Origin of the sequence: Azotobacter salinestris (assembly GCF_009363155.1) — a bacterium.
Classification (GTDB): domain Bacteria; phylum Pseudomonadota; class Gammaproteobacteria; order Pseudomonadales; family Pseudomonadaceae; genus Azotobacter; species Azotobacter salinestris.
In genome coordinates, this window is record NZ_CP045302.1 from 3706626 (window position 1) to 3931414 (window position 224789).

Here is a 224789-nt window from a genome sequence, read left to right on the forward strand (position 1 = left end):
TTTCCCAACTTCAAGGCCTGGACATCTGGTCCACCCGGCATGCCCAACCAGGCATTCCGGCGCCGCGCGGTCTTACCGGATCGCGACGGCACCCAGGCGCGCGATGCCGACCAGGCGCGCGGGAAGACGGCGACAGCCTCGCCGGCAACGGACGGAGCGAAAACGGGAGGACAGGCGCTGGCCTGTCCTCCCGTTTTCCTTTGTGCGTCCTTTCGGTCCGCCCACGCCCTATGGCGGATCAGCATGGACCAGCACCTCGGCGCGCGGGAATTCCGCGTGGATCGCCCGCTCCACCGCCTCGGTGCGCTGGTGGGCCTCGGTCAGCGACATTTCGCCGGGCAGCCGCACGTGCAGCTGGACGAACCAGCGGGTGCCGGAGATGCGGGTACGCAGGTCGTGCACGTCGATGACGTCCGGCACCGCGCCGGCCAGTCCGGCGATCCGGTCGCGCACCTTGGGCGACAGTTCGGTGTCCATCAGCACGGTCACCGCTTCATGGCCGATCTGCACGGCGCTCCACAGGATGTAGCCGGCGATGCCGAGGCCGAACAGCGCATCCAGCTCGCCGAGGCCGAAATTGACCAGCAGCAGGGCGAGCAGGATGCTGGCGTTGAGCAGCAGGTCGGAGCGGTAGTGCAGCGAGTCGGCGCGGATCGCCGTGGAGCCGGTCACCCGCACCACGTGGCGCTGGAACAGCAGCAGGGCGGCGGTGGCGGCGAGCGACAGCAGGATCACGACGATCCCCAGGGTCTGCGCGTACAGTGGCTGCGGATGCAGCAGGCGGTCGATGCCCTGCACGCCGACCAGGATGGCGCTGACGCCGATGAATACCGCCTGGCCGAGACCGGCCAGCGCCTCGGCCTTGCCGTGGCCGTAGCGATGGTCGTCGTCCGCCGGGCGCAGCGAGTAGTGCACCGCCAGCAGGTTGATCAGCGAGGCGGCGCCGTCCAGCAGCGAGTCGGTCAGGCCGGCGAGCAGGCTGACCGAGCCGCTCAGCCACCAGGCGATCGCCTTGGCCAGCGCCAGGCCGATGGCCACCGCCAGGGCGGCGGCGCTGGCCAGGCGCATCAGGCGGGCATGTTCCTGCGGGGTCTTCATCGAAAGCGGATCGTCACGGCGAATGAAAAGGCGTCCGGCATGATAGCAGGGCGCTGCGCTGGCGGAGCCGGGACGGCCTCAGGCGGATGGCCGCAGGCCGAGGGCGGCGAGCTGCTCGGGGCTGGCGTCGCGCGGCAGCGCGCGCAATTCGCCGGCCGGCAGGCGGCGGCCGGTTTCCCGCTCGATCAGCGTCCTGAGCCGCGCCGGATCGACGCGCCCGTCGGCGTCGAGGGTGTCGCGCAGGCTTTCCGGGGCCACCGAATAGCGCTCGCCCGGCGGCAGGTAGATGGCGCCGGTGGTGAAGTCGACGGCGAAGGCGATCACCCCGGGAATCACGTAGAAGAGCAGGCCGATGGCGTCCAGACCGACGACCAGGAAGTCGACCTGGCCCTCGATCTGGCCGCGCCGATCCGGGAAGAAGATGCTGCCGCAGGCACTCAGCTGGGTGGTCAGGGCGACGGCCAGCAGGCCGCCCAGAGTGCGGGTTCGGATGTGCATGAAGCTGTCCTGAAGGTGGTCGGGGGCCGAACTATACCAAGGCCCCCGTGACAGGCGTCCACTGGCGGCGCTCGGCCCTATAATCGGCGGCCTGCCGTGGAGTGCCCGATGAACCCGCTACCCATAGACGCCATCCTGCCCGCCCTGCGCGAAGCCCTGTCCCTGTGCCACGAAGCCGTGCTCGAGGCCCCGCCCGGCGCCGGCAAGACCACCCGTGTGCCCTTGGCCCTGCTCGACGAGCCCTGGCTCCAAGGGCAGCGCATCCTGATGCTCGAGCCGCGCCGGCTGGCCGCGCGAGCGGCGGCCGAGCGCCTGGCCGCCGAACTGGGCGAGCAGGTCGGCGAGACGGTCGGCTACCGCATCCGCCTGGACAGCCGGGTCGGCCCGCGCACGCGCATCGAGGTGGTCACCGAGGGCATCCTCACCCGCCGCCTGCAGGACGACCCGGCGCTGGAGGGCGTCGGCCTGGTGATCTTCGACGAGTTCCACGAGCGCAGCCTGGACGCCGACCTGGCCCTGGCGCTGACCCTGAACGGCCGTGCCCTGCTGCGCGACACGCCGCTTCGGGTGCTGCCGATGTCCGCCACCCTGGAGGGCGAACGGCTCGCCGCGCTGCTGGACGGTGCGCCGGTGGTGCGCAGCGAGGGGCGCATGTTTCCGGTGGAGATCCGCTGGGGACGGCCGTACCAGCCCGGCGAGCGCATCGAGCCGCGGGTGCTCGCCACGGTGCTGCAGGCGCTCGACGAGGAGGGCGGCAGCCTGCTGGTGTTCCTCCCCGGCCAGGCGGAGATCCGCCGCCTCCACGAGCAGCTGTCCGAGGCGCTGGCCGGGCGCACCGACATCCTGCTCTGCCCGCTGCACGGCGAGCTGGACCTGGCCGCCCAGCGCGCCGCCATCGAGCCGGCGCCGGCCGGCACGCGCAAGGTCGTGCTGGCCACCAACATCGCCGAGACCAGCCTGACCATCGACGGCGTGCGCGTGGTGGTCGACGCGGGACTGGCGCGGGTGCCGCGCTTCGATCCCGGCAGCGGCATGACCCGCCTGGACACCCAGCGCATCTCGCGCGCCTCGGCGACCCAGCGCGCCGGGCGCGCCGGGCGCCTGGAGCCGGGCGTCTGCTACCGGCTGTGGTCGCAGGCCCAGCACGAGCAGCTGGCCGCCCACGACAGCGCGGAGATCCTGGCGGCCGATCTCGCCGGGCTTGCCCTGCAGCTGGCGCGCTGGGGCGTCACGCCTGCCGAACTCGCCTGGCTCGATGCACCGCCTTTGGCCGCCTACGCCCAGGCCCGCGAGTTGCTGGCGCGGCTCGGCGCGCTCAATCCCAACGGCAGCCTGAGCGCCCATGGCCAGGCCATGGCGATGCTGCCGGCGCACCCGCGCATCGCGCACCTTTTGCTGCGCGGCCAGGCGCTGGGGCTCGGCGCGCTGGCTTGCGACGTCGCCGCGCTGCTCGGCGAGCGCGACATCCTGCGCGGCGCCGGCGCCGACCTGCACAGCCGCCTGGCGCTGCTCGGCGGCGCGGCGCGGGTCGGGCGCGGCGCCCAGCGGGGTGCCGCCCAGGGCGGCGTGCAGCGCGCCCGTCAACTGGCCCGCCAATATCGCGGGCTGTTGCCGAAGGGCGCGCAGGAGGCGGTCGCCGATCCCGAACACCCGCGCTGGCTGGGGGCGCTGCTGGCCTTCGCCTACCCGGACCGCATCGCCTGCCAGCGGCGTCCCGACGGCGGCGAGTACCGCCTGGCCAACGGCCGCGCCGCGCTGTTCGCCGAGCCCGATGCGCTGATGAAGCACGCCTGGCTGGTGGTCGCCGAGCTGGGCAGCCGCCAGGGCCAGCGCGAGGAGCGCATCTACCTGGCCGCCGACCTCGACCCGGCGCTGTTCGAGACAGTGCTCGCCGAGCAGGTGACGGTGCGCGACGAGCTGGACTGGGACGAACGCGAGGGCGTGCTGCGCGCCGAGCGCCAGCGGCGGATCGGCGAGCTGGTGCTGGAGCGCCAGGCACTGCCGGGGCTCGACGAGGCGGCGCGCAGCCGGGCGCTGGTCGGCCTGGTGCGGCGCAAGGGCCTGGAACTGCTGCCCTGGACACCCGAGCTGCGCCAGTGGCAGGCGCGGGTGGTGCTGCTGCGCCGCCTCGATCTGGCGGAAAAGGGCGCGAGCGACTGGCCGGACCTGTCCGACGCGGCCCTGCTGGCGAGCCTTGAGGACTGGCTGGCGCCGTACCTCGGTCAGGTCTCGCGGCTCAGCCATTTCGCCGCCCTGGACTTGCCCGGCATCCTCAAGGGCCTGTTGCCCTGGCCGTTGCCGCAGCGTCTCGACGAGCTGGCGCCGTCCACCGTCGCCGTGCCGTCCGGCTCGCGCATCCGTCTCGACTACGCCGAAGAGCCGCCGGTGCTCGCCGTGCGCCTGCAGGAACTGTTCGGCCTGGCGCAGACGCCGCGCATCGCCGGCGGACGGCTGGCGGTCAAGCTGCACCTGTTGTCGCCGGCGCGCCGGCCGGTGCAGGTCACCCAGGACCTGGCGAGCTTCTGGGCCAACACCTACGCCGAGGTGAAAAAGGATCTCAAGGGCCGCTATCCCAAGCACTACTGGCCGGACGACCCGCTGATCGCCGAACCCACCGCGCGGGCCAGGCCGCGGCAGTAGCCCCGGTCTGCCGCCGGCGTCGAAGACATGCTCAGCGGGCATCGAGCCGCCGCAGCCGCTCGGCGGTGGGGGGATGCGTCGACAGATAGTCCTGCCAGCCTCCGGCGGGGCTTTCGCAGTCGCCGTGGCGGACACAGTCGCGGGAGTTCTCCAGTCGCGACAGCATGACGCCGAGGTGGCTGGTGTCGATGCCGTGGCGGGCGAGCAGCTCGGCGCCGTAGCGGTCGGCCTCGTGCTCGAAGGCGCGCGAATAGCCCAGCTGGGTGAGCAGTACCGGAATCGCCGCCACCGCCGAAGACACCGAGGATACATCGCCGGTCACCGCCATCGCCGCCAGGCCGAGCGCCGAAGCCTGCAGCACCTGGCGCAGGGCATGGCGACGCTCGATATGGCCGATTTCGTGGGCGAGCACCGCCATCAGCTCTTCGTCGCGCTCGGCCAGTCGCACCAGCTGATCGGTGAACACGATGGTGCCGGACGGCAGCGCCAGCGCATTTGCCCCCAGGCTGCGGGCCGCGTCGCGGAACTCGATCTGCAGCGGTTGGGTGGCGGCAGACGCCAGCAGAGCGGCAAAGCGCGCCCGCAGGCGCGCCTGTTCGGCGACGGCCAGGGTGCTCGGCGCGAGCAACCGGCTGTCGAGCAGTTCGAGCGCACCATCGCCGATCTGGCGATTGAGTTCGGGCGGCAGCGAAAACGCCGTGACTTCCGCCAGCATCGGGATGCCGTAGCGCACCGCGCCCCAGACGAAGACCACCGTCACCACCAGACCGAGCAGCACATGGCGCAGGCTGGACTCCAGCCGGTGGAGGAGCCCGTGGCGGGGGCGCAACGGCGCCAGCAACCGGTCGACGCCATCGTTGTCGGCCGTCTCGAAGCTCCCGCCGTCGGGAAAGCGCAGGAAGCGCGGGGTGCTGCCGAGGCGCGAACTGACCGTCAGCTGCGCCAGCGCCAGCGGCCCTGCCAGCACCACGCCGTCGGCGCATACGCTGATGCGTCCGTCGGCCAACGTCAGCCGCGCCGACTGCGGGCGCGAGTTCGCGCCGCTGAACCAGATGCCGATGATCGACGCAGCCATGATCAGATGCCGAAGTCCACGTCGAAGAGATCGCCGACCTCGCCAGCGGTGGCGGAGACGTCCTTCTGCCGCGCCGCCACGAAGCCGTCGAGATCGTCTTCGGCCACCAGCGCGACGTGCTCGGCGGCGTAGCGGGCGTTGCGCACCTTGGCCCATGGGTAGAAGAGGCCCAGGGTGAGCACCATGCCGAGCAGGTTCACCGCCATCAGTCGGGCATAGCTGCCGAGCGCGTAGCGGGCCTCGAAGCCGTTGCCGGCCAACAGGGTGTGACCGTAGCGCAGGTTGGCGAACTTGACGCTGAACCAGGCGAAGGCGGCGAGATAGGCCAGCGCCATCGCCGGCACGCTGAGCGGTGCGAAGAGGGAGCCGAGGAGCATGCCCGCGATGCCGCCGCCGATGAGGATTGCCAGCGCGCCGAGAAACATTCCGTAGAAGACCTTGACCCCGGCGCCGAACTCGAAGCGGCAGGTGCCGTAGCGGCTGTTGCCGATGATGAAGCACTGCTGCCTGTGGAAGGCCATCGGCATCAGCAGGCCGAGCGTCAGCACGCCCAGCAGCGGCCACAGCAGGAAGACCATCGCCGCCTCGCCCACCTTGCCCTCGAAGCCGAAGCGCACGCCCCGCCAGGCGCTGTTGAGGTTACGGAAGCTCAGGCCCTTGACCATGATCCACGGCAGCGCCACGAGAAAGGCCAGCATCAGCCCCAGGCTGAGGAAGGGCGAGACGAGGTCCGCGCCGGAATAGAGCATCAGGCACACGAAGGCGATGATACGGCCCTTGAGAATCTTCAACGGATCGCCGAGATAGTCGAAGCTGCTGCCGTCCAGCACGGTGTTGCCGTAGAAATAGCGCTGGGTGCGTACCTTGGCCCAGGCGGAATACACCCCCAGGGTAACGATGGTGAGCAGCAGGTTGACGATCCAGATGCGGAAGAACTCGAAGCCGTTGCCATGGAACTCGAAGGGCACGGAGCGCGGCTCGGCCTGGCGCGCCGCAGCAGGACGCACCGTGGCGCCGGCTGGCGCCGCCTCGGGACGTGGCCGTGCGGTCACCATGGCTTGGCCGGGGAGGGCGACGCCGTCCGCCGCTGCGGGGGCCGCCGGAACTGCCGCTGCCCCCGGCGCATGGCGTGCGACGGGCGCGGGCCGGACGCTCTTGGCGGAAGCGCCGCTGTCCAGCGGTTCGCGAGCCTGCGGCACCGCCAGCCGCGCCGCCCCAGTGGCTGCAGGCTGCGTCGGAGCGGCCGCGATCGGCGGAACCGGTGTGGGTGCCGACGGCAGCCGCTGCGGCGCGGCCGCTGCCTCCAGCCTGACCTGCGCGCCGATGCTTTCCAGCCTGAGGCGGTAGCGATCCGCCACGTCTCGACTCAGGCCCTTCTTGAGCACCACCCTGGGCTGCGAGAAAAGCAGCTCCAGCTTGTCCGCTCCCAGGCCGAACATCCGACCGAAGCCTTCCTTGACCTGCTCCCGGCTGTATCCATCGAGGATCTCGCCGCGGAATACCACCGCATACCCTGCTTCCGACATCGACGCCTCCCTACGGCCCCGCATTTCTCGATCGATTTCCGCCGGTGTCCCTTGCCTGCCCGCGACCTGACGCGGGTTTCGACCGGCTCTCGCGGGCATGATAGGGGCAGTTGCACTACACCAACTGCCGCGACGCACGGCCGGTGTGACAGCCGTCGCACTCCGGCCCGGGCGATGCCGGCCTTGTGCAAACGCCATGCATCGCCGGCGCAGCACGTGGCGGGCTTTCGGACCAGCACCCGTGCCGAGGTCAGGATGAGCCTCAAGAGGCGCTATCCCCGGCACTACTGGCCGGACGATCCGCTGATCGCCGAACCGACCGCCCGGGCCAGGCCGCGGCGGTAGTCCCCGTCTGCCGAGCTATGCTGGAAGGTCTTGGCGGGAACGCTCTCGCCACTCCAGGGAGACGGCATGCATCGCAAGGTCTTTGCCAGCAGGGTATTCGAGCGTCAGGTGGCGCTGATCAGCGGCGGCTGCTCCGGCGTCGGCCGGGCACTGGCGGTGCGCCTGGCGCAGGCCGGCGCACACCTGGCGCTGCTCGACCTCGACGCATTGGCGCTGGACAGCCTGGTCGAGCATCTGGCCGACCACCACAACACCGAGGCGCTCGGCCTGCCCTGCGACGTGACCGACGCGCAGGCGGTGGAGCGCGCCGTGGCGCTGGTCGGCGAACGCTTCGGCGGCATCGATCTGCTGGCCTGCTGCGCCGCCGCCCGCCAGCGGGGTGCCGTCCTCGACAGCGGGCCGGAGGTGTTCCGGCAGGTCATGGAGGTCAACTTCTTCGGCGCCCTGCATTGTGCCCGGGCGGCGCTGCCCAGCCTGCTCGCGCGGCGCGGGCAGATCGTCGTGGCTGGCGCATTGCAGGCCTTCAGCTCGCCGCAGGTCGGCCACGCTGCCGAGGCCGCCAGCCGGCAGGCCCTGCTCGGGCTGTTCGAAACGCTGCGCCTGGAGGTGGCGCCGGACGGGGTCAACGTGATGCTGGTCTGCCCCGGCCATGCCGGCGATCCGCAGTGCGACGGCCTGCCCGCCGACGAGGCGGCGAACCGGCCGCCCACGGCCCAGGACATCGCCGAGGCGATCTTCCAGGGGGCGCTGCGCCGCCGTCATCTGCTGGTGCTGTCCGGCCGCGACTGGCGCGCCCGGTTGCTGGCGCGGCTTGCGCAATAGCCGCCGCCGGCCTGGTGGGCCGGGCTGGAAGGTGGGGGTGAGGTGGGGGAGGGCTTGTCGGCGGCAGCGGGACAGGATATGAACATGCCCGCCCGGCACGACTCCGATCGCCGAAGCCGGCCTTCGAACTCCGGCACGGGCCGTGGAATAATCGCTTCGTTTCGTCGTCAGCTGTCCTTTTCGTCCGGCGCCGCCTCGCTTGTTGTCCACTTTTCGAGCAACCCTGCAAATTTTGCGGGTAAAATGGCGCCTTTACATATTGGTGGCCTGTCATGACCTTTGCCTCTCTCGGCCTGATCGAGCCTCTTTTGCGGACTTTGCCCGTACTCGGTTACATCCTGCCCACGCCGGTGCAGCGCCAGGCGATTCCCGCGCTGCTCGCCGGTCGCGACCTGCTGGTGGCGGCGCAGACCGGCAGCGGCAAGACTGCCGGCTTCGCCCTGCCGGTGCTGCAGCGGCTGACCCTCGAGGGCCCGCCGGTGGCTGCCAATTCGGTGCGCGCGCTGGTGCTGGTACCGACCCGCGAGCTGGCCGAGCAGGTCCACGGCAGCATCCGCGCCTGCGGCATGGAGCTGCCACTGCGCACCGCCGTGGCCTACGGCGGGGTGAGCATCAACCCGCAGATGATGATGCTGCGTCCGGGCCTCGACGTGCTGGTGGCCACGCCCGGCCGCCTGCTCGACCTGTACCGGCAGAACGCCGTGCGCTTCGACCGGCTGCAGATCCTCGTGCTCGACGAGGCCGACCGCATGCTCGACCTGGGCTTCGCCCGCGAGCTGGACGAGCTGTTCGCCCTGCTGCCCAGGCAGCGCCAGACCCTGCTGTGCTCGGCCACCTTCTCCGAGGAGATCCGCCAGATCGCCACCGGCCTGCTGCGCGATCCGCTGACCATCGAGATCAGCGCGCCCAACTCGGCGGCGCCGAGCGTCGACCAGTGGATGATCCCGGTGGACAAGAAGCTCAAGGTCGAGCTGTTCCTGCACCTGCTGGAGCGCGAGCGCTGGGAGCAGGTGCTGGTCTTCTCGCGCACCCGCAAGGGCGTCGAGCGGCTGGCCGAGGAGCTGCAGCAGCGCGGCTACCGGGCCGGTGCGATCCACGGCGACCTGCCGCAGCCGGCGCGCCTGCGCGCCCTGGAGCAGTTCAAGGCCGGCGAGCTGCAGGTGCTGGTGGCCACCGACGTGGCTTCCCGCGGACTGGACATCCAGGGGCTGCCGCTGGTGGTCAACCTCGATCTGCCGGTTGCCCCCGAATACTACGTGCACCGCATCGGCCGCACCGGCCGCGCCGGCGCCAGCGGCGAGGCGATCTCGCTGGTCTGCGCCGACGAGGTCGAACAGCTGGCCGCCATCGAGGCGCTGATCCGCCAGCTGCTGCCGCGCCGCGAGGAGCCTGACTTCAGCCCCGAGCATCGGGTACCGGAAACCGCCCTGGGCGGGGCGATCCTGAAGAAGCCGAAGAAGCCCAAGCAGAAGCCGATCCCCGGCGCGGCCGGCAACAGCCGCATCCATCTCGGCAACCTGCTCGACGACAAGGCCCGGCCGGCAGTGGAGGCGGTGCGCCAGATGCCCAATCTGAGCGCGCCGCCGGGCAAGAAGAAGTAGCCCTAGAGCCTGTGCGCCGGTGTTCGTGCATGCTGAACGTGGTCTGCGGGTTGACTTGTCGCATCGGGGGCTCGACTTTTGGACTTGCCCTTATCAAACCGGACACCGCAACCCCGTTAAGTTGATGTTGCGGTCATCCGCCTGAATTCCCGAGGCGAGCGCTAGTTCAGGGCGCTGTGCGGATGCTCTTCGTTGTAATGCTGGAAGGCAATCTCTAGGTTGCGCAGTGCCGTCAGGCAGTCCGGTCTGGGCATGTGGGCGATGTAGTCGCGCTTCATCGTTTTCACGAAGCTTTCCGCCATGCCGTTGCTCTGCGGGCTGCAGACCGGCGTGGTCAGCGGCAGCAAGCCAATCTCCCGGGCGAAGGCCCGGGTCTGCTCGGCGGTGTAGGCCGAGCCGTTGTCGCTCAACCATTGGATCGGTGCGGGCGGCAACGTCTGGCCGAAGCGCCTCTCGACGGCCTCGAGCATGACATCGCGAACATCGTCACCGCTGTAGCCGTGGGGGCTGGCCACCCAACTGATGGCTTCCCGGTCGCAGCAATCCAGGGCGAAGGTCACGCGCAGGCGATCGCCATCGTCGCAGCGAAATTCGAAGCCATCCGAGCACCAGCGGGTGTTGCTCGTCTCGACCGCCACGCGACCGTCATGACGGCGCGCGACGCCTGGCTTCTTACAGCGCCGCTCCAGCAGCAACCTGTGGTCACGCATCACCCGGCGGTAGCCGTAACTGGGCAAGTCAGAAACTGTGCCCCTGATCCGTTCTACCAACGCCGCATCGTCGATCGTACGCCGACGTCGAAGCTTCAGTTTTTCAGGTGCCTGCTTGATTCGAGCCGTCAGTTGCGAGCGCGACACACCGAGACTTTCGCTGAGCAGCTTCACTGGTCGTCCCCTCGCTGGGCTCCCCCGGCAATAAGGGTGAGTGCGCAATCCATTTTCGCGAGCGCGCGATCTCCACAGCTTCCCTGAGAGCTTCGGCTTTCATGGTTTTCTTGCCCAGCATCCGCTGCAGCTCGCGGATCTGCTTCATCGCGTCGGCCAGCTCCGAGGCGGGCACCACGGCTTCGCCGACACTGACTGCCGACAGGCTGCCGTCCTGGTAAAGCTTGCGCCAATGGAACAGCTGGTTGGGATTGATGCCGTTATGCCTGGCCACCACCGAGACGCTTTGTCCCGGCTCCAGGCTCTCGCGAACCATGGCGAGCTTCTCCTCGACGCTCCAGCGGCGACGCCGCTCCTGGCCGAGCACTTCGATGTGTCTGTCTTTGCTGGTAGTCATAAACACAACCGTTTGCCTATCCCTTTATGGTGAGGGGGAAACGGTGTCCGGTATTTCAGGGGGGCGTTCAGGTGGAGAGTCGATAAGGAGGTGCTGAAAGGTTCATGAAAGTTATGGCGACTACCATGAAGCTCCTGAGCCTCAACATGCGCCTTGGTTCCTCTTGCGCATACTGAACGTAATGCTACTGGCTCATAAAAATGGATGATTTATTGATATGAAATATATTTTCTATTTTTGCTTGCGTAAGATTTATTAGAAAATCAGTAGGTTGGTGAGCTTATGGCGCAGTGGGGTGGTGCCTTTGGTGGTATTAGGATTTTGCCGCTGCTATAGCGTTTTCTTATGCTTGCAAGCGTGTAGGGTCTAATTCAGATTGAAAAAGGCAGGTTCACCAAAAGACTAGTGCCTGCGCGTTAAAGGGTGCCGCTATCGATTGTTCAACAAGGATGTGAGGGACTGAAATGCAAATTACCGGCATGCTTCATGGGGCAAGATTGCTAGAGCTCGTTGGTTTTCCAGCAGCTGAGGTGTTGGGGCCTGACGCCACCGAGCAAGACATCAAGTCGATGCTGGACCGGCATGGTCAGATATTTATTAAACCTGTGTTTAAAGGTGGTGTTGGTAAAAAAGGAAAGGCAGGCCTTGTTGGGAAAGCCAAAGATCTCAAGAGTGTGTTGCTGGAAAAAGAGCGCCTTTATTTTGCGTGCCATGAGAGTGGGTGTCAGCAAGTAAAGGCCAATGGTGTTACGTTTGAGGCTGGAGTTCCGGCTGAGCATGAGATCTACTTTTCTATAACAGATTCCACCCGATTTCGGGCGCCCGCCATGACGCTGACTCACCTGGGTGGGGTAGATATTGAGGACGTAGATAAAGAGAATGTCGCTGTAATTCCCTTCGATCCGCTTACTGGACTCAAGGCGTTCGTCGTTGCTAATGCACTGACGAGCATTGGTGCACCCAAAGAAGTTATCTCCCCCCTGGTGCAACAGCTCCCGAAACTTTGGGAGCTGTTTCATGGCTTTGGCATGACGACATTGGAGCTGAATCCAATCCGTATGCGGATAGATCGTAACGGACGATTGTCGCCTGTCGCCTGTGATTTTAAATGTAGCTTTGATCGTGATGACCCTCGCTGGATGCGCTTGGGCATACCACCTCAGGTCTTCGCGGCTGATTATTCTGACTTCGAGCAGGAAATCAATTCTCTTCGTACGCACCAAGGGCAGAGTGATGTATATGTAATTAATGCCAATGGAACTGTTCTTGCGCCTACCTTTGGCGGCGGTGCCAATTCGCTGGTTACCGAGATGTTGGGGGACGATGCGATTATTTCCACTGATTTTGGTGGTAATCCGCCATATTCCAAGATGAAGGAAGTGGCCCGCATTTGCTTCAATCACTGGCTGGCACAGGCAAATGTGCTGTTCATTATAGGTGGGAAGTCCAATAATACCGATATCTACGAGACTTTCCGGGCAATGGCTGACGCCTTGCGCGAGTACTTTAGTGAGCATGGGCCTACGCCGCTTTACGTTGTGCTGGGGCGTGGTGGGCCGAATCTGGTCCGAGGTATGGGGGCGTTACGCGATACCTGTGATGCATTGGGGTTGCCTTATCGATTTTTTGGCTTCGACTCGGATATCAGCGAAGTCATTCAGTATGCGAAGAAAGCTGATCTCTGGATGAAGTCGGGTGGACGTGGCCAAGTGGCGCGTCGACTTGGTCTCCCTGCCTGTGAGGTGTGAGGACGATTTCATGAATAATCGTAAAAAACCTTCTGTCGGCAGCTTCAAGTATCACGTCGGTATTTCATCTCTCAGCGAGATCGCCACGCGGGAAGATAGAGTATGTGTGTTGAATATCTTGGGAGGGGAGTCGAGCGTCGTCACACCGATCAGCCATACGTACTCGGGCGGTAACGTCGTATTCGGTACGGCGCCAGGCAAGGCTGGACAGGTATTGTCCACGCCGAGAGGCGACATTCCCGTTTATAACAGTGTCCTCGAGGGCCTGGAAGCGGGCCATCATTTCAATTGTGGGGTAGTTTATCTGCCGCCTTTGGCGGCGCGGGATGGCGTTGCTGAACTGATAAGGGTGAATCCGGATCTCCGCAAGATCTTCATCATCACCGAAAAAATATCAGCACACGACGCCCGTGAAATTCGCGCCATGGGGCAGCAACATGGCGTCGACATCTTTGGCGCAAATTGCTTGGGTGTGGCTGACTCCTGGAGCCAGGTCCGCATCGGGGGGGCATTGGGCGGCGACAATCCGGCTGACGCACTCCGACCTGGCTCCATCGCCATTTTCTCGAACTCCGGAGGATTTTCCACCACCATCACCCAGTATCTACGCATGGCGGGCTGGGGAACCTCCACGGTGATATCCAGTGGCAAGGATGTCTACATCCAGTATGCCGCACCGGAGTTCGCATATGCCTTGGGCAACGACGAGCGCAGTAAAGCTGCCGTCCTGTATTGCGAGCCAGGGGGTTACTACGAGTTTGATGCCGATTTCACCAAGCCGGTGGTGGCCTGCGTGGTGGGCCGGTGGAAAAGCAAGCTGACTCGCGCAGTTGGACATGCTGGGGCTATGGCGGGTGGAAGCGATGATGCGATCGCTAAAGAGCGCTGGTTCATGGAGCGTTTTGGTGTGGACGGTGTGTTCACTCCTGACGATCCACACTTTTCCTCCAAGGGAGCGCTAGTAACCAACATTGCTCATATTCCCGCGGCACTTACGGCAGTAATGAAGGCCAATGGAGTCCGACCAGATTTCGAGCCCGAGGGGAGTCTGGCGCTTAAAGCGTGGTTTGGATCTGATCAGGGTATAAGTCTTCATCCTGAACTCATGGTGCCTGTCGTCGAGGCCGTATCACCCTACAATGAGCAAATAACACAACTTAACAAACAAATCGGTATCGTGTTCCCCCGCCAAACTCTCAAGGACGCGTCAGGCGCATCTCACATGGATCCACTGAGCCAAGTGAGCAGCTTGTACGGCGTTTCTATGCTTCAAGCTGCCCAGCAGCCTTTGGAGAGCAATGTTTGCCTTGCGCTGATACGTGAAAGTGGAGGCGCACGGGAGCAGCAATTGATCAATGCTGCTGTTGCATCTTTTGTAAATCTTTATGGAACTCCGGAATTGGCTGCTGCGCAAGCAAGCCGAGATGCAGGGAATGCCCCTAATGCCGTATTGGCAGCAGCGTTGGGAATTATTGGGCCACGCAGGCAAGAACGTGCCCGATCTGCTGTTTCACTCCTGATTGACTGCCTGGCGGATGCCTGCCTCACTGATCCGTTCGATAGGAATTTCGAGATCCTTGGTATCGACCAGGCTCGCGTTAAGGAACTACTGACAGAGCAGTTGGATCGTCGCGCCGAAGAATTGATGGTCGGGCTTGAAGAGCGCGGAGTGATGCCTGTTGCAATTCAATGGTTGAAAGGTCTAGGGCATCCTTCTTATGACGCAGTGCTGGCAGCGATTACTACCTCATTGGCGTGGGGGGCGTTGATGCGCAAACGCATCTCTAGAATAACGGTCGAAAATCTGCCTTGGTGGATCCAGTTATTTGGGGTACTTATCGGAGCAAGCGCTGACGCGTCACAACATCAGGAGCACGAATTCTGCGGTGTTAGCAACAGATCCTTGCTTAGAGACCGTTCACTTATCGAGATCGCTTACCTGGCGCTTTTGAACCGTGTTCCGAGTCCTGCGGATCTCTTTGCATTTCAGACGCTGACTGGGTTATTGCTTACTAATGGCCCCGGTTCAATTTCTGCGCAGGGTGCAAAAGGTGCAGTGTCGGCTGACGGCCCAGAGATTCCCCAGCGTGTGCAGCTGAACAAGGCACTGATCGGCTTTCTCTCTCATTGCGGCTATACCCATGGAGGTAATGGTTACGAAGGCATCGCCTTCCTGGTCGATCAATTCCGAGAGAGCGGGCTGACCGATCCCGGGGCTAAAGAATCCCAGGTCAATGTGAAGGCACTGGCAGCTCAGGCAGTGAAGCGGTATGCCTCCTATAAAATCAAGTGCAAAAGTGTCGGAATAGAAGTTGCCAGAGTGCCAGGTGTGAATCATCCGGTGTTCAAGGGCAAGCCGGTCAATTACGATCCTCGAGAAGTATTCATGGCGGACCTCTTTGAAAGTCGGGGAGAAATCAATATATTCCACGACTTCTATCGAGAGTTGGTGCAGGCTCTGTACGAGGCCGGGGTAACTCGTGATGTGTACTGTGTGAATGTAGATGCCGTTATCGCTGCTCTTCTGCTGAAAATGGTATGGCAGCCCATGGCGCGTGGCGAAATCAATGAACAAGAGCTTGAGACTGCAGCGTTCACGATTTTCCTTTATCCACGCATGCTCGGCTGCGCTGCGGAAATTGATGACCATATAAATCGAGGGAAAAACATGGATACTAGAACGCCTGCAAGCCGCTGCAGTTTCGTTGTATAGATATTGAAGGGTGGTTGGTAAAATTTTACTCCCTGAGGTGAAAGGGATTTAAAGTATCAAGCTTCAGGTGGCCTTTTCGGTTACGGCCACCTGAAGCTTTATGCTTTAAAGGGGCGAAATCTTACTGATCTTGACGCACCAAAGGTGCCATCCGAGAGCGTGGTGGGCGATTTCTAAGTTGATTGAGGAAGACAGTGACGGAAAAGTATGACGTGTCGTTTGAGCGAGAGTGTCAGACGGTCTCTGCGGTACTCCGAGCATATATTTGAGCAGACCACCGGATGATCCAGTGGTAACGTGTTCATCACCTGCGCAGAGGGTAACTGAGGATTTAGGCCTTCGTATAGAAAAATCCATAATGCGGTCACGATCACTACATTATTAATCCGGCAATCCAATACCCCAAATCATGCCGCATAGGCTATTTTGGGGTGCCTGAAGTACGAGCGAATTCGCTCGGGCTTTGATTGCAGGCGGCGCATGACCGAACGAACACGTCCTTCCAGAGCCTCCCGGCTTCTCGCGCTCGGCCCGCTGCGCACCTGCTGCTTGAGGTCGCCATTGAGGTACTCGTCCGGGTTGAGCTCCGGGGCGTACGCAGGCAGAAAGAACACCTCGATCCGCTCTCGTCGCTCGCCCAGCCAGGCTTTCACTGTCTTGCAGTGATGCACGCGCAGGTTGTCCAGGATCAGGAACACCTTGCGCCCTTGGGTGTCCCGGATCAGCCGCCCCAGGAAGCGGATCAACACAGTCGCCGTCATGGTTTCCCGGTACAGCATGAAGCGCAGCTTGCCCCGGTTGGTCACCGTCGAAATCATGTTCGTGGCAAAGCGGCTTCCACTGACCTCGCGTACCGGCGTTCGCCCTGTCGGGGCGTAGCTGCGCCCCGCGTGGCTATCGCTGCGCAAGCCGGTTTCATCGCCCCAGTGAATCTCGCCGCTCTCGGCCTTGGCACGCTGTTCGATCTTCGGGTACTCGGTCTTCAACCAGCGCTGTATCGCCTCGGGCTGCTGCTGATAGGCGCGCTTCAACGGCCGCTGCGGGGTATAGCCCCAACGCTTGAGGTATTCGCCGACCGTCCGGATCGGCATCTGAAAACCACAGTGCAGGGCGATCAGGGCCTGTACCGCCTCCCGAGTCCAGAGCGCGAAAGCGAGCTTCAGCTGGTCTGGCATGGTATCGAGCAGCAACGTGCGAATCAGCGCCTCCTGCTCCGGGCTGAGGCTGCGGCGCTCTCCTGGCAGTGACCCGCGCTGGCCACCCTCGATGGCAGCCGCCTTGCCCTGGCGCTGCGCCACCTCAACCCAGTGCGCCACGGTGCGCAGATGAACGCCAACGGCTTCGCCGATGGCTCGGTAGGTATACCCCTGCTCGCGCATGCGAAGGGCGATGGCGCGTTTTTCGCGCTGTTCCAGGGGGCTGAGGCTTCGGGCGTCACGGGTCATCGGGAAAATGCTGATTATGCCCTATTTTATTGCCGGATTAATAGCGAGTTTCCAGCCAGCGCAGCAGCCCATGGGCCGCGGCGCGGCCGCTGGCGAAGCAGGCGGTCAGCAGGTAGCCGCCGGTGGGTGCCTCCCAGTCGAGCATCTCGCCGGCGCAGAAGGTGCCCGGCGCCGCGCGCAGCATCAGGTTTTCGTCCAGTACCTCGAAGGGCACGCCGCCGGCGCTGCTGATCGCCTCGTCGAGCGGGCGCGGGCGCACCAGCTCGAGGGGCAGTGCCTTGATCAGCGTGGCCAGCCGTTCCGGCTCGGCGAAGGCCTCGGCTGGCGCCAGCTCGCGCAGCAGGGCGGCCTTGACCCCGTCGAGACCCAGCTGGCCTTGCAGGTGCCTGGCCATGGAGCGCGAGCCGCGCGGCTTGCTCAGGGCGGCGAATACCCTGGCCGGTGCGTGCCGTGGCAGCAGGTCGACGAAGACGGTGGCGCTGCCTGCATGCTCGATCCGCTCGCGGACCGCCGCCGACAGCGCATAGATGAGGCTGCCCTCGACGCCGCTGGCGGTCAGCACGAATTCGCCGTGACGCGCCGGCTGTCCGTCCAGGGCCAGGGCGACGTTCTTCAGCGGCGCGCCGGCGAAGCGTTCGCGCAGGCGTGCACTCCAGCCAGCCACGTCGAAGCCGCAGTTGGACGGGCGCAGCGGCGCGACCGGTACCCCGCGCGCCGCCAGCAGCGGCACCCAGGCGCCGTCCGAGCCGAGCCGCGCCCAGCTGCCGCCGCCCAGGGCGAGCAGGCAGGCCGCGGGGCGGATGCTCTGCTCGCCTGTCGGGGTGGCCAGGCGCAGGGCGCCGCCGGCGTCCCAGCCGAGCCACTGGTGGCGGGTGTGGATGTGCACGCCGGCCTCGCGCAGGCGCCGGAGCCAGGCGCGCAGCAGTGGCGCAGCCTTCATGTCGGCGGGGAACACCCGCCCGGAGCTGCCGACGAAGGTGTCGATGCCCAGATCGTGCACCCACTGGCGCAATGCCTCGGCGTCGAAGTCCTCCAGCAGCCGGCCGACGTTCTCGCGCCGTGCGCCGTAGCGGGACAGGAAAGGCTCGCGCGCCTCCGAGTGGGTGATGTTCATCCCGCCGACCCCGGCGAGCAGGAACTTGCGCCCGACCGAGGGCATGCGTTCGTACAGCTCGACCGTGAGTCCCGCCTGACTCAGCACTTCGGCGGCCATCAGGCCGGCCGGTCCGCCACCGATGATGGCGACCGCAGGAGTGGAAAGAATGTCGGGCATGCTGGCTCCGGGGCAGGGGAGGGGGCGCGCATTCTACTCCGCCGGCGGCGCCGGTTCAGCTGAGGCCCTGCTCCCGCCAGAGGCGCGCCGCGCTGTGGTGGAGAATGCCGTGGCGCCGCGCCAGGGCGGCGCGGTCCCGGTCGTAGCCGCCGCCGATCACGCCGAGCACCGGGATCTCGCGTTCCAGGCAATGGCGCAGCACGGCGCTGTCACGGGCGGCGAGGCCGGCGTCGGTGAGTTGCAGATAGCCCAGGGCGTCGTCCTTGTGCACGTCGACCCCGGCGTCGTAGAGCACCATGTCCGGCTGGTACAGCGGCAGCAGGTAGTTCAGCGCGTCGTCGACCACCTTCAGGTAGTCGGCATCGCCCATGCCGCGCGGCAGGCCGATGTCCCAGTCGCTTTTGGCCTTGCGCGCCGGGAAGTTCTGCTCGCAGTGCAGCGACACGGTGATCGCGTCCGGGGTGTCTTCGAGGATGCGCGCGGTGCCGTCGCCCTGGTGCACATCGCAGTCGAAGATCAGCACGCGGCCGGCCCGTCCGCTCGCCAGCAGGTAGCGGGCGATCACCGCCAAATCGTTGAAAATGCAGAAGCCGGAAGGGTGGTCGTAGTGGGCGTGGTGGGTGCCGCCGGCCAGGTGGCAGGCGAGCCCGTGCTCCAGGGCCAGCTCCGCGGCCAGCAGCGAGCCGCCCACCGCCAGCACGGTGCGCCGGGCCAGCGCCGGGGTCCAGGGCAGGCCCAGGCGGCGCAGTTCCTCGCGGCTCAGCTCGCCGCTGCAGTAGCGCTCGATGTAGGCCGGAGCGTGGGCCAGGGCGAGGATGTCCGCCGGGCAGGGCTCGGGGCGGCGCAGTGCGCCGTCGGTGGTCAGGCCGCTGTCGACCAGGTGATCGTGCAGCAGGCGGAACTTCTCCATGGGAAAGCGGTGGCCATCCGGGAAGGACGGGCTGTACTCGTCGTGGTAGACCAGCGGCAGGGGCATGGCGGGATTCCGTAGCAAGGGGCCGGCCTATGATGGCGAGCCTCCATGACCGGGCTCAAGCGCGCTTGATCCGGATGTCGCTGACGCCGAGTTCTTCGGTGCGGCTTTCCAGGCTGGGCTGGGTGGGCCGCTCCCAGGGCGCGTCCTCGACGATCTCGAGGTCCGGGATGTGCTTGAGCAGGATCTGCAGGCGCGCCTGGTCCAGGGTCGGTTCGCTATAGCCTTCCATGGTCAGGGCGTCGGCCCGGCCGTTGATGCAGTACTGGACGCTGTAGTGCTCGAGTCTGGTCATGGCGTTCTCCCGGCTTGTCGCTGAAACTTTTGACCTGCAGAATCATGGGGGTTTCCCAGATTAGGCCGGCTATGCTTCCTGACAGGAGGTCGGTAAGCGGCCAGTCTTGACCATGAAGCGCTCAGGGCCGATCCTTGCGCGCTTTCTTTCAGTGAACCGGGGGTTTAAATGCAGGGGCAGGCGCAAGTCGTCGACTATTTGAAGGAACTGCTGCGCGGCGAACTGGCTGCGCGCGACCAGTACATGCTGCACTCGCGGATGTACGCCGACTGGGGGCTGAGCAAGCTCCACGAGCGTCTGGACCACGAGATGCACGAAGAGGCCCAGCATGCCGATGCGCTGCTGCAGCGCATCCTGTTCCTGCAGGGCACGCCGGACATGAGCCCCGAACCGATCAATCCGGGGCAGACCGTGCCGGAAATGCTGCGCAACGACCTGGCGCTCGAATACCACGTGCGCGATGCGCTGGCCAAGGGCATCGCGCTCTGCGAGCAGCTCGGCGACTACGTCACCCGCAACATTCTCCAGGCGCAGCTCAACGATACCGAGGAAGACCATGCCTACTGGCTGGAGCAGCAGCTCGGCCTGATCGACCGCATCGGCCTGCAGAACTACCTGCAGTCGCAGATGTGAATGCCGCTCCGGCCGCTGGCCGGAGCTTCCCTTCGCAGGGCCTGTCGTCAGGACAGGCTCTGGCCCTTGCAGCAGCCGCCCGATTCCAGCTCCCTGAGGATCGGGCAGTCCGGGCGCTCGTCGCCCCGGCAGTGCTCCACCAGTTCCTGAAGCGTGTCGCGCAGGCTGGCGAGTTCGTCGATCTTCCGTTCCAGCGTCTCGATGTGCGCACAAGCCAGGGCCTTCACCTCGGCGCTGGTGCGCTGCCGGTTCTCCCAGAGGCCGAGCAGCCGGCCGACCTCGACCAGCGAGAAGCCCAGATCCCGCGAGCGCCTGATGAAGACGAGACGCTGCAGATCGGCCTCGCTGTAGCGGCGATAACCGTTGTCGCCGCGTCCGGCCGGAGCGATCAGGCCGATGGCCTCGTAATGGCGGATCATCTTGGCGGACAGGCCGCTGCGCTTCGCTGCTTGGCCGATGTTCATCGGTACTTTTCCCCTGCTTGCTGCCGGTCCGGCGGCCCTGTCCCCGGCTCCGGGGCTTGACCTTGCCCAGGGGGCAAGCTTGACACTGTGGCCTCCCATTCTCCAGAGGAGCGTCACGATGCAGAAGTTTCAAGTGAAGGGCATGAGCTGCGGCCACTGCGTGCGCGCCGTCACCCAGGCGGTGCAGGCGCTGGACGCCGCGGCCGAGGTGCAGGTGGATCTGCCCTGCGGCGAGGTGAAGGTGGTCAGCCAGTTGCCTGCCGAGCAGGTGATGGCGGCGATCCGCGAGGAGGGCTACGAGGTGGCGCCGGCCTGAGCGGGCGCTCGCCGCGTCCGGGCACGAAGTGCACGCCCGTCAGGCGGACGCGCGCTGCTCGACGATCTGCCAGTCGCGGAGCAGGCCGCTGAACAGCGCGTCGATCATCGCCGGCGCCTCGGTCTGGGCATCGAACAGCTTGGGATCGCGCAAGCGGTCGCTGAGCATGCCGACCAGGGTGGCGTGCAGCAGGCGTGCCGCCAGGCGCGGGCTGATGCCGGGGCGCAGGCGCTCCCGCTCGCGCTCGAACTGCGCCTCGCTGAGGGCGATGAAGTGGTTGATGAACGCGGTATGGCGCTCCTGTGCATCGCTCAATTCGTCGGTGAATTCGCAACGCATCAGCAGGATCGTCAGGATGTTGCGCTCCTGCTCGTTGACGGCCAGGTCGGCCAGGATCTCCACGAGGAGATCGCGCAGGTTCTGCAGGGGGTAGGTCTCCGTCGGGGTGCTCAGCCGCTCGGCGATTTGCTCCGGCCGCGGGCGGATCTGATCGAGTATCTCGTTGAGCAGATGGCTCTTGTTCTGGAAATGCCAGTAGACCGCGCCACGGGTTACGCCGCTGGCACGGGCGACCTGCTCCAGACTGGTATGGGCCACGCCGTTGCGCAGAAACAACTGCTCGGCGGTGGCGAGGATGTTTTCGCGAGTCTTTTCGGCATCAGCCTTGGTTCGGCGCATATCGTGTTCTGAATGGTCGGCGGTGATGAGATCTGGTTATTGGTTTGGCCAGTGGCCCTGCGCATGGTCGAGAGAGTCCGTTCGGGGCTGCGGCCACAGGTTGTCGAGACATTGAGTTTACCTCCGTTTATTTGCCTGGAGCGCCCGTTTACATCCTGTTTACAAGCGCGTCTGTATATAACAGCATCGCCGTCAGCAGCCGGTGGATGCCGCTGCACCGTCCGTCTCCCGTTCTCCTCCAGGCATTCCGTGGCAGCCTTTGCCGCGCAAGGAGTTTGCCCGCTTGACTCTGCCCCTGCTGCTGATGCTCGGTGCCCTCACGGCCTTCGGTCCGCTGGCCATCGATTTCTACCTGCCCAGTTTTCCGGCCCTGGCCGTCGCCTTCGGCACCGACGTGGAGCAGGTGCAGCTGTCCCTGGCGGCCTACTTCATTGGTATGACCATTGGTCAGTTGGCCTATGGTCCGCTGGCCGACCGTCTCGGCCGGCGCCTGCCGCTGCTCTTCGGCGTCGCGCTGTTCAGTCTGGCATCGCTGGCCTGTGCCCTGGCCGGCAGCCTCGAGCAACTGATCGTGGCGCGCTTCGCCCAGGCGCTCGGCGGTTCTGCCGGCATAGTGGTGGCTCGGGCCGTAGTGCGCGATCTGTGCGATCCGCTGACCACGGCGAAGGTGTTCTCCCGCCTGATGCTGGTAATGGGGCTGGCGCCGATCCTCGCTCCCCTGGCCGGCGGCCTGCTGCTGCAGGCCTTCGGCTGGCAGTCGATCTTCCTCTGCCTGACCCTGTTCGGCGCGCTGACCGGCGTGGCGGTAGCCCTGCAGTTGCCGGAAACCCTGGCCGCCGACGCGCCGCGCCCCTCCTTCGCCGAGGGCTTCCGGCACTACTTCAGGCTGCTGCGCGACCGGGAATTCCTGACCTTCAGCCTGGCCGGCGGAGTGGCCATGGCCGGGATGTTCGCCTACATCGCCGGCTCGCCATTCCTCTTCATCGAGCTCTACGGGGTGCCGGAAGAGCACTACGGCTGGCTGTTCGGCAGCAATGCGGCAGGCTTCATCCTGGTCTCCCAGCTCAACGCCCGGGCGCTGCGCTGGCGCGGTCCGGGCTTCTGGCTGCGCCGGATGGTCTGGCTGCATGTCCTGAGTGCGCTGATCCTGCTGCTGGTGGCGCTGGCCCGGCCGGCGACCCTGTGGCCGCTGCTGCCGCCGCTGTTCGTCTGCATCGCCAGCCTCGGGGCGATCATGCCCAATGCCGCGGCCTGTGCCCTGGCGACGCAGGGCAGTCAGGCGGGCAGTGCCTCGGCACTGCTGGGCAGCCTGCAGTTCTGCGTGGCGGCGCTGGCCTCGGCCCTGGTCGGCGCGCTGCACGACGGCAGCGCCCTGCCCATGGCCCAGGTCATCGTCCTGTGCGCGCTGGCCGCGGCGGGACTCGCCTGGTACAGCGGTCAGCTGGATACCCGGCGGAGTTGAGTCTGTCGTTCAGTGCTCGCTCCGCGGCCAGGAGGGCAGTGCCTTCAGGCGGTTCTCCTGGCGGCTGGCGAACCGGCGTGCCTCGCGCTCGTTGCGAAACGACACCGCGAACCTGCCCGGTCGCACTGCCCAGCGCTCCCGGGAACTGGCGATCGGTCGAACGATGATGTGCATGGCCTTCTCCTGTGCTGTCGCCGAGCGGTGGATCGGCACTGGCCGCGATGGCCAAGGCGATCGGCTATCGTTAAGGCTGCGTTAAGCCGGCAGGCGCAGAGTCGTGCCGGTATCCCCCCCACACACGAGGTTGTAACCATGCGCAAAATCGTTCTGCTGAGCCTTGCCCTGGCCAGTCCGCTGGCTTTCGCCGGCCCCCAGTGCACCGAGGCCGACAAGGCCCAGTGGCAGGATCAGGAGAAATTTCAGGAGCAGCTCAAGGCCCAGGGCTACGAGATCAGCAAGTTCAAGGTCACCGACGGCAACTGCTACGAGATCTATGGTCACGACAAGGACAAGCGCAAGGTCGAGATCTACTTCGATCCGGTGAGCGGCAGGGCGGTCAAGGAAGAGATCGAGGACTGAGCCGTGAGCGCCGAAACCCTGCGCCTCTGGGATCCGCTGGTGCGCCTGTTCCACTGGTCGCTGGCCGGCGTGTTCGTCGCCAACTACTTCTTCACCGAAGAGGGCGAGTTCTGGCACGTCTGGCTGGGCTACTACGCGCTGGCCTGGATTCCCGTCCGGGTGCTGTGGGGCTTCGTCGGCTCGCCGGCGGCGCGCTGGGCGGACTTCTGGCCGACCCGAGCGCGCCTGGCCGGGCACCTGCAGGCCTTGAGGAGCGGGCGCCCGTACCACCGGCTCGGCCATGCGCCGCTGGGCGCGCTGGTGATGATCCTGATGATGGCCTGCATCTTCGGCCTCGGCGTGAGCGGCTTCCTGATGCAGGAAGTCGACTACTTCTGGGGCTCGGATGCGGTCGAGGCGGTGCACGAATCGCTGGCCAACGGCCTGCTCGTGCTGGTCTGCCTGCACGTGGCGGCGGCCCTGCTGGAAAGCGTCCGCCTGCACGAGAACCTGCCCCTGTCGATGATCACCGGCCGACGGCGCAAGCTGTAGCGAAGCGTCCCCCGGGGCGGATTGGCGATTTTTTGCTCAGCACGCTGCAGCCCGCGCCGTCCCGGCATCTGGCCCGTCCATCCCGAGTTTATCCACAGCCTTTTCCCCGCCATTTGTTGAGAAACGCAGCTTGCGCGTCGGCAAAGACGCCCGGCGGCCAGTCGCCTGTGGACGGGCGGGAAGGCCAGGTCGTGGCGAGGCGGTTGGACAAAAACTGTACGAGTCGCCTGCAGGCCAGGCCCTGCGCGGCTGCCAGCCAGGTATCCCGATGTTATCCACAGTTGCGCCCACAGTCTTTGTGAGTAAAAGAGCGGTGGCGGCGTCCTCAGTCGTATTCCGCCGGTTCGTGGTCGCCCAGCAGGCGCCGCTGGCGCGCCGTGCAGGCGGCCAGCACTGCCGGGTTGAAGCGCCAGTGCAGATAGGGCGAGAACTTCTGCGCCACCATCCGCCTGCCGTAGTGCACCTGTAGCAGGTAGCGCGTCCGCTCGGCCGTGCGGTTGCGGCTGCCGGCATGCCAGAGCTCGCTGCGAAAGAACAGCACGTCGCCGGCCCGGCACAGCACCGGCTCGGGCACCCGGCCCTGCCACTGGCTTTCGTCCGGGCGGGGCGGGCGGCCGGCGCGGTGGCTGCCGGGAATGACCAGGGTCGGACAGAGGTCCTCGTCGATCTCGTCGAGGTAGAGATGCGCCGTGCAGATCTGCATGGGCAGGTGGAAGGCCGGATCGGCGAGCAGGGCCGGCGGCAGCTCCATGACCAGGTAGTCGAGGTGCAGGTCGGCGCCGATGAAGCCGGGATGGCAGCGCCAGGCGGTCTGGCCGATCAGGTGGCAGTCGGCGCCGAGCGCGGCCTCGGCCAGTTCGATCACCTCCGGCAGGTCGAGGTAGGGCAGCCACAGGGGCGAGCGGTTGAACACACACTTGTAGTGGTCGACCAGCCCGGTGTAGTCCCAGTGCTCGGGCTCCAGGCGGTCGATGGCCGCACGCAGCGTGGCGATCTGCCCGGCATCCAGCACGCCGGGCAGCAGCGCGAAGCCCTCCTCGTGCAGCGCCTGCAGGTGCCGGGCGGTCAGTTCCGGGGAAATGGCGTCGTGGGACATGGCTTTTCCTCCGCGCATTCGCTTCAGTCTAGGGCCGCCGGCGCGGGGCCGGCATCCGCTATGCTGCGGCTCCTGCATCCTGGCCGCCGAGGACCGTCCATGAGCCTGCACTGCGAAGAGGTTCGCCTCAATCTGCCCCATATCGAGCTGGCCGCCCACCTCTACGGGCCGGAGGACGGCCTGCCGGTGCTGGCCCTGCATGGCTGGCTGGACAATGCCATGAGCTTCTCCCGCCTGGCGCCGCACCTGGCGGGACTGCGCATCGTCGCCCTGGACTTCGCCGGCCACGGGCATTCCGCCCACCGACCGGCCGGCCTGGGCTACAGCCACTGGGAGCATGCCTGCGACGTGCTGCAGGTCGCCGAGCAGTTCGGCTGGCAGCGCTTTTCCCTGCTCGGCCACTCCATGGGTGCCATCGTCGCCGTGCTGCTGGCCGGTGCGCTGCCGGAGCGGATCGAGCGGCTGGCGCTGATCGACGGCGGCATGCCGATCACCCGCGAGGCCGCACAGGCTCCGCTGCAGCTCGGCGATGCCCTGCGCGGGCACCTGGCGTTGGCCGGCAAGCGCAAGCCGGTCTACGAGAGCATCGAGCGGGCGGTGCAGGCCCGCCTGCACGGGATGGCCGCGCTGAGCCGCGAGGCTGCCGAGCGGCTCGCCGAGCGTGGCCTGATGCCGGTGCCCGGCGGCTACACCTGGCGCGCCGATAGCCGCCTGCGCCTGCCCCATGCGCTGCGTCTGGACCCGGCCCAGGCCGAGGCGTTCTTCCGCGCCGTGCGCTGTCCGGTGAGTCTGGTGCTGGCCCGCGAGGGGCTGCTGGCCGGCCGGCCAGCACTGGCGGCGCTGCTGAAGCAGCTATCCTTCGAGGTGCACGAGCTGCCCGGCGGGCATCATCTGCATCTGGACGACGAGGCCGGCGCCCAGTCGGTAGCAGACTGTTTCAAAGCCTTGTTCCATATGCCTTGACTTGCCGGGGACAGCTCGGGAGAGTGGCCACAACCCGGAGACGGCATGGCGGCAGCCATGCGCGCCGTTCTGCCATGCCTCCCTCCGTTCCGTTCGAGTCGAGTCTTCAAGGAGCCGGATGCGCTTGACCACCTTCTGCTGCCTGGCCCTGGTCGGCAGCTCCCTGCTAGCTGCCGACCTGCCGGACAGTCACGACCTCGAGGTACTGCCACACTCTGCCAACGCCGAGATCGTCGAGGCTTTCCAGGGCGATGCGGAGCGCCGCTATCCCCTGGGCGGCATCCGGCGAATCAGCGGACGCCTGCGCTACGAGCGCGAAGTCCTGGCCGAGGGCCGGCTGTCGGCGACGACCTACCGGCTGCCGGTCGGGCACCTTGCCGCGGAGGCCTTCGCCCAGGCTCGCGAGTCCCTGCTCGGGCAGGGGGCCGAGCTGCTCTACTGGTGCGACGGGCGCGACTGCGGCTCCAGCAGCCTGTGGGCCAATACGGTATTCGGCAACGCCCGCCTGTACGGCCCGGACGAGCGCCAGGCCTATGCGCTGCTGCGCCTGGCCGCCCCAAACCGGGACAGCCTGCTGGCGCTGTACGCCATCACCCGCGGCAACCGTCGGGACTACCTGCACGTCGAGCGGCTCGATGCCGCCGCCGCGCTCGGCGAGCTGCTGCCGACCCCGGCCACCCTGCTGCGCCAACTGCGCACCGACGGCCAGCTGCTGCTGCCGGCGCTGAGCGGCGAGCCGGACGAGGCCTGGGTCGACGTGCTGGCCCGCAGCCTGATGCTCGACAGCACCCTGCGGGTCGCCCTGGCCGGGACACAGGCGTCCGCCTGGCGCGCCGCGCTGATCGAGCGGGGCGTGCGGGCCGCGCGTCTGGAGCTGGACGAGGCCTCCGTCGACGGGCTGCGCCTGAGTCGCCTGCAGTGAGTCGGGCGGGCAGCTTCCTGGCCGGTGTTCGGTGCCTTTGCTGCCATCTGCCGGCGTCATACTGCCGATACTGTCGGTCCCTGGCGGCCTTTGCGATGGAGTTGTGAGTGCGAATGTCCAGTAACGATCGTCTGCTGGTCCTGCTGCTGCTGCTGGCACTGCTCGGCGCCAGCCTGTGGGTGCTGTTGCCGTTCGCCTCGGCGCTCTTCTGGGCCGCCGTGCTGGCGTTCGCCAGCTGGCCCTTGATGCGCCTGCTGACCGCCCGGCTGAACGGCCGGGCCGCCGTGGCCGCAGGCCTGCTGACTGCCGGCTGGATGATCCTGGTGGCCGTGCCGCTGCTGCTGTTCGGCTTCAACCTGGCCGACTACATCCGCGAGCTCACCGTGCTGATCAACACGTTTCGCCTCGAGGGCTTGCCGCCTCCACCGCAGTGGCTGGTCGATCTGCCGCTGGCCGGCGACGAGCTGGCCGACATGTGGCGTGCCCTCGACCAGCAGCGGATGGCCATGTTCACCACCCTCAAGCCCTACCTGGGGCAGGTCGGCAACTGGCTGCTGGCACGCAGTGCGAGGATCGCCGGCGGCATGCTGGAGCTGGTGCTGAGCCTGGTGCTGGTGTTCTTCTTCTATCGCGACGGGCCGCGCCTCGAGCGCTTCGTGCAGAGCCTGCTGGAGCGGCTGATCGGCGAGCGCGCCGAACATTATCTGGAACTGGTCGCCGCCACCGTGCAGCGGGTGGTCAACGGCGTGATCGGCACCGCCGCGGCCCAGGGCTGCCTGGCGCTGATCGGCCTCTGGATCGCCGGCGTGCCGGGGGCGCTGCTGCTCGGCATTCTCACCTTCGCCCTCAGCCTGATTCCCATGGGCCCGCCGCTGGTCTGGATACCGGCCACCGCCTGGCTGTTCTGGCAGGGCGACTACGGCTACGGGATCTTCCTCGGCATCTGGGGCACCTTCGTGATCAGCGGCGTGGACAACGTGCTCAAGCCCTACCTGATCAGCCGCGGCGGCGACCTGCCGCTGGTGGTGGTGCTGCTCGGCGTGTTCGGCGGGATCTATGCCTTCGGCTTCATGGGCCTGTTCCTCGGCCCGACGCTGCTGGCAGTGGCCTACAGCCTGCTCAGCGACTGGGTGAGCGGACCCAAGCCCGTGAAGGAGCTGCCGGCGAGCCCGGCGCCGCAGCGGGAGGCCAGGGAGGAGCGGACCTCCTAGCGGCCCGTGCCGCAAGGCCTGGCAGGCGCCGGAGGCGGTCGGTGGGCCGGACAGGCCGCTAGTGCTCGCGCTCGTAGGCGTCCAGGCTGTCGCGGGCGATCTCCCGGCCGAGCCGGATCATCTCCGGAGCCCTGTGGAACTCGAAGAAGCGGCAGGCCTGCTTGGGCACGTTGACCAGGATGTCCGGCGGATAGCCGGCGATCTTGTACTGGGTCAGCGCGTTCTGCATGACCTCGAAGCTCTGGTTGACCAGATCGAGCAGCGTCGCCGGGGCGAGGGAGTCGACCACCTTGGAGCCGCTGGCCGACTTCGGCGGGCTTTCCTCTTCCGCGACCGGCTGCTCGCCCGGTTCGTCGCGCAGGATGGGTACCGGCAGCGGCGCGCCGTCTTCCTCGCGCCGACGAAACGGCAGGCGCGAGCCGAGCGAGTCGAGCACGGCGTCGACCCGTCCCTTGAGCGCCATCGGCCGCTCGCTCGCCGGCAGCCGGTACTGCTTGTGGTTGGGGGCGCCGAGGTTGACCGCGACGATCAGGTCGCAGTGGCTGGACACCACCGGGACGATCGGCAGCGGATTGAGCAGACCGCCGTCGACCAGCATGTGCTGGCCCTTGGTCACCGGGGTGAACAGGCTGGGGATCGCCGCCGAGGCACGCATCGCCTGGTGCAGGCAGCCTTCCTGGAACCACACCTCCTGGTGGGTGGTGAGGTCGGTGGCCACCGCGGTGAAGGGGATCGGCAGGTCCTCGATGTTCACCTCGCCGACGATCTCGCGGATGCGCGCGAAGACCTTGTCGCCGCGGATCACCCCCATGCTGAAGGTGACGTCGAGCAGGCGCAGCAGGCCGAGGTAGTCCAGGCTCTCGATCCATTGGCGATACTCGGCCAGCTTGCCGGCGGCGTGGATGCCGCCGATCACCGCGCCCATGGAGCAGCCGGCGATGCAGCCGATCTCGTAGCCGCGGGTTTCCAGTTCCTCGATCACCCCGATGTGGGCATAGCCCCGTGCGCCGCCCGCACCCAGTACCAAAGCCACCCGTTTGCCCATGGAGTCCCCCGTCCCGCTTGTTCTTGAACCATACGCCGGGCGTGGCGCGGCGCCAAGGTGCGCTTTTGGTACAATTCGCCGCCTGTTCAGTTCCCCCCTCCGAGGACGCCCCGTGAGCGAGCCCATTCGTCTGACCCAGTACAGCCATGGCGCCGGCTGTGGCTGCAAGATTGCCCCCAAGGTGCTGGAAGTGATCCTCGCCGGCAGCGGCGCACAGAACCTCGACCCCAGGCTCTGGGTCGGCAACGCCTCGCGCGACGACGCCGCCGTGTACGCCATCGACGACGACCGTGGCGTGGTGTCCACCACCGACTTCTTCATGCCGATCGTCGACGATCCCTTCGACTTCGGCCGCATCGCCGCGACCAACGCGATCAGCGACATCTATGCCATGGGCGGCGATCCGCTGCTGGCCATCGCCATCCTCGGCTGGCCGATCAACACGCTGCCGCCGGAGGTGGCCCGCGAGGTGATCGCCGGCGGCCGCGCGGTCTGCGATGCCGCGGGCATCCCGCTGGCCGGCGGGCACTCCATCGACACCCCGGAGCCGATCTTCGGCCTGGCGGTGACCGGCATGGTGGAAAAGCGCTTCCTCAAGCGCAACGACACCGCCACCGCCGGCTGCCGCCTGTACCTGACCAAGCCGCTGGGCATCGGTATCCTCACCACCGCCGAGAAGAAGAGCAAGCTGCGTGCCCGGGACGTGGGCCTGGCGCGTGACTGGATGTGCACCCTGAACAAGGCCGGCAGCCGCTTCGGCAAGCTGGCGGGGGTCAGGGCGATGACCGACGTCACCGGCTTCGGCCTGCTCGGTCACCTGGTCGAGATGGCCGACGGCAGTGGGTTGTCGGCGCGCATCGACTTTGCCGCGGTGCCGCGCCTCTCCGACCTGGAGTACTACCTGGAGCAGGGCTGCGCCCCCGGCGGCACCCTGCGCAACTTCGACAGCTTCGGCGCGCGCATCGCACCCTTGCCCGAGCTCTGCAAGCTGATCCTCTGCGATCCGCAGACCAGCGGCGGCCTGCTGGTCGCGGTGAGCCCCGAGGGCGAGGCGGAATTCCTCGCCACCGCCGCCGAGTTGGGGCTGACGCTGGAGCCGATCGGCGAACTGGTCGAGCGACAGAGTCTGGCGGTCGAGGTGCTCTTCTGATGCGCACCGATACCGCCGATTACCGTCAGCTGTTCCTCGATGGCGTCCCCATGATGGACACCCGCGCCCCGGTGGAATTCGCCTGCGGCGCCTTTCCCAACGTGCTCAACCTGCCGCTGATGACCGACAGCGAGCGGCAGAAGGTCGGCACCTGCTACAAGCAGCACGGCCAGCAGGCGGCCATCGAGCTCGGCCACCGGCTGGTATCCGGCAAGACCAGGGCCGAGCGCATCCAGGCCTGGGCGGACTTCGCCCGCGCCCATCCCGCAGGTTACCTGTACTGCTTCCGCGGCGGCCTGCGCTCGCAGATCGTCCAGCAGTGGCTCAGGGACGAGGCCGGCATCGATTACCCGCGGGTGATCGGCGGCTACAAGGCGATGCGCAACTTCCTCCTCGACACCACCCGCCAGGCCACCGAGCAGTGCGCGTTCATCCTGGTCGGCGGCCTCACCGGCACCGGCAAGACCGAGGTGATCGCCGCCCTGGGCAACAGCCTGGACCTCGAGGGCCACGCCAATCACCGCGGCTCCAGCTTCGGCAAGCGGGCCACGCCGCAGCCGGCGCAGATCGACTTCGAGAACCGCCTGGCCATCGACATCCTGAGAAAGCGCGCGGCCGGCATCGGTCGCTTCGTGCTGGAGGACGAGAGCCGCCTGGTCGGCAGCTGCTCGCTGCCGCTGGAGCTCCACCAGGGCATGCAGCGCTACCCGCTGGTTTGGCTGGAGGACAGCTTCGAGGGACGCGTCGAGCGCATCCTGCGCGACTACGTGATCGACCTCTGCGCCGAGTTCGTCGCCGTCGAAGGACCGGAAGCCGGTTTCGCCGCCTTCGCCGCACGCCTCACCCAGAGCCTGGCGAACATCGTCAAAAGGCTCGGTGGCGAGCGCTACCAGCGGCTCTCCGCGATCATGGCGGAAGCGCTCGCCGAGCAGCAGGCCGGGCGCGGCGTGGCGCGGCACCGCGACTGGATCGTCGGGCTGCTGCGCGAGTACTACGACCCCATGTACGCCTACCAGCGCGAGAGCAAGGCCGAGCGCATCGTCTTTTCCGGCGACCAGAGGGCCGTGCTGGCCTATCTGCACGAATGTGCGGCCGGGGCCGTCGACGGCTGAGGCCGCTTCAGCCGATGCTGGGACGGCTGGCGGCGAGTTCGGGAGGCGCCTGCAGGGTACTGCGCAGGTAATCCTCGAACTGCCCGACGATCGCCTCCCAGCCCTGGTGGCTGGCGTGCTGACGAGCGTTCAGGCGTACCCGGCGCAGGTTCTCCTCGTCTTCCAGCAGCCAACCGGCCGCCTCGATGAAGCCCTGCTCGTCGCCTGGCTCGGCCAGCGCGCCGTTGTGCCCGTGGCGGATATGCTGGGCGGCTGCCGCCTGGTCGTAGGCGACCACGCCGAGCCCGGAGGCCAGCGCCTCCAGCACCACGTTGCCGAAGGTTTCCGACAGGCTGGGGAAGAGGAACAGGTCGCCCGAGGCATAATGGGTGGCCAGCGCCTCGCCCAGCTGCATGCCGCAGAAATGAGCCTCCGGCCATTGCTGCTGGAGGCTGGCGCGCAGCGGGCCGTCGCCGACCACCACCAGCTTCAGCCGGCGCTGCGGATGGGCCGCCTGCAGGCTGCGGAAGCTGCTGCCGAGTAGGCCGAGATTCTTCTCCGCGGCCAGCCGGCCGACATGCAGCACGACCAGGTCGTCGTCGCCCGCTCCCCAGGTTGCGCGCAGGTTGGCGGAGCGCCGGGCCGGGTGGAACAGCTGGCTGTCGACGCCGCGGGAGAGCAGCTCCAGCCGCTCGAAGCCACGCCGGGTCAGCTCCATGCGCTGGCTGGCGCTGGGCACCAGGGTCAGCCGGGAGTGGTTGTGGAACCAGCGCAGGTAGCGGATCAGCAGGCGGGTCAGCAGGCCGAAGCCGTAATGTCCGCTGTACTGCTGGAAGTTGGTGTGGAAGCCGCTGACCGCCGGAATCCCCAGGCGCCGCGCGCAGCGCAGGGCGGACAGGCCCAGCGGGCCTTCGGTGGCGATGTAGATCACGTCGGGGCGCTTGCGCTTCCAGCGGTGCAGCAGCTTGCCGGTGGCCGACTGGCCCCACTGCAGTCCCGGATAGCCGGGCAATGGCCAGCCGCGGGTCAGCAGCTGCTGCTCGTCGCTGCGCCGGCCCCGGTCGGCGCTCTGTCGGGGGCGTACCACTTCCACGCGATGGCCGCGGGCGCGCAATCCGGCGCACAGCCGGCCGAGGGTATTGGCGACGCCATTGACCTCGGGGGGGAAGGTTTCGCTGATCAGGGCGATATGCAGGATGGTCGTCATGGCGTCAGTCTCGGAGCCTGACATGTCAGACCGATGACGGAGGGTTGACGTTCCGGTGACGGGCGATGTTCTGCCGCACCCGTCCGCTGGCTCGTCTCGCTGCCATGAACGGCTGCCTGGGGTTACACTAGCGGGCTGCCTGCACTCTCGTTCTAGATCCAGCAAAGGGCACTCGCCATCCATGTCGATCTCTTCCTCTCCCGTGCGCTATCTGGCTTCCGCTCGAACCGCCACGCCGGTTCGCCGTCCCGCAAGCCATGGCCCATGCATGAATGTATTCGAAATCATCCGCTGGGCCAGGGATGAAGGCATCAGCCTCAAGGTGGACGGTGACCGCCTGGAGGCCGACAGCATTCCTCCCTCGCGGCTGATGGCCAAGCTGTTGACCCACAAGGCCCTGATCGTCGAGCTCCTGAAGCCGGCCGGAGAATCTCCCCGGCGCAGGGCCTGGATGGTCTCGGTATCCGGTTACCGGTTCTTCCTGATCGGCCCCCGCATGACCCGCACCCAGGCCCTGGCGCTCGCCCGCTGGCGCTGGGCAGAGGCCGAGATCGTCGATTGAGTCCGGAGGCGGCTCGCTCGGTCGGGCCGCCTCCGCCTCGGCCCCGAAGCGCCAGCCGGGTCTGATCCGGCCCGCGCGGCGGGCATCCTGAACATCCGCCGCAAGGCTTGCATCTCCCCTGTGCCGGCCCCGCCGGGCCATCCGCTGCCGTTTCCCGATCCTCCCGCCCGAGCGACTGAACATTTGTCCGCCGCCGGCAGTCGTACCCCGTAACGCACGAACCCCGTATCTCCATGTCCGACCCGTGAGGCTGCCATGAGCGACAGTTCTGCGAACGCGAGCGGCAGCGCCGCCTGCCCGATCACCCTCGAGCTGAATGGCCAGCCCCACCGGCTCGAGGTTCTGCCCTGGACCACCCTGCTCGACCTGCTGCGCGAGCAGCTCGGCCTGACCGGCACCAAGAAGGGCTGCGACCACGGCCAGTGCGGTGCCTGTACCGTATTGCTCGATGGCCGGCGGATCAACGCCTGCCTGACCCTGGCGGTGATGCACGACGGGGCGAAGCTGACCACCATCGAGGGCCTGGCCGAAGGCGACGAACTGCACCCGATGCAGGCGGCGTTCATCCGGCACGACGCCTTCCAGTGCGGTTACTGCACGCCCGGGCAGATCTGCTCGGCCGTGGGACTGCTCGAGGAAGGGCATGCCCGGACCGCCGCCGACATCCGCGAGCAGATGAGCGGCAATCTCTGCCGCTGCGGCGCCTATCCCCACATCCTCGCCGCCATCGAGGAGGTGCTGGCGGATGGGGGAGGGGAGCAGCCATGAACCCTTTCGACTACGCCCGCCCCGGGGATATCGACGAGGCGATCCGCCTGTCCGGCCCGGATAGCCAGTACATCGCCGGCGGTACCAACCTCCTGGACCTGATGAAGGAGAACCTGGTCCGCCCGGCCCGCCTGATCGACATCACCCGGCTGCCGTTGGGCGGCATCGAGGAAACCGCCGAGGGCGGGCTGCGCATCGGCGCCCTGGTGAGCAATGCCGATCTCGCCTGGCACCCCGAAATCCGCCGGCGCTATCCGCTGCTGTCCCAGGCCATCCTCGCCGGCGCCTCGCCGCAGCTGCGCAACATGGCGACCACCGGGGGCAACCTGCTGCAGCGCACCCGCTGCTACTACTTCTACGACCGCGACACGCCCTGCAACAAGCGCGCGCCGGGCAGCGGCTGTCCGGCACGGGACGGGCTCAACCGCATCCATGCCATCCTCGGCGCCAGCGAGGCCTGCGTGGCGGTCCATCCTTCGGACATGTGCGTTGCCCTCGCCGCGCTCGAGGCCGCGGTGCTGGTCAGGGGGCCGCAGGGCGAGCGCCGCATCGCCTTCGAGGATTTCCATCGTCTGCCGGGCGATGAACCGGAGCGCGACAACACCCTGACCGCGGGCGAGCTGATCACCGCCATCGAGCTGCCGCCGCAGGGCTTTGCCGGGCACAGCGCCTATCTCAAGGTCCGCGACCGGGCTTCCTACGCCTTTGCCCTGGTTTCGGTCGCCGCGGCGCTGGAGCTGGACGGCGACAGCGTGCGGGTGGCCCGCCTGGCCCTCGGCGGCGTGGCGCACAAGCCGTGGCGCAAGGCCGCCGCCGAACAGGCGCTGGTCGGCAGGCGTGCCGACGCACAAGCCTTCGGGGCCGCCGCCGAGGAACTGCTGGCGGGTGCACAGGGCCTTGCCCACAACGCCTTCAAGATCGAACTGGCCCGCCGCGCCATCGTCCGGGCCCTGAGCGACGCCGCCCGAGGAGCCGCCCGATGAACACCCTGCCTTCAGCGTCGAACTCGCCGCTCGGCCAGCCGCTCGACCGGGTCGACGGCCCCCTCAAGGTCACCGGCCGAGCCCGCTATGCCGGCGAATTCCAGGAGCCCGGACTGTTGCATGGCAGCGTGGTCACCAGCCGCATCGCCCGCGGACGTATCCTCGCCATCGACAGCCGCGCCGCCGAAGCGGTGCCCGGCGTACGCCTGGTGCTGACCCACGAGAATCGCCCGCCGGTCGCCGGCTACGACGAGGCCTATGAAGACCAGGACTCGGCAGAGGGGCGAGCCTATCGTCCGTTGTTCAACGAGCGCATTCACTGGAGCGGCCAGCCCGTGGCGCTGGTGGTGGCGGACGATCCGGAGCTGGCCCGCTACGCCGGCAGCCTGCTGCAGATCCGTTACGCCGAAGAGGCGCCCGACACCGACCTCATGGACGGCCTGGAGCGCGCCCATGCCGCGCCCGGCGAGCTGCCGAAGCCGCGTGGCGATGTGGAGGAGGCCTTGCGAGGGGCCGTGCTGCGCCTGGATCTCGACTACCTGTCGCCGGTGGAGCACCACAACCCGCTGGAGCCCCATGCCTCCACCGTGCACTACCTGGCGGACGGTCGCCTGGAGATCCACGACAAGACCCAGGGCGTGCAGAACTGCCAGCAGTACGTCGAGAAGGTGTTCGGCCTGGAGGGGCGAGTCCGCGTGCTCTCGCCCTTCGTCGGCGGGGCCTTCGGCTCGGGGCTGCGCCCGCAGTATCAGCTGCCGCTGGCGGTCATGGCCGCGCTCAGGCTCGGGCGCTCGGTACGGGTGGCGCTCACCCGCCAGCAGATGTTCACCTTCGGCTATCGCCCGCGCACCCTGCAGAGGATCTCCCTCGGCGCCGCGGCGGACGGCCAGCTGCAGGCCCTGACGCACCAGGCGATCGGCCAGACCTCCCGCTTCGAGGACTTCACCGAGCACGTCGTCAAGTGGTCGGGGATGCTCTACCAGTGCCCCAATGTCCGCTTCGACTATCGGCTGGTGCCTTTGGACGTATTCACGCCGCTGGACATGCGCGCGCCCGGCGCCGCGCTGGGGCTGTACGCGCTCGAGTGCGCGATCGACGAGCTGGCCTGCGCGGCGGGCATCGACCCGCTGCAGCTGCGCCTGAAGAACTACGCCGAGCGCGACCAGAACGAGGACAAGCCCTTCTCCAGCAAGGCCCTGCGCGAATGCTACGCGCAGGGTGCCGAGCGCTTCGGCTGGTCGCGCCGGCCGCCGCAGCCGCGCAGCCTGCGCGAAGGCGATCGGCTGGTGGGCTGGGGCATGGCCACCGGCATCTGGGAGGCCCTGCAGATGCCCGCCAGCGCCAAGGCCTGCCTGGAGCCGGACGGCCGGCTGGTGGTCGGCAGCGCCACCGCCGACATCGGTACCGGCACCTACACGGTGATGACCCAGATCGCCGCGGCGGCCATGGGCCTGCCGGTGGGCCGGGTGGAGTTCCGCCTGGGCGATTCCCGCCTGTCCAGGGCGCCGCTGGAGGGTGGCTCGGCCACCGTATCCTCGGTGGGCACCGCGGTGCAGCGCGCTTGCGAGGCGCTGCGCCAGAAGCTCTTGGACGTCGCGCAGCAATCGCCGGCATCGCCTTTCAGCGCTGTCGGCCTCGAGGACGTGGAGTTCGTCGACGGGCGGATGCGCCTGAAAGACGCCCCGCACACCAGCGTCGAGCTTGCGCAGATCGTGCAAGTCAGCGGCGCACTGGAGGCGGAGGCGAGCGCCAGGGCGGACGGCAAGCGCAAGGCCTATGCGCTGGCGACCCACGCGGCGGTGTTCGTCGAGGTGAAGGTGGACGAAGCCCTGGGCACCGTGGAGGTCAGCCGGGTGGTCAGCGCCATCGCCGCCGGGCGCATCGTCAACCCGAAGACCGCGACCAGCCAGATCGTCGGCGGGGTGGTCTGGGGCATCGGCATGGCGCTGCACGAGGAAACCCTGATCGACCACCACCTCGGCCGCTACATGAACCACAACCTGGCCGAGTACCACGTGCCGGTGAATGCCGACATCGGCGACATCGAGGTGATCTTCGTCGAGGAGCGGGACGAGATCGTCAACGACCTGGGCTCCAAGGGCGTCGGCGAGATCGGCATCGTCGGTGTCGCGGCCGCGGTGGCCAACGCCATCCACCATGCCACCGGCAAGCGGGTCCGGGAGCTGCCGATCACGCTGGACAGGCTGCTTTAGGGCTCAACAGCCGGCAGCGGCTGCCGGAGTCGAGCGACGAGCGCCTTGCGTCCCGCTTCGGGCGGGGCGCTCGTCACGGCGTCGTGGCGCCTCGTCAAGCGGCCTTGCCGACCACCGGCACGCCGCCTTCGCGCACCCAGAACAGCGTGGCGCCGGCCACCGCGGCGGGCATCACCAGAAGGTTCAGGCCGGGCACCAGCAGCGCGGCATAGGTGATGCCGCCGAAGCTCAGGCTCTGCCAGCGGCGGGCGCGCAGCCAGGCGAGCATCTCTTCCCAGGACAGCCTGTTGTTGTCGGCCGGGTAGTCGATGTACTGCACGGCCATCATCCACACGCCGAACAGCAGCCAGAGCGGCGGGGCGAGCAGGTTGAGCACGGGAATGAAGGACAGGATCAGCAGAAACAGCGCCCGCGGCAGCAGATAGGACAGCTTGCGCCACTCGCGGCTGAAAGTGCGCGGCGCCAGGGCGGCCAGTTCGCGCCAGTGGAAGGGCGGGAAATGGTCATCGCCGCGCACCACCACCTCCACCTTCTCCGCCAGGAAGCCGTTGAAGGGGGCGGCGATGATCGTCGCCAGCAGGGTGAAGGTGAAGAACACCATCAGCACCACCAGAGCGACGAACAGCGGCCACAGCAGGTAGTCGAGGAAGGCCAGCCACTGCGGCAGGCTGGGCATCAGGGCGTCGACCCAGCGTTCGAACTGGCGTACCGCAAGGGTGATCAGTCCGACGAAGAGCAGCAGGTTGACCGTCAGCGGCAGCAGGACGAAAAGGCGCAGGCCGGGGCTGAGAACCAGTTTCAGGCCTTCGCGCAGATAGTGCGGGCCAGACAGGACGGACGGGGGCATGGGGGGCTCCGGAAGCAGATTCGCGCCGACCTTACCGGCTTTGCCGAACCAGGAAAAGCGCTATCCGGACTCTGATAGAACTTGCCTATGAGGCAGATTGATTTTGAAAATTTCCGTGCGCACGTCACGGCAGGTAATGTGCAACCTAACGATTCGAGACTTGCTCGACAAACAGTTGTCGGGGCCCCCGCTCTCCTTGAAGTCTTCCCCTTGGCTGGCGGCCCCCTTTTATTTCTCTGTTCAGGCCTTGCGGCGGGGGCTTTGCAGCGCACACCGCCCGGGCCGTTTTATTCTCCCCCTCCTGCAACGACGGCCATCAGGGCCGCCGGCTGCGGGGAGGGCGGTACCTCGGTCTTTCTTCTCTTCTTCCCGCGCCTTTCCTTTCTTATCGCCTTTTTTCAGGTCTTTATTTCCTATAGTGCATAAGGCGTCTGGTCCGATATCAAGATAGCTTCCTCTTATGAAGGGTATTGGCTTTAAGCATTTCCTCCGCCAAGGGTGGAAGCGCTAAGGTGCCGCCCATCCGATTTGTGATCCAGCCGATGGCCGGGGCCTCGCGCCTTCTGGCCGGCGTGCCGTCGGCTGTCCGCCGTTTACCCAACCCTTGCAAAGGAAGATCCGTGAAAAAGCTACCCCTTGTCGTCGGCGCTTGCGTCGCCGGCTACCTGGCCACCGTCTTCATCGTCGACCGCTTCGACGCCCGCCTCAGCGACCAGCACCTGGTCAGCGCCCGGCTGGACGGCATGGACAAGCTGACGAGCGAGGCTTTCAAGGTGCTGAACGGCAACGGCTGCCAGTACTGCCACACCAGCAGCAGCGAGCTGCCGTTCTATGCCAGCTTGCCGGTTGCCAAGCAGCTGATGGACAAGGACATCGAAATGGCCCAGCGCCAGTTCAACATCGAGTCGCTGCTGGCCAACGTGCAGCAGGGCAAGGCGGTGTCGGAAGTGGACCTGGCCAAGATCGAGTCGGTGATGCAGGACAACGCCATGCCGCCGAACCTCTACCTGAGCATGCACTGGCGTTCCCGGCTGTCCGACGAGGAGAAGGGCGTGTTGCTCGACTGGGTGAAGGCCGAGCGCCTGAAGCAGAGTCCGGCCGGCGTGGTCGCCGACGCCTACAAGTACGACGCGGTGAAGCCGATCACCAGCACCTTCCCGGTGGACCCGGCCAAGGTCGCGCTGGGCGAGAAGCTCTACCACGATACCCGCCTGTCCGCCGACGATACCGTCTCCTGCGCCAGCTGCCATGCCCTGGACAAGGGCGGGGTGGACCGTCTGGACGTATCGGTCGGGGTCGGCGGTGCCAAGGGCCCGATCAACTCGCCGACGGTGTTCAACTCGGTCTTCAACCTGCACCAGTTCTGGGATGGCCGCGCGGCCGACCTGCAGGAGCAGGCCGGTGGCCCGCCGATGAACCCGCTGGAGATGGCCTCGACCTCCTGGCAGCAGATCGTCGGCAAGCTGACGCAGGACGCCGCGCTGAGCGCCGAGTTCGCCGCCCTCTATCCGGCCGGCATCAGCGCGGACAGCATCACCGACGCCATCGCCGAGTTCGAGAAGACCCTGGTCACGCCGAACAGCCGCTTCGACCTGTTCCTCAAGGGCCGGAGCGACGCGCTGAGCAGCGTCGAGAAGGAGGGCTACGAGCTGTTCAAGACTGCCAAGTGCGCGACCTGCCACGTGGGCGAGGCGATGGGTGGCCAGTCCTTCGAGCTGATGGGGGTGAAGAAGGATTACTTTGCCGACCGCGGCAACGTCAGCGAGGTGGACCACGGCCGTTACAACGTGACCAGGGATCCGAAGGACATGTACCGCTTCAAGGTGCCGACCCTGCGCAACGTCGCGCTGACCGCACCCTATTTCCACGACGCCAGCGCCAGAACCCTGGAAGAGGCGGTCGACAAGATGGCCGAGTACCAGGTCGGCGTGAAGCTGTCGGAGGACGAGGTCGGCAAGATCGTCGCCTTCCTCAACACCCTCAACGGCGAATACCAGGGCAAGACCCTGCAGTAACCCGGCGGTTTCCGGGGGCGTTCGCCCCCGGCTCTCATCCGGCCCGGCTCAGCCCCTGCGGCCGAGCGGCTGGCTTTCGAAGCGCACGCCGGCCAGGCCGGTCCGCATGAGCGCGCGGATGTTGCCGTGGTCGCTGCCTTCGGGATCGGCCAGCACGGCGCGGTAGTGCTCGCCGAAGGCCAGCAGGGCCTCCTCGTCGCCGAAGCCCTCCAGCAGCGCCAGGCCCAGGGTCTTGCAGGAGCCTTCGTTCTGGCCCGCGGCGTTCTCCACCGGCCCGTTGGCGAAGGCACTCGGCCGGTAGTCGTAGTGCCCGGCGATGAAGGCCAGGGTGTCGGCGAAGACGTGTTCCCCGCTGCGCAGGCGGGCACGGAAATCGTTCAGGTCGGTCATTTCCTGCTGCTCTTCTCGAAGGCCGCCAACTGCTCGGGGCTGGCCTCTTTCTGGTATTTGCTCTTCCACTCTTCGTACGGCATGCCGTAGATCTCCTCGCGCGCCTGTTCGACGCTGAGTTCGATGGAGAGGTCGTCGGCGGCGGCCTTCAGCCATTTCCACATGCAGTTGCGACAGAAGCCGGCAAGGTTCATCAGGTCGATGTTCTGCACGTCCGGCCGGCTGCGCAGGTGCTGGACCAGGCGGCGGAAGGCGGCGGCTTCGAGTTCGATGCGTTGTTCTTCGGTCATCGTGGTTCCCCGGCTGACGGTCGTCGGTAGAGGTAGAAAGTAGACGGTCGGCGAGACGGCCGCCGAGCGCGATCATACTGGGCACCGGCGGCCCCCACCAGCGCGCCCGGGCGGGCTGCGCTCAGGCTCCGCGATGGGCGGCGAGGGTGATGGAGACCGACTCGGCGAAGCGCAGGGCGTGGGGCTTGTCCACCTCCACCTCGGCGTAGTGCACGCTCGCGTAGCTCATCACCAGGTCGAGGATCTCCTGGGTCAGGCGCTCGAGCAGGGCGAAGCGGTTTTCCTCCACGTGGCGGATGATCGCCTTGGTCAGGGTGCGGTAGTTCAGCGCCTGGTCGATGACGTTGTCGCGCACGGCATCCACGGCGGGGTAGAGCACGGTGAGGTTGATCAGCACGTCCTGCTTGTTGAGGATTTCCTCCTCCTTGATGCCGATGTGGGTGCGCAGACGCAGGTCCTTGACCCGAATCCGCGCCATGCCTGGTTCCAGTCGCGGCATAGCGTATTGCTCCGTCCTGTCGGTTGCGGAAGTGGGGCACTCACTTGAGGTGGCGGCCGCCGTTGACCGTCAGCGTGGTGCCGGTGACATAGGGATTGTCCAACAGATAGCGCAGGCCGAGGTAGACCGCCTCGGCGCCCGGCTCGATGCCGAGGGCGGACTTGGCCAGGGTCCTGGCGCGGTACTCGGCGTCGTCCGCGGGCTTGAAGAGGATCAGTGCCGGGGCGATGCCGTTGACCTTGACGCGCGGCGCCAGGCGCGCGGCGAAGGACAGGGTGAGGTTGTCCAGGCCGGCCTTGCTGGCGCTGTAGGCGATGTGCGCGGCGCTGCCCTTGCGGGTGACGTCGTCGCCGATGTGCACGATGTCCGCCGGGCTCGAGCGCTCCAGCAGCTCGGCGCAGTGCAGGTTGATCAGGTAGGGCGCCAGCATGTGCACGCTGAACAGGCGCTGGAAGGTCTGCGCTTCCTCGCCGGGCGCTTCGTTCAGCCATTCCGAGGCGTTGTGGACGATGGCGCGCAGGCGGTCGGTGCGCGCCTTGAGCTGGCCGATGAAGGCGAGGATGCCGGCCTCGTCGGCGAAGTCCGCGTGCAGGGTCAGCGCGCCGCGCTCGCGCAGCCGTTCGAGGCCCGGACGTTCGCTGCGGAAGGTGGCGATCACCGGCTGGCCCTCGTCGAGCAGGCGCTCGGCGCAGTACAGGCCGATGCGCTGGCTGGCGCCGGTGATCAGGATGGGAGCCAGGGACGCACTCATGGGGGACTCGCGCAGTCGGAGGGAGTGGGTCCAGCGGCGCAGCATCCGGGTACCTGACCAGTTAGGAGGGACGCCGCGCCACCGAACACCTGCTGGGAACTTATAGCAGTGTCCCTCTTTGTACAACCGTACCCAAGCCTCAGACCAGACCAAGGTATGACGGATGCCACTCGGTTCTTGCCAGGAGGAAATCCGTTCGATCGTTAACTTCAGAGTAATGAACGACCGGCCAGCTTGATTGAACGCTCCCCGGCCGCCGCCTACCGTGAGGCCACGACAGCGGAACCCGTGGAGCAAGCATGACAACAACAATTTCCCCCCCGCCGCAGTGGTCGCGTCGGCGCAGCGAGAAGCAGCGCCGGCTCGAGCAGGTGCGCAATCTCGCCGACGGCGTGGTCCTGCCGAGCGACAGGATCGTCGACGCCCTGGAAGCACTGATCGCCCCCGGCGATCGCGTGGTGCTGGAAGGCAACAACCAGAAGCAGGCGGATTTCCTCTCCCGCTCGCTGGCCAGGGCCGATCCCGGCAAGCTGCACGATCTGCACATGATCATGCCCAGCGTCAGCCGCGCCGAGCACCTCGACCTGTTCGAGCGCGGCATCGCCCGCCGGCTGGACTTCTCCTTCGCCGGCCCGCAGAGCCTGCGCATCGGCCAGCTGCTGGAGGACGGCCTGCTCGAGGTCGGCGCCATCCACACCTATATCGAGCTGTACTCGCGCCTGGTGGTGGACCTGATCCCCAATGTCGCGCTGGTCGCCGGCTTCATGGCCGACCGCGAGGGCAACATCTACAGCGGGCCGAGCACCGAGGACACCCCGGCGCTGGTCGAGCCGACCGCCTTCGCCGACGGCATCGTCATCGTCCAGGTCAACGAGATCGTCGAGGATCCGCGCGACCTGCCGCGCGTGGACATCCCGGCCTCCTGGGTCGACTTCGTGGTGGTGGCCGACAAGCCGTTCTACATCGAGCCGCTGTTCACCCGCGACCCGCGCCACATCAAGCCGGTGCACGTCTTGATGGCGATGATGGCGATCCGCGGCATCTACGAGAAGCACAAGGTCCAGTCGCTCAACCACGGCATCGGCTTCAACACCGCGGCCATCGAGCTGATCCTGCCCACCTACGGCGAGCGCCTGGGCCTCAAGGGCAAGATCTGCCGCAACTGGACCCTCAACCCGCACCCGACACTGATCCCGGCCATCGAGACCGGCTGGGTCGAGAGCGTGCACTGCTTCGGCACTGAGCTGGGCATGGAGAACTACGTGGCGGCGCGCCCGGACGTGTTCTTCACCGGCCGCGACGGCTCCTTGCGCTCCAACCGCATGATGTGCCAGCTGGCCGGCCAGTACGCGGTCGACCTGTTCATCGGCGCCACCCTGCAGGTGGACGGCGACGGCCATTCCTCGACCGTCACCCGCGGCCGCCTGGCCGGCTTCGGCGGCGCGCCGAACATGGGCCATGACCCGCGCGGCCGCCGCCATGCCACTCCCGCCTGGCTGGACATGACCACGCCTGAGACCCTGCTCGAGCGCGGCAGGAAGCTGGTGGTGCAGATGGTCGAGACCTACCAGGAGGGCGGCAAACCCACCTTCGTCGAGCAGCTCGACGCGGTGGAGGTGGCGAAGAAGGTCGGCATGCCGCTGGCGCCGGTGATGATCTACGGCGACGACGTCACCCACCTGCTCACCGAGGAGGGCATCGCCTACCTGTATAAGGCGCGCAGCCTGGAGGAGCGTCGGGCGATGATCGCCGCGGTGGCCGGCGTCACCGCCATCGGCCTGCGCCACGATCCGAAGGACACCGAGCGCATGCGCCGCGAAGGGCTGATCGCCCTGCCGGAGGATCTGGGCATCCGCCGCACCGACGCCAGCCGCGAGCTGCTCGCCGCCAAGAGCATCGCCGAGCTGGTCGACTGGTCCGGCGGCCTCTATAACCCGCCCGCCAAGTTCAGGAGCTGGTGATGAGCGCATTCATTGCAGCAAGACTGCGCCCGAGCCTGGCCGAGCGGCTCGCCGACCTCGCCGTGCAGGCGCTGATCGACGAGGCCGACCTGTCGCCCAAGCCGGCGCTGGTCGACCGCCGTGGCAGCGGCGCGCACCGCGACCTCGACCTGAAGCTGATGCACGCCTCGGCGCGCGCGCTGTGGCCGGCCTTCCACGCCATGGCCGAGGCCGGCGACGCCGAACTCGGCCTGCCCCTGCGCGAAACCATCGGCCGGCTCGGCCGCGAGGGCGAGGCGCGGATGCTGGCGGTCACCGGTGGGGTCAACACCCACCGCGGCGCGATTTGGGCACTCGGCCTCTTGGTCACCGCCGCCGCGCTCGAACCGCAGCAAGGATCAGCGGAGCAGGTGAGCCTGCGCGCCGCGCGGCTGGCCTGGCTGGAGGACCGGCAGAGGCCGGCGCAGGCGCCCAGCCACGGCGAGCGCGTGCGCCAGCGCTATGGCGTGCGCGGCGCGCGGGAAGAGGCCCGGTGCGGCTTCCCCGGCGCGCTCCAGCACGGCCTGCCGCAGCTCCGGCGCAGCCGCGCAGCCGGCTTCGACGAGAACCACGCGCAGCTGGATGCGCTGCTGGCGATCATGGCGCAGCTCGAAGATACCTGCGTGCTGCACCGCGCCGGCCTGGAAGGATTGGCCTGCATGCAGCACGGCGCCCGCGCGGTGCTCGATGCCGGTGGCAGCGCCACGCTGGCCGGTCGCCGCTGCCTCAAGGCGCTGGAGCACGACCTGCTGGCCCTCAACGCCTCGCCCGGCGGCGCCGCCGATCTGCTCGCCGCCACCTTATTCCTCGACCGCCTGGAGCCGATGCTCGGGGCGCCGATTGGGAGCCTGTGAATATGGAAACCCTGTCCTTCGAATTTCCCGCCGGCCAGCCGGCCCGTCAGCGGGCCCAGGTGGGCTGCGTCGGCTCCGGCGACCTGGAGGTGCTGCTCGAGCCCGGCCCGGCCGGTCGCCTGAGCATCCAGGTGGTCACCTCGGTGAACGGCAGCGCCGAGCGCTGGCGCCACCTGTTCGAGCGCATGTTCGCCGGTAGCAACCCGCCGGCCCTGAACGTCGATATTCACGATTTCGGCGCCACCCCCGGTGTGGTGCGCCTGCGCCTGGAACAGGCGCTGGAGGAACTGAGCGATGTCTGACCTGAATGCACTGCTGCACAGCCGCAGCTTCGTCGAACTGGGCGCCCGCCAGCGCGCCAGGGCACTCCTGGACCCGGGCAGCCTGCGCGAGCTGCTCGACCCCTTCGCCCGGCTCAAGTCGCCCTGGCTGGAGGGCCAGGGCATCGTCGCCCAGGCCGACGACGGCGTGGTAGTGGCCAAGGGCAGCCTCGGCGGGCGCCCGGCGGTGCTCGCCGCCATCGAGGGCGGCTTCCAGGGCGGCAGCCTCGGCGAGGTGGGCGGCGCGAAGATCGCCGGCGCCCTGGAGCTGGCCGCCGAGGACAACCGCCAGGGCATCCCGACCTGTGCCGTGCTGCTGCTGGAGACCGGCGGCGTGCGCCTGCAGGAGGCCAACCTGGGCCTCGCCGCCATCGCCGAGGTGCAGGCGGCCATCGTCGAGCTGCGCCAGTACCAGCCGGTGATCGGCGTCATCGCCGGCCCGGTGGGCTGCTTCGGCGGCATGTCGATCGCCGCCGCGCTCTGCAGCCACCTGCTGGTCACCCGCGAGGCGCGCCTGGGCCTCAACGGCCCGCAGGTGATCGAGCAGGAGGCCGGCCTCGAGGAGTACGACTCGCGCGACCGTCCGTTCATCTGGAGCCTGACCGGCGGCGAGCAGCGCTTCGCCTGCGGGCTGGTCGACGCCTACGTCGCCGACGACGCGCAGGCCATCCGCGAACGGCTGCTGGGCATTCTCGAACGGCCCGGCGACGCCCTGCCGCGCAGCCGCCAGTATCCGCGCTTCCTCGACCTGCTCGGCCGCTATGACTCCGCGCCGCAAGCCGACGCCGTGCGCGCCCTCTACCAAGGAGACCAGGCATGAGCACCGTCCTCTCGCAACGCGGCCTGAACTGGTTGCGCGCCCTCACCGGCAATGCCGCCGGGCAGCCGGGCTACCCGGCCTCGCTGAAGGTGGTCGATGCTCCGCTGGCCGGCCGCCCGGCCCGTTACCTCGCCGTGGTGCCGGATGCGGACAACCGCTTTCCGCGTGCCCGCAGCGGCGAGGTCGGCCTGCTCGAAGGCTGGAGCCTGGGCCGCGCGCTGGACGAGGTGATCGCCGCCGATCGCGACGCGCCGGTCAAGCGCCCGGTGGTCGCCGTGGTCGACGTGCCCAGCCAGGCCTACGGCCGCCGCGAGGAGGCTCTCGGCATCCATCAGGCGCTGGCCGGCGCGGTGGACGGCTACGCCCGCGCCCGTCTGGCCGGGCATCCGGTGATCGCCCTTTTGGTCGGCAAGGCCATGTCCGGTGCCTTCCTCGCCCACGGCTACCAGGCCAACCGCATCGTCGCCCTGCGCGATCCGGGGGTGATGGTTCACGCCATGGGCAAGGAGTCCGCCGCGCGGGTCACCCTGCGCACGGTCGACGAGCTGGAAGCCTTCGCCGCCAGGGTGCCGCCGATGGCCTACGACCTCGACAGCTACGCCTCCCTCGGCCTGCTCTGGGAAAGCCTGTCGGTGGAGCGCATCGAGCAGCCGGGCGCGGAGGATCTGGCACGCGTACGGGCCTGCCTGGAACAGGCCGAGGCCGACATCCGTGCCACCGGCAGCGATCTGCGCGGCCGCCTCGGCGCGGCCAACCGCGCCGCCTCGCGCCGGGTGCGCGAGCTGCTGCGCGCGCAGTGGTAGGCCGCGGGGTGGCTGCCATGGGCGAAGCGACGATGCATCACGGGGCGGGCGGATTGCCCCGGCCCCACGACCTGCTCTGGGGCGCGGGCGCCGACTGGCTGGAGGCCGGTGCGCCGGACTGGGCCCGCGCGGTGCTCGCCGCCGGCCTGCCGGTGGTGGTGCGCCGCGCACCGGCGCGCGACGGCTGGATCGCCGTGGGTGTGCGCGGGCAGGGGCGCGAGCGGCGTCACGCCACCTGGATGCCGCGGACGGCGGTCCGCCGCTGCGTGCCGCCGGAGCAACTGACCGGCGGCGGGGAACGGGAAGGCCTCTGCGCGCCGCTGCGCGCCCTGGCCCTGCTGCAGCCGCAACTGGATGCGCTGTGCCGCCAGCACGGACTGGCCTGGGGGGTGACCGGCGGCGCCGGTTACCAGCTGGCCACCGGCGTGACGGTGCTGAACGAGGGCAGCGATCTCGACCTGCTGCTGCGCGTGCCCCGGCCGCTGCAGCGCCGGCAGGCGCAGGCCCTCATGGAGCGGCTGGAGCAGCTGCCGTGCCGGGTCGACCTGCAGCTGGAAACCCCGGCCGGCGCCGTCGCCCTGCGCGAGTGGGCGAGCGCCGCGGCGCGGGTGCTGCTCAAGGCCGGCAATGGCGCGCGGCTGGTCGGCGATCCCTGGCGGGAGGTGGCGGCATGAGCAGTCTGTTCGCCTTTCCCGGCCAGGGCGCCCAGCAGCCGGGCATGCTCCACCAGTTGCCGGACGAACCCCTGGTGCGGGCCTGTCTGGAGGAGGCCAGCGACGCGCTGGGCGAGGACGTGCGGGCGCTGGACAGCGCCGAGGCTTTGGCGTCCACCCGCGCCGTGCAGCTCTGCCTGCTGCTCGCCGGGGTCGCCAGCGCCCGGCTGCTGCTGGCGCGCGGCGCGCGACCGGACTACGTCGCCGGGCTGTCGATCGGCGCCTACCCGGCGGCGGTGGTCGGCGGCGCGCTGGAGCTGGCCGATGCGGCGCGTCTGGTGGCCCTGCGCGGCGAGCTGATGGAGCGGGCCTGGCCGGGCGGTTATGGCATGACCGCCATCATGGGCCTCGGCATCGCCGAACTGGAGCCCTTGCTGGCGCGGGTCAACGGCCCGGACAGCCCGGTGTTCCTGGCCAATGTCAACGCCGACAACCAGCTGGTGATCGCCGGCAGCGAGGCGGCCATGGCCGCGGTCGGCGAGCTGGCCCGCGGCATCGGCGCCGGCGCGGCGCGGCGCCTGGCGGTCAGCGTGCCCTCGCACTGCGCGCTGCTGGCCGAGCCGGCGGCGCAACTGGCCGAGGCCTTCGCCGGGGTGACGCTGCGCCGCCCGGCGCTGCGCTACCTGAGCGGCAGCTCGGCGCGTCTGGTGCTGGATCCCGAGGCGCTGCGCGACGACCTGACCTTCAACATGTGCCGCGTGGTCGACTGGCGGGGTACCCTGCGCAATGCCTACGAGCGTGGCGTGCGCCTGCACGTCGAGCTGTCGCCCGGCACGGTGCTCAGCGGCCTGGCGCGGCGGGTGATCCGCCAGGGCGCCGTGGTCGCCTTCCAGGGCGCCCGCCTCGACACGCTGGACGCGCTGCTGCGCGAGGAGGGCTGCCTCGACCGTTGACCGCCACTGCCTGCACGACAAGAACAATATTTTTCCAGACAGGACAATAACAATGATCATCTACGGTGTTGCTTTGCTCTCCATCTGCACCCTGGCCGGCCTGTTCGTCGGCGACCTGCTCGGCGTGCTCCTCGGCGTTCCCTCCAATGTCGGCGGTGTCGGCATCGCCATGATCCTGCTGATCTTCGGCGGCGGCTACCTGAGCAAGCGCGGCCTGCTCGCCGGCAAGACCGAGCAGGGCATCGAGTTCTGGAGCGCCATCTACATCCCCATCGTGGTCGCCATGGCCGCCCAGCAGAACGTGGTCGGCGCGCTGGACAGCGGTCCGGTGGCGATCCTCGCCGGCCTCGCCGCGGTCAGCCTGAGCTTCGCCATGGTGCCGGTGCTGGACAAGCTCGGTCGCCCGGACGCCGCCGCCGAAAAAAAGCCGCATGAGCCGGGCAGTGCCGCCCAGGCCACCGCCAGCGTGCAGAGGTAAGCGCCATGATCATCGAATCCTTGACCAAGGTGCTCAACGGCTACGGCCTGATCAGCGGCTTCGCGGTAATCGGCGCGACCATGTGGCTGTCCTACTGGCTGTCTGCGAAATTCACCCGGGGGCGTCTGCACGGTTCGGCCATCGCCATTCTCCTCGGCCTGGTGCTGTCCTATGTCGGCGGGCTGTACAGCGGCGGCCAGAAGGGCCTGGTGGACATCCCGCTGCTGTCCGGCATCGGCATCCTCGGCGGCGCCATGCTGCGCGACTTCGCGATCATCGCCACCGCCTTCGGCGTCAACCCGGAGGAGCTCAAGCAGGCCGGCGTCAGCGGGGTGATCGCCCTGGTCCTCGGCGTCTTCGTCTCGTTCTTCGCCGGCGCGGCCGTGGCCTTCGCCTTCGGCTATACCGATGCGGTCAGCCTGACCACCATCGGCACCGGCGCGGTGACCTACATCGTCGGCCCGGTGACCGGCGCGGCGCTGGGGGCCAGTTCCGAGGTGATGGCCCTGTCGATCGCCGCCGGCCTGATCAAGGCCATGGTGGTGATGGTGGCCACGCCCTTCGTCGCGCCGCTGATCGGGCTGAACAGCCCGCGCTCGGCGGTGATCTTCGGCGGCCTGATGGGCACCTCCAGCGGCGTGGCGGCCGGCCTGGCGGCCACCGATCCGAAGCTGGTGCCTACGGCTGCCTGACCGCGGCCTTCTACACCGCCCTCGGCTGCCTGCTCGGCCCGTCGCTGCTGTACTTCATGATGCGCGGCCTGTTCGGCTGAGCGCCTGTTCCATCCGTTACCGTCGCAACTTTCGGCCGCCGCGAGGCGGCCATGTTTTTCGCCTCGGGGCCCTCGGCGGACGGCATTTGCCCGGCCACTTCGTAGATTCGATGGCTCCCACCTTCCCGCGTGGGAGTCCCGCGGAGGGGGCTGCGTATCGACGTTGGCGATCCAGCGGGTTTTCGCGGCGAGGGTGCCGCTCCCACAGGTTGGAGGCCGCGTTCAGCCGTCACGCCGCTTGGCATACATCCGGCACTCGGCGAGCAGGGCGAGCAGGTTGGGATCGCGCTCGCGGCTCTTCAAAAACACCACGCCGATCTGCTGCTGCATCCGGTAGCGCGCCTCGAGCGGGATCAGCCGCACGCGGTTCTCGTACACCGCGGCGATGCGCCCCGGCAGCAGGGCGTAGCCGACCCCGGAGCTGACCATGCTGAGCAGGGTGAAGATGTCGTTGACCTGCATCGCCACCTGGGGCGCGAAGCCGGCCTGCCGGAACACGCGCAACGCGTCCTGGTGGGTGGCGAAGCCCTGGGTCAGGGTGATGAAGGTGGCCTCGCGCAGCTCGGCCAGATCAACCTCGGCCTGGTTGGCGAAGGGCGAGTCGACCGGCACGGCGAGGAAGATGTCGTCGCGAAACAGCGGCAGCGACTCGCAGTCCGGATCGTTCACGCTGTCGTTGAGCGAGACCAGGATGGCGTCCAGCTCGAGGTTCTTCAGCCTGTACAGCAGGTCGATGTTGGAGCCGAGGATCAGGTCGATGTTCAGCGTGCTGCGCCGCAGCTTGAGGCCCATGATCAGCTGCGGCACGGTCTTCACCGTCAGCGAGTAGAGCGCGCCGAGCTTGAAGCGCTCGGCGGAGAAGCCGGCCGCCTCGCGGGTCAGGCGCACGGTGTCGAGCATGTCGGCGATCAGCTTCTGCGCGCGGTCCTCCAGCACATGGGCGCTCTCCAGGGGCGTCAGCTTGCGCCCCTCGCGCCTGAACAGCGGGCAGCGCAGGGCGTTCTCCAGCGAGTGCAGGGCGCGGTGCACGCTGACCGTGCTGGTGTCCAGCTCGGCGGCGGCGCGCGACAGGTTGCCGCTGCGCATGAAGGCCAGGAAGATTTCCAGCTTCTTGAAGGTCAGTTCTTCGTCGATCTGCATGGGGCGTTACCGCTGGATGGATGGGCGGCCGCCTCCGGCGGCGGTTTCTCCGATCGTCCGTTCGAGTCTACCGGGCGCTTCGCCCGACGGGCAGCATCCGCCGCGGCAAATCGCCGGTTGCCGGCAATGCGAAACCTGCCGCATTATCCTCACTTTCCGTGAGGCCTCCCGGTCGCCCGAGAGGGTCGTGGTGGCTTCGGCTTTCATCCACCTTCAATCGATCAAGGAGAGGGGTGTGAACGAGATCCAGCGTTTCCTTGCCCATGCCATCCAGCTGGAGAAGGAGTCGTCCCGCCGCTATGCCGAGCTGGCCGAAGCCATGCAGAAACTCGGCAATGCCGAGGTGGCGGAGTTCTTCCAGCAGATGTCCCACTATTCCCGTCTGCACCAGCGCGAGGCCATGGAGCGCGGCGGCTTCCACGACCTGCCGAAGCTGGCGGCCGACGAGTACGACTGGCCCGAGGGCTCCAGCCCGGAGGCCGCCTGGGGCCCGGTAGACCCGGACATCGACGTGCTCGGCGCCATGGCGCTGGCCATGCGCGGCGAGCAGCGCAGCCACGAGTACTACCAGAAGATCGCCGACGAAACCGCCGATCCGGAAGTGAAGGCGATGGCCACGGAGTTCGCCGACGAGGAGGCGGAGCATGTGGTGCAGTTGGATGTCTGGCATGCCAACCTGACCAAGCTGAGCGCCGCCGGCTGACCGCCGGGCCTGAACCCGCCGCTGTTCCCGGAGGCCGGACGAAGCGCAATGCGTCGTCCGGCCTCCGGTTTTCCGGGTGTCCGGAGCTTGTTCACGCTCTTTTTACATCGAGATAATGGCCCGCCGCGAGAGGCTCGTCAGCCGAGCGCGTGACGTTCGGCGCGGACGATTCGGACCCCCGGTCGGGCTCGCACCCCGTTCCACGCCAACCGCGGCGCGTTTCGCCGGTTCATCCAGGAGCGCCAGGGAGTGCCCCGGCAGCCTGGATGAACCGGCGTGCCGTGCAGCCCCCGCTTGACGGCCGCCCCAGGGCAGCCCGGGAGGCAGGGATATTCGCTGCAGGAAGAGGGTGTCGCCCGGCTCTCGCCGCAGAGCCACGAGCCTATCGAACGCAGGTCCGGGATTTCTTCAAGAGGTCGCACGCAGGAAGCCACGGCCGTTATCAATCAGGACGACGACCGGTGTTCGGGACGTGCCCGGGAGCCCGCATGGCTTCCTGGCCCCACAGCTTCTCAAACCTCTATGACGATTCAATGGCTGGCAGATTTCTTGTGAACTTCATGCGTCGCTGCTTGCAGCATCCCCTTTTTTCCCTCATCGCCTTGATCGGGCTGGTGCTGGTCGTTCCTCTGGGCCTGCGCCTTGCCCAGGGGTGGTCCAATCCACTCGGCTATCTCTCGGACCTGGGCATCGCCAGCCTGCTGATCGTGCTCCTGTATCGGCGTCCATGGTGGCTGGCATTGCCGGTGTTGTCGGTGTGGAGCCTGATGATGCTGGCCACGGCCGAACTGGTCAGCGCAGTCGGCAGGCTGCCGAGCGTGGCGGACCTCCACTACCTGCTCGACCCGCAGTTTCTGGAGAACTCCACCGGTGGCGGTTTTGCCCATCCCTGGCTGGCCGCCGCCCTGGCGCTCGGCCTGGCGATCTGGCTGATCGCCCAGGGGGCCGGTCGTTCCAGACCCGCTGCAGGCTTGCCCCGGCATGCCTGGCTGGCGCCGGCGCTGCTCCTGCTGGCCCACGGCGGCGCACAGTACCTGCAGCCCGGCGAGGACGATCAGTGGCGGCTGTTCAACCTGCCGCATCAGCTGCTGGCGGCAGGCATCGGGGCGGGGCAGGCGCGAGCGGAAGAGTGGCTGCAAGGCGACAGCGTCGATCTGCCGCCGCAGATGGCGGGCCTCACCCGGCTCGACCTGAATGGACAAAAACTGCTGCGTGCCCCCGGACGCGCCCGCAATGTACTGCTGGTCGTGCTCGAAGGCATTCCCGGCGCCTATGTGGGGATGAACCGGCACGCCCTGCACAGCCGCTATCGGGAAAACCTGATGCCGAATCTGAGTGCATGGGCCGAGCGTGGCATGAACACGCCCGACTATGTGCTGCACAGCCATCAGACCATTCGCGGCCTGTACGCGATGCTCTGCGGCGATTACGACAAGCTCGACAATGGCACGCCCAAGGGCGTCGAGATGCTGACCCTGACCCGCCGCAACCAGGACTGCCTGCCGGCCCAGCTACGCAAGAACGGGTTCGCCACGCACTACCTGCAGGGCGCGGGCCTCAGGTTCATGGCCAAGGACAGGATCATGCCGCACATCGGCTTCGATGCCACCCGGGGCCGGGAGTGGTTCACCAACCCGTCGCACCTGGATTTCCCGTGGGGCAAGGATGACAAGGCGTTCTTCGAGGGCGCGCTGGACTACATCGGCCAGCTGCGGCAACAGGAGCGGCCCTGGATGCTCACGCTGCTGAGCGTGGGCACCCACCAGCCCTATTCGGCGCCCGAGGAGTACCTGCAGCGCCACGCCACGCCCAAGCAGGCGGCGGTGGCCTACCTGGACGATGCGCTCGGGCAATTCCTGGCCGGCCTGGAGCGTCAGGGCGTGTTGAAGGATACCCTGGTCATCGTCACCTCGGACGAATCCCATGGCATCGACGGCGTGCGCCTGGCCTCGTCGTGGGGCTTCAGCCTGGTGTTGGCGCCGGAGCAGGAGCAGTTGCCCCGGCTGAAGTCCGGGGTCTACGGACATGTCGATCTGAGCGCTTCGCTACTCGACTACTTCGGCTTCCCGATGCCGGCGACCCTGAGCGGTCGTTCGCTGTTCCGCGACTATGCAACGGGGCGGGAGATCATGTCGTTCACCAACGGCAAGCTGCGCTATCACGATGGGCGGGGCACCCTGACCGAGTGCGATTTCCAGCAGCACTGCCGGTATTACGCCAGTGAGGGCTTCATCGCCGGGCAGGCGACCCTGCTGGGCCGATATGGCGGCAAGCGTGCGCGGCAGATCGCCTCGCGCGCCGCCGCGCTGGATCGCACCCTGCTGCGGACACCGCTGAGCCGGCACTACCAGTTCGGCAGCCCGGCCAGGATCCCGCTTCAGGCGCAAGTCAGGGACGACTGGGCGGACAACCTCATCGGCGCCCAGTACCTGGAGATGCCCAAGGGATCGCACACCCGCGTACGCCTGACCGTGCGCTCCGTGGACCCGCAACAGAACGCCTACATTCTGCTCAAGGCCAAGGAGTTCGAGCAGGACGTGCCCCTGGGCCTTCCCACGGAAATGCTGGTCACGCCCGAGCGGCCGCTGGAGATGGATTTCAGCTTCGACAATCCGGAGTCGCGCAAGGCGTTCTCCTTCCATCTGCTCGGCTACGGGCTGGGGGCCATCGAGGTCAGCGACTTCAGTGTGATTACCGAGTTGCCGGGGCAGGCGGAGGCGCTGGACGAAGTCCCGGACGACGGCAATGCCCAATCGAGCTGAGCGAGCGATCCGCAGCGGACCGCCGGACAACCGAGCCGCCCGGTCCGTCGGCTTGTCCCGTGCCGGAGTCGACTGGCATCCGGCCTCCCAGGGCTCCCGCGTGGTAGAGCGCTGGAGCTGCCGGGGCTCGCCGAGCGACACGTAGGTTTGTTGTCGAACAGGTTCACCTTGCCCTTCAGTGGAGCTGTTTGTCGCTTTCCCCGAGCGCGGCCTGGTTTCTGGTTTTCCACAGTGAGAACAGGACGCCGCCGAGCAGCAGGCCGAAGGTCACGCCGAGCGATACCGGGGCCGGGATCTTGCCGATGACGCTGGCCAGGAGGATCTTGCCGCCGATGAACACCAGCACCAGGGCCAGGGCGTATTTCAGGTAGGCGAAGCGGTGGATCAGCGCCGCCAGGGCGAAGTACAGCGCGCGCAGGCCGAGGACGGCGAAGATGTTCGAGGTGTAGACGAGGAAGGGGTCCAGGGTGATGGCGAAGATCGCCGGCACGCTGTCCACCGCGAAGACCACGTCGGCGCACTCGATCAGAATCAGCGCCAGCAAGAGCGGCGTGGCCCAGAGCACGGGCCTGCCGCTGGCGTTGGGCTGGCGGACGATGAAGCGCCCGTCGTGCAGCCGGTCGGTCACCCGCAGGCGGTGGCGCAGGAACTGGACGAACCGGTTGTTTTCCATGTTCTGGTCGTCGTCGACTCGGGAGAACAGCATCCGCAGGCCGGTCAGCAGCAGGAAGACGCCGAACAGGTAGAGAATCCAGTGGAACTCGGCGATCAGCGCGGCGCCCAGACCGATCATCAGCGCACGCAGCACGATCACCCCGAGAATGCCCCAGAACAGCACCTCGTGCTGGTAGCGGCGGGGAATCGCCAGATAGCCGAAGATCATCGCCATGACGAACACGTTGTCCATCGACAGCGATTTTTCGATCAGAAAGCCGGTGTAGTACTCCAGGCTCGCGTCCAGGCCCTTCCAGTGCCAGACCAGCAGGCCGAACAGCAGGCCGGCGCTGATGTAGCCGGCGGACAGCAGCAGGCTTTCCTGCACGCCGATTTCGTGGTGGTCGCGGTGCAGCACGCCGAGGTCGAAGACCAGCAGCGCGATGACGATGCCGATGAACAGCAGCCACAGCCAGGTGGCGGTGCCGAGAAAGGGGATTGTGGCGAACGCCATGAGAGCTTCCATGAGCCCCTCCTTGCCAGTCGAAGTTGTACAGACAGTGACTCCGACATGGCGGCAACGACCGTCAGAGGGGCCCGGCGTCACACCTTCAGGCTAGTCGAGCCGGCCCGGAGCGTTCAAGGGCAACTCCTCTCCTGGCATCCTCCTCGTCCTCTTGCAGAGCCTTTGCTCCCTGCTACTGCCTGGTCATTTCCAGATCCGTTGGTCGAGAGGCGCCCGCTGTCTGGCGGGCGCCCCTTCAGTTGGATGGGAGTCCCCCTTCAGCCAGCCTGTTCGGGCTGCGCGACACCGGTCAGCTCGATGGCCGTAGCCATCGGTGCGGTGAAGAGAAAATCCTCGGCGGAAAGATCGCCATGGTCGCCATCCAGAACGATCTCGAAACGCCGTCCCGCGGCGTCCGTCTCGAAGCTCTTGAGGTAGGTGCGCTCGCCGCTCACCTGCACGGCCAGGGTGCCGTCGCGGCCGTCGCCCAGGCCGGTGAAGCCGAGCGCCGAGAGGTCGATGCGGTCTGTACCGGTCTCGAAGTCGCGGATCCGGTCGGCGAAGCTCTCGCCGGCGGTACGGTAGCTGTCCTCGAGGCTCGCGAAGCGGAACAGATCGGCGCCGCTGCCGCCGATCAGAACATCGCGCCCGGCACCGCTATCGAGCAGATCGTCGCCGGCGCCGCCGTGCAGGTAGTCGTCGCCGTCCGCGCCGCGGAGGATTTCCGGCGCCGCGCTGCCGATCAACTGGTCGTCGGCCGCACTGCCGGCAAGGGCCATGGCGGCGAAGAGCAGATTGCCGCTGTCGAGCCGGCCGGCGAGATCGCCGTCCAGGGCGAGTTCGAAGCGCCGTCCCTCGGCGTCCGCCTCGAAGCTCTTGAGGTAGGTGCGCTCGCCGCCCACCTGCACGGCCAGGGTGCCGTCGCGGCCGTCGCCCAGGCCGGTGAAGCCGAGCGCCGAGAGGTCGATGCGATCCTCGTCGGGGTCGAAGTCGCGGATCCGGTCGGCGAAGCTCTCGCCGGCGGTGCGGTAGCTGTCCTCGCGGCTGGCGATGCGGAATACATCGGCGCCGCTGCCGCCGATCAGCAGGTCGCGTCCGGCGCCGCCATCGAGCAGGTCGTCGCCGCCGGCGCCGTGCAGGCGGTCGTCGCCGCCCGCGCCGCCGAGGATCTCGGCCAGCCGCGTGCCGCTCAGGTGCTCGCCGGCCGCGCTGCCTGCGAGGAGCTGCGGCGCGAAAATCAGTTGGCCGTCGTCGAGCTGGCCGCCGAAGTCGCCGTCCAGGATCACTTCGAAGCGCCTTCCTTCGGCATCCGCCTCGAAGCTCTTGAGGTAGGTGCGCTCGCCGCTCACCTGCACGGCCAGGGTGCCGTCGCGGTCGTCGCCCAGGCCGGTGAAGCCGAGCGTCGAGAGGTCGATGCGATCCTCGTCGGGGGCGAAGTCGTGAACCCGGTCGGCGAAGCCTTCGCTGGCGGTACGGTAGCTGTCCGCGCGATTCGAGAAACGGAACAGGTCGGCGCCGTCGCCGCCGGTCAGGCTGTCGCGCCCGGCGCCACCGTCGAGGATGTCGTCGCCGCCGAGGAAGGCGGCGTTGCCCCCGCCGTTCAGACTGTCATCGCCCCCCTTGCCGAGGAGCAGTTCGTCGATGTCGGCGTGACGGCGGCCGATCAGCTCGTCGTTGCCGTCGCCACCCTCGACGAGAACGGTGCCATCGTCCAGGTCGCCGAAATTCGGGTCACGACTGCCGTCGGCGTTCATGCGGATCACGCCGAAATCCCACTCCCCCGAGGGCTCATCATCTTCCAGGGTGCTCGATTCGGCGGTGAAGTGCCCTTCGGCCAGGAGGATCTTGCCGTCGGACTGGACGGCGAGCCTGGAATAGCGCTCATCGCTGGAGGAGGAGGTGAGAAAGCCGTCGTTACCGAAGCCGGTGTCGAGGCTGCCATCGGCGTTCAGCCGGGTTATGGTGTTCTGGTACTCATAGCTGCCGCCGCCGAATAGCAGGATCTTGCCATCGGGCTGTACCACGGCATCGCTCCTCGCATCGTAGACCCCCGTGGGATCGACGATGGCCCTGCCCTGGTCGCCGAAACCGCTGTCGAGGCTGCCATCGGCATTCAGGCGGATCACGCCGAAGCTGTAGTCGTAGTAGCTGTTGTGGGTAAGGTAGTGCTCGTAGTAGCCAGTGCCCGCGACCAGAATCCTGCCATCGTCTTGCAGGAACAGACCGTAGCTCTTGTCGTCGCTCGCGTGGGTCACGCCAAGATCGACGATCACCTTGCCGAGGTCACCGAACCCGGTGTCGAGGCTGCCGTCGGCATTCAGCCGCGTCACGCCGAAGTCCCAGCCACCGCTGGCGGGGTTGTAGCTGGAGCCTGACACCAGGATCTTGCCGTCGGGCTGCACGACGAGGCTGTCGACCCGGTCCTTGCCGCCGGCGATATCGACGATGACCCTGCTGAGCTCGCCGAAGCCGCTGTCGAGGCTGCCGTCGGCGTTCAGGCGGATCACGCCGAAGTCGTTGTCGCCGGAGCCGGCCAGCAGGATCTTGCCGTCGGGCTGCACGACCACGACACGGGCCCAGCCTCCGCCGTCGAAATCGACGTTGGCCTTGCCGCCCTCGCCGAAGCTGGTGTCGAGGCTGCCGTCGGTATTCAGGCGGCTCACGGCGAAGTCGTGATCGGCGCTGAACCCGGCCACCAGGATACGGCCGTCGGCTTGCAGGGACAGGCTGCTACCCCAGTCGCTGGAGACCTTGCCGAGGGCGCCGAAATCGGTGTCGAGGGTGCCGTCGGCATTCAGCCGGATGACGGTCTCGGAACCGTAGAAGCTGAGGCCCAGCAGCAGGATCTTGCCGTCGGGCTGCACGAGCATGGCTTCGATGCTCCGGTCGTTGTCGTTGGGGCTGTAGGCACTCTTGTTGTCCACGAGCACCTTGCCGGTGGCCGCGCGGGGCGTGGAGGGCGCTACGTTACTGCTCGGTGTCGATGTAGTCATTCAACAATCCCTGTTTCGCTTGTGTGCGCTGCAGGCGCCCCCTGGCGAGATGCCGTGGCGCTGGCCAACTGCGGGCCTGCAGCAGCCTTTCAAGACAGCCGCTTCGCTTGCCGGGTTCCTTCCCGGAACATTTCCTGCGGAGGTTGGGGGGAACCGAACCGGAACCCTGAATGGCCCGCTCTGAAACAGCGAAACTTGGAGTCCATGGCAGGCAAGTCAGGGCTGGAAGCGGTAGCCGACGCCGATCTCGGTGAGGATGTGGCGCGGCTGGGCCGGGACGCGCTCGATCTTCTGCCGCAGGTGGCCGACGTGGACCCGCAGGTACTGGTTGTTCTCCACCGCATGGCTGCCCCAGATCTGCAGCAGCAGCTGGCGGTGGGTGAGGACCCGGCCGGGGTTCGAGGCCAGCAGGATCAGCAGCCGGTACTGGATGTCGGTCAGGTGCAGGGGTTCGCCGGCGCGGCTGACGACGCGGTGCACGCAGTCGATCCGGCAGTCGCCGAAGTCGATGGTCGGTTCCAGCTGGTCGCGCTCCGCGGGGGCGCGCTTGAGCAGCGCGCACACCCGCTCGAGCAGCTCGGCAACGCCGAAGGGCTTGGTCAGGTAGTCGTCGGCGCCTGCCTCCAGGGCGGTGATCTTGCTGATCTCCTGGGTCCGCGCGGAGAGGATCAGGATGGGCACCGAGGACCAGATCCGGTAGTCGCGGATGAAGTTGATGCCGTTGCGGTCGGGCAGGCCCAGGTCGAGGATCAGCAGGTCCGGGCGGCAGGCGCCGGCCTGCACCGCGCCTTCGGCGGCGCTGCCGGCCTCGACCACGGCATAGCCTTCGCCCTCCAGGGTGGCGGCGACCAGTTCGCGGATCTGCCGGTCGTCCTCCACCAGCAGGATGGTCGGGATGTCGCTCATCCGATTTGCGCGAGAAACCCCCGGACTTCTAGTGCGGGGAGGGATAGCGCGGCGCCCGCAGGGCACCCCTGTTCTCGCTGCCTCCTTCTCAGGTGGTCGCTATCTTTATAGTGATTGGTTTATTTTGTGAGTCATGACGAAACGCGCCTACCAATACCGCTTCTACCCGACTCCAGAACAAGCAGAACTGCTTGCCAGGACGTTCGGGTGCGTGCGTTTCGTCTACAACTCGGTGCTGCGCTGGCGTACTGATGCATTCTTCAAGGAGCAGCAGAAGGTCGGCTACACGCAGGCCAGCGCCCGGCTGACGGCAATCAAGAAGCTGCCGGAGCTGGCTTTTCTCAATGAAGTCAGTTCGGTGCCATTGCAGCAATGCCTTCGCCACCAGCAGGCTGCGTTCAAGAACTTTTTCGAGGGCCGGGCGAAGTACCCGGCCTTCAAGAAGAAACGGCACCGGCAGTCCGCCGAGTTCACCAGCTCGGCCTTCCGCTATCGCGACGGCAAGCTGTTCCTGGCCAAGTGCGACGAGCCCTTGGCGATCCGCTGGAGTCGGACACTTCCTGGTGAGCCTTCCACGGTCACGATTTCCCGGGACTCTGCAGGGCGGTACTTTGTGTCCTGCCTGTGCGAGTTCGAGCCTGAAACCCTTCCGGTTGTGCCGAAAAGTCTCGGCATCGACCTGGGTCTGAAAGACCTGTTCGTCACCAGCAAGGGCGAACGATTCGGCAACCCCCGCCACACCGCGAAATACGCCTCCCGTCTGGCCCTGGCCCAACGCCGGCTGAGCAAGAAGCCGCTCGGCTCGAAGAACCGCGCCAAGGCTCGACGGAAAGTAGCCCGTATTCACGCGAAAATTTCCGATTGCCGGACGGACAGCTTGCATAAGCTGTCCCGCAGACTGATTATTAATCAGGCCCTTAAATTCACGCCATGGCATAGCGTGCTGCAGGATGCTGGAAATAGGCCATGACCTTGTCGGGCAAGCTGCCGAGTGTGTTCATGAAAGCCATCGCCTTGTCCAGCAGGCTGGCCTTGTCATGGCTGACCGGGCCGCTGCGCAGCGCCGTCTTGAAATCCCGATTCAGGTACTCGTCGGGATTGGACTCGGGCGCATAGGGTGGTAGGAACACCAGTTCGATCCTGTCCTGCTTGTCACTGAGCCACTCGCTGACCACCTTGGCATGGTGGACGCGCAGGTTATCGACCACCAGGAAGATCTTCTGCGGTGTCCCTTCAACGAGGCGGCTCAGGAAGTCGATGAAACGCAGCGCGTTGATACTGCCTTCGACGATCTGGAAGGCCACCTCGCCACGGGGCGAAATTGCGGAGATCATCGACAGCTTGTGCCAGCGAGTGGGCGTCGCCAGCACTGGCGTCTGGCCCCTGGGGGCGTAGCCGCGTATCCAGTTCGCATCCTCCTTGACTGCGGTTTCGTCCCCCCAGTGAATCACCGCTCCTTCGGCAGCGGCGCGCGCCTTGACCTGGGGGTAGGTCTGCTTCAGCCAGCGCTCGATGTCCTCCGGCCGCTGCTCCTGCGCCCGCTTCACGGGACGCTGAGGCGTAAACCCCCAGCGCTTGAGATACTTGCCGATCAACCGGTCCTGCAGCTCGATCCCGAGGCGTTCCCTGGCCAGCGCCTTGATGCCGGGCGCGTCCACAGGGCAAACGGCAACTGCAGCTGCTGCGGGGGTTGCTCGACGATTTGCTCGCGCAGCCACTGCTCGTCGGCCGGCGTCAGCTTGCGGCAGGCGCCCGCCGGGCGCCCCCGACGCTTTTCCTCCAGGGCTTGCGCGCCCTCGCGGTTGGCACGGGTCAGCCAAGTCTTGATGGTGGTCGGATGCACACCGGTGACCGAGGCCAACTCCTCGACTTTCATGTTGGACTGCTGGCGCAGGCGAATCACTATCTGGCGAAGCAGCTTGCGACTCTCTGCGGTCAGTTTGCGGGCGTCGATCTTTTCCATGCCTGAAGTCTAACTAGACGTCTATTTAAGGGCCACCTTAATAACGAGAACCAAGTGGTCTGCGCCGAAACCCTTGCCGTGAAGAACATGATCCGCAATGCGAAACTGAGCAAAGCCATTGCCGATGCAGGCTGGGGTGAGCTCGTTCGCCAGCTGGAATACAAGGGCGGGTGGGCCGGTCGGCAGATCGTCCAGATCGACCGTTGGTATCCCAGTTCGAAGCGCTGCTCCTGCTGCGGGCATACCCTTGAGCGCCTGCCGCTGGATGTTCGCCGCTGGAGCTGCCCGGAATGCGGAACCGAGCATGACCGCGACGTGAACGCCGCGATCAATATCAAAGCCGCCGGGCTGGCGGTGTTAGCCCTTGGAGAGAACGTAAGCGGCATGGGTCGAGTATCCGTGTCCTGTTCTCGGTGAATTGGGAATCCCCTTCCTTCAGGGAGGGGAGCAGTCAAGTCTCGTTCTCCAGATCGCTCAAGGTGGGCGCGTTGCCCAGTGGCAGGCGCAGGCGGAAGCAGGCGCCGCCGCCCATGCGGTTTTCCGCCAGCACCTGGCCGCCGTGGGCCTCGGCGATGCTGCGGGCGATGGCCAGGCCCAGGCCGACGCCGGGAATGCTGGATTCGCTCTGGCCGCGGCGGAACAGGCCGAACAGCTCCTCGCCGCCGTCCGCCGGCAGCCCGGGGCCCCAGTCGCAGACCATCACGTCCAGCCAGTCGCCGAAGCGGCGCGCCACCAGTTCCACCGGGGTGTCGGCCGGCGAGTACTTGATGGCGTTCTCCAGCAGATTCCACAGGACCCGCTCCACCAGCACCGCGTCGAGGCGCAGCGGGGGCAGGCCGGGCGGGATGTCCAGGGTGATCTCCCGGTCCTTCCACTGGGCGCGGACCTGGCGCAGGGTGGCGCCGATGACCTCGTCGATCGGCTGCCATTCCTGGTTCAGCTCGAGGTTGCCGGAACGCAGGCGGGCCATGTCGAGCAGGTTGGTGACCAGCTGGTTGATCGACAGGGCCTGGTTGCGCAGGGCGGCGAGCATGCTCTTCTGGCGCTCCGCCGAGGCCTTGCCGAGGGCCAGGCTGTCGGCCAGGCCGAGCATCACCGTCAGCGGCGTGCGCAGGTCGTGGGACAGCGCTGAGAGAATGGAGCCGCGCAGGGATTCGGCGGCGCGGCGCAACTCGGTTTCCCGGGCGACGGCGGCGAAGTGGGTGCGCTCCAGGGCCACCGTCAGTACCGACGAGGCGGTCTCCAGCAGCGCGCGCGTGCCACGGTTGCGGGCCTGGGCGGCGGGCAGCTCGCAGACCAGCAGGTGCGGCGGGCCGCTGGCGACCAGCGGGACCAGGGCGAAGGTATGGCGCGGATCGCCGCCCGGGGTCAGCAGGGGCTGGCCGCCGGCGAGAGCCGCCTGCAGCGCGGCCGCGTCGAGCGGGGCCGGCGGCGCGGCGAACCCGCTCTCCGCCAGGATGCGGGTATGGCCGGCCTGCAGCGCGGTGCCGAGAAAGCGGCCGGCGATCTCCTCCACCTCGGCCGGCGTCTGCGCGGCGGTCAGGTGCCGGGCCAGGTCGTACAGGGCGCGGGCCTGGGTTTCCCGGGCCTGCACCTGTTCGGCCTGGGCCTTCAGGGCGGCGGTGAGGTGGCCGACCAGCAGGGCCACTACCAGCATGACCACGGTGGCCAGCAGGTACTGGGCCTCGGTGATCGCAAGGGAGAACAGCGGCGGGACGAAGACGTGGGCGTAGAGCAGGGCGCTCAGCAGCGCCGCGGCGATCGCCGGGAGGCGCCCGTAATGGCTGCCGATGACGACGATGACCAGCACGTAGAGCAGTGCCGTGTTGGAGAGGTCGATGGCTTCCTGCAGCGGCAGCATGAGCAGGGTGAGGCCGACGCTGACCAGCAGGGCGGGCAGAAGTTGTCGGAGAGGCACGGTGGTGGGGCATCGCCCGGGCGGCTGAGGGAGCCTCCATCCTAGCCGGAGCGGCGACGGCGTAACACTGCGGCCCGATGCTGCGCGGCGGCATCGGGCCGCGAGCGGGCCTCAGCCGGCGCGCGTGTAGGCGGCCAGGACGCCGGAGACTTCCCCGAGGATCGCCGGGTCGTCGATGGTGGAGGGCACGACCGGCTCCTCGCCGTTGGCGATCGTGCGCAGCACCGCCCGGAGGATCTTGCCCGAGCGGGTCTTCGGCAGGCGCTTGACCAGCGCGATCCGCTGGAAGCAGGCCAGCGCGCCGATCTGCTCGCGGATCATGGCCGTCAGTTCCCGCTGCAACTGCTGCTCGCCGATCCGAGCGCCGTCCTTGAGGACGATCAGGCCCAGCGGCACCTGCCCCTTGATCGCGTCGGGCACGCCGATCACCGCGCATTCGGCCACCGCCGGATGCCGGGCCACCTGATCCTCCATCTCCCCGGTGGACAGGCGGTGGCCGGCCACGTTGATCACGTCGTCGGTGCGGCCCATGATGTAGACGAAGCCCTCGTCGTCCAGATAGCCGCCGTCGCCGGTGTGGTAGTAGTCGGGGTAGGCGGCCAGGTAGGACTGCAGGTAGCGCTCGTGATCGTTCCACAGGGTCTGGGCGCAGCCGGGAGGCAGGGGCAGCGCGATGACGATCGCGCCCTGCCGGTTCGGCCCGAGCGGCTGGCCCTGCTCGTCCATCACCTGGACCCGGTAGCCGGGCACCGGCCGGTTGCTCGACCCATGCCGCACGTCGTGGCCTTCCAGGCCGGTGCAGGGGGCGGTGACCGGCCAGCCGGTTTCCGTCTGCCACCAGTGGTCGTGCACCGGCTTGCCGGTCAGCGCCTCCAGCCACTGGTGGGTGCTCGAATCGAGCTTCTCGCCGGCTAGGAACAGGTGCCTCAGCGAGCTCAGGTCGTGGCGCCGGCTCAACATGCCCTCGGGGTCCTCCTTGCGTATGGCGCGGATCGCCGTCGGCGCGCAGAACAGGCTGTTGACGCCGTACTCCTCGATCACCCGCCAGTAGGTGCCGGCATCGGGCGTGCGGATCGGCTTGCCCTCGTAGAGGAGGGTGGTGCAGCCGTTCATCAGCGGGCCGTAGACGATCAGCGAGTGGCCGACCACCCAGCCGACGTCGGAGATGCCCCACCAGACGTCGCCGGGCTGCATGTTGTAGATGTGGCGCATGGCGAAGGTCAGGGCGACCGCATTGCCGCCGTTGTCGCGCACGATGCCCTTGGGTTTTCCGGTCGTGCCGGAGGTGTACATGATGTACAGCGGATCGCTGCTGTCCAGGGGCACCGGCTCCACCGGGTCGGCCAGCGGGATGGTGGCGTGCCAGTCCAGGTCGCGCCCGGGGATCAGCGTGACGCGCGCCTGCGGCCGGCGCAGCACCAGCACGTACTCGGGCCGGTGGCTGGCCAGCTCCAGGGCCCTGTCGACCAGCGGCTTGTATTCGATGACCCGGTCGAACTCCAGGCCGCAGGACGCGGTGAGCAGCAGCTTGGGTTGGGCGTCGTCGATGCGCAGCGCCAGCTCGTGGGGGGCGAAGCCGCCGAACACCACCGAATGCACCGCGCCGATCCGCGCGCAGGCGAGCATGGCCATGGCCGCCTGCGGCACCATCGGCATGTAGATGATGACCCGGTCGCCCTTTTCCACGCCCAGCTCGCGCAGCGCGCCGGCCAGGCGGGCCACCTCGTCGCGCAGCTCGCGGTAGCTGTAGCGGGCCTTGCGGCTGGTGACCGGCGAGTCGTAGATCAGCGCCGTCTGCTCGCCGCGGCCCTGCTCGATCTGGTGATCCAGGGCCAGGTAGCAGCTGTTCAGCTGACCGTCGGCGAACCACTGGTGGGTGCCGTCCGCCAGGGGACGGAGCGTTTCCGCCGGGTGGCGGAACCAGTTCACGGCGCGTGCCTGTTCGGCCCAGAAGCCGGCGGGATCGGCGATGGAGCGCTCATGGTAGTGCTGATAGTTCATCGTTTCGGCTCTCTGTTGTTGTTATTGACGAGAACGGCGAATGCAGGGGAACTACGGCCACTGCGGGGAACGGCTCGGCTGACGCCTCATCTTTTTCTCGCGTTGGCGCATCGTCGGTGCGGCCCGGGGCCGGCCGCCCCGGCAGGCGGGAATGGATGGGGGCACCCCGGATCGCCATCCGGGGAGAGTGCTTCGTTCATCGATCCCTCTGCGCGGTTGTTCCTGGGCGAGGTTCGCGTGGAGCAGGACTGCCGAGTGGGCGGCGGCTGGCGTCCCGAGGGCGGGCGGAGCGGACCTGCCTTCTCCATCCGGGGCCATCGCCTCTTCTGTTTGAGCCTAACAGTGCGACCGCTCTTGGCAAGGCAGCCAGGCGCAGAGCCGGTCTGCATTTATGCACAGGTATCGGGCGCACAGGTCCGGGCTGTGCAAAGGTGCGCAGGCATTGCATGATCGGGGTCGTGATCTCTCCCGAGACAAGGACATGGACTGGGACAATCTGCGCTTCTTTCTCGAACTGGCGCGGGCGAAAAAACTGACGGTGGCGGCCCGCCGGCTCGGCGTGGACCACACCACGGTGGCGCGGCGGGTGCAGGCCTTGGAGAAGAGCCTGGGGCAGCCGCTGTTCATCCGCGACGGCTCGGGCTACGGCCCGACGGAGGCGGGGCGCCGCCTGCTGGTCCAGGTGGAGGCCATGGAAAGCGCCTTTCGCGCCATCGAGCAGGAGGATTCGGGCAGCGCCGACACCCTGTCGGGGCTGGTGCGCATCGGCGCGACCGAGGGCTATGGCGTCGAGCTGCTGGCCGGCCAGCTGGCGGCCCTGACCCGGCGCTATCCCCACCTGGGCGTCGACCTGCTGGCGGTGCCGCGCATGGTGCGCCTGTCGCGCCACGAGGCGGACATCGTCATCACCCTGGAGCGCCCCGAGCGCGGTCCCTACATCATCACCCGGCTGACCGACTACGTGCTGCGCCTCTACGCCTCGGCGGACTACCTGGCCGCGCACCCGCCGATCCGCAGCCGCGACGACCTCCGGCAGCACAGCTTCGTCAGCTATATCGAGGACCTGCTCTACAGCAAGGAGCTGCACTACCTGGACGACATCGGCCGGCCCCGGCAGATCGCCCTGCGCAGTACCAGCATCCTCGCCCAGCAGAAGGCCGCCGCCGCCGGCGCCGGCATCGCCATCCTGCCCAGCTTCGCGGCGCGCAGGGATCCGGCGCTGGTCGAGGTGCTCGCCGATCAGGTGGAGTTCACCCGCACCTTCTGGATGCTGATGCCGGTGGAGAGCAAGGATCTGGCGCGAATGCGCGTGACCTGGGATTTTTTGCGCGAGATGGCCCGCCAGCATCAGGACCTGATGATGGGACGCTGAGCGGCAGGCCCGGCGCAGGCCTGCCGTTGCGAGTCGTGGTAGGGGCGAGGACTCACAGCGGGTAGTCGGCCAGCTCGCGGGCGATCAAGAGGCGCTGGATCTCGCTGGTGCCTTCGTAGATCTGGGTGATCCGCGCGTCGCGGTAGTAGCGCTCCACCGGATAGTCCTCCAGGTAGCCGTAGCCGCCGTGGATCTGGATGGCGCTGGAGCAGACCCGCTCGGCCATTTCCGAGGCGTACAGCTTGGCCTGCGAGGCCTCCGACAGGCAGGGCAGGCCGGCGCTCTTCAGGCGTGCAGCGTGCAGGGTCAAGAGGCGCGCGGCATTGAGCTGGGTGTGCATGTCGGCCAGCAGGTTGGCGATGCTCTGGTGCTCGGCGATCGGCTTGCCGAACTGCACGCGCTCGCGGGCATAGGCCAGCGCCGCCTCGAACGCCGCGCGGGCGATGCCGAGCGCCTGGGCGGCGATGCCGATGCGCCCGCCCTCCAGATTCGAGAGGGCGATGGCCAGCCCCTTGCCGCGTTCGCCGAGCAGGTTCTCCCCGGGGATGCTGCACCCGCTCAGGCTCACCGCGCAGGTGTCGGAGGCGCGGATGCCCATCTTGTGCTCACGGCGCTCGACGACGAAGCCTTGGGTGTCGGTGGGCACCAGGAAGGCCGACAGGCCCTTCTTGCCGAGTTCCGGGTCGGTCACCGCGAAGACGATGGCCAGCCGGGCGCGGCTGGCGTTGCTGACGAACTGCTTGGCGCCGTCGAGCACCCAGCGGCCGTCCCTGAGTTCGGCGCGGGTGCGCAGGTTGTGCGCCTCCGAGCCGGCCTGCGGCTCGGTCAGGCAGAAGCAGCCGATGGCGCGGCCGGCGGCCAGCTCGGCCAGCCAGGCGTCCTTCTGGGTCTGGCTGCCGTATTGCAGAAGGGGGCCGCAGCCGACCGAGTTGTGGACGCTCATCAGCGTGCCGAGGGCGCCGTCGCCGGCGGAGATTTCCTCCACCGCCAGGGCGTAGGCGACGTAGTCGACGTAGCTGCCGCCCCATTGCTCCGGCACCACCATGCCGAGCAGGCCCAGTTCGCCCATCTGCGCCACCAGGTCATCGTCGATCCAGCCGGCCTTCTCCCAGTCCCTGGCCCGCGGGGCGACCTCGCGGCGGGCGAAATCGCGGGCCAGGTCGCGGATCATGCGTTGCTCTTCGCTCAGTTCGATATCGTGCATCGCGCTCACCTCTCGCGGTCAGGCCTGGCGGCAGGTCTTGCCGGCGCTCGGCCGGAAGCCGGCAAAGAAAGTCTGGACCCGTTCCGGCGTGACGTCCGCCAGGCCGGGCGGATTCCAGCGCGGCGCCTTGTCCCTGTCGATCAGCAGGGCGCGCACGCCCTCCATGATGTCGCCGCTGGCGAACCACTGGCGGTCCAGGTGCAGCTCCAGGGCGAAGCAGTCGGCGAGGGACAGCGCGCGGCCGCGGCGCAGCAGCTCCAGGGTCAGGCAGACGGCCAGCGGCGAGCGGCTCTCCAGCAGCTCGAGGGTTTGTTCCGCCCAGGCGCGGTACTCCGGGCGCCGCTCCGCCTGCAGCGAGGCGCGGATGGCGGCGATGTCCGGCAGGGCAAAGTGCCGGTCGATGGCCGGCTGCAGGGCGGCGAGTTCCGAGGCCGGCAACTGGTTCGAGGTCAGGGTGGCGAGCAGGGTGCGCAGGGCCTCGGCGGGGTGCACGTTCCAGTGCATCTCGTCCAGGCAGCGATCCAGCTCGGCGAACTGCCCGACGGGCAGGTGGCAGTCGGCCAGGCCGCCGTGCAGGGCGTCGGCGCTGCCGACGTGCACGCCGGTGACGCCCAGGTAGATGCCCAGCGCCCCCGGCATGCGCGACAGGAAATAGCTGGCGCCGACGTCCGGGAAGTAGCCGATGCCGACCTCGGGCATGCCCATCTTCACCCGCTCGCTGACCACCCGCAGCGCGGCGCCCTGGACCAGGCCCATGCCGCCGCCGAGGACGAAGCCGTCGAGCAGCGCCAGCACCGGCTTGGGGTAGGCGTGGATGTACTGGTCGAGGGCGTACTCCTCGACGAAGAAGACCTCGTGCTGGCCGTCGGCCTTACGGTAGCTCTCGTACAGCCAACGGATATCGCCGCCGGCGCAGAAGGCCTTCTCGCCGCTGCCGCGCAGGACCACGGCGAGGATCTGCGGGTCGTCGGCCCAGGTCTGCAACTGCCGGTCCAGGAGGCGGACCATCGGCAGGGTGAGGGCATTCAGGCCGGCCGGGCGGTTGAGGGTGAGGTGGCCGACGCGGTTGCGCACCGCCGCCAGTACGGGGGCTTCGTTCATGCCTGGGCATCCTTGCGGTAGAGATCGATGATGGCGGAGAAGTCCAGGGCGCCGTGGCCCTGGGCGCTGAACGCCTGGTAGAGCTGCTGGGCGAGGGCGCCGAGGAACACCGGCTGGCGCACCTGGCGGGCGGCCTCGCTGGCCAGGCCGAGGTCCTTGAGCATCAGGTCGGTGCCGAAGCCGCCCGTGTAGCCGCGGGCGGCGGGGACGTTGTCCATCACGCCGGGGAAGGGGTTGTAGGTATCCGAGCTCCAGCAGCGGCCGCTGGAGCTGTTGAGGATGCCGGCCAGTACCTTGGGGTCCATGCCCAGCGCGACGCCCAGACTCATGGCCTCGGCGACGCCGATCATGGAGATGCCGAGCAGCAGGTTGTTGGCCACCTTGGCGACCTGGCCGTTGCCGGCGGCGCCGCAGTGGACGATGTTCCGGCCCATGGCGGCGAGGACCGGGCGGCCGCGCTCGAAGTCCTCCGTACTGCCGCCGACCATGAAGGTCAGGGTGCCGGCGGCGGCGCCCGCCGTGCCACCGGACACCGGCGCATCGAGCATCGGGTTGCCATGGGCGCGGGCCGCGGCGGCCACTTCCCGGGCGCTCAGCGGATCGATGGTCGAGCTGTCGATCAGCATCACGCCGGGGCGGACCCGGGCGATCAGGCCGTCTTCGCCGAGGTAGACGCCCTTCACCTGGGCGGAGGCGGGCAGCATGCTGACGATCAGCTCGACGTCCGTGCGCGCCAGCGCGGCGGGGGAGGCGGCGGCCGTGGCGCCGGCCTCCAGCAGACCGGCCACGGCCGCTGCCGACAGGTCGAAGACGTCGAGCCGGTGGCCGGCCTTCAGCAGGTTGCGCGCCATGGGCGCGCCCATGTTGCCGAGGCCGAGAAAGCCGATATGCATGGTGATGTCCTCTTGTTCTTGTTATGGGATGAGCGATCCGCGGCTCAACGATCCTTGAAGTCGGGCTTGCGCTTCTCGACGAAGGCGGCCATGCCTTCCTGGCGGTCCTCGGTGGCGAAGGTGGAGTGGAACAGCCGGCGCTCGAAGCGGATGCCCTCGGCAAGATTGGTCTCGAAGGCGCGGTTGACCGACTCCTTGGCCATCATGGCGATGGGCGCGGACATCTGGGCGATCTTCGTCGCGGCGGCGAGGGCTTCCTCGATCAGCCGGTCGGCCGGCACCAGGCGGCTGACCAGGCTGCAGCGCTCGGCTTCCTGGGCGTCCATCAGGCGCCCGGTGAGGACCATGTCCATGGCCTTGGCCTTGCCGATGAAGCGGGTCAGGCGCTGGGTGCCGCCGGCGCCGGGGATGGTGCCGAGGGTGATTTCCGGCTGGCCGAACCGGGCGGTGTCGGCAGCGATGATGAAGTCGCACATCATCGCCAGCTCGCAGCCGCCACCCAGGGCGTAACCGGCCACCGCGGCGATGCTCGGCTTGCGGAAGCTGGCCAGACGTTCCCAGCTGGCGGTGATGAAGTCGGACTTGTAGACATCCATGTAGCTCCAGTCCTTCATCGCCTTGATGTCGGCGCCGGCGGCGAAGGCCTTCTCGCTGCCGGTGAGGACCACCGCGGCGACGCCGTCGTCGGCCTCCAGCGCATCGAGCAGGGCGCTCAGTTCGGCGGTCAGCGCCGGCGACAGGGCGTTCAGGGCCTGCGGACGGTTGAGGGTGATCAGCGCGACCTTGCCGTGCATGTCCAGCAGCAGGTTCTCGTAGGTCATGGCGAGGCTTCCTTTCCCGTGCGCGGCAGGGCGCGGGCGGCCCTGCCGCGCACGGTTTTACTTGAGGGTGATGGTGGTGTTCACCGCGCTGCCGACTTCGCTCTCGTCGAACCAGCGCGCCGTGACGGTCTTGGTCTGGGTGTAGAACTGCACGATCTGCTTGCCGTAGGGGCCCAGGTCGCCGAGCTTGGAGGCGCGCGAGCCGGTGAAGGAGAAGATCGGCATCGGCACCGGGATCGGCACGTTGATGCCCACCTGGCCGACGTCGATCTCCTCCTGGAAGTGGCGGGCGGCGGCGCCGGAGCGGGTGAACAGGGCCGTGCCGTTGCCGTGCGGGTTGGCGTTGACGATGGCGATGGCCTCGTCCAGGGTCTCGGCCTGCATCACGCAGAGCACCGGGCCGAAGATCTCCTCCCGGTAGAGGGTCATCTGTGCGGTGACGCCGGAGAAAACGGTGGGCCCGACGAAGTTGCCCCGCTCGTAGCCGGCGACGACCGGGTTGCGGCCGTCCAGCTCCAGGCGGGCGCCTTCCTGCACGCCGCGCTCGATCAGGCCGCCGACCCGGTCCAGCGCCGCGCAGGAGATCAGCGGACCGACGTCGGTGCCGGGCTCGCTGCCGGCGCCGACCCTGAGCGTTCCGGCCTTTTCCACCAGCTCCGGCAGCCACTCCCGCGCCTCGCCGACCAGGATCGCCACCGACAGCGCCATGCAGCGCTGGCCGGCCGCGCCGAAGGCGGCGCCGACCAGGTTGGCCAGGGTCTGCTCCTTGTGGGCGTCGGGCAGGACGACGGCGTGGTTCTTCGCGCCCATCATGCACTGCACGCGCTTGCCGGCCTGGCTGGCGCGCCGGTAGACGTGGCTGCCGACGCGGGTCGAGCCGACGAAGGAGAGGGCCTTGATGTCCGGGTGGTCGCAGAGCAGGTCGACCACCTCGGCGCCGCCGTGGACCACGTTGAGCACCCCCGGCGGCACGCCGGCCGCCAGGGCCAGCTCGACCAGGCGCATGGTGACCATCGGATCCTGCTCGGAGGGCTTGAGGACGAAGGTGTTGCCGGTGGCGAGGGCCATCGGGAACATCCACAGCGGGATCATCGCCGGGAAGTTGAAGGGGGTGATGCCGGCGCACACGCCCAAAGGCTGCAGCAGGGTGTAGGTGTCGACGCCGGCGGCGACGTTGTTGGCCAGCTCGCCGAGCTGCAGGTTGCCGATGCCGGCGGCGTGCTCGACCACCTCCAGGCCGCGAAACACGTCGCCCTCGGCGTCGGCCAGGGTCTTGCCCTGCTCGGCGGTGAGGATCGCCGCCAGCTCCTTGAGGTTCTCCCGGATCAGTTGCTGGTACTTGAGGAAGATCCGCGCGCGGGCGGCGATCGGCGTCCTGCGCCAAGTCCTGAAGGCCTCGTGGGCGCTGGCGACCGCCGCGTTCAGCTCCGCCGTGGTGGCGAAGGGGACGCGGGCCAGGACCTGCTGGGTGGCCGGGTTGACCACATCGCGCCATTGGGTGGTCCGGGATTCGACGAACTGGCCGTCGATCAGCAGCTTGATGGTGGGGATGGAGCCGGGCTGGGTCATCGCATGTCTCCGCCTGCTGGGCATTGTTGTTATGGCGCTCGCTGACCGCTGCGAGGGGATACCTGGAGCCTAGCAGTGCGAATTTGCTCGATACAATGGCGATATCTGCAGAGCGACTCTGCAGAAATACACACTCTCGAGGAAGGGCGGCATTTTCGCCAGGAGCCCGATGCGGCCTGCCTTCCAGGCCGACGCCGGGTCTTCCGAGGGTCAGGCCCAGTAGGCCGCGTCGTCGAGGATCTGCTGATCCTGGGCGAAGGCCTTGGGCAGCTCCTCCTTGAGCAGTTCGATCCAGGTGCGGATCTTGGCGTCGAGGAAGCTGCGCGAGGGGTAGAGCGCGTAGATGCTGCGCTGGTGCAGCCGGAACTGCGGCAGCAGGCGCTTCAGGGTGCCCTGGCGCAGGGCCTTGGCGGCGACGAAGCTGGGCAGCAGGCAGACCCCCATGCCGGCCGCCGCGGTCTGGGCCATGGCTTCCGCGACGTTGACCTGGAAGTGGTCGCCGGGGCGCACGGTCAGCTCGGCGTCGCCGTTCTGGAACACCCAGCGGTCGGGAAACAGCGGATCGACCAGGCGCAGGCAGCGGTGCTCGTGCAGGTCCTGGGGGGTCTTCGGGATGCCGTGCCGTTCGAGGTACTGCGGCGCGGCACAGACCACGCTGTGCAAATCGCCCAGGCGCTGGGCGACCTGCTCGGAGTCGGGCAGGTCGCGGGACAGGGTGATGACCACGTCGTGGCCTTCCTCGAGCAGGTCGGGCGTGCGCTGCGACAGGGTCAGCTCCAGGGTGACCTCGGGATAGAGCGCGGTGTAGCGGGCCACCAGCGGCGCGAGCTGCAGGGTGCCGAGGCTGGTGATGGAGTGCACGCGCAGGCGGCCGCGGGGGGTCAGGTGCGCGCCGCTGGCCTCGACGGCGGCATCGTGCACTTCGGCGAGGATGTTCCGGCAGCGCTGCAGGTAGCGCTCGCCGGCCTCGGTCACTGCCAGGCGGCGGGTGGTGCGATGCAGCAGGCGCGCCTGCAGGCTGGCCTCCAGATCCGACACCAGGCGCGACACCTGGGCATTGGAAAGCTGCAGGGAGGCGGCCGCGGCGGTGAAGCTGCCGCTGTCCACCACCCGCACGAAGGCGCGCATCGCTTGCAGGATATCCATGACTGCTACTCCGGGACAGGGAACAGGCCGATTATGCGCAAAGCCGCTCGGCTTGTTGTCTCGGAAATCGGTCGAAACTCGCCTGCGAAGGCGTTTTCCGCTCGTTCAGCGCCCGCTCTTCTCGATCAGGATGCGCTCCTGGCTGCATTCGCCGGGGACGGCGCTGCGCGTCGTCGGCGGCTGCGCGCCGATCAGCCCGGCCAGGGTTCCCTCCTGGAAGTCGACCGGCAACCGTACCTGGATCTCGTGGAGCCGGTTGTTGGTGCACAGGAAGCTGAAGCTGTTGGGTGCGTCCGGATGGGTCCGTCGGAGGATGTCCTGCAGGGTGCGGCGTTCGACGCTCTTGCCGATGTTCTTCCGGATGTACTGGCCGAGTTCCGAATCGTTGACCGTGCGTACCGCGGTCACCGCCTGGCGGAAATAGGCGTCGTCGTCCATGTGGGTCTGGCAAGTGCCATGTTTCTTCCATTCATAGTTGCCGAAGTCGTTCTCGAAATAAAAGTTCGGCATCCAGGGCTTGATATAGGAAAGCGCCTCTTCGCTGAGCTGAATGTCCGCTCTAGAGCAGTTGCCGTAATTCTTGCCGCACTCTTTCTTGTTCGGCCAGAGTCCGTGCAGGGTGAAGTTGGCGATATTCAGTTCGCCACTTTCCAGAGCCCGGCACTCGGGTTTCCGTTTGCTCTTGCTGCTGTCCAGCTTGTGCTCGCAGAAGCCCGGCTGCCAGGTGATGGCCAGCACATAGCTGTCCTGCAGGCCTGGGGTCTGGCAGACGCCGGCGGGCTTCTGCCGGTGTTCGCGGCCGCCCGGCCCGGTCAGCTCCATGTCGCGGACGCTGCCGCAGGTCATGGTTACCCAGCGCAGGGGTTCGGCACTGCCGGGAATCTCGATCCGCAGCCACTGATAGTCCCGTTCGTCGACCTCGCGGATCCGGTATTCGCGGCCGACTTCGATCTTCACGGCGCCGGGGTTGGTCTTCTTGCGGAACGACTGGTAGGCCTCGCAGCCCTGGTCGGCGACGAAGGTGCCGGAGGCGGGCTGGCTGGCCCAGGTGGCGGTGGTCAGGAGGCTGAGCAGCAGGGGCAGGACGGATCTTTTCATGGGGATGGACGTGACGAGGAGAAGGGAGGGTGTGCCTGGGCTGGACCCGACGGGCGGGCTGCCGCTCAGGGTGAAAGTTTTCCATATGTTGCTAATTGTGTAGGAATGTTTCCTTTGAAAAAGCCAATGCTATAGTTGCGCCACTATAACAAGACCGGCTGATGGAAGGGACTTTCTTAATTACCGGTCGTGCCGGAACAGGTATCTTCTCTTGTAGTTTTTCTACGAAAAAGTTGCCAGCCGAAAGTTTCAGACTGTTGCTTCGCAAGAGGCCGCGGTCATGTATTCGGCTGCGCGTCTTTCCGCTCTCGAGAAGGCTTTCGGCGAACTTCAAGCACTTAAAGCCAACACGAAAAAACAACAAGGTCATATATGGAGAAAGTTATTGTTGCGCCCGTTCTGCTCGCGCTGGCCGTCTCCAGCGCCGTCGCCTCCGAAAGCCACGACAAGCCGCACTGGTCCTACGAGGGGCACACCGGCGCCGAGCACTGGGGCAACCTGCACAGCGACTACGCGACCTGCAAGCACGGTCAGGCCCAGTCGCCCATCGATATCCAGCACTCCGACGTCGCCGGGGCCGAGCTGTCGCCGATCGCCTTCGAGTACGCGCCGAGCCCGGCGAAGGTCGCGAACAACGGGCACACCGTGCAGATCGACTTCGACGCTGCCGGGCACATCAAGCTGGGCGAGGAGAGCTTCCGCCTGCACCAGTTCCACTTCCATACCCCCAGCGAGGAGCGGGTGAACGGCGAAACCCATCCGATGGTCGCCCACATGGTGCACCGCAGCGACGCCGGCGAGCTGGCGGTGGTGGCCGTGCTGTTCAGGGAAGGCCGCAGGCACGAGGCGCTCGACAAGGTATTCGCCACCATGCCGGGCGAGGCCCAGGGCAAGGCCGAGCTGGCGGAGCTGTTCCATCCGGCCCATCTGCTGCCGGAGGCGCAGGACTACTACCACTACATCGGCTCGCTGACCACGCCGCCGTGCACCGAGGGCGTGCGCTGGCACGTGCTCAAGCAGCCCATGGAGGTTTCCGCCGAGCAGATCGCCGCGTTCAGGAAGCTCTATCCGATGAATGCCCGTCCGGTGCAGCCGCTCAACGGCCGAGCCGTGCAGGCCCGCCTGTAATCCTTCGTCCGGGGAAGGCCGGGGCAGTCCGCGCCACGACGCTTCCGGCCGCTCCCCGGCCTTGCGGATCGCCTCTCTCGCCCCAGCCTGCCTGGCGGCCGCTTTCGGTGCGCTCGCCGCCTCGCCATTCAGCCACTCAATGCAGCGCCGCCACCACTTCCACCTGACGCAGGCGCTGGCTCAGCTGCAGGCGCTCGGCCGGGTCGTCGCAGAGCAGCAGGGCGCGCTGCAGGTCGAAGCGCTCGCCCTGGGGGCATTCGAGCAGCTTGTAGAGGTCGGCGCGGGCGAGGTGGTCGGCGACGCTGGGCGGGCCGAGCAGCAGGACCCGCTCGGCATCCTTCAGGGCCGCCAGCGGGTCGTCGTTCTGCTGGTGCAGCTGGCGCAGCTGGCGCGACAGGTGCTGCAGCAGGCAGTGCGCGGGGCAGGGCTGCAGGTGGCGGGCTTCGAGCGCCGTCGGCGCGCCGTGCTGGCGCAGTAGCAGCTCGCGGCAGTCGCGGCTGTAGAGGCGGCGGCCGGTGACCGGATCGAGCAGGTAGTCGGCATTATCCATGCGCAGCAGGATCTGTCCGGGGAAGTCCACGCCGTGCAGGGGGATCTCCAGGCGCCGGGCCACTTCCAGGGCGATCAGCGCCAGCGCCTGCGGGAGGCCGCGACGCTGTTGCAGCACCCGGTGCACCAGCGCCGCGGCGGGGCGCAGGGGCAGGTGGTCCTCCTCCTGGAAGCCCAGCTCGTGCAGCTGGCGCAGCAGCGGCTGGCCCAGCTCCGGCACGGGCAGGCCGGGCAGGCCGGCGGCGACCTGCTGCGCCAGGCTGCCGATGTCGCGCAGGGCCAGTTCGGGGCGCAGGGCGGGGTCGTGCTCGGTGGCGATCCACAGGGCGGCCTCGAAGAGGGCCGGCGGATCGCGTTGCAGACAGGCGAAGCAGGCTTGGCGCGAGTTCATGGGCATACTCCTGCACTCTTGTCCTGTTTTTAGCCGCTGCGGAAGGATCCGTCCAGAACGCGCCAGCCCCTGTGGCCCGGGGGCTGCGCCTATACTCAGGGTGAACGTCAGCCAGGGAGTATCGCCATGTTCGCCCTGATGAAGGCCGCCCGGCTCGAGGCATTGCATCTGGCGCGGGATCCCGTCACCGGCCTCGAAGCCATCATCGCCATCCACAACACCCGTCTCGGTCCCGCGCTCGGCGGCTGCCGCTTCCTCGACTACGCCGACACCGAAAGCGCGGTGCGCGACGCCATGCGCCTGGCCCAGGGCATGAGCTACAAGGCCGCGCTGGCCGGGCTGGAGCTCGGCGGCGGCAAGGCGGTGCTGATCCGCCCGCCGCACATCGGCGACCGCTGCGCGCTGTTCCAGGCCTTCGGACGCTTCATCGAAACCCTCAATGGCCGCTACATCACCGCCGTCGACAGCGGCACCTCGAGCGCCGACATGGACTGCATCGCCCGGCAGACCCGGCACGTCACCAGCACCACCGACGAGGGCGATCCCTCGCCGCACACCGCCGCAGGGGTGTTCGCCGGCATCCGCGCCACGGCCAGGGCGCGCCTGGGCTGCGAGGAGCTGGAGGGCCTGCGCATCGCCGTGCAGGGCCTCGGCCATGTCGGCTATGCGCTGAGCGAGCGGCTCGCCGCGGCCGGGGCCGAACTGCTGGTCAGCGACCTCGACCAGAGCCGCGTGCAGCAGGCGGTCGAGCACCTGGGCGCGCGACCGGTGGCCAGCGACGCACTGCTGCGCGAGCCCTGCGACATCCTGGCGCCCTGCGGCCTGGGCGGCATCCTCAGCGGCGAGTCGGTCGGCACGCTGCGCTGCGCCGCGGTGGCCGGCGCGGCCAACAACCAACTGGCCGGCCCGGAGGTCGCCGACCTGCTGCAGAAGCGCGGCATCCTCTACGCGCCGGACTACGTCATCAATGCCGGCGGACTGGTCTATGTGGCGCTGCGCCATCGCGGCGAGAGCGACGAGAGCATCGGTGCGCACCTGGGCGGCATCCGCCAGCGACTGAGCGCCATCTACGCGCGGGCCCAGGCCGAGGGACGCTCGCCGGCGCGCATCGCCGACGAAGAGGCGGAGCGGCTGATCTACGGCTAGAGTTCAGGGGGTGCCGGCGCCGGGGAGCGCCACGCCACCCGCGCCTTCGCGGCTTTCGACATGCATTTCGTGCACTGCCCGCCGTCACGAGCGGCGGGTTCGGACGCGCCCACAAGGCGCTGAGGAGCCCAGAATGTCACCCGATCTTCCCTATACCCGCTACCTGGCGCCGGACGGCCGCCCGGTGACCGAGCTGCCCGGCTGGGCCGACGACTTCAACCTGCTCACCCGGCTCTACCGGCAGATGGTGCTGACCCGTCTGTTCGACCAGAAGGCGGTGGCCCTGCAGCGTACCGGCCGGATCGGCACCTATGCGCCGACCCTCGGCCAGGAGGCCATCGGCGTGGCCATCGGCAGCCTGATGCAGGCCGAGGACGTGCTGGTGCCCTACTACCGCGACACTGCCGTGCAACTGATGCGCGGGGTGCGCATGGAGGAAATCCTCCTCTACTGGGGCGGCGACGAGCGCGGCAGCGACTTCGCCGATCCGCGCGCCGCCCAGGACTTCCCGATCTGCGTGCCGATCGCCACCCAGGCCCTGCATGCCTGCGGCGTGGCCACGGCATTCAAGATCCGCGGCGAGCACCGCGTCGCCGTCACCACCTGCGGCGACGGCGCGACCAGCAAGGGCGACTTCCTCGAGGCGCTGAACGTCGCCGGGGCCTGGCAACTGCCGGTGGTCTTCGTGGTCAACAACAACCAGTGGGCGATCTCGGTGCCGCGGCGCATCCAGTGCGGCGCCCCGACCCTGGCGCAGAAGGCGCTCGGCGCCGGCATCCACGGCGAGCAGGTCGACGGCAACGACATCCTCGCCGTCTGCGACCGCATGCGCCAGGCCCTGGCACGCGCCCGCCACGGCAAGGGCCCGGTGCTGCTGGAGTGCCTGAGCTACCGCCTGGGCGACCACACCACCGCCGACGACGCCACCCGCTACCGCTGCGCCGAGGAGGTCCGCCACGCCTGGGAGGAGGAGCCGGTCAGGCGCCTGCAGGCCTTCCTCGCCGGCCAGGGGGTGTGGGACGAGGGCCGTGAACAGGCGCTGATCGCCGACTGCCAGACTGAAGTGCAGCGCGCCGTGGAGGCCTTCGAGGCGGCCGGCGTGCAGCCGCTGCCCGCGGTGCTCGAGCACGTCTACGCGCGCTGGCCCTCGGCCCTGGCCGAGCAGCGCGAGATGCTCGGGGAACGGTTGGCCCGCCGTCAGGGAGGCGAAGATCATGAGTAACGGCAAATACACCCTGGTGGAGGCGGTCAACCTGGCCCTGCACCGGGCGATGCGCGACGACCACAGCGTGGTGGTGCTCGGCGAGGACGTCGGGGTCAACGGTGGGGTGTTCCGCGCCACCCTTGGGCTGCGCGAGGCCTTCGGCTTCAAGCGGGTGCTGGATACGCCGCTGGCCGAGACCATGCTCGCCGGCCTCGCGGTCGGCATGGCCGCCCAGGGCCTCAGGCCGGTGGTCGAGATCCAGTTCATGGGCTTCATCTACGCCGCCACGGAGCACCTGGTGTCCCACGCCAGCCGCCTGCGCAACCGCACCCGTGGCCGGCTGAGCTGCCCGATGGTGATGCGCACGCCGATGGGCGCCGGCATCCGCGCGCCGGAGCACCACAGCGAGAGCACCGAGGCGCTGTTCGCGCACGTTCCCGGTCTGCGCGTGGTGGTGCCGTCGTCCCCAGCGCGGGCCTACGGCCTGCTGCTGGCGGCCATCGACGATCCCGACCCGGTGGTCTTCCTCGAGCCGACCCGGCTGTACCGGATGAACCCGCAGCCCCTGGTCGACGACGGCCGGCGCCTGCCGCTGGACAGCTGCTTCACCCTGCGCGAGGGCCGCGACCTGACCCTGGTCAGCTGGGGCGCCAGCGTCCACGAAACCCTGCAGGCCGCGGCCGCCCTGGCCGAGCGCGGCGTCGACGCCGAGGTGGTCGACGTCGCCTGCCTCAAGCCGCTGGACCTCGACACCCTGGAGGCCTCGGTGCGCAAGACCGGGCGCTGCGTAATCGTCCACGAGGCGCCGAAGAGCTGCGCGGTTGGCGCGGAGATCGCCGCCAGCCTCTACGAGCGCGTCCTGCTCGACCTGCACGCGCCGATCCAGCGCGTCGCCGCCCCGGATATCCCGCCGCCGCTGTACCGTCTGGAGCAGTTCTACCTGCCGGGCACCGAGGACATCCTCGCCGCCTGCGAGACGGTGCTGGACTACGCCTGAATCGCGCATCTTCGTGCAGGGGCCAGCTTGCTGGCGATGCTCCTGGCGGAGCACTGATCGCCAGCACCCAGGTTCCTGCGGCGATGCGGGGCATGCAGAAGAATGGGAGTGAACGCAATGAAATATTTCAAACTGCCCGACCTCGGCGAAGGCCTGCAGGAAGCCGAGATCGTCGAGTGGCACGTCAAGGCCGGCGATCGCGTGAAGGCCGACCAACTGCTGGTCTCGGTGGAGACCGCCAAGGCCATCGTCGACATCCCGGCGCCCTACGACGGGGTGGTGGCCAAAACCTTCGGCCAGGTGGGCGATCTGTTGCACGTCGGCGAGCCGCTGCTCGGCTACGAAGGGGAGGGCGATGCCGGCACCGTGGTCGGTCGCCTGGAGGGCGGTGCCGAGGGCCAGGCGGACAGCTTCTGCGTCGGCGCCGCGCCCTCGACCCGCGAACACCTGGCGCCGCGGGCGACGCCGGCGGTGCGTCAGCTGGCCCAGAAGCTCGGCGTCGAGCTGGCCGGCCTGACCGGCTCCGGCCCGGACGGGCTGGTCACCCGCGCCGACGTGGAGGCCGCCGCGGAAGGCGCGCGCGAGCGTTTCGGCGGCGAGAAGCTGCGCGGCGTGCGGCGCAGCATGGCGATCAACATGGCCCGCGCGCATGCCGAGGTGGTGCCGGTGACCCTGTTCGCCGACGCCGACCTGCACCGCTGGCCGCAGGCCCGCGACCCGCTGGTGCGTCTGGCCAGGGCGATCGCCGCCGCCTGCGCCGCCGAGCCGCTGCTCAACGCCTGGTTCGACGGCAAGAGCCTGTCGTTGCGCCAGCATGAGCAGCTCGACCTGGGCATCGCCGTGGATACCCCGGACGGCCTGTTCGTGCCGGTGCTGCGCAACGTCGGCGCGCGCAGTGCGGAGGATCTGAAGGAGGGCATGGCGCGGCTGCGTGCCGATGTGCGGGCGCGCTCCATTCCGCCCCAGGAGATGATGGGCGCGACCCTCACCCTGTCCAACTACGGCACCCTGTTCGGTCGCTACGCCAACCCCGTGGTGGTACCGCCACAGGTGGCCATCGTCGGCGCCGGAACCATCCGCGAGGAGCCGGTGGCGGTGGACGGCCAGGTGGCGGTGCATCCGGTGCTGCCGCTGTCCTTGACCTTCGACCACCGCGCGGTCACCGGCGGCGAGGCGGCGCGCTTCCTCAAGGCGCTGGTCGAGGCGCTGGAGCAGCCATGACGCCTTGCAAACACCCGGGGTTTCGCCGGCGGAGCTGCGGCAGTGCAGCGATGAAGGCCAGCCTTGCCTGAGATGGCTGGCTTTCCTTCACGGCACGCGTAGCGATCCGCCAGCAGAGCTGTCGAGTACGCTCAATCGTGCTCCTGCAAGCGAATGCCGCGGGCGTGCAGCAGGGGAGGGACGATCAGGATCAGCAGCGTCAGGGCGAGGAGCGCGGCGGAAATGGGTTGCGTCACGAACACGAGCCAGTCTCCCTGGCTGATGGACAGGGCGTTGCGCAACTGCTTCTCGGCCATGGGGCCCAGCAGCATGCCCACGATCACGGGGGCGATGGGAAAGTCGAGGCGACGCATCACTACCCCGAGCCAGCCGATCGCCAGCATGAGCAGGAGGTCGAAGGAGGACTGGCGCATGCCGTACACGCCGATGGTGGCGAACACGAGAATGCCGGCATTCAGGTAGGGGCGGGGAATCCGCAGGAGCTTGACCCACAGGCCCACCAAAGGAAGATTCAAAACGAGCAGGATCGTGTTGCCGATGTACAGAGAGGCAACCAGAGCCCAGACCAGTTCCCCCGATGTCTGGAAGAGCAGCGGACCCGGCTGCAGGTTGTAGTTCTGGAAGGCGGCCAACAGAATCGCTGCGGTGGCAGAGGTTGGTATGCCCAGGGTCAGCAGCGGTACCAGGGAGCCCGTTGCGCTCGCGTTGTTGGCCGCCTCGGGGCCGGCAACGCCCTCGATGGCCCCCTCGCCTTTGTTGGCCGCGAACTCTTGCGGATGCTTGCTGAGCTTGCGCTCGGCCGAATAGGACAGGAACGTCGGAATTTCAGCGCCACCGGCCGGGATCGATCCGAACGGAAAGCCGATGAGCGTTCCCCGTAGCCAGGCCGGAACCGATCGCTTCCAGTCGGCGCGGGTCATCCATACGGAAGTCAAACGATGTGGACTGCCCGCTTCTTCTCCCTGGTAGAGCAGACCGTACAGGGCTTCGCCGACGGCAAACAACCCGACGGCAACGAGTACGACCTCGATGCCATCGATCAACTCGGGTATCCCCCATGTGTAACGGGCAACGCCCGAGAGGGAATCCAGGCCGATCAGGCCGATGGTCAGTCCAAGGCCCAGTGAGGCGAGGCCGCGCAGCATGGAGGATCCGAGCACCGCGGACACGGTCGTGAAGGCGAGCACCAGAATCGCGAAATATTCCGCGGGGCCGAATTTCAGGGCCAGGTTGGCAATGACAGGCGCAAAAAGGGTCAGCAAGACCGTGGCGATCGTTCCGGCCACGAATGAGCCGATGGCTGCCGTTGCCAGGGCGGGACCTGCCCGTCCGTGGCGTGCCATGGAGTTGCCTTCCAGGGCCGTGACCATGGAGGCCGACTCCCCTGGCGCATTGAGCAGAATGGAGGTTGTGGAGCCTCCGAACTGGGCGCCGTAATAGATGCCGGCGAACATGATCAGGGCGCCGGTGGGATCGACCTTGGCCGTGATCGGCAGCAGCAGGGCAATCGTCAGCGCCGGTCCGATACCCGGCAGGACGCCGATCGCGGTGCCAAGCAGGCAGCCGATAAACCCGCAGATCAGATTGAGCGGGGCAAGTGCAGTGGCGAAGCCTGTGGCCAGGCTCGAGAGGATTTCCGGCATGCTGACCTCCTTGAGCCCGGCTCAAATCCAGGCATTGACGAGAGGCGGAAGGGAAACCCCAAGCCCGATGCTGAAAAGCCAGTAGACCGGTAGTGCCAGGGCGATGCCGATGGCGAAGTCCCGTGCCGGACGGCGACTGCCGAACCCATGTGCCGAGCAGGCGAACAGCAGCGCCGCAGCCAGCACGAACCCGATATGCGTGATGAGCAGGGCACAGATCGCAAGGCCCGCGGTAACCCAGCAGGCTCCCGTCTTGCCGCCGGGCAGGGCCTTGGTAACTCTGCCGCTGTCGTATGCAGGCTCTCGGAAGCCACCGCCGATGGCCTGAAGGCTTATCGACACACCCACGATCCCCAGAAACACTGCCACGGCATAGGGATAGACGTGCGCCCCCAGGACGGTGAACCCCTTCTCCGCAGGAAAGCGGGATGCGCCGATCGCCAATGCCGCACTCATGAGGATGAGACTTGCGCCGACCGCCAGCTGTGCCGGGCATACTTTTCGAGGACGGGTCATATCAGAGCAGACCGACCTTGATCAGCATGTCGCGCAGGCGAGAGTGCTCATCTTCGACGAACTTGGCAAAGTCATCCCCGCTGATGAAGCCGGGTAGCCAGGCATTGGTTTGAAGACTTTCTTTCCACAGGTTTGTGCTGGTGGCGGCCAGAACGGCGTCGGTCACTTCCCGGCGTTGTGCCGGCGTGAGGTCGGCTGCGCCATAGACACCGCGCCAATTGCCGATGGTCATGTCCAGTCCCCGCTCTTTGAGCGTCGGTGCATCGACACCGGCAATGCGGCTGGGCGAGCCGACGGCGAGGACGCGGAACTGACCGGACTCGATGTATTTCGAAAGCTCGGCATAGCCGCCGGTGATCGCCGTGACATGGCCTCCGAGGGCCGCCGCGACGGCTTCGCCCCCTCCGCCGAAGGCGATGTAGTTCACCTTGTCGATCGGGATGTTCAGCTTGCCCGCCAATTCGGCGATTCCGATGTGATCCACCGAACCCTTGGATCCGCCAGCCCATTTGACGTTGGACGGGTTGGCCTCGAGTTCGGCCAGCAGGTCGTCCAGCGTCTTGTAGGGAGAGGCTTTGCGCACGGCGATCACGTTGTATTCGTGGAAAAGCCGTGCGATCGGCGTCACCTTCTCCAGGGTGATCGGTGGCCTGTTCTGGACCACGGCACCGACCATGACCGCGCCGACGATGAGCAGGGCATTCGGGTTGCCCCGGGTGCTGTTGGCGAATTGCGCCAACCCGAGCGTTCCTCCGGCGCCTCCCTTGTTCTCGAAGGTGACCGCCTTTGCCGCCTTGGCCTCGATCAAGGCCTTGCCCAATATGCGGGCGGTCTGGTCATAACCACCGCCGGTTGGACCGGGGACCATGAATTTGACGGTGTCCAGCGCAAGGGCCGATGTGGCGAGCAGAGTGAGGGCTGTGACGATCAACACACCGAATCGACGGAGCGAGACGAACATGGATTGTCTCCAGGCCGCAGTGACTCACTGATGCCAAGTGAATATTTGTCATCCATTCCAGTTGGATCTTGACCAATGACCGGGCGCCATTCTGTTGAAGGTGCGCCCATGGACAAGTGTAGGTCGGCGCCTGGAGGTTTTTGGCCAGCCTCGACTCGGGAAGGCTTGAAGGCGTCGGGCTGCTGCCTTCGCCGACATGACATGTCGAATGGTTCAGCCGGCCACGTATCACCGTTTCTGTTGTGCCGGTGCCGTATGGGCCGTTCGGGACAGGCGGTTCGGACCTGGCTTGTCGCGCCGGGGGAGAGCGGCAAGCGGGGGGCTGGCCTTATTTCCAGCCCGCCAGCTCTCCCTTCACTGCCGCGATGCAGCCCTGCAGGCGCTGCGGGTCGCGCCATTGCTCGGCCTCGATGAGGTGGCGCAGGGCGATGCCCGTGTCGTCGGAAAGCGTCATCAGAATGCTGCCGTCCGGGCCGTTCACGCAGAAATTGACGTTGTATTCCGCCTGGAAAGCCTGGCTGATGGTCTGAAAAGGGCTATCCATGGGCGTACTTCCTGCACGAGTGTCTGATGAACGAATGGACAGGCAGCCGTGGAGCAAGTTCGCGTCAGCCGACCAGATGCGACTATTGTACCGGCCTTTGTCCTTGAGTTGGCTTCGACGATTTGCAAAACATGTGCTAGTGCGTTTCGGCGTCGAGCTGTTGATAATGCCCCTACGGATTCGATGAGATATCTGGTCTGCTTCATGCATGTTCCATGCATCCATTCAAGGTCGCCTGCCGGGCCGTCTCCGACGGGCGCTTACGCGAGGGCTGTAAATTGAAGATCGAAAAAGCTGAAGAGTTGCGGCAGCACATGCATGGGCTGGCCGAGTCGCTGGGCAACCTGCTGGTGGAGGGTTTCCACTACATGGCGCTGTTCGCCATCGGCGGTGTGACGGCCTGGGCCGCGGTGCATGCCTTCTTCGACATGGTGGCGAAGGGGCATATCAGCATCGACGATATCCTCCTGCTGTTCATCTATCTCGAACTCGGCGCCATGGTGGGGATCTACTTCAAGACCAACCACATGCCGATCCGCTTCCTCATCTATGTGGCGATCACCGCGCTGACCCGCCTGATGATCGGCGACATTTCCCACAACCACACACCCACCTGGGGTGTGGTGATCGTGTCCGGGGCGATCCTGCTGCTGGCCCTGTCCAACCTGGTGGTGCGCTACGCCTCCTCGCGCTTCCCGTCCGAGAAGTCGGACAGCCCGTCGTCGATGCGCCGGCGCTTCCTGATGCCCAAGGAAAAGGCCACCGCCACGACCGAGTGAGCGGGGCGCGCCGAGCGGAGCCCATCCCGCCCGGGCGGCGGGGAGCGTGCAGGGATGCACGCCTCAAGGCCTTCCGCCTGCTACTCCAGCGGCGCGAACAGCGCGGCGATATCTTCCTCTTCCATTCTCCAGTCGCCCTGGACGGCGCCTTCCAGCAGGCCATGGGCCAGTTCGGCCTTGGCTTTCTGCAGTTGCTGGATCTTCTCCTCGACGCTGCCGCGGGCGATCAGCCGGTAGACGAACACCGGCTTGTCCTGGCCGATGCGGTAGGCGCGGTCGCTGGCCTGGGCCTCGGCAGCCGGATTCCACCAGGGATCGAAATGGATCACGGTGTCGGCGGCGGTCAGGTTCAGCCCGGCGCCGCCGGCCTTCAGGCTGATCAGGAACACCGGCAGCCGGCCAGCCTGGAATTCCTCCACCGGCGTGCGACGGTCGCGGGTGGCACCGGTCAGTTGGGCATAGGGGATCTTGCGCGCCTTCAGTTCCGCGGCGATCAGCTCGAGCACGCCGGTGAACTGGGAGAACAGCAGCACGCGCCGGCCCTCGGCGAACAGTTCCTCGAGCATCGGCAGCAGCGCGCTCAGCTTGGCGGAGTCGGCGGCCTTGCAGTCGGCCGCCGCCTCGTCGTCGAGCAGGCGCAGGTCGCAGCACACCTGGCGCAGGCGCAGCAGGGCCTCGAGAATCAACAGCTGGCTGCGCGCCAGGCCCTGGCGCTCGATCTCCGCACGGATCTTGCGGTCCATCGCCAGGCGCAGGGCCTCGTAGCGGTCGCGCTGCGCCTCGGTCAGCTCCAGGTACTGGGTGATCTCGCTCTTGGGCGGCAGCTCGGGGGCCACCTGCTCCTTGGTCCGGCGCAGCAGGAAGGGGCGCACCCGGGCCTTGAGGTGGTTCAGGCGGGCGAGGTCGCCGTGCTTCTCGATGGGGACGCGGTAGTCCCGCTTGAAGGCCTGCTGATCGCCCAGCCAGCCGGGCATCAACAGGTGGAACAGCGACCAGAGTTCGCCCAGGTGGTTTTCCATCGGCGTTCCGGTCAGGCACAGGCGATGCCGGGCGTTCAGTTCCCGCGCCGCCTGGGCGGCCTTGCTGCGCGGGTTCTTGATGTTCTGCGCCTCGTCGAGGATCAGCAGGTGGTAGGGCTGGCGGGCCAGGGCCTTGAGATCCCGGGAGAGCAGGGCATAGCTGGTCAGCAGCAGGTCGGCGCTGCCCATCTCCTCGAACAGGGCGCTGCGCCGCGGGCCGTGCAGGGCCAGCACACGCAGGCCGGGGGCGAAGCGCGCGGCCTCGTCCTGCCAGTTGGGGATCAGGCTGGTCGGCATGACGATCAGCGCCGGCGCGCTGAGGCGCCCGGATTCCTTCTCCAGCAGGATGTGCGCCAGGGTCTGCAGGGTCTTGCCCAGGCCCATGTCGTCGGCCAGCACGCCGCCGACCTGCAGCTCGCGGAGCGTCTGCAGCCAGGCCAGGCCCTGCAGTTGGTAGGGGCGCAGCTCGGCCTGCAGGCCGGCGGGGGCGCTGACCGGCTGTTGCGGCAGGTCGCGCAGGCGCCGGGCGAAGGCGCGCAGCGCCTCGCCGCCCTGCCAGTGCAGCGGCAGTTCCGTCTCCAGGGCGGCCAGCCGGGCTGCGTCGGGGCGCGCCAGGCGCAGGCGCTGCGGGGCCTCGTCCGGGCTCTGGAAGAACAGTTCGCCGAGGCTGGCCAAAAGCGGACGGAGGCGGCCGAAGGGCAGGGCGACGCGCTGGCTGGTGCCCGGAGCACGCGATACCGGCATCAGCAGCAGCTCGTCGTCGGCGCGCCGGGCCAGGACCTCCGGGGTCAGCAGCCAGGGGCTGTGGCGGATGGCGTGGAGCAGGATCGGCAGCAGGCTGAGGCGCTGGCCCTGCACCTCGATGCCCATCTCCAGATCGAACCAGTCCTGGTCGGCAGCCGGCTCCAGCTGCAGGTACCAGTCGTCGATGTCCAGCAGGTTGTAGTGGAAGTCCGGGCGCATCTCGATGTGCCAGCCCTGCTCGCGCAGCCGCGGCAGGTCGCAGCGCACCCAGTGCAGCCAGCTGTCGTCGTCGAGCAGTTCGAGCAGCTCGCCGGCCGTCTCCGGCAGGGCCTCGCTCTTGCGCAGGGCGATGTGGAAGCCCTGGGCGGCGAGGGTCTGCCGATGGCGCGCCTCACTCTCGGGATGGCGGCGGATGCGCAGGATTTCCGTGGCGCCGGGCACCAGCAGGTCCTTGGCCGGCTTGCCGAAGGTCAGTTGCTCGCCATAGCGGAAGGTCAGCGCCGCGCGGTGCTGGGTCTGCTCCACCATGCGTCCCTTGCGCGCGTCGTAGTGCATGCGCACATGGCTGCCGAGGGTCAGCTGGGGGACGGGCTCGAGGTCGTCGATCCGCCGCTCGGGCAACGCCGCCCTCGGTCCGGCGGGCGGTGGCGACTGGCGCTGCAGGGTGAGCAGGGCCGCCACCACATGCTTGCAGTTGTATCCCACCGGGCAGCTGCAGCTGCCCTCGATGCGCCAGCTGCCGGCCTGGCGCTGCAGGTGGATGTGCTGGCGGTAGCGGCGGGTCACCGAGCCCCGGCAACTGGCGTCGATTTCGTGCGGGGCGACCTGCAGCAGGGTGCAGCGTCCCTGGGAGGCGTAGTCCTGGCCGCGCTGCAGGGTGCCGGGGTCGAACTGGTCGCGCCAGTCTTCCTGGCGCATCCGGAGGAGATCGGGCTGCATCAGCGACCCTGCCGTGGCGGGCGCTGCAAGGGGTGGGAGAGGCTGTACATGGGCACTGGAAAATGGATGGAAACCGTCGATTCTCTCACAGCGAAGCGCGTTGGGCAGCCTCGACGGCCGGGCGCGGGACGGGAGGGGCCGGCGGCTCAGTCGGCGAAACGGCCGTCCAGGCGTTCGGCGTGGAACTCCAGGGTCTGCGCCCGGTAGCCATGGCGCAGTGCAGGCAGGGGCAGGCAGGCGTGCCAGTCGCTGCCCGGCGGGAGAGGGCTGGAGGTGCTGTAGTGCGGCATGTCGTAGCGGTCCTCGCTCAGGTCGACGCTGTCGCCGGGGGCATGGGCGGCGATCCGCCAGCGCAGCTCCAGCAGCGGCAGGCGGCTGCCGTTGTGCAGGTGCGCCGCCAGCGGGCGGTCGGCGGGGCACTCGCCAGGGGCGTGGCGCAGCGTGAGCTCCAGCTGGGCGAGGTGCTGCGCGGTGCGCCGCTCCTGCCACAGGGTGCCGGCGGCGATCAGCGCCACGCCGAACGCGGCGGCGAGGGAAACCGTCGCGACCTTGTCGGGGTAGCGCAGCAGCAGGGCCAGCCAGACGAGCAGGAGCAGGGCGCCGATCAGCATGGGCACGCGACGCGGAGAAGGGACATGGGCGGCCTCGGAGCAGGGTGCTACAGGCCATTCTAGGGTCTGTTGACGTTTTGGCGTAGGCCGCGACGGCGGCCCGTTTGGCGCAGAATAAGGAACGAGGAGAGAGGTTTGGTCATTCCAAATGAACGACGAGCGATGCCGTGCTGCGCCAAACGGGCCCCGTCCCTTCGGGTGGGGCCGCCGAGGCTGCGCGGCAAATGCCGCCATGCGGCGTTGCGGGTCTTGGCAAGGGAATGACCATTGCCGGCGACCCGCGCCTTGCCGAACGCGGCCCGACCTGGCGGCATTTGGCGCGGCAGCGCGGCTCACGGCAAAACGTCAACAGACCCTGGGGAGAGCCCGCCCGCCTGATCACGGCGGGGGCCGTATCCGCCGGATTGCCCGGCGGAGAAGGAGGACCGGACGCCTGCGAGTCGTCCGGAGGGGCGGGTCAGCCAGCCACGGAGCGGCTCTGGGCGCCCTCGGTGCGGCCGTAGACGTCCTCGAGACGCTCGATGTCGTCCTCGCCCAGGTAGCTGCCGGACTGCACCTCGATGATCTCCAGCGGGATCTTGCCGGGGTTGGTCAGGCGGTGCACGGCGGCGACCGGGATGTAGGTCGACTGGTTCTCGGTGAGCACGAAGGTCTTCTCGTCGCAGGTCACCTGGGCGGTGCCGGACACCACGATCCAGTGTTCGGCACGGTGGTGGTGCTTCTGCAGCGAGAGGCTGGCGCCCGGCTTGACGGTGATGCGCTTGACCTGGTGGCGGTTGCCCATGTCCACCGAGTCGTAGGCGCCCCAGGGGCGGTAGACCAGGCGGTGGTTCTGGCTTTCCGGACGGCCCCGGTCGTCGAGGGTCTTGACCAGCTTCTTGACGTCCTGAACGCGGTCCTTGTGGACCACCATGGTGGCGTCCTTGGTCTCCACCACCACCACGTTGTCCAGGCCGATCACGGTGACCAGCTTGCCGTTGCCGTGCACCAGGCTGTTGTGGGTGTCGTGGAGGATCACGTCGCCCTTGGTGACGTTGCCGTTCTCGTCCTTGTCGTGCACTTCCCAGATCGAGGCCCAGCAACCGACGTCGCTCCAGCCGGCGCACAGCGGCACGGCGCAGGCATGGCGGGTCTTCTCCATCACCGCATAGTCGATGGAGTTGTCCGGGCAGCAGGCGAAGCTGGCCGGATCGATCTTCAGCTCGTCGTTGTGCTGCTCGCTGCGCTCCAGGGTCAGCAGGCAGTTGTCGTAGATGTCCGGGTCGTGCTCCTTCAGCTCCTCGAGGAAGCGGCTGGCGCGGAACAGGAAGACGCCGCTGTTCCAGAAGTAGTTGCCGGATTCGACGAACTCCTTGGCGCGGGCGAGATCCGGCTTCTCGACGAACTGCAGGACGCGATTGGCCCCTTCGGGCAGGGCGCCCTGCACGGCGAGATCGCACTTGATGTAGCCGTAGCCGGTTTCCGGACGGTGAGCCGGGATGCCGAACAGTACCAGTTCACCCATCTCCGCGGCCTGGGCAGCCACCTTGATGGACTGCTGGAAGGCCTGCTGGTCGGCCAGCACGTGGTCGGCCGGGAGGATCAGCAGCAGTTCGTCACGACCTTCGGCGAGCAGCTTCATGGCGGTCAGGGCGATGGCCGGCGCGGTGTTGCGGCCGAAGGGCTCGAGCAGCAGGCCCTGCACGTGCAGGTCGACGGCCTCGAGCTGCTCCTTGACGATGAAGCGGTGCTCCTGGTTGCAGACCACGATCGGCTTCTGCATGCCTTCGAAGTTCAGGCGCTGCAGGGTCTGCTGGAAAAGCGTCCGCTCGCTGGTCAGGGCGAGGAACTGCTTGGGATACTGCTTGCGGGAGAGGGGCCAAAGACGCGAGCCGCTGCCGCCTGACAAGATCACCGGAATCATGGGTTGTTCTCCTTTGGAAATGGGGGTACTGCCGTTATCGCTGGATCCCTGCTTAGGTGTTCCGCACTGGTCTTGCATGGAGTTTGTGACGGACAACTCACTCTTTCACCGGGGGTTTGACCCAGACGGGATTGATCTGGTTCGCAGAGCCCGTCACATACAGACAGACGATTTCTCCCCGGGCCAGACTGACCGGCTTGAGATCGGCGACCTTGCGTTCGCCGTCGAACAACGCCAGGCTGGCTTTCACCGGATTGATCTCGCGGTCGCCCCGCCCCTGGGGCGCCACGCTCTTCACCACTTCCGTCTTGCCGTCGGCCGTCTTCAGGGTCAGCGGCTTGTCGGAGAGGTTCTGTACCCGCAGCATGGCCTTCTGCTTGCTCTTGAAAGCCGGCTCCTCGACCAGCTGCGGGGCTGCGCCGGCTTGCGTCACCAGCGTGTAATAGTGCTCGGCCGACAGGTTCACCGGCAGGCTGTGGGCACCGATGCGGGCGCTGTACTGGCCGGCCGGCAGGTATTCGAAGCCGCTGCTGGCCAGCGGCGAGACATCCTCCAGCGATACGCTGCCGACGCTGGCGCTGGCCTCCTGGTTGCCGGCGTTGTAGAGCCGCACGAAGGCCGAGCCCTTGGGCGCCACGGCCTCGTAGAGCGCGCCATCCCCGCCTTGGGCCTGGGAGCCGGCGAGGCCGAGCAGCAGGCTCAGGCCGAGGGTGAGGTGGTGTTTGCGATGCAGTCGGGTCATTGCATTACTCCTTGGCGAATCGGCGGACGCGCGCTCAGCGGCGCGCGCTCTGCGGGGTAGTGGTATTGCCGGCCAGTTGCTTGTCCTGGCGTCCAGCGGCCTTGAGCTGGGCGATCCAGTCGGCGTCGAACTCGCTCAGGTCGTAGGCCGTCGGCAGGTAGCGTTCGGGGAATTCCCAGATCACCAGGCGCGGCGGTGCGTTCTTGAAGTCGTCGCTCTGCAGGAACTTGAGCATCGGCAGGATCGGCCCGCGGCCGTCCTCGGCGAAGTTCACGAGGTCGCTGCCGAGCGCCTGGCGCAGCGCGCCGGCGAAGTTCCAGCGCTCGTCGGCGCTGTAGCTGGTGCCGACCAGGGCCACCGGTACCTGGTTGTCGGCGAACAGATCGTCCGCGCCGGTAGCCTGCTCCTCCTGCGGCCGGGTGCTATGCCGGACCAGTTGGTCCGGCGGCGGCAGCAATTCCTCGAACAGCGGGTCGAGCGGCAGGAAGTTGGTCAGGTCGCCCTTGTGCGGACCGGCCGGCAGGGTTTCGGTGACGTAGACGCTGCCGCTTTCCGGGAGCAGGCCGCTCGGCTTGATTGCCGTGGCCAGCTGGCCGGCGACCACCTGGGCGCCGTAGGGCGTCCAGTGGGTATCGGTGCGCAGGAACACCTGGGCCTCGGTCTTGGCCTTTTGCAGCGGGCCAAGCAGGTCTGGCGCCTGGATGCCGGCATCGGCCACAGCCTGGCGGAAGTTCTGGTAGAGCTGCTCGTGCAGGGGCGCCGGGCGCTGCTCGCCGAAGTATTCCGGGTACAGGCGCGCCTTGGCCGGCAGGATCGCCATCACCAGTTGCACGTTGTGCCGCGCCAGGGTTTCGCGCACGCCCTGGATCAGCGCCTGGTTGTCCATGATGTTGTTCGCGGCGGCAGCGGTGGGCTTGAACTCCTCGTCGCTGAACAGCCACTGGTTCGCGCCGATCACCACGCCGGGACGGCCTTCGCCGAACAGGCTGAAGTCCAGTGCGGCCCAGAGGTTGGTGCCGATCCGCTTGATCGGGAATTCGGCGTCGTAGTGCTTCTCGAAGTTCAGGGCCAGCTTGCCGTTGAGGATCGGCGTGTTGTCGGCGGCGGAGAAATCCACGGCGCCCTTGACCGACCACAGGCTGAGCGCAACCAGGCCGCCGATGAAGGTGCCGGCATAAAGCAGGTTGGAGGTTCGGTTCATGACGGACTCCTCTTCAAAACTGGAAGTAGAGGAAAGGCGAGAAACTCTGTGCCGAGAGTTTCAGCACCGAGGCGGCGAACAGCAGCAGCAGGGCCACGCGGGTAGCCGCGCTCGCCAGGGCGTCGAGCCCGGATTGCTGATAGACCAGTGCGCCGTCCGCCGAGTAGGCGAGGTTCGCACCGGGCTCCGGCTGGGTCCTGGGCGCGCCGCCGAGCGGCTGGGCGCGGAACTGGCGGATGCCGAAGAAGCCGATCACCAGCCAGGCGAGCAGCAGGGTGGCGATCTGCAGGCTGGTCAGCTGCGCGCTGTTCAGCTCGGACAGGCTCCAGTCGCCGAAGCTGAACATGGCGACGTACATGCGCCAGGCCACGTCGAGGTTCTCGGCGCGGAAGACCACCCAGCCGATCATCACCAGCAGCAGGGTGAAGGCCCAGCGCGACAGGTTGAGGCTCTTCGGCGCGGCGTTGACGCCCATGGCGCGCTCGAGCGCCAGCCAGGTGCCATGCCAGGCGCCCCAGACCATGAAGGTCCAGTTGGCGCCGTGCCAGAAGCCGCCGAGCAGCATGGTCAGCAGCAGGTTGCGGTAGGTATTGAAGGTGCCGTGGCGGTTGCCGCCCAGCGGCACGTAGAGGTAGTCGCGCAGCCAGGTGGACAGACTGATGTGCCAGCGGCGCCAGAACTCGGTGATCGACTGGCTGATGTAGGGCTGGTTGAAGTTCTCCATGAAGCGGAAGCCCATCATCAGGCCGAGGCCGATGGCCATGTCGCTGTAGCCGGAGAAGTCGAAGTACAGCTGGGCGGTATAGGCCAGGGCGCCGAGCCAGGCGTCGCCGGTGCTGGGGTTCGCCAGGGCGAAGCAGTGGTCGACCAGCGGGGCCAGGCTGTCGGCGATGAACACCTTCTTGACGAAACCCTGCATGAAGCGGCTGGCGCCTTCGGAGAACTTCTCCATGCTGTGGGTGCGCTCGATGAACTGGTCGGCCAGGTCCTTGTAGCGCAGCACGGGGCCTGCGATCAGCTGCGGGAACAGGGCGATGAACGCCGCGAAGTTGATCAGGTTCTCCGTCGGTTCGGTATCGGCGCGGTACACATCGATCAGATAGCTGATCGACTGGAAGATGTAGAAGGAGATGCCGATCGGCAGGATCACGTGGGTGATCACGAACGGCTCCATCCCGGCCGCCTCGAGGACGGCATTGATGTTGGCCACGCCGAAGTTGGCGTACTTGAAGTAGCCCAGGGTGGCCAGGTTGCCCACCACGCCCCAGGCCAGCCAGCGCCTGGCTGCCGGGCTACGCACGCCGGCGGCGAAGATGCGCAGGCCGAACACGTAGTTCCAGAGGGTGACCGCCATGAACAGCAGGAGGAAGTCGACCCGCCACCAGGCATAGAAGGTATAGCTGCCGATCAGAATCAGCAGGTTCCGATAGCGCGCCGGGCTCAGGTAATACAGCCCGAGAAACAGCGGCAAGAATAGAAACAAAAAGACGTTGGATGAAAACACCATTACCCGTGTCTCGCTCGTAGCACCAATTGTTCAGGCTCTTCTATGAGCCCGGCCTCTCCCCCGGAAATTCCCGAAGAGGTCCGTTCCCGGCTGCGTCTCTTGCGCATTTCGGGGCATCCCGCCCGGCCCGGAGGGGCGTGGCGGCCGGCGACGGACTGACTGCCGGCTGCAGGGCGACGTCGGGGCCCGCGCTAGTTGCGCTTGCCGACGGTCGATCCGGGCGACTTCTCGGCCGGATCGAAGATCCGGGTCACGTCGCCGCCCAGGCGGAAATTCTTGAACGGTCCCATCTCGGTCTTCCTTTCCCGCAGGGGGGAGGAGCAGGCGTAGAGCGCGCAGTAGGGTTCCAGCCAGGAGAACTTGGCGTCGGTCTCCAGATCCTCCATGTCTTGCTCCTCGTCGCCGGCCCGCTCGGCGAACGGCTCGGGGGCCTCGACGCCGGCCAGCACATTGCTGGCCAGGCGGCCCAGGGCGCCCTCGTTGGCGCCGCGCAGGTCGACGCCGTTGGCCTGGGCGAAGGCGGCGATCATCATCAGGGGCGGCAGGCTGTAGTTGTGGTAGGCGAGGGCACGCTGGCGACGCTTGAGCTCGTTGGGCAGGAAGCCCTCTGGATCAACCTGCCCGGCGGCGATGCGGAACTGTTCGACCGCCCAGTCGAACAACGGGCGGCGATTGGTTGCCACGCCGGCGGCCATGACCGACCAGGCCGCCCAGTAGGAGTGGTTGTTGATCTGCTTGAGCGGCAGGTCGTTCCAGTCCTTGATCACCTGATCGCCCAGCCTGGCGAACCAGGACTCGATGCGCTTCGCCTGTTCCGGATAGGCCGCCAGCGGTTGCGAGCTGGAGAACTTCAGGCGCAGGTAGGCGCCGGCCAGGCTGCCGAGGGCCCATTTGCGCATGGACTTGCCGGTGTGGTTGTACTCGGTGGACAGCAGCGCGTCGTCCTCGGCCCAGGCGTCCAGCCAGGTCAGGGCGCACTCCAGGTCGCCGGCGCGGCCCTTCTCCATGTAGCGCATGACCATCCGGCTGACGCCGCGCTCGATCTCGGTGATCGGTTTGGTCTTGGCACGGAAGGCCTTTTCCGCCGCCTTGTTGAGGGTCGAGCGGGCCGAGTCCGAGCCTTCGTACTTGCTGCGGAAGACCAGCTCGCCGGTGTAGGGCTCGGGCACCACCGGACAGGCCTGGGCCTCGCCCTTGCGGATCTCCACCGCCGCGTAGTAGCCCTTGGGCGGAACCAGGGCGCTGGCGGCGTGAACGGCGCTGCTCAGCAGCAGGCTGCCGAGCAGACAGGGGAGGGCGAGTCTGGTCTTCATGTGGACCTCAATTGCCGCTGCGCGCGGTCAGGTTGGCCGGGGCTCGGTAGTCGTGGCGCTTGCAGAGGCGCACCTCGACCTCGACGGGCTCCGTGAGCCCCTCCGGCGGCTGGATTTCCATGGCGAAGAAGTTGAGTCCGCCCCAGTCGGCCTCGTCGCGCATGTTGAAGGCGAAGCGGCCGTTGGTCTCGGTGGTGACCGGCTTGTCGAACTGGAACTGCTCGCGGCGGCCGGTCATGTACCAGATGGTGCCTTGCAGCTTCTTCACCGACGGGTCGCTGAAGCGGATGTCCAACTGGTGGCGGGAGTTGGTGGCGTCGACCAGCCGCTCGGCGCCGTTGATCAGCACTTCCTTGCCGGCCTCGCCTGGACGCAGGGTGGCCTTGCCGGCGAGCAGGGACTTTTCGCCTTCGCAGGCATTGCCGAGCATGGCCAGCGCCTGGCGGTAGAACTTGTCCTCGGCCAGGTCGTAGAGCGGCGAGAACTCCCAGATGAGGATCTTCGGCGGGTTCTGCTGGAATTCCTCGCTGGCCAGGTATTCGAGCATCGAGCCTGCCAGGCCGCTGCCGGGGAAGGCGACGTTGAGGATTTCGGCGCCGGTGTATTCGGAGAGGAAGCCGGCGAAGTTGTAGTTCGTGCCGCTGTGGCTGGTGCCGACCAGGGTGATCTGCGGCAGGCTGCTGTCGCCGAACAGGTCGTTGCCACCACCTTCGCCCTTGGGTTCGGTGAAGAACTGATCGCTGTGCTCGAAGGCGTAGGTGGTGTTGCACAACTGGCCGGCGACCCGGTGGTGGGTGCCGCGCTTGCCCATGCGGCCCACTTTCTTGGTGACGAACTCCTTCTGCGGGATGTCCGCGAAGCTGGGGATCTTCTTCACGGTTTCGGCGACGATCCGCGCACTGCGTTCGGCGCCGTAGGAGGTCCAGTGGTGGTCGCCGCGGAAATAGAAGGCCGGCTCGACCTTCTCGTCGGTCAGCGGGATCAGGTCGGGCACCCAGTAGCCGAGCTCCTCGAAGCGCTTCAGGGTCGCCCGGAAGTTCCTCACCGCCTTGTCGTAGTCGAAGCGGGCGTAGTCGGCGGGCAACAGTTTATTGCGGTGCACCATGCCGCGGGTCGGCTGGTAGACGATCACCAGCTCGACTCCGCGGCTCTTGAAGGCGTCGCGCAATGCCTTGAGCCGGCTATAGCCCTCGGGGGTGGTGCCGAATTCGGTGCGCAGGTCTTCCCGGGTACGGAACAGCCAATCGCTCTCGTTGCCCTGCACCAGGGTGACGAAGTCCTTCATGTAGCTGCTGGTGTAGGCGTTGGGGTCGGCGGCGGCCGGGCACAGGTTGCAGCAGGACTCGGCCTGGTAGACGGGCAGTCCGGCGGAGGTTTCGGCACGCACGCCGGTAGAGCTCAGGGCAATCGCCGCGGCCAGCGTGGAGAGTCCAATCCATTTGCGGTTGTGGGTCTTCATGGGTGCAATCTCGTCGGTTCTACAGCTCGGCCTGGGTGGGATCGACGACGGGGTCGATCAGCACGGCCTTCTGGCGGCGCACCAGCAGGTCGAGGATTTCTTCCTGCTTGTCCTCGAGGATGCCGGTGAAGGTGAGGCCGGAGCTCTTGGTCGGGGCAAGCATCTCCACGCGGTAGAGCTCGAGGCTCAGCGGCGAGTCCACCGAGATCGGCGCCGAGCCGTTGCCGACCAGCTGGCCGCCGACCACGATCATCGACACCTTGGTGTCGAAGGGGTCGAGCTTGAAGTTCCGGTCGGTATTGCTGAGGTCCTTGATGTGGCCGTAGATGCCGGTCAACTGGTTGGCGACGGCGAGGTTCTCGTAGATCCGAATGTTCATGCTGTTGCGCATGCGGATGCCATGGCGCGCGTTGTTGACGATCCGGTTGCCCCAGATGAGGTTGTTCGAGCTCTCGTAGAGGGTGATGCCGTCGGAGTGGTTCTGGTACACCTCGTTGTAGGCGACCAGGTTGTGCTCGCTGTTACGGTCGAGGACGATCCCCGACAGCTTGTTGTCGTGGGTGCGGTTGTTGATGATCCAGCTGTTGTTGACTTCCCGCGAGACGATGATGCCGTGCTTCTTCTTCGTCCCGTAGACATGGTTCTCGGCGATGATCAGGCGTTCCGAGCGGTCGTGGGGGTCGATGCCGTAGACGATGTTGTCGCGGTAGGTGTTGCCCTTGAGCACCACGTCCTCGGCTTCGTAGCAGTAGAAGCCGTAGTAGATGTCCTCGAACACCGAGTCGATCAGCCAGCCGGTCGGGTGCGGGCGCTTGAGGCGCTTGTGCATTTCCGGCGTGTACTGGGTGATGCTCACGCCGTAGGACTTACTGGTGTTGTAGCCGAGGCTGGCGACGGTGCTGCGCGAGATATAGGTTTCGGTGCCGCCCCAGGACACCAGGAAGGGGCGGAAGACGTCCTCGCCGCGGTAGCCGGATGGAGCGTTGTTCTTCTCGCTCCAGCCGGTCAGCTTGGAGTCGGTGATGAACAGCTTGCCATCGTTGACCAGGAAGGAGCCGCGTTCCTCGGAAAGGCGCAGCTCCTTGACATTCTTGTCGATGTGCAGGGTCGCGCCGCGATCGACGACGATCGGCAGGCGCGCCACGTAGACGCCCGGCGTGGTCTCGGCGAACTGGCTGGCCGGCAGTTGCCTGGCCAGTTGGCTCAGTTCGACGTAGCCGCCTTCGATGAAGATCGCATGGGGCATGCCGCGCTGGCGCGTGACCCACTCGCGCAGGCGCTCGTTGCCTCCGATGAAGTCCTTCAGGGCGACCTGCTGCAGCATGCGCCGCACTACGACGCGTCCGCCGGGCTTGCGCTGGATCTTGGCCTCCACCGCCTCGTGGGTGTAGCCGGAGAGGTCGGGCAGCTTGGGGGCATCCAGATGCAGCGCCTCGATCGAGGCGCTGGTGACGCTGTACTGCTTCGAACTCAGGTTGGGGGGAGCGGACTGCCCCGCCTCCTGCGGCGGGGCGGCCTGGCTCCAGGCGCTGGTGGCCAGCAGCACGCCGAGCAGCAGGGGTTTGAGCTGGGTGGATGCAGGTTTTCGTTGCATGTTCATGTTCGATCCTCTCAGCATGCCGCTAGCCCCTAAAAGCGCCAGATCATGTCGACGAAGACACGATGCATGGTGGTGTCGCCCTTGCTGGCGTAGGCGTTGCTCGGGAAGAACAGGCCGCTGCGCAGGCGAATCAGCGCGGACTGCTCGTCCAGTTCGCTGCCCCAGCCGGCCGGCAACATGCCCTGATTGAAGTAGCGGGTGATCACCAGGTCGACTTCCTGGCCGAGGTCCTTCTCGCCGGCCTTGAGGGCGTCCTTGCCGTCCTTGTCGAACGGGCTGACGCCGTTCTGGCCGAGCTCCTCGTCGTCGTCGACCCGCCAGAAGCGGTGGTAGATCAGGCTGGCTTCGTAGTTCGGGTTGGGCTTCCAGGAGGTGAACAGGGTGCCCACCTGCAGGTTGGTCAGCTCGCCGCGGAAGGCCTCGCCGAAGCGGTGGATGCGCGTCTGCAGGCCGGTGAAGCTGGAGCGGTTGCTGTGCAGGCCGGTCTGCATGAACTGTTCGGACTCGTCGTCGCCGTCGCCGCCGCTGCCGCGGGCATAGGCCGCGCCGACATTCCAGCGGTCGTTGATGTTCCAGCGCAGGCCGAGGTCCATGGCCCAGGCGTCGACGTCGATGTCCTTGTAGTGGTCGGGATTGCCGCCCTCGTCGAAGTGCCTTCTGTCGATCTCGCCGGTCAGCCAGGTGAATTCGCCCCAGTAGTTGATCGGCAGGCTCGAGCGATGGTTGAAGAAGTCGCCGTCCAGGTGCACGCTCAACCAGGTCAGGTCGCCGGTGTAGGACTTGCTCTGCTTGTCCTCGTAGACCTCGCTCTGGCTGTCCGGCAGATCGCCGTCGTCGCTGGTGTGGTGCACCTTGAAGCCGGCCCAGTGCCCCTGCCGCCACTGGTAGTCGAGGCCGCCGAAGTAGTGGGTGCGGTCCTTGTCTTCCGGGCTCAGGTTGTCGAGGTCGGTGCGGTATTCGTCGAAGCGCTCGGCGATGCCGGCCTGGGCGCGCAGCAGACTGGTGTCCATGGTCCAGTTCAGCGACTCGATGTGGATGTCCCACCAAGTGCCTTCGTTGGTCAGGCTGCGTACGCGCTGGCGACCGAGGCGCAGGTGCTCGCCGGGGTAGGCGGTGAGGCCGGCGTAGTCGATCCAGAACTCGCGCAGGGCCAGGTAGCTCTTGTCCGGGTCGCGGCTGCTGTCGCGGCTGAAGCCTGCCGGCGTGCCGTCCTCGTCGTCGAGGTTGGGATCGGTCGGGTCGGTTTCGACGATGTCGGTACCGGCGACCGCCTGGAGCATGACCATCGCGCCCCAGTTGCCGCGCTGGCCATAAACCCAGGGCCTGAGGTCGAGGGCGACACCCTCGGCGTCGCCGCCGTTGCGGGTATCCAGGTCACGGTCGTCCTCGGACTGGGCGGTGATCTTCACCTCCATGCCGAAGTTGCGGTCGGGGCCGACGGGGCCTGCCAGAAGGGGAGAGCAGAGCAGGGTGGCTCCCAGTCCCAATCCGGCGCTTATGGTTTGCTTCCTTCTCATAGTGCTTCCTGTTCGGTTTGCATGGCTTGCAGCTGCGTCGGGGCTTGCCACGCGCCGTAACGGGCCTGCTGTTCGGCATGCAGCAACTGCTCGCCCCGAGCGCGCTCGGCAGGAGTGATCAGGGCCTCGATTTCCTGTAGCAGGGGCTCGGAGTCCGGCCGCCCCTGGAGCACGGCGAGGCGTGCGAAGACATAGGCGTTGGCCAGGTCGATGCGGATGCCGCGGCCCTGGGAGAACAGCTGCGCGAGGGCGTAGTCGGCGCTCGCCTGGCCGCCGCGGGCGGCGGTCAGCAGGCTGTCGACGGCCTTCTGCGGGTAGACCTCGCCGAGGAAGCCGCGGCGGTAGATCTGGCCCAGGTAGTAGTGGGCGCTGTTCTCCGTGGCGCGGGCCTTGATGAAGTGTTCCTCGGCCTTGAAGGGGTCCTGGGGAAGCAGCTTGCCTTCGTAGTAGAGCCGGCCGAGCAGCAGGTCGGCCGCCGGCTGGGCGGCGGCGCGGCCGCGCTCGAGGTAGCCGAGCATCTGGTCGATGTCGCCGCTACCGGGGAAGTCGTAGAGCAGGCGCGCCAGGGCGACCCAGGCGGCCGGGTGGGCTGGGGCGATCTCCTCGAGCATGGTGCGCGCGGTCTTCTCGTCCGACTGGCCGAGCAGCGGGTTGGCGAGCACGCCGGCGACCTCCATCACCAGCTGCGCCGGCAAGGCGCCAGTGCGCTGGGCGGCCATCAGCTGCTGCACCAGCGCCTGCAGGCGGTCGTTCTGGCCGCGCTTGAGGTAGACGGTGGCCAGCTCGATGTAGCAGTCGCTGTGCTCGGCCAGGCGCTGCTGGCAGATCCGCTCGACGTCGTCCAGGTGCTGGTCGTAGGTGCCCTGGGTGCGGTAGAGCACGATCTGCGCGATGTCCGCCTGGGGATGGCCGGCGGCGCGCCACTGGTCGATGCGCTGCTGCAGGCTGACATCCGGGAAGGTCTGCGGATTCTTCAGGTAGAGCATCGCCAGGGGCAGCAGCACGCCTTCTTCCTCGCCGGCGGCAAAGGCGTCGCCGAGCAACTGCGCGGCCTCGCGCTTCTCCTCCTCGCTGCTGGTCGGCTTGTAGGCGAGCAGCTTGCCGAGGCGGGCCTTGGCCCGCGGCGAGGCGTCCAGGGCCATGCGGTAGGTCTGTTCCGCCTTGCGCAGCTGCTCGGGGTCGCCGCTGGCCAGCTGCATGTCGGCCAGGCCGAGCTGGGCGTCGGTGAAGCCCATCTCGGCGAGCTGGCGGAAGTGCCGCTCGGCGGTCTGGGTGTCACCGTGCTGCAGGGCTTCCTTCGCCAGACGCTCGTCGGGCAGGTCGAGATTGGCGCAGGCCGTCAGGCCGGCCAGCGCCGTGAGCAGCAGGGGCTTGGTCAGGTTCACCAGAGGCGTCCTCTCAGAGTCCGGCGGTCACGGCCTTGTCGATCAGCCAGTCGTAGGAGGGGCCACGGTCGATGACCACTTCCACCGGCTGGCCGGACAGGGAACTGTCCAGGGGCTGCTCGGGCTGGATGATCACGCGGATGTCGCCGGACAGGCCCTCGGTCTGCAATGCAGTGCTGATGATCTTGCCGCGGCGCGGCTGGTCCTCGCCGGGCACGCTGAAGCTGACCTGGGTGCCGGGCTTGACCTTGGCGAAGTCGTGGTAGCGGAAGCGGGCCTCGACGGTGGCGGCGGCGTCGCGCGGCAGCAGCTCGAAGATCACCTGGCCCTTGGAGGCGAACTGGCCGTCGGCCACGCGCTGGGCGACCACCTTGCAGTCGCACGGGCTGGTCAGGGTGCCTTTCATCTGCCGGGTGAACAGTTTCTCGACGTTGGTCGGGTTGAGCTGCTCCTCGCTCAGGTGGCCCTTGAGCATCTCCAGCATGGAGGCGGAGAAGGTGGCGATCGGCGCGCCGTTGGCGACCAGGCCGTCCGGGCCGACCAGGCTCTGCACCGTGCCTTCGCGGGGCATGGTCACTTCCATGCCGGGCACGCTGACCATGCCCGATTCGGCGTGGGTGACGAAGTAGAGGTCGTAGAGCTGCTTGAGGATCAGGCCGAAGGCGCCGAGGCCGACGATGAAGATCGCCAGGCTGAAGCTGACCGCGCGCAGGCGTTCGAACATCGTCTGCTGGGCCAGGCCCTTGCCCTTGCGCGCCTTGGTGAAGTTGTCGCGCTGCAGGGTGCAGATCACGTCGCCGACGGTGACCAGCTCGCCGCTCAGGTGCGAGGTGATCAGCTGGCGCAGGGTGGAGATCTCGCGCGCGCCCAGGCCGTGGAACTGGCAGCCGGTGCGGCCGGTTTCCGGGTCGAGGTTGCGCACCTGGAACTCCACGTCCATGGCCAGGCCCAGGCTGTCCAGCTGGAACAGCAGCTTGCCGCGGTGGAAGGCCCCCTGCTGGGTGACCGGCTTGCCGCTGGCGAAGCTGAAGCCGCCGGCGGAGACGTCGATCAGGCGCTGTTCGATGGTTTCCCGATTGGCGCCGAGGAAGCGGATCTTGCCGGGCAGTTTGACCCGCGCATGTTGGCGTTGCGCTTCCGACTCGTGGACCACATTTACATTGAGGGTCGCGGTATTCATGGTTGCATGTCTTCCTTCTCGATCATTCAGTCCCGGTCAGACCGACAGCATCAGCACAGCGATGAAGATGCTGGTCGCTGAAAAGGTCATGGCCTTTGACGACCAGTTGTTGAACCAGCTCTGGAAGCTGGCGAGTTCACGGTTGAGCTTGGTGTCCTGACGCGTCCAGGATTGCTGGTCGAGGCGGAAGAACACATGGATCTTCACCAAGGCGCCGACGATCTGGTTGTAGTAGAGGATCAGCGGATAGGCCGGTCCGATCGGGTGTCCGGAGGCGGACAGCAGCAGGGTCAGGACCAGGCGGGTGGAGCAGACCCACAACAGGTAGGCGATGAAAATGGCGATGCTGTACTTGATGGAGCCGATGATCGCCACGGTCAGGCCGAGCAGGCTGGTCCACATGGACACGCGCTGATCGAACAGCACCACCGAGGTGAACCAGCCCAGGCGCTGCACGCCGAGCTTCAGGGCGCGGGAGTTCTGCCGCAGGTTGTTGCCGTACCAGCGGAACATCAGCTTGCGGCTGGCCTTGACGAAACGCTTCTCCGGCGGGTGCTCGACGGTGTGGATCGAGGCATCGGGCACGTAGAAGGTGTCGTAGCCCAGGCGCATCAGGCTGAACCAGCTGGACTTGTCGTCGCCGGTGAGGAACTTGAAGCGGCCCAGGCGCCAGTGGTCGAGGTTGTCGTTCTCGACGTCGATGATGAATTCGGGGTCGGTGACGACCGCCGCGCGGAACACCGACATCCGCCCGGTGAGGGTCAGCACGCGGTGGGACAGCGCCATCGAGCACATGTTGATGTGGCGCTGGGCGAAGCGCAGCTTGTGCCACTCGCTCATGACGTAGCCGCCCAGCACTTCGCAGAATTCGTTGGTGGTCAGGCCACCCATGTTGGGGAAGATCTTGAAATAGGGGACCGTCTGGCGGACCACGCCCTCGTTGAGCACGGTGTCGCCGTCGATCACCGCGACCACCGCGTTGTCGTCGGGCATGTGCCGGGAGATGGCGCGGAAGCCGTTGGCCAGGCCGTCGCGCTTGCCGGTGCCGGCGATGCGCACGAAGTCCAGCTTGACCCGGTCCGGGGGGGTGAGCTTTTCCCAGAGGCTCTTGATCAGCAGCTCGTCGGACATTTCCACGATCGAGCAGACCACGGTGGTCGGATAGCCGCAATTGATCGCCTCGCGGATCACCGAGCCGTAGACCTTGCCGGTGGTCAGGGCATCGATGCGGAAGCTGGTGACCATCAGGAACACGTGGGAAGGATCGGCGTCCTTGCCCAGCTTCTGTACCTTGCGCCGGTAGTAGGGGTAGACCACGTAGAGGAACAGCATGCCACGCAGGAAGTGAATAACTCCCATGGAATAGCGCCAGATGCCGATCACGCCGATCAGCATGATGAAATGCTTGGATTCCGGGTCGAACACCTGCGGCGGCAAGGCGAGCGCCAGCAGCATCAGGAAACTGAGGAAGAGCAGCCAGCCGGTGGCTTCCCCAAGGGCATGCTTGAACCTGTCCATAATCTTCGTGAATCCGTCGTCTCTGTATTCGCGGGCCGGTCCGGGCGGCGCTGTTGTTGTTCTTGTGCGCACAGCCCTGCCAGGTCCGCCCCGGGTGGGGCGGACACGGTGGCGGATTACCAGCAGATGCCTTCGGCGGCGCCGTTGGTGCGCTCGGGCATGAAGCCGATCAGGTCGATGACCTTCTTGCCGGCCGGTACCTGCTTGGCCAGCTTCTCGAAGCGCGGATCGGCGTTGCCAAGGACGATGACGTCGGATTCCGCGACGACCTTGTCCAGGTCGGACTGCAGCAGGGAGGAGACGTGGGGGATCTGGTTCTTGATGTACTCGCCGTTCGCCCCGTGGTCGCGGGCGTATTCGACGTTGCTGTCGAAGATGCTCAGCTTGAAGCCCTTGCCGATCAGCATTTCGGCCAGCTCGAGCTGCGGGCTCTCGCGCAGGTCGTCGGTACCGGCCTTGAAGCTCAGGCCGAGCAGGGCGATCTTGCGCGAGCCGTGGCTGTCGATCATGTCGTAGGCTTTCTGCACCTGGGCGGCGTTGCTGCGCATCAGCGAGCTGATCAGCGGTGCCTCGACGTCCCACTGGCGGGCGCGGTAGCTGAGGGCGCTCACGTCCTTGGGCAGGCAGGAACCGCCGAAGGCGAAACCGGGTCGCATGTAGTACTGGGACAGGTTGAGCTTGTTGTCCATGCAGACCACTTCCATCACCTCGCGGCCATCGACGCCGGCAGCCTTGGCGATGTTGCCGATCTCGTTGGCGAAGGTGACCTTGGTCGCGTGCCAGACGTTGCAGGTGTACTTGATCATCTCGGCGACGGCGATGTCCTTGCGGACGATCGGTGCGTCGAGTTCGGCGTAGATGGCTGCCAGGGCGTCGCCCGAGGCCTTGTCCAGTTCGCCGATCACGGTCATCGGCGGGAAGTTGTAGTCCTTGACCGCGGTGCTCTCGCGCAGGAACTCGGGGTTGACCGCCACGCCGAAGTCGGTGCCGGCCTTCTTGCCCGAGAACTCCTCGAGGATCGGGATGACCACGTTGTGCACGGTGCCCGGCAGCACGGTGCTGCGTACCACCACGGTGTGGCGTTCGGTCTTGTCGCGCAGGGCGGTGCCGATCTGGCGGCACACTTCCTCGATGTAGTCGAGTTCCAGGTCGCCGTTCAACTTGCTCGGCGTGCCGACGCAGAGCATGGACAGGTCGGTGGCGAGAACCGCTTCGGCCACATTCGTGGTGCCGCGCAGACGGCCGGTCTTCACACCTTCGGCCAGCAGTTCTTCCAGGCCCGGTTCGACAATGGGCGATTTGCCCTTGTTGATCATTTCAATCTTGGCGGCGGAAATATCCACGCCCAGCACTTCGTGCCCGCGCCCCGAAAGGCAACCAGCGCATACTGCGCCTACATAACCCAGTCCAAAAATGCTGATACGCATCGCGTTCACCTCGTCCTTTATTTAATGACGCTTCAGAAAGTCGACGACTAAACTCCTTAGCCGTCAGGTTGCCGGCGGCCTCCAGACAAAGTTGCAGGCCGAATTATAGTCAATAAGTTATCCCGCCAAAAAAGTTGGCGTTAAAAGGCAGGTTTCAAGGGATGCTTTTAACTGCTCAAGCGGTCCACGGAGGTCCATCATGGATTGCCCGCTTTAACTGCAGTAGGCTGCTATCTTTTTGCCATTACAGCATCCAATTCATTACGTTGATTGGTTTTTTGGCTTTATGGTCCTTCCGTGGAGCTCATGATTCTGGAGTCGAATTGTTGCAGGCCTAAGAAATTCTTTCTTCCGGATAGTTCCCTTGCCCTGTACTTCGTTGGCATTTTTTCCGGCAGTTTGCCAGCAGTCTTCCGCTCTTGCTGCATACAGAGTGCTGGCATTTGGATAAGTTCCATGGCCATTGCTTGGCCAGTGTGGAATAAGCGGAATTTTTGGCTTTTGGGAGGGCATTAGATATCACATTAATATCATAAGGCCGGCTTTTGATGAATGGTGGCGGCTTTATAATATCTTATTGATATCATAATGCTGGTGTTTGATGGCCTTTTTGTCGGCTGGGAAAACCTGCCCGAACGACAGCGGTGTGAAAGTGGTTACACGATGATGGCGATTGGCTTACGATGGCTTGGTGCTATCAATGGCGGGGGCGAGGTGGGTGAGACAGTCTGACGCAGGCCGTTCCGCTCCCGGGAAGCCTGCGGCCTGGCCCGACGATAAGGAAATCCTGAAAAAGACTTCCCGATTCTGGTGAAATACACCCGCTCCCTTGTCCGAGTTTCCCGATGAAGCAACTGTCCTTCGCCGATGCCGAGTATGCCGGCAAGCGCAAGCAGACCCGCCGCGAGCGCTTCCTGCTCGAGATGGACCAGGTGGTGCCGTGGCAGGGGCTGATCGCCCTGATCGAGCCCTACTATCCCAAGGGCGAAGGCGGTCGGCCCGCCTACCCGCTGGCAGCCATGCTGCGCGTGCACCTGATGCAGAACTGGTTCGGCTACAGCGATCCGGCGATGGAGGAAGCGCTGTACGAAACCACTCTCCTGCGCCAGTTCGCCGGCCTGAGCCTGGAGCGCATCCCGGACGAAACGACCCTCCTCAACTTCCGTCGCCTGCTGGAGAAGCACGAACTGGCCGGGGGAATACTGGAGGTGATCAACGGCTATCTGGGCGAGCGCGGACTGTCGCTGCGCCAGGGCACCATTGTCGACGCCACCCTGATCCATGCGCCGAGCTCGACGAAGAACAAGGACGGCAAGCGCGACCCGGAAATGCACTCGACGAAGAAGGGCAACCAGTACTACTTCGGCGCAAAAGCTCACATTGGTGCCGACGCTGAGTCGGGTCTGGTGCACAGCGTGGTGGTCACGGCAGCCAACGTGGCAGATGTCACCCAAGTCGACCAACTGCTGCATGGCGAGGAAAACGTAGTGAGTGCCGATGCGGGCTATACCGGCGTAGAGAAGCGCCCCGAGCATGAAGGTCGGCAGGTCATCTGGCAGGTCGCGGCCCGGCGCAGTACCTACAAGAAGCATGGCAAGCGTAGCGCCTTATACAAAGCGATCCGCAAGATCGAGAAGGCCAAGGCCCAGGTACGAGCCAAGGTCGAACATCCGTTCCGCGTGATCAAGCGCCAGTTTGGCTACACCAAGGTGCGCTTCCGGGGATTGGCCAAAAACACGTCACAGTTGGTGACGCTGTTCGCCTTGTCGAATCTGTGGATGGCGCGCCGATATTTACTGGCGAATGCAGGAGAGGTGCGCCTGTAATGCGGGAAACGGTTGCTGCGACGTGCTCGCGGCAGCTAAAAAACGCAGAAACGAGCGGGTGATCTGATCGTTTTTGATCGATTCTCCGCTTTCAAAGTCGGCGGGGGGCTGAAGTCAGCCAGAAATACATGACTACTTCAGACCATCCATAAGGAAAGCACTTCGCAGAACTGTCTCCCGCCAAGTATGCAAGAGTGGAACAAATAAAAAGGCGGCCGCTCGCTTTCGGGCAGACCGCCCCTGGATATTGCAAGTGGCAGCAGAAAAGTTATCTGCTGTGGAACTTTCCAGAACTAGCCCGTGCGGCCGAACAACAAGGAAACCACGAAAAGAATCAGGAAAAGTACGAAGAGTATTTTGGCGATGCCGGTAGCAGTCCCCGCGATGCCACCGAAGCCGAGCAGCCCAGCAATGATGGCGATGACAAGAAATATGATGGACCAAGTCAGCATGTCATGCTCCTTCGCTTACGGGTGTGATGATTACAATCCATAAGACATCCAGAGACTCAAAAGATCCAACGCGGTTGAGGTACCAGCAGAGTGTAATGGCTGTTGCCTTTGGGAACCGTCAGTTGCTGACTGTCGACGGAGCGCAGGGTTTGCAGGGAAAGAGAGGTTTCCCGCGCGGGAGTCGATGCCTCTTTCTCGAAAGAGAGGCTGTTTCCACAATAGATGGCCGCCCCTGCGGTCAGGATCAGCAGAATGCTTGCAGGGAGGCTTTTGCCACGCAGAACAGGATGGATCTTGCCATGTTTCATCTTTGACAATCCTTCGGTTGTTTCATGCGTTGTTGTTGTACCGCCCGGTGCTTTCATTGAAGCAAGCGTCGCGCCAAGGCAGGAAATTCCGATATTGCCAGTCATTTCAATTACATATCCTGGACGAGCACAATCGCTTGTGTTGCAAGGTGCAGGATCTGCGCTGGTCAGGCTATGCAATTTGCACGAAACGGCGAAGGCGTGTCCGGCAGTGGGGGCGCTATCGAGCCGGTCAGCGCGTCTGGTATGAAAAGAGGCTCCAGGTCGACACGAACAGGGCGGCGATCACCGGTCCGATGACGAAGCCGTTGAGGCCGAACAGGGCCAGTCCGCCCAGGGTCGACACCAGCACCAGATAGTCCGGTATGCGGGTGTCCTTGCTCACCAGGATGGGGCGCACGATGTTGTCCACCAGGCCGATGATGAAGACGCCGCAGACGGTGAGCAGCACGCTCTTGAGGATCGCTCCGCTGAGCAGGAAGTAGATGGCCACCGGCCCCCAGATGAGCCCCGTCCCCAGGGCCGGCAGAAACGACAGGAAGCCCATGGCGACACCCCAGAGCAAGGCCCGGGGAATGCCCAGCAGGGCGAATATGACGCCGCCCAGGGCGCCCTGGATGACGGCGACGACGATGCTGCCCTTGATGGTGGCCTGCACCACGCAGGTGAAGCGCTGGAACAGGCGGCTCTTCTTCATCTCGCTGAGGGGAATGGCCTCCCGGATCTGGGCGACCAGCACGGTGCCGTCGCGGAGAAAGAAGAACAGCATATAAAGCATCACAAAGAAGCTGAGAATGAACTGGAAGGTGTTCTGGCCGATGTTGAAGGCCTTGGTGGCCAGGAACTGGCTGCCCTGCATGGCGGCGCTGGCGATCCTGTCGCGCAGTGCGTGCTGGCTGTCCAGGCCGAAGCGGGACATCTGCACCTGCAAGGGTCCGGGCAGGTGGGCCTTGAAGCCCTCGAGCATGCCGGCGAAGTCGATCTGGCCCGCCTCGATCTGGCTGTAGAGGGTGGCGCCTTCCTGGATCAGCAGCATGGAGATGATGGTGATCGGCAGGACGGCGACGATCACGCAGACGAGCAGGGTGAGGGAGGCCGTCAGGTTCGGATAGTCGCCCCCGAAGCGCTGCTGCAGGCGGAGCTGTACGGGGTGGAAGAGGATGGCCAGCACCACCGCCCAGAAGATGGCGCCGTAGAAGGGAATGATGATCCAGGCGAACGCCACGGAGATCAGTACCAGCAGGAACAGGAAGACCCGGTATTCGAAGCGGGGATTGATCATCGGATCTCAAGCCATGGCCGGGCGCGTCGCGTGCTGGGGCGGCTGTCTCGGAGCAGGCTGGTGCGGCGCCGGGCCTGGGTTCTGGCAGCCTGCGCGACTGCGCGGGAGTGCGCTTTCTCGAAACCCTCCCGTGCTGTGGCGAGATTCAGGATAGTTGCCGTCCGGCAGGCCCGCATGGCGGACCCTGCGGCGGCAAGGGCCCGAACGTTCGCGGCAGGGCCGCAGGCGTCGGAAAAGCGGCTGGAAGGACTGTCGGGACTCCGCGAAGCGATGCCGGGATCGGGCGTCTCTGCCTGTTTCCCTTCTGCTGCGCGCTCGCCAGGCTCTGCGGCCTGCTGGCGGGAGCCTTCTGGTCCGTGCTGCCACTTGAAAAGGGGGGAATGCTCCCCCCTTTCTCAAGTCCCTGTCAGGACAGGACGACTGCTAGCTCTTGCGGCCGCCCTGGTCCTGATCTTCCTGGCGGGACTGGCCGGACTGGCCGCGGCCTTCCTGCTTGCTGCCCTGGCTGCCCTGCTGCTGCTCCTCGGCGCGCTTGCCTTCTTCGATCAGCTCGCGGACCCGCTGGCCGCCCTTGTGGCCGAGTTCGGAGTATCCTTCCGGACCGAGCTGCTCCTTGCGGGCCTCGCCGCCTTTCTTGCCGAGTTCCGAATAGCCCTCCGGGCCGAGCTGCTCCTTGCGGGCCTCGCCACCCTTGTGGCCGAGTTCGGAATAGCCTTCCGGGCCGAGCTGCTCCTTGCGGACTTCGCCGCCCTTGTGGCCGAGTTCGGAATAGCCTTCCGGACCAAGTTGCTCCTTGCGGATCTCGCCGCCTTTCTGTCCGGCTTCGCGTACGCTCATGGAGCCCTTTTCTTTGCCTTTGTCGGAACCAGAGCCGCCTTGACGTGAAGTTGCCATGATAATGCTCTCCTGATTGTTTCGGACTTGCATACAGGGCCTGGTTGTCTACCGCTCCCTGTTCAACCGATCCAGCTCCGTTGGCATTGCCGTTCGTGCACTCACCAAGTCGCGGACTATTTCTCGCCTTTGGCTTTTTTTCCTTCCTTGATGAGTTCACGCACGCGCTGCCCGCCTTTATGGCCGAGTTCAGAATAACCTTCCGGGCCGAGTTGCTCCTTGCGCGCCTCGCCGCCCCGGCGGCCGGCTTCGCTTACACTGATCGAACCTTTTTCATTTGCCATGACGTTACCTCTCGGTTCAGTGACTTACTCGGAATTTCCTTCGCTCTTCTATGGCGTCGCGTATCCGCACGCCATCCTTCGGGCCACCCCTATAGCCAAGTTGCTCATAGAACTCTCGCCCATGAGGCATGGAAGACAGATGGCCTCCTTTCCTTCCGGCCCGACCGACGCTCAGGCCGCGTTTGGCTTTATGCATGGCCCACCTCCCGTTCGATGCAGGTCATTCGCAGGTGCAACCATTCTCCGGAGCAGGGAAGGTGCGCTTGTTGAAGCCGGCTGCCTGTGTGTCCGTGTGGAAAACATTCGGCTTGTGTGCATGGCAAGCCTGGCGGCCAGCAAATACTTGCTCGGGAAACAGTTGCTAGTTTCGATGGCAGATGACCGGCAAGGTTTCCATATGCCGACGAATGGAGAGAATAGCCTTTATGTTGCATGGTTATTGTTGATCAGAGGGGCTGGAAGTTATGAGCTTTTATCGATTCGAAAATTATGGAAGTTGCTCTGGCGAAACTTTCGCAGTGTGAATGACAGGCAGCCGGCCGAGCGCCTGAAATAATAAGGGCGTGCGCAGCGGTTAATGTTTCCTGCAGGAAATGTCTTGTTCGAGCGTCCGGAAGTTGTGCCGGTTGCCCGCCGGCCGGCGCCGGGCGTCAGTGATAGCCCTCGCCGTGCCGCACCTTGCCGCGGAACACGTAGTAGCTCCAGGCGGTGTAGCCGAGGACGACGGGGATGATCAGCAGCGCGCCGACCAGGGCGAAGCCCTGGCTCTGCGGCGGCGCGGCGGCATCGTGGATGGTGATCGAGGGCGGGATGATGTTCGGCCACAGGCTGATGATCAGGCCGCTGTAGCCGAGGAAGATCAGCGCCAGGGTGAGCAGGAAGGGCCGCACATGGTCGTTGTTCGCCACCGAGCGCAGCAGCGCCCGCACGCTCAGCAGCACCAGCAGCGGCACCGGCAGGAACCAGATCAGGTTGGGCAGGCTGAACCAGCGCCGGGCGATGGCGTCGTGGGCCAGCGGCGTCCACAGGCTGAGGATGCCGATCACCGCCAGCAGCACCAGGGTCAAGGGCCGGGCCAGGTCGTGCATGCGCCGCTGCAGGGGGCCTTCGGTCTTCATGATCAGCCAGGTGCAGCCGAGCAGGGTGTAGGCGACGACCAGGCCCAGGCCGCAGAACAGTGGGAAGGGCGCCAGCCAGTCGAGCGCACCGCCGGCGAACTGGCCGTCGGCCACCGGGATGCCCTCGATGAAGGTGCCCAGGACCACGCCCTGGAAGAAGGTGGCGGCCAGCGAGCCGCCGATGAACGCCTTGTCCCACAGGTGTCGCTGCGCCTCGCGGGCCTTGAAGCGGAACTCGAAGGCCACGCCGCGGAACACCAGGCCGATCAGCATGAACACCAGCGGCAGGTAGAGCGCCGAGAGGACCACTGCATAGGCCAGCGGGAAGGCCGCGAACAGCCCGGCGCCGCCGAGCACCAGCCAGGTCTCGTTGCCGTCCCAGACCGGCGCCACGGTGTTCATCATCACGTCGCGGTCATGGCTGTCCTTGAAGAACGGGTAGAGCATGCCGATGCCCAGATCGAAGCCGTCCATCACCACATACATCATCACGCCGAAGCTGATGATCACCGCCCAGATCAGTGAAAGATCGATGCCCATGATTAGCTCCTCGTGCTCGGCACGCCTTCGTCCAGACCTTCCTCGGGCGCGGACAGCGGCCGTGCCGGCGTGCGTGGTCGTCCCGCCCCGCCGGGGATGGGCTCGAGGCCCTCGTCGGTCACCGGGCCCTTGTGCACCAGGTGCAGCACATAGACGAAGCCGATGCCGAACACCGCCAGGTAGACCACCACGAACAGCAGCAGGCTGATGCTCATCTCGGCCACGCCGTGCGCCGAGACCGCATCGCGGGTGCGCATCAGCCCGTGGACCACCCAGGGCTGGCGGCCGACCTCGGTGGTGATCCAGCCGGCGAGGATGGCGACGAGCCCGGACGGTCCCATCACGAGCGCCAGGCGCAGGAAGGGCCGTGATTGGTAGAGCGCGCCGCGCCGGCGCAGCCACAGGCTCCACAGGCCGGTGAAGATCATCAGAAAGCCGAGGCCGACCATCAGGCGGAAGGTCCAGAACACGATGGTCGAGTTGGGCCGGTCTTCGGCAGCGAACTCCTTCAGCGCCGGGATCGGCTCGCTCAGGCTGTGGTTGAGGATCAGGCTGCCGAGCACCGGGATTTCCACCTTGAAGCGGGTTTCCTCGCGCGCCATGTCCGGCCAGCCGAACAGGATCAGGGGCGTCGCTTCACCCTCGCGGTTCTCCCAGTGGCCCTCGATCGCGGCGATCTTCGCCGGCTGGTGCTCCAGGGTGTTGAGGCCGTGGAAGTCGCCGATCACCGCCTGCACCGGGGCGACGAGCAGCGCCATCCACATGGCCATGGAGAACATCTTGCGTACCGCCGGGTTGTCGCGTCCGTGCAGCAGATGCCAGGCGGCCGAGGCGCCGACGAAGAAGGCCGTGGCCAGATAGGCGGCGACCACCATATGCAGCAGGCGGTAGGGGAAGGAGGGGTTGAAGATCACCGCCAGCCAGTCCACCGGGATGACCTTGCCGTCGACGATCGCGTGGCCCTGCGGCGTGTGCATCCAGCTGTTGGAGGCGAGGATCCAGAAGGTCGAGATCAGGGTGCCGATCGCCACCATCAGCGTGGAGAAGAAGTGCAGTCCGGGGCCGACCCGGTTCAGGCCGAACAGCATGACGCCGAGAAAGCCCGCCTCAAGGAAGAAGGCGGTGAGCACCTCGTAGGCGAGCAGGGGACCGGTGACGCTGCCGGCGAAGGTGGAGAAGTTGCTCCAGTTGGTGCCGAACTGGTAGGCCATGACGATGCCGGAGACCACCCCCATGCCGAAGTTCACCGCGAAGATCTTCAGCCAGAAATGGTACAGGTCGAGGTAGACCTGCTCCTTGGTCTTCAGCCAGAGGCCTTCGAGCACCGCCAGGTAGCTGGCCAGGCCGATGGTGACTGCCGGAAAGAGAATGTGGAAGGACACGGTGAAGGCGAACTGGATGCGGGCCAGGTCGAGTGCTTCCCATCCGAACATGACGAATCCTCCCGGAGCGGCGGCAAGGGTGTCCATTCTGGTTTGGAGAGACTCTGCGCCGCGACGTTCAATGGTTTTTCCGGTTCCCGGCGAACGGGCAGGGGGATGGCTGCCGTGGGCCGGATCATCCGGACGGGTAGGGGATGATCGAGATCTTGCCGCTCTTCTCGAGAATCGCGTACTTGATCTGTGCCATCCGCTCCAGCCCCTGGGTCTGGCGCGCCGCCAGGAGGATGTCCTCCTCGCGCAGCCGCGCCTCGCTCAGGCGTTTCTGCAGGGGCCGGCCCTCCTCGACGATCAGTGTCGAGGTGCCCTCGATCAGCGCATCGAGCCGGCCGAACCTGAGCTTGAGGAAGGACAGGCCGACGTCGATGACGATCAGGGTGACGATCACCAGGACCGCCTTGGTGATCGAGAAGTCGTCGCCCAAGAGCGCCTGCTGCGTCGCCTCGCCGATGATCAGCAGAAGCAGCAGATCGAAATTGGTGATGTCCGCCAGGGTTCTCCGGCCGGCGACCTTGAACAGGACCAGCAGGGCCACGTAGATCGTGGCGGCGCGCAGAACGGCGTCCATAGCCCCTCCTCACGGATAGATGAACTGCGTGAAGACCACGCGCTCGCCCTCGAACCAGGCCGAGTTGCGCACCAGCCCGAGGCTCTCGGGGCGGATGGTCAGGTAGATGCTCAGACGGCCCTGCTCGTCGGCTTGGCCGACGAGTTCCAGCCCGCCGTCGTGGCTGCGCGCGAACAGCGGTTGCGGCTGCAGGCTCTCGACCGTATGGGCGCGCAGGAACGCCTGGTCGAGGCGCAGGGTGGCCCGTGCCGCGGGGCGGGTCCGGGCCATGAGGACGACCCGGCTGCTGGCGCCGTTGCGCAGGAAGCGCTCGTATTCCACGCTCAGCCGCCGCTCCGGGCTGCTGCTGCTCTGCTGGCTGAGCGGTCCGCCGGAGAACAGGCCGCTCAGGGCCAGGGCGACGAGGACGAGCAGGACGCCGAAGCCGATCCGCTCGAACCGCCACGCCCTGCGCTGGAAGGCGATCTGGTCGGCGATCGGGTAGTTGCGCGGGGCGAAGTCGTCCTGCTGCGCAGCGCCCGGCTGCGGGGGCTGTCCGCGAGCGTCTGGCGAGGCGTCGGTCATGGCGGTGGCCTGTGCGTCTTGCTGCCTAAGGAGTCCGACCGCCATTTTCCGGTTTTGTCTCGCCGGCCATCGCGATATTGGCGAGAGGCCGATCTCGCCCTCTCAGGGCCCTGGCGGAAGCGCCTGGCCGGCGCTGCGCTAGAACTCGAAAAACCGGGCCGAGTCTGCTGAAGGGAGGGGCACGAAGCCGGGGCGGAAATTCTTTCCGTGCAGAGGGCGCGGGAGAAACCGCCTGCCGTCCGGTGCACGGGCCGGCACGCCGCCGCTTCCCCGCGCCTTTGCGCCCCGCTTGCGTTGCATCCCATCCACCTGTTTATCTATCCCAGACGTAAGGTGAACGCTATGGCTGAGAATGAGCAAACCCTGCCGCCGCAACACCAGGACCAGCGCCCCGGCAAGGAAAGCGAGATGCACCCGCGCCCGGAATACAAGGCCGAGGAGTACAAGGCCGCCGGCAAGCTGGAGGGCAAGGTCGCGGTCATCACCGGCGCCGACAGCGGCATCGGCCGCGCCGTGGCGGTGGTCTTCGCCAAGGAAGGGGCCGATGTCGTCGTGCTCTATCTGGATCAGGTCGAAGATGCCGAGGAAACCCGCCGGGAAGTCGAGAAACACGGCCGCCGCTGCCTGACCCTGGCCGGCGACGTGGCCGATGCCGCCTTCTGCCGCCAGGTGGTCGAGGACACCATGCGCCAGTGGGGGCGCCTGGATGTGCTGGTCAACAATGCCGGGGAGCAGCATCCCCAGGAGCGGCTTGAGGACATCAGCGAGGAGCAGTGGGAGAAGACCTTCCGCACCAACATCTTCGGCATGTTCCAGCTGACCAAGGCGGCGCTGCCGTCGATGAAGGAGGGCGGCGCCATCATCAACACCACCTCGGTCACTGCCTACAAGGGCAATCCCAAGCTGATCGACTATTCCTCCACCAAGGGGGCGATCACCGCCTTCACCCGCGCCCTCTCGGCCAACCTGGCGCCGCGCGGCATCCGCGTCAACGCGGTGGCGCCGGGGCCGATCTGGACGCCGCTGATTCCCTCCACCTTCAGCGAGGAGGAGGTGGCGCACTTCGGCGCCTCCACGCCGATGAAGCGGCCCGGGCAACCGGAGGAGGTGGCGCCGGCCTACGTGTATCTCGCTTGCAACGACTCGTCCTACGTGAGCGGGCAGGTGCTGCACGTGAACGGCGGAACGGTGGTCAATGGCTGAGGCGGGGACGAGCCACTGCCGGGCAGTCGCTCGGCAGTGGCTCGCAGGCTGGGGGAAGGTGTCGCGATGGTTGCGCATCGGTATGGCCGATACCCATTCGGTGACAGGCATCGGCCGGGCTGAGGCCGGTGGCTCAGCCCTGTGTCTCTTGCACGTGCCTCAGCGCTTGGCGGCCACGTCGGGGGTCTCGGAACGGCTCAGGAACTGGGTGGTGATTTCCGGCAGGAAGTTCAGCAGCCAGTCGGCCATGGCCTGTTCCTGCATCAGGATTTCCTGGGCGATCCGCTTGGTTTCCGCGTCGCCGGCCATTTCGGCGGTAGCGATGATGATCCGGTAGGAGGCGATCTCCATGTTCTCGAAGACATAGGAGCTCATCGCGCCCTTGATCACCTCATCGCTCATGACCACGCCGCTGAGTCCCTGGCCGAAGGCCACGACCTTGGCCGCCATGTCCTTGAAGGCCGAGGGGCTGCTGCCCAGGCGGTTGATGCAGCTTTCGATCTGGGCCTTCTGCCAGCGGGTTTCCTGCAGGTGCTGGTCGATGCGCACCTTGAGCTGGGGATAGTTCTCGATACGGTCCGAAAGAGACTCCAGCATGTTTTCCGCCTGCTGTTCCATGGCGTGGGCATCGCGAAGCCAGTCAAGCAGGTTTTCGTGAACAGTTGCCATTTGAAAATCTCCTTGCCAAGGGAACGGAATGTTCATTGGGTAGAATCCGCGCGGTCTTTGAAAGTTCATCCCGCCTGACGGGTGGAAGTGAACTTGCGAACGTTCAGCAACTTGGCGCCGCGCCCTCTAGTTGGCAGGGGGCTGGGCGTCTGCCAATTCAGAACTATATCCGGCCGGGCAAGTCGTATTTTTGCCGGAACATGCCGTTCTTTTTCTGGCGACCTCCCATATGGAAAATGTTTCTAAAGAGGTAACGAGCCATGATGAGAATATATAAAGCATTTTTTGCCAGTGTGTTGCTTGCCGTATTCAGCAGCGTATATGCCGCCGATACCATGGATGCCGATGACTTTGTCGATGAAGCCTCGGCAAAGGGAATAGCGGAAATCGAGAGCGGCAAGCTTGCGCTGCAAAAGAGCACTTCCGCCGATATCAAGGCCTTTGCCCAGCAGATGATCGACGAGCATACCGCGGCGAACCGGCAACTGGCGCAGATGGCTCAGACCAAGGACCTGGAACTGGCCGACGAGGCCGAACTGATGAGCAGGGCCAAGAAGTGGATTCTGCAACTGCGTGAAGGTGAATCCTTCGACGAGGCCTATGCCAACAACCAGGTCGTCTCCCACGAGAATACCCTCGAGCTGTACCGCGACGCTGCGCAGCGGCTGGAAGATGCGGAGCTCAAGGCCTACGCCAGCAAGGCCCTGCCGAAACTGGAGCAGCACTGGGAAAAGGCCAAGCAGCTTCAGGCCACCCATCAGAAGCGCGACTGACCGACCGCGCGACCCGCTCTCGCCGGCAGCGGCCCTTCGCCGGTTGCAGCGCGCCGGGTATCCGCCTGCGCGTCCGGCTCCGTGACGGAGCGCTCCGCGGCAAGGGTGCCGTCCGCCCTCGAACGGGCCGGCGCCCTTGCCGGAGGACTGCCAGGCGCCGATGGCCCGTATCGCTGTCTTGCCGTTCGTTCCGCCGTCCGTCGGCCGAGCCGGAGCCCTCCAGCTTGCCAGTAAGGCCCGTGAGCGTGGCCCAACCCCTGCAAAGTCCGCCCCTTGCCGCGCCGTCGGTCGGTCCCCAGGGCACATCCTCGCCCTGGTACAAGCGTCCGGATAGAGGCGGTAACGGGTGTTTTGTTGTCATTTTCCTGACAGATTGCCCCTGCGTCCTTCTGCCTCGGCCCTGGCCCGCACATCCGGCGGAGCCTGCCTGGCAGCCGTTCAGGAGCAACGCTGCCGAGCGTTTGCAACTACGCTGAAGGCCTGACCTTGGCACGATGAAAACACGCGAGGGGGAGAATGAAACCAACGACGGAAGTCACCGGCCGCATTCTCTTGGTGGATGACGAGCCGGCAATATTGCGGGCGTTCCGCTCCTGTCTCGAAGAGCGCGGCTACGGAGTGATGAGTGCCAGCAGTGGGATCCAGGCGGAGGCGTTGCTGCAACGACATGTGTTCGATCTGTGTTTTCTCGATCTGCGCCTGGGCGAGGAGAGGGGCCTGAAGGTGCTGCAGCGCCTGCGCAGCCAGGCGCCCTGGATGCGGGTAGTGATCGTCACTGCCCTGGGTGCCGTGGACACGGCGGTCGAAGCCATAAAGTCCGGCGCCGCGGACTATCTGGTCAAGCCCTGCAGTCCCGACCAGCTATGCCTGGCCGCGGCCAAGCAGCTGGAGATCGGCCAGCTGGCGACGCGTCTGGAGGCGCTGGAAGGCGAGCAGAAGAAGCCCAGCGACGTCTTCGGCTCGGACAATCCGGCGATGATGGCGGTGCTGGAAACCGCCCGACAGGTGGCCGATACCGACGCCAATATCCTCATCCTCGGCGAGTCCGGTACCGGCAAGGGCGAACTGGCGCGCGCCATCCACGGCTGGAGCCGGCGGGCAAAGAAGGCTTTCGTGACCGTCAACTGCCCCTCGCTGTCCGGCGAGTTGATGGAAAGCGAGATGTTCGGCCACATCCGCGGCGCCTTCACCGGGGCTACGGACAGCACCCTGGGGCGGGTCAACCAGGCCGACGGCGGCACCCTGTTTCTCGACGAGATAGGCGATTTTCCCCTGTCCCTGCAGCCCAAACTGCTGCGCTTCATCCAGGACAAGGAGTACGAGCGGATCGGCGATCCGGTGACGCGCCAGGCCGACGTGCGCATCCTCGCCGCCACCAACCTCGACCTGGAGGCCATGGTGCATACCGGGCGCTTTCGCGAGGATCTGCTCTACCGGATCAACGTGATCACCCTGCATCTGCCGCCGCTGCGCGAGCGCCCCGAGGACATCCTCGCCCTGGCAGAGCGCTTCCTGCGCATGTTCGTCAGGAACTACAGCCGCCCGGCGCGCGGCTTCAGCGAGGCGGCGCAGGCGGCCCTCCTGAGCTACCAGTGGCCGGGCAATATCCGCGAGCTGCGCAACGTGGTGGAGCGGGCCAGCATCATCTGCCCGCATGAACTGATCGATGCCAGTCACCTGGGGCTGGGCGAGCAGCCGGGCAGCAGCGTGCCGCGGGTGGGCATGCCATTGAAGCTCGAGGAACTGGAGAAGGCCCACATCGCCGCGGTGCTGGCGAACAGCGAAACCCTCGACCAGGCCGCCCGGACGCTCGGCATCGACGCCTCGACGCTGTACCGCAAGCGCAAGCAGTACGGCTTGTGAAACGGCGGACGCCTCCCGGCCGGGCGGGTCGACAACGCTCGGCATGGGGGGCGGGGCGTTCGCCGACCAGGTTTCGCAGTCCATGACAATCACGAATACGAACAGTCAGAAATTCAAAGGCGAGAGCACCGCCCGCTCCTGAATGGACGCGTTGCTCTCACCGGCGCCGGAGATTAACTGCGTTCTTTGCCGCCCTGTCCGCCGTGACTGCGCTGGCCCCCCTTGCGCCCGGCTTCGGAGGCTTTCTCGCGATCGTTGGCAAAGTTTCCGCCGCTCTTCTGACCACCCTTGCGTCCGGCTTCGGAAGCTTTCTGGCGGTCATTGGCAAAGTTGCCGGGGTTGCTGTTTCGGGTCATGTTTTTTCTCCATAACGGCTGAAAAAAGCAGGTGTTTACCCAGCCTGCATGAATACTGAAACCACCCCGCTGCGAGAGTTCCTCGGTTTTCGGGACGCTATTGCATGGCGGACAAACGGTAGAAATACGGAACTTCCGGCTTCCCGTTCCATTCGAACTTGGCTACTACACTCAGCGTGGATGTGGATATCGAGTGGCACGCTGTTTTCGGCCATGCCGGCAAATGGGCATGGAACAGGGAATCTGAAACGGAAGAACATCGGGAAGCGTCGCCATGCCCTGGCTTCTGGTTGTGCATATCGTCTTCCTGCTGACTTGGTGCGGGGCCTTGCTCTATCTCCCGGCACTGATCGCCAGCAGCAGCGGCGCCAATTTCGAGGTTTCCTCCCGCCAGCACGCTGTCCTGCTGATCCGGCAGCTGTTCAACCTGCTGGCGACCCCGGCGGCGCTCTTCACCATCGCCAGCGGCACCCTACTGTTTCTCGTGCAGGGCACCCTCGGCATCTGGCTGATTCTCAAGCTGACCGCCGTGGTGGTCATGGTGGTCTGCCATGCCTTGTACGGGGCGCTGATCCTGCGCCTGGAGCGCGAGCCGCAGAGCGTGGTGACCTCCCTCTGCGTCGCTCTGGCGGTGACCTCCGCGCTGGCCGTGCTCTGCGTCGTCTGGCTCGTTCTGGCCAAGCCCGTCTGAGGAGGTCTGCAGTGGTGGATTCCGGCCTTTACTCAACCTTCCACATCGACCCCCACCGCATGCTCGTAGACCAGGCGACCGCCCAGCCAGGCGGCCAGCACGATCAGCAGCGCGGTCAGCACGGACAGGTACAGCCCCCAGGGAAAGATGTACTCCGCGGCGAGATAGCGCTGCAGCCAGTTCAGCGAGGCCAGCGAGAGCATCATCACGGCGAGGATGGCGTGGCACCAGCCGGTGATCAGGCGGCGAATCCGGCGCACGGTGAACAGGTCGACGAGCCCTGCGCCGCTGGCGATCCAGCCGCCGAAGGCGCCGACGCCGGACAGCCACAGGCTGGCCCTCGCCCAGAAGGGGTCGCCGCTCAGCAGGTAGCCGAGGTCGCTGGCGACCAGCCCGAACAGGGCGGCGACCGGAAAGTGGATCATCATCGGATGCAGCGGATGACCGCCCAGGGAGGCGCGGCTGCGGATGGTCTGCTCGGGCATCGAAATCTCCTTGGCGAGAGAGGGCGGCAGCGGGCCGTGTACGGGCATCTGACCGCCGCCGGCCCGGCAATGCTCCTGGCCGGCTGCGACGGGCCGCAGTCCACGCTCGCCCCGGACGGGCCGGCGGCGCAGGCGGCGGCCTGGCTGTGGTGGGGCATGTTCGCCTGGTTCGGCCTGGTGCTGCTGCTGGTCGTGACCCTCTGGCTGGTGGCCCTGCGCCGCTCGCCGCGCCAGTACGACCCCGAGCAGGCTCGCCAGGTGGGCCGGCGCTGGATTCTCGCCGGCGGCGTGCTGCTGCCGGGGCTCACGATCCTGATACTGCTGGCCTTCGGCATTCCCCTGGGCCTGCGCATGCTGCCCCTGCCGCTGGGCGGGCCGCCGCCGCTGCGGATCGAGGTGATCGGGCACCAGTGGTGGTGGGAGGTGCGCTATCCCGAGACCGGCGTGATCACCGCCAATCAGCTGATCCTGCCGGTCGGCCAGCCGGTGGACGTGGAAGTCACCAGCGCCGACGTGATCCACGCGTTCTGGGTGCCGCGCCTGGGCGGCAAGCTGGACATGCTGCCGGGGCGTCGCCTGACCGTGCGCCTGCGGGCCGACCGGGAGGGCCCCTACCGCGGGCAATGCGCGGAGTTCTGCGGCTCCCAGCACGCGCACATGGCCCTGGCGGTCGAGGCCCTGGAGATGGCGGATTTCATCGCCTGGCAGGCGGCGCGGCGGGTCGAGCCACCGATACCCCGGGAGCATGCCGCGGCGGTGCGGGCCTTCCGGCCCTATTGCGGCGAATGCCACCGGGTGGCCGGGATCAGCGACGGGCGCCGGGCACCGGATCTCAGCGATGTCGGCGCGCGGCCCAGCCTCGGCGCCGGCACCCTGGCGATGGGAGAGGGCGCCATGCGCCGCTGGCTGGGCGAGCACCAGCAGCTCAAGCCGCACAACGGCATGCCCCGCCACGACCATCTGCCCGAGGCCACCCTCGACGCCATCGCCGCCTGGCTGGAGACCCTGGACCCATGAACGATACCCGCATCCCGAGCGCCGAGCGGCTGCACCAGGAGTTCGAGGTCGTGTGGGGCAATCCCACGGGCTGGCGGGCACTGTCCATCGTCAACCACACCAGCATCGGCCTGCGCTTCATGGTCACGGGGACGGTGTTCTTCCTCATCGGCGGGCTGCTGGCCATGCTGATCCGCGCCCAGCTGGCGCGCCCCGGCCTGCCGCTGATCGACCACCAGACCTACAACCAGCTGTTCACCATGCACGGTTCGGTGATGATGTTTCTCTTCGCCGTGCCGATGGTCGAGGGGCTGGCCGTCTACCTGATCCCCAAGATGATCGGCGCCCGCGACCTGGTCTTTCCGCGCCTCAGCGCCTTCGGCTATTGGTGCTACCTGTTCGGCGGCACCATCCTGGTCTCCAGCCTGGCCCTGGGCCTGGCGCCGGCGAGCGGCTGGTTCATGTACACGCCGCTCAGCAGCGGCGGCCACTCGCCGGGGGTGAACTCGGACTTCTGGCTGATCGGCATCACCTTCGTGGAGATCTCCTCGGTGGCCGGCGGCATCGAGCTGGTGGTGTCGATCCTGCGCAGCCGCGCCCCCGGCATGAGCCTCGACAAGATGCCGCTGTTCGTCTGGTACATCCTGGTGACCGGGCTGATGATCGTCTTCGGCTTCCCGCCGCTGATCCTCGGCAGCATCCTCCTGGAGCTGGAGCGCGCCGCGGGCTTCGCCTTCTTCGACGTCGCCCGCGGCGGCGATCCGCTGCTCTGGCAGCACCTGTTCTGGCTGTTCGGCCACCCCGAGGTCTACATCATCTTCCTGCCGGCGGCCGGCATCGTCAGCACCCTGCTGCCGGTGTTCGCCCGCCGCCCGGCGGTGGGCTACCGCTGGGTGGTGCTGGCGGTGATCGGCACCGGCTTCCTCAGCTTCGGCCTGTGGGTGCACCACATGTTCACCGTGGGCATTCCGCTGCTCGGCCAGGCGTTCTTCTCCGCGGCCAGCATGCTGGTGGCGGTGCCCACCGGCATCCAGGTGTTCGCCTGGCTGGCCACCCTGTGGACCGGCCGGCCGCTGTTCAACGTGCCGATGCTCTGGCTGGTCGGCTTTCTGGTGATCTTCGTCGCCGGCGGTCTGACCGGGGTGATGCTGGCGCTGGTGCCCTTCGACTGGCAGGTGCACGACACCCATTTCGTGGTGGCGCACATGCACTACGTGCTGGTCGGCGGCATGCTCTTCCCGCTGATCGCCGGGCTCTACTACTGGCTGCCGCACTTCTCCGGGCGCCTGCCGTCCGAGCGTCTGGGGCGCTGGGGTTTCTGGCTGACCTTCGTCGGCTTCAACGCGACCTTCCTGGTGATGCACTGGACCGGCCTCCTGGGCATGCCGCGGCGGGTCTACACCTACCAGACGGGCCTCGGCTGGGACCTGCCCAACCTGATTTCCTCGGTGGGCGGCTTCGTGATGGCCATGGGCGTGGCCATGGTGCTGCTGGACATCGGCCTGCATTTCCGCTTCGGCCGCCGCGCCGGCGACAATCCCTGGCAGGCCGATACCCTGGAGTGGGCCACCGCGCTGCCGCCGACCGCCTACAACTTCGCCAGTCTGCCGGCCTGCCCGACACGCCATCCGCTGTGGCTGAACCCGGCCCTCGGCCAGAGCATCGCCGAGGGGCGCCACGGACTGCCCAGCGCCGATCACGGCCGCCGCGAAACCTGGGGCAGCGATCCGCTGACCGGGCAGGTGCGCGAGATCATCCACCTGCCGGGCAACAGCTGGCTGCCCCTGTATGCGGCGCTGGCCCTGACGGCGGTCTGCCTGTCCCTGCTGAGCGGCGCCTATGCCCTGGCCGGCGTGGCGGCGCTGGCGACCCTGGGCATCCTGCTGCGCTGGTCCTGGGTCAACGGCGCGCATCCCCTGGCGGCACCGGACGGGCGCACCCAGCTGGGTGATCCGCCGCTGCATTCGCGCACCTTCGACGGCCCCGGCCTGTGGGGCATGGGCACCACCCTGCTGGCCAACGGCGTGCTGTTCTTCTCGCTGATTTTCGCCTGGTTCTACCTGTGGACCGTGGCGCCGAAGTGGCAGCCGCCGGCGCGCTCGCCGCTGCCCGAATTGCCGCTGCTGCTCGACGGGCTGCTGCTCGGCACTATCGTCCTGGGCTTCCACAGGCTGCTGCGGCGTCTGCGCCGGGGCGAGCTGCACCGGCTGGAGGCGGGCCTCTGGACGCTCGCCGGATTGGGACTGCTGCAGGCGGCATGGCTCGCCTGGATGCTCTTCTCGATGCCGCTGGCGCCCAAGGCCAGCGCCCACGACGCGCTGATCGCCACGACCCTGGGCTACCTGCTGCTGCACTGCGCCCTGGCGCCGCTGTTCACCGCGTTGCAGGCCTGGCGGGTACGCCTGGGGCTGGTCGGCGAGCGGGCGCCCTACGAGCCGGGGGTGGTCCTGCAGTGGTGGGACTACTGCCTGCTGATTTTCTGGGTGAGCTATTTCGCCCTGGCGCTGTTTCCCCGGGGGGTCGGCGCATGAGGCCGGGCCATCCGCTGCAGCTGGCGCTCGGCCTGATCCTCTGGAGCCTGTGGCTGGTCGCCGTATATGCCGGGCTGTCGCTCGGCTGCGTGCTGGCCTGGCCGGATACCGATCTGCAGGCGGGCTCCTGGCTCAACGAGCTGCTCGGCCTCTTCACCCTGTTCACCGCGGCCTGGCTGTTCGGCTGTGCCTGGCGGCTGTGGCGGGCGCCGCCGCCGGTGCTGGCGGCGCGGCGCTTCGTGGTGCAGGTCGGCGTCTGGGGCTACCTCCTGGCCGGCGCCGCCACGCTGTTCGTCGGCCTGCCGATCCTGGCGCTGCCGCCATGCCTCTGATCGGTCTGCTGTTCCTGCTGCTGCCGACCGGGGCACAGGCCCACGGGCTGTTCGACGAGGGCCTCTGCCTGCTGCTGGGCGAGCGGCTGGCGGTGCTGCTCGGCGCCGCTCTGCTGGCCGCCGCCTGGATCGGCTACGCGGGAGGCTGCCGGCGCCGGCCGCCGGCGAGGCGCCAGCGGGCGCTGCTGCACACCGGCTTCCTGCTCGCGGCTCTCGGCCTGTTCGGCCCCCTGGACGAGGCCGCCGAAACCAGCGCCGCCGTGCACATGCTGCAGCACATGCTGCTGATGCTGGCCATCGCCCCGCTGCTTGTGCTGGCCCGGCCGCTGCCGCAATGGCGCAGCCTGTGCGGCCCGCGCCTGGACCCTCTGTGGCACGGCCCGCTGCGCCTGGCCCGCCGGCCGCTGGCCTGCGCGGTGCTGCACGGCGCGCTGATCTGGATCTGGCATGCGCCGGGACCCTACCGGCTGGCGCTGGACAACCTCTGGTGGCATTTCTTCGAGCATGCCTGCTTCCTGTTCAGCGCCTGGCTGTTCTGGTGGTCGGTGCTGCGCGCCGGGCCGCGCAACCAGGGGCGCGCGCTGCTCGCCCTGCTGCTGACCAGCATGCATACCGGCCTGCTCGGCGCCCTGCTGAGCTTCGCCCGGATGCCGCTCTACCGCGAGGCCGGCGAGCTGGGCGATCAGCAACTGGCCGGATTGCTGATGTGGGTGCCGGGCGGCCTGGTCTACCTGGCCGCCGCCCTCTGGTGCGGGCAGCGCTGGTGGCAGCGCCTGCTGCGCCGCAGCGCGCCGGCGGCACGGCCGTGAGGAGGCTCAGTCCTGCGGCCGGTCGCGCAGGAACACCAGCCGCTCGGGCGTGGAGTGGCTGACCGAGAAGCGGTAGCCCCGCTCGTCGAAGTCCTTGAGGCCCTCCGGGTCGCGCAGCCGCTCCCTGATCACGTAGCGGGCCATGCGGCCGCGGGCCTGCTTGGCGTAGAAACTGACGATCTTGTACTGGCCGTTCTTCAGGTCGCGGAATTCGGTGTCGATGATCCGGCCGCGCAGGAGCGGGCGCCTGACCGCCGAGAAGTATTCGTTGGAGGCCAGGTTGAGCAGCAGGTCGTCGCCCTGTTCGTCCAGCGCCTCGTTCAGCCAGAGGCTGATGCGCTCGCCCCAGAAGGCGTAGAGGTCCTTGCCGCGGGCGTTGGCCAGCCTGGTGCCCATCTCCAGGCGGTAGGGCTGCATCAGGTCGAGCGGACGCAGCACGCCGTAGAGGCCGGAGAGGATGCGCAGATGGGTCTGGGCGAAGTCGAAGTCGGCGTCATCGAAGTCCTCGGCATCGAGCCCGGTGTAGACGTCGCCCTTGAAGGCGAGCAGGGCCTGCTTGGCGTTGGCCGGGGTGAAGTCGGGGGTCCATTCGGCGTAGCGCGCGGCATTGAGGCCGGCGAGCTTGTCGGACAGACTCATCAGCTCGGCGATCGCCGGCGGGGTCAGCTCGCGCAGCCGGACCATGAGCTCGGCGGCGTGGTCCAGGTACTGGGGCAGGGTGTGGCGCGCAGTGACCGGCGGACTCTGGTAGTCGAGGGTCTTGGCCGGGGAAATCACCATCAGCATCGTTGCTCTCCTTCGGATCTGCGGCGATTCTAGCGTTTTTGGCTCACGCCCTATGTTTTCCCGGAGTCACCCGATGATCGAATGCAACCACGAACACTGGCAGTCCTCCCACGACTATCGTCCGCTGGAGGCGGGCAGCGAGCGCCAGGCCTGGCTGGTGGTGGCCCTGACCGGGGTCACCATGCTGGTGGAGATCGCCGCCGGCTATGCCTTCAATTCCATGGCGCTGCTGGCCGACGGCTGGCACATGGCTTCGCACATGGTGGCGATCGGCCTGACCGCGGTGGCCTACCTGCTCGCCCGGCGCTACGTGCAGGACCCGCGCTTCGCCTTCGGCACCTGGAAGATCGAGGTGCTGGCCGGCTTCGCCAGCGCGCTGCTGCTGGTGCTGGTGGCGCTGTTGATGCTCGGCGAGTCGCTCTGGCGGCTCTGGGAGCCCCGCGAGATCGCCTTCGACCTGGCGCTGTGGGTGGCGGCGATCGGCCTGGCGGTTAACCTTTTGTCGGCCTGGCTGCTGCGCGACCAGCACGACCACCATCACCACGGGCATGGTCACGGCCATGCCCATGATCACCACGACCACGACCACGACCACGACCACGACCACGACCACGACCACGACCATCACGATCACGGCCATGCCCACGCCCACCGCGACCTCAACCGCCACGCCGCCTACCTGCACGTGCTGACCGATGCGCTCACCTCGGTGGCGGCCATCGTCGCACTGCTCGGCGGCAAGTTCTTCGGCTGGAACTGGCTGGATCCGCTGATGGGCATCGTCGGCGCGCTGGTGATCGGCGTCTGGGCCAGGGGCCTGCTGGTCGAGACCGGCAAGGTGCTGCTCGACCGGGAGATGGACAGCCCGCTGGTCGAGCGGGTACGCGCCACCCTGGAACGCGAGCCGGACACCGAGGTGGCCGACCTGCACCTGTGGCGCGTCGGCCGCGCCCAGTACGCCTGCATCCTCAGCGTGGTGACCCACGGCGACAGCAGCGCGGACCGCTACAAGGCCTGTCTGACGGGCATCTCGGGACTGGTCCACGTGACCGTGGAGGTGAATCGCTGTGGGGTGAGGCAGGCAGGCGGGCGGGAGTGAATCCTTTCACTCTAGCGGTCTTGAGCGGAGCCGCCAAGGTCATTCGGCAGAGGCATAAAAAAAGCCTGGCAGGCGCTGAAAAGTACTTTTTTCTGTCATCCGTTTTGCTGTATCAACGAAGCCAGACCGTCTGACAGACCAAGGAAGATGCCCTGTGCGTCACGAGTGTCGCCGCGGTCTGTCGAATGCGCGCACGTCCGGCGGCTCCGGCCGGCGGCGTGCCCGGACTCTCCCGCCCGGTGCCGGAGAGGATGGCGGTTTCCCGCGGCGGAGCGCTGTATCCGGCATTCCGTCGCCTGCCCCCGGCCAGAAAAAGGTGACCGATTATGGATGAACACGGATGCGCCCATCCCACCCAGGCGACCCTCTACGTCCTCGACACCAACATCCTGATCCACGATCCCAACGCCTTGTTGAACTTCCAGGAGCATCACGTCGGCATCCCGATGACGGTGCTCGAGGAGCTGGACAAGCTGAAGACCGGCAAGCACACCGTGGCTGCCGAGTGCCGCCAGGCGATCCGGCTGATCGATCAGGTGCTCGGCGAGGCGACGCCCGAGGAGGTAGAGCAGGGCGTACCCATCCAGCGCGGCAAGAGCGGTCCCTGCGGCCTGCTGTCGATCCTCATGAGTCGCCGCGCCGAGGCCGATGACCGGCTGCCGGACGACGAAAGCAACGACAACCGCATCATCAATCTGGTGGTGGACCTGAAGAAGCGCCGACCGGGCGTGCCGGTGGTGCTGGTCACCAAGGACATCAACATGCGTCTGAAGGCGCGCGCCTGCGGGGTGGCGGCCGAGGACTACCACACCGACCAGCTGATCGACGACGTCAGCCTGCTGTCGCGCGGCTACCACAACCTGAGCGGCTCCTTCTGGGACCGGGTGAGCAAGGTGGAGACCCGCCAGGACCACGGCCGTGCCTGGCACCGGGTGCAGCTCACCGACAACCTGCCGTCGCTGCACCTCAACGAGTTCATCCTCGACGAGCAGGGTTTCGTCGGCTGGGTCAAGGGCATCAAGGGCGACGAGCTCTTGATCCTCGACCTGCACCAGGAGCCGCTGCTGCACCAGGAGGCCTGGGGGCTGCGGCCGCGCGACATCTACCAGGCCCTGGCGCTGTTCGCCCTGCTCGAGCCGGACATCCACCTGGTCAACCTGACCGGCGCCGCCGGCTCGGGCAAGACCATCCTCGCCCTGGCCGCGGCCATCGAGCAGACCATGGTCAGCAAGCGCTACCGGCGGATCATCGCCACCCGCAGCGTGCAGGGGCTGGACGAGGACATCGGCTTTCTGCCCGGCACCGAGGCGGAGAAGATGGAGCCCTGGCTCGGCGCCATCACCGACAACCTGGAAGCGCTGCACATGGAAGACGAGAACACCCACGGCAGCGTCGACTACATCCTGCAGAAGGTGCCGCTGCAGTTCAAATCGCTGAACTACATCCGCGGGCGCAGCTTCCAGCAGAGCCTGATCCTCATCGACGAGTGCCAGAACCTCACCCCGCACCAGATGAAGACCATCATCACCCGCGCCGGCAGCGGCTCCAAGGTGGTCTGCCTGGGCAACCTGGCGCAGATCGACACCCCCTACCTGTCGGCCACCAGCTCCGGGCTGACCTACCTCACCGAGCGCTTCAAGGACTTCCGCCACGGCGTGCACATCACCCTGCAGGGGGTGCCGCGCTCGGCCCTGGCGGAGTACGCCGAGGCGAACATGTAGCTGCCGCGGCCGCGGGGGCGATGCTTCCCGCGGCCTCCCGGCCAGCCGGCCGGTCTTCGCCTGGGTATACAATTGGCCCCTTTCGCTTCAGGAGGCGCTGCCCATGCTCACCCACCTCGATTCCCAGGGCCATGCCCACATGGTCGACGTCACCGACAAGGCCAACACCGCCCGCGAGGCCGAAGCCGAGGCCTGGGTGCGCATGCTGCCGGAGACCCTGCAACTGATCCAGCAGGGCGGCCATCCCAAGGGCGACGTGTTCGCCGTGGCGCGCATCGCCGGGATCATGGCGGCGAAGAAGACCCACGAACTGATTCCGCTCTGCCATCCGCTGCTGCTGACCGGCATCAAGGTCGAGCTGAGCGCCGAGGGCGAGGACCGCGTGCGCATCACCGCCCGCTGCAAGCTGGCCGGGCAGACCGGCGTGGAGATGGAGGCGCTGACCGCGGCCAGCGTCGCCGCGCTGACCCTCTACGACATGTGCAAGGCGGTGGATCGCGGCATGCTCATCGAGCAGATCCGCCTGCTGGAGAAGCGGGGCGGCAAAAGTGGCCACTACCGGGCCGACGCCTGATTTCGACGGAGAGCGGTATTCCCATGATTCATGTGCACTACTTTGCCCGCTATCGCGAGGCGCTCGGCATCGATGCCGAGCAGCTCGCCTGGGAGGAGGGCTTCGCCCGCCTGGACGACCTGCGCCGCCACCTGCTGGCGCGCGGCGGCGACTGGGCGGTGCTCGGCGAGCGCAACCTGATGTGCGCCCGCAACCAGGAGCTCTGCGGCCTGGACGAGCCCCTGACCGACGGCGACGAGGTCGCCTTCTTCCCCACCGTCACCGGAGGCTGAGATGGGCATTCGGGTACAGGCCGGCGCCTTCGATCCGGGGGCCGAGCTCAACGCACTGCACGCGGCCAACGTCGGCGTCGGTGCGGTGGTCGGCTTCGTCGGCTACGTGCGCGACTTCAACGAGGGCCGCGAGGTCGGCGGGATGTTCCTCGAGCATTATCCGGGGATGACCGAGAAGGCCCTGGGCAAGATCGCCGACGAAGCCGCGCAGCGCTGGCCGCTGCTCCGCCTGGAGATTCTCCATCGGATCGGCCGCCTGGAGCCGGGCGAGCCGATCGTCTTCGTCGGCACCGCCAGCGCCCACCGCCAGGCGGCCTTCGACGCCTGCGCGTTCGTCATGGACTACCTGAAGACCCGCGCGCCGTTTTGGAAGAAGGAGGACACCGGCGAGGGGCCGCGCTGGGTCGAGGGCCGCGACAGCGACCAGGAAGCGGCGCGGCGCTGGTAGGGCGAAGGCAACCCGCCAGACGAGGCAAGGGCCTGCACCGAAATCGGCGGGTTACACCCGCCCTACGGGGTCGCCCAGACTGGTAGGGTGGATGGCCGAAGCCATCCACCACGGTGGACAAGCCTGCGGCGTTGTCCACCCTACGGGTTCGGCCAGGCGTCAGGAGCGGCGCGGCACCGCCTGGAGCAGCTCGGCGGGCGGGATCTCGCAGTCGATCTTGCGGCCGAGCAGCGCCTCGATCGGCGGCAGGGCGAAGGCGTCGTCCTCGCCGGCGAAGCTGATCGAGGTGCCGCTCGAGCCGGCCCGGCCGGTGCGACCGATGCGGTGCACGTAGTCGTCCGGATCTTCCGGCAGGGTGTAGTTGATCACGTGGCTGACAGCCTCGACGTGGATGCCGCGGCCGGCCACGTCGGTGGCCACCAGCACGCGGATCCTGCCCTCGCGAAAGCCCTCGAGGACCTTGATGCGCTTGTGCTGCGGCACGTCGCCGGACATCTGCGCGGCGCTGACGCCGTCCCTGGTCAGGCGCTCCTCGATGCGCCGCACTTCGTCCTTGCGGTTGGCGAACACCATCACCCGCTCCCAGTTGTTGCGGGTCACCAGGTTGTACAAGAGCTTGTACTTGTCGCTGCCGGCCACCGCGTAGACGTGCTGCTCGACGGTGTCGCTGGCGACCTGCTCCGGCTCGATCTCGACGATGGCCGGATCGACCGTCCACTGCTTGGCCAGATTCATCACGTCCTCGGTGAAGGTCGCCGAGAACAGCAGGGTCTGCCGCTCGCCCTTGTACGGGGTCTGGCGGATGATCTGTCGCACCTGCGGGATGAAGCCCATGTCGAGCATGCGGTCGGCCTCGTCCAGCACCATCACCTCGACCATGTCCAGGTGCACCTCGCCGCGCTGGTTGAAGTCCAGCAGGCGGCCGGGGGTGGCCACCAGGATGTCGCAGAACTTCTCCTCCAGCTGCTTGAGCTGCTTGTCGAAGTCCATGCCGCCGACGAAGCTCATCACGTTGAGACCGGTGTAGCGGGTCAGCGCCAGGGCGTCCTTGGCGATCTGCACCACCAGCTCGCGGGTCGGCGCGATGATCAGCGCGCGCGGCTCGCCCATGTAGCGCTCCTTGGGCGGCGGAGTCTGCAGCAGCTGGCTGATGATCGAGACCAGGAAGGCGGCGGTCTTGCCGGTGCCGGTCTGGGCGCGGCCGATGGCGTCCCGGCCCTTGAGGGTGTAGCCGAGCACCTGGGCCTGGATCGGCGTGCAGTAGGGAAAGCCGACGTCGTGGATGGCGTGCATCAGCCGCGGGTCGAGGTCGAAGTCGTGGAAGCGGGTCTTGCCCGGTATGGGTTCGACCACGAAATCCTCCAGGCGCCATTCCGCCGCCGGCTTGCTCGGCGGCGGCTCGCGGCGCGGCCGCTCGGCCCGCGGCTTGCCGGCGCTCTTGCGCTCGCTGGCGGGCTTCTCGGAAAAGGGCTTCTTGCCGGCGGGCCTGGTTTCTGCGCGGGGGGGCTTGGCTTTCTGCCGGGGCGGCTTGGCTGGGGTGGCGGGCGTGGTGGAGCGGGGGGCGGGGGCAGGCGTGTCGACGACGACAGACGGTTGCGCCTGTTCGCCCATGCCTAGAAGTTTCTTGAGTGCCTTGAGCACGGTTATCTCGTCGATGGATGAGGAATGGATTGCCGTCAGTGTAAAGCAAGAGGTCAGTCGGGCGAAGGGTCGGTGGGGCCGAGACGCAGCGGTACGTCGGCTGGAGCCCGCTCGTCGCTCCATTCCTTGTCCGGTCGGCCTGCCGCTGCCAGGGCCTCGGTAGCCGTGGACAAGGACCATGAAGTGAAGCTCCGCCGATGTCGAAACCACAGGCCCGTAGTCCCGGACTCAGTCTTGGCGGACGGGTCATCCGGCGTAGACAGTGGCCAATGACAGGCTCTTGAAAACGACGCCGTGCCATCCGAGGCCGGAATCGCGATTGCCGGAGAAAGGCATCCGTTCGGGCCGCGCTTCCGGTTATGCCGATTCGGCTCTCAGCCGCCCCCTATGCCCTCGATCACCCTGCCGGTTCCGCCGCATTCCGGACAGGGTTTGCCGTCCTGCTGACCGGTGCCCCGGCAGGCCCGGCAAAGATTCTCACCGGTACCGGGCGTGCCCGGCGTGGCCGCATCGCCAGGGTTGAGATGTGTATCGGGAGCATCGGGCGCGGTCATGGCCGTCTCCTTGGTGGCTGCAGGCTGTGCCGGTTTGGACCCGGCACCGGCGTCGTGGTGCCGGGCATTCGTCCGCTGCAGCCGCCCGGGTTTGACCGGCCCGGCCAGTGCTCGTCAGTAAAGTTCGCCTTGCAGAGGCAGGCGCTTCTTCGACTGCTGCGGCACAGGCGGCTCGGGCGGTGCGCCAGCCTGTCGAGCGAGGTACTGGCGCAGGCGCCCGGCGAGCGCTGCCAGCCCGGGGCTGGCGGGGGCGGGAGATGAGCGGCTCAGCGCGCCAGGCGCTCGGCCAGCCAGGCGGCGATGTCGTGGATCTCGTCGGCGATCACCTCGTGTCCCATCGGATACTCCCGCCACTCCACCGGCACGCCGCGGGCAGCCAGCGCATCGTGGGCGGCGCGGCCGAGGGCCGGCGGCACCACCTCGTCGTGGCTGCCGTGCAGGTGCAGCACCGGCAGCCGGGTGCGCTCCACATCGAGCTCGAGCCGGTTGAAGGTCGGCGCATAGGTGGAGAGGGCCAGGACCCCCGCCAGTGGTCCCGGCCAGCGCAGGAAGGCGGTGTGCAGGACCACCGCGCCGCCCTGGGAGAAGCCGGCGAGAACGATCCGCGCCGGGGCGATGCCGGCCTGGCGCTGCGCCTCGATCAGCTCGACGACATGGCGCGCCGATTCCTCCAGCTGCTCCTCGTCGATAGCCCGGGAGCTCGGGCTCATGGCGAGGATGTCGTACCAGCTGGGCATGCTCCAGCCGCCGTTGATGGTCACCGGACGGCTCGGCGCCTGCGGCAGGACGAAGCGCACGCTGTTCAGGCGGCGCTGCAGGAGGCGGGCGACCGGCTCGAAGTCGTGGCGGTCGGCGCCGAGGCCGTGCAGCCAGATGACACAGGCATCGGCGGCGACCGGCGGCTCGAGGATCAGGGGTGGGGTCATGGTGGGCTCCGGGGCTGGGATCTGGCGCAAGGTTACACAAGTTTGCCGCAGGGCCATGCACCTTGCCGCCGGCGATTGGAGATCCGCCGGATAATCGCCTACCCTCGCCCCAGAACCTTCACCGGTCGGTCACCATGATCATCCTCTACCAACTTCCCGCCGCCTTTGGAGTACCCAGTCCCAGCCCCTACTGTCTCAAGCTGGAGACCTTCCTGCGCCTGGCCGGTCTCGCCTACCAGGTGCGCAGCGTCGGCAACCCGCGCCTGGCGCCGAAAGGCAAGCTGCCCTACATCGAACTGGACGGCGAGGCCATCGCCGACTCGGCGATCATCCAGCGGCGCCTCGCCGAGCGCTTTCCGCTGACCCTCGACGCGCACCTGGACACCGTCGGCCGCGCCCGGGCGCTGGCCATCGCGCGGCTGTGCGACGAGCATCTGGCCCTGCTGCTGCTGTATTTCCGCTGGCTCGACGGCGAAGGCTGGCGGCAGATCCGCAGCAGCTTCTTCGGCGGCCTGCCGGCACCGCTGCGCCAAGTGGTGCCGCCCCTGGTGCGGCGGCGGATGCGCCAGTCCTTGTGGGCCCAGGGGCTGGGGCGGCACAGTTCCGACGAGCTGCTGGCCTTCGGTCGCGAGGACCTGCAGGCGCTGACCGACCTGCTCGGCGCGGCGCCGTTCTTCGGCGGCCGGCGGCCCTGCAGCGCCGATGCGGCGGCCTACGGCATTCTCGCCAACCTGCTGCTGTGCCTGCTGGATACGCCGCTGAACCGGCTGGCGCGCGAATTCCCGCCGCTTCTGGCCTACTGCGAGCGATTGCGCGCGAGGGTCTGGACATGACCGCGGAACTGTCCCGGCCCTGGTTCGTCTACCTGGTACGTGCCGCCAACGGTGCGCTCTACTGCGGCATCAGCGACGATCCGCAGCGGCGCTTCGCCATGCATCAGCGTGGCCGCGGTGCGCGCTTCTTCCATACCAGCCCGGCCCGCGAACTGGCCTATATCGAGGCCTGCGCCGACAAGAGCGCTGCCCTGCGTCGCGAGCGGGCGATCAAGCGCCTGGCCAAGTCGGCCAAGGAAGCCCTGGTGGCCGCCGGCACCGGCGACTGCCTGTAGCCCTTCGATTCCCCCTCCGGAGAAAGCCGCGATGCACGAACCCGTCCTGCACCATTACCCGAGTTCGCCGTTTGCCGAGAAGGTGCGCCTGATCCTCGGCTTCAAGCAGCTGTCGTGGCGCTCGGTGATCATTCCACGGGTGATGCCCAAGCCCGATCTGCTGGCCCTGACCGGCGGCTACCGGCGTACCCCGGTGCTGCAGATCGGCGCCGACATCTACTGCGACAGTGCGCTGATCGCCCGCCGTCTGGAGGCGGAAAAGGCTTCTCCGACGCTGTTCCCGGAGGGGCAGGCGTTCAATGTCGCCGGCCTCGCCGCCTGGGCCGACGGAGTCTTCTTTCTGCATGCGGCGACCCTGGCCTTCCAGCCCGAGGCGGTCGCCCAGCGCTTCGCCCAGTCGCCGCCGGGCGCGCTCAAGGCCTTCGTCGAGGACCGGGCGGCCCTGTTCAGCGGCGGCACCTTCGACCGCCTGCCGCTGGAGCAGGCCCGCCAGCAGTGGCCGACCCTGATGGCGCGGCTGGAGCAGCAACTGGCCCATGCCGATGCCGACTACCTGTTCGGCGAACCCTCGCTGGCCGATTTCGCCGTGGCCCACCCGCTCTGGCTGTTGCGCGCCATGCCGCTGACCGCCGCGCTGGTCGATGCCCGGCCGGAAGTGGCCGCCTGGCTCGACCGGGTGCTCGGCTTCGGTCACGGTTCGTACAGCGAGTTGTCCGCCGCGGATGCCATCGAGATCGCCCGCACGGCGACCCCGGTGCCTCTGCCGGGCGAGCCCAGCCTGGAGGGCAACAACTGGCGCATCGGCCAGCAGGTGAGCGTCGCCGCCACCGACTACGGCGTCGACCCGGTGGAGGGCGAGCTGCTGCATGCCGGGCTCGAGGAGCTGATCCTGCGCCGCGAGGACCCGCGGGCCGGGCTGGTGCACGTGCATCTGCCGCGCCTGGGATTTCGCGTCGTCGGCCGCTGAGGCCTCGGGCGCGCTCCAGCTGCTCGATCGTGAACGGCGGCGGGCGTGGGCAGGTGCGGCGTGGGCGCTCCTCGCGGCCTAGCCCTTGTCCTTGCGGCGCTTGAGCTGGTCCGTCAGTTGGCTCGGCAGCTGACGGATGGTCAGGGTGTCGTGCTCCTCGTCGTACTCGACCCGCGAGCCGAGCAGGTGCGCCTCGAAGCTGATCGATAGGCCCTCGGCGCGTCCGGTGAAGCGGCGGAACTGGTTGAGGGTGCGCTTGTCCGGCGGGATTTCCGGCGACAGGCCGTAGTCCTTGTTGCGGATGTGATCGAAGAAGGCCCGCGGATGCTCCTCGTCGATCAGCCCGGACAGCTCCTCAAGGGCGATCGGCGCGCCGAGGCGGGCCTGGGTACTGGCGTAGTCGACCAGCGCATTGGTCTTCTCGCGGGCCTCTTCCTCGGCCAGGTCCTCGCTCTCGACGAAGTCGCTGAAGGCCCTGAGCAGGGTGCGTGTCTCGCCGGGCGCATCGACGCCCTCGCGGCAGCCGATGAAGTCGCGGAAGTAGTCCGAGACTTTCTTGCCGTTCTTGCCCTTGATGAAGGAGATGTACTGCTTCGACTGCTGGTTGTTCTGCCACTCGGAGAGGTTGATGCGCGCCGCCAGGTGCAGTTGGGCGAGGTCCAGGTGTTTGGCCGGCGCCACGTCGAGGCTGTCGGTGACGGTCACCCCCTCGCTGTGATGGAGCAAGGCGATCGCCAGGTACTCGGTCATGCCCTGCTGGTAGTGGGCGAACAGGACGTGGCCGCCGGTGGACAGGTTGGACTCCTCCATCAGCGTCTTCAGGTGCTCCACGGCCTGGCGGCTGAAGGCGGCGAAGTCGCTGCTGCCTTCCAGGTAGGCGCTCAGCCAGCCGCTGAAGGGGTAGGCGCCGGACTCCTCTTGGAACAGCCCCCAGGCCTTGCCCTGCTTGGCGTTGTAGCTGTCGTTGAGGTCGGCGAGCAGGTTCTCCAGGGCCCGCGATTCGGCCAGCGCCGAATCGCGGGCATGCAGCACGGCGGGGCTGCCGTCGGGTTTCTTCTCGATCAGGTGAACGATGCAGTGGCGTATCGGCACGGTGGTCTCGGGTAGTGGAAAAGGGGATGCGGAAGTTTACCCGAGGTGCCCTGAAGAGGCGGGGCGCTGCTCCGGCGAAAGCAGCAGGGAGGTTCGCGGCGGGAAGGGGAAATCGGCCCGCGGCGCGGCGGGCGGATGACAGCTCGCAGCACGGGAGCCCGCATCCTGCGGGCTCTTCGCTATTCGTCTAGCGTTTTCTCTTGCGGTTCGCCTGTGCGGCCCGCTCCAGCCGCTGCAGGTGTTCCCAGGCCTGCTGCTGCGCAGCCAGTTCCTGCCGGGTCCACAGATCGTCCTGCGAACCGTCGAATCGATGTGGCGCCCTCGCTCGCATCCAGCGATTCAGATACAGCCTCCGACCAATCAGGGCGCAGCCCAGTAGCGTAAGGATGATAGTGGTGCTGATCATGAACATTGTGCGCTCTCCGTTGCGGGATGTTCTGTAACTGTAGCAGGCGATCGCCGCAGGCCAGGCGAACGGAGCCGGCCACGGCAGAGTCGGCGTGGCGCCAGTGCGCGGCCCGGGCGGACTCCTTGCCGCCCGGGCCTGCTCCTGCCTGACCTGGCTTGGCCGGGCGGGATCAGACGGATGCGCTGGCGGTGCTCTGGTAGCGCAATCTCTCGACCAGCGCCGGCAATTCGCGCATGTCGTGCAGCAGGTGCTCGACCCCCAGCTCGCGCAGGATCTCGCCCTGCTCGGGCGGAATGTGGCTGGCGCCGAGGAAGCCGATCACCTGCATGCCTGCGGTGAGGGCGGCGGTGGCCCCGGTAGCGCTGTCTTCGACGACCAGACAACGATACGGGTCCACGCCTGCCGTGCGGGCCGCCAACAGGTAGACGTCCGGCGCCGGCTTGGGACGCTTGACCATGTCGGCGCTGAACACGCCCACATCGACCCGCTCGGTCAGCCCGGTGCGCTGCAAGGCGTGTCGTACCGCCTCGTGCTGGCTGTTGGAGGCGACCGCCAGCGGCAGGTCGATCGCGCAGAGCGCTTCGCGCACGTAGGGAATGTTCTGCACCTCGGCGCGGATGATCGCCTCGGCGCGGCGGCGCACATTGGGGTGGAAGTCGGCCGGCAGGTCGAGGCCGAAGTGCGCGGCGACCCGGGCGATGATGTCGCGGCTCTGCAGGCCGAAGGTGCCGGCCAGTTGCACGTCCAGCTCATGCTCCGGCACCAGCGCGGCGAGCGCCTCGCGGACCACGCGGCCGGTGATGATTTCGCTGTCGATCAGCACGCCGTCGCAATCGCAGATCAACAGGTCGATGTAGCTGGTTGGGGTCATATACGCGGGCCTCTTTATTGAGTTTGTTCTGCAGATTCAAAGACGATCCGTGCATATAACCCGGCCCGGGGGGCGGAGCGCAAGGCTGGGAGGACGGCAGGGGGGGTACTATCGCTGCATCCGTGCGGACGTCTTGTCCTCGCGGGCGAGTCCGCGCAGGCGCTCGATCATGTAGCGCACATGCAGGTGCAGGGTGTACAACTCGTGGGAGAAGGACAGCGGTAGCTCGACCCGGCCGAGGGCTTTTTCCATCTCCTGGAGTCGGGCGATTTCCTCCGCCTCGTGGCCGCGGATGCTGCCGTCGTGGATGCGCGCGTCGATCTCGTGCAGATGCCGGTACCAGCGGTAGGTTCGGGCGCGCATGCGCCATTCGTAGAGCGGCGAGACCAGCTTGCCGAGCGGCAGCAGGATGGCGAGGGCGGGGATCAGCAGCACGATGTAGCGGTCGACCAGCGAGGCGATGCGAAACGGCAGAAAGCGCTGCAGGTAGGGCAGGCCGGTGCGGTAGTAGCTGTCGGCTTCCTTGGTCAGGGGAAAGCTGCTCGGCTCGGGGCGCGGGAAACTGTTCGGCGGATCGAGCAGGCTGCCCTGCTGCAGGATCCGCCGCGCGCTTTCCAGCAGCAGCGGCGTCAGCGCCGGATGCAGACTGCGGTTGGCGACCAGGGTGGCCATCGGCGACAGCAGGGTGAGCGGTCGGTCGGGGCTGTTGCTGGCCAGATCGAGCACGCCTTCCGGCAGGGACAGCGCCTTGAGGAAGGGAAAATGCGCCTGGTAGGCCGCGGCGCGGCGCAGATCGGCCAGGCGCAGGGCGGGATCGAGCGCCAGCGCCTGGATCAGGGGATTTCCCGGCGGACCGACGAAGAAGGCCGCGTCCAGGCTGCCATCGCCCAGGGCGGCGCTCGCCTGCCGGCCGCCCAGCGCCAGCCAGCCCGGCTCCCGCGCGATGCCGCTGGCGGCGATGAGGCTGAGGACCACCGCCTGGGTGCCGCTGCCGTCCTGGCCGATGCCGATCCGTTTGCCGCGCAACTCGTTCAGCTCGCGGATGTCGAGGTCGCGGCGCTGGAACAGCCACAGCGGCTCCTGGTAGAGCGCGCCGAGCCCGCGCAGGCGGCGGCGCTCCTCCTCCGTCAGCTGCTGCTCGGTGCCGCTCTGCACCAGGGCGATCTGCACCTTACCGTCCGCGGTGAGCAGGCGCCGGAGGTTGTCCGGCGAGCCGGCCGTGGCGATCAGCTCCAGCTCGATGCCTTCCTCGGCCAGGCGGGCCTTCAGCTGCCGGCCGAAGGCCTGGTAACCGCCGCCCTCGGGGCCGGTGGCCAGGCTCAGGCGGGTCGGCGGGGCCGGATCGAGGGCCAGGACGAAGAGGACGCCGATCAGCAGCAGGACGGGCACCAGCCAGAAGTTGGCCTTGAGGTAGATCTTCAGATCGTGCAGGCGGGTCATGGGTGGCTGCCGTGGCGGCGAGGGCCGCGCTGTCCCTTCCCATCAACATAGCCAAGCTGCCCGGCGGGCGCCGTTCAACGCATCCACGGCGGGCGTGCGGCGAAGGTCTCGATCAGGTAGTCGAGCATCGCCCGGACCTTGGCCGGCGGGCGGCGATCGGGCGGGTAGAGGACATGGATGCCGCCCAGGGGATGGCACGGGTGGTCGAGCTCCAGGGACACCAGCTCGCCGCGTTCCAGGGCATCGGCGACGATGAACAGCGGCTGGTAGATCAGCCCCTGGCCGCCGACCGCCGCGGCCACCAGAGCCTCGCCGTTGTTCGCCGCCAGATCGCCGGAAATCGCCACGCGCACGCCGCCGTCGCGGCCGAAGGCCCATTCCCGGCTGCCGCCCCAGGACGACAGGGTATAGCCCAGGCAGTTGTGCTGGCTCAGCTCGGCGACCCGCCGCGGTACGCCGCGCTGGTCGAGGTAGGCCGGCGCGGCGCAGACCAGCGTCGGGCAGTCGCCGAGGCGGCGCGCCTGCAGCGGGCTGTCGGCGAGCCGGCCGATGCGCACGGCCAGATCCCAGCGCCCTTCGATGAGGTCGACCTGGCTGTCGGTCAGGCCCAGCTCCACTCTTACTGCCGGATGGCGGCGGGTGAAGGCCGGCAGCAGCGGGGCGATGAAGTGGTTGCCGAAGCTCAGCGGCACGTTCATGCGCAGCAGGCCGCTGGCCTCGACCCGTTGCGAGACCAGCGCCGCCTCGGCCTCGTCGAGTTCGCCGAGAAGGCGCTGGCAGGCCTCCAGGTACTGGCTGCCGGCGTCGGTGAGGATCAGGCGCCGCGTGCTGCGCTGGAACAGCCTGAGGCCGAGGCGCCGCTCCAGGGCGTCCACATGCTTGGTCGCCATGGCCGGCGAGATTTCCAGCTGGCGGGCGGCGGCGGACAGGCTGCCGGCGCTGGCGGCGCGGACGAAGACGCGCATGCCGGTGATGCGGTCGAGCATGGTCATTTCCTACTCATGGTGAGAGCTGCTGCTGCGGATTGGCAGATTATCCGTTGGCAGGCGCAGGTCATACTCCTTGCCATCTACCGCCGAGGAGCCTGCCCATGTCCGCCCGCGAAGCCCTTCAGCCGACCCTGTTCGTCCCCCACGGGGCCGGTCCCTGCTTCTTCATGGACTGGAATCCGCCGGATGCCTGGAATGCCATGGCCGCCTTCCTCCGCGGCGTCGCCGGCACGCTGCCACAGCCGCCGCGGGCGATCCTGATGATCTCGGCGCACTGGCTGGAGCCGGCGTTCGCCGTCACCGGCGCCCGCCAGCCGGGGCTGATCTACGACTACTACGGCTTTCCGCTGCACACCTACGAGCTGCGCTATTCCGCGCCCGGTGATCCGGCGCTGGCCGCCCGGGTCGCCGGCCTGCTCGGCGCGGGCGCTCTGCCCTGCGATCAGGATGCGCTGCGCGGCTTCGACCACGGCACGTTCATCCCGCTGAAGCTGATGTTCCCCACCGCCGACATCCCGGTGGTGCAGCTGTCGCTGCGCCGGGACCTCGACCCGCAGGCGCACCTCGACGCCGGCCGCGCGCTGGCGCCGCTGCGCGGGGAGGGCGTGCTGATCGTCGGCAGCGGCATGAGCTTCCACAACATGCGCGGCTACGGCGACCCGCGTTTCGGCCCGCTGTCCGACGAGTTCGACCGCTGGCTGACCGCCACGCTGGAGGCCGAACCCGCAGCGCGTGCGGCGCGTCTGGCGCGCTGGGATGAGGCGCCGGCGGCGCGGTTCTGCCATCCGCTGCGCGCCGAGGAGCACCTGCTGCCGCTCATGGTGGTCGCCGGTGCGGCGGCCGACGGAATTGGCCGGCGGGTGTTCTCCGACCGGGTGCTGGAAACCACCCTGTCCGCCTTCCGTTTCGACTAATCGCACAAACAACAAGGAGATCTGCATGATCATCGACCTGTCCGGCAAGACCGCCCTCGTCACCGGCTCCACCGGCGGCATCGGCCTGGCCATCGCCCGCGGGCTGGCCGAGGCCGGCGCCACCGTCGTCGTCAACGGCCGCGACCAGGCCCGGGTCGACGCGGCCCTGGCGCAGCTGCGCGACACCAAAGGCGGCGCCTCGGCCCGCGGCGTGGCCTGCGACCTGGGCACGGCGGCCGGCTGCCAGGCGCTGATCGCCGCCGAGCCGGAGGCGGACATCCTGGTCAACAACCTCGGTATCTACGGCGCCAGGGAATTCTTCGAGATCGGCGACGAGGAATGGGAGGAGATCTTCCAGGTCAACGTGATGAGCGGTATCCGCCTGTCGCGCCATTACGCCAAGGGCATGCAGGCCCGCGGCTGGGGCCGTATCCAGTTCATCTCCAGCGAGTCGGCGCTGAACATCCCCGGCGAGATGGTCCACTACGGGGTCAGCAAGACGGCGCTGCAGGGCGTCTCTCGCGGGCTGGCCAAGGTGCTGGCCGGCAGCGGGGTGACCGTCAACAGCATCCTGCCGGGGCCGACCCGCACCGAGGGGGTGATCGCCTTCATCGCCGAGCTGGCCCGCCAGGAGGGCGTCACCCCGGAAGAGATGGAGCGGCTGTTCATCCAGCGCCATCGGCCGTCGAGCCTGCTGCGCCGCTTCGCCGAGCCGGCGGAAGTCGCCCACCTCTGCGTCTACGCCGCCTCGTCGCAGGCCAGCGCCACCACCGGGGCGGCGCTGCGGGTGGAAGGCGGGATCGTCGAGAGCATCGCCTGACATTCAGCGCCGGCCGGTGCGTCCGGCCGTCTTCCGAGGAGCCGCATCATGACCGTTTCATCCGCCTGGATCGCCAGCCAAGACCCGCCCCGCCTGATCCGGCGCCTGTGCAAGCACTGGGCGCACAAGTTTCCCGTCAGCCTCGACGAGCGGCGGGGCGAGATCCAGTTGCCCCTGGGGCGCTGCCTGCTGCAGGTGGGCGACGGGCAACTGGAGGTCTGCCTGCAGGCGAGCGATGCCGAGCAGATCCAGCGCTTCCAGCAGGTGGTCGCCGAGCACCTGCAGCGCATGGCCGGCGACGAAACGCTGGACTTCGCCTGGCGCGACGACGAGGCCCGGCAGCACACGGCCGGCTGATAGCGGACAGGCGCATTCGGGCTTGCCAGCCTGGGCGGGGAGGTGCCAAGGTGCCCCGCCTTTTTCCGGACGACGGACCTCCATGCGCCTTCTGCACACCTCCGACTGGCATCTCGGCCAGCATTTCATGGGCAAGACTCGCGAGGCCGAGCATCAGGCCTTCTGCGCCTGGCTCATCGAACAGGTGCGCGAGCACGCGGTCGACGCGCTGATCGTCGCCGGCGACGTGTTCGACAGCGGCGCGCCGCCCAGCTACGCCCGCGAGCAGTACAACCGCTTCATCGTCGCACTGCGCGAGACCGGCGCGCGGCTGGTGGTGCTCGGCGGCAACCACGACTCGGTGGCCATGCTCGGCGAGTCGCGCAGCCTGCTGGCCTGCCTGGACACCTGGGTGATCCCGGGGGTGGCGGCAGATTTGGCGGAGCAACTGCTGGTGCTGCCGCGGCGTGACGGCACGCCGGGAGCGCTGCTCTGCGCCATTCCCTTCATCCGCCCGCGCGATGTGCTGAAAAGCGAGGCCGGGCAGAGCGCCGGCGACAAGCTGCAGGCGCTGCAGGGGGCGATCCACGCCCACTACCGGGCGCTGTTCGCCCTCGCCGAGGCACGCCGTGTGGAGCTGGGCGGCAGGCTGCCGATCGTCGCCACGGGGCACCTGACCACCGTCGGCGCCAGCGCCAGCGAGTCGGTGCGGGAGATCTACGTCGGCAGCCTCGAGGCCTTTCCCAGCGACGCCTTCCCGCCGGCGGCCTACGTCGCCCTCGGCCACATCCACCGCCCGCAGAAGGTCGGCGGACTCGAGCACATCCGCTACAGCGGCTCGCCGATCCCGCTGTCCTTCGACGAGGCACGCCAGCGGAAGGAGGTGCTGCTGGTCGACCTGCACGAGGACGGCCTCGAAGCGGTGACGCCGCTGTCGGTGCCCTGTTTCCAGCCGTTACTGACAGTGCGTGGTTCCCTCGCCGAGCTGGCCGGCGCCATCGCCGAGGCGGCCGGGCAGGGCAGCGCCGAGCGTCCGGTGTGGCTGGAGGTGCAGGTCACCGCCGACGAGCACCTGCCCGATCTGCCGGCGCGCATCGCCGCCCTCTGCGCGGGGCTGCCGGTGGAGGTGCTGCGCATCCGCCGCGAGCGCGGCAGCGCAGCCGCCCGCCTGCAGGGAGAGGCGCAGGAGACCCTCGACGAATTGCGTCCCGAGGAGGTGTTCGAGCAGCGCCTGGCCAGCGAGGCGCTGGACGAGGCGCTGGACGAGGCGCTGGCCGGGCGCCTGCGTGGCCTGTACCGCCAGGTGCTCGACGAGCTGCGGGAGGGCAGGGCATGAAGATCCTCAGCCTGCGCCTGAAGAACCTCAACTCGCTGAAGGGCGAGTGGAAGATCGATTTCCGCGAGGCACCGTTCAAGGGCAACGGCCTGTTCGCCATCACCGGGCCGACCGGCGCCGGCAAGACCACCCTGCTCGATGCCATCTGCCTGGCCCTCTACCACCGTACGCCGCGCATGGACCGCCTGTCCAAGGAGTCCAACGAGCTGATGACCCGGCACACCGCCGAGTGCCTGGCCGAGGTGGAGTTCGAGGTCAAGGGCCGGGGCTATCGGGCCTTCTGGAGCCAGCGCCGCGCCCGCGACCGGGTCGACGGCGCGCTGCAGATGCCGCGGGTCGAGCTGGCCGCGGCGGACGGCAGCATCCTCGCCGACAAGGTCGGCGACAAGCTCGCCCGGATCGAGGCGCTCACCGGCCTCGACTTCGCGCGCTTCACCCGCTCCATGCTGCTCGCCCAGGGCGGTTTCGCCGCCTTCCTCGAGGCCGACGCGAAGAGCCGCGCCGAACTCCTGGAGCAGCTCACCGGCACCGAGATCTATGGGCAGATCTCCCAGCGGGTGTTCGAGCATGCCCGCGAGGCGAAGCAGGACCTTGACCAGCTGCGCGCCAGGGCCGCGGGCGTCGAGCTGCTCGGCGAGGAGGAGCGCGGCGAACTGCAGGCGCAAGCCGTCGCCCTGGCCGAGCAGGAGACGCCGCTGCGGGCCGAGCAGAATCGCCTGCAGGCCCAGTGCCAGTGGCGCGATGCGCTGGACCAGGCCGAGCAGCGCCAGCAGGCCGCGCTGCAGGCCTTGCAGCGGGCCGACCAGGCGCTGGCCGGGGCCGGGCCGCAGCTCGCCCGGCTCGCAGCCGGCGAGCCGGCGGCCCGCCTGCACCCTTGCTACCAGGCTTGGCATCAGGCCGGAGAGCAGCTGGCGCAGACCGGGCTGGCCCTGGCGCAGGCCCGGGACGAGCGGCGCCAGGCCCGCGAGGCGGTCAGCCGGCAGCTGTGGCGGGCCCGCGAGGCGAGCGGGCGGATTGCTGCTGCCACCCGGGCGCGGGACGAGCAGCTGCAGCAGCAACATCGGCACCTGCTGGCGCAACTGGCCGGGCAGGCCCGTCATGGCGAACTGGGCGGGCGGCTCGGCACCTGGCGCACCCAGTTCGAGCAGCGCCGTCAATGGCAGGAGGAAATCGCCGGATTGCACGAGCGGCGGCAGCAGGGCCAGGCCGGACTGGCCGAGCTGGCTGTTCGCCGGCAGGCCACGGGCGAGCGGTTCGAACGGGCGCAGGCCGCGCTGGCCGACGCGCAGGCGGGCGAGAACGCATGCCGGGCCCGGCTGGAGCAACTGCTCGACGGCCAGGAGGAAGGGCAATTGCGCCAGCACTGGCAGGTCCTGCACCGCCAGCACGGCCTGCTCGGCCAGCTGGAGACGATCGGCCGGACGCTCGGCGACCTCGATGCCCGTCTGGGCGCCGATCAGGCCGAGCTGGACGACAAGCGCCGGCAGCACGGCGAGCGCACGGCGCAGCGCGAAGTCCTGCGCGAGCGCTATGCCGAGCTGAAGCAGCAGATCGCCGACAAGCAGCTGCTGCTCGAGCAGGAGCGGCGCATCCGCGAGCTGGAGAGCCATCGCGATCGCCTGCAGCCGGGCGAGGCCTGCCCGCTGTGTGGCTCCCGCGAGCATCCGGCGGTGGCCGCCTATCGGACACTGGATGTTTCCGCCACCGAGCGGGCGCTACAGGAGACGCGCGCCGAGCTGGATGCGGTGCGCGAGCAGGGCGAGCAGGCCAGTGCCGCACTCGCCGCCCTCGAAGCGCAGCTCGGCGAGCTGGAGAAGCGCCTGCAGCAGTGCCGGACCGAGCGCGAACGGCAGGCGCTACGCTGGCAGCAGCTCTGCACCGAGCTGGAATGCTGGCTGGCCGACGCCGCGGCGCTGGCCGCGCGCCAGCGCCTGCACGACGAATGGCTGGCCGCCTGCGAGCGGCGCCTGCAGCAGCTCGACGCAGCGAAGGCCGTGCTGGACAGCGCCCGTCATGAACGCCAGGCGCTGGAGAAGGGCGTGGCCGAGCTGCAGCAGCAGCGCGTGCTCTTGCAGCAGCAACAGCGCGGCGAGGCGGAGCGGCTGCAGGTGCTGGACGAGCAGCTGCAGCAACGCCGTGCGCTGTTGCAGCGCTGCGAGACGCTCCTTGGCGAGGAGCTGGCGACCTTCGGCCATGCGCTGCCGGCGGAAGGCGGCACCTGGCTCGCCGCACGCGAGGCCGAGTGGCAGGCCTGGCAGGCCGATCAGCGGCGTCTGCTGCAGCTCGAGCGCGAGCAGCTGGAGCAGCGTGCCCGGGTCGAGGGCGCGGAGCGGGAGGCCGCCCTCTGGCGGCAGCGCTGGAGCGCGCTGCATGAGGCCGAGGGGCCGGCCCTGGCCGCGGAAGACGACCCGCAGGCCGTGTTGGCGCAGGCGCAGGAGCAGGCGCTCGCTGCCCAGCAGCGGGGCGATGCGCTGGAGGGCCGGCTGTGCTCGCTGGAGGAGCTGCAGGCGCGCCAGCGCGAACGGTTCGAGGCAAGCGCCGGAGAGTGGCGCGCGCAGCTGGCGCAAAGTCCCTTCGCCGACGAGGCGGCGTTCCGGGCCGCGCTGCTCGACGAGGCCGAACGCGCGGCGCTGCAGGACCTGCAGAACCGTCTGGTCCGGGCACAGGGCGACGCCCGGGCGCTGCTCGGTGCGGCCGAGCAGGCGTGCACGCAACTGCTGGCCGCGCCGCAGACCACCTTCGGTCGCGCCGAGCTGGAGGCGCAGCTGGAAACCCTGGGCGAAGCGCTCAAGGCGCTGCACCAGCGCCAGGCGGAAGTGGCCACCCGGCTGCGTGCCGACGACGAGCGCCGGCAGAGCCGGCAGGCGCTGTTCGCCGAGATCGAGCGCTGCCAGGGCGAATACGATCTCTGGCAGCACCTCAACGGGCTGATCGGCTCGGCCGACGGCGCCAGGTACCGCAAGTTCGCCCAGGGCCTGACCCTCGACCACCTGATCTGGCTGGCCAACCGCCAACTGGTGCGTCTGCATGGCCGCTATCGGCTGGCCCGACGGCTCGACGGCGAGCTGGAGCTGGAGGTCGTCGACACCTGGCAGGGCGACGTGGCCCGCGACACCCGCACCCTGTCCGGCGGCGAGAGCTTCCTGGTCAGCCTGGCGCTGGCGCTGGCGCTGTCCGACCTGGTCAGCCACAGGACCAGCATCGACTCGCTGTTCCTCGACGAGGGCTTCGGCACCCTCGACGGGGAAACCCTGGAGGTGGCCCTGGATGCCCTGGACAGCCTCAACGCCAGCGGCAAGACCATCGGCGTGATCAGTCACGTCGAGGCACTCAAGGAGCGCATTCCGATACAGCTCAAGGTGAGCAAGGGCGTGGGGATGGGCTACAGCAGTCTGGAAAGGCGCTTCGCCCTGTCCTGAGTCAGTTTCTGCAGAGTTGGCCTGGAATATGCTTAAGAGCAGCCCGTCCCTGCGAATCGGCGGGACGGGCGGTTCATTGCACCAGCAGCGAGCATTGGTCGCCCTGTAGCGGAACCGTAACCAATCTTCTGTAAATAGCTGCCATCGCAAAGCGGAGCCCTGTGGTATGTCCACCCTGACCGAACTCGTCCAACAGATCGCCCAACTCTACCCCCTCGAGGACAAGCGGGTCGGCAAGCGCTATCGCGTGGTCGACGAGCTGGCGGGCATGACCGAACTGGAGGAGGTCAGCGGCGCACCGCGCTACATCCGTACCGCCGAGCTGAAGGACCGCCGGCTCTGGGCGCATGCCGCCGACAGCTGGCCCGAGCACCGCCGGCGCAGCAACCTGCGCTGATCGCTCCGGCTGCCCGCCGGCGACTTCGCTTCGCAGGCCGGTGAGAGCGGCAAGGGCCCGAAAGGGCATGACTCGGGGCGTAGCCCATCGCCTTGCCAGAGATGTCGCCGATTCTGTTTGTCAGCGAGGGCATCCGGTATCGGCTTGCCAAGCGCTGTCTTCCCTGGCTGCCGGACAGGCTGAGCCCATGAGGCGCATGGCGGGGAAAACGGCGGTAAAAGTTCGCTTGGCATTATTTGTTTTTAGCGGTTCCGAATATATTTGACGGGAAATATCGGGTGCCAATATCTACACTGCATGAAGTGGCTACATAAGACTCTTGCCGAGCCCTTGCATTTTGTTCGAAAGCTTTTCCCGTCTGTTCTGTTGTTGAGCATCACATTCCGTCGACGGGATGCTGCTTGCAGCCAGGCTGCGGTCGATCAATCTTTCTCGAGCGAGCAAGTAGGGGCGGAATTGAATGTGGCGTCGCAAGTGGGGATACAGTAAAGACCAGTAGTCTTTTTTCTGTCAAATTGATCGGCTCCGGCAGAAATGACCGTCGACATGCGCTGTCCTGCCCATGAGCAAAAGTATCCCATGATTATTGTGAATCCCCCGTTCTGACAGGAAGTTTGTTTATAAGGCCGGAGGCTTCGATTCATGCTTGTTATGACGCTGTCCCTGTGGGCTGGCAGCCCGCAGGGGGCTGTCCTATTGGCGGCACTGCTGGTGCGGCGCGCCGGCTGCGGGATTCCGAGCATTCTCAAGGACATATGGTTCTGTATCCACAGACCTGCCTTGCCCGGTTTGAAGCGGGCCTGCCATGCCGCGGTGTTTGCCGGATATGCCATGCAGGCCACAGCCTTGAGGGGGCTTTGATCCGAGTATTTATTTTCCGGGATTCCCGGCTAGAGTTGTCAGGGCTTGGCGCCTGGGTATGCGAAGTCGGGTACGTAAATCAAATACAGGTTGATAAAGTCTGCAATCTTCTCAGCCCATGGAATTGTGTCTTCTAAATTATTGTTTCGAAGCGCGATGAGGCCATTATGGAAAGCTTGCAACAGCATGACTATATTGCTCGGGCGTGGCGCAAACTTCAGCAGCTGGGGCCTGCCCATAGCCTTCACCTGCTGTTGGTGAAAACCATCAATAAACTGGCCCTGTTCAAGATCCTGCGCGGCATCCTGCTGCTCAAGGTCGATCCGGCGTTTCTCGACTACCCGGCCGGCTACACGCCGGGTTTTCTCGACGAGAAGCAGCTGCGCCACTTCGCCCGCGATCCACAGAACGAACTCGACGACGGCTTTCTCGCCGAGACCCTGGCCAAGGGCGATCGCTGCTATGCGATTCTCGATGGCGAGAATCTGGCCGCCTATGGCTGGTACTCGCGCCTGCCGACCCGCATCAACCCGCCGGACATGCTGCTCGATTTCGATCCGGATTATGTCTACATGTACAAGGGACTGACCAACCCCCGCTATCGCGGGCAGCGCTTGCACGCCATCGGCATGAACCGGGCGTTGCAGTGCTACATGGAGGAGGGCGTGAAGGGGATCATTTCCTATGTCGAATCGACCAACGCCGACTCGCTCAAGTCCTGCTTCCGCCTGGGCTACCAGGCATTCGGTTCGATCTACCTGTTGCGCCTGTTCGGCTACAGCCTGCGCCTGTACAGCCCGGCCTGTCGCCGCTACCGGTTCGCCCTGCGCGACGACCCGTCGGCACGAGCCGATGGCATGAGCACCCGCAAGGTGTGAGGACGCCGTCTCCGCCCACCGGGCACCCGCTGTCGGCGGCGCGTACCGGTCGAGCGGGCCTCAAGCCCCGGCCGCTTCCTGGCGCGGAGCTTTCCAGCGTTCTTCCCGCCAGCGGCGCCGGGCATCAAGGTCGAGGAAGGTCCAGGCGACGAAACGGCTCTGCTTCTGCCCCTGGGCCATGGGCACGACGCGCACCTCGCGGGCTCCGGCCTTCTTCAGGGCGACCTGGGCGGCGGGCAGGTTAGCAGCCTTGGAGATCAGGCTGCTGAACCAGCAGACCTGCCCGGCGAACTGCGCACTTTCCGCGATCATCCGTCCGACGAAGGCGGCCTCGCCACCGGGGCAGTAGAGCTCGGCACCCTGGCCGCCGAAGTTCAGCAGCGGCAGCTTGCGTGAGGGATCGAGCTTGCCGAGGTTGCGCCACTTGCGCCGGCTGCCGCGGCTGGCCTCGTCCGGCGAGGCGTGGAAGGGCGGGTTGCAGAGGCTCAGGTCGAAGCGCTCGTCGGCCTGCAGCAGACCCTGGAAGATGTGTTCCGGGTCGGTCTGGCGGCGCAGCCGGATGGCCCCGGCCTGGCCCGGATTGGTGCGGATGATGACCTCGGCCGAGGCCAGCGCGGTCGGGTCGATGTCGGCGCCGAGAAAGCGCCAGCCGTACTCGCGGTGGCCGATCAGGGGATAGATGCAGTTGGCGCCGACGCCGATGTCCAGCACCTGCAGCGAGGCGCCGCGCGGGATGACGCCGTCATTGTCGGCGGCCAGCAGGTCGGCCAGTCCGTGCAGGTAGTCGGCGCGGCCGGGGATCGGCGGGCACAGGTAGCCGGGCGGGATGTCCCAGTGGCGGATGCCGTAGTGCTCGGCGAGCAGGGCGCGGTTGAGGGTCTTCACCGCCTCCGGGTTGGCGAAGTCGATGCTCTTCTTGCCGTAGGGGTTGATGATCACGAAGGCGGCGAGCGCGGGATGGCGGCGGATCAGCGCGGGAAAGTCGTAGCGGCCCTGATGGCGGTTGCGCGGATGCAGTGGGCTCGGGCGTTGCGGTTGCGGCGCGGGGGGAAGGGGCTTGCTCGGCATTGCGGAAGGCTGGCGGTGGGCTGGGCAGCGGATTGTCCCACAAGTCGGAGCGGCATGCCGCCCGGCACCGCTACCGGGTGGGCCAGCGTGCTTCCAGCCACTCCGACAGCTGGTCGGCGGACAGCGGTCGCGACAGCAGGAAGCCCTGGGCCACCTGGTAACCCCGGTTGGTGAGCAGGCGTCGCTGTTCCTCGTTCTCCACCCCTTCGGCGAACACCGCGATTCGCAGGCTGTCGCCGATGCGCATGGCCGCTTCGGTCAGGGCGCGGGTGATCTCGTCGTGTTCCAGGTCGCGGATGAAGCTGCGGTCCAGCTTCAGGGCGCGGATCGGCAGATGGCGCAGGTAGCCGAGGCAGGAGTAGCCGGTGCCGAAGTCGTCGATGGTCAGGCCGATGTCCATGGCCTGCACGGCATGCAGGGTCTTCAGAGTATTGGGGTTGCCGCTGCGCACCACCTCCTGGGTGATCTCCAGGTTCAGGTCGGCCGGCTGCAGGCCGTGGCGCTGCAGGGTCTCGGCGATCTGCCGGGGCAGCTCGATGTTGTGGAAGCTGTTCGGCGACAGGTTCACCGAGACGGCCGCCACCTCGAGTCCGGCGCCGCGCCAGGCGGCGAGCTGCCGGCAGGCCTCCTCCAGGGCCCAGCGGTCGAGCTCGCCGGCCAGCCCGCATTCGGCCGCCAGCGGGATGAAGCGGCTCGGCGGGATGCTGCCGAGCTGCGGATGGGTCCAGCGGGCCAGGGCTTCGACGCCGCACAGGCGGCCGCTCTTGAGGTCGATCTGCGGCTGGTAGTGGAGCTGCAGCTGCTGGTGCTGCAGTGCTTCGCGCAGGGCCGCCTCGAGTATCCGGCGCTCCTGGGCCTGGCGGTTCATCTCCTCGCTGAAGAAGCTGAACTGACCGCGCCCGTTGCTCTTGGCCTGGTACATGGCGAGGTCGGCGTAGTGCAGCAGGGTCTCCATGTCCTCGCCGTTGTCGGGAAACTGGCTGATGCCGATGCTGGCCGAGGGCGTGAGGGTCGCGCCGGCGATCTGGCAGGGTGCCGACAGCTGCTTCTGGATGCGCCGGATGGTTTCGGTCGTCTGCCGGGGATCGCAGTCGGTGAGCACCACGACGAACTCGTCGCCGGCCAGGCGGCCGACGATGTCGGCGGCGCGCAGTTCGCTGCGCAGGCGCTGGGCGACGATGCGCAGCATGGCGTCGCCGGCCGGATGGCCGAGGGTGTCGTTGACCTGCTTGAAGCGGTCCAGGTCGAAGAACAGGACATTCAGGGCCGTACGGTTGCGCCTGGCCCGGGCGATCGCCTGACCGGCCTGGATCAGCAGCAGGCTGCGATTGGGCAGGCCGGTGAGGGTATCGTAGAAGGCCAGCTGGCGAATCCTGTTGTGGCTTTCCTCGCGCTCCAGGATCAGCAGACGGCAGCGCTCCCGTTCGGCCTCGTCGCGCTCGGCCTGGACGCTGACGTCGCTGGCGATCTGCACGATGCGCTTCAGGTTCCTGTCGTCATCGAGAATGGGGACATAGGTCGCCTCCAGCCAGAGACGCCGGCCGTCGGCGCTCGCGTAGGGATAGCGGCCGCTCGCCGAGCGGCCCTGTTCCAGTCCGGCCCAGAGGCCGTCGAAGTTGGGCCGGTTGACCGGGTCGGGGGCGCAGAGCTGCTGGTGCCGGTGCCGACCGATGGACTCCTCGGTGTAGCCGAAGACCTGCCGGTACCTGGCGTTGGCGCGCAGGATGCGACCGTCCGGAGCGAACTCGGCGATGGCCATGGCATGCTCGAGGGCGCCGAGCAGTTCCAACTGCTCGGCGGACGGCTGGGAAGAGGAGGATGACTGCTGCTTCATTCTTGTCTGCAATTCCGGCATCGGTCGACGGGAGTCTTCCCGTCGTGCGGCGCGCGCCTGGAGAGGGCGCGCAGGTACGAACCGGGGGCCTGGCCTGGCAATCCTGCGACTGAAGTGAGTTGGCGCGGCCATCGTGAGGCCGGCGGCGGAAAGATGATGCCATGCCACAGGATACATGCATCACCCTGATTTGTGGCACTTTGACATCATGGCATTGCAGTTTGTCAGGATGTGAAGCATGCACGCTTTTGGGGCCGGTATTGCGCGGGGTGACACAGTCGATGATGCCCGTCCATGGGCAGGGTCGGGAGGCGGGGGGCCGGCATGGCTCCGGCCGGCGCCCCGCCGTGCGCCTCAGGAAAGGGCGTGCAGGACGATATAGGTTGCCGCGCCGGCGGTGTAGCCGAGGAAGGCCAGCAGGGTGATCCGCTTGAGGTACCAGATGAAGCTGATGCGCTCCATGCCCATGGCGGCGACGCCGGCGGCCGAGCCGATGATCAGGCTGCTGCCGCCGGTACCCGCGCAGAAGGCGAGCAGTTCCCAGAAGGTGCCGTCGGTGACGAACTGGGACAGCCAGGTGCCTTCCACGGACGTGACGGCGGCCAGGCTTTCCGGGCTGGCCAGGGGATACATCTTCATGGCTCCGGCCACCAGCGGCACGTTGTCGACCACGGCCGACAGCAGGCCGATGGCGTAGTTGATGGCGTAGATGTTGCCCAGCGACTCGCGCAGGAGGGTCGCCACCTGGGTCAGGTGACCGGCGGTGGCCAGGCTGGAGACGGCCAGCAAAATGCCGAGGAAGAACAGCACGCTGGGGGTGTCGACCTTGCGCAGCACGCCGACCACCGAGAGCGGATGCTTGTCCTCGGCGTTCTTGTGGCGATGGATGATCTCGGTGGCGACCCAGAGTACGCCGAGGCCGAGCAGGATGCCCATGTAGGGCGGCAGGTGGGTGACGGTCTTGAACACCGGCACGAACAGCAGGGCACCGAGGCCGAGGCCCAGCACCAGGTTGCGCTCGAAGGCGGTGGTCGGGTCGCGGCGGCTTTCCGGGGTTTCCAGCGGGCGGGGACGGGGCGCCTCGCCCTTCAGGTTGAAGCTGAGGATCAGCAGCGGCACCAAGAGGCAGATCAGGCTGGGCAGGAAGAGGCTGACGATCACTCCGGAGGCGGTGATCTGGCTGCCGATCCAGAGCATGGTGGTGGTCACGTCGCCGATCGGCGACCAGGCGCCGCCGGCGTTGGCGGCGATCACCACCATGCCGACATACAGGCAGCGCTCGGGACGCCCGCGGACCAGCTTGCGCAGCAGCGAGACCATGACGATGGTGGTCGTCAGGTTGTCCAGCACTGCGGAGAGGAAGAAGGTCAGGAGGCTGACGATCCACAGCAGATGCACGCGCTTGCGGGTCTGGATGCGGTCGGTGATGACCTTGAAGCCCTCGTGGGAGTCGATCAGCTCGACGATGGTCATGGCGCCGAGCAGGAAGAAGAGGATCTCCGAGATCTCGCCGAGATGATGGCGCAGCTCCGCGACCACCGTGCCGGTGGCGTTGGCGCCGTGGCCGTGGGTGGCGCTCTCCATGAGCGGCAGGATGTGCTCAGCGCCCAGTACCAGCACGGTCCAGGTGAGGACCGCGGTGACGATGGCCGAAGCGGCCTTGTCGATCTTCAGGGGATGTTCGAGGGCTATGCCTAGATAGCCTATGATGAATACAACAGCCATGAGGGCGTACATCGGAAGACTCCACAGGTTGAGAAAAACCGTGCGAGCCGCCAGGGGCCGGCTTCCGAAGTCTGCGGGGCTGCTGCGATGGGAAGAAAGACCGGAGGACCGGAGCGGCTGCCTCCGGTGCTTGGCGGGCGGCAGTGTCCTTGCGGGCCACGGGACGTGGCCGCGTTGTCACATTGTGCTTGTTCCGTCTCGACTGGCTTTCCGTGTGCGGTGCTTGCCGGCAATCCGCTGGTGGCGCTTGTGGCACCATTGTTTCACGACATTTCAGGCCGGCGCCAGCGAACGAATGCTTATAAGGCGAAGATGGGCGGGGGAACCGGGGCTGGCCAGCAGCGCCTGCCGCTGGCCAGCCAATCTCAGAGCGCGGCGATGCGCGCGCGCTGCTCGCCCAGCTTGCTCAGGGCCAGTTCGGCCTCGCTCAGCTTGGCGCGTTCCTTGGCGATCACTTCGGCCGGGGCCTTGTCGACGAAGCTGGCGTTGCCCAGCTTGCCGCCGATTCGCTTGACCTCGCCTTCCAGGCGCTGGATTTCCTTGTCCAGACGGGCCAGTTCGGCGTCCTTGTCGATCAGCCCGGCCATCGGCACCAGCACCTGCATCTCGCCGACCAGCGCAGTGGCGGCCAGCGGGGCCTCCTCGCCGGCCTCCAGCACACGGATCGATTCCAGCTTGGCCAGCTTCATCAGCAGCGGCTGGTTCTCGGCCAGGCGGCGGCGGTCGCTGTCCGAGGCGTTGTTCAGCACCACGTCGATGCGCCTGGCCATGGAGATGTTCATCTCGCCGCGGATCTGCCGCACGCCGAGCATCAGCGCCTTGACCCACTCGATGTCGTCCTCGGCGGCTTCGTCGATGCGCGCCTCGTCGGCCACCGGCCAGGGCTGCAGCATCAGCGTCGGACCGGACTTGCCGGCCAGCGGCGCGAGGCGCTGCCAGATTTCCTCGCTGATGAAGGGCATGAAGGGATGCGCCAGGCGCAGCGCGGTCTCCAGCACGCGGACCAGGGTGCGGCGGGTGCCGCGCTGGCGGGAGGCCGGGGCGTGCTCGTCCCAGAGCACCGGCTTGACCAGTTCCAGATACCAGGCGCAGTACTGGTCCCAGACGAACTCGTAGAGCGCCTGGGCGGCGAGGTCGAAGCGGAAGGCGTCGAGCTGGCGGGTCACTTCGAGCTCGGTGCGTTGCAGCTGGGAAACGATCCAGCGGTCCACCGGCGACAGCTCGACGGGCTCGCCGGCGGCGCCGCAGTCCTTGCCCTCGGTGTTCTCGAAGACGAAGTTGGCGGCGTTCCACAGTTTGTTGCAGAAGTTGCGGTAGCCCTCGACCCGGCCCATGTCGAACTTGATGTCGCGACCGGTGGAGGCCAGCGAGCAGAAGGTGAAGCGCAGCGCATCGGTGCCGTAGCTGGCGATGCCTTCGGGGAACTCGGCGCGGGTCTGCTTGGCGATCTTCTCGGCGAGCTTGGGCTGCATCATGCCGCTGGTGCGCTTGGCCACCAGGCTTTCCAGGTCGATGCCGTCGACGATGTCCAGCGGGTCGAGCACGTTGCCCTTGGACTTGGACATCTTGTGGCCCTGGCTGTCGCGCACCAGACCGTGGACGTAGACGGTCTTGAAGGGGATCTGCCCGGTCAGGTGCAGGGACATCATGATCATCCGGGCAACCCAGAAGAAGATGATGTCGAAGCCGGTGACCAGCACGTCGGTGGGGTGGAAGGTCTTGAGGAACTCGGTCTGCGCAGGCCAGCCCAGGGTGGAGAAGGTCCACAGGCCGGAGCTGAACCAGGTGTCCAGCACGTCCTCGTCCTGGCGCAGCGGCTCGTCGTTGCGAATCGCATACTTGCTGCGCACCTCCGCCTCGTCGCGGCCGACGTAGGCGTTGCCGGCCTCGTCGTACCAGGCCGGAATGCGGTGGCCCCACCACAGCTGGCGGCTGATGCACCAGTCCTGGATGTCGCGCATCCAGGAGAAGTACATGTTCTCGTACTGCTTGGGCACGAACTGGATGGAGCCGTCCTCCACGGCGGCGATGGCCTTCTCGGCCAGCGGCTTGGTGGAAACGTACCACTGGTCGGTCAGCCAGGGCTCGATGATGGTGCCGGAGCGGTCGCCGCGCGGTACCTTCAGCGCGTGGTCGTCGATCTTCTCCAGAAGGCCCATGCCGTCGAAGTCGGCGACCACGGCCTTGCGCGCGTCGAAGCGGTCCATGCCTGCATAGCTGTCCGGCAGGGTGGGATCGATGCGCGTGTTCGGCGTGCCGTCGATGTCGAACACCTGGGCCTGGGCCAGGACCGTGGCGTTCTTGTCGAAAATGTTGATCAGCGGCAGGTGGTGGCGCTTGCCGACCTCGTAGTCGTTGAAGTCGTGGGCCGGGGTGATCTTCACGCAGCCGGTGCCGAACTCGCGGTCGACGTACTCGTCGGCGATGATCGGGATCAGGCGGTTGACCAGGGGCAGCAGCACGTGGCGGCCGATCAGGTCCTTGTAGCGCTTGTCCTCCGGATGCACGGCGACGGCGGCATCGCCCAGCATGGTTTCCGGGCGGGTGGTGGCGACCACCAGATAGCCCTTGCCCTCGCTGGTGCGGGCATCGTCGGCCAGCGGGTAGCGCAGGTGCCAGAGGTGACCCTTCTCGTCGTGGTTCTCCACCTCCAGGTCGGAGATCGCGGTGTGCAGCTTGGTGTCCCAGTTGACCAGACGCTTGCCGCGGTAGATCAGGCCGTCATCAAAGAGGCGGACGAAGGCTTCCTTGACCGCTTCGGAAAGGCCCTCGTCCATGGTGAAGCGTTCCCGCGACCAGTCCACCGAGCTGCCCAGGCGGCGGATCTGCCGGGTGATGGTGCCGCCCGACTGCTCTTTCCATTCCCAGACCTTGTCGAGGAACTTCTCGCGGCCGAGGTCGTGGCGGCTGACGCCCTGGGCTGCCAGCTGGCGCTCCACCACCATCTGGGTGGCGATGCCGGCATGGTCGGTGCCCGGCTGCCACAGGGTGTTGCGGCCCTGCATGCGGCGGAAGCGGATCAGCGCGTCCATGATCGCATTGTTGAAGCCGTGGCCCATGTGCAGGCTGCCGGTGACGTTCGGCGGCGGGATCATGATGGTGTAGGGCTCGCCGCTGCCCTGCGGGGCGAAGTAGTTCTTCGCCTCCCATTCGGCGTACCAACGGGATTCAATGGCGTGCGGCTGGTAGGTCTTGTCCATGCGGAGGAAACCCTTGTAAGACGGCTGATCTGGGGAAAACCGGGGAGTATAAAGGCAAACCCGTACCTGTGGGCTGCAATCCCTGCAAGTCTAATGGAGTGCCGTGGCGGCCGGGTGGCGGGCCGCAGGCGAAGGCTCAGGGCTTGCGCCGGGCGAGAAGCTGGTCCAGGCGGGCCTCGAGGCGGCGTTTCAGCTCGGCCTCGATCTGTGGCACGAAGTCGTCGACGACCTCCTGCAGGATCAACTGGGCCTCGGTGCGCAGGCTCTGCTCCAGGTCTGGCGGAAGCGCGGTCGGAGGCGGCCCGGCTTCCTCCTCTGCGACGGGAACGATCTCCGAGAGTAGCGGAATGTCGTCGGCGCCGAGGGTCTCGGTGAGCAGGGGCGGCAGCGCCAGGTCCTCGTCCAGCAGGTCGCGGATCGACTGCAGATCGCTCAGCAGGTGGGTGGTGTCCGGCTTGGGTTTCAGGCTGTCCATGGCACGTCAGAGGCGAGAAAGACGGTGATCCTGCAAAGCATAGCCGCGCTCGCGGTAGAAGCGGTAATTGGCGCGCGTGGCCTGGCGTATGCCCGGTTCGCTCACCACCAGTTCGGCGATCCGCTCGAAGCGTGCGCAGCAGGGCGGCACGCTCAGGGCCAGGTTGATCAGCAGCTCGTGATGGCTGCCGGGATCGTCGCCCAGGCCGAGGGCGATCGGTGCGTCGGCATCCGCCTCGAGCATGCCGTGGGGGAGGAAGGCCTCGGCCTTGAAGCTCCACAGGCGGGCATCCAGCGCCTCGCGCTGGGGCGCGTCCTGGCAGTGCACATAGACGCGATGGCCCAGGCGCCAGGCCTTTTCCGCCAGCTTGCAGGCGAAGTTCAGGCGCGCCGCCGGATCTGCGGAGGGCAGGATATAGAAGTCGACCTGGGGCATGGAGTCCTCGGCTGTGCGGGAGCGGGCCGGCCGCTCCCGCGGTCGCTCACGGGGCGCTGCGGTCCAGCAGGAACTGGGTCAGCAGCGGAACCGGGCGGCCGGTGGCGCCCTTTTCCTTGCCGCCGCTGATCCAGGCGGTGCCGGCGATGTCCAGGTGCGCCCAGTGGTATTTCTTGGCGAAGCGCGAGAGGAAGCAGGCGGCGGTGATGGTGCCGGCCTTGGGGCCGCCGATGTTGGCCATGTCGGCGAACGGGCTGTCGAGCTGCTCCTGGTACTCCTCGAACAGCGGCAGCTGCCAGGCGCGGTCGGCGGCATGTTCGCCGGCCTTGAGGATCTGGCGGATCAGGCCGTCGTGGTTGCCCATCAGGCCCGAGGCCTGGGTGCCCAGGGCGGTGATGCAGGCGCCGGTGAGGGTGGCGACGTCGATCACCGCCTGCGGCTTGAAGCGTTCGGCGTAGGTGAGGGTGTCGCACAGCACCAGGCGGCCTTCGGCGTCGGTGTTGAGAATCTCCACGGTCTGCCCGCTCATGCTGGTGACGATGTCGCCGGGGCGGGTGGCGCCGCCGCTGGGCATGTTCTCGGCACAGGCCAGAAGGCCCACGACGTTGAGCGGCAGTCCCAGCTCGAGCAGGGCGCGGAAGGTGCCGAGCACGCTGGCGGCACCGCACATGTCGTACTTCATCTCGTCCATGCCCGAGCCCGGCTTGAGGCTGATGCCGCCGCTGTCGAAAGTGATGCCCTTGCCGACCAGCACGACCGGCTGCTCGTCCTTCCGGCCGCCCTGGTAGTTGAGCACGATCAGCCGTGGCGGCTGGTCGCTGCCCTGGGCCACGGCGAGGAAGGCGCCCATGCCGAGCTCCTTGAGCTTCTTCTCGTCGAGCACTTCGACCTTCAGGGTGCCGTAGGCCTTGGCCAGCGCCTTGGCTTCATCGGCCAGGGAGGTCGGATGGCAGAGGTTCGGCGGCAGGTTGCCGAGGTCGCGGGTCAGGGCCAGGCCGTTGACGATCGCCTGGGCGTGGCTCGCGGCGCGCTCCATGTCGGCCTGGCTGGCCTTGTCGCAGACCAGGACCAGCTTCTTCAGGGACGGCGCGCTGGCCTTCTCGCTCTTGAAGCGATCGAACACGTAGGTGGCGTCGAGCAGGGTCTCGGCCAGCAGGCGGGCCTTGCCGTAGGTGTCGCGCCCCTTGACGTGGAGTTCGCCCAGGGTCAGGGCGGCGTCGCTGCCGCCGAGGCCCTTCAGCACCCCGTAGGCGGCGGCGACGATCTTGCGGAACTGGCGGTCGCTCAGCTCGCTCTCCTTGCCTGCGCCGACCAGCAGCACGCGTTCGGCCTTGAGGTTCGGCAGTTGGTGCAGCAGCAGGGTCTGTCCGGCCTTGCCGGCGAGGTCGCCGCGCTTGAGGGCGGCCGACAGGGCGCCGTCGGTGGCCTGGTCGATGGCCTTGGCGGTGGCGCCCAGTTTGCGGCCTTCGCCGACGGCAACCACCAGCGTTGCAGTTTTCAGGGTTTGCGGGCTGGCACTTTTGACAACGAGTTGCATGGCGTGATGTCCCCAAGACAAAGGGTCTGGTTTGCAGGATAATGCCGGTCTTTTTTGTGGCGCGTTGCGGGCCGCTGGGAGTGCTGCGTTCGGCCATCGGTGCGGGATCGGGTTGGCATCCTTTCACGTCAGGGACACTGCACAACCTTGCCTGGTCTTGCCCCGTCCGGCCCGCGTGGCCTCTTCGACGGCCCGTGGGGCGGTGGGTCGGCAACGAGACGGCTAGTTTGAGCACAGCCGCCTGAGCCTGACAACCCTGGAGTGTCTGGTTTGATCATCCCTCGCTATCTTTCCCGTGAGCTGCTGATGACGCTGAGCGCGGTCAGTGCCGTGCTGCTGGCGATCATCATGAGTGGCCGCTTCATCAAGTATCTGGCGCAGGCCGCCCAGGGTCTGCTCGACCCGGGCGTGTTGCTGCAGATCATGCTTTACCGGATGCCCAGCTTCCTTGAGCTGATCCTGCCGCTGGGGCTGTTTCTCGGCATCCTGCTGGCCTACGGCCGACTGTATCTCGACAGCGAAATGACCGTGCTGGCGGCGACCGGCATGAGCCCGCAGCGCCTGGTCGCCTATACCCTGGTGCCGGCCATTCCGGTCGCCGCACTGGTTGCCTGGATGAGCCTGGGGCTGGCGCCCCAGGGGATACGCATGGTCGAGCAACTGCTCAACGAGCAGAAGGCTCTGACTGAGTTCGACACCCTGGTACCGGGCCGCTTCCAGACCATGAAGGATGGCTCGCGGGTGACCTATGTCGAGGATCTGACCGACGATCGCACCGAACTCTCCAGCGTGTTCATCAGCGAGAAGCGGATGTCCCGCGACGGCGGGAAGGAGCGCGGCATCGCCGTGCTGGTGGCGGAGGGCGGTCGCCAGGAGGTGCAGGCGGACGGTAGCCGCTATCTGATCCTGCAGAACGGCTATCGCTATGACGGCAATCCTGGCGAGGCCGACTACCGGGTGATCCGCTACGACACCTACGGCGTGTTGCTGGCCAAGCCGGCGGTGAGCAGCGAGATCAACGAGCGCGAGGCGATTCCCACCCGCGAGTTGATCGGCAGCGACCTGCCGCGTCATCAGGCCGAGCTGCAATGGCGCCTTTCCCTGCCCCTGCTGGTGTTCGTGGTCGCCGTGCTGGCCGTGCCGCTGGCCAAGGTCAACCCCCGTCAGGGGCGTTTTCTCAAGCTGCTGCCGGCAATCCTTCTGTACATGGCCTATCTGGCCACGCTGATCGCCGTGCGCGGCGAACTGGACAAGGGCGGGATCCCGATGCTGATAGGTCTCTGGTGGGTCCATGGGCTCTTTCTGCTGATCGGTCTGGGACTGCTGTTCTGGGAGCCCCTGCGCCTGCGGCTGGCGAATCGGCGCGCCGAGCGGAGTCTGAATCATGGGTAAGCTGGACAGATACATCGGCGTCAGCGTGTTTCTCGCCATCCTGGCGGTGCTCGGGGTGATTGTCGGCCTGTCCCTGCTGTTCGCCTTCGTCGACGAACTGGGCGATGTCCGGGGCAATTACGATCTGGTCGCCGCGGCCTGGTACGTCCTGCTGACCGTGCCACAGCGAACCTATGAAATGCTGCCGATGGCGGCGCTGATCGGCTGTCTGATCGGCCTGGGCAGTCTGGCCAGCAGCAGCGAGCTGACGGTCATGCGGGCCGCCGGCGTATCGCTCGGGCGCATCGTCTGGGCAGTGATGAAGCCCATGCTGGTGCTGATGGTGCTCGGCGGACTGCTCGGCGAATACCTGGCGCCCTGGACGGAGAACAAGGCCGAAGCGCACCGCTCCCTGGCTCAGGGCGGCGGCGAGGCGCAGACCTCCAAGCACGGCCTCTGGCACCGCCAGGGCGACGAGTTCGTGCACGTCAACGCGGTGCAGCCGGGAGGCGTGCTGTACGGGGTGACGCGCTACCGCTTCGACGATCAGCGTCATCTGCTGTCTTCCAGCTTTGCCAGGAGGGCGCAGTTCCAGGATGGAAACTGGCAGCTGGAGGATGTGACGACCACTCGTTTCCTCGAGCGCAGCACCGAGATCGTCAAGGCTGCCAGGGAGCACTGGGATATTCTGCTGAGCCCGCAACTGCTGGGGACCGTGGTGATGGATCCGGAGGCCCTGCCGGTAACCGGGCTCTGGCGCTACATCCATTACCTGGGCGAACAGGGGCTGAACAATGCGCGCTACTGGCTGGCCTTCTGGACCAAGGTGCTGCAGCCTTTGGTGACCGCGGCGCTGGTGTTGATGGCGATTTCCTTCATCTTCGGCCCGCTGCGCTCGGTCACCCTCGGTCAGCGCCTCTTCACAGGGGTGCTGGTCGGCTTCGTCTTCCGCATCTTCCAGGATCTGCTCGGCCCCTCGAGCCAGGTGTTCGGCTTCTCGCCTCTGCTGGCGGTGCTTTTGCCGGCCGGGTTCTGTGCCCTGCTGGGAATGTATCTGTTGCGGCGGGCCGGGTAGGGGGATTCTCCCGCCTGCCGTGGTCGGGCGGGCGGGAGAGGGGCTGGCTGTCGCTACTTCTTGTGGATGTTCTTCGGCAGCCGAACCACCTGGCTGTTGGAGTACATGTCCTGCCAGGTACGCCCCTGCTTGTCCCAGAGCATCCAGAGATAGCCCAGACCAAAGCACAGCCAGGAGGCGATGGCGATCAGGAAGCGCAGCAAGGCCTGCCAGAGGTCGATGGCAGTGCCGTCGCTGTTCTGGACGCGCAGGCCCCAGACCTGCATGCCGAGGGTCTGTCCCTTGTGCGTCCAGAACTTCGTGAAAAAGCCGAACAGGCAGAAAAACAGTAAGGAGGAGAGGAGTGGGTCGCCATCCAGTGCGCCGGCGTCGGATAGCTGCCTGAGGCGCTCGCTGCCGATGATGGCCATCTGTATCAGCTTGTAGAGGAAGGTGACGACGATCAGCAGGGCGATGCAGAGCAGGAAGTCATAGAACATCGCTGCCAGGCGACGGGGAAGTCCTGCGGCAGGAAAGTCGCCTTGGGGGATCAGGGCGGGTTTGGGCATGGCGGACTCGCGGTAAGGCAAAGGCCGTTATTCTACGAGATCCCAGGCACAAAAAAGCCCCTGATGTCGCCATCAGGGGCTTTTTGGCAAGCCGGCAATCAGCCCAGGATCTGGACCTTGTCAGCCTGCATGCCTTTCTGGCCTTGCACCGCTTCGAAGGTGACTTTCTGGCCTTCTTTCAGGCTCTTGAAGCCGGTGCCTTCGATTGCGCGGAAGTGAACGAACAGATCCGGACCGCTCTCGGGAGTGATGAAGCCAAAGCCCTTCTCGTCGTTGAACCACTTGACGGTGCCGGTTTGACGATTCGACATGTCTTATTTCCTTGAAACTGGAGTTGATGGCAGTCTCTGTGACAACAGAGAGCTAGAACTGGTTGCAGAGAGTAAGAGAAGTCGAGCGGGATGTAGCGGACCTGTAGGACCTACTGCCACCAAGTCAAGATTCAACAGCGACCCACGCAAACACAGTTTAGATACTGTACGCCAAGTCCGCGGAAAAAGCCAAGCCCCGGAGCGGAAGGTTTTGTGATGGCTGGTTGTGCGAAATCTGCGGTCATTTTCAATAAAAATGATGTATTTTTTGAAAAAATATTCCTTTTTGCAGAGGTGTTCGGTGTGTTTTTCAGCGTGTTTTCCGTACTGGGTGCGGAGTCAGGTCTGACAGGAGCAGGCTGCGTTCTGCTGTCGGTTCGTCGCCGCCGGGCGTCGGCTGGGCCGTCTCGTCCCTCCTCGGTTCATTACAATTTTATTGTAATCAGATTCCAGTACGCAGTGCGCTGCCTGGAGCCGAGATGGCTTAAGGCTTTCACGGCTCTTGACTGAAGTACGCAGATGGCGGTTTTGCTGGTGTCTGCGGGAAGCAAACTCGACTGGTGCGGTCTGTGATGATTTACAAGGCTAGAGGGGGGGCTTTTTATTTGTCCCTGTTTCAAGGAAACATCTTTTAAATAATCTTCGAGTCTATGTATTCACATTAAAATGACTTGATCAAATAAGTAGTGGCTTGACCCTGATGACCCCGAGGGCTTTGCTTGTATTGTTTGTGGGTGAATGCAGGCTTTTCTCGGGAGCTGGATATGGCAGGGCTTCCGGGGAGTGCAAGGATCGGAAAAAGATGGTTGCTGAATTGCGAGGTGTACCCATGCGCTTTTCCTGGGGCCGGCTCCGGCGCCTTGTCCGATCCTTGAATAGGGAGTGACAGATGCTGCCACAGGGACGGAGATCCGCAACCACTTCGCTTTCGCCGGGTATGGTCATAGGTGGCTGGCGATGCGGAAATGCGGAAAGTGGTTCTGGTCCGGTCTCTTGCAGGTCGGGAGGACTGCCAGGCCGGCTTCGTTGACCGGTTCCGCTTTTTATTATGACTGCCTGAGGAGTGATGTCGGGTTTGATACTTGCATCGCATGTTTCTCGAGTTCTTCTCCTGCTGGAGGGGTATTCCATGACAGTCTTTGGCATGAAACCTGTAAAAGTGATTTGCGCAGCGGCGCTGCTTCTGCCGGCTTCCCTATCCATGGCCGAGAATGAGGGACGTCCTTCCGCTGACTCGAAGGAATTGGAAGAGATGGTTATCTATTCCCGGGCACCCGAAGTTCGGGATTACGAGTATGGCATGCGTCTGGATATCGCCGACGTGGTTGCCATGGAATATTTTCCGCCCGAGCCGGATTTTTGCGGGGTCATTCCAGCGCAGATGACCTATGAAGACTCCTCGGGAAACCTCAATACCATCCGCTATCTGTATCCGGAAACTGCAGGGTGCCATGACAATTAGAGCGGACTGAAAAAGTCTCTGCTTGTATCTGGCAAGGCAAGGCGGTTTTGCCGGGGCATATGTCCACGTGCCTTGTAGGAAGGTTCGTCTGAGCGGAGCCTTCCTTCGAGTCTTGCCCGGCTCCGTTGTAACGACCCCCTGCATGGCATGTGGAGGGGTGTCGTGCAAGATGACGTGAGTCGATGGCACTTTGAGCGTGTTGCGCGGTCACAACGGCTAGCACCTGATTTTGCACGAGCTGTTACGCCAGGAAGGGCAGCCGATGACTATCGATCCGATTCTTTCTCTTGTACTCGCATGCTGTGGGTTGTTCGCGGCAGGACTGTGTCTGGGGAGCTGGATGCGTCCCTCGCCGAGGCCGGAGGCCGACCTGGAGGATCCCGTGGACGACGCTGGGTTGTTCTGCGGCTGGGATGGGCTCTCGGTCGGCGAACGAAGGAGGCGGCTGGCGCTGTACCAGCGGCGTGTGCGGGCGCGGATTGCCGAGCAGGAGCGGGCCTGGCTTCAGGCGCGACTGCGAGAGTATGCGAAGGGCTAGGCAGGTGTCGCGGACAACAAAAAACCGGCTCTTGAGCCGGTTTTTCAGTTTTGGAGCTCACTTGGGAACTCGAAGGTATTCATGGTGCCCCGGGAGAGACTCGAACTCTCACTCTGTCGCCAGAAACGGATTTTGAATCCGCCGCGTCTACCGATTCCGCCACCGAGGCACAATGGCGGCGCAGTATAGGGAGGTGGATGCGGCGGGTCAATCGCGCCGCGTGGTCACCCGGGGCGCTTTCCGGTAAGCTTTGCGCCCCGCAAAGCTGGCCTCTCTATCATGCGTGTCGCCGATTTCCATTTCGAGCTTCCCGAGTCCCTGATCGCCCGCCATCCGCTGGCCGAGCGCCGTGCCAGTCGGCTGCTGGTGCTCGATGGTGCGACCGGGGAATTGCAGCATCGGCGCTTTGCCGATCTGCTCGACTATCTCCGGCCTGGCGATCTGATGGTGTTCAACAATACTCGGGTCATTCCCGCGCGCCTGTTCGGGCAGAAGGCTTCCGGCGGCAAGCTGGAAATTCTCGTCGAGCGGGTATTGGACGATGAGCGGGTGCTGGCCCACGTGCGTGCCAGCAAGTCGCCCAGGCCCGGCTCGAAGATCCTCATCGAGGGTGGCGGCGAGGCACAGATGCTTGCCCGCCACGATGCACTGTTCGAGCTGCGTTTCGACCAGAACGTGCTGCCCCTGCTCGAGCGCGTCGGGCACATGCCGCTGCCTCCGTATATAGACCGTCCCGACGAAGCGGCCGACCGCGAGCGCTACCAGACGGTCTATGCCGAGCATGCCGGTGCGGTGGCGGCACCTACTGCCGGGCTGCATTTCGACGAGGCGCTGCTCGCCGCGATCCGCGACAAGGGAGTGGCGACCGCCTTCGTCACCCTGCATGTCGGTGCCGGTACCTTCCAGCCGGTGCGCGTCGAGCGCATCGAGGATCACCGCATGCACCGTGAGTGGCTGGAGGTCGGTCCGGGGGTGGTCGACGCCGTGGCTGCCTGCCGGGCGCGCGGCGGCCGGGTGGTCGCGGTCGGTACCACCAGCGTGCGCTCGCTGGAGAGCGCCGCACGGGACGGCGAGCTCAAGCCGTTCAGCGGCGATACCGATATCTTCATCTACCCCGGGCGGCCCTTCCATGTGGTCGACGCTCTGGTGACCAATTTCCACTTGCCCGAATCCACCCTGCTGATGCTGGTGTCGGCCTTTGCCGGCTATCCCGAGACCATGGCTGCCTACGCGGTGGCTGTGGAGCAGGGTTACCGCTTCTTCAGCTACGGCGATGCCATGTTCATCACCCGCAATCCCGCTCCCCGCGGTCCCGAGGAAACCCCATGAGTCATATGTCCTTCGAGTTGCTGGCCACTGACGGCAAGGCCCGGCGCGGCCGTCTGACCTTTCCCCGCGGGGTGGTCGAGACGCCGGCGTTCATGCCGGTGGGCACCTATGGCACGGTGAAGGGCATGCTGCCGCGCGATATCGAGGCAATCGGTGCGCAGATCATTCTCGGCAATACCTTCCACCTCTGGCTGCGGCCGGGGACCGAGGTGATCCGTCGCCATGGCGACCTGCACGACTTCATGCAATGGCAGGGGCCGATTCTCACCGACTCCGGCGGCTTTCAGGTGTTCAGCCTGGGGGCGCTGCGCAAGATCAAGGAGGAGGGCGTTTATTTCGCTTCGCCGGTGGATGGCGCCAAGGTGTTCATGGGGCCCGAGGAGTCGATGCAGGTGCAGCGCGACCTCGGTTCGGACATCGTCATGATCTTCGACGAGTGCACGCCCTATCCGGCCGACGAGGAGGTGGCGCGGCGCTCGATGGAGCTTTCACTGCGCTGGGCCAGGCGTTCGAAGGTCGCCCACGCGGGCAATCCTGCGGCGCTGTTCGGCATCGTCCAGGGTGGCATGCACGAGGATTTGCGCCTGCGTTCGCTGGAGGGGCTCGAGGAGATCGGCTTCGACGGCCTGGCCATCGGCGGCCTTTCGGTCGGCGAGCCCAAGGAAGAGATGATCCGCGTGCTGGACTTCCTGCCGCCGCGGCTGCCGGCGAACAAGCCGCGCTACCTGATGGGGGTGGGCAAGCCGGAAGATCTGGTCGAAGGCGTACGCCGCGGCATCGACATGTTCGACTGCGTGATGCCGACCCGCAATGCGCGCAACGGTCATCTGTTCGTCGACAGCGGGGTGCTGAAGATCCGCAACGCGATGCATCGGCACGACGAGTCGCCGCTGGATCCGGCCTGTGACTGTTACACCTGCAAACATTTCTCCCGCGCCTATCTTCATCATTTGGACAAATGCGGCGAAATGCTGGGCAGCATGTTGAATACAATCCACAACTTGCGGCATTACCAGCGCCTGATGGCTGGTTTGCGCGAGGCTATCCAACAAGGTAAATTGGCCGCCTTTGTCGATGCCTTCTACGCTCGGCGCGGTCTGCCGGTGCCGCCGCTGACTTGAGTCAGCCATCCTTATCCGAATCCTTTCAACAGGAGAGCTACATGAGTTTTCTGATTCCTGCCGCCTACGCCGAAGCTGCTGCTCCCGCGGGTGCTCCTCCGGGTACCGGTTTCGAGTGGATCTTTCTGGTCGGTTTCCTGGTCATCTTCTATCTGATGATCTGGCGTCCCCAGGCCAAGCGCGCCAAGGAGCACAAGAACCTGCTGGGCGGCCTGCAGAAAGGCGACGAAGTGGTGACCAGCGGCGGCATCGCCGGACGGGTGAGCAAGGTGGCTGACGACTTCGTGGTGCTGGAAGTCTCCGATACCGTGGAACTGAAGATCCAGAAGGGCGCGATCGTCGCCTCCCTGCCCAAGGGCACCCTGAAAGCCATTTAAGCTCCACTCCTTTCATTCGTGACGGGGCGCGCAAGGCGCCCCGCGTCTCAATCGGACGGCGTCATGCTCAACAAGTATCCCCTGTGGAAGTATCTGCTGATCCTGGCCGTGCTGCTGGTCGGCATCGTCTATTCCGCACCCAATCTCTTTCCCGACGACCCGGCCATCCAGATCAGCGGGGCAAGCACGGCCCGCCAGATCGGGCAGGGCGATCTCGAGCGTGTCGGCAAGGCGCTGGCCGAGGCCGGCATAGCCGTCAAGGCGAGCAGTCTGACCAGCGAAGGCAAGGCCGGGCTGTTGCGCCTGGTCGATCAGGAGCGCCAGCTGGAGGCCAAGGACGTGGCGCGCAAGGTGCTCGGCGACGAGTACGTGGTGGCGCTGAACCTGGCGCCGACCACCCCCGGCTGGCTGCGCGCGCTGGGCGCCAATCCGATGAAGCTGGGCCTGGACCTGTCCGGCGGCGTGCATTTTTTGCTCGAGGTGGACATGGACAAGGCGCTGGATGCGCGCCTGAAGGTATATGAAAGCGAAGTGAAGAGCCTGCTGCGCAAGGAGCGCCAGCGCTATCGCAGCCTGCCGCAGCAGGATGGCACCATTCAGCTGGGCTTTGCCGATGTCGAGCAGCTGGAGCAGGCGCAGGCCCTGATACGCAAGAATTTCAACGACTTCGAGCTGGTCGCCAGCGAGCGCGGCGGCCAGCCGGTGCTGCGCCTGGCGCTGACTCCGGCGAAGCTGGCGGAGATCCGCGAGTATTCCATCAAGCAGAACCTGACCACGGTGCGCAACCGGGTCAACGAGCTGGGCGTCTCCGAGCCGCTGGTGCAGCGCCAGGGCGCCAATCGCATCGTCGTCGAGCTGCCCGGCGTGCAGGATACCGCCGAGGCCAAGCGGATTCTCGGCAAGACCGCCAACCTCGAGTTCCGCATGGCCGCCGAGCCCGATGCCGCGCGCGCCATGACCGAGACCTTCGAGTTCCGCGAGGAGGGGCGTCCGGCGGTGGCGCTGGAGCGCAGCCTGATCATCACCGGTGACCAGGTCACCGACGCCCAGGCCGGCTACGACGAGAACGGTCGTCCGCAGGTGAACATCCGTCTCGACGGCCATGGTGGCGAGCTGATGAACCGGGCGACCCGCAACAGTGTCGGGCGCAGCATGGCCGTGCTGTTCATCGAGCAGAAGCCGGTGACCCGCTACGTCAAGCAGACGGTCGACGGCGTAGAGAAGGAAGTGGCGGTCGAGACTTTCCGCGAAGAGAAGAAGATCATCAGCCTGGCGACCATCCAGTCGCCGCTTGGCAGTCAGTTCCGCATCACCGGCCTCGATGGCCAGGGCGAGTCCTCCGAACTCGCGCTGCTGCTGCGCGCCGGTGGTCTGGCGGCGCCCATGTACTTCGCCGAGGAGCGTACCCTGGGCCCGAGCCTGGGGGCGGAGAACATCCAGTTGGGCATCCAGGCCTCGCTGTGGGGCTTCCTCTTCGTTGCCCTGTTCATTCTGGTCATCTACAAGTTCTTCGGTCTGCTGGCCACCGTGGCGCTGGCCTTCAACATGGTGCTGCTGGTGGCGCTGATGTCGCTGCTCGGCGCGACCCTGACCCTGCCGGGCATCGCCGGCATCGTGCTGACCATGGGCATGGCCGTGGATGCCAACGTGCTGATCTTCTCGCGCATCCGCGAAGAGATCGCCAATGGCCTGTCGATCCAGCGGGCCATCCACGAAGGATTCGACCGCGCCTTCTCGGCGATTCTCGACGGCAACCTGACCACCCTGCTGGTCGGTGGCATCCTGTTCGCCATGGGGACCGGGCCGGTCAAGGGGTTCGCCGTGACCCTGTCGCTGGGGATCCTCACTTCCCTGTTCACCGCCATCATCGTGACCCGCGGTCTGGTCAACCTGATCTATGGCGGCCGCGATCTGAAGAAACTGTGGATTTGAGGGGTTCGGCATGAAGCGTGTAATCAATTTCATGGGCATCCGCCGGGTGGCCTTCGCCGTCACCCTGCTGCTGACTCTGGTGTCCCTGGCCAGTCTGGCCGTCAGGGGGTTGAATTTCGGTCTGGACTTTACCGGCGGCACCCTCATCGAGCTGAACTACGAGCGTCCGGTCGAGCTGTCGAGCGTGCGTGCCAAGCTGAGGGCGGCCGGCTACGGCGATGCCCTGGTGCAGAGTTTCGGGGCGACCACAGACGTGCTGGTGCGTCTGCAGGGCGACGATGCGCAACTGGGCGACAAGGTGGCGGCGGCGCTGCGCCAGTCCACCTCCGACAACCCGGTGACGGTCAAGCGCGTTGAGTACGTCGGCCCGGCAGTGGGCGAGGAGCTGCGCGATCAGGGCGGCTTGGGCATGCTGCTGGCCCTGGGAGCCATCCTGGTCTACGTGGCCTTCCGTTTCCAGTGGAAGTTCGGCTGCGGCGCGGTGCTGTCGCTGTTCCACGACGTCATCGTCACCCTCGGCGTGTTCTCCTTCTTCCAGATTCCCTTCGATCTCACGGTGCTGGCGGCGGTGCTGGCGGTCATCGGCTATTCGCTGAATGACACCATCGTGGTGTTCGACCGCATTCGCGAGAATTTCCGGTTGCTGCGCAAGGTCGAGCTGATCGAGAACATCAACATTTCCACGACCCAGACGCTGCTGCGGACCGTGGCGACCTCGGTTTCCACCCTGCTGGCGGTGCTGGCGCTGATGCAGTTCGGTGGCGAGGCGCTCTGGGGCTTCTCCCTGGCGCTGTTCATCGGCGTGCTGGCCGGCACCTACTCCTCGGTCTACATCGCCAACCTGACGCTGATCTGGCTGAGGCTGACCCGCGACGACCTGATCCCCCCGGTCGCCGAGGAGACCGAGGCGGACCTGCGCCCCTGACAACAAGCGAAGCGGAACTGCCTGCTGGTACGCAAGTCCAACTGTCTGTGCTCGTCCGTGTGGGGCGGGCGCAGGCAGGAGACAGTGATGAGCAAGGCAATGATCGCAGGGCTGGTGCTCGGTGCAGTGGGCATGGCGACGAGCGGGGCGGCGTCCGCCTATGGTCCGGACGGGTACGGGCCGGAGTACGCCGAGGTGCTGGCGGTGCAGTCGGTCAGGGATGACGGTCGGGCCTCGCGCGAGGCGTGCCGGGACGTGGCGGTGAGCCAGCCGGGGCAGGTCCAGGACCAGCATCAGATCGCCGGCACCCTGATCGGCGCGGTGGCCGGTGGCCTGCTGGGTAGCCAGATCGGCAGCGGCAAGAAGCTCGCCGCCGTGGCCGGTGCAGTGGCCGGTGGCTATGCCGGCAACAAAATTCAGGAAACCATGCAGGCCCGCGATACCCGGACCGCCACCGAAATCCGCTGCGATGGTGCGGCGAGCGGCTACGAGCCGGTCGGCTACGACGTGAAGTATCGTCTGGGGCAGGAGGTCGGCTGGGTGCGCATGGATCACGATCCCGGTGCACGGATTCCGGTGCGCAACGGTCGGCTGCAGCTGACGCGCGAGGAGTCCTCGTCCCTGTGGTAGGTCGCCTGTCCGACCGCGCTTTCTCTTGGACAATAAAAAACCCGCCTCGGCGGGTTTTTTATTTTGCCGGTGTCGCTTCAGCGCTTCAGGGCCGGCGGCAGGTGCGGCTGGATGGCGGTCAGCACGGCCTTGAAGCATTTGGTGTTGCCGGCCACCACATGGCCTTTCTCGAGGAATTCGTGGCCGCCGGCGAAGTCGCTCACCAGGCCGCCCGCTTCCTGGATCAGCAGGGCGCCGGCGGCCATGTCCCATTCCGACAGGCCGAACTCCCAGAAGGCGTCGTAGCGGCCGGCGGCGACGTAGGCCAGGTCCAGGCTGGCGGCGCCGGCGCGGCGGATGCCGGCGGTCTGGCCGGTCAGCGCGCGGAACATGCCCAGATAGTTCTCGAGGTATTCGAGCTGGCTGTCGCGGAAGGGGAAGCCGGTGCCCAGCAGGGCGCCGTCCAGGCTCTTGCGCGGGCTGACGCGGATGCGCCGGCCGTTGAGGGCGGCGCCGTTGCCGCGGCTGGCGGTGAATTCTTCCTGGCGGACCGGATCGAGCACCACGGCGTGCTCCAGGCGACCCTTGTACTTGCAGGCGATGCTCACCGCATAGTGCGGCACGCCGCGCAGGAAGTTGGTGGTGCCGTCCAGCGGGTCGATGATCCACTGGTAGTCGGCGCCCTCGCCGCTGCCCGGCTGCAGCCCGCCTTCCTCGCCGAGGATGGCGTGGTTCGGGTAGGCCTTGCGCAGGGTGGCGATGATGGTCTGCTCCGCCGCGCGATCGACCTCGCTGACGTAGTCCTTGGCGTCCTTCTCGTCGACCGAGATGACGTCCAGGCGTTCGGTGGAGCGGAAGATCAGTTCGCCGGCGCTGCGGGCTGCGCGCAGCGCGATATTCAGCATGGGCTGCATGGAGGTTTCACCTGGGTCGTTAAAGAAAGCCGGCCATACTAGCAGAAACGGGCGGGGGATGCAGTGGTCGGGGTCGCGTGGCGTTCGCCATCCGGCTTCTGTAAGATTCCAGCCCCTTTGGCCGTGTAGCGTTGTGGAGCTGGTGTTGCTGCAGAACATTCGCGTTGTCCTGGTGAATACCAGTCATCCCGGCAATATCGGAGGGGCGGCCCGCGCCATGAAGAACATGGGCCTGAGCCGCCTCTATCTGGTCGATCCCGAGGACTTTCCGAGCAGCGAGGCGGTTGCCCGGGCCTCCGGCGCCACCGACATCCTGGAGAGTGCACAGGTAGTCGCCAGCCTGGAGGAGGCATTGGTCGGCTGCAGCCTGGCGCTCGGCACCAGCGCCCGCGACCGGCGCATCCCCTGGCCGCTGCTGGATCCGCGCGAATGCGCCACCACCTGTCTGGAGCAGGCCGGGCAGGGGGCCGAGGTGGCGCTGGTATTCGGCCGCGAATACGCCGGGCTGACCAACGAGGAACTGCAGCGTTGCCAGTTCCATGTGCACATTCCCTCGGATCCTTCGTTCAGTTCGCTGAATCTGGCGGCGGCGGTCCAGGTGCTCGCCTATGAGGTGCGCATGGCCTGGCTGGCGGCCGAGGGGCTGCCGAGCAAGCAGGAAAAGCTGGAAACCACGGCGATGCTCAATGCCCAGCCGGTCACCATGGACGAGCTGGAGCTGTTCTACGGGCACCTGGAAAGTACCCTGGTGGAGATCGGCTTCCTCGATCCGGAAAAGCCGCGCCATCTGATGTCACGCCTGCGCCGCCTGTACGGGCGCAGCGGGATCAGCAAGTTGGAAATGAATATCCTGCGCGGCATCCTGACGGAAACCCAGAAGGCGGCCCGTGGCGAGGCCCATACGCGGAGAAAGCAGTGATGTTCGAACGCATGCAAGAAGATATCCGGAGCGTTTTCCGGCGCGACCCTGCCGCGCGCAACACCCTCGAGGTGCTGATCTGCTATCCGGGGCTGCATGCGGTATGGCTGCATCGCCTGGCGCACGGGCTGTGGTGCGGCGACTGGAAGCTGCTGGCGCGGCTGGTCTCGCATCTGGGGCGCTGGCTGACCGGTATCGAGATCCATCCGGGCGCGCGAGTCGGCCGGCGCCTGTTCATCGACCACGGCATGGGCGTGGTGATCGGCGAGACGGCCGAGATCGGCGACGACGTCACCCTCTACCACGGAGTGACCCTCGGCGGCACCAGCTGGGACAAGGGCAAGCGCCATCCGACCCTGGAAGATGGCGTGATCGTCGGAGCCGGGGCGAAGATTCTCGGCCCCTTCACCGTCGGGGCTGGCGCCAAGATCGGCTCCAATGCGGTGGTGACCCGGGCGGTGCCGGCCGGCGCCACGGCGGTGGGAATACCCGGGCGCATCGTCGTCAGGTCGGACGACGAGCAGGAGGCCAGACGCCAGGCGCTCGCCGAGAAATACGGCTTCGATGCCTACGCTCTCGGCCAGAGCATGCCGGACCCGGTGGCGCACGCCATCGGCCAACTGCTCGATCACCTGCAGGCCGTCGACGAGCGACTCGAGGGCATGTGCCAGGCGCTCAAGGCCCTGGGCAGCGATTATCACGCCAAGGAGCTGCCGGCGCTGCGCGAGGAGGATTTCGCCGGGGTCAAGGAAGAGGACGGCAAGCCTCCGGTCTGAGGTTTCGTGGTCCGCCTCGGGCAAAAGGTCGGGCGATACAATTCCGAGTAAATTACAGGGATTAATAGTTGATACTATTGGTCGGGTATTGCATACTTGATGCAAATCAGCGATTCCCTGGTATCGACCATGAGACTGACAACCAAAGGCCGGTATGCCGTTACGGCCATGCTCGATCTGGCATTGCATGCCCAGAACGGCCCCGTCTCCCTTGCCGACATCTCCGAGCGCCAGGGGATTTCCCTTTCCTATCTGGAGCAGCTGTTCGCCAAGTTGCGGCGTAATAGTCTGGTGACCAGCGTCCGTGGTCCCGGTGGCGGCTACCAGTTGTCCCGCGGCATGGCCGACATCCAGGTGGCCGAAGTCATTGACGCGGTCAACGAGTCGGTGGACGTGACCCGCTGCCAGGGCGACCGTGGCTGCCATTCGGGAGAGGTCTGTCTGACCCATTACCTCTGGTGCGATCTCAGCCACCAGATCCACGAGTTTCTCAGCGGCATCAGCCTGGCCGATCTGGTCGCCCGCAGCGACGTCCAGGATCTTGCCCGCTTGCAGGATCGGCGCCAGGGCGGCGGTTGTCCGCTGCCGTATGCCGGAAAGATCGAAGCATCCGCCATCGAATGAGCCGGATGCTAGCCCGACAGGAGAGCCCCATGAAGTTGCCGATTTACCTGGATTATTCCGCCACCACTCCGGTCGACCCGCGGGTGGCGCAGAAGATGTGCGAGTGCCTGACCATGGACGGCAATTTCGGCAATCCGGCCTCGCGTTCCCACGTCTTCGGCTGGAAGGCCGAGGAAGCGGTGGAGAACGCCCGTCGGCAGGTGGCGGAGCTGGTCAATGCCGATCCGCGGGAGATCGTCTGGACCTCCGGTGCCACCGAGTCCGACAACCTGGCGATCAAGGGTGTCGCGCACTTCTACGCGAGCAAGGGCAAGCATATCGTCACCTCGAAGATCGAGCACAAGGCGGTGCTGGACACCACCCGCCAGCTCGAGCGCGAGGGCTTCGAGGTAACCTATCTCGAGCCTGGCGAGGACGGCCTGATCACCCCGGCGATGGTCGAGGCGGCGCTGCGCGATGACACCATTCTGGTCTCGGTGATGCACGTCAACAACGAGATCGGCACCGTCAACGACATCGCCACCATCGGCGAGCTGACCCGCGCGCGCGGCGTGCTGTATCACGTGGATGCGGCGCAGTCGACCGGCAAGGTGGCCATCGACCTGGAGAACATGAAGGTCGACCTGATGTCCTTCTCCGCCCACAAGACCTACGGTCCCAAGGGCATCGGTGCGCTCTACGTGCGCCGCAAGCCGCGCGTGCGCCTGGAGGCGCAGATGCATGGTGGCGGTCATGAGCGCGGCATGCGCTCGGGCACCCTGGCGACCCACCAGATCGTCGGCATGGGTGAGGCCTTTCGCATCGCCCGGGAAGAGATGGCTACGGAAAGCCGGCGCATTGCCGGACTCAGCCAGCGCTTCCACGAGCAGGTCAGCACCCTCGAGGAGGTCTACCTGAACGGCAGCGCCACGGCGCGGGTGCCACACAACCTCAACCTCAGCTTCAACTATGTGGAAGGCGAATCGCTGATCATGGCGCTCAAGGACCTCGCGGTTTCCTCGGGCTCGGCCTGCACCTCGGCGTCCCTGGAGCCGTCCTACGTGCTGCGCGCCCTGGGACGCAACGACGAGCTGGCGCACAGCTCGATCCGTTTCACCTTCGGTCGCTTCACCACCGAAGAGGACGTCGACTACGCCGCGCGGAAGGTTTGTGAGGCGGTCAGCAAGCTGCGCGAGCTGTCGCCGCTCTGGGACATGTACAAGGAGGGGGTCGATCTGTCCAAGGTCGAGTGGCAGGCCCACTGATTCCTTTCCCGAAATTGCCCGTGATTAACGAGGTATTGCACCATGGCTTACAGTGATAAGGTCATCGACCACTACGAAAACCCGCGCAATGTCGGCAAGCTCGACGCGCAAGATCCTGACGTCGGCACCGGCATGGTCGGCGCCCCGGCCTGCGGCGACGTGATGCGCCTGCAGATCAAGGTCAACGAGCAGGGCATCATCGAGGACGCCAAGTTCAAGACCTATGGTTGCGGCTCGGCCATCGCCTCCAGCTCCCTGGCCACCGAGTGGATGAAGGGCAAGACCCTGGACGAGGCGGAAACCATCAGGAACACCCAGATCGCCGAAGAGCTGGCGTTGCCGCCGGTCAAGATCCACTGCTCCGTGCTGGCAGAGGATGCCATCAAGGCCGCCGTGCGCGACTACAAGCACAAGAAGGGCCTGGTTTAAACCACGCTGACGAGTTAAGGAGTTGCAATGGCCATCACCATGACCGAAGCCGCCGCCCACCATGTCCGCCGCTCCCTCGAAGGGCGCGGCAAGGGCGAGGGCATCCGCCTGGGCGTCCGCACGAGCGGCTGTTCGGGCCTGGCCTACGTGCTGGAGTTCGTCGACGAGGTGGCTGGCGAGGATCAGGTGTTCGAGAGTCACGGCGTCAAGGTGATCATCGACCCCAAGAGCCTGGTCTACCTGGACGGCACCGAGCTGGACTTCGTCCGCGAAGGGCTCAACGAGGGCTTCAAGTTCAACAACCCGAACGTGCGTGGCGAGTGCGGCTGCGGCGAAAGCTTCAACACCTGAGGCGGCTGCATGGGTAGTAGCGGCAGTCATTTCGCCCTGTTCGACCTCGAGCCGGATTTTCGCCTCGACCTGGAGCGGCTCGCGGCGCGCTACCGCGAACTGGTGCGCCGGGTGCATCCCGACCGCTTCGCCGGTGCCCCCGAGCGTGAGCAGCGCCTGGCGCTGGAGGAGTCTGCCCGGCTCAACGAGGCCTACCAGACGCTGAGGAGCCCGTCCCGGCGCGCCCGCTACCTGTTGTCCCTGCAGGGAGAGGAGCTGCCCCAGGAAACCACGGTGCAGGATCCTGCGTTCCTCATGCAGCAGATGGAGCTGCGCGAAGAGTTGCAGGAGCTGCAGGACGCCGCCGACCTGGGCGGGCTGGCGACCTTCAAGCGCCACCTCGCGCAGGCCCAGGAGCAGCTCAACGAGGGCTTCGCCACCTGCTGGGCCGATCCGCTGCGGCGCGACGAGGCCGAGCGCCTGGCGCGGCGCATGCAGTTTCTCGACAAGCTCTCCAGCGAGGTCCGCCAGCTCGAAGAGCGTCTCGACGACTAACCCCGCGCAGCTCCTGCCGCGCCCCGATAGCTGAATGCCATGGCCCTACTGCAGATCGCTGAACCCGGACAAAGCCCGCAGCCCCACCAGCGCCGCCTGGCGGTCGGGATCGACCTGGGCACTACCAATTCGCTGGTCGCCACATTGCGTAGCGGCCTGGCCGAGTCCCTGAAGGATGCCGACGGAGAGGCGATCCTGCCCTCTGCGGTGCGCTACCTGCCCGGTGGTCAGGTCGAGGTCGGCCGCCAGGCCAGGGCCGCCGCCGCCGTGGATCCCTTGAATACCGTGCTGTCGGTGAAGCGCCTGATGGGACGTGGCATCGCCGACGTCAAGCTGCTCGGCGAGCAGCTGCCGTACCGCTTCGTCGAGGGCGAGTCGCACATGCCCTTCATCGAGACGGTGCAGGGTCCGAAGAGCCCGGTGGAGGCGTCGGCAGAGATCCTCCGGGTGCTGCGCCGGCGTGCCGAGGAGGCCCTGGGCGGCGAGCTGGTCGGTGCGGTGATCACCGTGCCGGCCTATTTCGACGAGGCGCAGCGTCAGGCCACCAAGGATGCCGCGCGTCTGGCCGGCCTCAACGTGCTGCGCCTGCTCAACGAGCCGACCGCCGCTGCGGTCGCCTATGGTCTCGACCGGGGGGCTGAGGGTGTGGTGGCGGTCTACGACCTGGGTGGCGGCACCTTCGACATCTCCATCCTGCGCCTGACCCACGGCGTCTTCGAGGTGCTCGCCACCGGTGGCGACAGTGCCCTCGGGGGCGATGACTTCGACCATGCCATCGCCAGCTGGATCGTCGAGCAGGCGGGGCTGTCCGCCGATCTCGATCCGGGAACCCAGCGCCATCTGCTGCAGCTGGCCTGCGCGGCCAAGGAGGCGCTGAGCGACAGCGGCTCGGTGGCGCTCGCCTATGGCCCCTGGCAGGGCGAGCTGTCCCGCGAATGCTTCGAGGCGCTGATCGAGCCCCTGGTGGCGCGCAGTCTGAAGGCCTGTCGGCGGGCGCTGCGCGATGCCGAGCTCGATCCGCAGGACATTTCCGCGGTGGTCATGGTCGGCGGCTCGACCCGGGTGCCACGGGTGCGCCAGGCGGTCGCCGAGCTGTTCGAGCGCCAGCCGCTGACCGACATCGATCCCGACCAGGTGGTCGCCATCGGTGCGGCGCTGCAGGCCGACACCCTGGCCGGCAACGGGCGCGACGGCGAGGAGCTGCTGCTGCTGGACGTCAATCCGCTTTCCCTGGGGCTCGAGACCATGGGCGGACTGATGGAGAAGGTCATCCCGCGCAACACCACCCTGCCCGTGGCGCGGGCCCAGGACTTCACCACCTACAAGGACGGCCAGACGGCCATGCTGATCCATGTCCTGCAGGGCGAGCGCGAGCTGGTCAAGGATTGCCGCTCCCTGGCGCGCTTCGAGCTGCGCGGCATTCCGCCCATGGTGGCGGGCGCGGCGAAGATCCGCGTCACCTTCCAGGTCGACGCCGACGGGCTGCTCGGCGTCTCCGCCCGCGAGCTGGGTTCCGGTGTCGAGGCGAGCGTGCAGGTCAAGCCGTCCTATGGCCTGACCGACGGCGAAATCGCGCGGATGCTCAAGGACTCCTTCGAGCATGCCGGCGGCGACAAGGCTGCCCGCATGCTGCGCGAGCAGCAGGTCGAGGCGCAGCGTCTGCTGGAAGCGGTGCAGGCAGCCCTGGAGACCGATGGCAAAGCGTTGCTGAGCCCCGACGAGCGGGCCGCCATCGAGACGCAGATGCAGGCGCTGCGCGAGGTTCTGGGCGGGCAGGACACTGCCGTCATCGAGGCGCATGCCCGTCGTCTGGCGCAGATCACCGATGCCTTCGCCGCCCGGCGCATGGATGCCTCGGTGAAGGCCGCGCTGTCCGGCCGCCGACTGAACGAAATCGAGGAGTGAATGATGCCGCAGATCGTTTTTCTGCCCCACGAGGTGCATTGTCCCGAAGGCAAGGTGGTCGAGGCCGAGGCCGGCGAGAGCATTCTCGAGGCCGCGCTGCGCAACGACATCGAGATCGAGCACGCTTGCGAGATGTCCTGTGCCTGCACCACCTGCCATGTGATCGTGCGCGAGGGCTTCGGCTCCCTGGAGCCGTCCGACGAGCTGGAGGACGACATGCTCGACAAGGCCTGGGGGCTGGAGCCGGAATCGCGGCTATCCTGTCAGGCGAAGGTCGGTGCCGAGGATCTGGTGGTGGAGATTCCCCGCTACACCATCAATCAGGTTTCGGAAAAGCACTGAGGGCATGCGCGTGAGTCTGAAATGGACCGACGTACAAGAAATCGCCCTGCAGCTGGCCGATACCCATCCGCAGATCGATCCACGCTACCTCAACTTCGTCGATCTGCATCGCTGGGTGCTGGCGCTGCCGGAGTTCGACGACGATCCCGCGCGGGGCGGCGAGAAGGTGCTGGAAGCCATCCAGGCGGCGTGGATCGAAGAAGCCGACTGATCCACAAGCTGATCTTATGCATTTCACTGGAACCCGCGTATAATCCGCGGGTTTAATTTTCCGCTTTTCAAACCCCCCGATTGACTGGAGCTATCCATGGCCGTTGAACGTACCCTTTCCATCATCAAGCCCGACGCCGTCGCCAAGAACGTCATCGGTGAGATCCTCACCCGTTTCGAGAAGGCCGGCCTGCGTGTCGTCGCTGCGAAGATGGTCCAGCTGTCCGAGCGCGAAGCCGGCGGCTTCTACGCCGAGCACCAGGCGCGTCCGTTCTTCAAGGATCTGGTGTCCTTCATGACCTCCGGTCCGGTTGTCGTGCAGGTGCTGGAAGGCGAGGGCGCCATTGCCAAGAACCGCGAGCTGATGGGCGCCACCAACCCGAAGGACGCTGCTCCGGGCACCATCCGCGCCGACTTCGCCGTGTCCATCGACGAAAACGCCGTGCACGGTTCCGACTCCGAGGCCTCCGCTGCCCGCGAGATCGCCTACTTCTTCGCCGCCACCGAGGTATACGCCCGCATTCGCTGATCAGGCGATGGGGGAGGGTGAATCCATGACCGAAACCACCAGGGTGAACCTGCTGGGGCTGACCCAGCCGCAGCTGGAAGGCTTCTTCGAGTCCATCGGCGAGAAGCGCTTTCGTGCCGGGCAGGTGATGAAATGGATTCACCACTTCGGCGTCGACGACTTCGAGGCCATGAGCAACATCGGCAAGGCCCTGCGCGAGAAGCTCAGGGCCTGCGCCGAGATCCGCGGTCCCGAGATCGTCAGCCAGGACATTTCCAGCGACGGCACCCGCAAGTGGGTGGTGCGCGTGGCGTCCGGCAGCTGCGTGGAGACCGTGTACATCCCGCAGGCCGGCCGCGGCACCCTGTGCGTGTCGTCCCAGGCCGGCTGCTCGCTGGACTGCAGTTTCTGCTCCACCGGCAAGCAGGGCTTCAACAGCGACCTGACCGCCGCCGAGATCATCGGCCAGGTCTGGATCGCCAACAAATCCTTCGGCACCGTCCCGGCCAAGATCGACCGCGCCATCACCAACGTGGTGATGATGGGCATGGGCGAGCCGCTGATGAATTTCGACAACGTGGTCGCCGCCATGCAGATCATGATGGACGACCTCGGCTACGGCATCTCCAAGCGCAAGGTGACCCTGTCCACCTCCGGCGTGGCGCCGATGATCGACGAGCTGGGCAAGGTGATCGACGTGTCCTTGGCGCTGTCGCTGCACGCGCCCAACGACGAGCTGCGCAACCGGCTGGTGCCGATCAACCGCAAGTACCCGCTGGCCGTGGTGCTGGACGCCTGCAGGCGCTACATCTCGCGCCTCGGCGAGAAGCGCGTGCTGACCGTGGAGTACACCCTGCTCAAGGACGTCAACGACCAGCCCGAACATGCGGCGCAGATGATCGAGCTGCTGCGCGACGTGCCGTGCAAGATCAACCTGATTCCCTTCAATCCCTTTCCCCACGCCGGTTACGAGCGGCCGAGCAACAACGCCATTCGCCGCTTCCAGGACCTGCTGCACCAGGCCGGGCACAACGTCACGGTGCGCACCACCCGGGGTGAGGACATCGACGCTGCCTGCGGCCAACTGGTCGGGCAGGTCATGGATCGCACCCGGCGCAGCGAGCGCTATATCGCGGTGCGCCAGCTCGGTGACGAGGCTGCGTCATCCCCCGGTGCCGCCAATCGGACCTGAACGAGGATGTTTATGACCCTGCGCGCTGCGCTGCTGTTGCTTTCTGCCACGCTGCTGGTCGGTTGCGTCTCGACCGGCGCGGTCGACCCCATGAAGACCGAACGGGGCCGCAAGGAGGCTCGCGAGGCGTATATCCAGCTCGGCCTCGGCTACCTCAAGCAGGGGCAGACCGACCGGGCCAAGGTGCCGCTGGGCAAGGCCCTGGCGATGGATCCGGGCGATGCCGACGCCCACGCCGCCCTGGCCCTGGTGTTCCAGACCGAGCTCGAGCCCGCCCTGGCCGACCAGCACTATCGCAAGGCGCTGGCCAAGCGTCCCGGCGATGCGCGCATCCTGAACAACTACGGCAGCTTCCTGTTCGAGCAGCGCCGTTATCAGGATGCCTACGAGCGTTTCCAGCAGGCCGCGGCCGACACCCTGTACCCCGAGCGTTCGCGGGTCTACCTCAATCTCGGCCTGACCGCCGTCAAGCTCGGCCGGCGTGACTTCGCCAAGGAGCATCTGGAAAAATCCCTGCGAATCAATTCGCAGCAGCCACGGGCCCTGCTGGAAATGGCCACACTGAATTTCGAGGCGCGCGACTACGTGGCGGCGCGCTCCTATTACTCCAGTTTCAGCCGCATGGGCGAGCAGAATGCCCGCAGCCTGCTGCTGGGTACCCGCCTGGCGAAGGTCTTCGATGATCGCGATCAGGCTGCCAACTTCGGCCTGCAGCTGAAGCGTCTTTACCCGGGCACGCCGGAATATCAGCAATATCTGTCGGAGCAATGATGAACGCGTCGCAAACCGAGAGCACGGCCGCGGCCTCCGTCAACCCGGGCGAGATCCTGCGCAAGGGCCGCGAGGCCAACGACTGGTCGCTGGCCCAGGTGGCCGGACAGCTGAATCTCTCCACCCGGACCCTGGTCCAGCTGGAGGCCGGCGAGTTCGACCGGCTGCCGGGACATACCTTCGCCCGCGGCTATGTGCGCTCCTACGCCAAGTTGCTGGGCATGGACCAGGCCCGCCTGGTCGAGGCCTTCGACCAGTACACCGGCACCAACGCCAAGGGCAGCGAAGTGCACAGCCTGGGCAAGATCGAGCAGCCGCTGCGGATTTCGCAGAGCATCCTGCGTCTGGTCGGCCTCGTCCTGATCCTGCTGCTGGTCGGCTCTGTCCTGTTCTGGTGGCAGGAGCGCTCGGCGCAACAGGGGGGCCGCAACGCGCTCAACCTCGCCCATGTCGAGGTCGACAGCGCCGACGGCACCACCCAGATCCATCCGCTCGACGAACCGGAGGACCAGGCCGTGGCCCAGGCGCTCCAGCCCGCCGAGCCGCAGCCCCAGCCGATCCCGCTGGCCAGCAGCGCAGCCGTTGCGGAAAGCCAGCCGGCAGGCGAAGCGCCGGCCGCGACGCCGCCGCTGCCGCTGGAGTCGGCCGCACCCGGCACCGCCGTGCCGCTAGTCGAGGCTGCGCCTGCAGCCCCGGCCGTTCCCGCGCAGGCTGCGCCGGCCGCCAGCGCGCCGGAAACCGCGGCCACCCCGGCACCTGTCGAGCCGGCCGCCGGTGAGGGGCTGCTGAGCATCCGCTTCACGGCCGACTGCTGGACGCAGGTCACCGACGCCCGCGGCAAGGCGCTGTTTCGCGGCCTGAAGCGCGCCGGCGACACGCTCGAGCTGCGCGGCCAGAAGCCGCTGGACGTGCGCCTCGGCTTCGCCCACGGCGCCGAGGTCAGCTTCAACGGCCAGCCGGTCAACCTGGCCCCCCACACCGCCCGTGGCGCGACCGCCCGCCTGAAACTGGGGAACTAAGCCTTCATGCACAGCGAATCACCCATTCAGCGCCGCCCCTCGCGCAAGATCTGGGTCGGCCCGGTGGCGGTCGGCGGCGATGCGCCCATCTCGGTGCAGAGCATGACCAACACCGACACCCACGATGTCGAGGCCACCGTGGCGCAGATCCGCCGCCTGGAGGCGGCCGGCGCCGACATCGTGCGCGTCTCGGTGCCGGACATGGATGCCGCCGAGGCCTTCGGCCGGATCAAGCAGCAGGTACGGGTGCCGCTGGTCGCCGACATCCACTTCGACTACCAGATCGCCCTGCGCGTGGCCGAGCTGGGCGTCGACTGCCTGCGCATCAATCCGGGCAACATCGGCCGCGAGGACCGGGTCCGCGCCGTGGTGGATGCCGCGCGCGACCGGGGTATCCCGATCCGCATCGGCGTCAACGCCGGCTCCCTGGAGAAGGACCTGCAGAAGAAGTACGGCGAGCCGACCCCGCAGGCGCTGGTGGAGTCCGCCCTGCGTCATGTCGAGCACCTCGACCGCCTGGATTTCCAGAACTTCAAGGTCAGCGTCAAGGCGTCCGACGTGTTCATGGCGGTGGCCGCCTATCGCCTGCTGGCCGGGCAGATCGAGCAGCCGCTGCACCTGGGCATCACCGAGGCCGGCGGGTTGCGCTCCGGCACCGTGAAGTCCGCGGTGGGCCTCGGCATGCTGCTCGCCGAGGGCATCGGCGACACCATTCGCGTCTCGCTGGCCGCCGATCCGGTGGAGGAAATCAAGGTCGGCTTCGACATCCTCAAGTCGCTGCACCTGCGCTCGCGCGGGATCAACTTCATCGCCTGCCCGAGCTGCTCGCGGCAGAACTTCGATGTGGTGAAGACCATGAACGAGCTGGAGACCCGCCTCGAGGATCTGCTGGTGCCGCTCGATGTGGCGGTGATCGGCTGCGTGGTGAACGGTCCCGGCGAGGCCAAGGAGGCACATGTCGGCCTCACCGGCGGCACCCCGAACAACCTGGTCTACATCGACGGCAAGCCGGCGCAGAAGCTGGGCAACGAGAATCTGGTGGACGAGCTGGAGCGGCTGATCCGCCGCAAGGCTGCGGAAAAGGCCGCAGCCGACGCCAGCCTGATCGTCCGCAGCTAAGGAATCCGCGTGAGCAAGAACATCCAGGCCATCCGTGGCATGAACGACATCCTGCCGGAGCAGACCCCGCTCTGGCGCTATTTCGAGAACGGCGTGGCCGGCCTGCTGGACGGCTACGGCTACCGGCAGATCCGCATGCCGATCGTCGAGTTCACCGAGCTGTTCAAGCGCTCCATCGGCGAGGTCACCGACATCGTCGAGAAGGAGATGTACACCTTCGAGGACCGCAATGGCGATTCCCTGACCCTGCGTCCGGAGGGTACCGCCAGCTGTGTGCGGGCCGTGCTCGAGCACGGCATCAGCGGTGGCGGCCAGGTGCAGAAGCTCTGGTACGTCGGTCCGATGTTCCGCCACGAGCGCCCGCAGAAGGGCCGCTACCGGCAGTTCCACCAGATCGGCGTGGAGGTCTTCAACCTTGCGGGGCCGGACATCGATGCCGAGCTGATCGTGCTGACCTGGCGCCTGTGGGGCCTGCTCGGCCTGCGCGAGGCGGTGACTCTCGAACTCAACAGCCTGGGCAGCAGCGAGGCCCGCGCCCGCTACCGCGAGGCGCTGGTCGAGTACCTCTCGGCCCGCTTCGAGCAGCTCGACGAGGACAGCCAGCGGCGCCTGTCCAGCAACCCGCTGCGCATCCTCGACAGCAAGAACCCGGATACCCAGGCCCTGCTGGTGGACGCGCCCAAGCTGGTGGACTACCTGGACGAGGAGTCGCGCCTGCACTTCGAGGGCCTCAAGGCGCGCCTGGACGCCGCCGGCGTTCCCTACGTGATCAATCCCAAACTGGTGCGCGGCCTGGACTACTACGGCAAGACGGTGTTCGAGTGGGTCACCGACAAGCTCGGCGCCCAGGGCACCGTCTGCGCCGGCGGCCGCTATGACGGCCTGGTCGAGCAACTGGGCGGCAAGCCGACGCCGGCGGTGGGCTTCGCCATGGGCATCGAGCGCCTGGTGCTGCTGCTGGAAACCCTGGACAAGGTTCCGGACGAGCTGTCCCGGCAGATCGACGTGTATTTCTGCGCCTTCGGCGAGACGGCCGAACTGGCGGCCCTGGGGCTGGCCGAGCAACTGCGCGATGCGCTGCCGGGGCTGCGCCTGGCGGTCAACGCCGGGGCCGGCAGCTTCAAGAGCCAGTTGAAGAAGGCCGACAAGAGCGGCGCCCTCTACGCCCTGGTACTGGGCGAGGACGAGCTGGCCCGGCGCATCGTCGGCCTGAAGCCGCTGCGTGCCGAGGGCGAACAACAAAGCATTGGCTGGGACGAGCTGGGCGAGCGCCTGGCAGCCTGCCTGCAGGCCTGAATACTGGATTGAGGAGTTATCGGGGTGATCTCGCGTACCGAAGATGAAGAGCTGGTGCAGATCAAGGACTGGTGGAAGCGCAGCGGCAAGCCCCTGCTCACCGGCGGTGCCCTGGCCCTGGTGCTGGTGTTCGCCTGGCAGGGCTGGCAGAAGTACCAGACCGGGCGGGCGCAGGGAGCCTCGGCGCTCTACCAGCAGCTGCTGGACGCCAGTCTGAGGCCGTCCGGGAAACCGGATACGGCGCGGATCGCCGAACTCTACGGGCACCTGCAGAGCGATTTCGCCGGCACCCATTACGCCCAGTACGGCAGCCTGCTGGTCGCCAAGGTGGCGGTGGAGGACGGCAAGCTCGACGAGGCCGCCGCCGAGCTGCGGGCGATTCTCGACAAGCCGGCCGACGCCACGCTCGGCGAACTGGCTCGCCAGCGCCTGGCGCGGGTCCTGGCGGCTCAGGACAAGGCCGAGGAGGGCCTTGCCCTGCTCGCCGGCGAGGCCGATGCGGCCTTCCAGGCCGTGCGCGAGGAGATCCGGGGCGATCTGCTGCTGCAGCTCGGCCGTCCCGACGAGGCGCGAGCCGCCTACGAGAAGGCCAAGGCTGCCCAGTCCGCCGACGCCGGCCCGGAAACCCTGCAGATGAAGCTCGACGACCTGGCCAAGGGAGATGCCTGACGTGAAGCCCTGGAAACATGCCGCGGTGCTGGCCATGGCCGCGACGCTCGCCGGCTGCAGCATCGGCAACTGGTTCAACAGCTCCAAGGAGCAGCCGCCGGCCCCCTTGGCGAAGTTCCAGGAAGAGGTTCGACTGAACAAGGAGTGGAGCCGCACCATCGGCGAGGGTCAGGGCGAGACCTACAACCTGCTGGTGCCGGCGGTGGAGGGCGACACCCTGTTTGTCGCCGATGTCGGCGGCCTGGTGATGGCCCTCGACCGCTTCAGCGGCAAGGTCGTCTGGCGCAAGGAGCTGGGGGCGCCGGTGTCCGGCGGCGTGGGCGCCGGCTATGGGCAGGTTCTACTCGGCACCCTGCAGGGCGAGGTGATCGCCCTGGACTCGGGCAGCGGCGAGGAGCTCTGGCGCAGCCGCGTCACCAGCGAGGTGCTGGCTCCGCCGGTGAGCAACGGCGACGTGGTGGTGGTGCAGACCCAGGACGACCGCCTGATCGCCCTCGAGGCGAGCAGCGGCAGCCAGCGCTGGATCTACGAGAGCACGCCGGCCGTGCTCACCCTGCGCGGCACCGGTGCGCCGCTGGTTACCAACCAGCTGGCGATCGTCGGCCTGTCCAGCGGCAAGGTGCTCGCCCTGGAAACCCAGCGCGGCCTGCCGATCTGGGAGCAGCGGGTGGCGGTGCCGTCCGGGCGCTCCGAGCTGGAGCGCGTGGTGGACATCGACGGCGGTCTGGCGATGTCCGGCGGCACCCTGTACGTCGCGACCTTCCAGGGCAACATCGCTGCCCTCGATATGCAGACCGGGCGCCCCCTGTGGCAGCGCCAGGCCTCCAGCAATGGCAGCGTGGCGCTGGGGTATGGCAGCGTCTACGTGAGCCTGGCCGAGGGCGCCGTCGAAGGCATCGACGAGCGCAGCGCCTCGGCGCTGTGGAAGAACGATGCCCTGGCCCGTCGCCAGCTGTCGTCGCCGGAGGTGTTCTCCAGTTACGTGGCGGTCGGCGACCTGGAGGGCTACCTGCACCTGCTCAGCCAGGTGGACGGCCGCTTCGTCGGGCGCATCCGCGTCGACAACAAGGGCCTGCGCGCCCGTCCGCTGGTGGTGGGCGACTGGCTGTATGCCTACGGCAACGGCGGCAACCTGGTCGCGCTGACCATTCGCTGACCGCCAGCCATCGGTCGGCTTGGTCCGACCCCCCGTTCGGCCGCTGCCCCGCGCAGCGGCCGTTGTGTTTTTCGAACATTGCAGGTGAGAGCCTTATGGTTCCCGTAATCGCCCTGGTGGGCCGCCCGAACGTCGGCAAGTCGACGCTGTTCAACCGTCTGACCAAGACCCGCGACGCCATCGTCGCCGAATACGCCGGACTGACCCGCGACCGCCAATACGGCGAGGCCAAGTGGCAGGGCCGCACGTACATCGTCATCGACACCGGGGGTATCTCCGGCGACGAGGAGGGTATCGATGCGAAGATGGCCGAGCAGTCGCTGCAGGCCATCGAGGAGGCCGACGCCGTGCTGTTCATGGTCGACTCCCGTGCCGGGATGACCGCCGCCGACCAGCTGATCGCCGAGCATTTGCGCAAGCGCAACAAGCGCAGCTTCCTGGTGGCGAACAAGGTCGACACCGTCGACCCGGACATCGCCCGCGCCGAGTTCAGCCCGCTGGGCCTGGGCGACGCCCTGCCGATCGCCGCCGCCCACGGGCGCGGCATCAACGCCATGCTTGAGGCGGCCCTCGGCATCTTCCCCAGGGACAATGCCGAACTCGAGGGCGAGGAGGGCGAAGAGGAGATCGTCGCCGAGGGCGAGGAGCCCAGGCGCATCCCCGGCCCCAGCGAGAAGGACGGCATCAAGATCGCCATCATCGGCCGTCCCAACGTCGGCAAGTCGACCCTGGTCAACCGCATGCTCGGCGAGGAGCGGGTGATCGTCTACGACCAGGCCGGCACCACCCGCGACAGCATCTACATCCCCTTCGAGCGCGACGAGGAGAAGTACACCCTGATCGATACCGCCGGCGTGCGCCGCCGCGGCAAGATCTTCGAGGCGGTGGAGAAGTTCTCGGTGGTCAAGACCCTGCAGGCCATCCAGGACGCCAACGTGGTGATCTTCGTGATGGACGCCCGCGAAGGGGTGGTCGAGCACGACCTCAACCTGCTCGGCTTCGTGCTGGAGACCGGCCGCGCCCTGGTCATTGCGCTGAACAAGTGGGACGGCATGGAGCCGGGCCAGCGCGACTACGTGAAGACCGAGCTGGAGCGCCGGCTGATGTTCGTCGACTTCGCCGACATCCACTTCATTTCGGCGCTGCACGGCAGCGGCGTGGGCCACCTCTACAAATCGGTGCAGGCCTCGTTCAAGTCGGCCATCACCCGCTGGCCGACCAGCCGCCTGACCCAGATCCTCGAGGACGCGGTGCAGGAGCACCAGCCGCCGCTGGTCAACGGCCGGCGCATCAAGCTGCGCTACGCCCACCTGGGCGGCGCCAACCCGCCCTTGATCGTGATCCATGGCAACCAGGTGGAGGCGGTGCCGAAGTCCTATACGCGCTATCTGGAGAATACCTATCGCCGCGTGCTCAGGCTGGTCGGCACGCCGATCCGCATCGAATACAAGGGCGGCGACAACCCCTACGAGGGCAAGAAGAACGCCCTCACCGACCGTCAGGTGAACAAGAAGCGCCGCCTGATGAGCCACCACAAGAAGGCCGAGAAGAAGCGCAAGGACAAGAAGCGCTGAGGATCCGCCCGGAGGCCGGGCGGGCGTCCTCGCGGGTCACGGCCGTGCGGCCGGGGCACCGCAGGCGTGGCAGAAGCGGGCGAAGGCGCTCTTGCGCTGCTGGCACTGTCCGCAGTGGTCGAACAGGCAGATGCCGCAATGCGGGCAGTAGTCGATCTGCGGATTGTCCAGATCGACCGGCCGTTCGCAGCCCGGACAGACCTTCTTGGCCAGGCGCGCCAACGCGGTGTCGTAGGACAGCTCCTGGCGCCGCTCGGCGTCGGGCCTGGCCTCGGCCTGGCGCTGCCGCTCCAGGTAGCGGTTCAGGGCGACGATCGCCTGGCGGCCGACCAGCACGGTGATCAGGATGCCCACGGCGTGCCGCACGTAGCCGCCGTAGCTCGGCAGGTAGGGCACCAGTTCGACGAAGAAGACGAACAGCGCGAAGAAGATGAAGCCCCACACGAAGGGCCACCAGGTGCTTCTGCGCTGGCGCGCGAACAGCCAGCCGGCAACGACCAGGAAGGGCAGGGTCAGCGCCAGGCGGTAGGGAAACACCTTCAGCTCCTGGCGCTGCACTTCGTCCTGCAGCCGTTCCCGGGCCTGCTTCTCCAGTTCCTGCAGGCGCTGCTCGGCTCGCCCCGCGGCCTGCTGGGCGTCGAGCAGGCGCTGCTGCTCGGCCTCGACCGCCGCCCGTGCGCTGCGCTCGGCGTTCTTCAGCCGCTCCAGGGCTTCGGTGCGCTGCAAGAGTTCGGCGTCCCGGGACGACTGCTGGGTGGCGCGGCGGCTGGCCAGCCAGGCGTCGAGGCTTTCGCGGGCGGCCAGGCTGTCCTGGCGGGCCACCTCCAGCTTCAGACGCGCCTGGTCCAGGGCATCGCGGATGTCCTGGGCGAGCCGGTGCTGCTGCTCGCTCTCCTGACGCGCCTGTTCGGCGGCGGGCCGGTCGATGAAGTCCTCGATCGTCAGGTATTGCTCGACCAGCGGCAGGTTCTTCACCAGGGTGCCGCCCAGTCCGATCAGGAAACCGGCGAAGACGACGGCGATGATCCACAGGACGAGGCGGAACCATTTTTCCGACAGGCGTTGGGCTTTGCTCATGGGGGCATCCTTTCTTGGCGGGCTGTCCGTCGGCGGCGGCCGCGGGTATGGCACGGGGCCACAGGATAGCCCAGGCCATCCGCCCTGATGAGGCGCAATTCGCTGCGCCTGCGGCTGCCGCGGGCTGGCGGATCGGCTATTCTCGCGGCTTCGCCCGTCGCTTGCCCATGAAATCCGAGGCCATGATCCAGAGCAAACTGCCCAACGTCGGCACCACCATCTTCACCACCATGTCCCAGCTCGCCGCGCAGACCGGCGCCATCAACCTGTCCCAGGGATTTCCGGATTTCGACGGTCCGCAGGCGCTGCGCGAGGCGGTCGGCCGTCACGTCATGGCCGGGCACAACCAGTATGCGCCGATGACCGGCCTGCCGGCGCTGCGCGAGCAGGTCGCGCAGAAGATCGCCCGCAGCTACGGCCGCCAGGTGGACATGGACAGCGAGATCACCATCACCCCCGGCGCCACCGAGGCGATCTTCTGCGCGGTGCAGGCGCTGGTCCGTCCGGGCGACGAGGTGATCGTCTTCGATCCCTGCTACGACAGCTACGAGCCCTCGGTGGAGCTGGCCGGCGGGCGCTGCGTGCACGTGCCGCTGGCCCTGCCGGATTTCTCCATCGACTGGCAGCGCCTGGCCGACGCCCTCAGCCCGCGCACCCGGCTGATCATCCTCAACAGCCCGCACAACCCCAGTGGCGCGCTGGTCTCCCGCGACGAGCTGGAGCAACTGGCCCGGCTGATCCGCGGCTTCGACATCTACCTGATCAGCGACGAGGTCTACGAGCACCTGGTCTACGACGGCGTGCGTCACGCCAGCGTGCTGGCCCACGAGGAACTCTACGCGCGCGCCTGCGTGGTCAGCTCGTTCGGCAAGACCTACCACGTCACCGGCTGGAAGACCGGCTACGTGGTGGCGCCGCCGGCGCTGTCCGCTGAGCTGCGCAAGGTCCACCAGTTCGTCACCTTCTGTGGCATCACTCCGCTGCAGTGGGCGCTGGCCGACTACATGACCGCCCACCCCGAGCACGTCGACGAGCTGCCGGCCTTCTACCAGGCCAGGCGCGACCTGTTCTGCGACCTGCTGGCCGGCTCGCGCTTCAGCTTCCGCCGCAGCCCCGGCACCTATTTCCAGCTCGCCGACTACTCGGCGATCCGCGACGACCTCGACGACGTCGAGATGTCCCTGTGGCTGACCCGCGAGCACGGCGTGGCGACCATCCCGGTGTCGGTGTTCTATCAGAGCCCGCCGGCCGGTCTGCGCCTGGTGCGCTTCTGCTTCGCCAAGCGCGAGGAGACCCTGCGCCAGGCGGCGGAGAAGCTGTGCCGCGTATGACCGGTAGGGTGGACAACGGCGCAGCCTTGTCCACCGCTGCGCACTCCGGTGGAAAAGCGCTGCGCGCGTTTTTCATCCTACGAAAAGCGCCCATGACCAAGGATTTCGGAGACTTTCCATGCGTGACCTGACCGCCTTGCCCGACCTGAAGCTGGCCCTGGTGCAGACCGCCCCGGTCTGGCAGGACCCCGCCGCCAACCACGCCCATTTCGGCAGACTGCTGGAGCAGGCCGCCGGCGCCGATCTGGTGATCCTGCCGGAGATGTTCAGCACCGGCTTCTCCATGGACGCCGCGGCGCTGGCCGAGGAGGAGGACGGCCCGAGCCGCGCCTGGCTGCTGACGCAGGCCGCGCGGCTGAACGCGGTGGTGGTCGGCAGCGTCATCACCCATGCGGCCGATGGCAGCTATCGCAACCGCCTGTACTGGGCGCGCCCGGACGGCAGCTGCGCCCACTACGACAAGCGCCACCTGTTCCGCATGGCTGGCGAGCACGAGCACTACGCCGCAGGACAGGAGCGCGTGCTGCTGGAGCTCAAGGGCTGGCACGTGCGCCCGCTGGTCTGCTACGACCTGCGCTTCCCCGTGTGGAGCCGCGACCCGCACGACACCGACCTCCTGCTCTACATCGCCAGCTGGCCGGCGGCCCGGCGCAACGCCTGGAACCGCCTGCTGCCGGCGCGCGCCATCGAGAACCTGTGTTTTGTCGCGGCGGTCAACCGTATCGGCGCCGACGGTAACGGCTACCCCCATGCCGGCGACAGCCAGGTGCTGGACTTCCAGGGCGAGCCGCTGCTGGCGCCGGGCGAGGCCGGCGGCGTGTTCCACGTCACGCTCCCGGCCCAGGCGCTGGCCAAGTACCGCACGCGCTTCCCGGCCTGGCGCGATGCCGATGCCTTCGAGCTGAAGGACTGAGCGGGGCTCCCCCGGACTGCGGCGACCTTGCTAGTGTGGTGAATCACAAGTTCGCTTCATTATTTCTTTGCAAGGCTCGAGCAGCCCTGCCGACAGAGGCCAAGATTTCACCTGCTCCCTTACGCCAGCGGAAGGGCCTTGGATTCTGGTTGTAGGTCGCCAGGTAATACTCGATGGACTGCTCGAGATCCTTCACGCGGGTATGGGCCTGGCGCTTTATCCACTTCTGGGTGAGCATCGAGAAAAAGCGCTCCACCAGATTCAGCCATGACGCAGACGTCGGGGTGAAATGCACGTGATAACGCGGGTGCGCGACAAGCCAGGCACGCACCTTGTCGGTCTTGTGCACGGCATAGTTATCCATGATCAGGTGGATGGCCTTGTCGCTCTCGACCGTTTCCTCGATGGCCCTGAGAAACTCCAGGAATTCTGCGCTGCGGTGACGGCGCTTGAGACGTCCGATCACCTCGCCGGTGGCCACATCCAGGGCGGCAAACAAGGACGTCGTGCCATGGCGCTGATAATCATGGGTACGGGTCGCCGGATACCCAGGCTCCAGCGGCAGCCCCGGCTGTGTTCGATTGAGCGCCTGGATCTGGCTTTTCTCATCGACGCACAGTACCAGCGCTTTATCCGGCGGATTCAGGTAGAGCCCTACGATATCCTGCACCTTGTCGACAAAGGCAGGATCGGTGGACAGCTTGAAGGTGTGCTCCAGGTGAGGCTTGAGCCCGAAGGCTCGCCAGATACGCTGTACGCTCGCCGGTGAAATATGGGTGGCCTTGCTCATCCGGCGCGAGCTCCAATGACTGGCATCGTCGGGCCGGGTCTGCCGCACCCGGTCGACCACTTCCTGGACCTTTTCATCACTGATGCTGCGTGGGCGGCCTGAGCGCGGCTCGTCATTGAGGCCTTGCAGGCCCAAACGGGCGAAGCGAAGGCGCCACCTCGAAACGGTTTGCGCCGTAATGCCGAGCCGTCGAGCAATGGAAGAGCCGGACTCGCCTCGAGCGCAGGACAGAATGATCTCGGCGCGCAGCTGCATATCGGCAGGCCCCTTGTGCCTGGCTCGGCGGCGGGTGAGTTCGGCATGCTCTTGTTCGGTCAGTTCGATCCGAACGGCTGGGCGGCCTGTTTTCATCGCATGCCCTCCGAAAAAACTCTGCCAGCTCCGCGGTAGACAAGACTTATCCTGAGTAGTTGTGATTCACCACACTAGGTTCTGTTGACGTATCAGCGCAGCCATAGCAAAACAGCCGCAAAAGCCAGCATTCCCTTGAAATGGCTGGCCCTCTTCTCATAGCGAGTGGTGATCCGCCGGTAGTGCTTCAGCTTGCCGAACAGGCACTCGATCACGTGCCGCTCCTTGTAGAGATGCCAGTCGCAGGAGCGTTGCTCGATGCGGTTCCGTCTGGCGGGAATGACGGCCTGGATCTGGCGCTCCTTCAGCCAGGCCAGAAGCTGGTTGGCGTCATAGCCCTTGTCGGCCAGCAGTGCCGACGTGGCGATCCCCGCCATGAGTGGGATCGCCTGGCTGATATCGGCCGCTTGGCCTTCCGTCAGGATGAAGCGAATCGGTAACCCCAGCGCATCGGTCAACACATGGATCTTGCTGCTGAAGCCTCCTCGCGAATGCCCCAGTGCCTCCTGGGCCGCAGTACTGCTGGCCGCCCCGGCTGCACAGGCATGGGCACGCACGACGGAGCTGTCGATGCAGACGTGCTGAAGGTCAGCGTCCCGAGCCAGTACCGAGTGAAGCCGGTCCCAGACGCCGAGCCGGCACCAGCGGGTGAAGCGTTTGAAAACGCTGTTCCATGAGCCGAGGCAACGAGGCAGCATCCGCCATTGAGCGCCGCTGCGTAGTATCCAGAGCACCGCCTCGACAAAGCGGCGACAGCCGAGAGTACGGGTCAGCCGGATCCCCTTCGTGGCGCTCAGCAGACTTTGGATACGGGACCAGTCGGTATCGCTCAGACGGCTTCTGTCAGTCATGGCAAAAGCCCAGTTTTAGCACTGGGCTTGCGTCAACAGAACCTAGGGTGGACAGGAGGGTTGGCCGACCCGCGACGGGCCGGCTGCCGGACCGACGACCCTGAGCAGCGAGGTAGCCGCCATGCCTCTCGGATTTCCCGTAGCGCGCCGCCATTGGCGGGGCCTAGCGAACCGGGCCGAGGTTTTCGTGCCGACATGCCGGTGCGTCCTCCGGGCTTTGTTCCTCGCGTTGCTGGCCGCCCTGTTCGCCGGCTGCTCCTTCGGCCTCGTCTACGGCCAACTGCACCGGCTGCTGCCCTGGTACATCGACGACTACGCCAGCCTGGACCGCGAGCAGCGGGCCCTGCTCGACGTGCGTCTGGCCGAGCGTCTCGCCTGGCATTGCCAAACTCAGCTGCTGCCTTATGCCGCTCTGGTGCGGGAGCTGGAGGGCGACCTGCGCGGCGGTGCCATCACACCGGCCCGTCTCGAGGTTCGTCTCGGGCAGGGAGAAATCCTCCTGCGCGACCTGCTGGCGGCGATCCTGCCGGATGCGCAGCTGCTGCTCGCCCGGCTCGACGACGAACAACTGGTCGAGCTGGGCGAGGCGTTCCGGCGCCGGAACCGCGAACTGCGCGAGGAATTCCTCTCCGAAACGCCTGCCGAGCAAGGAGCGGAGCGCATCGAGCGCATGGAGAAGCGCCTGCGCAGCTGGTTCGGCCGCCTGAACGAGGCGCAGCGTGCGCTCGTCGTGCGCTGGATCGATGCCCTGCAGCCCGCCACGGCGGAATGGCTGGCCAACCGCGAGCGCTGGCAGGCCCGGCTGCTGGCGGCACTCGCCCAGCGCCGGGATGCCGCGCGCTTCGAGGCGGAGCTGCGACCGCTGCTGCTCGAGCCCGGGTCGGCCTGGAGCGCCGGCTACCGCACCCGGCTGGCGCACAACCGGGAGCAGACCCTGATCCTCCTCGCCGCACTGTTCGACACGGCGACGCCGCGCCAGCGCGAGCGTCTGTTCGCCTAACTGGATGCCTGGGCCGGCCAGTTCGAGCGGCTCGCCTGTAGCGGGACGCCAACGCTGGCGGCCGGGCCGGGCTGAGCGCCTTCAGGGCCGTGCAGCCTTCCCGGACGCCTGGCGCTCCTCGCGCACCAGATAGGCCTGCTTGTGCCCGCGCCGCTGGTACTCATTCATCAGCGCCTCGGCCTCGGCGCGCTCGGCGAAGCGGTGCATCTCCACTTCGTTGCCGTTGTCGTCGATACGGTAGAGGAGCCAGCGGCGGCCGCCGGCTTCTTCGTGTGTGGCAGTACTGTCGTTCAAGTGAGACCCCTCACAGGCGCCTGGACGGGACTATGGTTGATTGGACAGCGCCATCTTTTCCTGCCTGGGAGTACCTTCATGAAAGTCCAGCTTCCCCTCGCCGAGGTCTACGCCGTCCTCGAGCCCGGGCCGGTGCTGCTGCTCAGCACCAGCCATGCCGGGCGGAGCAACCTGATGCCGATGTCCTGGCACTGCATGCTGGAGTTCGAGCCGCCGCTGGTGGGCTGCGTGGTCAGCGCGGCGAACTTCTCCTTCACCGCCCTGAGCGAGACCGGCCAGTGCGTGCTCAACGTGCCGACGCTGGAGCTGGCGGAGCAGGTGGTCGGCTGCGGCAACTGCTCCGGGCGCGAGCAGGACAAGTTCGCCCGCTTCGGCCTCACCGCGCGGCCGGCCAAGCAGGTGGCGGTGCCGCTGGTGGCCGAGTGCTACGCCAATCTGGAGTGCCGGGTGGCCGACCGCCAGCTGGTCGGCAGCTACAACTTCTTCATCCTCGAGGTGGTGCAGGCCTGGCACAAGCCCTCGGTGACCGCGCCGCGCACCCTGCACCACCGCGGCTTCGGCAAGTTCATGGTGGCCGGCGAGGAGGTAAGCCTGCCCTCGGCCATGCGCTAGGGCGTCGATCTGCCGGTCCTGCAGGCGGCTGAGGCCGAGCAGGGCGGTGCTGGCGCCGATCAGGGCGAGGAAGATGTCCGACTGGGTGTCCCAGGGATCGCCCTGGGTGCCGAGGAACTCCACCGCGCCCTGGCCGGCGAGCAGCGCCACCCACCATTCGATCAGCTCGTAGAAGGCGCTGACCGCCAGCGCCACGCACAGACAGAGAAAGGCCAGCATCCGCCCGTTGACCAGGCAGCGGCCGCGCAGCAGGATCTCGCGGGCGATGAGCGCCGGCACCAGGCCCTGCATGAAGTGGCCGAGCTTGTCTAGGGCCTGTTGACGTCTTGGCGTGAGCCGCGTTGCCGCGCAACCCGCAGGGACGGGGCCCGTTTGGTGCAGCACGGCGTCGCTCGTCGTTCATTTGGAATGACCAAACTTCTCTCCTCGTTCCTTGTTCTGCGCCAAACGGGCCGCCGTCGCGGCCTACGCCAAAACGTCAACAGGCCCTAAGTTGCGGCTCAGCTCGAACAGCTCCTGCACCCAGAAGCCCAGCGGCACCCGCGCGTAGGTGTAGGCGCCGCCGAGGATCAGCACCAGGGCATGAAAGGCGATCAGCAGGTAGAGCAGGGTGGTCAGCGGAAAGCGCCCGTGGGTGAAGGCCAGCAGCGGCGCGGCGATCAGCACGGGCGCGACCTCCAGCAGCCAGGTGGCCCGGTCGTAGGGGGCGATGGCGGAGACCAGCAGGGCGGCCAGGACGCTCAGGCCGAGGATCGCAAGAAGTCGGTTCCGTTGCATGGCGCTCCTCGCCAGGGTCGTCGGAAGAGCACGAGAGTTAGCACCCGGCCGGGCGCCTGGCAAGGGCCCGGCCGGCAACGGGCTACTTGCTCTTCGGGCAGCGGCGCAGGTCCACCTCGCCGACCAGCGGGTTGGCGTTGCCCTGCACGCAGGCGATGCGCTGGTTGCGCCAGAGTTCCCACTCGCTCACCGGATACTGGCGGTTCCAGATGTCGTAGAGGCGTTGGTCCTGCCGGGACAGGCGCAGACGGTAGCGCTGGCTCATGTACAGGTAGGTGCGGGCGATGACGCCGCGGGTGTATTCCGGCGGCATCGCGGTGCGCTGCTTGAAGTCGACCACGAAGGGACAGGCGCCGTACTGGGTGGGTTTCTCGGTGAGCATGCCGAAGCCGAAGTTGCTGCGGTCGCCGTTGACCTCGCCGACCACCGGCACCAGGTTGTGCAGGTCGGCCTCGGCCTGGCTGAACACCGGGTCGTTCTCCGTGCAGTTCTTGCGTCCGCCGTCCTGCCAGCACTGGCGCTGGTGGCCGATCACCCAGGCCGGGACAATGTGCTCCCACTCGACGCGCCCGGCGCGGTTGGCGTCCTTGCGCGGCTGGTAGCCGCAGCTCTTCGGGTCGATGCGGTTGCCCTGGTAGGCGCACTGGCAATAGAAATCCACCGGCCGCTCGGCGTAGATCTTCCAGGCGATCTTCTTCGCCTCGCGGAAAGTGCGCGGGGCGTCGGCGTGGACCAGGGTGACGGGCAGCAGGAGCAGCAGGGGAAGAACGAAGCGGCGCATGGGACTCTCGCGGTTGATTTGGTACGAGCGTCCATGCCGGTGCGCCGAATGTTATCCGGTTATGGAAAGAAATCCACGCGGACCACGATTCGTTAGAAGAGTTCGGTATAACCCGAAGACGGGCGTGCAAGCGGGGTGGTGTGCTTGACGAAGAGGCGGGAGGGGCGGGCAACGGCTACTCTGGGAGGCTTCTGACCCAGCCCTCTCCCCGGCGGGGAGAGGGCGCTCGGAGACTCAGGCCGCCTGTGCCGACCCCTGCTGGCCGAGGGCGCGGTTGAGGGCGCTGAACAGGGCGCGGATGCTCGCCGTGGTCAGGTTCTCGTCGATGCCCAGGCCGTGCAGCGGGCGCTGGCCGTCGAGGCGCAGCTCGATGTAGGCCGCGGCGCGCGCCTGGGTGCCGGCGCCGATGGCGTGCTCGTGGTAATCCATGATCTCCACCCTGACCGGCAGGCTGGCGACCAGCGCCTCCAGCGGACCCTTGCCGATGCCGCGCCAGTGGCGGCGGTCGCCCTTGTCGAGGACTTCCACGTCCAGCGCGCAGGTGCCGTTCTCCTCCTGCAGGCGATGGCCCTTCAGGCTGTAGGGCGCGTCGGCGCGCAGGTACTCGGCCTCGAGCAGGGCATGGATCTGCGCGGCGCTCATCTCCAGGCCGAGGCGGTCGGTCTCCTTCTGCACCACCTGGCTGAACTCGATCTGCATGCGCCGCGGCAGGCTGATGCCGTATTCCTGTTCGAGCAGGTAGGTGATGCCGCCCTTGCCGGACTGGCTGTTGACGCGGATCACCGCCTCGTAGCTGCGGCCGATGTCGGCCGGATCGATCGGCAGGTAGGGCACCTCCCAGATGCCGTTCGGGTCCTGCTGGGCGAAGCCCTTGCGGATTGCATCCTGGTGCGAGCCGGAGAAGGCGGTGTGCACCAGGTCGCCGACATAGGGATGGCGCGGGTGCACCGGCAGCTGGTTGCATTCCTCGACCACCTTGCGCACCGCGTCGATGTCGGAGAAGTCCAGCTCGGGGTCGACGCCCTGGGTGTAGAGGTTCAGCGCCAGGGTCACCAGATCGACGTTGCCGGTGCGCTCGCCGTTGCCGAACAGGCAGCCCTCGACGCGGTCGGCGCCGGCCATCAGGCCCAGCTCGCTGGCCGCCACGCCGGTGCCGCGGTCGTTGTGGGTGTGCAGGCTGACCAGCACGCTGTCGCGGCGGTCGATGTGCCGGCAGAACCATTCGATCTGGTCGGCGTAGATGTTCGGCGTGGCCGCCTCGATGGTCGCCGGCAGGTTGAGGATCAGCCTGTGCTCCGGGGTCGGCTGGAACACCGCGACCACCGCGTTGCACACCTCGACGGCGAACTCGGTCTCGGTGGAGCTGAACACCTCCGGCGAGTACTCGAAGCGCCAGGCGGTGTCCGGGTTGGCTTCAGCCAGGCGCTTGATGATCTTCGCCGCGTTGACGGCGATTTCCACCACACCGGCCTTGTCCTGGTTGAAGACGATGCGCCGGAAGCTCGGCGCGGTGGCGTTGTAGTAGTGGACGATGGCCTGCTTCGCGCCCTTGAGCGACTCGAAGGTGCGGGTGATCAGGTCCTCGCGGGCCTGGGTCAGCACCTGGATGGTCACGTCGTCGGGGATGTGGCCTTCCTCGATCAGCTGGCGGACGAAGTCGAAGTCGGTCTGCGAGGCCGAGGGGAAGCCCACCTCGATCTCCTTGACGCCCACCTGCACCAGGGTCTTGAAGAAGCGCAGCTTCTTGTGCGCGTCCATCGGCTCGATCAGCGACTGGTTGCCGTCGCGCAGGTCGGAGCTGCACCAGATCGGCGCCTTGTCGATCACCTGATCCGGCCAGGTGCGGTCGCGCAGGGCGATCGGCGCGAAGGGACGGTATTTCTGCGACGGATCTTTGAGCATGGGCATGGCGTCTTCCTGAATCTGGCGGTGGTGGGCCGGAAAATCGGCGCCGGGCAGCGTTCGTGGAGCGTACGCTAGTGCTTCGCTCGTTGCGATTGCAAGCTTGTGCGAAAAATTGGTGAATTTCCTCTTTTATAGGCTTTCCACTGGATAAGAATTGCCGCGATTGGCCAGAGGCATTGATCTGCTTGTTATGGCCTTTTGCACTGATCTGCCGCAGGGCGGGGGCGGCGCGCGCGTGCGAGCATCCCCGCCCTCGCCGGATGGGCCGGCGGTACGGCAGGGCATCCCGGTGACGCGCAAGGGCAGAACGACAGCAGGAATCTGGCTTGGCCTGTTCGCCATGCTGATGATCCATGTCGGCCCTCTGTATTCCGCCCTGCAGAGCCAGCCGGCGCAGGACGTCGCCCGGCTGCTGGCGGGGGACGATGCCGCCTTCTGCGGCGAGGCGCCCGATGCCGTCGGCATCGCCCACCATCACGCGGCGGCTTCGCACGGCGAACCCGCCTGGCTGGCGACCCTGGAGCTGTGCGGCTATTGCGAGCTGCTGACCCTCAATCCGCCGCTCAGCCTGTCCCTCGACCTCGCCCTGCCGTACTACGCGCCGGCCTTCCTCCTGCTGCTGCCGGAGCAGCCGCTGCCGGCCGCGCCGCGACGCAGCAGCGGGCATCCGCGCGCGCCCCCCGTTTTCCACGCCTGACCGGCTTTTCGGCCGCCTTTCCGCTTGCCCGGGTCGCACCGCGCGACGGCTGCGCATCGCCTGCCGTCGTCGGCCTGCGCCCGTGTGGGCGGTCTGGTGCGCCCTCCCGAAACCCGACGACGTGGATAGCCGATGAACCGCGACCTGCTTTGCCGTGCGGCGCGCCCGCACCTGCCCGAGACCTTTTCCCGCACCCCGTTCCGCCGCCACTGGGCGCCGGCCCGCGCCGCGCTGCTCGGCCTGCTGGCCAGCGGCGGCCTGCCGGCCGCCGAGCCGGAAACCGAACCCTACGAGATGCCGCCGCTGGTGATCACCGGCGTCGCCCTGCATTCGCCGCTGACCGTGGTGACCGACCCGAAGATCCCCCGCCAGCCGGTGCCGGCCAGCGACGGCGCCGACTACCTGAAGACCATTCCCGGCTTCGCCGCGGTGCGCAACGGCGGGGTCAACGGCGATCCGGTGTTCCGCGGCATGTTCGGCTCGCGCCTCAAGCTGCTGACCAACGGCGGCGAGATGATCGGCGCCTGCCCGAGCCGCATGGACTCGCCCAGCTCCTACATTTCCCCGGAAAGCTACGACCGCCTGACGGTGGTCAAGGGCCCGCAGACGGTGCTCTGGGGACCGGGCGCCTCGGCAGCGACCGTGCGCTTCGAGCGCGACCCGGAGCGCTTCGCCGAGCCGGATGGGCGCGTCGACACCAGTTTCCTGGCCGGCTCAAACGGGCGTTTCGACCGGCGTGTCGACGCCGCCCTGGGCGGCGCGCCGGGCTACCTGCGGCTGCTCGCCAACCGCTCGGATGCCGACGACTACCAGAACGGCGACGGCGACACCGTGCCCTCGCGCTGGGACAAGTGGAACACTGATCTGGCGCTGGGCTGGACCCCGGACGCCGACACCCTGCTGGAGCTGACCCTCGGCCGCGGCGACGGCGAGGCGCGCTACGCCGGGCGCAGCATGGACGGCAGCCAGTTCGAGCGGGAAAGCCTCGCCCTGCGCTTCGAGAAGGACAACCTCGGCGGGCTGCTGCAGAAGGTCGAGGCGCAGCTCTACTACAACTACGCCGACCACGTGATGGACAACTTCCGCCTGCGCAGCCCGGACCCAAACACGGCGATGGCCATGATGCGCAACCCGATGGCCACCAACGTCGACCGCCGCACCCTCGGCGGGCGGCTCAGTGGCACCTGGCGCTGGGGCGACTTCCAACTAGTCGGCGGGCTGGACGGGCAGACCAGCGAGCACCGCCGCCGGCAGTCCAGCTACAACAGGATGAGCGGCATCTACACCGACGCCGACAGCGTCCCCTGGGAGACCGACGCCGACTTCCACAACTACTACGGCGCCTTCGCCGAGCTGACCTGGTACGCCACCCGGGCTTCGCGGCTGATCGGCGGGGCACGCCTCGACCGGGCCTACGCCGAGGACGAGAGGGACACGCTGAAGAACAACATGGGCGTCGGCTGGCGCAACCCGACCGCCGGCAAGGAGCGCAGCGAAACCCTGACCGGCGGCTTCCTGCGCTACGAGCGCGACCTCGACGCCGTGCCAGCCACCGCCTACCTCGGCCTCGGCCACAGCGAGCGCTTCCCCGACTACTGGGAGCTGTTCTCCGCCACCGCGGTGATGAACGTGCCGACCGCCTTCAAGACGATCGATCCGGAAAAGACCACCCAGCTGGACTTCGGCATCCAGTACCAGGAAGGACCGCTGGAGGCCTGGGCCTCGGCCTATGTGGGCCGGGTGCGCGACTTCATCCTGTTCGACTACACGACAATGGCAAGCGGTCATGTGCGCACCACGGCGGACAACGTCGACGCGCGCATCATGGGCGCCGAGCTGGGCGCCGGCTACCGCTTCGGCCCGAGCTGGAAGGGCGACGCCAGCCTGGCCTGGGCCTGGGGCAGGAACAGCTCGGACGACCGCCCGCTGCCGCAGATCCCGCCGCTGGGGGCGCGCCTGAGCCTCACCTGGGAGCGGGGCGACTGGAGCGCCGGCGGCCTGTGGCAGCTGGTGGCGGCGCAGAACCGGGTGGCCGAGAACCAGGGCAGCATCGTCGCCCGGGACTTCGACGAGAGCGCCGGCTTCGGCGTGGTCTCGGTCAACGGCGCCTGGCGGCTGAGCCGGCACTACCGGCTCAGCGCCGGGATCGACAACCTGTTCGACAAGACCTACGGCGAGCACCTCAACCTGGCCGGCAATGGCGCCTTCGACCTGCCCGCCGACAGCCGCATCGACGAGCCGGGCCGCACCTGGTGGGCGCGCCTGGACATGAACTTCTGAGTCTTCCCCGGCGAGGGCGTCGCCGCTTCGGCGGCGTCCTTTCATGGCCAGGCGTCGACTACCCACCTGGGGGGGAATACCTGGGGGGGGAGGGGCAGTATTCTTGCCGTGCCGGTCACCGCTTCGTCTTGCCCCGCGGACCCGTGCGCAGAACAAGAACAAGAACAAGAACAAGATCGAGAGGAAGGCCGGCACGACCGGCCCGAGGTAGAAACATGGATCGACGATCCCGACCGCCGGCTTCCAGCCCCCCCGACTGATCCGCCACGCCTCCGGCCGCCGCGCCAGTCCGCCCAATCCATCGAAATCGACGTACGACCCGCCGAGCCACCGCTGCGGGACGCGGCACCGTCTTGCCGGGTCGCGGAACCCGGCTGTCCGCGTCATGCTCCAGCAACAGGAATGAATCCATGCGTTTCAACAAGAAGAATCCAGCCTGTGCCGCGTCCCTGACCCTCGCCCTGAGTGTTTCGACGGCCGCCGTCGCCGCCGACGACGAGGGCTTTCTCGAGGGCTCCCGCTTCCAGGTGCTCAACCGCAACATCTATTTCAGCCAGGATTTTCGCAACGGCGACAGCGCCCTCAACCCGCAGACCGGCGAGAAGAAGACCCGCCGCAGCGAATGGGCGCACGGCGTGATCGCCACCTTCGAGTCCGGCTTCACGCCCGGCGTGGTGGGTTTCGGCCTGGACGTGCGCGGCCAGTTCGGGATCAAGCTGGACGGCGGCGACGGCCTGGTCGGCAACGGCATGGCGGGCAACGGCATCGTCCCGCGGCGCGGCTACAACTTCGACGGCAAGCCCAAGGACGAATTCGGCCGGGTCGACGTGGCGCTGAAGATGCGCCTGTTCGACGACACCGAGCTGCGCTACGGCGACGTCCGCCCGCTCACCCCGGTGGTCAACACCAGCGACATCCGCCTGCTGCCGCAGAGCTTTCGCGGCGGCACCGTCATGAACACCTCGATCAAGGGCCTGACCCTGCAGGCCGGCAAGCTGGAGTCCAACGCCGACCGTACCGCCACCGCCCACCGGGGCGACCTGGGCACCGCCTACGGCGGGCGCTTCAAGGAGGCCGACGACTTCGTCTACTTCGGCGCCGACTATCAGCTCAACGACCGGCTGCGCCTGCGCCTGCACCACGGCCGGCTCGACAATGTGTGGAACCAGGCGTTCCTCGGTGTCGACTGGAGCCAGCCGCTGCGCGAGGGGCTGAAACTGCGGGCCGGCGCCAAGTATTACCGCACCCGCGACACTGGCAAGTCGCTGATGGGCGACATCAACAACGACTCCTGGAGCGCCAACGTCGGCCTCGACGTCGGCGCCCACAGCTTCACCGTGGCGCGCACCCATATCGATGGCGACACGCCCTTCGACTACGTGTGGAACACCTGGGACTTCTACCTGGACTCCTTCTCCCAGTCCTCCGACTTCAACAGCCCCAACGAGCGGGTGTGGATGGCGCGCTATGACTACGACTTCGCCGGTCTCGGCATCCCCGGCCTGAGCTTCACCACCCGTTACATGCGCGGCACCGACATCGACGGCACCAAGGCCGGGCCACACTACGCCGCCTACCAGAACACCCGCGACGGCCGTCACTGGGAGAACGACATCTGGCTCGGCTACGTGGTGCAGAGCGGCCCGGCCAAGGACCTGAGCTTCCGCATCTGGCACGCCACCCACCGCGTCAGCGGCGACCACGTCGCCGAGGCCAACCTCGACGAGCTGCGTCTGATCTTCGAGTACCCGCTGGACTTCCGCCTGTTCTGAAAGGCCCTTGCCCCTGCGGAGCCATCCGCCGCAGGGGCCTTTTTCGCGTGACGGCGATTCCGGCCGATCGGCGCTCCGGGCCCCGTCTTTCGCACTACAGTTATTCTCGATAGCCAGGCTGCCGGCTCAGGGCAGGGGCGTGCGTTGCTGTCCGCCATGAGGCCGGTGTTTTCCGGTACGCAACTCGGGTACGGGAGGGCGGAGGGTGACGACGAGAACGCCGCGGCCGCTGCGGATCACGCTGACCGGCACACTGGTGCTGCTCATGGGAGTCCTGCTGGCGCTCGGCGGCGCCTGGCTAGCGCTGCTGGGTGGCTCCTGGTACTACCTGTTCGCCGGCCTCGGCCTGCTGGCCGTGGGTATCCTGATCCTGGCAGGGCGCCGGCTCGCGCTCTGGCTGTATGCCGTGCTGCTGCTCGCCACCCTGGCCTGGGCGGTCCATGAGGCCCGCTTCGACTGGTGGCGGCTGTCGACGCGCATCGACCTGTGGTGGGTGCTGGGGCTCTGGCTGCTGCTGCCCTTCGTCAACCGCCATATCGGCGCCCCGCCGAGCTGGCGGGACGGCGCCAGCGGCCTGCTCGGCATCGGCCTGCTGCTCGGCGCGCTGATGGCCGGCTATTCGCTGACCCGGGACTATTCGCGCATCGCCGGCGAATTCGCCGAAGAGCGCATGTCCGTCACGCGCCCGGCGGGGCAGGCCGGCCGCCCGGCGAGCGAGTGGCCGGCATACGGCGGATCGGACCGCGGCGACCGCTATTCGGCGGCCGACCTGATCACGCCCGGCAACGTCGGGCGGCTGAAGAAGGCCTGGGAGTACCATACCGGCGACTGGCCTCGCGAGGGCGACCCGGGCGAATTCACCAATCAGGTCACGCCGCTGAAGGTCGGCGACAGCCTGTTCATCTGCACCCCCCACAGCATCGCCATCGCCCTGGATGCCGACACCGGCGAGGAGCTGTGGCGCTTCGACCCGAACATCAACCGCGAGGCCAGGTATTACCAGCACATGACCTGCCGCGGCCTGGCCTATCACGATGCCGCGGCCTATCCCGGCACCGGCGAGGCCGTCGCCGGTGCCCCCGCCCGCTGCAGCCGCAGGCTTTTTCTGCCCACCAACGACGGCACGCTGTTCGCCCTGGATCCCGGCGACGGCCAGCCCTGCCAGGACTTCGGCACGGGCGGCATGATCGATCTGAAGGTGGGGTTGGGCGATGATGCCCGGGGGGTATACCTGCCGACTTCGCCACCGGTGGTGACCGAGAAGCTGGTGATCGCCGGCGGCTCGGTGACCGACAACGGCTCGGTGGATTCCCCCGGCGGGGCGATCCGCGCCTATGACGTGCGTACCGGCGCGCTGGTGTGGAACTGGGACCCGGGCAATCCGGAGGCCACCGAGCCGTTGCCGCCGGGCGGCGCCTATGTGCGCAGCACGCCGAACTCCTGGACCATCGCCACGGCCGACGAGGCGCTGGGGCTGGTCTTCATCCCCATGGGCAACCAGACGCCGGATCAGTGGGGCGCGCAGCGCTCGCCGGAAACCGAGCGCTTCACCGCGGCCCTGGTGGCGCTCGAGCTGGCCAGCGGCAAGGTGCGCTGGGTGTTCCAGGCCGTGCACCACGACCTCTGGGACCGCGACCTGCCCTCGCAACCCACGCTGGTCGATCTCGACGGGCCGCAGGGAGCGCTGCCGGCGATCATCCAGCCGACCAAGGGCGGCGATCTGTTCGTGCTGGACCGGCGCACCGGCCAGCCAATAGTGCCGGTACATGAGCGTTCGGTGCCGCAGGGCGCGGTCGAGGGCGATTTCACCGCGCCGACCCAGCCCGCCTCGGCCCTCAGTTACGCCCCGAAGCAGCCGCTGCGCGAGCGCGACATGTGGGGCGCCACGCCGTTCGACCAACTGATCTGCCGCATCCAGTTCCACAGGTTGCGCTACGAGGGGGATTTCACGCCGCCGAGCGAGCAGGGCTCGCTGATCTATCCGGGCAACGTCGGCACCTTCAACTGGCCCTCGGTGGCGGTCGACCCGGAACGCCAGCTGCTGATCGGCGCGCCCAACTACCTGGCCTTCGTCTCGCGGCTGGTAAGGCGCGGTGAGATGGAGGTCAAGGAAGAAGGCAGAGGCGGCAGCGAGCTGGGTCTGCAGCCCAATCTCGGTGCGCCTTACATGGTGTACCTGGGGCCGTTCATGTCGCCGGTGGGCTTGCCCTGCCAGTCGCCACCCTGGGGTTACATCACCGCCGTGGACCTGCGCAGCATGCAGCCGGTGTGGATGCACAAGAACGGCACCAGCCGCGACAATGCGCCCTATATCCCGTTTCCGGTGGGCGTTCCCGCGCTGGGCGGCCCCCTGGTCACCGCCGGTGGCGTGGCCTTCCTCAGCGGCACGCTGGACTACTATCTGCGCGCCTACGATGTGCGCAACGGCGAAGAGCTGTGGAAGGGGCGTCTTCCCGCCGGCGGTCAGGCGACGCCGATAACCTACGTGTCGGAGAAGAGCGGGAAGCAGTTCGTCGTGGTGATGGCCGGCGGGCACGGCTCGTTCGGTACCCGGATCGGCGATTCGCTGGTCGCCTGGGCGCTGGAGGACGAGGCGGAGCGCTGAAGCGTCATCGGGGCGGTGTTCGCCGCTCGTTGCCGCATGCCGGACGCTGCTCCCGTCCGCCATGCGGACGAGGCGAGCCGGCCTCACGTGTGCCAGTCCCGCACCTCGGGATGCCCGGGATAGCGACATCTTCGGGCTTGCCGATCCGTATTTCCGAGCTACGTTGAAAGAAGGGCATCGCCCGATGCAAGGGAGGAGCGCCCCAAACAGAGCAAAACTGGATATGGAGATCTAGGCAGTGCACAACTTTTATCAGGTCGGAAGCGATGCAATCTCTGGCGAAGAGTATGGATTTCACATCGAGGAGGAAGAAGAGGAGGAGGAAGAGGAGGATCTTTTCTATCCCGACCTCGATTACATAGCGAAACTCAGCGATAACTAAGCAGGAAGGCCGCTAAATGCGGCCTTCCTGCTGTCTGGGCTCTTGTTTGCGCGAGCGCATCCGGGGGTGCTGTCGTCTACCCTGTTTCCAAAGCGTTTCGCTGCATTTCTGGCGGACTGAGAGGGAGAGAGGCAATGACGCTTAAAGACCTGGCCGCTCGTTCTGCGAGCTTCGACATGCGCCTCCGCAGCCTGCAGGGCTCCTGGGAACCGGACTGGGACAGACTGAGGATCGGCGAGGAGGACCGCCCCGGGCTGCTCAGGCAAACGCGCCGGGACTCCGTGCTGTGGCTGTACGGCTACATCGTCGCCCTGGCCGACAAGAAGCTGATCGACATGGGCGACGCCGAGCGGATGCAGTGCGAGATCCTGGACATGCGGGACGCGCTGTAGGCCGTTCCGGGGCCTGGCCTGCCCGCCGGCCCTGATGGCGCATCCGGGGCGGACAGTGCCCCGGCGCCCGGCCGGATGGCCGCGCTTGAGTCAATCGGCCGCACGGCCCGGCGCCAGCCCGCTCGCCGTATCATGAAGCCTCGAATGTGCAGTCCGCGCCGAGGTCCGTCGCCATGAAGAACATCCGCATCACCTACCTGGTCCTGTTCGCCGGGCTCGGCCTGCTCTGGCTGCTGGCCGACGAGCGGCTGGGCGGGCCCTAAGAATTCTTCGCCCTGCGCCATTCGCTGGTGAACCTCACCGGCATCCTGGCCGTGGGCGCGATGAGCCTCGGCCTCTTCCTGGCGATCCGCCCGGCCTTCCTGGAGTCCTTCGTCGGCGGGCTGGACAAGGGCTACCGCCTGCACAAGTGGCTGGGCATCTCGGCGCTGGTGCTGTCCGTCGTCCACTGGCTGTGGGTCAAGGTGCCGAAATGGATGGTCGGCTGGGGCTGGCTGGAGCGGCCGGCGGCGAGGAGGCGGGAGCGCTGCTGGGCTTTCTGCGCAGCCAGCGCGATCTGGCCGAGCAACTCGGCGAGTGGGCCTTCTACGCCGCCGTCGCGCTGATCCTGCTGGCGCTGCTCAAGCGCTTTCCGTACCGCTACTTCTTCAAGACCCACCGCCTGCTGGCGGTCGTCTACCTGGCGCTGGCGTTCCACTCGGTGGTCCTGATGGACACCGCCTACTGGGTCTCGCCGCTCGGGGCCGTCATGGCCGGGCTGCTGCTCGCCGGCAGCCTGGCCGCCGGCGTCTCGCTGCTGCGCCGGATCGGCGGCCGCCGTCGTGCGCTCGGCCACATCGAGGCGCTGGAGCTGCACAAGGACAACCGGGTGCTCGGCATCGACATCCGCCTGCAGGACCGCTGGCCCGGCCACCAGGCCGGACAGTTCGCCTTCGTCACCTTCGACCCGGCCGAGGGGCCGCATCCCTTCACCATCTCCTCGGCCTGGCACGGCGACGGCCGCCTGCGCTTCCACGTCAAGGGCATCGGCGACTACACCGCGATCCTTCCGCAGACCCTTAAAGCCGGCGATCCGGTCACCGTGGAAGGTCCCTACGGGCGCTTCGACTTCGCCGGCGGCAAGACGCGGCAGATCTGGGTCGCCGGCGGCATCGGCATCACCCCCTTCATCGCCCGCCTGCAGGCCCTGGCGCGCCGGCCGGACAGCCGCGCCGTCGACCTGTTCTACTGCACCGCGGCGCCGGATCAGGCCTTCATCGAACGCCTGCAGATGCTCGCCGGGCAGGCCGGGGTACGCCTGCAGGTGCTGGTCAGCGGCCACGACGAACGCCTGACCGGCGAGCGTTTGCGCGAGCGGGTGCCAGACTGGCGCGAGGCCGATGTCTGGTTCTGCGGCCCGGCGGGCTTCGGCCGCGCGCTGCGCGAGAGCCTGACCGGCAGCGGCCTACCGGCGGCGAGCTTCCATCAGGAACTGTTCGAGATGCGCTGACGCCACGTGACGCGCCCTGGCGTATGAAAACCGGCCTTCCGCCTCGCACTGGCGTATGAAAGCGAGCCGGCAGGGCGGCCGTCGGTAGCCGTCGCGGCCCGGCGCGTTGCGGGGCAGATGGCGGGACGCGGGAAACGGCCTTGAGACTGTGTGTCTCAGGGCCGTCCCGGCCTGTCCGTCCGGGCGAGACGCTGCGTCTCGCCAGCATCTTCTCGACGTTCGCCATGCCGTCCCGAAGTCCCCTCTGCCATGGGCCTTTGCGCTCGCTCTCGGGACTCTGGCACCGACCTTGCTCTGGCTCAGTGGCATGCGCAGCAGGCCTCACCAGCCGCATCCAATAACAACAAGCAGAGGTGCGAAATGTCCGAGCCATTCCTTTCCGAATCTTTCCTGTCCGCAAGCGCCGCCCGTGACGTCGGCAGGCGTCCTGCGCCAGTCGTGGACGACTGACCACGCCACCGGCGCTGCGCCGGTCTGCCCAGGATCCCCGATCAACACCTGCCGTGCAGCCATTGCGGGAGGCGGCAGCGCTCTGCCCGTGAACCGCCCGGCCGACGCCAGGGAAGGTCGTCATGCTCAAGCAACAGGAATGAACCCATGCGTCCCGACAACAACAAGAATCCAGCCCGTATCGCCTCCCTGGCCGCCGTTCTGGCCCTGCCGGCCGTTGCCCTCGGCGAAGAGGGGTTTTTCGAGGGCTCCCGCTTCGAGCTGCTCAACCGCAACTTCTATTTCAGCCAGGATTTTCAGAACGGCGACCGCGCCACCAACCCGCAGACCGGCGAGCGGAAGAGCCGTCGCACCGAGTGGGCGCACGGGCTGATCGCCACTTTCGAGTCCGGCTTCACCCCGGGCACGGTCGGCTTCGGCCTCGACGTGCGCGGTCTGTACGGCATCAAGCTGGACGGCGGCGACGGCCTGGTTGGCGACGGTAACGGCGGTCCCGGCCTGATCCCGCGGCGCGGCTACAACTTCGACGGCAAGCCCAAGGACGAATTCGGCAAGGTCGACGTCGAGCTGAAGCTGCGCCTGTTCGAGGACACCGAGCTGCGCTACGGCGACGTCCGGCCCCAGAGCCCGGTGCTCAACACCAGCGACATCCGCCTGCTGCCGCAGAGCTTTCGCGGCACCACGCTCAAGAACACCTCGATCAAGGGCCTGACCCTGCAGGGCGGCAAGCTGGAGTCCGGCAGCGACCGCACCGCCACCGCCCACAACGGCGATCTGGGCACCGCCTACGGCGGACGCTTCAAGGAGGCCGACGACTTCGTCTACGGCGGCATCGACTACAACCTCGCCGACCGCCTGCTCTTCCGTCTGCACCATGGCCGGCTCGACGACGTCTGGAACCAGTCGGCCTTCTATGCCGACTGGCGGCAGCCGCTGGGGGAGGGCGTGAGCTTCAACGCCGGCTTCCGCTACTACCGCACCCGCGACACCGGCAAGTCGCTGCTCGGCGATCTCGACAACGACTCCTGGAGCCTGCAGGCCGGCATCAGCGTCGGCGCTCACGCCTTCAGCGTCGCCCACACGCGGATCGACGACGACTCGCCCTTCGACTACGTCTGGCACACCTGGGACTTCTTCCTGAACACCAACTCCCAGGTCTCCGACTTCAACAACCCCAACGAGCGCGTCTGGCTCTTTCGCTACGACTACGACTTCGCCGCCGTCGGCATACCCGGCCTGGCGCTGATCGCCCGCTACGTGCGCGGCACCGACATCGACGGGCGCGACGTCGGCCCGGCCTACGCCGCCTACCAGAAGGTGCGCGACGGCCGCCACTGGGAGCGCAATTTCTGGCTCAGCTACGTGGTGCAGAGCGGACCGGCCAAGGACCTGAGTTTCCGGCTCTTCCAGGCCACTCACCGGGTGAACGGCGACCACACCGCCGAGGCCGACATCGACGAGTTGCGGCTGATTCTCGAGTTTCCTCTCGACCTGCGCATGTTCTGAGCAGGCGTTGTCCCTGCAGTGTCGACCGTCTGCTGCAGGGACTTTTTTATTCCGGCGCGGCTGCCCGAGGCAGCCGCGCCCCGGCTTCAGCCGGAAGCTGCCGTCAGGGGCGCGCGGCCGGCCGTTGCCCGGCGATGGGCCACGGCCAGGGCATCGGCCTCGCGGATGGCCCGGTAGACGTCGTCCGGCGCCACGGCGAAGGGCATGTTGCCCATGCTCTCGTGCTTCTCGCAGGCCCGCTCCGCCACCCGCCGCCACTGCGCTTCGGCGAAGACCTTGACGCCGAGATCCTGCAGGGTCGACGGCAGGTCGACCGCCTGGATGAAGTCGAGCACCGTGGCGATCTCTTCCTCCGGCGCCCGCTCCAGCACCAGCTGGGCGAGCAGGGCGAAGGCCATTTTCTCGCCGTGGCGGGCGTGCTGCAGGGCGGGCACGGCGAGCATGCCGTTGTGGATCGCATGGGCCGCGGCGCGGCCGCCGCCGTCGGCGCTCACCCCGCTGAGGTAGACGGTCGCCTCCAGCACCGCCTCCACCGCCCGGCTCGAGCGCTGGTGCTCCACATCGAGGCGCGCCTGGGCGGCGTTCTCCAGCAGACTGTCCAGACACAGACGGGCGGTGGCCAGGGCGGTGCGCGCGGCGCGGGTCGGCGCCGTGCGTCCGGCCCTGGCCCGGTAGCAGGCACGCACCTCGAAGTAGGTCGCCAGGGCCTTGCCGATGCCGGCGACGAACAGCCGCGCCGGCGCCGCGGCGAGGATCGCGGTGTCGGCGATGACCACGTCCGGGCCGCCCGGCAGCAGCATGCAGCGGTCGAACTCGCTGTTCAGGGTATAGATGAGCGCGCGGGCGGTGCAGGCCGCATCGCTGGAGGCGGTGGTCGGCACGGTCAGCACCGGCAGCCGCTCGTGGCAGGCCACCGCCTTGGCGGTGTCCAGGGTCTTGCCGCCGCCGATGCCGACGATCAGCTCGGCCTTGATGCTGCGCGCCAGCTCGCGGTTGCGGTTGATCTCGATGCGCGTGCATTCGTGCTGGAACTTGCCGAACACCGCCGAGCCGCGCGCCTCGAACGAGGGGCCGGCCTCGGCGATCGCCCGCTCGAGGATGAACTTGTCGCAGAGGACGTAGGCACGGCTGCCGAAGGCCTGCGCATAGCTGCCCAGCTCGGCCAGCAGGCCCTTGCCCATGAAGAACTTGCCCGGAGGGCGGATGGAGATTGCGCCGTTCGGCATGATGGATGGCCCTGTTGTCGGATCTTGTAGGCGGGATGCGCACGTCGGGTCGCGGGCCGGGGGCGTTGCCCCGGGTCGGCGGGTGGCGGGGGCTACGGTAGGAAAAGGCCGGGAGTCGGAATAACTACCCGGATGGGGGGCGCGGACGGGTGGGATAGGGCATTATCCTTGCGGGCGACGCGCCGCACGGCCCCGGCTGCCGCGCAGGCCGCGTCGGAGACAACAAGAACAGGTCGGAACAGACCGGCTTTCGAGGTATGAAAGATGGATCGACGCCATTCCGAGCGCCGCTTCGCTCCCGTCTACAGCCAGGGCACTTGCGGCCTGCCGCTGATCGCCACCAAGTTCGTCCCGCCGCGCTCGCCTGGCGTGCTGCTGGTTCGCCCGCGCCTGCTGGCGCGCTTCGAGCCGCTGGCCGAGCGCAGCCTGGCGCTGGTCTGCGCCGGCGCCGGCTTCGGCAAGACCACGCTGCTCGCCCAGTGCCGCAGCCAGCTGCAGGAGCGCGGCGAAGCCGTCGCCTGGCTGAGCCTGGACGAAGGCGACGACGTGCCCGAGTACTTCTGCCACTACCTGCTCGACGCCCTGCTGCCGCTGCATCCCGGCCTCGGCTGGCGGCTGGGCTTTCTCGCCGCCGGGCTGCCGTCCATCGACCTGGTGTTCGGCCACCTGATCAACGCGGTGCAGGCGGTGGAGGTGCCGCTCTACCTGATCGTTGACGACTACCACACGATCCGCAATCCGGCGATCCACCGTGCCTTCGCCTACCTGCTCGAACACGCGCCGGCCAACTTCCACGTGCTGCTCGGCAGCCGCAGCCTGCCGTCGCTGCCGCTGAGCCGCCTGCGCTCGCGCCACCAGCTGATCGAGGTCGACACCAACGACCTGCGCTTCAACCTCTGCGAGGCGCGCCACTACTTCGCCGACTCCGCCGCCCTGGCCCTGAGCAACGCGCAGACCCAGCGCCTGCTGGAGCTGACCGAGGGCTGGATCACCGGCATGCAGATGGCCACCCTGTCGCCCTCGATCAAGGACAACCCGGCGCAGGTCATCGACAGCCTGAGCCATGGCGGCCGGCTGGTCGGCCGATATCTGGAGGACGTGGTGTTCGAGCCGCTGCCGGCGGCGGTCGACGACTTCCTGATGCGCACCTCGATCCTCGACCGCTTCTGCGCCGAACTGTGCGACGCGGTCACCGGGCGCCACGATGGTCACGCCATGCTCGACTGGATCGAGCGGCACAATCTGTTCGTCGCTGCGCTGGACGACCACGGCCAGTGGTTCCGCTACCACCACCTGTTCGCCGAGACCCTGCAGACCCGCCTGCGCCGGCGCACCGACCTGGATATCACCGCGCTGCACGAGCGCGCCGGCAACTGGTTCGCCGGGCAGAGCCTGTGGGCCGAGGCGACCCGCCACGCGCTGGCCGCCGGCAAGGTCGAGAGCGCGCCGGGCCGCGCCGGGCTGGGCGCCCAGTCGCTGGCCGAGCGCGGCGACATCGACACCCTGCTGGGCTGGCTGCAGCAACTGCCGATCACCGCCGACGAGCACCGCATCAGCCTGCAGCTCAACCTGGCCTGGGCGCTGGCCCACCGTTTCCGCTTCGATGAGTCGCGGCGCCTGCTCGGCGAGCTGCGCCGCTGGTTCGCCGTGCACCCGGCGCGTCGCGACCTGCGGGTCAAGCTGGACGCGGTGGCGGCCATCTGCGAGGCCTTCGCCGAGAACGTGCAGACCGGCATCGCCCTGGCCGAGCCGCTGCTGGCGCAGATCCCCTGCGGCGACAGCTGGGTCGACGGCCTGGTCTGCAACGTCCTCAGCTACTGCCACCTGGTCCTCGGCCAGCACGATCAGGCCCAGGCCGTGCAGCGCCACACCCTCTATCCGGGGGCGCCCACCGAGAACCTGTTCGTCACCGTCCACCGTGCCTTCATCCTCGGCCAGAGCCACCTGCGCCAGGGCGATCTGCGCACCGCCGAGGCCTGTTTCCTGCAGGCGATGGAGTCCGCCGACCGGCTCACCGGACCGCAGTCCAGCGGCAGCGCCACCCTGGCCGCCTCGCTGGCCGAACTGGCCTACGAGCACGGCGACTGGGAGCGCCTGGATGCGCTGGTGCGCCAGCGCGGCCTGCAGATCGACCGCGTGGCGCCCCTTGACGGCGTGCTGGCGGTCTACCGCGCGCTGTGCCGGCGGGCGCTGGCCGAGGACGACGGGGTGCAGGCGCGCCTGCTGCTCCAGCACGCCCAGGAAATCGCCGCCCAGCGCCGCTGGAACCGCCTGCAGGCGGCGCTGCTCGCCGAACAGGTGCGCCTGCAGCTGCAGCGCGACGACCTGGCCGGCGCCGAGCACATGCTGCGGCGCATCGAGCTGCTGAAGAGCGACGAGGGCGCCATCCCGGGCTGCCGCCACTACGCGCGCATCGCCCGCGCCCGGCTGCTGCTCGCCCAGGGCCTGGGCCTGGCGGCGGCCGACTGCCTGGCCGGGGTGGTGGCCGAGTTCGAGGCGCACGGACAATTGCTCGAAGCCGCGCGCCTGCGCCCGCTCTGGGCCATCGCCCTCTGGCAGGGCGACGAGCGCGAGGCCGCCATCGCGGCCCTGCTGCCGGCGCTGCAACTGGGCCAGCGGGAAAACCTGCTGTGCAGCCTGACCGACGCCGGCCGCGCCCTGTTGCCGCTGCTGAGCCGCTGCGCCGCGCTGGAGGCGGGCGGCAGCGACCTCGCGGGCTACCTCGCCATCCTGCGCGAACGCCTCGGCGGCGAGGACTGCGCCGAGCCGCCGTTCAGCCTCAGCGAACGGGAAAGCCAGACCCTGCGTCTGGTCGCCGCCGGCCAGTCCAACAAGGAAATCGCCCGCACCCTGGATATTTCCGTGGAAACGGTGAAATGGCACCTGAAGAACCTCTACGGGAAGCTCCAGGTCACCAGCCGGACGCGGGCGATGAGCCGGGCGCGGGAGTTGAGTCTGCTGGAGTGAGGCGGCTGGGCTGGCGGGTTGCCGCTCGTCGGCTGCGTCGTATTCCCAAGCGGCATTCCGCAGGCTAGCCGCTTGCCGCGTGTTTCTGCGTGACTATTTTTATTTCCCACCTTAATTGTTTTCCGGCTTTCCCTATTGCCAATCAGCCAGTAACTGTGTGCTTTGGGCGGCTGTCTCCGTTCGCTGGCTGGATAACGGTAGCGTGATCGTTGTTGCCGCTGAAAAGCGTGGGCGGATTTATTGGGTCGAGAGTCCTGGGCTTGGTTACTTGCTGGCTGTGCCCGATTTACTGGCCGAATAAAAACACTCCATTTTAAAGTATTCGGTTTTGGCTGCTCCCATTTCGGGTTGTCTTTGTCTATCGAGGTTGATGAAGCTTCAGAGCGCCCTATCAATGCTTCGGTTGAATAAGCCAGCCCTGTTTGTCACAAAGGCAAATGGCAAGTTTGCTCTTTGGCACATAAACACTTGGATGCAACCGGCAACCAATTCACTTCGAAACAGAGGGTGAACGCCATGGCTCATGATCGAACTTGCGACAGCGATTCCGACAATACTGCCGACCTGACGCTCGAAGGCACCCCCGGTGACGATGTGCTTCAGGGCCAGGCCGGCAATGACACCATTTATGGCCGGGCCGGGAACGATACGCTTCGGGGTGGGCCGGGAAACGACTTCATCATCGGCGAAGCCGGCGATGACTGGATCATGGGCCAGAGCGGCAACGATCTGCTGGATGGCTACGAAGGAGATGATCGCATCGAGGGCGGCGATGGCGACGACAGCCTGGGCGGCGGGCCCGGTTCCGACGTGCTGATCGGCGGCAACGGCAACGATTCCTACGTCTTCTATGAAGGCGACAGGATCATCGAGCGCAAGAACGGTGGCATCGATCATGTGACCGTCTATACGCCGCGCGACTATACGCTCGGCAAAAACCTGGAAAACCTGACCCTGAAGGGGAACGACACGGCCGTCGGGCGCGGAAACGCGCTCGACAACTTGATCATCAACGACAACCCGAACGAGGCGCGGCTCTATGGGCGCGCGGGGAACGATACCCTGATCGGCTACACCGAGGCCGATCGCCTGGATGGCGGTACGGGAGACGATGTTCTCGATGGCAGGGAAGGTCGCGACCGCCTGATCGGCGGGCTAGGCCGCGACACCCTGACGGGAGGGGCCGATGGGGATACCTTCGTGTTCAGGACGGCCAATGAGATCGGCCTGGAGAAGGACGATCGGGATGTCATCACCGATTTCGTGTCGGGCCTCGACCGGCTGGATCTTTCCCGCCTGGACGCCGATCTGTCCTCGAAGAAAAACGATGACTTCGACACTTTGCTCACCAGCGGGGCCGATTTCACCGAAGCCGGGCAGCTGAAGTTCGAAGACAGAGTGTTGTATGGCAACCAGGACGCAGACAGCGAGGCCGAGTTTGCCATCGAGCTTAGTGGCGTCACTGGGTTGGACATGGCCGATATCATTGCCTGAGTCCCCGAGGGCCGCTCGTCCTAGCCCGGACGGCGCAGCAGATCGACACGCATTGGCATGACGAAGCGTGCGCCCTTGGGTCCCATGGAGCCCTCGAATCTTTCGCGCACGGTCCGCCGCAACTCCGGGCTCAGGTGGTGCTGGGTGTGGGTAGCGCCGATGATGCGCCGTTCGAACTCGGCGAAATCTTGGAAATCATTGCGGGTATTGAAGAAATACTGTCCCGCCAGTTCCAGCAGGCCCTGCTCGACCGCTTTTCGCAGTGCGGCGAAGGCTGCCTCCCGAACCGTTTTCTCGTCATGGAACAGGCGCACCACGTCATTGAATTCGCCTGCATAGACCGGCTCCGAAATGTAGGCCAGGCCGCCGGGACGCAGCACCCGGCAGATCTCCCGGATCGCGTCGTCCATGTCGCTCACCGGCACGTGATGGAGCGACTTGAACATCATCACGAGATCGGCGCTGCCGTCCTCCGCCGGGATGGCCTGGGCGCCGGCATGGCGGAAGGTCACCGTGGGCAGGTCGCCGATGGCCAGGTTCTTTTCAAGCTGGAGGGTGTCCACTTCGCAGGCCAGGATGGACGCCGGCTTCCCTCTCTCGGCGATGGTGCGGGTGTGGGCTGCGGCACCGCAGCCGAGTTCGATGATGTGGGCGGAGGCCAGAGGCAGCAGGCCCAGGTAAAGCTCGGCCTCGTCGATCACCTCTGTCACTTCGGGGGCTTGGATTCGCATCTCGGCTGCGCTCATGGGCTGATCCTTTTGCTCGGTATTCGTGGCTCGGTCATTCGTGCAAGGTGGCTACGCTAGTGTGGTGAATCACAACTACTCAGGATAAGTCTTGTCTACCGCGGAGCTGGCAGAGTTTTTTCGGAGGGCATGCGATGAAAACAGGCCGCCCAGCCGTTCGGATCGAACTGACCGAACAAGAGCATGCCGAACTCACCCGCCGCCGAGCCAGGCACAAGGGGCCTGCCGATATGCAGCTGCGCGCCGAGATCATTCTGTCCTGCGCTCGAGGCGAGTCCGGCTCTTCCATTGCTCGACGGCTCGGCATTACGGCGCAAACCGTTTCGAGGTGGCGCCTTCGCTTCGCCCGTTTGGGCCTGCAAGGCCTCAATGACGAGCCGCGCTCAGGCCGCCTACGCAGCATCAGTGATGAAAAGGTCCAGGAAGTGGTCGACCGGGTGCGGCAGACCCGGCCCGACGATGCCAGCCATTGGAGCTCGCGCCGGATGAGCAAGGCCACCCATATTTCACCGGCGAGCGTACAGCGTATCTGGCGAGCCTTCGGGCTCAAGCCTCACCTGGAGCACACCTTCAAGCTGTCCACCGATCCTGCCTTTGTCGACAAGGTGCAGGATATCGTAGGGCTCTACCTGAATCCGCCGGATAAAGCGCTGGTACTGTGCGTCGATGAGAAAAGCCAGATCCAGGCGCTCAATCGAACACAGCCGGGGCTGCCGCTGGAGCCTGGGTATCCGGCGACCCGTACCCATGATTATCAGCGCCATGGCACGACGTCCTTGTTTGCCGCCCTGGATGTGGCCACCGGCGAGGTGATCGGACGTCTCAAGCGCCGTCACCGCAGCGCAGAATTCCTGGAGTTTCTCAGGGCCATCGAGGAAACGGTCGAGAGCGACAAGGCCATACACCTGATCATGGATAACTATGCCGTGCACAAGACCGACAAGGTGCGTGCCTGGCTTGTCGCACACCCGCGTTATCACGTGCATTTCACCCCGACGTCTGCGTCATGGCTGAATCTGGTGGAGCGCTTTTTCTCGATGCTCACCCAGAAGTGGATAAAGCGCCAGGCCCATACCAGCGTGAAGGAACTCGAGCAGTCCATCGAGTATTACCTGGCGACCTACAACCAGAATCCAAGGCCCTTCCGCTGGCGTAAGGGAGCAGGTGAAATCCTGGCCTCTGTCGGCAGGGCTGCTCGAGCCTTGCAAAGAAATAATGAAGCGAACTTGTGATTCACCACACTAGGGTTTGTCTGAAAAGTCGATTTGGCTAAAATGCCGCCTCCGTTGTTCCGAGCGCAGCCATGTCAGGCCGTTACGAGATTTCTGCCCAGCGCTGGGCGATGATCGAAGCCATCGTTTCTCCCCCTCAACGCATGGGCCGCCCCCGGCGAGATGACCGCCAGATGCTCAACGGCATCTTCTGGATTCTGTGCTCAGGGGCCAAGTGGCGCGATCTTCCCGAGCGTTATGGCCCCTGGAAGACGGTATATCAGCGCTTCAGGCTGTGGCGTGACAACGGCACCTTCGAGCAGGTGCTGCGGCATCTGCATCTGCGTCTGCGTGAGGACGGCTTTATCGACCTGGATACCTGGATGGTCGACTCAACGTCGATTCGGGCCACCAGAGCCGCCAGCGGTGCGAGAAAAAAAGGGGCCTGCAAGAGCCGCAGCACCAATGTCTCGGCCGAAGCCGTGGTGGGCTGACCACCAAGCTTCATCTGGCCTGTGACAGCAACGGGTATCCGCTGGCAGTGATGCTTTCACCCGGGCAGGACGCCGACTCGCGCTATTTCATGCCCTTGCTTGAGCAGATCAGCCTGCCTGGCAGCCAGGGTCGTCCGCGCAAGCGCTGCCGGTATGTACTGGCTGACAAAGGCTACGACAGCGAAAGCCTGCGCCAATACTGCGACCGGTATGGCATGAAGCCCATCATTCCCTTACGCAAGATGCACCGTAAGCCTCGACCGGGCTTGCCTCGCCTATTTGACAGACCGCAGTACCAAAAGCGCAACGCCATTGAACGACTGTTCAGTTGGCTCAAGGAAAAGCGCCGTCTTTGCACCCGTTATGACAAGCTGGCCAGCAGTTTCAAGGCCATGGTCACGCTGGCCTGCATCGAAAAATGCTTACGTGCCGACTTTTCAGACAAACCCTAACGCATCGGCTTCCTGTCCGTGATCGGCATGGCGATGCCAGGGAGCAGGGCTTCGTCCGGGAAACGCCGTCCAGTCAGGGCCGATGCATCGGTCCAAGCGGAACGCCTGCAGGCTATATTTATAGGCCCCTCGGCCCTTGGCGGCCGGTTGGCTCCAATACAAGAAGGAGCATCTCCAATGAAAGTCCTGCCGGAAGACGTTCGACCCTATAAGAAAACGCCGGTCTTCACAGAGGAAACGGTGCCTCCGGGCCTATTGCGGCAGCACACGACGAAGGAGGGGGGCTGGGCGAAGATCGTGGTGCTGGAAGGCAGGCTGCTTTATCGGATATTGGCGCCGGAAGTGAGCGAGATTGTTCTGACACCCGATCGATGTGGTGTCGTCGAGCCTCAAGTGCCGCATGAAGTAAGTCCGGATGGCCCGGTCAGGTTCTTTGTCGAGTTTCATCGTGTGCCGGGGGAGTAACTCGCTTGTCCACGATCGCAACCGAACCATGTTCTGCTTGTTTCAGGTGATATTGAACTCACGCAGCGCATGAGCGCTGCCTGTCGCGTAACGTGCCGGACATGTTTATCCAGCGGCTGGAGGATATCTTGGAACCTTGGCACGAAGCCGACTCCATGGAATGGCAGCCTGTCACGGGAGCAGCGCTGATTGGATTGGCCCTGTCGGTCGGTTACATCGTCTGGCAGCATTGCTTCACATCCGACCGATGGGTGTTTCTGCTCGATAATGCCAACCTGGCAATCCATGAGGCGGGGCATCCCATCCTTGGCTTGTTGATGCCGGGTCTGGCGGTTTATGGCGGTACTCTTTTCCAGCTTCTGTTTCCTGCGCTGTTTGCCGGCCATTTCTGGCGGCAACGGCATGGCTTGGGCTGGTCCGTGGCACTCGTGTGGTTCGGCGAGAGTCTGCTGAATGTCGGGCGTTACATGGCCGATGCCCGCGTTCACCAATTGCCGTTGGTCGGTGGCGGCGATCACGACTGGACGGAGATTTTCAGTCGCTGGGATATGCTGGCCTGGGATACGGGTATCGCGGGCATTACCCGGTTGATCGGACTTGGCGTGATGCTGGCCGCCTTGTTCTGGGCGTGGAAACGCTGGCGCAGTGCTCGTGTCTGCCGCCGCCTGCGCCGCTCACCGGGCGATCGGATGTTTTCGGCCGACGGAAAAACTCGAATGAGGCGATGAACGTGAAAGAGCGGATCGGAAAACCAGGGGAGCCGGATTCCGGGGCTTCGTCGCTGGCGGATGACGGCCAGGACCGGGCTGGCGACGCGGCGACCGCATCGACGAGCGAAAGGCCGGCCCGCAAGGCTGCCGCCAACGGGTACGCCAGGGCCGCCATCGACACGGCGAAGACGCTTGCGGCGGTCACGGCGAGCGGAACGAGAAATATTCCCGGCAAGGTCGTCGCCAAGGTCAAGGCGCTCGATGCGAATCACAAGGACGTGGCCGACAAGATAGACACGGTCTCGATGGGGCTGGGCATCACGTCCGGCGTGGTGAGCGCCGGTGCGGTGCTCGCCGCCCCGACCGGCCTGAGTGCGATCGGCGTTGCCCTCGGACTAACCAGCGCGCCCCTGATCGTGACGGCCGCACCCATCGTCGGCGCCGCCGCCGCCGTAACGGGCGCTCTCTCGGGCGGAGCGTATTTCTATTCGAAATGGAAGTCGTCGAAGGCAGCGAAGGAGGAGCGGGCGGCCTTGGACTCCCAGCCGCTCGACTCGCCGGATGCGGGACAATAGGGGCCGCGACCAGGCCCCTTTTCTTCAAAGCGTCAGCGTGAACCGCCCGAGCAACGCTCCCGGCAGCGTCCTGGAGCCGCTTTGCCGCGCGCCATAGGTGCCGGCCGGCAGGATCATCTCGGGCTCGCGGGTAAGGGCTTCCAGATGGTGGCCGAGGAAGCTGAACACCGAGTCGTCGAAGCGCATGGTGTTGACCGGGGCATGGAGCTGGCCGTTTTCCACCCAGAAGGTGGCGAAGCGGGTCATGCCGGTCAGGCGGCCGGCCGGGCGGTCGGAGAAGTTGAGGTACCAGAGGTTGCCGATGTACAGGCCGGTGTCCAGGCTGGCCAGGATGTTGGTCTCTTCTAGTTCGCCGCCCGTCACCACCGGGGACAGCGGGTATTCGTGAGCCCCCGCGCCGTTGGCGGTCAGTCCGTGCTCGGCGGCACTGCGCGAACTGACCAGCCGCTCGCCCGGAAGGCCTCCTGCGAGCAGGCGCAGGTCCTGGCGCGGACCTTCGCTGGTGAAGGCCGGGGCCAGGCCACCGTTGATCCGCTCGTGGAGGTGCAGCAGCGGGCTGAGTTGCGCTTGGCCGGCGAACAGGCGCTGCAGGGGACTGCCGCCGCTGGCCAGGGCCTGGGCCGAGAAGCCGCCGCTGAGCATGTCGAGGATCTCGTCCAGCGCCGCCGGGGCCAGATAGGCCCGGTAGTCGCCCGGCGCCAGGGTCCGTGCCGGGCGGCCCAGGTATTCCAGTTGCTCGCGCGCCGAGGCCATGCGCCGGGCGAAGGCCAGGGCATCCCAGCGCTGGCCGGCATAGGCGCTCTTGACCGCCTGGCCGTTGGCGTGGAACAGGCTCCAGTCGAAGTTGAAGCTGCTCGCCGCATGCCAGCCAAGGGCGCCCCAGGAGCTGGCGAAGCCATGGTATTGCGGGCCGGCAGTGTAGATGCCGACCAGATCGAGACCCTCGCTGGCCTCGACGATCTGCCCGATCGCCGCATCGCTGTCGGGGAGCGCGGTCGGCTGCGCGGCCTCGCTCCGCCAGGGCTCCCGGTTGAGGCGCAGGTAGGGGTCGGGAGCCAGCGCCGGCACCACCGCGCGCAGCCGTTCCAGCGCATGGCGCAGGCGGGCGCGGTCTTCCTCGGCCACGCCGGTCAGGCTCAGCTCGAAGCGGGCATGGCGCTCGCCGAGATAGAGGGCGAGGGTGGCGAAGATCTGCTGCACCTGGCCGGCCTGGCGCACCCGCGCCCGGTTGAAGCGCACGAACTCCGAGACCTCGGCGCGGTAATCCAGGGTGAAGCCTTCGTCGGCGTGCAGCAGCGGCCGCAGGCTGTCGAGCAGGGCGTGGAAATGCTCACGGGCGTTCATCAGGCGGCCCCTCCGAATACGTCGATGGTCTTGAATACGCAGGCCGGCGAGGCGTGCCCGACGCGCACCGCCTGGTTCGGCTCGCCCTTGCCGCAGTAGGGCGTGCCGAGCACCTCGACGGTGGAGGCGTCGCCCACCGCGGCGAGGCTGCGCCAGAAGTGCGCGGAAATCCCGCGGTAGTTGGGGTTCTTCACCACGCCCTTGAGTTCGCCGTTCTCGATCAGTTGTCCCCATTCGCAGCCGAACTGGAACTTGTTGCGGGCATCGTCGATCGACCAGGAGCGGTTGGTGCTCATCAGGATGCCGCGCTCGATGCCGCCGATCAGCTGCGCCAAGCTCCGGTCGCCCGGTTCGACGTTGAGGTTGGCCATGCGGTCGATGGGCGCGCGGTTCCAGCTGCAGGCGCGGCTGCAGGCCACCCCCGGCAGGCCGGTGCGCAGCTGCGACAGGGCGCCGCCCAGCGGGCGCTGCAGGATGCCGCCGCGGATCAGGTATTCGCGCCGGGCCGGGGTGCCGTCGTCGTCGTGGCGGTAGCTGGCCAGCTCCTCGGGACGGCCTGGGTCGAAGGTGACGTCGAGCAGCGGCGAGCCGTACTGGTAGCGGCCGAAGTCCTCCAGGCGAACGAAGCTGGTGCCGGCATAGTTGCGCTCGTCGCCGAGGATGCGGTCCAGCTCCAGCGGATGGCCGATGGATTCGTGGATCTGCAGGACCATCTGGTCGGGCATCAGCAGCAGGTCGAGGGGGCCGCTGGGGGTATTGGGGGCGAGCAGCAGCTGCAGCGCCTCGTCCGCGACCCGGGGCGCTGCCCCCACCAGGCCGATCCGCTCGACGACCTCGGCGCCACCCTGCTGGCCGAAGTTGAAGCCGCCGAGGCTGCGGCTCTGGCTGTCGTGGCCGTCGCTGGCGGTCACGCTCAGCTCCGGATAGACGAAGCGCTGGGCCCGCCGCAGGCAGGCGCCGGCGCTGTTGAGGTAGATCTGCTCCACGCAGCTGACGCCGAGTCCGGCGCTCCAGTCCACCAGCCGCGCATCCTGGGGCACCCGTGCCGATTCGGCGCCCAGCACCTCGAACCAGTGGGACGGTCCGGCCAGCGGCCGCTCGTAGCCGGGCGCCACGTCGTCCGCCTCGCCGGTCGGCACCGGCAACTCCCGCACCTCCAGCAGCGCGTGCCCGGCCAGGGCGCGGGCCATGTGCTCGGCCCGCTCCAGGGCCGCCTGCAGCCCGGCCAGGGTGAGATCGCTGGTGGCCGCATAGGCTTCGACGCCGGCGATGCGTACCGTCAGCATGGCGCCGCAGTCCTCGCCGAAGGAAGGCGGCAGGGCGACGTTCCGGCGCACCCGGTAATGCTCGCTGATTTCGCGGACATGCCGCAGCGACCAGAAATCGGCGCTGCTGCGCAGGGCGGCGAACTGACGCGACAGCGCTTGGGCGGATTCGAACATGCAGTGGGTCCTGTGTGAGACGGGAGGGCATAGCCGCATTGTAGCGAGCCGCGACGGCGAGGCCGCCATGGAGTCTCCGACCGGTGGCTCCGGTTGTCCGTAATTGCCCGCCTCCCGAGCCGGGTACTAAACTCCGCCCATGAGACGCACTCTTCGGCTTTGTCTTCTCTTCCTGATCAGCCTGGCGCTGCCCCTCGGCGGCATGGCCGGGGCCGAGATGCCGGCCGATCCCTGTCCGATGAAGTCCGCCGGTATGGCGAAGATGGCGGATATGCAGCCGGATTGTTGCCATGACATGGCCGAGCATGGCAAGAAGGCGTGCAAGACCGGTCAGGAATGCAAGACCGCCAGCATGCTGCAGGTAGGTATCGCCAAGCCGGCGGTAATGCCCTCCAACCTCGTTCCTGCGGTTTCCTGCCGCGACCACTTTCCCTCCCAACTGCCCCCCGATCCCTGGCGACCTCCCCGGTCCCGCTCCTGAAGCTTTCCGAACCTGAACGTCATCCCGCTCCCTCGGTGCGCGGGATGGCCCATGCATGTGCCACGGCATGTGCACCGGATCCTTACAGGAAGCGTGAAGATGATTGCCCTACGCTATTGCCCCGGGTGGCCGATACCG

203 protein-coding genes, 1 tRNA gene and 10 pseudogenes (1 of these 214 only partly in view) are annotated in these 224789 nt (G+C 67.0%); 116 read left to right on the forward strand and 98 right to left on the reverse strand.

Translation table 11 applies throughout. The annotated features are described in order from the left end of the window. Positions 1-228: 228 nt before the first annotated feature. Together GCU53_RS17365 and GCU53_RS17370 are read right to left on the reverse strand one after the other, a co-directional pair. Positions 229-1098, reverse strand: coding sequence for a cation diffusion facilitator family transporter (locus tag GCU53_RS17365; protein WP_152388703.1), 870 nt, complete (start codon positions 1096-1098; stop codon positions 229-231). Positions 1099-1176: 78 nt separating this feature from the next. Beyond that, entirely contained in the window at positions 1177-1596 is a 420-nt protein-coding gene (locus GCU53_RS17370) for a polyribonucleotide nucleotidyltransferase (RefSeq protein WP_152388704.1), read from the reverse strand. Positions 1597-1704: 108 nt separating this feature from the next. Here GCU53_RS17370 and hrpB point away from each other — a divergent pair, with 108 nt between their 5' ends. After that, complete coding sequence (gene hrpB / locus GCU53_RS17375; protein WP_152388705.1) at positions 1705-4236, forward strand: ATP-dependent helicase HrpB; 2532 nt, start codon at positions 1705-1707, stop codon at positions 4234-4236. A 31-nt stretch (positions 4237-4267) separates the two neighbouring features. Here the strand turns inward: hrpB and GCU53_RS17380 are convergent, their stop codons facing one another. Then, positions 4268-5311, reverse strand: coding sequence for a M48 family metallopeptidase (locus GCU53_RS17380; protein ID WP_152388706.1), 1044 nt, complete (start codon positions 5309-5311; stop codon positions 4268-4270). A gap of 2 nt (positions 5312-5313) precedes the next feature. Next, on the reverse strand, positions 5314-6837 hold the full coding sequence (locus GCU53_RS26195) for a YjgN family protein (protein ID WP_152388707.1): 1524 nt from the start codon (positions 6835-6837) through the stop codon (positions 5314-5316). Positions 6838-7014: 177 nt separating this feature from the next. On the opposite strand from GCU53_RS26195, the pseudogene GCU53_RS26200 reads away from it, so the two are divergent. From GCU53_RS26200 to GCU53_RS17400, 3 genes and pseudogenes are all read left to right on the forward strand, one after another. After that, positions 7015-7182 (forward strand): annotated as a pseudogene (locus GCU53_RS26200) (ATP-dependent helicase C-terminal domain-containing protein); the annotation flags it as partial. 66 nt (positions 7183-7248) lie between these two features. Further along, a complete protein-coding gene (locus GCU53_RS17395) occupies positions 7249-8004 on the forward strand; it encodes an SDR family oxidoreductase (protein WP_152388709.1) in 756 nt (251 codons plus the stop codon). Positions 8005-8276: 272 nt separating this feature from the next. Further along, positions 8277-9605: a DEAD/DEAH box helicase gene (locus GCU53_RS17400; RefSeq protein WP_152388710.1), complete on the forward strand. Its 1329-nt coding sequence runs from the start codon at positions 8277-8279 to the stop codon at positions 9603-9605. A 161-nt stretch (positions 9606-9766) separates the two neighbouring features. Here the strand turns inward: GCU53_RS17400 and GCU53_RS17405 are convergent. Continuing rightward, positions 9767-10862, reverse strand: a pseudogene (locus GCU53_RS17405) (transposase). A gap of 488 nt (positions 10863-11350) precedes the next feature. Between GCU53_RS17405 and GCU53_RS17410 the strand changes: the two are divergent. Beyond that, positions 11351-12634, forward strand: a complete 1284-nt coding sequence (locus GCU53_RS17410; RefSeq protein WP_152388711.1) for an ATP citrate lyase citrate-binding domain-containing protein — start codon at positions 11351-11353, stop codon at positions 12632-12634. A gap of 10 nt (positions 12635-12644) precedes the next feature. After that, positions 12645-15347 carry a CoA-binding protein gene (locus GCU53_RS17415; protein WP_152388712.1) on the forward strand — a complete coding sequence of 901 codons (2703 nt, stop codon included), beginning with the start codon at positions 12645-12647 and terminating at the stop codon, positions 15345-15347. Between the two features lie 407 nt (positions 15348-15754). Here the strand turns inward: GCU53_RS17415 and GCU53_RS17420 are convergent, their stop codons facing one another. The 4 genes from GCU53_RS17420 to GCU53_RS17435 are packed head-to-tail and all read right to left on the reverse strand — an operon-like array spanning position 15755 to position 19333. Beyond that, complete coding sequence (locus tag GCU53_RS17420; RefSeq protein WP_152386499.1) at positions 15755-16792, reverse strand: IS630 family transposase; 1038 nt, start codon at positions 16790-16792, stop codon at positions 15755-15757. A 37-nt stretch (positions 16793-16829) separates the two neighbouring features. Beyond that, on the reverse strand, positions 16830-18065 hold the full coding sequence (locus GCU53_RS17425; protein WP_152388713.1) for a TIGR03862 family flavoprotein: 1236 nt from the start codon (positions 18063-18065) through the stop codon (positions 16830-16832). A 55-nt stretch (positions 18066-18120) separates the two neighbouring features. Beyond that, complete coding sequence (locus GCU53_RS17430; RefSeq protein WP_152388714.1) at positions 18121-19041, reverse strand: histone deacetylase family protein; 921 nt, start codon at positions 19039-19041, stop codon at positions 18121-18123. A 55-nt stretch (positions 19042-19096) separates the two neighbouring features. Then, entirely contained in the window at positions 19097-19333 is a 237-nt protein-coding gene (locus GCU53_RS17435) for a hypothetical protein (RefSeq protein WP_152388715.1), read from the reverse strand. A gap of 168 nt (positions 19334-19501) precedes the next feature. On the opposite strand from GCU53_RS17435, the gene bfr reads away from it, so the two are divergent. Beyond that, positions 19502-19966: a bacterioferritin gene (gene bfr / locus GCU53_RS17440; protein ID WP_152388716.1), complete on the forward strand. Its 465-nt coding sequence runs from the start codon at positions 19502-19504 to the stop codon at positions 19964-19966. Positions 19967-20013: 47 nt separating this feature from the next. On the opposite strand, the gene cueR is transcribed toward bfr, so the two are convergent. After that, positions 20014-20430, reverse strand: a complete 417-nt coding sequence (gene cueR, locus GCU53_RS17445; RefSeq protein ID WP_152388717.1) for a Cu(I)-responsive transcriptional regulator — start codon at positions 20428-20430, stop codon at positions 20014-20016. Positions 20431-20548: 118 nt separating this feature from the next. Here cueR and GCU53_RS17450 point away from each other — a divergent pair, with 118 nt between their 5' ends. Then, the gene (locus tag GCU53_RS17450) at positions 20549-20746 is read left to right on the forward strand and encodes a heavy-metal-associated domain-containing protein (protein WP_152388718.1); all 198 of its coding nucleotides are present in this window, start codon (positions 20549-20551) and stop codon (positions 20744-20746) included. A gap of 39 nt (positions 20747-20785) precedes the next feature. Here the strand turns inward: GCU53_RS17450 and GCU53_RS17455 are convergent, their stop codons facing one another. Next, a complete protein-coding gene (locus tag GCU53_RS17455; protein WP_152388719.1) occupies positions 20786-21424 on the reverse strand; it encodes a TetR family transcriptional regulator in 639 nt (212 codons plus the stop codon). A 283-nt stretch (positions 21425-21707) separates the two neighbouring features. Between GCU53_RS17455 and GCU53_RS17460 the strand changes: the two genes are divergently transcribed. Next, complete coding sequence (locus GCU53_RS17460) at positions 21708-22886, forward strand: multidrug effflux MFS transporter (protein ID WP_152388720.1); 1179 nt, start codon at positions 21708-21710, stop codon at positions 22884-22886. A 9-nt stretch (positions 22887-22895) separates the two neighbouring features. Here the strand turns inward: GCU53_RS17460 and GCU53_RS25555 are convergent, their stop codons facing one another. After that, positions 22896-23060: a hypothetical protein gene (locus GCU53_RS25555; RefSeq protein WP_167520084.1), complete on the reverse strand. Its 165-nt coding sequence runs from the start codon at positions 23058-23060 to the stop codon at positions 22896-22898. A 138-nt stretch (positions 23061-23198) separates the two neighbouring features. On the opposite strand from GCU53_RS25555, the gene GCU53_RS17465 reads away from it, so the two are divergent. After that, complete coding sequence (locus GCU53_RS17465; RefSeq protein WP_152388721.1) at positions 23199-23465, forward strand: PepSY domain-containing protein; 267 nt, start codon at positions 23199-23201, stop codon at positions 23463-23465. A 3-nt stretch (positions 23466-23468) separates the two neighbouring features. After that, a complete protein-coding gene (locus GCU53_RS17470; RefSeq protein WP_152388722.1) occupies positions 23469-23996 on the forward strand; it encodes a cytochrome b/b6 domain-containing protein in 528 nt (175 codons plus the stop codon). Positions 23997-24321: 325 nt separating this feature from the next. Here GCU53_RS17470 and GCU53_RS17475 read toward each other — a convergent pair whose 3' ends face one another. Beyond that, complete coding sequence (locus tag GCU53_RS17475) at positions 24322-25092, reverse strand: phytanoyl-CoA dioxygenase family protein (RefSeq protein WP_152388723.1); 771 nt, start codon at positions 25090-25092, stop codon at positions 24322-24324. 99 nt (positions 25093-25191) lie between these two features. Between GCU53_RS17475 and GCU53_RS17480 the strand changes: the two genes are divergently transcribed. The 3 genes from GCU53_RS17480 (at position 25192) to GCU53_RS17490 (ending at position 28188) form a co-directional block, all read left to right on the forward strand. After that, positions 25192-26055 carry an alpha/beta hydrolase gene (locus tag GCU53_RS17480; protein WP_208845301.1) on the forward strand — a complete coding sequence of 288 codons (864 nt, stop codon included), beginning with the start codon at positions 25192-25194 and terminating at the stop codon, positions 26053-26055. Between the two features lie 118 nt (positions 26056-26173). Further along, on the forward strand, positions 26174-26977 hold the full coding sequence (locus tag GCU53_RS17485; RefSeq protein ID WP_152388725.1) for a DUF4892 domain-containing protein: 804 nt from the start codon (positions 26174-26176) through the stop codon (positions 26975-26977). Positions 26978-27090: 113 nt separating this feature from the next. Next, the gene (locus GCU53_RS17490) at positions 27091-28188 is read left to right on the forward strand and encodes an AI-2E family transporter (RefSeq protein ID WP_152388726.1); all 1098 of its coding nucleotides are present in this window, start codon (positions 27091-27093) and stop codon (positions 28186-28188) included. Positions 28189-28246: 58 nt separating this feature from the next. Here the strand turns inward: GCU53_RS17490 and GCU53_RS17495 are convergent, their stop codons facing one another. After that, on the reverse strand, positions 28247-29233 hold the full coding sequence (locus GCU53_RS17495; protein WP_152388727.1) for a patatin-like phospholipase family protein: 987 nt from the start codon (positions 29231-29233) through the stop codon (positions 28247-28249). A gap of 112 nt (positions 29234-29345) precedes the next feature. On the opposite strand from GCU53_RS17495, the gene selD reads away from it, so the two are divergent. Both selD and mnmH read left to right on the forward strand, forming a co-directional pair. Then, positions 29346-30383: a selenide, water dikinase SelD gene (selD, locus tag GCU53_RS17500; RefSeq protein WP_152388728.1), complete on the forward strand. Its 1038-nt coding sequence runs from the start codon at positions 29346-29348 to the stop codon at positions 30381-30383. After that, entirely contained in the window at positions 30383-31495 is a 1113-nt protein-coding gene (gene mnmH / locus GCU53_RS17505; protein WP_152388729.1) for a tRNA 2-selenouridine(34) synthase MnmH, read from the forward strand. The genes selD and mnmH overlap by 1 nt, the downstream gene beginning before the upstream one ends. A gap of 7 nt (positions 31496-31502) precedes the next feature. Here the strand turns inward: mnmH and GCU53_RS17510 are convergent, their stop codons facing one another. Beyond that, positions 31503-32681, reverse strand: a complete 1179-nt coding sequence (locus tag GCU53_RS17510) for a glycosyltransferase family 4 protein (protein WP_152388730.1) — start codon at positions 32679-32681, stop codon at positions 31503-31505. 268 nt (positions 32682-32949) lie between these two features. On the opposite strand from GCU53_RS17510, the gene GCU53_RS17515 reads away from it, so the two are divergent. The 4 genes from GCU53_RS17515 to GCU53_RS17530 all read left to right on the forward strand — a co-directional run bounded on the left by GCU53_RS17515 (position 32950) and on the right by GCU53_RS17530 (position 37207). Beyond that, positions 32950-33243: a hypothetical protein gene (locus tag GCU53_RS17515; RefSeq protein WP_152388731.1), complete on the forward strand. Its 294-nt coding sequence runs from the start codon at positions 32950-32952 to the stop codon at positions 33241-33243. 255 nt (positions 33244-33498) lie between these two features. Further along, positions 33499-34011 carry a (2Fe-2S)-binding protein gene (locus tag GCU53_RS17520; RefSeq protein WP_152388732.1) on the forward strand — a complete coding sequence of 171 codons (513 nt, stop codon included), beginning with the start codon at positions 33499-33501 and terminating at the stop codon, positions 34009-34011. After that, a complete protein-coding gene (locus tag GCU53_RS17525) occupies positions 34008-34994 on the forward strand; it encodes an FAD binding domain-containing protein (RefSeq protein ID WP_152388733.1) in 987 nt (328 codons plus the stop codon). The genes GCU53_RS17520 and GCU53_RS17525 overlap by 4 nt, the downstream gene beginning before the upstream one ends. Beyond that, a complete protein-coding gene (locus tag GCU53_RS17530; RefSeq protein WP_152388734.1) occupies positions 34991-37207 on the forward strand; it encodes a xanthine dehydrogenase family protein molybdopterin-binding subunit in 2217 nt (738 codons plus the stop codon). Before GCU53_RS17525 ends, GCU53_RS17530 begins: the two co-directional genes overlap by 4 nt. Before the next feature lie 94 nt (positions 37208-37301). Here the strand turns inward: GCU53_RS17530 and cysZ are convergent, their stop codons facing one another. Continuing rightward, positions 37302-38054 (reverse strand): sulfate transporter CysZ, encoded by a 753-nt coding sequence (gene cysZ, locus GCU53_RS17535; protein ID WP_152388735.1) that lies wholly within the window; start codon positions 38052-38054, stop codon positions 37302-37304. Between the two features lie 620 nt (positions 38055-38674). Here cysZ and GCU53_RS17545 point away from each other — a divergent pair. Continuing rightward, positions 38675-40069, forward strand: a complete 1395-nt coding sequence (locus GCU53_RS17545) for a cytochrome c peroxidase (RefSeq protein WP_152388737.1) — start codon at positions 38675-38677, stop codon at positions 40067-40069. Between the two features lie 48 nt (positions 40070-40117). On the opposite strand, the gene GCU53_RS17550 is transcribed toward GCU53_RS17545, so the two are convergent. The 4 genes from GCU53_RS17550 to folM all read right to left on the reverse strand — a co-directional run bounded on the left by GCU53_RS17550 (position 40118) and on the right by folM (position 41999). Next, positions 40118-40459, reverse strand: a complete 342-nt coding sequence (locus tag GCU53_RS17550; protein WP_152388738.1) for a HopJ type III effector protein — start codon at positions 40457-40459, stop codon at positions 40118-40120. Next, positions 40456-40749: a DUF1244 domain-containing protein gene (locus GCU53_RS17555; RefSeq protein ID WP_152388739.1), complete on the reverse strand. Its 294-nt coding sequence runs from the start codon at positions 40747-40749 to the stop codon at positions 40456-40458. The genes GCU53_RS17550 and GCU53_RS17555 overlap by 4 nt, the downstream gene beginning before the upstream one ends. Positions 40750-40870: 121 nt before the next feature. Beyond that, the gene (folX, locus tag GCU53_RS17560) at positions 40871-41248 is read right to left on the reverse strand and encodes a dihydroneopterin triphosphate 2'-epimerase (RefSeq protein WP_152388740.1); all 378 of its coding nucleotides are present in this window, start codon (positions 41246-41248) and stop codon (positions 40871-40873) included. Positions 41249-41288: 40 nt separating this feature from the next. Continuing rightward, positions 41289-41999, reverse strand: coding sequence for a dihydromonapterin reductase (gene folM / locus GCU53_RS17565; RefSeq protein WP_208845303.1), 711 nt, complete (start codon positions 41997-41999; stop codon positions 41289-41291). A 299-nt stretch (positions 42000-42298) separates the two neighbouring features. Between folM and mdcA the strand changes: the two genes are divergently transcribed. From mdcA to madM, 9 genes and pseudogenes are all read left to right on the forward strand, one after another. Continuing rightward, the gene (gene mdcA / locus GCU53_RS17570) at positions 42299-43960 is read left to right on the forward strand and encodes a malonate decarboxylase subunit alpha (protein ID WP_152388742.1); all 1662 of its coding nucleotides are present in this window, start codon (positions 42299-42301) and stop codon (positions 43958-43960) included. After that, positions 43960-44832: a triphosphoribosyl-dephospho-CoA synthase gene (locus GCU53_RS17575; protein ID WP_152388743.1), complete on the forward strand. Its 873-nt coding sequence runs from the start codon at positions 43960-43962 to the stop codon at positions 44830-44832. Before mdcA ends, GCU53_RS17575 begins: the two co-directional genes overlap by 1 nt. Before the next feature lie 2 nt (positions 44833-44834). Beyond that, a complete protein-coding gene (locus GCU53_RS17580) occupies positions 44835-45134 on the forward strand; it encodes a malonate decarboxylase subunit delta (RefSeq protein ID WP_131254851.1) in 300 nt (99 codons plus the stop codon). Beyond that, complete coding sequence (locus tag GCU53_RS17585; RefSeq protein ID WP_152388744.1) at positions 45127-45972, forward strand: biotin-independent malonate decarboxylase subunit beta; 846 nt, start codon at positions 45127-45129, stop codon at positions 45970-45972. Before GCU53_RS17580 ends, GCU53_RS17585 begins: the two co-directional genes overlap by 8 nt. Beyond that, positions 45969-46775: a biotin-independent malonate decarboxylase subunit gamma gene (gene mdcE, locus GCU53_RS17590; protein ID WP_152388745.1), complete on the forward strand. Its 807-nt coding sequence runs from the start codon at positions 45969-45971 to the stop codon at positions 46773-46775. The genes GCU53_RS17585 and mdcE overlap by 4 nt, the downstream gene beginning before the upstream one ends. Positions 46776-46807: 32 nt before the next feature. Continuing rightward, positions 46808-47449, forward strand: a complete 642-nt coding sequence (locus GCU53_RS17595; RefSeq protein ID WP_152389949.1) for a malonate decarboxylase holo-ACP synthase — start codon at positions 46808-46810, stop codon at positions 47447-47449. Then, positions 47446-48381 (forward strand): malonate decarboxylase subunit epsilon, encoded by a 936-nt coding sequence (mdcH, locus tag GCU53_RS17600; protein WP_152388746.1) that lies wholly within the window; start codon positions 47446-47448, stop codon positions 48379-48381. The genes GCU53_RS17595 and mdcH overlap by 4 nt, the downstream gene beginning before the upstream one ends. 52 nt (positions 48382-48433) lie before the next feature. Then, positions 48434-48859, forward strand: coding sequence for a malonate transporter subunit MadL (gene madL, locus GCU53_RS17605; RefSeq protein ID WP_152388747.1), 426 nt, complete (start codon positions 48434-48436; stop codon positions 48857-48859). 8 nt (positions 48860-48867) lie between these two features. Further along, a pseudogene (gene madM / locus GCU53_RS17610) lies at positions 48868-49631 on the forward strand (malonate transporter subunit MadM). 222 nt (positions 49632-49853) lie between these two features. Here the strand turns inward: madM and GCU53_RS17615 are convergent. Continuing rightward, the gene (locus GCU53_RS17615; protein WP_152388748.1) at positions 49854-50771 is read right to left on the reverse strand and encodes a LysR family transcriptional regulator; all 918 of its coding nucleotides are present in this window, start codon (positions 50769-50771) and stop codon (positions 49854-49856) included. 235 nt (positions 50772-51006) lie between these two features. Here GCU53_RS17615 and GCU53_RS17620 point away from each other — a divergent pair, with 235 nt between their 5' ends. Together GCU53_RS17620 and GCU53_RS17625 are read left to right on the forward strand one after the other, a co-directional pair. Further along, the gene (locus tag GCU53_RS17620) at positions 51007-51474 is read left to right on the forward strand and encodes a ferritin-like domain-containing protein (protein ID WP_152388749.1); all 468 of its coding nucleotides are present in this window, start codon (positions 51007-51009) and stop codon (positions 51472-51474) included. 533 nt (positions 51475-52007) lie between these two features. Further along, positions 52008-54236, forward strand: coding sequence for an LTA synthase family protein (locus GCU53_RS17625; RefSeq protein ID WP_208845305.1), 2229 nt, complete (start codon positions 52008-52010; stop codon positions 54234-54236). A 175-nt stretch (positions 54237-54411) separates the two neighbouring features. On the opposite strand, the gene GCU53_RS17630 is transcribed toward GCU53_RS17625, so the two are convergent. From GCU53_RS17630 to GCU53_RS17640, 3 genes are all read right to left on the reverse strand, one after another. Then, a complete protein-coding gene (locus tag GCU53_RS17630; RefSeq protein WP_152388751.1) occupies positions 54412-55416 on the reverse strand; it encodes a TerC family protein in 1005 nt (334 codons plus the stop codon). Positions 55417-55673: 257 nt separating this feature from the next. Beyond that, complete coding sequence (locus GCU53_RS26585; RefSeq protein ID WP_152388752.1) at positions 55674-58388, reverse strand: M10 family metallopeptidase C-terminal domain-containing protein; 2715 nt, start codon at positions 58386-58388, stop codon at positions 55674-55676. A gap of 216 nt (positions 58389-58604) precedes the next feature. Continuing rightward, the gene (locus tag GCU53_RS17640) at positions 58605-59294 is read right to left on the reverse strand and encodes a response regulator (protein WP_152388753.1); all 690 of its coding nucleotides are present in this window, start codon (positions 59292-59294) and stop codon (positions 58605-58607) included. A 133-nt stretch (positions 59295-59427) separates the two neighbouring features. On the opposite strand from GCU53_RS17640, the gene GCU53_RS17645 reads away from it, so the two are divergent. Continuing rightward, complete coding sequence (locus tag GCU53_RS17645) at positions 59428-60264, forward strand: RNA-guided endonuclease InsQ/TnpB family protein (protein WP_244306827.1); 837 nt, start codon at positions 59428-59430, stop codon at positions 60262-60264. Here GCU53_RS17645 and GCU53_RS17650 read toward each other — a convergent pair. Both GCU53_RS17650 and GCU53_RS26685 read right to left on the reverse strand, forming a co-directional pair. Next, the gene (locus GCU53_RS17650) at positions 60218-61012 is read right to left on the reverse strand and encodes an IS630 family transposase (RefSeq protein WP_244306828.1); all 795 of its coding nucleotides are present in this window, start codon (positions 61010-61012) and stop codon (positions 60218-60220) included. The genes GCU53_RS17645 and GCU53_RS17650 overlap by 47 nt on opposite strands. An 11-nt stretch (positions 61013-61023) precedes the next feature. Continuing rightward, positions 61024-61257: pseudogene (locus GCU53_RS26685) on the reverse strand (helix-turn-helix domain-containing protein); the annotation flags it as partial. A gap of 27 nt (positions 61258-61284) precedes the next feature. Between GCU53_RS26685 and GCU53_RS17655 the strand changes: the two are divergent. Next, positions 61285-61674, forward strand: a pseudogene (locus GCU53_RS17655) (RNA-guided endonuclease InsQ/TnpB family protein); the annotation flags it as partial. A 34-nt stretch (positions 61675-61708) separates the two neighbouring features. Here the strand turns inward: GCU53_RS17655 and GCU53_RS17660 are convergent. Both GCU53_RS17660 and GCU53_RS17665 read right to left on the reverse strand, forming a co-directional pair. Further along, complete coding sequence (locus GCU53_RS17660; protein ID WP_152388754.1) at positions 61709-63175, reverse strand: DUF4118 domain-containing protein; 1467 nt, start codon at positions 63173-63175, stop codon at positions 61709-61711. A 111-nt stretch (positions 63176-63286) separates the two neighbouring features. Then, a pseudogene (locus GCU53_RS17665) lies at positions 63287-65179 on the reverse strand (propionyl-CoA synthetase); the annotation flags it as partial. Positions 65180-65657: 478 nt separating this feature from the next. On the opposite strand from GCU53_RS17665, the gene GCU53_RS17670 reads away from it, so the two are divergent. Continuing rightward, on the forward strand, positions 65658-66548 hold the full coding sequence (locus GCU53_RS17670; protein ID WP_152388756.1) for a LysR family transcriptional regulator: 891 nt from the start codon (positions 65658-65660) through the stop codon (positions 66546-66548). 52 nt (positions 66549-66600) lie between these two features. On the opposite strand, the gene GCU53_RS17675 is transcribed toward GCU53_RS17670, so the two are convergent. From GCU53_RS17675 to GCU53_RS17705, 7 genes are all read right to left on the reverse strand, one after another. Next, a complete protein-coding gene (locus GCU53_RS17675) occupies positions 66601-67752 on the reverse strand; it encodes an acyl-CoA dehydrogenase family protein (RefSeq protein WP_152388757.1) in 1152 nt (383 codons plus the stop codon). Between the two features lie 18 nt (positions 67753-67770). Beyond that, positions 67771-68853 (reverse strand): enoyl-CoA hydratase/isomerase family protein, encoded by a 1083-nt coding sequence (locus GCU53_RS17680; protein WP_152388758.1) that lies wholly within the window; start codon positions 68851-68853, stop codon positions 67771-67773. Next, positions 68850-69746: a 3-hydroxyisobutyrate dehydrogenase gene (gene mmsB, locus GCU53_RS17685; RefSeq protein ID WP_152388759.1), complete on the reverse strand. Its 897-nt coding sequence runs from the start codon at positions 69744-69746 to the stop codon at positions 68850-68852. The genes GCU53_RS17680 and mmsB overlap by 4 nt, the downstream gene beginning before the upstream one ends. Before the next feature lie 44 nt (positions 69747-69790). After that, on the reverse strand, positions 69791-70567 hold the full coding sequence (locus GCU53_RS17690) for an enoyl-CoA hydratase (protein WP_152388760.1): 777 nt from the start codon (positions 70565-70567) through the stop codon (positions 69791-69793). Between the two features lie 57 nt (positions 70568-70624). Continuing rightward, positions 70625-72136 carry a CoA-acylating methylmalonate-semialdehyde dehydrogenase gene (locus tag GCU53_RS17695; protein WP_152388761.1) on the reverse strand — a complete coding sequence of 504 codons (1512 nt, stop codon included), beginning with the start codon at positions 72134-72136 and terminating at the stop codon, positions 70625-70627. Between the two features lie 210 nt (positions 72137-72346). Continuing rightward, positions 72347-73282, reverse strand: a complete 936-nt coding sequence (locus tag GCU53_RS17700) for a LysR family transcriptional regulator (protein WP_152388762.1) — start codon at positions 73280-73282, stop codon at positions 72347-72349. Positions 73283-73387: 105 nt separating this feature from the next. After that, positions 73388-74380 (reverse strand): ribonuclease T2, encoded by a 993-nt coding sequence (locus GCU53_RS17705; protein ID WP_152388763.1) that lies wholly within the window; start codon positions 74378-74380, stop codon positions 73388-73390. Positions 74381-74752: 372 nt separating this feature from the next. On the opposite strand from GCU53_RS17705, the gene GCU53_RS17710 reads away from it, so the two are divergent. Beyond that, positions 74753-75508 (forward strand): carbonic anhydrase, encoded by a 756-nt coding sequence (locus GCU53_RS17710; protein ID WP_152388764.1) that lies wholly within the window; start codon positions 74753-74755, stop codon positions 75506-75508. Positions 75509-75644: 136 nt separating this feature from the next. Here GCU53_RS17710 and GCU53_RS17715 read toward each other — a convergent pair whose 3' ends face one another. Continuing rightward, positions 75645-76448 (reverse strand): SirB1 family protein, encoded by an 804-nt coding sequence (locus GCU53_RS17715; protein ID WP_152388765.1) that lies wholly within the window; start codon positions 76446-76448, stop codon positions 75645-75647. 126 nt (positions 76449-76574) lie between these two features. On the opposite strand from GCU53_RS17715, the gene GCU53_RS17720 reads away from it, so the two are divergent. The 4 genes from GCU53_RS17720 (at position 76575) to GCU53_RS17735 (ending at position 81016) form a co-directional block, all read left to right on the forward strand. After that, positions 76575-77594 (forward strand): Leu/Phe/Val dehydrogenase, encoded by a 1020-nt coding sequence (locus GCU53_RS17720; RefSeq protein WP_152388766.1) that lies wholly within the window; start codon positions 76575-76577, stop codon positions 77592-77594. 133 nt (positions 77595-77727) lie between these two features. Next, on the forward strand, positions 77728-78816 hold the full coding sequence (pdhA, locus tag GCU53_RS17725; RefSeq protein ID WP_152388767.1) for a pyruvate dehydrogenase (acetyl-transferring) E1 component subunit alpha: 1089 nt from the start codon (positions 77728-77730) through the stop codon (positions 78814-78816). Further along, on the forward strand, positions 78809-79795 hold the full coding sequence (locus GCU53_RS17730; RefSeq protein ID WP_152388768.1) for an alpha-ketoacid dehydrogenase subunit beta: 987 nt from the start codon (positions 78809-78811) through the stop codon (positions 79793-79795). Before pdhA ends, GCU53_RS17730 begins: the two co-directional genes overlap by 8 nt. Positions 79796-79912: 117 nt before the next feature. Beyond that, positions 79913-81016: a dihydrolipoamide acetyltransferase family protein gene (locus GCU53_RS17735; protein WP_152388769.1), complete on the forward strand. Its 1104-nt coding sequence runs from the start codon at positions 79913-79915 to the stop codon at positions 81014-81016. A gap of 131 nt (positions 81017-81147) precedes the next feature. Here GCU53_RS17735 and GCU53_RS17740 read toward each other — a convergent pair whose 3' ends face one another. The 4 genes from GCU53_RS17740 to GCU53_RS17755 all read right to left on the reverse strand — a co-directional run bounded on the left by GCU53_RS17740 (position 81148) and on the right by GCU53_RS17755 (position 84680). Beyond that, positions 81148-82659, reverse strand: coding sequence for a tripartite tricarboxylate transporter permease (locus GCU53_RS17740; RefSeq protein WP_152388770.1), 1512 nt, complete (start codon positions 82657-82659; stop codon positions 81148-81150). 21 nt (positions 82660-82680) lie between these two features. Beyond that, positions 82681-83175, reverse strand: coding sequence for a tripartite tricarboxylate transporter TctB family protein (locus GCU53_RS17745; RefSeq protein WP_152388771.1), 495 nt, complete (start codon positions 83173-83175; stop codon positions 82681-82683). Position 83176: 1 nt separating this feature from the next. Further along, positions 83177-84136 (reverse strand): Bug family tripartite tricarboxylate transporter substrate binding protein, encoded by a 960-nt coding sequence (locus GCU53_RS17750; RefSeq protein WP_152388772.1) that lies wholly within the window; start codon positions 84134-84136, stop codon positions 83177-83179. A gap of 328 nt (positions 84137-84464) precedes the next feature. After that, on the reverse strand, positions 84465-84680 hold the full coding sequence (locus tag GCU53_RS17755; RefSeq protein ID WP_152388773.1) for a DUF3509 domain-containing protein: 216 nt from the start codon (positions 84678-84680) through the stop codon (positions 84465-84467). Positions 84681-84958: 278 nt separating this feature from the next. Here GCU53_RS17755 and GCU53_RS17760 point away from each other — a divergent pair, with 278 nt between their 5' ends. Continuing rightward, the gene (locus GCU53_RS17760) at positions 84959-85459 is read left to right on the forward strand and encodes a phosphate-starvation-inducible protein PsiE (RefSeq protein ID WP_152389950.1); all 501 of its coding nucleotides are present in this window, start codon (positions 84959-84961) and stop codon (positions 85457-85459) included. 80 nt (positions 85460-85539) lie between these two features. Here the strand turns inward: GCU53_RS17760 and GCU53_RS17765 are convergent, their stop codons facing one another. The 14 genes from GCU53_RS17765 to GCU53_RS17835 all read right to left on the reverse strand — a co-directional run bounded on the left by GCU53_RS17765 (position 85540) and on the right by GCU53_RS17835 (position 105524). Continuing rightward, a complete protein-coding gene (locus tag GCU53_RS17765; RefSeq protein WP_152388774.1) occupies positions 85540-88161 on the reverse strand; it encodes a DEAD/DEAH box helicase in 2622 nt (873 codons plus the stop codon). Positions 88162-88307: 146 nt separating this feature from the next. Then, positions 88308-88772: a multidrug transporter gene (locus GCU53_RS17770; RefSeq protein ID WP_152388775.1), complete on the reverse strand. Its 465-nt coding sequence runs from the start codon at positions 88770-88772 to the stop codon at positions 88308-88310. Between the two features lie 457 nt (positions 88773-89229). Next, the gene (locus GCU53_RS17780; protein WP_152388776.1) at positions 89230-90675 is read right to left on the reverse strand and encodes a mannose-1-phosphate guanylyltransferase/mannose-6-phosphate isomerase; all 1446 of its coding nucleotides are present in this window, start codon (positions 90673-90675) and stop codon (positions 89230-89232) included. Positions 90676-90772: 97 nt separating this feature from the next. Further along, a complete protein-coding gene (locus tag GCU53_RS17785; protein ID WP_152388777.1) occupies positions 90773-91417 on the reverse strand; it encodes an alginate O-acetyltransferase AlgF in 645 nt (214 codons plus the stop codon). Between the two features lie 34 nt (positions 91418-91451). Further along, the gene (locus GCU53_RS17790; RefSeq protein WP_152388778.1) at positions 91452-92618 is read right to left on the reverse strand and encodes an alginate O-acetyltransferase; all 1167 of its coding nucleotides are present in this window, start codon (positions 92616-92618) and stop codon (positions 91452-91454) included. Positions 92619-92631: 13 nt separating this feature from the next. Continuing rightward, entirely contained in the window at positions 92632-94125 is a 1494-nt protein-coding gene (locus GCU53_RS17795; protein WP_152388779.1) for an MBOAT family O-acyltransferase, read from the reverse strand. A gap of 191 nt (positions 94126-94316) precedes the next feature. Then, positions 94317-95438 carry a mannuronate-specific alginate lyase gene (locus GCU53_RS17800; protein ID WP_152388780.1) on the reverse strand — a complete coding sequence of 374 codons (1122 nt, stop codon included), beginning with the start codon at positions 95436-95438 and terminating at the stop codon, positions 94317-94319. 7 nt (positions 95439-95445) lie between these two features. Further along, positions 95446-96897, reverse strand: coding sequence for an alginate O-acetyltransferase AlgX-related protein (locus tag GCU53_RS17805; protein WP_152388781.1), 1452 nt, complete (start codon positions 96895-96897; stop codon positions 95446-95448). 19 nt (positions 96898-96916) lie between these two features. Continuing rightward, positions 96917-98491, reverse strand: coding sequence for a mannuronan 5-epimerase AlgG (algG, locus tag GCU53_RS17810; protein ID WP_208845523.1), 1575 nt, complete (start codon positions 98489-98491; stop codon positions 96917-96919). 35 nt (positions 98492-98526) lie between these two features. Continuing rightward, positions 98527-100014: an alginate export family protein gene (locus GCU53_RS17815; protein WP_152388783.1), complete on the reverse strand. Its 1488-nt coding sequence runs from the start codon at positions 100012-100014 to the stop codon at positions 98527-98529. After that, a complete protein-coding gene (locus tag GCU53_RS17820; RefSeq protein ID WP_152388784.1) occupies positions 100011-101399 on the reverse strand; it encodes a sel1 repeat family protein in 1389 nt (462 codons plus the stop codon). The genes GCU53_RS17815 and GCU53_RS17820 overlap by 4 nt, the downstream gene beginning before the upstream one ends. Before the next feature lie 13 nt (positions 101400-101412). Continuing rightward, positions 101413-102579, reverse strand: a complete 1167-nt coding sequence (locus tag GCU53_RS17825) for an alginate biosynthesis protein Alg44 (RefSeq protein WP_152388785.1) — start codon at positions 102577-102579, stop codon at positions 101413-101415. A gap of 36 nt (positions 102580-102615) precedes the next feature. Then, on the reverse strand, positions 102616-104097 hold the full coding sequence (alg8, locus tag GCU53_RS17830; protein WP_152388786.1) for a mannuronan synthase: 1482 nt from the start codon (positions 104095-104097) through the stop codon (positions 102616-102618). A gap of 116 nt (positions 104098-104213) precedes the next feature. Beyond that, positions 104214-105524, reverse strand: a complete 1311-nt coding sequence (locus tag GCU53_RS17835) for a nucleotide sugar dehydrogenase (RefSeq protein ID WP_152388787.1) — start codon at positions 105522-105524, stop codon at positions 104214-104216. Between the two features lie 845 nt (positions 105525-106369). On the opposite strand from GCU53_RS17835, the gene GCU53_RS17840 reads away from it, so the two are divergent. Continuing rightward, the gene (locus GCU53_RS17840) at positions 106370-107350 is read left to right on the forward strand and encodes an IS5 family transposase (RefSeq protein ID WP_152385958.1); all 981 of its coding nucleotides are present in this window, start codon (positions 106370-106372) and stop codon (positions 107348-107350) included. A gap of 293 nt (positions 107351-107643) precedes the next feature. Here GCU53_RS17840 and GCU53_RS17845 read toward each other — a convergent pair whose 3' ends face one another. The 9 genes from GCU53_RS17845 to GCU53_RS17890 all read right to left on the reverse strand — a co-directional run bounded on the left by GCU53_RS17845 (position 107644) and on the right by GCU53_RS17890 (position 114799). Continuing rightward, positions 107644-107802, reverse strand: a complete 159-nt coding sequence (locus tag GCU53_RS17845) for a DUF1328 domain-containing protein (protein ID WP_152388788.1) — start codon at positions 107800-107802, stop codon at positions 107644-107646. Between the two features lie 56 nt (positions 107803-107858). Next, on the reverse strand, positions 107859-108215 hold the full coding sequence (locus GCU53_RS17850; RefSeq protein WP_167520005.1) for a hypothetical protein: 357 nt from the start codon (positions 108213-108215) through the stop codon (positions 107859-107861). A gap of 127 nt (positions 108216-108342) precedes the next feature. Continuing rightward, positions 108343-109392 (reverse strand): AI-2E family transporter, encoded by a 1050-nt coding sequence (locus GCU53_RS17855; protein ID WP_152388790.1) that lies wholly within the window; start codon positions 109390-109392, stop codon positions 108343-108345. A 423-nt stretch (positions 109393-109815) separates the two neighbouring features. Beyond that, a complete protein-coding gene (locus GCU53_RS17860; RefSeq protein ID WP_244306831.1) occupies positions 109816-110229 on the reverse strand; it encodes a KGG domain-containing protein in 414 nt (137 codons plus the stop codon). Positions 110230-110402: 173 nt separating this feature from the next. Further along, on the reverse strand, positions 110403-110570 hold the full coding sequence (locus tag GCU53_RS17865; RefSeq protein WP_152388792.1) for an Em GEA1 (EM1): 168 nt from the start codon (positions 110568-110570) through the stop codon (positions 110403-110405). A gap of 650 nt (positions 110571-111220) precedes the next feature. Next, positions 111221-112228, reverse strand: coding sequence for a cytochrome d ubiquinol oxidase subunit II (cydB, locus tag GCU53_RS17875; protein ID WP_152388794.1), 1008 nt, complete (start codon positions 112226-112228; stop codon positions 111221-111223). A 2-nt stretch (positions 112229-112230) separates the two neighbouring features. Continuing rightward, positions 112231-113661: a cytochrome ubiquinol oxidase subunit I gene (locus tag GCU53_RS17880; RefSeq protein ID WP_152388795.1), complete on the reverse strand. Its 1431-nt coding sequence runs from the start codon at positions 113659-113661 to the stop codon at positions 112231-112233. A 124-nt stretch (positions 113662-113785) separates the two neighbouring features. Next, entirely contained in the window at positions 113786-114235 is a 450-nt protein-coding gene (locus tag GCU53_RS17885) for a DUF421 domain-containing protein (protein WP_152388796.1), read from the reverse strand. Between the two features lie 9 nt (positions 114236-114244). After that, on the reverse strand, positions 114245-114799 hold the full coding sequence (locus tag GCU53_RS17890) for a hypothetical protein (RefSeq protein ID WP_152388797.1): 555 nt from the start codon (positions 114797-114799) through the stop codon (positions 114245-114247). 342 nt (positions 114800-115141) lie between these two features. Between GCU53_RS17890 and GCU53_RS17895 the strand changes: the two genes are divergently transcribed. Next, positions 115142-116002: an SDR family oxidoreductase gene (locus GCU53_RS17895; protein WP_152388798.1), complete on the forward strand. Its 861-nt coding sequence runs from the start codon at positions 115142-115144 to the stop codon at positions 116000-116002. A 159-nt stretch (positions 116003-116161) separates the two neighbouring features. On the opposite strand, the gene GCU53_RS17900 is transcribed toward GCU53_RS17895, so the two are convergent. After that, positions 116162-116671, reverse strand: a complete 510-nt coding sequence (locus GCU53_RS17900) for a ferritin-like domain-containing protein (protein ID WP_152388799.1) — start codon at positions 116669-116671, stop codon at positions 116162-116164. A 260-nt stretch (positions 116672-116931) separates the two neighbouring features. On the opposite strand from GCU53_RS17900, the gene GCU53_RS17905 reads away from it, so the two are divergent. After that, complete coding sequence (locus GCU53_RS17905) at positions 116932-117444, forward strand: DUF4142 domain-containing protein (RefSeq protein ID WP_152388800.1); 513 nt, start codon at positions 116932-116934, stop codon at positions 117442-117444. 516 nt (positions 117445-117960) lie between these two features. Then, positions 117961-119307, forward strand: coding sequence for a sigma-54-dependent response regulator transcription factor AlgB (algB, locus tag GCU53_RS17910; RefSeq protein ID WP_152388801.1), 1347 nt, complete (start codon positions 117961-117963; stop codon positions 119305-119307). A 173-nt stretch (positions 119308-119480) separates the two neighbouring features. Here algB and GCU53_RS17915 read toward each other — a convergent pair. Beyond that, a pseudogene (locus tag GCU53_RS17915) lies at positions 119481-119642 on the reverse strand (con-10 family general stress protein); the annotation flags it as partial. 295 nt (positions 119643-119937) lie between these two features. Here GCU53_RS17915 and GCU53_RS17920 point away from each other — a divergent pair. Then, a complete protein-coding gene (locus GCU53_RS17920) occupies positions 119938-120354 on the forward strand; it encodes a CopD family protein (protein WP_152388803.1) in 417 nt (138 codons plus the stop codon). Between the two features lie 32 nt (positions 120355-120386). Here GCU53_RS17920 and GCU53_RS17925 read toward each other — a convergent pair whose 3' ends face one another. Beyond that, positions 120387-120887 carry a DUF2231 domain-containing protein gene (locus tag GCU53_RS17925; protein ID WP_152388804.1) on the reverse strand — a complete coding sequence of 167 codons (501 nt, stop codon included), beginning with the start codon at positions 120885-120887 and terminating at the stop codon, positions 120387-120389. Between the two features lie 21 nt (positions 120888-120908). Between GCU53_RS17925 and coxB the strand changes: the two genes are divergently transcribed. Genes coxB through GCU53_RS17945 form a run of 4 tightly spaced genes read left to right on the forward strand, consistent with a single transcriptional unit; the run spans position 120909 to position 125507 of the window. Continuing rightward, positions 120909-121856, forward strand: a complete 948-nt coding sequence (gene coxB, locus GCU53_RS17930; protein WP_152389951.1) for a cytochrome c oxidase subunit II — start codon at positions 120909-120911, stop codon at positions 121854-121856. Further along, on the forward strand, positions 121853-124366 hold the full coding sequence (gene ctaD / locus GCU53_RS17935) for a cytochrome c oxidase subunit I (RefSeq protein ID WP_152388805.1): 2514 nt from the start codon (positions 121853-121855) through the stop codon (positions 124364-124366). Before coxB ends, ctaD begins: the two co-directional genes overlap by 4 nt. Further along, positions 124363-124698 carry a hypothetical protein gene (locus GCU53_RS17940; protein WP_152388806.1) on the forward strand — a complete coding sequence of 112 codons (336 nt, stop codon included), beginning with the start codon at positions 124363-124365 and terminating at the stop codon, positions 124696-124698. Before ctaD ends, GCU53_RS17940 begins: the two co-directional genes overlap by 4 nt. Then, complete coding sequence (locus GCU53_RS17945) at positions 124689-125507, forward strand: cytochrome c oxidase assembly protein (RefSeq protein WP_152388807.1); 819 nt, start codon at positions 124689-124691, stop codon at positions 125505-125507. The genes GCU53_RS17940 and GCU53_RS17945 overlap by 10 nt, the downstream gene beginning before the upstream one ends. A gap of 6 nt (positions 125508-125513) precedes the next feature. Here GCU53_RS17945 and yaaA read toward each other — a convergent pair whose 3' ends face one another. Continuing rightward, a complete protein-coding gene (gene yaaA, locus GCU53_RS17950; RefSeq protein WP_152388808.1) occupies positions 125514-126293 on the reverse strand; it encodes a peroxide stress protein YaaA in 780 nt (259 codons plus the stop codon). 73 nt (positions 126294-126366) lie between these two features. Here yaaA and dmeF point away from each other — a divergent pair, with 73 nt between their 5' ends. The 5 genes from dmeF to moaE all read left to right on the forward strand — a co-directional run bounded on the left by dmeF (position 126367) and on the right by moaE (position 130407). Then, complete coding sequence (gene dmeF, locus GCU53_RS17955) at positions 126367-127392, forward strand: CDF family Co(II)/Ni(II) efflux transporter DmeF (protein WP_152388809.1); 1026 nt, start codon at positions 126367-126369, stop codon at positions 127390-127392. A 326-nt stretch (positions 127393-127718) separates the two neighbouring features. Next, the gene (locus GCU53_RS17960; RefSeq protein WP_152388810.1) at positions 127719-129113 is read left to right on the forward strand and encodes a PhoH family protein; all 1395 of its coding nucleotides are present in this window, start codon (positions 127719-127721) and stop codon (positions 129111-129113) included. A gap of 103 nt (positions 129114-129216) precedes the next feature. Beyond that, the gene (gene moaC / locus GCU53_RS17965) at positions 129217-129687 is read left to right on the forward strand and encodes a cyclic pyranopterin monophosphate synthase MoaC (protein ID WP_152388811.1); all 471 of its coding nucleotides are present in this window, start codon (positions 129217-129219) and stop codon (positions 129685-129687) included. 23 nt (positions 129688-129710) lie between these two features. After that, complete coding sequence (locus GCU53_RS17970) at positions 129711-129959, forward strand: MoaD/ThiS family protein (RefSeq protein ID WP_152388812.1); 249 nt, start codon at positions 129711-129713, stop codon at positions 129957-129959. 1 nt (position 129960) lies between these two features. Beyond that, a complete protein-coding gene (gene moaE / locus GCU53_RS17975) occupies positions 129961-130407 on the forward strand; it encodes a molybdopterin synthase catalytic subunit MoaE (protein WP_152388813.1) in 447 nt (148 codons plus the stop codon). A 159-nt stretch (positions 130408-130566) separates the two neighbouring features. Here moaE and rhlB read toward each other — a convergent pair whose 3' ends face one another. The 3 genes from rhlB to GCU53_RS17990 all read right to left on the reverse strand — a co-directional run bounded on the left by rhlB (position 130567) and on the right by GCU53_RS17990 (position 133528). Continuing rightward, positions 130567-132048 (reverse strand): ATP-dependent RNA helicase RhlB, encoded by a 1482-nt coding sequence (rhlB, locus tag GCU53_RS17980; protein ID WP_244306832.1) that lies wholly within the window; start codon positions 132046-132048, stop codon positions 130567-130569. Between the two features lie 374 nt (positions 132049-132422). Next, a complete protein-coding gene (locus GCU53_RS17985; protein WP_152388815.1) occupies positions 132423-132602 on the reverse strand; it encodes a hypothetical protein in 180 nt (59 codons plus the stop codon). 266 nt (positions 132603-132868) lie between these two features. Further along, positions 132869-133528 carry an alpha/beta hydrolase gene (locus GCU53_RS17990; protein ID WP_152388816.1) on the reverse strand — a complete coding sequence of 220 codons (660 nt, stop codon included), beginning with the start codon at positions 133526-133528 and terminating at the stop codon, positions 132869-132871. A 134-nt stretch (positions 133529-133662) separates the two neighbouring features. Between GCU53_RS17990 and GCU53_RS17995 the strand changes: the two genes are divergently transcribed. Genes GCU53_RS17995 through GCU53_RS18005 form a run of 3 tightly spaced genes read left to right on the forward strand, consistent with a single transcriptional unit; the run spans position 133663 to position 135603 of the window. Continuing rightward, complete coding sequence (locus GCU53_RS17995) at positions 133663-134361, forward strand: glutathione S-transferase family protein (protein WP_152388817.1); 699 nt, start codon at positions 133663-133665, stop codon at positions 134359-134361. Then, the gene (locus GCU53_RS18000) at positions 134358-134636 is read left to right on the forward strand and encodes a GIY-YIG nuclease family protein (protein ID WP_152388818.1); all 279 of its coding nucleotides are present in this window, start codon (positions 134358-134360) and stop codon (positions 134634-134636) included. The genes GCU53_RS17995 and GCU53_RS18000 overlap by 4 nt, the downstream gene beginning before the upstream one ends. Before the next feature lie 31 nt (positions 134637-134667). Continuing rightward, positions 134668-135603, forward strand: coding sequence for a glutathione S-transferase family protein (locus GCU53_RS18005; RefSeq protein WP_152388819.1), 936 nt, complete (start codon positions 134668-134670; stop codon positions 135601-135603). Between the two features lie 78 nt (positions 135604-135681). Here GCU53_RS18005 and yejK read toward each other — a convergent pair whose 3' ends face one another. From yejK to GCU53_RS18030, 5 genes are all read right to left on the reverse strand, one after another. Beyond that, positions 135682-136695, reverse strand: a complete 1014-nt coding sequence (gene yejK, locus GCU53_RS18010; protein ID WP_152388820.1) for a nucleoid-associated protein YejK — start codon at positions 136693-136695, stop codon at positions 135682-135684. Positions 136696-136882: 187 nt separating this feature from the next. After that, the gene (locus GCU53_RS18015) at positions 136883-137107 is read right to left on the reverse strand and encodes a hypothetical protein (protein ID WP_152388821.1); all 225 of its coding nucleotides are present in this window, start codon (positions 137105-137107) and stop codon (positions 136883-136885) included. 166 nt (positions 137108-137273) lie between these two features. After that, a complete protein-coding gene (locus GCU53_RS18020) occupies positions 137274-137975 on the reverse strand; it encodes an HAD family hydrolase (RefSeq protein ID WP_152388822.1) in 702 nt (233 codons plus the stop codon). A 108-nt stretch (positions 137976-138083) separates the two neighbouring features. Next, positions 138084-139415 carry a TAXI family TRAP transporter solute-binding subunit gene (locus tag GCU53_RS18025; RefSeq protein ID WP_152388823.1) on the reverse strand — a complete coding sequence of 444 codons (1332 nt, stop codon included), beginning with the start codon at positions 139413-139415 and terminating at the stop codon, positions 138084-138086. A gap of 74 nt (positions 139416-139489) precedes the next feature. Further along, a complete protein-coding gene (locus GCU53_RS18030; protein ID WP_152389952.1) occupies positions 139490-140401 on the reverse strand; it encodes a LysR family transcriptional regulator in 912 nt (303 codons plus the stop codon). Between the two features lie 104 nt (positions 140402-140505). Between GCU53_RS18030 and GCU53_RS18035 the strand changes: the two genes are divergently transcribed. The 7 genes from GCU53_RS18035 to GCU53_RS18065 all read left to right on the forward strand — a co-directional run bounded on the left by GCU53_RS18035 (position 140506) and on the right by GCU53_RS18065 (position 149365). After that, on the forward strand, positions 140506-141318 hold the full coding sequence (locus tag GCU53_RS18035; protein WP_152388824.1) for a DODA-type extradiol aromatic ring-opening family dioxygenase: 813 nt from the start codon (positions 140506-140508) through the stop codon (positions 141316-141318). Between the two features lie 25 nt (positions 141319-141343). Next, entirely contained in the window at positions 141344-142138 is a 795-nt protein-coding gene (locus GCU53_RS18040) for an SDR family NAD(P)-dependent oxidoreductase (protein ID WP_152388825.1), read from the forward strand. A gap of 48 nt (positions 142139-142186) precedes the next feature. Then, positions 142187-142495, forward strand: coding sequence for a DUF2218 domain-containing protein (locus GCU53_RS18045; RefSeq protein ID WP_152388826.1), 309 nt, complete (start codon positions 142187-142189; stop codon positions 142493-142495). 82 nt (positions 142496-142577) lie between these two features. Then, positions 142578-143810: an exonuclease subunit SbcD gene (sbcD, locus tag GCU53_RS18050; RefSeq protein WP_152388827.1), complete on the forward strand. Its 1233-nt coding sequence runs from the start codon at positions 142578-142580 to the stop codon at positions 143808-143810. Beyond that, positions 143807-147229, forward strand: coding sequence for an exonuclease subunit SbcC (gene sbcC / locus GCU53_RS18055; RefSeq protein WP_152388828.1), 3423 nt, complete (start codon positions 143807-143809; stop codon positions 147227-147229). The genes sbcD and sbcC overlap by 4 nt, the downstream gene beginning before the upstream one ends. A gap of 166 nt (positions 147230-147395) precedes the next feature. Further along, the gene (locus GCU53_RS18060; RefSeq protein WP_152388829.1) at positions 147396-147626 is read left to right on the forward strand and encodes a hypothetical protein; all 231 of its coding nucleotides are present in this window, start codon (positions 147396-147398) and stop codon (positions 147624-147626) included. A gap of 1118 nt (positions 147627-148744) precedes the next feature. Then, positions 148745-149365: a GNAT family N-acetyltransferase gene (locus tag GCU53_RS18065; RefSeq protein WP_244306834.1), complete on the forward strand. Its 621-nt coding sequence runs from the start codon at positions 148745-148747 to the stop codon at positions 149363-149365. Between the two features lie 60 nt (positions 149366-149425). Here the strand turns inward: GCU53_RS18065 and rlmF are convergent, their stop codons facing one another. The 7 genes from rlmF to GCU53_RS18105 form a co-directional block, all read right to left on the reverse strand. After that, the gene (gene rlmF / locus GCU53_RS18070; RefSeq protein WP_152388831.1) at positions 149426-150433 is read right to left on the reverse strand and encodes a 23S rRNA (adenine(1618)-N(6))-methyltransferase RlmF; all 1008 of its coding nucleotides are present in this window, start codon (positions 150431-150433) and stop codon (positions 149426-149428) included. Between the two features lie 70 nt (positions 150434-150503). Continuing rightward, the gene (locus GCU53_RS18075; RefSeq protein WP_152388832.1) at positions 150504-152267 is read right to left on the reverse strand and encodes a putative bifunctional diguanylate cyclase/phosphodiesterase; all 1764 of its coding nucleotides are present in this window, start codon (positions 152265-152267) and stop codon (positions 150504-150506) included. A 354-nt stretch (positions 152268-152621) separates the two neighbouring features. Continuing rightward, complete coding sequence (gene nhaD / locus GCU53_RS18085) at positions 152622-154004, reverse strand: sodium:proton antiporter NhaD (RefSeq protein WP_152388833.1); 1383 nt, start codon at positions 154002-154004, stop codon at positions 152622-152624. 353 nt (positions 154005-154357) lie between these two features. Next, a complete protein-coding gene (locus tag GCU53_RS18090) occupies positions 154358-157192 on the reverse strand; it encodes a valine--tRNA ligase (protein WP_152388834.1) in 2835 nt (944 codons plus the stop codon). A 136-nt stretch (positions 157193-157328) separates the two neighbouring features. Next, positions 157329-157667: a DNA polymerase III subunit chi gene (locus GCU53_RS18095; RefSeq protein ID WP_152388835.1), complete on the reverse strand. Its 339-nt coding sequence runs from the start codon at positions 157665-157667 to the stop codon at positions 157329-157331. Between the two features lie 6 nt (positions 157668-157673). Beyond that, on the reverse strand, positions 157674-158102 hold the full coding sequence (locus GCU53_RS18100; protein WP_152388836.1) for a DNA polymerase III subunit chi: 429 nt from the start codon (positions 158100-158102) through the stop codon (positions 157674-157676). Positions 158103-158148: 46 nt separating this feature from the next. Then, on the reverse strand, positions 158149-159639 hold the full coding sequence (locus tag GCU53_RS18105; RefSeq protein WP_152388837.1) for a leucyl aminopeptidase: 1491 nt from the start codon (positions 159637-159639) through the stop codon (positions 158149-158151). 270 nt (positions 159640-159909) lie between these two features. Between GCU53_RS18105 and lptF the strand changes: the two genes are divergently transcribed. Continuing rightward, positions 159910-161031: an LPS export ABC transporter permease LptF gene (lptF, locus tag GCU53_RS18115; RefSeq protein WP_152388838.1), complete on the forward strand. Its 1122-nt coding sequence runs from the start codon at positions 159910-159912 to the stop codon at positions 161029-161031. Further along, the gene (gene lptG / locus GCU53_RS18120; RefSeq protein ID WP_152388839.1) at positions 161024-162085 is read left to right on the forward strand and encodes an LPS export ABC transporter permease LptG; all 1062 of its coding nucleotides are present in this window, start codon (positions 161024-161026) and stop codon (positions 162083-162085) included. The genes lptF and lptG overlap by 8 nt, the downstream gene beginning before the upstream one ends. 53 nt (positions 162086-162138) lie before the next feature. Here the strand turns inward: lptG and GCU53_RS18125 are convergent, their stop codons facing one another. Both GCU53_RS18125 and GCU53_RS18130 read right to left on the reverse strand, forming a co-directional pair. Continuing rightward, positions 162139-162633, reverse strand: coding sequence for an RDD family protein (locus GCU53_RS18125; RefSeq protein ID WP_152388840.1), 495 nt, complete (start codon positions 162631-162633; stop codon positions 162139-162141). Between the two features lie 98 nt (positions 162634-162731). After that, positions 162732-162944, reverse strand: coding sequence for a cold-shock protein (locus GCU53_RS18130; RefSeq protein ID WP_039805696.1), 213 nt, complete (start codon positions 162942-162944; stop codon positions 162732-162734). 1129 nt (positions 162945-164073) lie between these two features. On the opposite strand from GCU53_RS18130, the gene GCU53_RS18135 reads away from it, so the two are divergent. Both GCU53_RS18135 and GCU53_RS18140 read left to right on the forward strand, forming a co-directional pair. Beyond that, positions 164074-164406, forward strand: a complete 333-nt coding sequence (locus GCU53_RS18135) for a DUF2790 domain-containing protein (RefSeq protein ID WP_244306836.1) — start codon at positions 164074-164076, stop codon at positions 164404-164406. 262 nt (positions 164407-164668) lie between these two features. Next, positions 164669-164944 carry a hypothetical protein gene (locus tag GCU53_RS18140; protein WP_152388841.1) on the forward strand — a complete coding sequence of 92 codons (276 nt, stop codon included), beginning with the start codon at positions 164669-164671 and terminating at the stop codon, positions 164942-164944. 82 nt (positions 164945-165026) lie between these two features. Here GCU53_RS18140 and GCU53_RS18145 read toward each other — a convergent pair. Further along, positions 165027-165113 (reverse strand) — tRNA-Leu (locus tag GCU53_RS18145). Between the two features lie 110 nt (positions 165114-165223). Between GCU53_RS18145 and queA the strand changes: the two genes are divergently transcribed. From queA to GCU53_RS18175, 6 genes are all read left to right on the forward strand, one after another. Continuing rightward, positions 165224-166273: a tRNA preQ1(34) S-adenosylmethionine ribosyltransferase-isomerase QueA gene (queA, locus tag GCU53_RS18150; protein WP_152388842.1), complete on the forward strand. Its 1050-nt coding sequence runs from the start codon at positions 165224-165226 to the stop codon at positions 166271-166273. Between the two features lie 5 nt (positions 166274-166278). After that, positions 166279-167394, forward strand: coding sequence for a tRNA guanosine(34) transglycosylase Tgt (gene tgt, locus GCU53_RS18155; RefSeq protein ID WP_152389954.1), 1116 nt, complete (start codon positions 166279-166281; stop codon positions 167392-167394). A gap of 41 nt (positions 167395-167435) precedes the next feature. Continuing rightward, positions 167436-167771 carry a preprotein translocase subunit YajC gene (gene yajC / locus GCU53_RS18160; RefSeq protein WP_152388843.1) on the forward strand — a complete coding sequence of 112 codons (336 nt, stop codon included), beginning with the start codon at positions 167436-167438 and terminating at the stop codon, positions 167769-167771. 63 nt (positions 167772-167834) lie between these two features. After that, positions 167835-169703: a protein translocase subunit SecD gene (gene secD, locus GCU53_RS18165; RefSeq protein WP_152388844.1), complete on the forward strand. Its 1869-nt coding sequence runs from the start codon at positions 167835-167837 to the stop codon at positions 169701-169703. Between the two features lie 10 nt (positions 169704-169713). Continuing rightward, positions 169714-170628, forward strand: coding sequence for a protein translocase subunit SecF (secF, locus tag GCU53_RS18170; RefSeq protein ID WP_152388845.1), 915 nt, complete (start codon positions 169714-169716; stop codon positions 170626-170628). 87 nt (positions 170629-170715) lie between these two features. After that, complete coding sequence (locus GCU53_RS18175) at positions 170716-171258, forward strand: glycine zipper 2TM domain-containing protein (protein WP_152388846.1); 543 nt, start codon at positions 170716-170718, stop codon at positions 171256-171258. Between the two features lie 77 nt (positions 171259-171335). Here GCU53_RS18175 and suhB read toward each other — a convergent pair whose 3' ends face one another. Then, positions 171336-172151, reverse strand: coding sequence for a type III secretion system regulator SuhB (gene suhB, locus GCU53_RS18180; RefSeq protein WP_152388847.1), 816 nt, complete (start codon positions 172149-172151; stop codon positions 171336-171338). 142 nt (positions 172152-172293) lie between these two features. On the opposite strand from suhB, the gene trmJ reads away from it, so the two are divergent. The 19 genes from trmJ to der all read left to right on the forward strand — a co-directional run bounded on the left by trmJ (position 172294) and on the right by der (position 188789). Beyond that, complete coding sequence (gene trmJ / locus GCU53_RS18185; RefSeq protein ID WP_152389955.1) at positions 172294-173070, forward strand: tRNA (cytosine(32)/uridine(32)-2'-O)-methyltransferase TrmJ; 777 nt, start codon at positions 172294-172296, stop codon at positions 173068-173070. Continuing rightward, entirely contained in the window at positions 173070-173846 is a 777-nt protein-coding gene (gene cysE, locus GCU53_RS18190) for a serine O-acetyltransferase (RefSeq protein WP_152388848.1), read from the forward strand. The genes trmJ and cysE overlap by 1 nt, the downstream gene beginning before the upstream one ends. Before the next feature lie 129 nt (positions 173847-173975). Next, complete coding sequence (gene iscR / locus GCU53_RS18195; protein WP_152388849.1) at positions 173976-174470, forward strand: Fe-S cluster assembly transcriptional regulator IscR; 495 nt, start codon at positions 173976-173978, stop codon at positions 174468-174470. 29 nt (positions 174471-174499) lie between these two features. Then, a complete protein-coding gene (locus GCU53_RS18200) occupies positions 174500-175714 on the forward strand; it encodes an IscS subfamily cysteine desulfurase (protein WP_152388850.1) in 1215 nt (404 codons plus the stop codon). Between the two features lie 42 nt (positions 175715-175756). Further along, on the forward strand, positions 175757-176143 hold the full coding sequence (gene iscU, locus GCU53_RS18205) for a Fe-S cluster assembly scaffold IscU (RefSeq protein WP_152388851.1): 387 nt from the start codon (positions 175757-175759) through the stop codon (positions 176141-176143). 27 nt (positions 176144-176170) lie between these two features. Beyond that, positions 176171-176494 carry an iron-sulfur cluster assembly protein IscA gene (gene iscA, locus GCU53_RS18210; protein ID WP_039802419.1) on the forward strand — a complete coding sequence of 108 codons (324 nt, stop codon included), beginning with the start codon at positions 176171-176173 and terminating at the stop codon, positions 176492-176494. Between the two features lie 9 nt (positions 176495-176503). Next, on the forward strand, positions 176504-177028 hold the full coding sequence (hscB, locus tag GCU53_RS18215) for a co-chaperone HscB (RefSeq protein WP_152388852.1): 525 nt from the start codon (positions 176504-176506) through the stop codon (positions 177026-177028). Positions 177029-177067: 39 nt separating this feature from the next. Then, a complete protein-coding gene (gene hscA, locus GCU53_RS18220; RefSeq protein ID WP_152388853.1) occupies positions 177068-178933 on the forward strand; it encodes a Fe-S protein assembly chaperone HscA in 1866 nt (621 codons plus the stop codon). A 3-nt stretch (positions 178934-178936) separates the two neighbouring features. After that, a complete protein-coding gene (gene fdx, locus GCU53_RS18225) occupies positions 178937-179275 on the forward strand; it encodes an ISC system 2Fe-2S type ferredoxin (protein ID WP_152388854.1) in 339 nt (112 codons plus the stop codon). Positions 179276-179285: 10 nt separating this feature from the next. Next, positions 179286-179486, forward strand: a complete 201-nt coding sequence (gene iscX / locus GCU53_RS18230; protein ID WP_152388855.1) for a Fe-S cluster assembly protein IscX — start codon at positions 179286-179288, stop codon at positions 179484-179486. Positions 179487-179582: 96 nt separating this feature from the next. Next, positions 179583-180014 (forward strand): nucleoside-diphosphate kinase, encoded by a 432-nt coding sequence (gene ndk / locus GCU53_RS18235; protein ID WP_152388856.1) that lies wholly within the window; start codon positions 179583-179585, stop codon positions 180012-180014. Between the two features lie 25 nt (positions 180015-180039). After that, entirely contained in the window at positions 180040-181185 is a 1146-nt protein-coding gene (gene rlmN, locus GCU53_RS18240) for a dual-specificity RNA methyltransferase RlmN (RefSeq protein ID WP_152388857.1), read from the forward strand. Between the two features lie 12 nt (positions 181186-181197). Then, on the forward strand, positions 181198-181956 hold the full coding sequence (pilW, locus tag GCU53_RS18245) for a type IV pilus biogenesis/stability protein PilW (protein ID WP_152388858.1): 759 nt from the start codon (positions 181198-181200) through the stop codon (positions 181954-181956). Continuing rightward, positions 181953-182975 carry a RodZ domain-containing protein gene (locus tag GCU53_RS18250; protein ID WP_152388859.1) on the forward strand — a complete coding sequence of 341 codons (1023 nt, stop codon included), beginning with the start codon at positions 181953-181955 and terminating at the stop codon, positions 182973-182975. The genes pilW and GCU53_RS18250 overlap by 4 nt, the downstream gene beginning before the upstream one ends. A gap of 6 nt (positions 182976-182981) precedes the next feature. Further along, complete coding sequence (gene ispG / locus GCU53_RS18255; protein WP_152388860.1) at positions 182982-184094, forward strand: flavodoxin-dependent (E)-4-hydroxy-3-methylbut-2-enyl-diphosphate synthase; 1113 nt, start codon at positions 182982-182984, stop codon at positions 184092-184094. A 9-nt stretch (positions 184095-184103) separates the two neighbouring features. Continuing rightward, positions 184104-185390, forward strand: coding sequence for a histidine--tRNA ligase (hisS, locus tag GCU53_RS18260; RefSeq protein WP_152388861.1), 1287 nt, complete (start codon positions 184104-184106; stop codon positions 185388-185390). A 24-nt stretch (positions 185391-185414) separates the two neighbouring features. Then, positions 185415-186059, forward strand: coding sequence for a YfgM family protein (locus tag GCU53_RS18265; protein WP_152388862.1), 645 nt, complete (start codon positions 185415-185417; stop codon positions 186057-186059). Next, entirely contained in the window at positions 186052-187215 is a 1164-nt protein-coding gene (gene bamB / locus GCU53_RS18270) for an outer membrane protein assembly factor BamB (RefSeq protein ID WP_167520085.1), read from the forward strand. The genes GCU53_RS18265 and bamB overlap by 8 nt, the downstream gene beginning before the upstream one ends. Positions 187216-187310: 95 nt before the next feature. Continuing rightward, a complete protein-coding gene (gene der / locus GCU53_RS18275; protein ID WP_152388864.1) occupies positions 187311-188789 on the forward strand; it encodes a ribosome biogenesis GTPase Der in 1479 nt (492 codons plus the stop codon). Positions 188790-188825: 36 nt separating this feature from the next. On the opposite strand, the gene GCU53_RS18280 is transcribed toward der, so the two are convergent. Continuing rightward, entirely contained in the window at positions 188826-189866 is a 1041-nt protein-coding gene (locus tag GCU53_RS18280) for a zinc ribbon domain-containing protein (RefSeq protein ID WP_152388865.1), read from the reverse strand. Between the two features lie 182 nt (positions 189867-190048). On the opposite strand from GCU53_RS18280, the gene GCU53_RS18285 reads away from it, so the two are divergent. Beyond that, positions 190049-191197 carry a pyridoxal phosphate-dependent aminotransferase gene (locus tag GCU53_RS18285; RefSeq protein ID WP_152388866.1) on the forward strand — a complete coding sequence of 383 codons (1149 nt, stop codon included), beginning with the start codon at positions 190049-190051 and terminating at the stop codon, positions 191195-191197. A 118-nt stretch (positions 191198-191315) separates the two neighbouring features. Next, complete coding sequence (locus tag GCU53_RS18290; protein WP_152388867.1) at positions 191316-192110, forward strand: amidohydrolase; 795 nt, start codon at positions 191316-191318, stop codon at positions 192108-192110. A 43-nt stretch (positions 192111-192153) separates the two neighbouring features. On the opposite strand, the gene GCU53_RS18295 is transcribed toward GCU53_RS18290, so the two are convergent. Together GCU53_RS18295 and GCU53_RS18300 are read right to left on the reverse strand one after the other, a co-directional pair. Beyond that, positions 192154-193251 carry an IS630 family transposase gene (locus GCU53_RS18295; RefSeq protein WP_152388868.1) on the reverse strand — a complete coding sequence of 366 codons (1098 nt, stop codon included), beginning with the start codon at positions 193249-193251 and terminating at the stop codon, positions 192154-192156. A 92-nt stretch (positions 193252-193343) separates the two neighbouring features. Then, on the reverse strand, positions 193344-194102 hold the full coding sequence (locus GCU53_RS18300) for an IS5 family transposase (RefSeq protein WP_152386438.1): 759 nt from the start codon (positions 194100-194102) through the stop codon (positions 193344-193346). Between the two features lie 187 nt (positions 194103-194289). Here GCU53_RS18300 and GCU53_RS18305 point away from each other — a divergent pair, with 187 nt between their 5' ends. Next, positions 194290-195102, forward strand: a complete 813-nt coding sequence (locus GCU53_RS18305) for a DUF6279 family lipoprotein (protein ID WP_152388869.1) — start codon at positions 194290-194292, stop codon at positions 195100-195102. A gap of 81 nt (positions 195103-195183) precedes the next feature. Here the strand turns inward: GCU53_RS18305 and GCU53_RS18310 are convergent, their stop codons facing one another. Continuing rightward, complete coding sequence (locus GCU53_RS18310) at positions 195184-195396, reverse strand: hypothetical protein (RefSeq protein WP_152388870.1); 213 nt, start codon at positions 195394-195396, stop codon at positions 195184-195186. 78 nt (positions 195397-195474) lie between these two features. On the opposite strand from GCU53_RS18310, the gene GCU53_RS18315 reads away from it, so the two are divergent. Next, positions 195475-196008 (forward strand): flavin reductase family protein, encoded by a 534-nt coding sequence (locus GCU53_RS18315; protein WP_152388871.1) that lies wholly within the window; start codon positions 195475-195477, stop codon positions 196006-196008. Here GCU53_RS18315 and GCU53_RS18320 read toward each other — a convergent pair. The 4 genes and pseudogenes from GCU53_RS18320 to leuA all read right to left on the reverse strand — a co-directional run. Continuing rightward, a pseudogene (locus GCU53_RS18320) lies at positions 196003-196323 on the reverse strand (DUF2238 domain-containing protein); the annotation flags it as partial. The gene GCU53_RS18315 and the pseudogene GCU53_RS18320 overlap by 6 nt on opposite strands. Before the next feature lie 177 nt (positions 196324-196500). Beyond that, positions 196501-196785: pseudogene (locus tag GCU53_RS18325) on the reverse strand (DUF2238 domain-containing protein); the annotation flags it as partial. A gap of 82 nt (positions 196786-196867) precedes the next feature. Continuing rightward, a complete protein-coding gene (locus GCU53_RS18330) occupies positions 196868-197566 on the reverse strand; it encodes an endonuclease (protein WP_152388872.1) in 699 nt (232 codons plus the stop codon). A gap of 234 nt (positions 197567-197800) precedes the next feature. Continuing rightward, positions 197801-199474 (reverse strand): 2-isopropylmalate synthase, encoded by a 1674-nt coding sequence (gene leuA, locus GCU53_RS18335; protein ID WP_152388873.1) that lies wholly within the window; start codon positions 199472-199474, stop codon positions 197801-197803. 337 nt (positions 199475-199811) lie between these two features. Here leuA and GCU53_RS18340 point away from each other — a divergent pair, with 337 nt between their 5' ends. The 8 genes and pseudogenes from GCU53_RS18340 (at position 199812) to GCU53_RS18375 (ending at position 211044) form a co-directional block, all read left to right on the forward strand. Beyond that, the gene (locus GCU53_RS18340) at positions 199812-200168 is read left to right on the forward strand and encodes a DUF2946 family protein (RefSeq protein ID WP_244307197.1); all 357 of its coding nucleotides are present in this window, start codon (positions 199812-199814) and stop codon (positions 200166-200168) included. 132 nt (positions 200169-200300) lie between these two features. Then, positions 200301-202448, forward strand: a complete 2148-nt coding sequence (locus tag GCU53_RS18345) for a TonB-dependent copper receptor (protein WP_152388874.1) — start codon at positions 200301-200303, stop codon at positions 202446-202448. A gap of 410 nt (positions 202449-202858) precedes the next feature. After that, positions 202859-204220, forward strand: a complete 1362-nt coding sequence (locus tag GCU53_RS18350; protein ID WP_152388875.1) for an OprD family porin — start codon at positions 202859-202861, stop codon at positions 204218-204220. Between the two features lie 205 nt (positions 204221-204425). After that, complete coding sequence (locus tag GCU53_RS18355) at positions 204426-206825, forward strand: membrane-bound PQQ-dependent dehydrogenase, glucose/quinate/shikimate family (protein WP_280115841.1); 2400 nt, start codon at positions 204426-204428, stop codon at positions 206823-206825. A gap of 238 nt (positions 206826-207063) precedes the next feature. Then, entirely contained in the window at positions 207064-207207 is a 144-nt protein-coding gene (locus GCU53_RS25560; RefSeq protein ID WP_167520086.1) for a hypothetical protein, read from the forward strand. A 134-nt stretch (positions 207208-207341) separates the two neighbouring features. Then, positions 207342-207599 (forward strand): hypothetical protein, encoded by a 258-nt coding sequence (locus GCU53_RS18360; RefSeq protein ID WP_152388876.1) that lies wholly within the window; start codon positions 207342-207344, stop codon positions 207597-207599. Positions 207600-207772: 173 nt separating this feature from the next. After that, positions 207773-209088, forward strand: a pseudogene (locus tag GCU53_RS26800) (ferredoxin reductase family protein). Between the two features lie 597 nt (positions 209089-209685). After that, positions 209686-211044: an OprD family porin gene (locus GCU53_RS18375; RefSeq protein WP_152388878.1), complete on the forward strand. Its 1359-nt coding sequence runs from the start codon at positions 209686-209688 to the stop codon at positions 211042-211044. 86 nt (positions 211045-211130) lie between these two features. Here GCU53_RS18375 and GCU53_RS18380 read toward each other — a convergent pair whose 3' ends face one another. Further along, a complete protein-coding gene (locus GCU53_RS18380; protein ID WP_244306839.1) occupies positions 211131-212270 on the reverse strand; it encodes a glycerol dehydrogenase in 1140 nt (379 codons plus the stop codon). A gap of 264 nt (positions 212271-212534) precedes the next feature. Between GCU53_RS18380 and GCU53_RS18385 the strand changes: the two genes are divergently transcribed. Both GCU53_RS18385 and GCU53_RS18390 read left to right on the forward strand, forming a co-directional pair. Continuing rightward, positions 212535-215237, forward strand: coding sequence for a winged helix-turn-helix domain-containing protein (locus GCU53_RS18385; RefSeq protein WP_152388880.1), 2703 nt, complete (start codon positions 212535-212537; stop codon positions 215235-215237). Between the two features lie 516 nt (positions 215238-215753). Next, complete coding sequence (locus GCU53_RS18390) at positions 215754-216731, forward strand: calcium-binding protein (protein ID WP_152388881.1); 978 nt, start codon at positions 215754-215756, stop codon at positions 216729-216731. A 20-nt stretch (positions 216732-216751) separates the two neighbouring features. Here the strand turns inward: GCU53_RS18390 and GCU53_RS18395 are convergent, their stop codons facing one another. Continuing rightward, entirely contained in the window at positions 216752-217477 is a 726-nt protein-coding gene (locus tag GCU53_RS18395; RefSeq protein ID WP_152388882.1) for a class I SAM-dependent methyltransferase, read from the reverse strand. A gap of 134 nt (positions 217478-217611) precedes the next feature. Here GCU53_RS18395 and GCU53_RS18400 point away from each other — a divergent pair, with 134 nt between their 5' ends. The 6 genes from GCU53_RS18400 to GCU53_RS26235 all read left to right on the forward strand — a co-directional run bounded on the left by GCU53_RS18400 (position 217612) and on the right by GCU53_RS26235 (position 221384). Next, positions 217612-218709, forward strand: coding sequence for an IS630 family transposase (locus tag GCU53_RS18400; RefSeq protein WP_152388883.1), 1098 nt, complete (start codon positions 217612-217614; stop codon positions 218707-218709). A 71-nt stretch (positions 218710-218780) separates the two neighbouring features. Further along, on the forward strand, positions 218781-219182 hold the full coding sequence (locus tag GCU53_RS26590; RefSeq protein ID WP_152388120.1) for an IS5 family transposase: 402 nt from the start codon (positions 218781-218783) through the stop codon (positions 219180-219182). Continuing rightward, entirely contained in the window at positions 219134-219634 is a 501-nt protein-coding gene (locus tag GCU53_RS26595) for an IS5 family transposase (RefSeq protein ID WP_244307155.1), read from the forward strand. The genes GCU53_RS26590 and GCU53_RS26595 overlap by 49 nt, the downstream gene beginning before the upstream one ends. Positions 219635-219811: 177 nt before the next feature. Beyond that, positions 219812-220099 (forward strand): TehB family protein, encoded by a 288-nt coding sequence (locus GCU53_RS18410; RefSeq protein WP_152388884.1) that lies wholly within the window; start codon positions 219812-219814, stop codon positions 220097-220099. Positions 220100-220200: 101 nt separating this feature from the next. Next, positions 220201-220827 (forward strand): hypothetical protein, encoded by a 627-nt coding sequence (locus GCU53_RS18415; RefSeq protein ID WP_208845313.1) that lies wholly within the window; start codon positions 220201-220203, stop codon positions 220825-220827. Continuing rightward, complete coding sequence (locus GCU53_RS26235) at positions 220824-221384, forward strand: hypothetical protein (RefSeq protein ID WP_244306841.1); 561 nt, start codon at positions 220824-220826, stop codon at positions 221382-221384. The genes GCU53_RS18415 and GCU53_RS26235 overlap by 4 nt, the downstream gene beginning before the upstream one ends. A gap of 24 nt (positions 221385-221408) precedes the next feature. Here the strand turns inward: GCU53_RS26235 and GCU53_RS18425 are convergent, their stop codons facing one another. Continuing rightward, positions 221409-222728, reverse strand: a complete 1320-nt coding sequence (locus tag GCU53_RS18425) for a TldD/PmbA family protein (protein WP_152388885.1) — start codon at positions 222726-222728, stop codon at positions 221409-221411. Beyond that, the gene (locus GCU53_RS18430) at positions 222728-224170 is read right to left on the reverse strand and encodes a TldD/PmbA family protein (protein ID WP_152388886.1); all 1443 of its coding nucleotides are present in this window, start codon (positions 224168-224170) and stop codon (positions 222728-222730) included. The genes GCU53_RS18425 and GCU53_RS18430 overlap by 1 nt, the downstream gene beginning before the upstream one ends. A gap of 139 nt (positions 224171-224309) precedes the next feature. Here GCU53_RS18430 and GCU53_RS18435 point away from each other — a divergent pair, with 139 nt between their 5' ends. Both GCU53_RS18435 and GCU53_RS18440 read left to right on the forward strand, forming a co-directional pair. Further along, the gene (locus GCU53_RS18435) at positions 224310-224651 is read left to right on the forward strand and encodes a hypothetical protein (protein ID WP_152388887.1); all 342 of its coding nucleotides are present in this window, start codon (positions 224310-224312) and stop codon (positions 224649-224651) included. Positions 224652-224750: 99 nt separating this feature from the next. Continuing rightward, positions 224751-224789: the 5' end (the start) of a TolC family protein gene (locus GCU53_RS18440; RefSeq protein ID WP_152388888.1), read on the forward strand. 1218 nt of this gene lie beyond the right edge of the window; 39 of the gene's 1257 nt are visible here — the first part of the coding sequence; the start codon lies at positions 224751-224753; the stop codon falls past the right edge of the window.

Bases quoted from the DNA above. Each gene is read 5' to 3' on its own strand.
- GCU53_RS17365 (WP_152388703.1), bottom strand. From the start codon at position 1,098: ATGAAGACCCCGCAGGAACATGCCCGCCTGATGCGCCTGGCCAGCGCC.
- GCU53_RS17370 (WP_152388704.1), bottom strand. From the start codon at position 1,596: ATGCACATCCGAACCCGCACTCTGGGCGGCCTGCTGGCCGTCGCCCTG.
- hrpB (WP_152388705.1), top strand. From the start codon at position 1,705: ATGAACCCGCTACCCATAGACGCCATCCTGCCCGCCCTGCGCGAAGCC.
- GCU53_RS17380 (WP_152388706.1), bottom strand. From the start codon at position 5,311: ATGGCTGCGTCGATCATCGGCATCTGGTTCAGCGGCGCGAACTCGCGC.
- GCU53_RS26195 (WP_152388707.1), bottom strand. From the start codon at position 6,837: ATGTCGGAAGCAGGGTATGCGGTGGTATTCCGCGGCGAGATCCTCGAT.
- GCU53_RS17395 (WP_152388709.1), top strand. From the start codon at position 7,249: ATGCATCGCAAGGTCTTTGCCAGCAGGGTATTCGAGCGTCAGGTGGCG.
- GCU53_RS17400 (WP_152388710.1), top strand. From the start codon at position 8,277: ATGACCTTTGCCTCTCTCGGCCTGATCGAGCCTCTTTTGCGGACTTTG.
- GCU53_RS17410 (WP_152388711.1), top strand. From the start codon at position 11,351: ATGCAAATTACCGGCATGCTTCATGGGGCAAGATTGCTAGAGCTCGTT.
- GCU53_RS17415 (WP_152388712.1), top strand. From the start codon at position 12,645: ATGAATAATCGTAAAAAACCTTCTGTCGGCAGCTTCAAGTATCACGTC.
- GCU53_RS17420 (WP_152386499.1), bottom strand. From the start codon at position 16,792: ATGACCCGTGACGCCCGAAGCCTCAGCCCCCTGGAACAGCGCGAAAAA.
- GCU53_RS17425 (WP_152388713.1), bottom strand. From the start codon at position 18,065: ATGCCCGACATTCTTTCCACTCCTGCGGTCGCCATCATCGGTGGCGGA.
- GCU53_RS17430 (WP_152388714.1), bottom strand. From the start codon at position 19,041: ATGCCCCTGCCGCTGGTCTACCACGACGAGTACAGCCCGTCCTTCCCG.
- GCU53_RS17435 (WP_152388715.1), bottom strand. From the start codon at position 19,333: ATGACCAGACTCGAGCACTACAGCGTCCAGTACTGCATCAACGGCCGG.
- bfr (WP_152388716.1), top strand. From the start codon at position 19,502: ATGCAGGGGCAGGCGCAAGTCGTCGACTATTTGAAGGAACTGCTGCGC.
- cueR (WP_152388717.1), bottom strand. From the start codon at position 20,430: ATGAACATCGGCCAAGCAGCGAAGCGCAGCGGCCTGTCCGCCAAGATG.
- GCU53_RS17450 (WP_152388718.1), top strand. From the start codon at position 20,549: ATGCAGAAGTTTCAAGTGAAGGGCATGAGCTGCGGCCACTGCGTGCGC.
- GCU53_RS17455 (WP_152388719.1), bottom strand. From the start codon at position 21,424: ATGCGCCGAACCAAGGCTGATGCCGAAAAGACTCGCGAAAACATCCTC.
- GCU53_RS25555 (WP_167520084.1), bottom strand. From the start codon at position 23,060: ATGCACATCATCGTTCGACCGATCGCCAGTTCCCGGGAGCGCTGGGCA.
- GCU53_RS17465 (WP_152388721.1), top strand. From the start codon at position 23,199: ATGCGCAAAATCGTTCTGCTGAGCCTTGCCCTGGCCAGTCCGCTGGCT.
- GCU53_RS17475 (WP_152388723.1), bottom strand. From the start codon at position 25,092: ATGTCCCACGACGCCATTTCCCCGGAACTGACCGCCCGGCACCTGCAG.
- GCU53_RS17480 (WP_208845301.1), top strand. From the start codon at position 25,192: ATGAGCCTGCACTGCGAAGAGGTTCGCCTCAATCTGCCCCATATCGAG.
- GCU53_RS17485 (WP_152388725.1), top strand. From the start codon at position 26,174: ATGCGCTTGACCACCTTCTGCTGCCTGGCCCTGGTCGGCAGCTCCCTG.
- GCU53_RS17490 (WP_152388726.1), top strand. From the start codon at position 27,091: ATGTCCAGTAACGATCGTCTGCTGGTCCTGCTGCTGCTGCTGGCACTG.
- GCU53_RS17495 (WP_152388727.1), bottom strand. From the start codon at position 29,233: ATGGGCAAACGGGTGGCTTTGGTACTGGGTGCGGGCGGCGCACGGGGC.
- mnmH (WP_152388729.1), top strand. From the start codon at position 30,383: ATGCGCACCGATACCGCCGATTACCGTCAGCTGTTCCTCGATGGCGTC.
- GCU53_RS17510 (WP_152388730.1), bottom strand. From the start codon at position 32,681: ATGACGACCATCCTGCATATCGCCCTGATCAGCGAAACCTTCCCCCCC.
- GCU53_RS17515 (WP_152388731.1), top strand. From the start codon at position 32,950: ATGAATGTATTCGAAATCATCCGCTGGGCCAGGGATGAAGGCATCAGC.
- GCU53_RS17520 (WP_152388732.1), top strand. From the start codon at position 33,499: ATGAGCGACAGTTCTGCGAACGCGAGCGGCAGCGCCGCCTGCCCGATC.
- GCU53_RS17525 (WP_152388733.1), top strand. From the start codon at position 34,008: ATGAACCCTTTCGACTACGCCCGCCCCGGGGATATCGACGAGGCGATC.
- GCU53_RS17530 (WP_152388734.1), top strand. From the start codon at position 34,991: ATGAACACCCTGCCTTCAGCGTCGAACTCGCCGCTCGGCCAGCCGCTC.
- cysZ (WP_152388735.1), bottom strand. From the start codon at position 38,054: ATGCCCCCGTCCGTCCTGTCTGGCCCGCACTATCTGCGCGAAGGCCTG.
- GCU53_RS17550 (WP_152388738.1), bottom strand. From the start codon at position 40,459: ATGACCGACCTGAACGATTTCCGTGCCCGCCTGCGCAGCGGGGAACAC.
- GCU53_RS17555 (WP_152388739.1), bottom strand. From the start codon at position 40,749: ATGACCGAAGAACAACGCATCGAACTCGAAGCCGCCGCCTTCCGCCGC.
- folX (WP_152388740.1), bottom strand. From the start codon at position 41,248: ATGCCGCGACTGGAACCAGGCATGGCGCGGATTCGGGTCAAGGACCTG.
- folM (WP_208845303.1), bottom strand. From the start codon at position 41,999: ATGAGTGCGTCCCTGGCTCCCATCCTGATCACCGGCGCCAGCCAGCGC.
- mdcA (WP_152388742.1), top strand. From the start codon at position 42,299: ATGACAACAACAATTTCCCCCCCGCCGCAGTGGTCGCGTCGGCGCAGC.
- GCU53_RS17575 (WP_152388743.1), top strand. From the start codon at position 43,960: ATGAGCGCATTCATTGCAGCAAGACTGCGCCCGAGCCTGGCCGAGCGG.
- GCU53_RS17580 (WP_131254851.1), top strand. From the start codon at position 44,835: ATGGAAACCCTGTCCTTCGAATTTCCCGCCGGCCAGCCGGCCCGTCAG.
- GCU53_RS17585 (WP_152388744.1), top strand. From the start codon at position 45,127: ATGTCTGACCTGAATGCACTGCTGCACAGCCGCAGCTTCGTCGAACTG.
- mdcE (WP_152388745.1), top strand. From the start codon at position 45,969: ATGAGCACCGTCCTCTCGCAACGCGGCCTGAACTGGTTGCGCGCCCTC.
- GCU53_RS17595 (WP_152389949.1), top strand. From the start codon at position 46,808: ATGCATCACGGGGCGGGCGGATTGCCCCGGCCCCACGACCTGCTCTGG.
- mdcH (WP_152388746.1), top strand. From the start codon at position 47,446: ATGAGCAGTCTGTTCGCCTTTCCCGGCCAGGGCGCCCAGCAGCCGGGC.
- madL (WP_152388747.1), top strand. From the start codon at position 48,434: ATGATCATCTACGGTGTTGCTTTGCTCTCCATCTGCACCCTGGCCGGC.
- GCU53_RS17615 (WP_152388748.1), bottom strand. From the start codon at position 50,771: ATGCAGATCGACGAAGAACTGACCTTCAAGAAGCTGGAAATCTTCCTG.
- GCU53_RS17625 (WP_208845305.1), top strand. From the start codon at position 52,008: ATGGCTGGCAGATTTCTTGTGAACTTCATGCGTCGCTGCTTGCAGCAT.
- GCU53_RS17630 (WP_152388751.1), bottom strand. From the start codon at position 55,416: ATGGAAGCTCTCATGGCGTTCGCCACAATCCCCTTTCTCGGCACCGCC.
- GCU53_RS26585 (WP_152388752.1), bottom strand. From the start codon at position 58,388: ATGACTACATCGACACCGAGCAGTAACGTAGCGCCCTCCACGCCCCGC.
- GCU53_RS17640 (WP_152388753.1), bottom strand. From the start codon at position 59,294: ATGAGCGACATCCCGACCATCCTGCTGGTGGAGGACGACCGGCAGATC.
- GCU53_RS17645 (WP_244306827.1), top strand. From the start codon at position 59,428: ATGACGAAACGCGCCTACCAATACCGCTTCTACCCGACTCCAGAACAA.
- GCU53_RS17670 (WP_152388756.1), top strand. From the start codon at position 65,658: ATGGACTGGGACAATCTGCGCTTCTTTCTCGAACTGGCGCGGGCGAAA.
- GCU53_RS17675 (WP_152388757.1), bottom strand. From the start codon at position 67,752: ATGCACGATATCGAACTGAGCGAAGAGCAACGCATGATCCGCGACCTG.
- GCU53_RS17680 (WP_152388758.1), bottom strand. From the start codon at position 68,853: ATGAACGAAGCCCCCGTACTGGCGGCGGTGCGCAACCGCGTCGGCCAC.
- mmsB (WP_152388759.1), bottom strand. From the start codon at position 69,746: ATGCATATCGGCTTTCTCGGCCTCGGCAACATGGGCGCGCCCATGGCG.
- GCU53_RS17690 (WP_152388760.1), bottom strand. From the start codon at position 70,567: ATGACCTACGAGAACCTGCTGCTGGACATGCACGGCAAGGTCGCGCTG.
- GCU53_RS17695 (WP_152388761.1), bottom strand. From the start codon at position 72,136: ATGACCCAGCCCGGCTCCATCCCCACCATCAAGCTGCTGATCGACGGC.
- GCU53_RS17700 (WP_152388762.1), bottom strand. From the start codon at position 73,282: ATGGATATCCTGCAAGCGATGCGCGCCTTCGTGCGGGTGGTGGACAGC.
- GCU53_RS17705 (WP_152388763.1), bottom strand. From the start codon at position 74,380: ATGAAAAGATCCGTCCTGCCCCTGCTGCTCAGCCTCCTGACCACCGCC.
- GCU53_RS17710 (WP_152388764.1), top strand. From the start codon at position 74,753: ATGGAGAAAGTTATTGTTGCGCCCGTTCTGCTCGCGCTGGCCGTCTCC.
- GCU53_RS17715 (WP_152388765.1), bottom strand. From the start codon at position 76,448: ATGAACTCGCGCCAAGCCTGCTTCGCCTGTCTGCAACGCGATCCGCCG.
- GCU53_RS17720 (WP_152388766.1), top strand. From the start codon at position 76,575: ATGTTCGCCCTGATGAAGGCCGCCCGGCTCGAGGCATTGCATCTGGCG.
- pdhA (WP_152388767.1), top strand. From the start codon at position 77,728: ATGTCACCCGATCTTCCCTATACCCGCTACCTGGCGCCGGACGGCCGC.
- GCU53_RS17730 (WP_152388768.1), top strand. From the start codon at position 78,809: ATGAGTAACGGCAAATACACCCTGGTGGAGGCGGTCAACCTGGCCCTG.
- GCU53_RS17735 (WP_152388769.1), top strand. From the start codon at position 79,913: ATGAAATATTTCAAACTGCCCGACCTCGGCGAAGGCCTGCAGGAAGCC.
- GCU53_RS17740 (WP_152388770.1), bottom strand. From the start codon at position 82,659: ATGCCGGAAATCCTCTCGAGCCTGGCCACAGGCTTCGCCACTGCACTT.
- GCU53_RS17745 (WP_152388771.1), bottom strand. From the start codon at position 83,175: ATGACCCGTCCTCGAAAAGTATGCCCGGCACAGCTGGCGGTCGGCGCA.
- GCU53_RS17750 (WP_152388772.1), bottom strand. From the start codon at position 84,136: ATGTTCGTCTCGCTCCGTCGATTCGGTGTGTTGATCGTCACAGCCCTC.
- GCU53_RS17755 (WP_152388773.1), bottom strand. From the start codon at position 84,680: ATGGATAGCCCTTTTCAGACCATCAGCCAGGCTTTCCAGGCGGAATAC.
- GCU53_RS17765 (WP_152388774.1), bottom strand. From the start codon at position 88,161: ATGCAGCCCGATCTCCTCCGGATGCGCCAGGAAGACTGGCGCGACCAG.
- GCU53_RS17770 (WP_152388775.1), bottom strand. From the start codon at position 88,772: ATGCTGATCGGCGCCCTGCTCCTGCTCGTCTGGCTGGCCCTGCTGCTG.
- GCU53_RS17780 (WP_152388776.1), bottom strand. From the start codon at position 90,675: ATGATTCCGGTGATCTTGTCAGGCGGCAGCGGCTCGCGTCTTTGGCCC.
- GCU53_RS17785 (WP_152388777.1), bottom strand. From the start codon at position 91,417: ATGACCCGACTGCATCGCAAACACCACCTCACCCTCGGCCTGAGCCTG.
- GCU53_RS17790 (WP_152388778.1), bottom strand. From the start codon at position 92,618: ATGAACCGAACCTCCAACCTGCTTTATGCCGGCACCTTCATCGGCGGC.
- GCU53_RS17795 (WP_152388779.1), bottom strand. From the start codon at position 94,125: ATGGTGTTTTCATCCAACGTCTTTTTGTTTCTATTCTTGCCGCTGTTT.
- GCU53_RS17800 (WP_152388780.1), bottom strand. From the start codon at position 95,438: ATGAAGACCAGACTCGCCCTCCCCTGTCTGCTCGGCAGCCTGCTGCTG.
- GCU53_RS17805 (WP_152388781.1), bottom strand. From the start codon at position 96,897: ATGAAGACCCACAACCGCAAATGGATTGGACTCTCCACGCTGGCCGCG.
- algG (WP_208845523.1), bottom strand. From the start codon at position 98,491: ATGCAACGAAAACCTGCATCCACCCAGCTCAAACCCCTGCTGCTCGGC.
- GCU53_RS17815 (WP_152388783.1), bottom strand. From the start codon at position 100,014: ATGAGAAGGAAGCAAACCATAAGCGCCGGATTGGGACTGGGAGCCACC.
- GCU53_RS17825 (WP_152388785.1), bottom strand. From the start codon at position 102,579: ATGAATACCGCGACCCTCAATGTAAATGTGGTCCACGAGTCGGAAGCG.
- alg8 (WP_152388786.1), bottom strand. From the start codon at position 104,097: ATGGACAGGTTCAAGCATGCCCTTGGGGAAGCCACCGGCTGGCTGCTC.
- GCU53_RS17835 (WP_152388787.1), bottom strand. From the start codon at position 105,524: ATGCGTATCAGCATTTTTGGACTGGGTTATGTAGGCGCAGTATGCGCT.
- GCU53_RS17840 (WP_152385958.1), top strand. From the start codon at position 106,370: ATGAAGCAACTGTCCTTCGCCGATGCCGAGTATGCCGGCAAGCGCAAG.
- GCU53_RS17845 (WP_152388788.1), bottom strand. From the start codon at position 107,802: ATGCTGACTTGGTCCATCATATTTCTTGTCATCGCCATCATTGCTGGG.
- GCU53_RS17850 (WP_167520005.1), bottom strand. From the start codon at position 108,215: ATGACTGGCAATATCGGAATTTCCTGCCTTGGCGCGACGCTTGCTTCA.
- GCU53_RS17855 (WP_152388790.1), bottom strand. From the start codon at position 109,392: ATGATCAATCCCCGCTTCGAATACCGGGTCTTCCTGTTCCTGCTGGTA.
- GCU53_RS17860 (WP_244306831.1), bottom strand. From the start codon at position 110,229: ATGAGCGTACGCGAAGCCGGACAGAAAGGCGGCGAGATCCGCAAGGAG.
- GCU53_RS17865 (WP_152388792.1), bottom strand. From the start codon at position 110,570: ATGGCAAATGAAAAAGGTTCGATCAGTGTAAGCGAAGCCGGCCGCCGG.
- cydB (WP_152388794.1), bottom strand. From the start codon at position 112,228: ATGGGCATCGATCTTTCACTGATCTGGGCGGTGATCATCAGCTTCGGC.
- GCU53_RS17880 (WP_152388795.1), bottom strand. From the start codon at position 113,661: ATGTTCGGATGGGAAGCACTCGACCTGGCCCGCATCCAGTTCGCCTTC.
- GCU53_RS17885 (WP_152388796.1), bottom strand. From the start codon at position 114,235: ATGGACGCCGTTCTGCGCGCCGCCACGATCTACGTGGCCCTGCTGGTC.
- GCU53_RS17890 (WP_152388797.1), bottom strand. From the start codon at position 114,799: ATGACCGACGCCTCGCCAGACGCTCGCGGACAGCCCCCGCAGCCGGGC.
- GCU53_RS17895 (WP_152388798.1), top strand. From the start codon at position 115,142: ATGGCTGAGAATGAGCAAACCCTGCCGCCGCAACACCAGGACCAGCGC.
- GCU53_RS17900 (WP_152388799.1), bottom strand. From the start codon at position 116,671: ATGGCAACTGTTCACGAAAACCTGCTTGACTGGCTTCGCGATGCCCAC.
- GCU53_RS17905 (WP_152388800.1), top strand. From the start codon at position 116,932: ATGATGAGAATATATAAAGCATTTTTTGCCAGTGTGTTGCTTGCCGTA.
- algB (WP_152388801.1), top strand. From the start codon at position 117,961: ATGAAACCAACGACGGAAGTCACCGGCCGCATTCTCTTGGTGGATGAC.
- GCU53_RS17920 (WP_152388803.1), top strand. From the start codon at position 119,938: ATGCCCTGGCTTCTGGTTGTGCATATCGTCTTCCTGCTGACTTGGTGC.
- GCU53_RS17925 (WP_152388804.1), bottom strand. From the start codon at position 120,887: ATGCCCGTACACGGCCCGCTGCCGCCCTCTCTCGCCAAGGAGATTTCG.
- coxB (WP_152389951.1), top strand. From the start codon at position 120,909: ATGCTCCTGGCCGGCTGCGACGGGCCGCAGTCCACGCTCGCCCCGGAC.
- ctaD (WP_152388805.1), top strand. From the start codon at position 121,853: ATGAACGATACCCGCATCCCGAGCGCCGAGCGGCTGCACCAGGAGTTC.
- GCU53_RS17940 (WP_152388806.1), top strand. From the start codon at position 124,363: ATGAGGCCGGGCCATCCGCTGCAGCTGGCGCTCGGCCTGATCCTCTGG.
- GCU53_RS17945 (WP_152388807.1), top strand. From the start codon at position 124,689: ATGCCTCTGATCGGTCTGCTGTTCCTGCTGCTGCCGACCGGGGCACAG.
- yaaA (WP_152388808.1), bottom strand. From the start codon at position 126,293: ATGCTGATGGTGATTTCCCCGGCCAAGACCCTCGACTACCAGAGTCCG.
- dmeF (WP_152388809.1), top strand. From the start codon at position 126,367: ATGATCGAATGCAACCACGAACACTGGCAGTCCTCCCACGACTATCGT.
- GCU53_RS17960 (WP_152388810.1), top strand. From the start codon at position 127,719: ATGGATGAACACGGATGCGCCCATCCCACCCAGGCGACCCTCTACGTC.
- moaC (WP_152388811.1), top strand. From the start codon at position 129,217: ATGCTCACCCACCTCGATTCCCAGGGCCATGCCCACATGGTCGACGTC.
- GCU53_RS17970 (WP_152388812.1), top strand. From the start codon at position 129,711: ATGATTCATGTGCACTACTTTGCCCGCTATCGCGAGGCGCTCGGCATC.
- moaE (WP_152388813.1), top strand. From the start codon at position 129,961: ATGGGCATTCGGGTACAGGCCGGCGCCTTCGATCCGGGGGCCGAGCTC.
- GCU53_RS17985 (WP_152388815.1), bottom strand. From the start codon at position 132,602: ATGACCGCGCCCGATGCTCCCGATACACATCTCAACCCTGGCGATGCG.
- GCU53_RS17990 (WP_152388816.1), bottom strand. From the start codon at position 133,528: ATGACCCCACCCCTGATCCTCGAGCCGCCGGTCGCCGCCGATGCCTGT.
- GCU53_RS17995 (WP_152388817.1), top strand. From the start codon at position 133,663: ATGATCATCCTCTACCAACTTCCCGCCGCCTTTGGAGTACCCAGTCCC.
- GCU53_RS18000 (WP_152388818.1), top strand. From the start codon at position 134,358: ATGACCGCGGAACTGTCCCGGCCCTGGTTCGTCTACCTGGTACGTGCC.
- GCU53_RS18005 (WP_152388819.1), top strand. From the start codon at position 134,668: ATGCACGAACCCGTCCTGCACCATTACCCGAGTTCGCCGTTTGCCGAG.
- GCU53_RS18015 (WP_152388821.1), bottom strand. From the start codon at position 137,107: ATGTTCATGATCAGCACCACTATCATCCTTACGCTACTGGGCTGCGCC.
- GCU53_RS18020 (WP_152388822.1), bottom strand. From the start codon at position 137,975: ATGACCCCAACCAGCTACATCGACCTGTTGATCTGCGATTGCGACGGC.
- GCU53_RS18025 (WP_152388823.1), bottom strand. From the start codon at position 139,415: ATGACCCGCCTGCACGATCTGAAGATCTACCTCAAGGCCAACTTCTGG.
- GCU53_RS18030 (WP_152389952.1), bottom strand. From the start codon at position 140,401: ATGCTCGACCGCATCACCGGCATGCGCGTCTTCGTCCGCGCCGCCAGC.
- GCU53_RS18035 (WP_152388824.1), top strand. From the start codon at position 140,506: ATGTCCGCCCGCGAAGCCCTTCAGCCGACCCTGTTCGTCCCCCACGGG.
- GCU53_RS18040 (WP_152388825.1), top strand. From the start codon at position 141,344: ATGATCATCGACCTGTCCGGCAAGACCGCCCTCGTCACCGGCTCCACC.
- GCU53_RS18045 (WP_152388826.1), top strand. From the start codon at position 142,187: ATGACCGTTTCATCCGCCTGGATCGCCAGCCAAGACCCGCCCCGCCTG.
- sbcD (WP_152388827.1), top strand. From the start codon at position 142,578: ATGCGCCTTCTGCACACCTCCGACTGGCATCTCGGCCAGCATTTCATG.
- sbcC (WP_152388828.1), top strand. From the start codon at position 143,807: ATGAAGATCCTCAGCCTGCGCCTGAAGAACCTCAACTCGCTGAAGGGC.
- GCU53_RS18060 (WP_152388829.1), top strand. From the start codon at position 147,396: ATGTCCACCCTGACCGAACTCGTCCAACAGATCGCCCAACTCTACCCC.
- rlmF (WP_152388831.1), bottom strand. From the start codon at position 150,433: ATGCCGAGCAAGCCCCTTCCCCCCGCGCCGCAACCGCAACGCCCGAGC.
- GCU53_RS18075 (WP_152388832.1), bottom strand. From the start codon at position 152,267: ATGAAGCAGCAGTCATCCTCCTCTTCCCAGCCGTCCGCCGAGCAGTTG.
- nhaD (WP_152388833.1), bottom strand. From the start codon at position 154,004: ATGTACGCCCTCATGGCTGTTGTATTCATCATAGGCTATCTAGGCATA.
- GCU53_RS18090 (WP_152388834.1), bottom strand. From the start codon at position 157,192: ATGGACAAGACCTACCAGCCGCACGCCATTGAATCCCGTTGGTACGCC.
- GCU53_RS18095 (WP_152388835.1), bottom strand. From the start codon at position 157,667: ATGGACAGCCTGAAACCCAAGCCGGACACCACCCACCTGCTGAGCGAT.
- GCU53_RS18100 (WP_152388836.1), bottom strand. From the start codon at position 158,102: ATGCCCCAGGTCGACTTCTATATCCTGCCCTCCGCAGATCCGGCGGCG.
- GCU53_RS18105 (WP_152388837.1), bottom strand. From the start codon at position 159,639: ATGCAACTCGTTGTCAAAAGTGCCAGCCCGCAAACCCTGAAAACTGCA.
- lptG (WP_152388839.1), top strand. From the start codon at position 161,024: ATGGGTAAGCTGGACAGATACATCGGCGTCAGCGTGTTTCTCGCCATC.
- GCU53_RS18125 (WP_152388840.1), bottom strand. From the start codon at position 162,633: ATGCCCAAACCCGCCCTGATCCCCCAAGGCGACTTTCCTGCCGCAGGA.
- GCU53_RS18130 (WP_039805696.1), bottom strand. From the start codon at position 162,944: ATGTCGAATCGTCAAACCGGCACCGTCAAGTGGTTCAACGACGAGAAG.
- GCU53_RS18135 (WP_244306836.1), top strand. From the start codon at position 164,074: ATGACAGTCTTTGGCATGAAACCTGTAAAAGTGATTTGCGCAGCGGCG.
- GCU53_RS18140 (WP_152388841.1), top strand. From the start codon at position 164,669: ATGACTATCGATCCGATTCTTTCTCTTGTACTCGCATGCTGTGGGTTG.
- queA (WP_152388842.1), top strand. From the start codon at position 165,224: ATGCGTGTCGCCGATTTCCATTTCGAGCTTCCCGAGTCCCTGATCGCC.
- tgt (WP_152389954.1), top strand. From the start codon at position 166,279: ATGTCCTTCGAGTTGCTGGCCACTGACGGCAAGGCCCGGCGCGGCCGT.
- yajC (WP_152388843.1), top strand. From the start codon at position 167,436: ATGAGTTTTCTGATTCCTGCCGCCTACGCCGAAGCTGCTGCTCCCGCG.
- secD (WP_152388844.1), top strand. From the start codon at position 167,835: ATGCTCAACAAGTATCCCCTGTGGAAGTATCTGCTGATCCTGGCCGTG.
- secF (WP_152388845.1), top strand. From the start codon at position 169,714: ATGAAGCGTGTAATCAATTTCATGGGCATCCGCCGGGTGGCCTTCGCC.
- GCU53_RS18175 (WP_152388846.1), top strand. From the start codon at position 170,716: ATGAGCAAGGCAATGATCGCAGGGCTGGTGCTCGGTGCAGTGGGCATG.
- suhB (WP_152388847.1), bottom strand. From the start codon at position 172,151: ATGCAGCCCATGCTGAATATCGCGCTGCGCGCAGCCCGCAGCGCCGGC.
- cysE (WP_152388848.1), top strand. From the start codon at position 173,070: ATGTTCGAACGCATGCAAGAAGATATCCGGAGCGTTTTCCGGCGCGAC.
- iscR (WP_152388849.1), top strand. From the start codon at position 173,976: ATGAGACTGACAACCAAAGGCCGGTATGCCGTTACGGCCATGCTCGAT.
- GCU53_RS18200 (WP_152388850.1), top strand. From the start codon at position 174,500: ATGAAGTTGCCGATTTACCTGGATTATTCCGCCACCACTCCGGTCGAC.
- iscU (WP_152388851.1), top strand. From the start codon at position 175,757: ATGGCTTACAGTGATAAGGTCATCGACCACTACGAAAACCCGCGCAAT.
- iscA (WP_039802419.1), top strand. From the start codon at position 176,171: ATGGCCATCACCATGACCGAAGCCGCCGCCCACCATGTCCGCCGCTCC.
- hscB (WP_152388852.1), top strand. From the start codon at position 176,504: ATGGGTAGTAGCGGCAGTCATTTCGCCCTGTTCGACCTCGAGCCGGAT.
- hscA (WP_152388853.1), top strand. From the start codon at position 177,068: ATGGCCCTACTGCAGATCGCTGAACCCGGACAAAGCCCGCAGCCCCAC.
- fdx (WP_152388854.1), top strand. From the start codon at position 178,937: ATGCCGCAGATCGTTTTTCTGCCCCACGAGGTGCATTGTCCCGAAGGC.
- ndk (WP_152388856.1), top strand. From the start codon at position 179,583: ATGGCCGTTGAACGTACCCTTTCCATCATCAAGCCCGACGCCGTCGCC.
- rlmN (WP_152388857.1), top strand. From the start codon at position 180,040: ATGACCGAAACCACCAGGGTGAACCTGCTGGGGCTGACCCAGCCGCAG.
- pilW (WP_152388858.1), top strand. From the start codon at position 181,198: ATGACCCTGCGCGCTGCGCTGCTGTTGCTTTCTGCCACGCTGCTGGTC.
- GCU53_RS18250 (WP_152388859.1), top strand. From the start codon at position 181,953: ATGATGAACGCGTCGCAAACCGAGAGCACGGCCGCGGCCTCCGTCAAC.
- ispG (WP_152388860.1), top strand. From the start codon at position 182,982: ATGCACAGCGAATCACCCATTCAGCGCCGCCCCTCGCGCAAGATCTGG.
- bamB (WP_167520085.1), top strand. From the start codon at position 186,052: ATGCCTGACGTGAAGCCCTGGAAACATGCCGCGGTGCTGGCCATGGCC.
- der (WP_152388864.1), top strand. From the start codon at position 187,311: ATGGTTCCCGTAATCGCCCTGGTGGGCCGCCCGAACGTCGGCAAGTCG.
- GCU53_RS18280 (WP_152388865.1), bottom strand. From the start codon at position 189,866: ATGAGCAAAGCCCAACGCCTGTCGGAAAAATGGTTCCGCCTCGTCCTG.
- GCU53_RS18285 (WP_152388866.1), top strand. From the start codon at position 190,049: ATGATCCAGAGCAAACTGCCCAACGTCGGCACCACCATCTTCACCACC.
- GCU53_RS18290 (WP_152388867.1), top strand. From the start codon at position 191,316: ATGCGTGACCTGACCGCCTTGCCCGACCTGAAGCTGGCCCTGGTGCAG.
- GCU53_RS18295 (WP_152388868.1), bottom strand. From the start codon at position 193,251: ATGAAAACAGGCCGCCCAGCCGTTCGGATCGAACTGACCGAACAAGAG.
- GCU53_RS18300 (WP_152386438.1), bottom strand. From the start codon at position 194,102: ATGACTGACAGAAGCCGTCTGAGCGATACCGACTGGTCCCGTATCCAA.
- GCU53_RS18315 (WP_152388871.1), top strand. From the start codon at position 195,475: ATGAAAGTCCAGCTTCCCCTCGCCGAGGTCTACGCCGTCCTCGAGCCC.
- GCU53_RS18330 (WP_152388872.1), bottom strand. From the start codon at position 197,566: ATGCGCCGCTTCGTTCTTCCCCTGCTGCTCCTGCTGCCCGTCACCCTG.
- leuA (WP_152388873.1), bottom strand. From the start codon at position 199,474: ATGCCCATGCTCAAAGATCCGTCGCAGAAATACCGTCCCTTCGCGCCG.
- GCU53_RS18340 (WP_244307197.1), top strand. From the start codon at position 199,812: ATGCTGATGATCCATGTCGGCCCTCTGTATTCCGCCCTGCAGAGCCAG.
- GCU53_RS18345 (WP_152388874.1), top strand. From the start codon at position 200,301: ATGAACCGCGACCTGCTTTGCCGTGCGGCGCGCCCGCACCTGCCCGAG.
- GCU53_RS18350 (WP_152388875.1), top strand. From the start codon at position 202,859: ATGCGTTTCAACAAGAAGAATCCAGCCTGTGCCGCGTCCCTGACCCTC.
- GCU53_RS18360 (WP_152388876.1), top strand. From the start codon at position 207,342: ATGACGCTTAAAGACCTGGCCGCTCGTTCTGCGAGCTTCGACATGCGC.
- GCU53_RS18375 (WP_152388878.1), top strand. From the start codon at position 209,686: ATGCGTCCCGACAACAACAAGAATCCAGCCCGTATCGCCTCCCTGGCC.
- GCU53_RS18380 (WP_244306839.1), bottom strand. From the start codon at position 212,270: ATGCCGAACGGCGCAATCTCCATCCGCCCTCCGGGCAAGTTCTTCATG.
- GCU53_RS18385 (WP_152388880.1), top strand. From the start codon at position 212,535: ATGGATCGACGCCATTCCGAGCGCCGCTTCGCTCCCGTCTACAGCCAG.
- GCU53_RS18390 (WP_152388881.1), top strand. From the start codon at position 215,754: ATGGCTCATGATCGAACTTGCGACAGCGATTCCGACAATACTGCCGAC.
- GCU53_RS18395 (WP_152388882.1), bottom strand. From the start codon at position 217,477: ATGAGCGCAGCCGAGATGCGAATCCAAGCCCCCGAAGTGACAGAGGTG.
- GCU53_RS18400 (WP_152388883.1), top strand. From the start codon at position 217,612: ATGAAAACAGGCCGCCCAGCCGTTCGGATCGAACTGACCGAACAAGAG.
- GCU53_RS26590 (WP_152388120.1), top strand. From the start codon at position 218,781: ATGTCAGGCCGTTACGAGATTTCTGCCCAGCGCTGGGCGATGATCGAA.
- GCU53_RS18410 (WP_152388884.1), top strand. From the start codon at position 219,812: ATGAAAGTCCTGCCGGAAGACGTTCGACCCTATAAGAAAACGCCGGTC.
- GCU53_RS18415 (WP_208845313.1), top strand. From the start codon at position 220,201: ATGTTTATCCAGCGGCTGGAGGATATCTTGGAACCTTGGCACGAAGCC.
- GCU53_RS26235 (WP_244306841.1), top strand. From the start codon at position 220,824: ATGAACGTGAAAGAGCGGATCGGAAAACCAGGGGAGCCGGATTCCGGG.
- GCU53_RS18425 (WP_152388885.1), bottom strand. From the start codon at position 222,728: ATGAACGCCCGTGAGCATTTCCACGCCCTGCTCGACAGCCTGCGGCCG.
- GCU53_RS18430 (WP_152388886.1), bottom strand. From the start codon at position 224,170: ATGTTCGAATCCGCCCAAGCGCTGTCGCGTCAGTTCGCCGCCCTGCGC.
- GCU53_RS18435 (WP_152388887.1), top strand. From the start codon at position 224,310: ATGAGACGCACTCTTCGGCTTTGTCTTCTCTTCCTGATCAGCCTGGCG.